A 212469-nucleotide genomic window follows, 5' to 3' on the forward strand; every position below is an offset into this window, starting at 1 on the left:
ACCACATCATGTGATGCGAAGCTAGTTTCAGCAACAGGCCCTAAAATCGATAAAATTGTTGCCGACAACCCATACTACGCCTTTAGCTCAGTACCGGCTGGTATGTACCGCGGTACAGACAAAGACGTAAACAGCTTTGGTGTTGCAGCAACAATGGTAACGACCTCTGATGTTTCAGACGATGTCGCTTACAACGTGGCAAAAGCTGTGTTTGAAAACTTTGATACCTTCAAACGTCTACACCCTGCATTCGCAAACTTGAAGAAAGAAGACATGGTGAAAGCTGGTCTTTCTATTCCTCTTCACCCAGGTGCAGAAAAATACTACAAAGAAATGGGTCTAATTAAGTAATTTCCTCAGACTCTACATACAGGCAGGAAAGAATATTTTCTGCCTGTTTGAGCATACAGGTTGTAGCACGTTCTAACTGTATGCTTCATTCGCCAGTTTTCTTCTGAAAACTGCGAGCTCATACCCAAGAAAACTTAAACGCCGCCTAACAGAGTATCCAACAATCAACACTTTGAGTTCAGGCAGCAAAATACTCGAAAGCAAACTTCGCTCCATTCACTACACTGATAGAGGCGAAGTGCGGTTCTCGATAAAAATCAGACAGGACCATCAATAATAAGGAAAAAGTACATGGCGACGAATCAAGCTCCGTCACAAGATGTGCAAGAAATGGTGGCTCAGGCAGACACAGGTGCACGTAGCCCTTCGGGAATGCAAGGACGAATCCTTTGGTTTGTTCCTCTGTGTTGGTCACTATTTCAATTATGGTACGCATCCCCGTTACCATTTATTTTCAATTTTGGCGTACTGAACGACACGGAAGCGCGATCTATCCACCTTACTTTCGCGATCTTTTTGGCTTTCACTGCTTATCCAGCGATGAAGAATTCTCCTCGCGATCATATCCCTCTTGTTGATTGGATACTCGCGTTGGCTGGCAGCTTTTCAGCAGCCTATATATACCTTTTTTATACCGAGCTAGCAGGACGCTCAGGCGCACCGACAACGGTTGATATCGTTGTTGCTGTTATCGGTATGATCCTCCTTTTAGAAGCAACACGCCGAGCTCTTGGTCCACCATTAATGGTCGTGGCTGCTGTTTTCCTTACTTACACCTTTGCAGGCCCTTACATGCCTGACGTTATCGCGCACAAAGGGGCAAGCTTGAACAAGGCCATGTCTCACTTGTGGCTAACAACAGAAGGCGTATTTGGGGTTGCGCTAGGTGTTTCTACCTCTTTTGTCTTCTTGTTTGTATTGTTTGGAGCAATGCTGGAACGCGCTGGTGCTGGTGCTTACTTCATTAAAGTTGCCTTCTCGTTACTTGGCCATATGAAAGGTGGTCCAGCTAAAGCGGCCGTTGTTGCATCAGGTTTATCTGGTCTGGTTTCTGGTTCTTCAATCGCAAACGTAGTAACAACTGGCACCTTTACGATTCCACTGATGAAGCGTGTTGGCTTTCCCGGCACAAAAGCGGGTGCGGTAGAGGTAGCGGCTTCAACCAATGGTCAGTTAACACCGCCAATCATGGGTGCAGCAGCATTTTTGATGGTGGAATACGTCGGTATCTCCTACGTTGAGGTGATTAAAGCCGCCCTACTTCCAGCGCTAATCTCTTATATTGCTTTAATTTACATTGTTCACCTTGAAGCGTGTAAAGCAGGCATGACAGGGCTTCCTCGTCGCCACAACCCAACACTAGTACAAAGTCTGCTGTCCTTTACTGGCACAATCTTAGGATTGTGTGTGATCAGCGCATTGGTTTACTACGGAGTGGGCTGGACAAAGGACGTCTTTGGTGATGCCGCGACACCAATTGTTACCGTCGCACTATTAATCGCGTACGTTGGGTTGGTGAAAGTCTCAGCAAATCACGTGCAAGATGGCGCAATTGAGATTGATGCAGAATTAACAGAAGTACCTGATCCTGGCCCAACCGTTAAGTCAGGCTTGCACTACCTACTCCCTATCGTCGTATTGGTTTGGTGTTTGACTGTCGAACGTTTCTCACCTGGCCTTTCGGCATTCTGGGCAACGGTGTTCATGATTTTCATTTTGCTTACTCAACGTCCGTTGATTGCACTGCTGTCAAAGCAAGGTGACATGCTTCAGCAAACCAAAGATGGCTTTGTCGATCTTGCCGAGAGCTTAGTTTCTGGTGCGCGTAATATGATTGGTATCGGCGTTGCAACCGCGGCAGCGGGCACCGTTGTTGGTGTTGTTACACTAACGGGTATCGGCCTAGTGATGACCGACTTCGTCGAGTTTATCTCTGGTGGCAGTATCATTCTTATGCTGCTGTTTACCGCCATCATTAGCTTGGTTCTGGGGATGGGTCTGCCAACAACGGCGAACTACATCGTGGTCTCTACGCTAATGGCGCCGGTTATTGTTACGCTCGGCGCAGCGCATGGCTTGATTATTCCGTTGATAGCGGTGCACTTGTTCGTTTTCTACTTTGGTATTTTGGCCGACGATACCCCACCTGTAGGTCTTGCAGCTTTTGCAGCAGCCGCAATTGCGAAATCAGATCCAATTCGTACCGGTATCCAAGGCTTTACTTACGATATTCGAACCGCTATTTTGCCGTTCATGTTTGTGTTCAATACCCAGCTATTGTTAATGGGGATCGACTCTTGGTGGCATTTGGCACTCACGGTCATCTCATCGATCATTGCAATGCTGATATTCTCTGCGGCAACTCAAGGATGGTGGTTCACGCGTAACAAGTGGTGGGAAACAGTCCTATTATTAGTACTGACATTTTCGTTTTTCCGTCCAGGTTTTTGGTGGGACATGCTGTACCCAGCGAAAGTTCTTTCTCCTGGCGTTGAGGTAGCTCAAATCACGGAAACACTAAATGTAGGAGAATCATTGGAGTTACGTGTTGCCGGTGAAAACCTTGAGGGCGACTACATTGAGAAAACGGTTCGTCTTCCATTCGAAGACAGTGCGACAACAGCAGACGCACGTATTTCATCTATGGGTCTGATGCTGACCGAAAGTGACAACAAAATGATTGTCGATATGGTTGAATTTGGTAGTCCAGCAGAATCTGCAGGTATCGACTTTGATTGGGAAATCAAGTGGGTTATCCAGGATGCAGACCGTCCGATGAAAGAGTGGGTGTTTGTACCATGCTTAATGATTTTGCTGGTGCTTGCCATGAACCAAAAACGTCGTGCTCGTAAGGAACAATTGAGCGCATAACCGATTTGGCCCCGAGGATAAAGGGGCCTTAATGAGAGACATTGAATGTACAAACAAATTCTTGTTCCGGTTGATCTAAATGACCAAGGCTTTTCAGACCGAGCAGTTGAACTAGCGGTTTGGCAGGCAAAGCAAGCAAATGCTCAAATCCATCTTCTGACGGTACTACCTGGTATTCACATGTCGATGGTTGCCACATACTTTCCGAAAGATGCTGCAGCCAAAATGAAGCAAGACGTGAAGCAGCAACTAAAAACTTTCGCTAATGAGCATATTGCTGAAGATGTGGTTTACCAAGTGCATGTTGCTGAAGGCAAGGCCTACGCGACCATTCTTGATTATGCAGAACGTTTAGGCGCTGATCTCATCATTATGCCAAGTCACAAGCGCTCTAAAATCAATAAAGTAATGCTTGGCTCCGTCGCGAGTAAGGTTGTGGAATATTCTCCAATCAATGTGATGGTCGTAAAACCGCAAGGCTAAGTAAATACAGAAACGAAAAAGGACGCTAACATTAGCGTCCTTTTTATATGAAACAAGTAAGGGTTATGCCATCACTGGGTAATCGGTATAACCTTCTGCTCCACCCAAATAAAAGTGTTCTGGTTTCGCCTCATTAAGAGGTGCATTTTTCTTAAATCGCTCAACTAAATCTGGGTTTGCGATAAAGGGAACGCCAAATGCGACCACATCAACTTTGTTTTCTGCAATTGCTGCTGCCGCTTCTTGTGCACTGTAGCCCACGTTCGCCATTAAGTGACCTTGATAGTTTTCGCGTGCTGGCTTGAGAACATCTGCTTTTTGTACGCCTTTCAGATCCGCACGCATCACGTGCCAATAAGCAAGATCGAAAGAATTAAGTTGCTCTGCTAAGTAACGCACCAAACCAACCGGATCACTGTCTTTCATGTCATTAAATCCATTTAGCGGAGATGTACGCAGACCGACTCTTCCAGGTCCCCATACCTCAACGACTTCTTTCACTATCTCAAGTAAAAATCGAGCACGATTTTCAACCGAGCCACCGTATTCATCGGTACGTAAATTTGAGCCGTCACGAAGGAAGTTATCAATAAGATAACCATTGGCGCCATGTATCTCGACCCCATCAAAGCCGGCTTTCTTGGCGTTTTCTGCACCTTGTTTAAACGCCGCAATAATGGAAGCTATCTCATCCACTTCGAGTGCTCGTGGTACCGTATATGCTTGCTTACCCGAAGGGGTATGGACTAATTCATCACGAATAGCCAATGCGCTCGCCGCTACAGGTGTTTTTCCTTCATTCAGATCAGGATGACAAGCTCGTCCCGCATGCCAAATTTGCAGTACAATCTTACCGCCTCTCTCATGAACCGCATCCGTTACCTTTTTCCAAGCTGCGATTTGCTCTTCGTTGTAAATGCCCGGCTCTGCCATGAAAGCAGACGTACCTTCCATCACCATGGTGCATTCAGCAATGATAAGTCCGGCACTCGCACGTTGAGCGTAGTATTCAACCATAAGGTCATTAGGAATATGGTCCGCACCAGCACGAGCTCGCGTTAAAGGCGCCATAATGGCACGGTTATCTAATGCTAATTGACCGAGTTCGATAGGAGAAAATAAGTCTACAGAGTTGGACATGGTGTTTACCTCAAATGACAATAACTTGATGGCTAAGGATGAGGTGCCAGACTATAATCAGATTAATATTGAAACAATATGGATAATTGAAAGTGATTGTTCGCAATTTAGAAACAATTGACTTTAGAACGCTTTCTATCTTTGTCACAAGCTGTCGACTACTGAGCTTAACCAAGTGCGCGCTGGAGTTAAACCTACCAAAATCTACTGTTAGTAAAGCCATAACCAAACTCGAACAACACTTTGAAGCCAAACTGCTAGAGCGCACAACCCGAAAGTTAGTGATCACCGAAGCTGGCCAAATGGTTTTAGAGCGTGCTGCAAGCTTAGTTGAGGAATTCCACTCAATTGGCCATGACGTACAGGAGATGGAACAACAGATCCAAGGCCGGCTGCGTATTTCCGCGCCACCAGCGTTGGATACGTATATGGCGGAACACATCTTTTTGCCATTTTTAAAACAATGGCCAAAAGTACAAATTGCGTTAGAAGCATCGAACGATTTTGTTGATCTGTTTTCACACGGCTTTGATATGGCAATTCGAGTCGGTCAGATAGTTGATGATCGATTGATCGCAAAAAAATTAGGCTATACCACTCGAGTCCTGGCTGCTAGCCCTGAGTATTTAGCTGAGTTCGGCGTACCTGAAACGCCAGAAGATCTGACAAAACACAACTGTTTGAGGTATCAATATGTTTCAGAAATAGGGCCTTGGACGCTGATCTCACACGATAATACCGTCAATGTTTCAATAACCAGTAACTTCTCAAGTACAACTGTAGAAGCAATATTGAAAGGCGCACTTAAAGGACTAGGCATCGCTAACTTACCTGTGCAGAACATGACGCAAGAGCTAGAAAGTGGCACCTTAGTCAGAGTGTTACCGCAATGGCACACGGTACCAATGCCTATTTATTTAGTCTATCGTCCTGGAGCAAACCGCCCACGGCGTGTACAAGCAATGATTGACCATATCACGAGCTTAAGATCTCAATTTGAATTTGGCCCTCGGCATGGTTTGTGTTGCGGAGAAGCATAACCTAGCAACTATCAGGCACTAGCATGCTGCTCGGATAAATGCCGCAAGCTTCTCACTAGCATGCTGTTCACTCAATGCAGACATATCACCCGCGGCTTCCACTTTACCATCTGCCACAAACACAAAGTGGCTGGCAATCGCTTTGGCATCGCTTAAATGGTGCGTGACCATCAATACGGTTATTCCCCGCTCTGCTGCGAGTTTTTTTACCAAGCTCAGCATCTCTTCACGCAACACCGGATCAAGCGCCGAGAACGGCTCATCCAATAGCCACATGGGATGAGGCTGAACAAAACAACGCGCTAAGGCAACACGTTGACGCTGGCCACCAGAAAGATGCTCTGGCAAACGGTCGAGGTACTCTGCAACACCAACTTGCTGCGCGGCTTGTTCAATCTGACGATTTTGGTCCACCGTAAGCTTTAGCCCTGGGTGTAAGCCCAAACCGATGTTGTCACGCACCGATAAGTGAGCAAACAAATTGTGCTCTTGGAACAACATAGAGAACGGACGCAGATAAGGCTCTTTACGCACAATGGACTCACCATCAACACAAATATCACCACGGTCAGGATGGATGAATCCTGCCACCAACGCCAGCAAGGTTGACTTCCCTGCCCCACTTGGTCCCATCAGCGACACAATCTGTCCTTGCTCAATCGTTAAGTCAAAAAGAAACAGTTCACGTTGGTAGGTGTACTGCACATCATCCAACACTAACATTACGCTCTCTCCTTCGTTTTCAATACTTTCTCAATCAAGGCAAAACAGCCCACACTCAACAACAATAAGGTCACCGATACCACCGCAGCCGCGTCCATCTGATAGCTGCCAAGCAGCTGGAATAAATACAGAGGTAAAGTGCGGAACTCTTGTCCGCCAAACAACGCAATAGCACTTAAATCGCCAATCGCAAACATAAAGCTGATCGCAAACGCATGTGCAAACGGCTTGCGTAGCGCCTGCCACTCCACCACTTTAAACCGTTGCCAGCCACGCATGCCTAAGCTGGCACATACATACTGATACTGTTGTTCAATGTGCAGCATTGGCTGCGCTAGCGTTTTGATCACGTAAGGCAAAGCCATCAAACCGTTCACCAAAATCACGACAAAAAATGCCAAGCTAAAAACATCGGTAAATGCGCGCAGTAGTAAGAATAAACCGGTGCTAATCACCAGACCTGGAGTCACCAAAATAACGGTGCCGATTAACTCAATCTGATCGGCTCGCGTGTTTTTGTACTGCAACCGCCAACGGCGACTGGTCAATAGTATGGACACCCCTGCAGCGACCGCAAGCGCGCTAGCGACACAGGCGACTTTGAGGGAGTTCAATAGCGCAGACCAAAAACGCTCATCGGTTAATACTGTCCAAACTTGTTGGTTGATGCCACTCAGTAACACCATCAATAACGGCGGTATTACCAGTAAAAAGGCACCTATGATCCAAAAGCTATCCCAAGCTTTTGACCACCCATGAGCCTTCGTTAAATATTGCTGTACCGATGTGCTTCCAGCACTGATAGAAACAGGCCTTGTTAACTTCTGCACTCCAATAGCAAGCAGTCCACATAACAGCATCTGCCACAGCGCCAATAACGCCCCAGCTTGTAAATCAAAATCAAACTTAATCGCTTGGTAAATGGCCAATTCAATGGTGGTGGATTTTGGCCCGCCCCCCAACGCCATTACAGTGGCAAAACTGGTAAAGCACAACATAAACACCAACCCACAAACGTGGGGAAGCTGCTGCCTTAAACGCGGCCATTCTACCCAGCGAAACTTATCCCAATGGCTCATCCCAAGATGCGCGCAAAGCTTATGCTGCTCGGCAGGAATAGACTCCAAGGCTTGCAGAAGCAATCGTGCCGCGTAAGGTAAATTAAAGAACACATGGGCGAGTAAAATGCCGTTCAAACCGTAAATAGAGAATGGCAGTTTAGTGTCGAAACTTTGCAACCACTGCGCCAACAAACCACTGTTGCCATAAATCGCTAACAGCCCAAAAACACCAACCAAAACCGGCAAAACCAGTGTCGATGCAAACAGCTTAAGCAGTAATGATTTACCAATAAATTGGCGACGCGAAAGTGCGTGCGCTACTGGAATGGCAAAGCCAACACTGAGCAATGTGGAAAGAAACGCTTGGTAGAAACTGAACTTGGTGACATGTTGATAGTACGGGTCGCCCCATACCACAGACACATCAAGTGAAGGGGCTTGAACAATCAAAGCACCTAGGGCAGAAATAACAAAGGTCGCGATGATCATCGCGACCCCTAAACCTATTTTTGGAACAGAATTCAAAGGTAAAACCTATCTCATTCAGATGAGGATGGAAACGTCAGCTAAAACGTCAATGCGCTTTGCCATTCGCGAATCCAAGACTTACGCATTTTTGCCACTTCATCAGCACTAAAGCTCAACGACTTGCTTGGAACACTCAAAGTTTCAAAACCTTTAGGTAACTCAACGTCAGTGACTGGGTACATCCAGTTACCCGTTGGCATCGCCGATTGGAACTCATCACTTAAAATGAAACTCATAAATTGATCAGCAAGTTCTGAATTTTTTGCCCCTTTCACTTTGGCGGCTACTTCAACTTGCATGTAGTGGCCTTCAGCAAAATTCGCCGTAGCAAACTTCGAATCGTTTTCCGCAATTAAGTGGTACGCAGGTGAAGTGGTGTAAGAAAGCACTAAATCGGACTCACCATTGAGGAACATAGAATACGCCTCAGACCAACCTTTCGTGACCGTTACGGTTTTGCTCGCTAGCTTCTGCCACGCTTGCGTCACATCGTCGCCATAAATAGATTTCATCCATAGCATTAAGCCTTGGCCCGGCGTTGAAGTCCGCGGATCTTGGTAAATCACTTTCAGATCGTTGCGCGTTTCCACCAGCTCTTTCATGCTTTTCGGCGGATTAGCCAGTTTCTCTTTGTTGTACACAAACGCGAAGTAGCCGTAATCGTACGGTACAAACGTCGTGTCACTCCAACCGTTTGGTAACACTGTGTTAGCCGTATCCACATTGTGCTCGGCAAGCAGATCGGTTTTCTTCGCTTCTGCCATCAGATTGTTATCCAAACCTAATACGATGTCCGCTTTGCTATTACCGCCTTCAAGACGAAGACGATTCAGAATCGACACACCATCGTCCAACGCTACGAAGTTAACGTCACAGCCACATTTTGCTTCAAAAGCTTGCTCGATTTTAGGACCCGGCCCCCAATCTGCGGCAAAAGAGTCGTAGGTATAGATGGTTAATGTGTTTTCAGCGGCAAACGCTGAAGTAGAGGTGATTGCAGCTAGGGCAATCAGATTTAGAGTGGGTTTCACAGCTCGCTCTCCATGATTATTTCAGAGAAATAAGTTGAGCGGCACAGGGTTTGAGGCGGCTATTAAGGACTTCCAATATCCAGACTCAATTCCTACGCCAGCATTATCTGGTTCAGGTAATACGGGTCCCTAGTTAAACACTTAGGTCTCAGCGCCCCAATGCATTGATTGACTCAATGCTAAATGGGTTTGCTCCCCGATGAGTTGGATGGATTGTAAAGGTATTTGAGTGGTTACACAATCAGCTCACGAGCGCTGGTCATAACCCCAACGAGGCACCAAACCTTGCTCAATACCTAAGTGGTCGAGAATTCTCGCCACCATAAAATCCACTAAGTCTTCAATGCTCTTTGGCTGATGATAGAAGCCCGGAGCCGCTGGCATGATGGTGACGCCCATTTGCGACAGTTTGTGCATGTTCTCCAGATGTAGCGTTGAAAATGGTGTTTCGCGAACCACGAGCAACAGCTGCCCGCGCTCTTTCATTACCACATCAGCGGCCCGCTCGATCAAGTTATCTGACATACCATGCGCAATCGCTGCAACGCTTCCCGCAGAACATGGGCAAACCACCATTTGCTTTGGTGCAGCAGAACCAGACGCAACCGGTGAGAACCAGTCATCTTTACCGCAAACGGTGATGTTATCGGGATTGCAGTTCAGGTGCTCTACCAATGCTTGCTGCGCCGCTTCTGGGCCACTTGGTAGCTTAAGATTATGCTCGGTTGCCATCACAACACGAGCTGCCGAAGAAATCAGAACGTAGACATGATAATCCGCCGCAACCAAGCATTCTAAAAGACGAAGGCCGTAGGGAGCACCAGAAGCCCCCGTTAATGCCAACGTGATGGCTTTTTTATGAGAGGGTTGTGTTTTGTTTTGCATATAAATCAGGCTTTTTGTTTTAACTGCTCAAGAAGTTTTCCGTGAATACCACCAAAGCCACCGTTGCTCATGACTAGAATTTGGTCACCTGGTCGCGCACGTTCGACGATCTTGGCTACAAAGTTATCTATATCCGCATCGACAAACGCTGGCTGTTTGCATTGGTCGGCAATGTCTTGCACAGACCACTCGATATTATCTGGCTGGAACAAGAAGACTTCATCTGCACTGTGTAGTGACTCTGCAAGTGTGTTTTTGTGTACACCACGCTTCATGGTGGCAGACCGCGGCTCTAACACAGCAAGGATGCGTTTTTCACCTACCTTGTTACGCAAACCACCGACAGTAAGTTCAATTGCCGTTGGGTGATGCGCAAAATCATCGTAAACCGTCACACCTTGTTCTTCACCTTTCAGCTCTAAACGGCGCTTGGTATTGATGAAACGCCCTAATGCCTGGCAAGCAAGATCCGGAGTGACTCCAACATGTCGTGCAGCAGCGATTGCCATCAGCGCATTATCCACATTGTGGTCACCCACCAAATTCCATTCGACGGTACCAACCTTCTCACCTTGCAACGCAACGTCAAACTTTGAGCCATCAAGCACTAATTTGTGCGCTTGCCAGTCGCCATCAACACCTGAAAACTGCTTTTCTGTCCAGCAACCACGCTCTAATACATCCGCTAACGCTTGATCCTGCCTCGGCGCTAAGATCAATCCATTGCCCGGTACAGTTCGCACTAAATGATGGAATTGGCGTTTGATCGCCTCTAGATCATCGAAGATATCAGCATGATCGAACTCAAGGTTATTCATGATTAAAGTGCGAGGATGGTAATGCACAAACTTAGAACGCTTATCGAAAAAAGCACTGTCATATTCGTCCGCTTCAACGACAAAAAACATGCTTTCACCCAAACGAGCAGACACTCCGAAGTTACCGAGTACCCCACCGACTAAGAAACCCGGTTGATAACCACAATCTTCAAGTATCCAGGCAAGCATGCTCGACGTGGTCGTTTTCCCATGTGTACCCGATACCGCCAATACCCACCGATCATGCAGCAAAAACTCGTTGAGCCACTGCGGACCAGAGGTGTAGCGCATGTTAGTGTTGAGCACATGCTCGACACAAGGGTTGCCACGGCTCATCGCATTACCAATCACCACAAGATCTGGTTGAGGGTCGAGTTGAGACGGGTCAAAGCCTTCAATAATTTCAATACCTTGAGACTCAAGCAGTGTGCTCATTGGCGGATAAACGTTGGCATCAGAACCAGTGACTTTATGTCCTAATTGGCGCGCTAGAATCGCTGCGCCGCCCATAAATGTGCCACAGATACCCAAGATATGAATGTGCATAAACTAAACCTTGTAATGCGTTTTTTAATGCTTTCATTATCGCGATTACCGCCTGAAAAGCGAGTGACTTTAGCCTTCTTCTTGCAGTCCCTTTCACAAATATGACAAGGTTGAACACAGACTGTACAACCTCTTGCTTACTGATGAATCCCTCAAACAAGTCTACAAATAAATTGAGATCTCAAACAGTTACTTCATTACCATTAAAAAGATCTGCGACTTAAACTTACATCCAGCGCAATCGTTTAACATCCATAAAGAGATGCTCACTTGCGCACTACCCCCAATGAAATGAAAATGTAAGGATTAACCATGTCAGGACTGCGCACCCTAGGCGAGTTCATTGTCGAAAAACAAGCGGATTTCCCCCACGCTAGCGGTGATCTATCATCCCTTTTAGCCTCCATTCGTTTAGCTGCAAAAATCGTTAACCGCGAAATCAACGCAGCGGGTCTCGGTGATATCACTGGTGCTGTAGGTACGGAAAATGTCCAAGGTGAAGATCAGCAAAAGCTCGATGTTTACGCGAACGATAAGTTCAAAGCCGCGCTTGAAGCTCGTGATCAAGTGTGTGGCGTTGCCAGTGAAGAAGAAGACGAAGCAGTTGCGTTCAATAAAGAACTCAACCAAAACGCCAAATATGTAGTACTGATGGACCCACTTGATGGTTCTTCTAACATCGATGTGAACGTCTCTGTTGGTACTATCTTCTCGATTTACCGTCGTGTTTCTCCAATCGGTACTCCACCAACTGAAGAAGACTTCCTACAACCTGGTCACAAACAAGTGGCTGCGGGCTACGTAATTTACGGCTCCTCCACCATGTTGGTATACACAACAGGTAACGGCGTAAACGGCTTTACTTACGACCCATCTATCGGCAGCTTCTGTCTTTCTCATGAAAACATGATGATTCCTGATGATGGTAAGATCTACTCCATCAACGAAGGTAATTACATTCGTTTCCCTCAAGGGGTGAAGAAGTACATCAAGTACTGCCAAGAAAACGTGCCAGAAGACGGTCGCCCATACACTTCTCGCTACATTGGCTCGCTGGTTGCTGATTTCCACCGCAACCTACTGAAAGGCGGTATCTACCTTTACCCAAGCACACAAAGCCACCCACAAGGCAAGCTACGCCTGCTTTACGAATGTAACCCTATGGCATTCCTCATTGAGCAAGCTGGCGGCATTGCATCGGACGGCGTGAATCGCATTATGGACATCAAGCCTACTGAGTTGCACCAGCGTGTACCTTTCTTTGTGGGTTCGAAGAACATGGTTCGCAAAGTTGAAGAGTTCCTTGAACTGCACCGCGACGAAGAATAATTTCAGACCTTTGTCCAACGCTGCAGGTGTTTACCTGCCGCGTTTTTGTCGCTAAAGTGAAACGCGAATTTATCATCAGATGAAGCCGCTTTTGTGTGACTCATCGTTAATGAAAAGGAATATTCTAATGAGCTTAAACCATGTACCAGCAGGCAAGTCGCTGCCTGAAGATATCTATGTCGTTATCGAAATTCCTGCAAATGCAGATCCAATCAAGTACGAAGTAGATAAAGACTCTGGTGCTGTATTTGTCGACCGTTTCATGTCTGCACCAATGTTCTACCCATGCAACTATGGCTACGTGAACAATACCCTGTCTCTTGATGGCGACCCAGTCGACGTATTGGTACCAACACCATACCCACTCATGCCAGGTTCAGTCATTCGCTGCCGTCCTGTTGGCGTTTTGAAGATGACAGATGAATCGGGTGAAGATGCAAAAGTGTTTGCGGTTCCCCACTCAAAAATCTCGAAAGAGTACGAGCACATCCAAGATGTGGACGATATCCCAGAACTACTGAAAGCGCAGATCACGCAATTCTTTGAGCGTTACAAAGAGCTTGAAGCAGGCAAATGGGTGAAAGTGGATGGTTGGGCAGATGTTGCTGCCGCCAAAGCTGAGATCCTAGAATCTTACGAGCGCGCTCAGAAAAAATAAGCATCACTGCTGATACAAAACTAAAAAGAGCTGCTCTAGGGCAGCTCTTTTGCTTTCATCTTACCTGTGTCAACTAGATAGGTGCGCCTGCTGAAGACATTCGTCCAGCGTCGTAGTCATGTTGAAAGAAGGGGTCAACATCATCACAAATGCCAAAATACGGCCGCCCGATAACACCGAGCATATAAGCACTTTGCTCGCAATACTCTTGCTTGCCTTGCTGGTAACCCGCTTGATAAGCCATTATCAGTTCTGCCGTCGCATGGTTAACATCATCCAGCTTCGCAATTCGCTCCTCAGATAACTCCCGTAATCCATCTAAAGCTGACTGCTTACCAAACACTTGCCAATCGGTCACATTATTCGAAGTCGGTAGTGTTGTTTGTGCGCATGCAGCAAGAAGCAACGCCATTGATCCAATTACGAATGTTTTCATCGTGACTCCTTAGTGTTTAGCTCGTTGCTATTGATAATGTCAGTATAGCTCACACCTTTTGACACCAATCTCCGGAAGCGATTTCTTCGGTTAATTGCTCAGTATCTTGATATAAGTAGATCCAAGCTTGGCCAAACGGCGTAACGATGCTCTCTCGGCGATATTCCACTGGCACATCTTCTAACCTATCTAGCTCGGATAAGGTTTCATCATCAATCAGATACACTTCACCTTGAATCGAGCGTTGCCCATCAGACAACGCTGGATAAGGGCCTAAGTCATACATTGCAAATTGAGCATCCGTTTCATGTAAACCAAGAAACTGCGCCGAGCGCAAATACTGATGGTTGTACTCTCCCTTGCGTAACGTGCCGTAGACAAAAATCAAATGCTGCATAACCACTCCTTAGTCATGACTGTGTATGCTTAGGTTAAAGCACTTTAATCGAACTCAAACTGATAGAGTAGGTCAACGGCGCTATCTACACCAGATACCGCTTCTAAATACAAGTCTTGCATCAATCGGTAACGCACAGTGAACTCACCTAGGGAGTTAAAGATGCCGACACCATATTTCACCTGCAAACCTGGCAGAATATAACCACTCACCGTCACTTGCGAGTCATCGCCCGACCCAGCAGTGTCCAGCTGTAAATCCTGTACGCCAAAGGCTTCACCGATTTCACCAACCACACGCCCACTCTTCGCCAAGCTTAAACCAATTAAGGTAGTCGTCATTGCATTACCACCAGCTTCACCATCAATATCTTGACCACGAAGTAGATAAGAAAGTGCATTGGCTTGGTTCATCGCGGGCTCTGAGAAAATTTCTATACTCGGATCAGATGCTGGGCCCGACACTTGTACCCCCGCAATGACATCATCTTGGGTATTGTCTGGATTACGAATCGCTTTGATAGACAAGTAAGGTTGATCTGGAGGACCATTCATCAGAATCTTACCTTCTTTAATCAATAAGTCCTGACCAAACGAACGATAAGAACCGTCGACAACATTCACTTCACCAACGATGAAAGGACCTTTGTCTTTTTGTGTCACGTTTAGGTTCCCTTTCAACCCACCTTTTAAACCAAAAGCGGCAAGTTGGAAGTCATCACCAATTTTAATGTTGATGTTCGTTTCCACATCAAACGGCATCGCAGCCACATCGTCCACTGGCTGCAAGTTTTTATCGAGAATAACGGTATCACTCGATACGCCTACCGCACTTGGTGGAAGCTCTTCGACGACAATTCTGCCCCATGGCAAATTAATATCACCCTCAATTTTCGCAAGCTGAGGAGTCACATCTATTGTCATGTCAGGCTCAACTTTGATTTTTACCATTGGAGGCAAATCAACATTGAGCTCTTTAGCAAATACACGCGCTTTAGTGCGCCAGTTCTGTAAGTCCTGCCAGTCGGCATCACCGGTAACGTTCAACTCACCATCCGGGGTTAAAATTCCAGCATCCAAGTCCGCTTGATGACCTTTAAAGTTGATGACGACCTGTCCTGAGTTTATATCTATCGGTGTGACTTCACCCTGTAGCTTCATTTGGTCAATCAAGAACTGACCGTTCACCTTCGGATGCATAACGTCACCTGATATCGCTAGGTCAGTATTCATGTTTGCTTTAAACAAGCTGTACTCACCAATCAACGGTGCCAAGAAGTCCAAGTGGAACGTAGAGAGTGAAACCTTACCATCAATAGTGGGCTTTTCAGACGAGACATTCAGTAAAGAAACCTTACCAGACAAGTCACCGTTATCTTTCACATCAAATAGCCACTCGGCATCAAGCTTGTCTTTCGCTAATGCCGCTTTAAAGTTGAAGCTTTCCCAACCGACTTTAATTGGCTGCTCAAGTGCTTGTTCAACTTGGCCTTTTGGCATATTGACACTTAAGGTTACTTCGGGCTTTTTCTCTGGTGCCCATTTAGCAAAAACCTGTGCATTAACCGAGCCTTGCAGCTTGGTTTCTGGCGGCAGGAATTGCTTGATTTGGTCAAAATCAAAATCATTGATGGCTAGCTTCGCCTGGCCACTCTTACCAACACTAATGTCTTCGGTTAGACATACGCTCGACTCCGCTTGCAACCAACAATGCGCTTGAACGTTCGCGATCTGTTTGTCGATATTGACCTTGACCGCAGTCGATTTTTGCAACGCCAACGGGCCTTGTTGCGAGCTCAGCGTCAAGCGGCGCAGCGCCCCATCCCAAATCATTTCTGGTTTCTGCTGGAATGTCCCTTCAATTTCTAAACTGGTCGACACCAGGTCAGACACTACATCGAGCGTCAGTTGATGCAGTTTTTCATCCCCAGAGACTTCAAGGTCAGCACTATCAACTTTTATGTCGTCATAGGTAATGTTGTTCGCAATAAGGCTTATGTTCGCTTTTGGTGCTGGCAGAGGCTTCACATCACCCTTTAAGGTGATCGTTTCTACGTTCGCCTGTTGCTGCCAGTTTATCTGATTTAAAGCGAGATCAAGATTGATGTCTGGTTCTTTCAAGCTACCACGTAGTGCGACTTTACCTTGCATCTTACCTGCAAGGTCCGGAACACTTTTCGCAAAATCAGGGAAGTTAACCTCAACATCCATCAGAATTTGCTTATCTATCTTACCCTTTGCACTCAGTTGGTTCGGACCATGAGAAAGCGCTAAACCCTGAGTGGTAAGTTGGATGTCTTCGCCTTTGCCGTTCTTATCAGACGCTTCAAGTTGCCCTTCAACATTCAGCGGATAACCTCGCAAAATGCCGTCAATGTCTAACTTAGGCAAACTGACTTGCCAACCGCCTTGTTCTGTTAACAACCCCGAAGTCGAAAGATTACCGCTGATATCCCCTTCGGCTTCTTTCCACTGCAATCCTGGTTGAATGTTCTTCAGGTTTAAGTCAGCTTGCCAGTTGATTGGCGCGGCCCAATTGGCCATGACTTTCCCAGAGAGTTCGCCCCCTAAGGTTTTCACTACAAGGCTTTCAAGGTCAATTTGCTCTAACGTACCTTTGCCGTTTAGTGCGACATCAACGGCGGGAATATCTTTGCCTGACGCTTTGGTTTCTAATGCGACTTCGTAGCCGTCAAGTGAGCCTTTTGCCGCCAAGCTTGGTACAGAAACCTGGTAATCGCTTTGTCCAAATAGCGGCCATTGCGCTTGTACATTTTTAATCGCGACATCAAACGGTAACTGTGTTTTAAGCGGTTGAATATCACCTTTGATCTCCGCTTGTATAAGCTCAGAAAGCGTAGCATTTAGTGACAAATCACCAACCGAACCCGAGACCGAAAGCGACAGTTTTTGTCCCTTCGCATCCGCTTGCTTCACTAACGCGTCCAGTTGCGCTTTGATAGGGTAATCAGAAGAAAGCGTCACTTGTGTGCTCAACTTGCCTTCCACTTCTGGCATGTCGAGCTCTAATGTTTTGACATCAACACGCTCACCGCCTGCTCTTGCAACCAAACCAAGATGATTGACGATCACTGGCGTTTCACCTGCCAGTTTGAAATTGTGAATATCAAGACGACGCGCTTCCACCGTCAGTGGAATCCATACTTCGGGTAACACAATATCTTGCGGCGTAACGTCAGTTTCTTTCGGCTCCTCGGCAGCCGCTTCAGGTTCAGCCTCACTTGGTGCTAAAGCCACATTAATGTCTTTCAACGCGGTAGGTGCGATCACCAAACGATCACCCTGCATCGACAAAGCGGTCGAGAATGTTTGCCAATCAATTTGATTGCCCAGCACATTGACATTGATGTCATTAAAGCTGACTTTATTAACAAAAATTGGCACTGGCGTACTGATAGAACGCAGTGGTGGTGTTTCCTCTTGCTCCTCGCTTGCTGGCGGTAGCTCTGGCATCTTAAAGTCAAGCCCCTGCAGTCTTAACTCATCGACACAGACCTTAGGGTCAAAGAAACAGCGGAAGTTCACTGCCAAAGCTAAACGCTCGACTTTGGCGTCGATATTCAAAGACTCATCGACAAAACTGACGTTATGCAGTTCGAAGCGAGGAAACAATGAACCCTGCACTTTTTCAATCTGCAATTGTGGTAATGCTTTTTCAGCTCCCCACAAGGCAAATTTGAGGCCTGGGTGGGTAAACAAAACTGTCGCGACAATAATGATGAGCAACAGCAATAGACCAATCAAACTGAGCGACAGCCATTTGGTCCACTTAAACATCATTTTGATCATAGCTCAGGCCCCAATGAGAAGTGGATACGAAACTCTCGTTCTGGTTTTGCATCCAACCCCCATGCAAAATCAAAACTAACAGGGCCCACCGGAGACGCCCAGCGGATACCAACACCAGCACCTGATTTCCAATCTGGTGTTTCATTAAACGCATCACCAATATCGTAAAACGTTGCAGCCCACCAGTTTCCATAAACACGATATTGGTATTCTAATGTACTGCTAACAATGTATTTACCACCCGTCAAAGCACCACTCTCATCCACAGGTGAAATAGATTCATAGCCGTAACCACGAATATTATTGTCACCACCAGCGAAGAAACGCAGCGACGGTGATAGTTTTTCAAGTTCATCGGTAATATTCGCACCACCTTCTAAGCGGAACAAACCACGATGATTCTCTCCAATACCACGAATCCAAGAAGTCGAGCCAATTAAGCGGAGCACTCTAGTTTCAGAAAGCATAGCGGTATCACCATACTCAATAGTGATGCTTTGCTTGTCTCCCCACATTGGCATATTGCCCCCTCGAACCCTAGTCCGAGAAAATGTCGCACCTGGAAGTACGAAGTTGAATTCATCATCTTGTAAACCTTGCGTAAAGCTCTCGTACAAATGACGAACATAAACGGTATTATGCCAACCACCGTCTGCTAACCAATGACGCTCCACTGCAAGGTTAGACTCGATACTCTGCGTGTCACGGTTGTCTAGGTTTTTAAGCCCATATTGAACTTGATAATAATCGTTAGCGACATCTTCTAAAGGAATTTTGTAAGAAGCAGTCACGGTTTGCTCTGGCTTAGATAGGGATAAAGCAGTGTTGAAACTGTGTCCTCGGGAGCTCACCCAAGGTTTCTTCCACTTCAACGTTCCTCGAACGCCAACATCCGTTGAGTAACCAATACCCGTCTCGATCTGATTCTTCGAAGCAGGAGATAAAGACACTTTAATTGGCAAGTCTCGGCCATCATCAAGCCTATCCAATTCAGGCTCAACAAAAACTGAGGAAAACCACTCCGTATTTGATAGCTTCTGGTTAAACTCGCCCAGCTTCGAAACGTTGTATGGGTCCCCTTCTTTAAAAGGTTGTAGTGATGCGACACGGTCTTCCCAGATGTGGTTGCCAATAAAAGAAACGTCGCCAAAATTGAAACGTATTCCACTGCTGTAGTGCAAACGGACATTAGCTTCGTTCAGATCAGGGATAACCTCTAATCGACTTAGCGTAAACTCACCATTGAAGTAACCACGCTGAAGCGCCAAGTTACGAATGCCTGACTTAAGGCTGTCGTATTGGCCTTGATTCAAAACTTGACCAACTTTGAGCGGAGAGCGCTCAATAAGTTTTGCAAACTCTTCATCGTCCTTGGCCTCTCCAGTGATGACCACATCCATGACTTTCACTTTCACTGGCAAGCCCGGCTTGATGAGCACAATTAACTCATCATTCGCTTCAGGAATAGAGTATGAAATTTTTGCATGATAATACCCAAGCGCGTTAAGCGCTTCAGTGATACTTTGATCTAATCTCGCTTGAAAACGCAGAGAAGTGGAGTAATCCTTCTCTGGAATAGATGATAGATACGCACTGACATTCTCTTCTAAAGCGCCATCAATGCCTTTCAAAGTCAAAGAAACATCGGCATAGGCACCATGAGAAAAGGCAAACAGGCCAACAATGGTGGGGAGAGCTTTTTTTATCATGCTTTTATGGCTGAATGAGGTTAAGTAAACGTAAATAATGATAACGCCAATTAGATTCTAAGTCTGTAATATTAATAGGTTTAACGCGGTCTATGTCATCACAGCATCAGATACAGACGAAATGAAAAAGTTCGCAAATTTAAGACACGTATTGAAGGACAAATACCATGCTCAACAAACAAACATTGATCAGTATAGAAGATGCCTTGCCAGGTAGAGATCAACCAATGCAGATTGACGATCATCATTTTGTAAATAAATCTAACCTAAAGGCGCCTCTGGCGTCACACCAACAGCAGATTTTGCTCGGAATGGGCTGTTTTTGGGGCGCTGAGCGCGTATTTTGGCAACTCGACGGCGTTGTATCTACTTCGGTCGGTTACGCTGGGGGGTACACACCCAATCCCACCTATGAAGAAGTCTGTACGGGTAAAACGGGTCATACAGAAGTCGTACGAGTCGTTTTCGATGAACGCGTCATCTCATTAGAAAAGCTACTGGCTGTTTTTTGGGAAAAACACGACCCAACTCAGGGAATGCGTCAAGGTAACGACTTAGGTACTCAATATCGTTCTGCAATTTACACTTATTCGACGGAGCAACTCGAGAGCGCAGAGAAATCGAAACTCTTGTATCAGCAAGCACTGCAAGAAGAGCAGCGCGCGAACATCACCACCGAAATACAACCAGCAGGTCCGTATTACTTTGCGGAAACCTACCACCAGCAATATTTGGCGAAAAACCCTGATGGTTACTGTGGCATCGGAGGAACGGGAGTTTGCTTCCCACCAAGCCTCCAAGGATAAACCTAACCAGCAACAAAAAGAGCGACCGATATGGTCGCTCTTTTCTAAATCTAAGTGGGTACCAAGCTAACTAAGCCGATAATGATGCTATCACTTGGTTGACTTCTTTAAAGATGGTGAGCCTTTTATGATCGTTGACGTCAGGTAGTAACACTTTGCCATTGTCGAACTGAAAACAGCCAACCCCAACAATAAAAAATTGACCTTTGAACAACGTTTTAACAAAACGGGCCACTTGTAATGGTCGATATACAGCAAACTCACGTAGCATAACTCACCTCAATTCCTTTGAGAAAACACGGATTGCTTATTTTTCCTCTGCAATCTTAATGCGCAATTTGCGACGGAAATCATTTTAGCAAATTCTAAATATAACGCAAGATTACACCACTCCATACGTTAAATAAATGTTATCAACGGTCCTACAAATTTCTAAGATCTGGATATATACTGGAAGCTTTCAAACCTCGTACGGAATATAACAATATGAAAACTAAGACTCTCCTACCTCTACTACTGGCCTTAACGCCAAGCTTGACCTTTGCACACAACTTGTCAGTAGGAAAAAGCGTTCCTCCTGTCAATGTTGCCGCTTACGGCGAGATTGTTTTACAAGGCGAAGGCGTTGCATACCAACCCTGGGCAACTCAACATATGCAAGGCAAAGTTCGTGTTATTCAAGCCATCGCAGGCCGTAGCAGTTCAAAAGAGATGAATGCCCCTTTAATGTCGGCAATAACAGCGGCAAATTTTCCACAAGAAAGCTACCAGACGACGACTATCATCAACCAAGATGATGCAATTTGGGGGACAGGCTCTTTCGTGAAGTCTTCAGCTCAAGACAGCAAAAAAGAGTTTCCTTGGTCATCCATGGTTCTTGATGAAAATGGCGTAGTTGCTAATACTTGGGACCTGAAAGAAGAAAGCTCGGCCATTATTGTTCAAGACAAAACGGGCAAAGTTCTGTTTGTCAAAGAGGGCGCACTTGAGCAAGATGAGATAACAAAAGTCATTGAGCTTATTAAACAGAACATCTAGCTTCATTGAATGGCTCCTTGTTCCTGTTGTAAGGAGCTATATGAATTTGATTAGAAGCATGGGCAGTGATAACTCTGCTCTTTATAAGTGCGACACTTCCATCAGAGAGTATTACCAATATTTTTCGGCACGTATGTGTTGAGTTAAATTTTTCTGCTAGCCAACAAAAGAGTGAACTTTTATTCATTATGGGTGTTATATTATAACAGTCGGTAAGAGGAGCTCAGATGTACCACCACCAGCAAAAAATACTAAGATATTGGTATCGCACTGCTTTATTTTTCAGTGTTGCGTTGCTGATCGCTTGGAACTTTGCGGTTGTACTTCATCAAGTCGCTCTGACGCCCGACCATCATACCCATCATCATTGCCAATTATTTTCTGGTGTTCAGCACGGTATAGCAAAGGTACAACCTACCCTCTCTACACCGACTTTTACGCGCGCCCAGCATCATCATGTTTTTTTGCATCTCGTGTACCGCGAAGAAGTTCTTGGCGCTGCTCGTGCCCCTCCTTATTTTGCTTAATTTCCAAACTATTCCACACTCAAAATTATTGAGTTCATTCCCGCACCTAGTGTGTCAGGGAACAATAACTTAGTGAAACTCGAATCTGAGCAATACCGCCTTTGGTTAATGCCAGTAAAATTAGGAAAAATACAATGTCATCAAAACACGTTTTAGCCCTTGCTATTGGCCTCACTTTATCGACAGCAGCGAATGCAAACGAATACCGCCAGCATGGTGCTCATGTGCATGGTCACGTCGAGTTTAATATCGCCCAAGATGGCAAAGATCTGTTAGTAGAGATCACAGCTCCTGGAGCTGATGTTGTGGGTTTCGAACATGCTCCAGAAAACGCACAACAAGAGCAAGCGCTTAAACAAGCCGTCGCTACACTCGAAGACAGCAACGCATTGTTCGCTATTAACTCACAAGCTGATTGTAGTGTTGAAGAAGCTTACGTGAGCCACAACCTAAGCGAAACTCATGAGGAACATGATCATAGTGAGCACGACCATGATGACCATGCACATCACGATCATGAAGGGCACGAACACCATGATCATAATGAACATCATGATAAACATGACCACCATGACGCTCATGATGAAGCGCACGATCATGGCGGTCACGGTGAATTTTCGGTGCAATATCGCTTCAGTTGCGAACAAGTTAATCAGCTTAGCCAAATCCAAACCGATTGGTTTAACCAATTCCCAACTACAGAGTCCATCAGCGTCAATATATTCACTGATACCATGCAATCAGCAATTAAATTAAGCAAAGATAACACCCAAATCGTAATCAAATAACACGAGTGGCGTGTAAGTACCCACTTACACGCCACAGCTTTGGTGATTTAATATGACTGAAACCACACCAAATGTTGTCGAGCTAGAGGATGCCCAATTTTTCTGGCCCGGTTCAACCAACGCAACCATCCACATTCCCAAATTACACATTACACAAGGCGAGCATGTGTTTATCAAAGGTCCAAGTGGCTGCGGTAAATCGACCTTGCTCGCTTTGTTGACGGGGATTAACACATTAACTTCAGGCTCTCTATCTGTACTCGATACTGACCTTGCTAGTTTAAGTGCCAGTCAGAGAGACCGCTTTCGCGCCAATCATATTGGCTACATCTTTCAACAGTTCAATTTATTGCCGTACCTTAACGTACTTGAAAACGTATTATTGCCATGTCAGTTCAGTAAAATACGACGTGACCGTGCCCATTTAGGTGCCTCATCTCAAACGTTAAATGAACAGGCTCAGGCCCTACTAGAACGACTGCACTTGCCAAACGAGCTTCATACACGCCCTGTCTCTGAATTGAGTATTGGTCAACAACAACGTGTGGCTGCGGCTCGAGCTCTGATAGGACATCCAGAGTTAGTGATCGCTGACGAACCAACCTCAGCTTTAGACTATGACAATCGTAAAGCATTTATTGAGCTCCTTATGGAGCAAGCGAATCAAGCCAATGCCACACTGGTATTCGTTAGCCACGACCCAACACTCGAACCCTTATTCGATCGCACGCTCAATCTACCCGACATTAATCAAGTATCTAGCCTAGGAGCCATATCATGAGTGCTGTTGTAAAGCTCGCCTGGAAAAGCTTGATGAACCGCAAAGCTACGGCAATTCTAACCATCATGACCGTTGCGATTTCAGTGGTACTCCTCTTGGGCGTCGAGCGTATCCGAACTCAAGCCAAGGATAGCTTCGCCAATACAATTTCAGGCACTGACCTCATTATTGGTGGACGCTCTGGGCAAGTGAACCTATTGCTCTATTCTGTGTTTCGTATTGGTAATGCGACCAACAACATCGATTGGAAAAGCTACCAAGAGTTTGCCAATCATCGTTCAGTCGATTGGGCTATTCCAATCTCGCTTGGCGACTCGCATAAAGGCTTCCGAGTTATGGGAACCAATCACAGTTACTTTGAGCATTACAAGTTTGGAAGTAAACAACCACTAACATTTAGCAAGGGTAGAGAATTCAATGGTTTATTTGAAACCGTGCTAGGTTCTGATGTCGCTAAACAACTTGGTTATGATATCGGTAGCGAAATCATCATTGCCCACGGCATTAGCGACGTTGGCTTTAGCCGTCATGACAATCTGCCATTTAAAGTTGTCGGTATCCTTGCACCTACAGGAACACCAGTCGACAAAACCGTCCATGTATCATTGGAAGCAATCGAAGCCATTCACGTTGGGTGGGAAAGTGGTGCGCGTTTGGGCCCGACACCCAAGGCACAAGATCTCAAAAACAGAGACTTTCAGCCCAAACAAATTACCGCTATGCTCGTTGGTTTGAAATCTCGTATTCAAACTTTCGCCCTGCAAAGACAAATTAACACCTACCCCAAAGAGCCGCTTAGCGCCATTATGCCCGGCGTTGCGTTGCATGAGTTATGGGAAATGATGTCGGTTGCAGAGCAAGCCCTAATGGCAGTATCTGGTTTTGTCGTGATTGCAGGGTTGTTAGGTATGTTAAGCAGTCTATTAACTAGCCTACAGGAACGCCGCCGTGAAATGGCGATTTTGCGTGCCATGGGAGCAAGGCCTCGTCATGTTTTCTCACTCTTAATTAGTGAAGCTAGCTTGCTTACTGCTGCTGGTATTATTACTGGCGTTACTGGGCTGTATGCCATTCTTGCTATCGCGCAGCCGATCATCCAACAGCACTATGGAATACATCTCACCTTAAGCATCTTATCTACTTATGAGTGGATGCTATTAGGTTTCGTACAATGCGCTGGTATTGTGATTGGTTTCATTCCCGCACTCCGCGCCTACCGACAGTCACTGAGTGACGGAATGACAATAAGGATTTAATAAAATGTGGAAAAAAATACTCGCAAGTTGCTTGCTGGTCGTCGCATTCACAGCGCCTGTTATGGCCAGCGAAGAACCATTGAAGCTTGACTGGATTGACCTTGTTCCAGAAAAAGAGCGTAAATTGTTCGACAGTATAGGCATGCCTGCATCTGATCACAGTGGTGGCGCAGCGCAGCAGTCCAAGATTGGTAATGTTCGACCAGAACTGAACGGAAGCCAAGTTAAAATTCCAGGGTTTGTTATCCCACTTGAAGGTGATGCCAATACCGTCACCGAGTTTTTATTAGTGCCATACTTTGGAGCTTGTATTCACGTGCCACCACCGCCTCCAAACCAGATCATTTACGTGAAGTTTCCGAAAGGCGCTCCTGTTCAAGAGTTGTGGGATGTTATATATGTGGTTGGAACGTTGAAAACCGAGACGATAAACCACGAACTGGCAGAAACGGCTTACGTTATTGAGGGATCAGAAATAGAAGCCTACGACGATATGTAATTTAAGTCGTCGATAAGCCTCGCTACACCTAAGGCGTCACACTGGCGCCTTTTTTAGCTTTGTGCTACACGATATAACGAGATAAATACGCTAACACGCCCACATAAATAACCAAAAGAAACGCTATCGACAGGTGCTTTTTGAGTTTACCTGCTTCTGAGAACTTCATAGCCCCTCCAAAATAACGATAACAATTTTAACAACTCATTATCATTTTGAATAGCCCTATTCGTTCAAAAACTGAGAACTCCTGTCTGGTCGCTTGGTCAGATAAGGTGTAAATTTAAACGTGCGAACCGCGCAGTTCTTGGTAGAAAAACGAATGGCAGACCCGACAAAGCAACCTGTTGTCATCGAACATCAGTCAGACACAAAAAAAAATACGCAACAAGAAAAGAAACAAGGCTACATAAAAGACAGTGCTAGTAAGGTAAAAACCATTGCCCAAATACACGGTCTTGACGCCTTACTGCAAACCGAACCGCCAGCCAAATCTGCGTTTGAAAGAGCCCAATTGCGAGAGCAAAGACGCCAAGAACAGCGACAAAAAAACTTAGAACAGATTTTAAAATTAGCGCACAGTTCATGCCGAGATGAGACAGCGGGAGAGCCAGACCAAGATTGGTTGCATCGATTTTTTGAGATGGCTCAAGACATCCATAACAGCGCGATGCAAAAGCTATGGGCTCAAGTGATGAAGCGTGAAGTGACCAATCCGGGTTCAACGTCCATGAAAGCGTTGAAAACCCTCAAAGACATGTCACCAAAGGAAGCACAAACTCTGCAAAGAGCCGCCTCTTTAGCGTGCAGTTTTGGAGGGGATCACAGCAGAAAACTGCTGATTGGTTACAAAGCGCAAGGAGGAATATTTAGCTTCGGCAAGCGAGACGTCGCCAACAGCCTAAATATGGGAAGTTTTCAACTGCCGTATTCAAGCTTGTTGCTCTTAATTGAATTAGGGCTGCTGCACAGTGCCGAACTTGAATCTGGCGAAATTAGTATCGAGACACCGTTGGCCCTCACCTACCAAGGTAAAAACTTGTCACTGAACGTAAACAGCAAAGGTGTCCGCCTTTTATATTACCGCTTCACACCCACAGGTAATGAGCTCTGTACCTTGCTCGGAAACAAACCACATGCCGAATACTACGATCAAATGCTTGCACTGTTAAATCATAGATTTAGTGTCCATAGTGAAGCTAAAAGTACGGTTCATCATACCGTCTAGCCAGCTTGAGAAGCATTTGATCACCTATGATCCAAATACTTCTCAAGCAGCTCAAAGAGCTTTAGGTCACCTATGATCTAAATGCTTTTTTATCGGATCACACCGCGTTGTTTAAGATCGATTAAGCACAAATCTACCAGCTCATCGACACTCTTTTCTCCCGCGGGCAAATCGATTTCAGGGTTCTCTGGCGCTTGATATTCCGAATCAATACCAGTGAAATTAGGAATCTCTCCCGCACGGGCTTTACGGTATAAACCCTTAGGATCTCGACCTTCGCAAACCTCTAGAGATGCATTGACATACACTTCGATAAACTCGCCTTCTGGCAATAAATCGCGCACTAACTTCCGCTCTGCACGATGCGGTGAAATAAACGCCGACAGAACAATTAAACCCGCATCTGCCATCAACTTCGCCAGTTCACCAATGCGACGAATGTTCTCGCGACGGTCCTGTTCAGAAAAACCTAAATCGCTACACAAACCATGCCGTACATTGTCACCATCCAATAAATAGGTGTGGTAACCCAATGCTGCAAGGCGATTTTCCAACGCCCCCGCTACGGTTGATTTACCCGCTCCAGATAAACCAGTGAACCACAATACGGCAGGTTTTTGCTTCTTTAATTCAGCACGAAACTGTTTATCAACCGAATGCTGGTGCCAAACAATGTTTTCATCTTTTACCGTCGTTTCGGCAGTCATAACGTATCCTTGTAAATATCGGAATTAAAACGGGAAAAAGACCGGGATCAAAGTAAGTACTAATACAGAGTACACAATCGAAATTGGCACTCCAATTCTCACGTAGTCGGTCAATTTGTAATTTCCTACGCTGTACACCAGCAGGTTAGTTTGGTAACCGTAGGGAGAGATAAAGCTCGCACTCGCGCCGAACAAAACCGCCATGATGAATGGCATCGGATCCACGCCATAACCCACCGCCATGCTATAGCCGATAGGAAAAGAAAGCGCAGCCGCGGCATTGTTTGTCACCAATTCAGTGAGTACCAATGTCATGATATAAGTCGCCACCAAGGCACCAAATACTCCCCAGCCATTAAACGCTTCAATAAACATCACTCCCATTCTTTCTGACAATCCAGAAGAGATCATCAGTTGAGCAATAGACAAAGCGGAACCGACAATCACGACGATATCGATCGGAAAACGGCGGCGCAGTTCTGAAATCTGCACAATACCAAACGCAATAAGCGCGATAAGGTACGCAGCTAGACCTTTAATAATTGGCACTAACTCTAATAGAGCGCATCCAATTACGGCTGCAAAGCCCAGTAATACAATGGAAGACTTATTCGTATCAAGCCGAGCGCTAGAGTCCAAGTCATGCACTAAAACAAACTCTTTACGATGAGCTCGGCGTTCAGACTCAAAACGCTTTCCTGGAACCAGAACTAACGTGTCCCCAGGCGCTAAGGTAATGCTACCCAAGCCACCTTCTAGGCGTTCGTGGCCTCGGCGAATCGCCACAACAACGGCATCGAATCGGTCGCGGAATCGGCTCTCTTTGAGGGTTTTGTAGCAAAATGTCGCCGACGAGCTCACCACAACTTCGATAAAGTTTTGCCCATTTAAGTGCTGCTGACCAAACAACTTGAGGCCCGGAATTTCTTGCAGGGTCGCGACGCTCTCAACATCGCCACAAAATAACAGGCGGTCTTTTGCATTGAGCACAAAATCCGGTCCCACAGAAGAAACAGTAACACCATCGCGCACCACTTCTGCAAGAAACAGTTTGCGCAGCGCACGTAAATTATTCTCGCTGATCGTACGCCCAACTAGCGGTGATCCAGGCTCAACGCGAGACTCAAGAAAGTAAGGTAAATCTTCTTGGTTTTGATCATCATAATTCGGTAGCAAGTAGCTGAGCGGGATAAGAATCAGCATCCCTCCCACCAGCACAGCCAAACCTATCATCGTAGGTGTAAAAAAGCTCAGGCTCGGTAAGCCTGCGTCTTCAACAAAGCTGTTGATGATTAAGTTAGTCGACGTACCAATCAAAGTTAACGTGCCACCAAAAATGGCGGCGTAAGACAATGGGATAAGTAATTTCGAAGGTGCATGCTGCTGATTACGCTTAATCGCCCCAATCAATGAGACAACCACAGCGGTATTATTCGTAAATGAAGAGAGCAAGGCTGTCGATACACCGAGCTTAGCAATCACGCTGCCTAACTGGCCCTCAGAGATACTTCGGCTCACCCAACTGATCAGCAGTGTTTTTTCTAGAGCACAGGATGCAAGAATCAATAGAACCAGGGTTAACAATGAAGAGTTGGTAAAATTGGATGCGATAGTGGCTGAATCCATCATCCCAGCCATGAATGCAATAAAAGCGGCACCCGCAAAGACATAACTAGGCTTAATTTTCGTGACAAGCAAGCAAGTGATAATGCCAAGCAAAATCGCTAACACAAACCCTTGTTCCCACATAGCCTTTCCTTACCAAATAGCCCTAAAGGGCACAACAACGACTCATTTATCCATGAATCACCGACAAACGAGCAAACAGACAAAAATCAGCGCAAGCGAAAAGAACATCAGAATGCTCGGTTTCTTGGGCTCCACCGAAGCATTCTGGTATTAGGAGAATACCTAACGACATTTCGCAATTCAGTTAGGTAGCGACACCCCAAGTACAACAGCAAACAGTGCCTGAAATTATCGTACTTGGGTGAGCCAGTTACTTTTTCAGAAACTGGCTGACGTCTTTTGCTTCCCAGTGTGGGAAGTGTTTACGGACAAGCGCATTAAGCTCAACTTCAAACGCAGAGATGTCCGTCAAATCGCGCTCAACCACGGCGAGGCTCTCTTTAACCATGCCAGCACCAACCGTCACGTTTGTCAGACGATCGATAATGATAAAGCCACCGGTATCTGCACAGTCTTGATAATTGTCCAGCGCGACTGACTCATTAAGAGACCATTCACACAAACCAATACCATTCAATGGCAGCTCTGCCGAGCTATGAGTCGAGAGATTATTAATGTCATATTGATGACGAATCGCTTCAACATGACCTACGGTTTTCTTACCTGCGATTTTGATGTCATAGTCACGACCCGGTTGCAGGGGTTGCTCTGTCATCCACACCACATCGGCAAGCAAATGGTTTGTGGTTTCCACTTGAGCATTATCTAGAACAATCAAATCGCCACGGCTAATATCGATCTCATCGCTTAGCGTCAGAGTGACAGCTAATCCGGCACGAGCTTCTTCGATATCACCATCAAAGGTCACAATACGTGCCACAGTTGACGTTTTACCCGATGGCAAAGCTTTAATGGCATCACCGACTTTGATCGAACCAGAAGAAATGGTCCCCGCAAAACCACGGAAATCGAGGTTAGGACGATTAACGTATTGCACAGGGAAGCGGAATTCACCCGCGCCTTTTTCTTGATCCACATCGACCGTTTCAAGAAGCTCAAGCAATGATGGGCCTTTAAACCAAGTCAGGTTTTGGCCTTTATCCACCACATTGTCCCCTTCAAGCGCTGAGATCGGGATGATTTGAATATCAATATCCCCTGTCAGATTCTCAGAGAACTTCAGATACTCATCGCGGATCTCTTCAAAGCGCTCTTGGGAGTAATCCACTAAGTCCATCTTGTTGATCGCCACAACAAAGTGCTTCAAACCCAACAGGTTGGAAATGAAAGAGTGACGACGAGTTTGATCGAGAATGCCCTTACGTGCATCAACCAGAATCACAGCTAAGTCACATGTCGATGCGCCTGTAGCCATGTTACGTGTGTACTGCTCGTGTCCAGGAGTATCTGCAATGATGAATTTACGTTTCTGCGTCGAGAAATAGCGGTAAGCCACATCAATCGTGATCCCCTGCTCTCGCTCAGCTTGTAAGCCATCGACCAACAACGCAAGGTCGGGCTTTTCACCCGTGGTACCCACACGTTGGCTGTCTGAATGCACTGCCGCTAGCTGATCTTCATAAATTTGTTTTGAGTCATGGAGTAAGCGACCGATTAATGTACTTTTACCGTCATCCACCGAGCCACAAGTCAAGAATCTAAGTAACGACTTGTACTGGTGTTGTGTTAAATAGCCTTCGATACCAAGCTCGGCTAATTGAGCTTCAACTGCACTGTTCATTATCTTTCCTTAGATCCTTTAGAAGTAACCTTGACGTTTCTTAAGCTCCATCGATCCTGACTGATCGTGGTCGATCGCTCGGCCTTGGCGCTCACTCGACGTTGCCACCAGCATCTCTTCGATAATGCCAGTTAAAGTGTTTGCTTCAGACTCGATAGCCCCAGTCAATGGATAACAACCAAGGGTACGGAAGCGCACACTCTTCTCTTCAATCACTTCACCCGGTTGAAGCTCCATACGATCATCATCAACCATGATCAGCATGCCATCGCGTTCAACAACTGGGCGTTTGTCCGCGAGGTAAAGCGGCACGATCTCGATGTTTTCTAAATAGATGTATTGCCAGATATCAAGCTCAGTCCAGTTAGACAGTGGGAATACACGAATGCTCTCACCCTTATTAACCTGACCGTTGTACGTCTTCCATAGCTCAGGACGTTGGTTTTTAGGGTCCCATGTATGGTTCTTATCGCGGAATGAATACACGCGCTCTTTCGCCCGTGATTTCTCTTCATCGCGGCGCGCGCCACCAAAGGCCGCATCAAAACCGTACTTGTTCAGCGCTTGTTTTAAGCCTTGAGTCTTCATGATGTCAGTGTGCTTAGAAGAACCATGAACAAACGGACTACAGCCCATGGCTAGACCTTCTGGATTCTTATGTACCAAAAGCTCAAAACCGTATTTGGCCGCGGTGCGATCACGAAATTCAATCATCTCGCGGAACTTCCAATCGGTGTCGACATGCAGCAATGGAAATGGAATCTTACCTGGGTAAAAAGCTTTACGCGCTAGGTGCAGCATCACTGATGAGTCTTTACCAATCGAATACATCATGACTGGGTTATCAAACTCAGCCGCAACTTCACGGATGATGTGGATACTCTCCGCTTCGAGTTGTTTAAGGTGAGTTAAACGTTGTTGGTCCATGTTTTGTATTTCCTTTTTAAGCTTGAAGGCGCATTACGTCTCTAATCTTTGGTCTGAAATTATATGGAGTTGGCAATAGCACTTTTGTTGAATTCAGTACTAGACAAAAACCAGTCTAACTTTTGAGACAGTCGCACTACCTCTCCGACAACAATCAAAGATGGCGACTGTGCTTCCTTCGATAAATCAGAGAGTTGGGAGAGTTCTCCCGTAAATACTTTTTGTTGAATCTGCGTGCCACGCTCAATAATGGCAATCGGAGTCGACGCTGAACGACCATGCTTAATGAGTTGATTCTGAATATAGTGTGATTTCATCAGCCCCATGTAGATCACTAAAGTCTGATTCCCACGCGCCAACGTGGACCAATCCATCTCATCACTTTCTTCTTTCAAGTGGCCAGTCACAAAGATGGCCGATTGCGCATAATCACGATGAGTCAGTGGAATACCAGCATAAGCGGTTGCGCCAGCTGCTGCGGTAATGCCAGGGACAACTTGAAAACGAACGCCGGCATCAGCAAGCACTTCTAACTCTTCACCACCACGACCGAATACAAACGGATCCCCACCTTTAATGCGCACTACTTTGTAGCCCTGCTTGGCAAAATCCACCAAAAGCTGATTCGTCTTCTCCTGCGGCACACTGTGATGCCCAGCTCGCTTCCCAACGCACACCAAAATCGTATCGCTTGGAATCAATGCCATGATTTCTTCAGACACCAAGTAGTCGTACAAAACCACATCAGCTTGCTGCAAGCAGTTCAGTGCTTTCACCGTCAGAAGTTCAGGATCGCCTGGTCCTGCACCGACTAAGGCGACTTCACCAGGCTGTAGCGATTGCTTTGCAAAACGAGTAACACCAGCGACTGGGTTGTCAGAAACTAACCGGGGCTTTGGTTTAGGGAAAGAAGTGACTGAATCGTTCGTTGCCATGTGCTTGCTCATCGTCCATTGATATCGTTATGCAAGCATTATGGCGGGGCGTTTATATTACCTGAAATTCTAAAATTTCATTTTTTATTCAAAAATCTGCTAAGAAGTTTTTGTTTGGTCTCATTCAAAAGCGTGAAAAAGTCGGCGGTTAATATGAATAAGGTTCAGTAAACTGATTAATGTTCACAGTTTTCTGTATCTTTATCATCGAGTTGCACCTGTATTTGATACATTACGCAGTACGATTTCCCCTTATCATTGAATTGGAGCACCAAATGAAAGTGGCAGTTCATCCTATTTCCCTCGCAGTTTTAAGTGGCATGCTAACGCTTGCTGGCCCAGCAATGGCCGATACCATCAAGCTTCGTATTATCGAAACCACCGACATTCACACCAACGTGATGGATTACGATTACTACAAAGACCAACCATCACAGCAAATCGGTTTAAGTCGCGCTGCGACAATAGTGAAACAAGCTAAGTCCGAGGCAGAAAACACGGTACTAGTAGATAACGGTGATTTAATTCAGGGCAGCCCAATGGGCGATTACATGGCAGCAAAGGGGATTAATCCCGGCGACGTGCACCCAGTCTACAAAGCGATGAACCAGCTAGACTACGATGTGGGCAACATTGGCAATCATGAGTTCAACTATGGCTTAGATTTTCTACAAAAGACGTTGAAGGGGGCAAACTTCCCTTACATCAACGCAAACGTATTTGATAAACAAACCGGTGAGCATTACTTCAAGCCTTACCTCATCAAAACTCACACTTTTAAAGACACAAACGGCGAAGCGCATCAAATAAAAGTGGGTTACATCGGCTTTGTACCACCACAAATTATGGTGTGGGATAAGAAGAACTTAGAAGGCAAAGTCTTTGCTAAAGACATTAAGGAAACAGCAGAGAAACTGATTCCTCAAATGAAGAAAGAAGGCGCAGACGTGATTGTGGCGATTCCACACTCGGGCATTTCTACTGATCCATACAAGCTAGGAGCTGAAAACTCTGTTTACTACCTCACAGAAGTTGAAGGTATTGATGCAATTGCTTTTGGCCACTCTCACGCAGTCTTCCCAGGGAAAGACTTCGCAAACCTACCTGGTGTTGATATAGATAAAGGGACCATCAATGGTGTAACGTCCGTGATGCCGGGTCGCTGGGGAAGTCACGTAGGTGTGATGGATTTGATGCTGAAAGAGAAAGACGGCAGATGGCAAGTCATCGAAGGCCAAGCAGAAGCACGCCCTATCTTCGATAAAGTAAATAAGAAGTCATTAGCTAAAGCCGATGAAGATATTGTGAAAGCGTTAGAAGAAGATCACAAAGGCACTCGTGAATTTGTAAACCAACCAATCGGCAAAGCAAATGATGTCATGTACAGCTTCTTGGCATTAGTGCAGGACGACCCCACCATTCAAATCGTTAACCTTGCTCAGAAAGACTACGTAGAACGCTTTATTCAAGGCGACCCAGACCTTTCTGACATTCCAGTACTGAGTGCGGCAGCACCATTTAAAGTCGGCGGTCGTAAGAACGATCCGAATAACTTTACAGAAGTAGAATCCGGTCAGCTCACCTTTCGTAATGCGGCCGATCTTTACTTATACCCAAACACCTTGGTTGCGATGAAAGTGAAAGGTAAAGAAGTTCGCGAATGGCTAGAGTGCAGTGCGGGTCAATTCAACCACATCGACATCAACAATCCTAAACCGCAATCTTTGATTGATTGGGATAATTTCCGTACTTACAACTTCGATGTTATTGATGGGGTTAACTACCAAATCGACGTTACCCAACCGCCGAAGTACGATGCGGATTGTAAAGTGATTAATCCAGATTCTCAGCGCATTGTGAATCTGACGTTTAATGGTAAGCCTGTCAATTCGAAGCAAGATTTCATCATCGCAACCAATAACTACCGTGCTTATAGCAATACTTTTCCTGGTACAGGCCCAGATTTCATTGCATTTGACGCACCAGATGAAAACCGCTCTGTCGTCGCCACTTATATTTCTCGCGTGAGTGAAGAAAAAGGAGAAGTGACACCAAGCGCTGACAACAACTGGTCTTTCGCACCGATTAAGTCCGATAAAAAGCTAGATATTCGTTTCGAAACCTCCCCTAGCGATAAAGCAGCGCAGTTCATCAAAGAGAAAGGACAATACCCAATGAAACGCGTGTCAACAGACGACATTGGTTTCGCAATTTATCAAATCGATCTGAATAAATAAGGTTGATTTGACAACAACACTAAGCGGCTCTCATGAGCCGCTTTTTTGTTATCAATAAAACCCGTTAAAATAAAGAAAACCGTTTCCGAGTTATCACATGCACAGCGATCTTTTTTCAGACTTAGTCAAACATGGCTTTTTAGAGACAGAAGCAAACCAACTTATTGAAAATGGTGAGTTACTCGAACTGCCTACACGCCACATTCTTAATCACCAAGGGGAGTTGAGCTCACACCTTTACTTCATCATTGAGGGGTTATGCCACGCAAGCTATCTTACTGAGCACGGCAAAGAATTCAGTAAAGAATTTTATTGGGAGAAGGACTGGGTTATCGGGTTTGAGAGCATAATAAAGGACCAACCTTCGCCTTACTTATTGGAAACGCTGAGCGCTTGTCAGCTATTTTGCTTGCCAATTGAAACGTTGCATCACTGGCGAGCAGAAAAGCACGCCATTTACTTAAAGCTACTCGAAAACCAACTGGTTAATAAAGAGAATAAAGAACGCTTTATGTTGCTCTACTCTCCAGAGGAACGATATCAATTATTTTGCGCTCATTACCCAGATTTAAAGCAACGTATTACCGATAGTCAAATTGCGGCCTACCTGGGCATTACGCCAATCAGTTTGAGTCGAATCAAAGCACGCTTAACCAAAGATCACACTCTCAAATAAACTCCAAAAAGAAAAAAGCTCTTCAAACGAAGAGCTTTTTCTCTGCTATTTGAGCTATTTAAGAATTCGCGCCCGGAACTGGCGCCCTTTCATCTTGCCGTTACTAATGGTCTGTAGAGCCTTTTTAGCCACAGACTTTTCGACGGCAACATAAGCGCGCACAGGGAATAGGTGGATCTTTCCGACTTGAGAGCCTGGAATACCATTTTTTCCTGTCAAACAACCTAAAATATCACCCGGTCGTACTTTCTGTTTCTTACCGCCATCAATGTTAATCGTAACCATCTTCGCTTGGTATGGCTGCTGATTTGATTTGGCAGGCAATGTTGCTGGTACCACGTCCATCTCTAGGTATTCTTCAATACGAGCTACACGTAAACCGTCTTTCTCACCAAAAAAGCTGAACGCTAAACCTTTACTACCCGCACGACCTGTACGACCAATACGGTGCACATGAACCTCAGGATCGCGCGATAGCTCAAAGTTAAAGACAGCATCAAGATTATCAACGTCCAAACCACGCGCTGCAACGTCTGTTGCAACAAGGATAGACACACTCTTGTTAGCAAACTGCACCAATGCTTGGTCGCGTTCACGCTGCTCTAAGTCCCCATGGATATCGATAACGCTGAATCCTTTGTGATGCAACTCATCTGCGACACTTTGTACTTCTTTTTTGGTATTACAAAAAACCACCGCGGACTCTGGTTGGTGAGTCAGCAGCAAATTCGCCAATGCTTCATCACGCGCTTCCGAGCCTTCAACTTTATAGAAGTACTGCGCAATGCTTGAAGTATCATGCGTCGATTCCACCTTAATCACTTCCGGTGTCTGCATTATACGCTGCGCAATTTGCTCAATTTTTTCTGGAAAAGTAGCACTGAAAAGTAGAGTTTGACGCTGCTTTGGCGCTGCATCGATGATTGCATCTAATGCGTCTTGGAAACCCATGTCCAACATGCGATCAGCTTCATCTAGCACCAAGGTATTCAGTTCGCTAAGATCAATTCGGCCTTTTTCAAGGTGATCCAAAATACGACCAGGAGTACCAACTAGGATATGCGCACCATGCTCTAACGAACCAATTTGTGGCCCCATAGGCATCCCACCGCAGAGAGTAAGCACTTTAATATTATGAATGCCGCGACCTAAAGTACGAATTTCCTTCGCTACTTGATCTGCAAGCTCACGTGTTGGACACAATACTAATGACTGGACACGAAAGCGTTTGACGTTGAGGTTCGATAAAACCCCTAAACCAAATGCAGCGGTTTTACCTGAGCCCGTTTTACCCTGCCCGATGACATCACGATGTTTTAGGATTGCAGGCAAGCTCAAAGCTTGAATTGGCGTCATGTGGGTATAGTTCAGGGAATCAAGTGTGGCAAGTAACGCTGGGTTAAGCCCAACTTGATCGAATGTTTGTTTGCTCACGGGGATATCCTCAGGTGAGATGGAAAGAGGGCACATTATCACCAGATTTGGTGGGAAAACCAGTGCTAATTAACCTTTGTTAATGAGTATGAGCTCAAAACAAAGTAAAGTCAGTCACTCTATTCTCATTACGGATAACAACATGCTCACTTGGATTACTTTGCCCTTTGCTCAGCTAACAACCACGCAGCTGTATGAAATGATGAAATTGCGTGTGGATGTATTCGTTGTTGAACAAACCTGCCCTTACCCTGAACTTGATGGTAAGGACACGCTGGAAGGCGTTTATCATCTAATAGGCTATCACGGTGATGAACTGGTTGCTTGCGCAAGATTACTGCCCGCAGGCACTACGTATGACAATGTGAGTATTGGTCGAGTGGTGACAAAGCAGATCGCGCGAGGCGGTGGCTTAGGTCATAAGTTATTGGACAAGGCCTTGGCACAATGCGAAACATTATGGCCAGGGCAGACAATCGATATAGGTGCTCAAGAACACCTCATCCCGTTTTATGCAAGTCATGGATTCAAGGTTATCTCAGAGTGCTACCTTGAAGATGGTATCCCTCATGTGGATATGCGGAAAGAATCCGTAGCGCAATAAGCTTCAATTCGATTGGTTACTATGAAAACTAATCGCTATGAAAGACTAACTAAAAAGACGCGATATCTTCGCGTCTTTTCATTTGAAGCGTTTACTTGTTACGTCCAAAGGTCCCATCCGATAAACGGAAAAACATAACGGACCGCCCGCTTTTTTCCAGCTGTAGCATATCTAACTCACCTTCGTCACTAAGCTTAAAGCGAATCAATTGTCCCTGCTTTATTTGGCTTAGCGGCTTATCACTGCCTTCTATGTTGACCAGATCGCTAAGATCCGCCATAGAGAGCTGATTACTTCTGAAAACCTGCGCTAATGTATCACCATTTTTAACCGTGTACTCTTTCCAGTCTTCAGATTTCGGTCCAGAGTTCTGAGAGGTTCTCTGCTGGCTTAAACTCTGCGCGTTCAGCTCAATCGCTACGCGTTGATGATCGACCTCAGTCTGCTCAACTGGCTGGTCTGCTTTATTAGGCAAAGGAATAACAAGGAGTACCAGAATCAATGGCACTAAGACCATCAAAGCACGCTGGTGAAATTTAGGCAGACGCAACCAAAACTGCTTAACAGGCTGTATACGCTCCAACCATTGCTCTTTGTTGAACGGCTGCTTCCAGTCGATAGCAGCGAATTTTTGTTTAACCAATTCGACATAGTCGACTTGCTGCTTTTTCTTTCTGCGACGATTCATTGTAATGAGTCCCTTAATACTTCTACGGCCAGTATAAAAATACCGACGCGGAGAGTATATGTTTTTCACCAAACTAAAATGGAATTGGGATTAAATTAGCAGAAATTTCACTTGGAGTAAGAGATAAGTCACAACCTGGTCGCCTCAATTAAGCATTCAGTCGCAATCATTTAAACCTAAGCTCGAAACTGATATCCTGTTACCTTTATCACTCCTAATAAGAGCGACATTCATGTCTGAAATTAAATTTGAAACTGCAGAACAAAAAGCAAGCTACGGCATTGGTCTGCAAATGGGTCAGCAACTTGCAGGCTCTGGTCTTGAAGGTCTTAGCGTTGATGCTATCGCAGCAGGTATTGCAACAGCACTAACTGGTGACATGCCATCAATCGAAATTGATGAAATCAACAAAGCACTACAAGAACTTCACACTCGTGCAGAAACAGCTCGCCAAGAAGCAGCAAAAATTGCGGCAGCAGAAGGCGAAGCGTTCCTAAAAGACAACGCTCTACGACCTGAAGTTAACGTTCTAGACTCTGGTCTTCAGTACGAAATCATTTCTGAAGGTACTGGTGCAGTTCCTACAGCAGAAAGCTCAGTTCGCGTTCACTACCACGGTGAGCTAACTGACGGTACTGTATTCGATAGCTCTGTATCTCGCGGTCAACCTGCTGAATTCCCTGTTACAGGTGTAATCAAAGGTTGGGTAGAGGCACTACAACTAATGCCTGTTGGCTCTAAGTGGAAGCTATACGTACCACAAGATCTTGCGTACGGTGAGCGTGGCGCTGGTGCGGCTATCCCTCCATTTGCAGCTTTAGTTTTCGAAGTAGAACTATTAGATATTATCTAATTGAAACCATTTTCAATTATGATTAAATAAAACGGCGCACTAGCGCCGTTTTTTTGTCTAAACTGAATAGACTTTCTCACCTCTGAACCTTTCACTCTGATAGCCTTTAAAAATAAAATCACTTTTAAAAAACGCTCAACCTTTGGAGGTACTATGCGTAAAACACTCCTAACTCTAGCACTCCTATCAATCAACATTGGTAGTGCGCACGCATTCTTAGATTCAGTCACTCAAAAAAGTAAAGAAAGTGGCCTGATGGACATGGTCGGCAGCAGCTTGAACACCGAGTCATCTCCATTAACAGACATGCTAACTAGCCAATTACCAGTATCCACTGAGCAAGCAGCCGGAGGCAGTGGTGCGCTACTTGCTTTGGCTCAAAGCCAGCTTTCGCAAGAAAATAGTAGTGAATTACAGTCTTTGATTCCTGGACTTTCAAACTTGCAAGGAGCACAAAGCTTACTAGGAAATATTGAGAATATCAGTGCAGTCAAAAGTGCATTCGATACGTTAGGTTTAGACCCATCTATGATCAGTCAGTTTGCTCCAGTCATCTTGGATTACTTGAACAAGCAAGGCGCTAGCGAAGGGCTTCTAAGTTCGTTGGGCGGGTTGTGGAATACTAGTAAATAAGCGTAAGTGATAATCACTTTTTAAATTGCCAGTCGGCATGGGTTGAAATAAATGCAGGCTGGATATAAAGGTTTACTGAATTACAGATACAAAAAAGCCGAGCTAATGCTCGGCTTTCTCGTTCTTACGAACTGATTACTCAGCAGCTTCTTCAGCAGCTGGGCGATCTACAAGCTCAATGTAAGCCATTGGAGCTTTATCACCAGCACGGAAGCCAGCTTTTAGGATACGAGTGTAACCGCCCTGACGAGCAGCAAAACGTGGACCTAGTTCGTTAAATAGTTTTGCAACTACTTCGTTGTCACGAGTACGTGCAAATGCTAGACGACGGTTAGCAACACTGTCAGTCTTAGCTAGTGTAATCAAAGGCTCAACTACGCGACGTAGCTCTTTTGCTTTTGGCAAAGTAGTCTTGATAACTTCATGACGTACTAGAGAGCTAGCCATGTTGCTGAACATCGCTTTGCGATGTGAGCTGTTGCGGTTGAGTTGACGACCACTCTTACGATGGCGCATGACCTAATCCTTCTAACTAGTATCGATTAATCTTCAGCGATTGATGCAGGTGGCCAGTTTTCTAGGCGCATGCCCAGAGACAAACCACGTGACGCAAGTACGTCTTTAATCTCAGTAAGAGACTTTTTACCAAGGTTAGGCGTTTTAAGTAGCTCAACCTCGGTACGTTGTACTAGATCACCGATGTAGTGAATCGCTTCTGCTTTCAGACAGTTAGCAGAGCGAACTGTTAGTTCAAGATCGTCTACAGGACGCAGTAGGATCGGATCGAATTCTGGCTTCTCTTCCTTCTCCTCAGGAACTCGTACATCACGAAGATCTACGAATGCATCCAATTGTTCAGCTAGGATTGTAGCTGCACGACGGATTGCTTCCTCAGGTTCTAGAGTACCGTTTGTTTCCATATCGATAACAAGCTTGTCTAGATCAGTACGCTGTTCTACACGAGCTGCTTCTACAGCGTAGGCAATTTTGTCTACTGGGCTGTAAGTAGCATCTACTAGTAGGCGACCGATAGGACGCTCGTCTTCTTCGTTATGGATACGCGCAGAAGCTGGAACATAACCACGACCACGTTCAACTTTGATACGCATTGCGATCTCAGCGTTGTCATCCGTTAGGTGACAAATTACGTGTTCAGGGTTAGCGATCTCTACATCACCATCATGGGTGATGTCACCTGCAACCACAGGGCCCGAGCCTGATTTGTTCAAAGTAATGAACACTTCATCTTTGCCTTCGGCAACGCGCACAGCCAAACCTTTAAGGTTTAGAAGAATTTCAAGAATATCTTCTTGAACGCCTTCTTTCGTGCTGTACTCATGAAGTACGCCTTCAATTTCTACTTCTGTTACAGCACAACCTGGCATAGAAGATAGAAGGATGCGGCGAAGTGCATTACCCAGAGTATGACCAAAGCCACGCTCTAATGGCTCAAGAGTTACTTTTGCGTGAGTCGAGCTGATTTGTTCGATGTCAACTAGACGTGGCTTAAGAAATTCTGTTACAGAACCCTGCATTGTGTCCTCTCTTTAGTTTAAACCTTACTTAGAGTAAAGCTCGACGATCAATTGTTCGTTGATGTCAGCTGATAGATCAGAACGCTCAGGCATACGCTTGAATGTACCTTCCATCTTGCCACCATCTACTTCAATCCAAGTTGGTTTTTCACGTTGTTCAGCAACTTCTAGAGCTGCTTTGATACGAGCTTGCTGTTTAGCTTTCTCGCGAATAGAAACAACGTCATTAGCCGCTACTTTGAAAGAAGGAACGTTTACAACTTTACCGTTTACTAGGATAGCTTTGTGGCTAACTAGCTGACGTGCTTCTGCGCGAGTTGCGCCAAAGCCCATGCGGTAAACTACGTTATCAAGACGACCTTCAAGAAGCTGAAGTAGGTTTTCACCAGTGTTGCCTTTTAGGCGAGCAGCTTCTTTGTAGTAGTTACGGAATTGTTTTTCTAGAACGCCGTACATACGACGTACTTTTTGCTTCTCACGAAGCTGAACGCCATACTCAGATAGACGACCGCGACGAGCGCCGTGTACACCTGGTGCGTTATCAATTTTACACTTGGTATCGATCGCGCGAACACCAGACTTAAGGAATAAGTCAGTGCCTTCACGACGGCTAAGCTTCAGCTTAGGACCCAAATATCTTGCCATGATTCTTCTCCAATTGTCCTAGAAACGTTATACGCGACGTTTCTTAGGTGGACGACAACCGTTATGAGGGATTGGTGTAGCATCAACGATGTTTGTGATGCGGAAACCAGCGGCGTTTAGTGCACGAACAGTAGATTCGCGACCTGGACCAGGACCCTTAACCATAACTTCCAAGTTCTTTAGGCCGTATTCTTTAGCCATTTCAGCACAACGCTCAGCAGCAACCTGTGCAGCGAACGGAGTAGACTTACGAGAACCACGGAAACCAGAACCACCTGCAGTAGCCCATGCAAGAGCGTTACCTTGACGGTCAGTAATGGTTACGATTGTGTTATTGAAAGAAGCATGGATGTGCGCAACGCCATCTGCAACTTGCTTGCGTACGCGCTTACGAGCGCGAGTTGGTTGTTTAGCCATTGTACTCTACCTTCCCGATTATTTCTTGATCGGCTTACGCGGACCCTTACGGGTGCGAGCGTTGGTTTTAGTACGCTGTCCACGTAGTGGTAGACTGCGACGATGACGAAGACCACGGTAACAGCCAAGGTCCATAAGACGCTTGATGTTCATAGATACTTCACGACGTAGATCACCTTCTACAGTGTACTTAGCTACACCATCACGCAGTTGATCGATCTGCTCTTCAGTTAGTTCACTGATCTTAACATTTTCAGCAATACCCACTTCAGCTAGGATAGCTTGAGAGCGAGTTTTACCGATGCCGTAGATCGCTGTTAGAGCGATTACTGCATGTTTCTGATCAGGAATGTTAATGCCTGCTATACGGGCCATTATTCACTCCTAAGTGTTTCTATAAAAGAATTAGCCGCAGCAAAGCCCGTTATGGATACGCTGCGGAATACTACTTCTTTTGCACGCAAAAGGTAGGCCGAGGAATATACTCGACCCAACCTTCATTTTCAAGTAAAAATTTCTGCTAATTAGCCTTGGCGCTGTTTGTGCTTTGGCTCACTGCAAATCACGCGAACGACACCGTTACGCTTGATTACTTTACAGTTACGGCAGATTTTTTTAACGGAAGCACGAACTTTCATTGCTAAACTCCGTAAATGAAACTGAGTCTACCGCCGGATTAACGGCCGTAGCCTTTCAGATTCGCTTTCTTCAACACAGAATCATACTGTTGAGACATCAGATGAGTCTGTACCTGTGCCATAAAGTCCATAATTACAACAACTACGATTAGTAGCGATGTACCGCCGAAGTAGAAACGTACGTTCCACGCGACCATCATGAACTCGGGAATCAGACAGATAAAGGTAATGTACAGTGCACCAGCAAGGGTTAAACGTGTCATTACTTTATCAATGTATTTCGCTGTCTGCTCACCTGGGCGGATACCGGGTACGAATGCACCAGACTTCTTCAAGTTATCTGCTGTTTCACGCGGGTTGAAAACCAACGCCGTGTAGAAGAAACAGAAGAAGATAATTGCTGCTGCATAAAGCATTACATACAACGGTTGACCTGGGCTAAGAGCCAAAGACACGTCAGTTAACCAACCGAACGCGCTGCTCTCACCGTTTTGACCAAACCACTGAGCCAATGTTCCTGGGAACAAGATAATACTTGATGCAAAAATCGCTGGAATTACACCTGCCATGTTAATTTTAAGAGGCAAGTGCGAGCTTTGCGCAGCAAATACTTTACGACCTTGTTGACGTTTCGCATAGTTAACGACGATTCGGCGCTGACCACGTTCCATGAAAACAACGAAGTAAATTACTGCAAAAGCTAATACCGCGATTAGCAACAGAAGAAGTACATGCAATTCACCTTGACGCGCTTGCTCGATTGTTTGACCGATTGCAGAAGGCAATCCAGCAACAATACCTGCAAAAATCAGTATCGAAATACCGTTACCAATTCCGCGCTCTGTAATTTGTTCACCTAACCACATCAAGAACATGGTACCGGTTACTAAACTTACGGTAGCAATTAGCGTAAACATGGTTTGGTTGATAACAACCAGATTGTCGACCATGTTTGGTAGGCCAGTTGCAATACCTATAGCTTGGAAGGTTGCAAGTACAAGCGTGCCGTAGCGTGTGTATTGGCTTATCTTACGACGGCCTGCTTCACCCTCTTTTTTGAGTTCAGCTAACGCTGGATGAACTACAGTTAGCAATTGGACAACAATAGATGCCGAAATATACGGCATGATGCCCAATGCTAATATAGATGCACGCTCAAGAGCACCACCGGAGAACATGTTAAACATTTCAACGATGGTACCTTTTTGCTGTTCGAACAAATCGGCAAGTACAGCAGCGTCAATACCAGGAATCGGCACAAAAGAGCCGGCTCGGAATACTAAAAGTGCACCAATTACGAATAACAAGCGCGACTTTAGTTCACTTAAGCCGCTCTGAGCACTACGAAAATCTTGTCCTGGTTTCTTAGCCATCTGTACCTCGTTTCTCGAGATTATTCCTCGATTTTACCGCCTGCAGCTTCGATTGCAGCTTTAGCGCCTTTAGTCACACGTAGACCTTTAACAGTCACTGCTTTATTGATTTCACCAGAAAGAACAACTTTTACAAATTCGATGTTCTTAGTGATGATGTTAGCAGCTTTAAGACTGTTTAGATCAACTACGTCACCAGAAACTTTCGCTAGCTCAGCTAGACGAACTTCAGCAGACACTAGGCTCTTACGAGAAGTGAAACCGAATTTTGGTAGACGTTGTTTCAGAGGCATCTGACCGCCTTCGAAACCTGGACGAACACTGCCGCCAGAACGTGATTTTTGACCTTTGTGACCACGGCCACCAGTTTTACCTAGGCCTGAACCGATACCACGACCTACTCGCTTCGCAGAAGTTTTCGCGCCAGCAGCCGGTGCTAGAGTATTCAAACGCATTCTGATTACTCCTCAACTTTAACCATGTAGTAAACCTTGTTGATCATACCGCGAATACACGGAGTATCTTCAAGTTCTACTGTGTGGTTGATTTTACGAAGACCTAGACCGCGCAAAGTAGCTTTGTGCTTTGGCAGACGACCAATTGAGCTTTTAGTTTGAGTTACTTTAATAGTTGCCATGGTGTTCTTACTCCGAAATAGATTCAACAGTTAGACCACGTTTAGCAGCAACCATTTCTGGTGACTTCATGCTACCTAGTGCATCGATCGTTGCACGAACGATGTTGATAGGGTTCGTAGAACCGTACGCTTTAGATAGTACGTTGTGTACACCAGCAACTTCTAGTACTGCACGCATCGCACCACCTGCGATAACACCAGTACCTTCTGCAGCAGGCTGCATGTAAACTTTAGAGCCCGAATGGCGACCTTTCACTGGGTGGTGAAGAGTGCCTTCGTTTAGAGCGATCGTAGTCATGTTACGACGCGCTTTTTCCATTGCTTTTTGAATCGCTGCAGGTACTTCACGAGCTTTGCCGTAACCGAAACCTACACGACCGTTACCGTCACCAACTACTGTTAGTGCAGTGAAGCTCATGATTCGACCACCTTTAACCGTTTTAGAAACACGGTTAACTGCGATTAGCTTTTCTTGCAAATCATTCGCTTGAACTTGTTGTTCTTTAGCCATCTTCCAACCCTACCTTAGAATTTCAGACCAGCTTCGCGAGCAGATTCTGCTAGCGCCGCTACTCGACCGTGGTATTGGAAACCAGAACGATCAAATGCAACTGCAGTTACGCCCTTCTCTAGAGCGCGCTCAGCAATAGCTTTACCCACTGCTTTAGCTGCATCAACGTTACCAGTGTATTTCACTTGCTCACGGATCGCTTTTTCTACAGTAGAAGCTGCTGCGATAACCTCAGAGCCGTTAGCCGCGATAACCTGTGCGTACACGTGACGAGGAGTACGGTGTACAACTAGGCGAGTCGCACCCAGTTCTGCAATCTTACGACGTGCACGTGTAGCACGACGGATGCGAGATGCTTTCTTATCCATAGTGTTACCTTACTTCTTCTTAGCTTCTTTAGTACGCACATTTTCATCTGCGTAACGAACACCTTTGCCTTTGTATGGCTCAGGCTCACGGTAAGAACGAATGTCAGCCGCAACTTGACCAACTAGTTGCTTGTCAGCACCAGTGATCACGATTTCAGTTTGGCTTGGACATTCAGCTTTAATACCCGCTGGCAACTCGTGCTCAACTGGGTGTGAGAAGCCTAGTGTTAGACCTACAGCGTTGCCTTTGATAGCAGCACGGTAACCTACACCTTTAAGAGTTAGCTTCTTAGTAAAGCCTTCAGTAACACCAACAACCATGTTGTTAACTAGAGCGCGAGCAGTACCTGCTTGAGCCCATGCGTTAGCAACACCTTCTTTAGGACCGAAAGTCAGGTTATTTTCTTCCTGAGCGATTACAACTGCGTTGTTAAGAACGCGAGTTAGTTCGCCTTTCGCACCTTTTACAGTGATTTCTTGGCCGTTTAGTTTCACCTCTACGCCAGCTGGAATAGCGACAGGTGCTTTTGCAACACGAGACATAGTCTACTCCTTATTAAGCTACGTAAGCGATGATTTCACCACCAAGACCTGCTTTACGTGCAGCGCGGTCTGACATAAGACCCTTGGAAGTAGAAACGATAGCAATACCAAGACCACCCATTACAGAAGGAAGTTCATCTTTCTTCTTGTAAACACGTAGACCTGGACGAGAAACACGTTTAAGTTGCTCGATTACTGGTTTAGCTTGGAAGTACTTAAGTGTAACTTCTAGCTCAGGTTTTGCTTCGCCTTCAACAGCGAAGTCAACGATGTAACCTTCAGCTTTTAGTAGTGCAGCAATTGCAACTTTAAGCTTTGAAGAAGGCATTTTTACAGCAACTTTGTTTGCTGCCTGACCGTTACGAACGCGGGTCAGCATATCCGAAATCGGATCTTGCATGCTCATATGATTTACTCCAAATGATTAAGTGGCAATTACCAGCTAGCCTTACGAAGACCCGGAATCTCGCCTTTCATGCAAGCTTCACGAACCTTAATACGGCTTAGACCGAACTTACGTAGGTAACCGTGTGGACGACCAGTTTGGTTGCAACGGTTGCGCTGACGTGATGCACTTGAATCACGTGGAAGAGATTGCAGTGTAAGAACCGCGTTCCAACGATCTTCTTCAGATGCGTTTACATCGCTGATGATAGCTTTTAGCGCTGCACGCTTTTCAGCGAACTTAGCTACTAGCTTCGCACGTTTTGCTTCACGTGCTTTCATTGAATTTTTAGCCATAACAGTAACCCTTCACCTTACTTACGGAATGGGAAGTTAAAGGCAGCCAGCAGAGCACGGCCTTCCTCATCAGTACCAGCAGACGTCGTAATAGTGATGTCTAGACCGCGTACTCGATCAACTTTATCAAAGTCGATTTCCGGGAAGATGATTTGCTCGCGAACGCCCATGCTGTAGTTACCGCGACCGTCAAAAGACTTAGCGCTAACACCACGGAAGTCACGTACACGTGGAAGAGCGATGTTAATTAAACGCTCAAGAAAATCCCACATACGTTCGCCACGCAAGGTTACTTTACAACCGATAGGGTAGCCTTCACGGATTTTGAAACCTGCAACAGATTTGCGCGCTTTTGTGATAAGTGGCTTTTGACCAGAGATCGTTGCCATATCAGACGCTGCATTTTCTAGCAGTTTCTTATCGTTGATTGCTTCACCAACACCCATGTTTAGGGTGATTTTCTCGATTCTAGGGACTTGCATGACGCTTGTGTAACCGAACTGTTTGGTCAGTTCAGCGACTACAGACGACTTGTAGTAATCATGCAGTTTCGCCATAGTAGAACTCCAAATTACTTCTATTAGTTAGAAACGGTTTCGCCGTTAGACTTGAAGAAACGAACTTTTTTGCCGTCTTCAAAACGGAAACCGATACGGTCAGCTTTACCAGTAGCTGCGTTAAAGATAGCCACGTTAGAAACGTCGATAGCTGCTTCTTGCTCTACGATACCGCCTTGGATACCCATAGCTGGAACAGGTTTCTGATGTTTCTTAACTAGGTTGATACCTTCAACGATAACTTTACCAGTTGCTAGAACCTTAGTTACTTTACCTTTCTTGCCTTTGTCTTTACCAGCAAGAACGATTACTTCGTCATTACGACGGATTTTAGCTGCCATTTCTACGTGCTCCTTACAGAACTTCTGGAGCCAGTGAAACGATCTTCATGAACTTATCGCCACGAAGTTCGCGTGTCACAGGACCAAAGATACGTGTACCGATTGGTTGCTCAGTATTGTCGTTTAGCAATACGCAAGCATTTCGGTCGAAGCGAATGACAGAACCGTCAGGACGACGTACGCCTTTACGGGTGCGCACTACCACCGCCTTCAGAACATCACCTTTTTTAACTTTACCGCGAGGGATTGCTTCCTTCACAGTAACTTTGATGACGTCACCGATATGTGCATAACGGCGGTGAGAGCCACCCAGAACCTTAATACACATTACGCTGCGTGCGCCTGAGTTATCAGCTGCGTCCAGCATACTTTGCATTTGGATCATGTTAGTGCTCCGCTAAATATTAATAACTAGACCCATCACGGGTCGGGCTGCCTCTTTAAAAGGGACGCGAATTGTACCACCCTTTTTTGTGATTGGGTAGTCAAAAAATAAACGGCTCCAAAAATATTTTGGAGCCGCTTTAGTTTCATAGAATTAACGAGATTAAATCTTCGCCTTTTCTAGAACTTTTACCAAAGTCCAAGACTTAGTCTTAGACAGTGGACGACACTCTGCGATTTCAACTGTGTCGCCTAGGCCACACTCGTTGTTCTCGTCATGTGCGTGTACTTTAGTCGTACGTTTTACGTATTTACCGTAGATTGGGTGTTTTACGAAACGTTCGATAGCAACAGTGATAGACTTGTCCATCTTGTCGCTAACAACACGACCTTGTTGAGTACGTTTTACTTCGCTCATTATGCGCCTGCCTTCTCAGTCAAAACAGTTTTCACACGTGCGATATCACGGCGTACAGCTTTCAGAGTATGAGTTTGCTGTAGTTGACCAGTCGCAGCTTGCATGCGCAAGTTGAACTGTTCACGTAGCAAATTCATTAGCTCAGCGTTAAGCTCTTCAACGCTTTTCTCGCGTAGATCTTGTGCTTTCATCACATCACCTGCTTAGTTACAAATGTAGTTTTGAAAGGCAGTTTACGTGCCGCAAGACGGAACGCTTCACGTGCCAATTCTTCAGGTACACCACCCATTTCGTACATAACCTTACCAGGTTGGATTTGGGCTACCCAGTACTCAACGTTACCTTTACCCTTACCTTGACGAACTTCAAGTGGTTTTTCTGTGATTGGTTTGTCTGGGAACACACGGATCCAGATTTTACCTTGACGCTTAACGTGACGTGTCATTGCACGACGTGCCGCTTCGATTTGACGAGCAGTTAGACGACCACGGCCAACAGCTTTAAGACCGAATTCGCCGAAGCTTACATCAGTACCTTTAGCTAGACCACGGTTACGACCAGTCTGAACCTTACGGAACTTAGTACGTTTAGGTTGTAGCATCTGTCGACTCCTTACTTACGGCCTTTACGCTGCTTCTTAGGCTTGTCGCCTTTAGGCTCTACAGCGTTAGCTGCTGGCATACCACCTAGGATTTCACCTTTGAAGATCCAAGTTTTAATGCCGATCACACCGTATTGAGTGTGAGCCGAAGAAGTTGCGTAATCAATGTCAGCACGTAGAGTGTGTAGAGGCACACGGCCTTCACGGTACCACTCTGAACGTGCGATTTCAGCGCCGCCTAGACGACCGCTTACTTCCACTTTGATACCTTTAGCGCCTAGGCGCATTGCGTTTTGTACTGCGCGCTTCATAGCACGACGGAACATAACACGACGCTCTAGCTGAGACGCGATGCTGTCACCAACAAGTTGCGCATCTAGTTCAGGCTTACGTACTTCAGCGATGTTAATTTGCGCTGGTACACCTGCAATTTTAGCTACAGCTGCGCGTAGCTTCTCAACGTCTTCACCTTTCTTACCGATAACAACGCCTGGACGAGCAGTGTGAATAGTCACACGGATGCTCTTAGCAGGACGCTCGATAACGATACGTGATAGAGACGCTTTTTTCAGTTCACTTGTAAGGAACTGACGTACCTTGAAGTCGCCGTCTAGGTTGTCAGCGAAATCTTTGGTGTTAGCAAACCATGTAGCATTCCAAGGCTTAACGATGCCTAGACGAATACCATTTGGATGTACTTTTTGACCCATTGCTTACTCTCCTAGTCTCTAGCGATCTGCTACAACAACAGTGATGTGGCTTGAACGCTTCAAGATACGATCCGCACGACCTTTAGCACGAGGCATAATACGCTTCATGGTTGGGCCTTCATCTACAAAGATTTTTGCGACATTCAGATCGTCAATATCTGCACCTTCGTTGTGCTCCGCGTTAGCGATAGCAGACTCTAGAACTTTCTTAACTAGTGCAGCAGCTTTTTTGTTGCTGAACGTTAGGATTTCTAGAGCTTGGTCAACAGATTTACCACGGATTAGATCCGCAACTAAGCGAGCTTTCTGAGGCGAAATGCGAGCAAAGTTATGTTTAGCAATTGCTTCCATTATCTACTCCTTAGCGCTTCTTAGCTTTCTTATCCGCAGCGTGACCGCGGTAAGTGCGTGTTGGTGCGAATTCACCTAGTTTGTGACCGATCATTTCATCAGTTACAAATACTGGTACGTGCTGACGACCATTATGGACAGCGATGGTCAAACCGATCATCGTAGGGATGATCATTGAACGACGGGACCAAGTCTTAATAGGCTTTTTGTCTCCGCTTTCCACCGCTTTCTCTACCTTCTTCAGCAAGTGTAGGTCAATAAAAGGACCTTTCTTGAGAGAACGTGGCATGGCGATTCCTCTTTATATAGATTACTTGTTACGACGACGTACGATGTACTTGTCAGTGCGTTTGTTCTTACGAGTCTTGAAGCCTTTAGTAGGCATACCCCAAGGAGATACTGGGTGACGACCACCAGAAGTACGGCCTTCACCACCACCATGTGGGTGGTCAATCGGGTTCATTACAACACCACGAACCGTTGGACGGATACCGCGATGACGTGATGCACCTGCTTTACCAAGTTCACGTAGCATGTGCTCAGAGTTACCAACTTCACCGATTGTTGCACGGCCTTCAGAAAGAACTTTGCGCATCTCGCCAGAACGTAGACGGATAGTTACGTACGCACCGTCGCGAGCAACGATTTGAGCGTAAGCACCAGCCGAACGAGCTAGCTGACCACCTTTACCAGGCTTAAGTTCAACGTTATGTACTGTTGAACCTACTGGGATATTACGCATTGGTAGAGTGTTACCAGCTTTGATTGGTGCATCAACACCAGACTGAATAACATCACCAGCTACAACACCTTTAGGTGCTAGGATGTAGCGACGCTCACCGTCTTTGTAAAGAACTAGAGCAATGTTTGCGCTACGGTTTGGATCGTATTCAAGACGCTCAACTGTCGCTGGAATACCATCTTTAGTACGTTTGAAGTCAACTACACGGTAGTGGTGCTTGTGACCACCGCCGATGTGACGTACTGTGATACGACCCTTGTTGTTACGACCACCGTTCTTAGAGTTTTTCTCTAGAAGAGGTGCGTATGGCTTGCCCTTGTGTAGGTCAGCGTTAACAACTTTAACAACGTGACGACGACCAGGGGAAGTCGGCTTACATTTAACAATAGCCATTTTTAACTACTCCTGTTATTCCGCGCCGCCAACGAAGTCAAGATCTTGACCTTCTTTCAAAGTAACGTACGCTTTCTTAACGTCGCTGCGGCGACCTTGGCGTAGACCTTGACGTTTGGTCTTACCCTTAGTGATAAGAGTATTTACAGACTTAACTTCAACTTCAAATAGCTTTTCTACAGCTGCTTTGATCTCTTTTTTAGTCGCATCTTTAGCTACTTTGAAAACGATAGTGTTCGCTTTCTCAGCTGCCATAGTTGCTTTTTCAGAGATGTGCGGTGCACGTAGAACTTTTAGGATACGCTCTTCAGTGATCATGCTAGCATTTCCTCTACTTGCTTAACTGCTTCTGCAGTCATTACAACTTTGTCAAACGCGATTAGAGATACTGGATCGATACCAGCAACATCACGTGCGTCAACTTTGTATAGGTTACGAGCAGCTAGGAATAGATTCTCATCTACTTCGCTAGTCACGATTAGAGCGTCAGTTAGCTCAAGCTCTTTAAGCTTAGCAACTAGCTCTTTAGTCTTTGGTGCTTCAACTGAGAAGTTATCAACAACGATTAGACGCTCTTGACGAACAAGCTCAGAAAGAATGCTCTTCATAGCACCACGGTACATTTTTTTGTTTACTTTTTGGCTGTGATCTTGTGGTTTCGCAGCAAAAGTAACACCACCTGTACGCCAGATTGGGCTACGGATTGTACCAGCACGCGCACGGCCAGTACCTTTTTGACGCCATGGCTTAGCGCCACCGCCAGAAACTTCTGAACGTGTTTTTTGAGCACGAGTACCTTGACGAGCACCTGCTGCGTACGCAACAACTACTTGGTGTACAAGAGCTTCGTTAAACTCACGTCCGAAAGTAGTTTCGGAAACAGTTAGTGCATCGGCACCTTTAACCATTAGTTCCATTACTTACTCCTGAGACGTTATGCTTTAACAGCTGGTTTAACGATCACGTTGCCGCCAGTTGCGCCTGGGACTGCACCTTTAATAAGAAGCAGGTTGCGCTCAGCGTCAACACGTACGATCTCTAGGTTTTGAGTCGTTACACGCTCAGCACCCATGTGACCTGCCATTTTCTTGCCTTTAAATACGCGACCTGGAGTCTGACATTGACCGATAGAACCAGGAGCACGGTGAGACAATGAGTTACCGTGAGTCATATCTTGAGTACGGAAGTTCCAACGCTTAACAGCGCCTTGGAAACCTTTACCCTTAGATGTACCAGTAACGTCTACTTTCTTAGTTTCGTTGAATAGTTCAACAGTTAGTTCTGAACCAACTTCGAACTCTTCGCCGTTTTCTAAACGGAATTCCCAAAGACCGCGACCAGCTTCAACGCCAGCTTTAGCAAAGTGACCTGCTTCAGCTTTGTTTACACGGTTAGCTTTCTTAGAACCAGCTGTAACCTGGATTGCTGCGTAGCCGTCAGTTTCAAGAGTTTTCACTTGAGAAACACGGTTAGCTTCAACCTCAACAACTGTTACTGGGATAGAAACGCCTTCTTCAGTAAATACGCGGGTCATGCCCACTTTACGACCGATTAGACCAATCATACTTCTAATCTCCCTTAACCTAGGCTAATTTGAACGTCAACGCCCGCAGCAAGGTCTAGACGCATTAGAGCATCAACAGTCTTGTCTGTTGGCTCAACGATGTCGATTAGACGCTTGTGAGTACGGATTTCGTACTGGTCACGTGCTTTCTTGTTAACGTGTGGAGAGATAAGAACTGTGAAACGCTCTTTACGAGTTGGCAGTGGGATTGGACCACGAACCTGTGCGCCAGTGCGCTTAGCTGTTTCAACGATTTCCGCTGTAGAAGCATCGATTAGTTTGTAATCGAAAGCTTTTAGGCGGATACGGATACGTTGGTTCTGCATGAGACAGAGCTCCAAATTTAATAAATTACACAAACAATATCGCCACTCAAACTCGTCAAGACGAGAGAATGCCGATTGATTTATGTGAAACCGTAGCATCCAAGATTAGGACGCATTGTCAGTTAATTTTCGATTAACTATCCCTATATGCCAAAGTCACCTTTGAGGATAGTTTTTCCGAAGAAAAGATAGCTAATTGTATTAACCGCGAACATAAGCTGAGTATACATTACCTCGCAAATCCTTAGATTTGCTCGCTCCTCACTGCTCATTGGTTCACAACTGGCTTAACCAGTGCGCTGCATTATACAGATCACACTTTAGGTTGCAAGCGCTGAGTGAAAAATAATCGGGAATATTCCAAACCCCATACATTCCTCTTCGCTTGGTAGCCATTAAACAAAAAGGACGCCGAAGCGTCCTTTTCTAAACTGTAATCGTAATAGCGGCTGCTATTATTTCTTACCGCTTGATAGTGCACCGAAACGCTTGTTGAAGCGATCAACACGGCCGCCTGTATCAACGATACGTTGCTTACCAGTGTAGAATGGGTGACACTTGTCACATACGTCTAGGTGGATAGACTCTTTACCTAGAGTAGAGTTGAACTCAAAAGAGTTGCCGCAAGAACAAGTCGCTTTTACTGCTTTGTATTCTGGGTGGATACCAGCTTTCATGGGATAACCTCAATAGTAGGCCGTGTCGCTATACGAATCTAAGCCGCACACCACACGCAATTAATAATAAAATGGGATACCGCATCAACTAATTGCCGAAGCCATATCTCAAGGCGCGATATAGTAAAGAATCACATTGTTCGGATCAACACATTTGGCAACTTTTTCGCCACTTTTTTAGCCAGACTAATCATAGAGGCACGATTCACGCTGAATCACATAGCTTTACTCGAATTTCCATACCGATTTTAATAGACTCTCATTTCCTTTCCCTCTTTTTAATAGCTAAGAATTTATGCGTCCAACCATTGCTAGAGTGGCATTACCCGTTCCGCTCGACAAACAATTTGATTACGCCATTCCGGGGCACCTGTTTCCGATCATTGGTGGACGCGTTTCCGTGCCTTTTGGACGCCAAACCTTAGTCGGCATCGTCACCGCAATGGTTAATCACTCGGACTTTCCCAAAGATCAACTCAAGCCAATCAAAGCAGTTCTTGATTCTCAGCCGATATGGTCTGAAAAGCTTTATTCGTTGCTGACTTGGTGCAGCCAGTTCTACCAATACCCACTTGGAGATACGCTACACAATGCGATGCCAGCAGCTCTACGTAAAGGAAAGCCTGCAGATTTTGCGACGCTACAAGAGTGGCAAATTACCGAATCCGGTAAAGACAAGCTGATGCAAGGGCTTGATCGTCGAGCGGTCAAACAACAGAAGGTCTTGCAAATGTTGGTTAACGGCGCTTTGCCTCACCAGGAATTTGTCGACCAAGAGATAGCCTCAACAGTACTAAAGTCTTTAGAAGAGAAAGGCTGGATTGAACGTATCGAGAAGAAGCCTGTAATCACCCAGTGGGGACAGCACGTTGAATGCGACGTCGAGAAGCCAAAGCTCAACCACGAACAAGCGCTGGCTATTGCAAGTGTAAATAGCCAAACAGGCTTTGCTTGCTATTTATTAGAGGGAGTAACTGGCTCTGGTAAAACCGAAGTTTACTTAAACCTTATCAAGCCAGTTTTAGAGCAAGGGAAACAAGCCTTGGTTTTAGTACCAGAGATTGGCTTAACGCCCCAAACCATCAACCGCTTTAAACGCCGTTTTAATGTGCCAGTTGACGTCATCCACTCCGGGTTAAACGAGACGGAGCGTCTGAATGCGTGGCTTTCTGCACGCGACAAAGCGGCCGGAATCATTATCGGCACACGCTCTGCCCTACTCGCGCCTTTTGCTGATCTCGGGATTATCATTGTGGACGAGGAACATGACACCTCTTACAAACAGCAAGATAGCTTGCGTTATCATGCACGCGATGTTGCTGTAATGCGCGCTCATAAAGAACAAGTTCCGATTGTTCTGGGCTCAGCCACACCTGCACTGGAGACATTGCACAATGCCTTGTCAGGCAAATATCACCATTTAACACTAACCCAACGAGCTGGCTCTGCCGTGCCAACCACTAATAAAGTGTTAGATGTAAAAGGTCAGTATTTAGAAAGTGGCTTATCTGCCCAACTGATTGCCGAGATGCGCAAGCATTTAAAAGCGGGCAATCAAGTAATGTTGTTTCTTAACCGCCGAGGCTTTTCGCCCGCTTTGATGTGCCATGAATGCGGTTGGATTGCAGAATGTAAACGTTGTGATGCGTACTATACGTTCCACCATTACAGCAACGAAATACGCTGCCATCACTGCGGCTCACAACAACCGGTGATTCATCAATGTCAGGGGTGTGGTTCAACTCAACTGGTTACCGTCGGCGTAGGAACGGAACAACTCGAACAACAATTGGCTCAGTTATTTCCAGAATACAACGCCATTCGCATCGACAGAGACAGCACACGTCGCAAAGGTAGTTTGGAAGATGCCCTTGAATCGATTCGTAAAGGTGAACATCAAATTCTGATTGGCACCCAAATGCTGGCTAAGGGGCACCATTTTCCAAATGTAACACTCGTTGCTCTTTTGGATGTTGATGGCTCTCTCTATAGTAGTGACTTCCGCGCTTCCGAGCGACTAGCGCAGTTGTTTATTCAGGTCGCAGGTCGTGCCGGCCGCGCAAGTAAACCTGGCGAGGTTATCCTACAAACCCACCATCCTGAGCACAGCTTGCTGCAGGCCCTGCTTCAAAAAGACTATCGCCACTTTGCTATGACTGCTCTGGAAGAACGCAAACTGGCTCAGCTTCCGCCTTATAGTTTCTTGACTCTGTATAAAGCAGAGGCGAACCAAAGTGAGATAGTTGAAGACTTCCTGCGTCAGGTTCGCTTTACGTTAGAGTCACACCCTCTGTTCGATGATTCCTGCATGGTGTTAGGCCCTACTCCTTCACCTTTGGCTAAGCGGGCTGGTAAATACCGCTGGCAACTATTACTGCAAACTCAGCATCGTTCATTGATGCAAAAGTTATTAACCAGTGCCAAACCTGCTATTGAGTTGTTGCCAAATGCTAAGAAAGTACGCTGGAATTTAGACATAGAACCACAAGATCTCAGCTAGCAAACGTTTAACTATGTAATGAATTACCATTTAATGTGACCAGAATCACACCAAGATTACAATTTTTGTTAAACAGACCGTAACTTTCACTTTAGAAATGAATAGACTATCCAAATTAGAAAAGTCTAAAGTGACTTGTTTGCACAGGCTTAGATTAAAACAATGACTATTCCCACAAATTGATATCGCGGTGAAGAATCCATTTTCCCACTCGTTAACACGAACTGAGCGAAGAGCAAATACAGCTCTCACTCGGTTTGATTACCCTGATTTCAAACCGGAATAACGTCATCTTGGCAAAAAATAAATGAGAGGTTAAAAACTATGGCGACAATGAAGGATGTTGCCCAGCTTGCGGGAGTGTCTACGGCTACGGTATCTCGAGCCTTAATGAATCCAGAGAAAGTCTCTTCTTCTACAAGAAAGAGAGTAGAAGATGCCGTACTTGAAGCGGGTTATTCTCCAAACTCATTAGCGCGTAACTTACGTAGAAACGAATCAAAAACCATTGTTACTATCGTTCCCGACATCTGTGATCCTTATTTTTCTGAAATTATTCGCGGTATTGAAGATGCAGCCATGGAACATGGCTATCTAGTCCTGCTGGGCGATAGCGGACAACAGAAGAAACGCGAAAGCTCTTTCGTAAACCTCGTATTTACTAAGCAGGCAGATGGAATGCTACTGCTTGGTACAGATCTACCATTCGATGTCAGTAAGCCAGAGCAAAAGAACTTACCTCCGATGGTAATGGCGTGTGAATTTGCGCCAGAGCTCGAGCTTCCGACAGTACATATTGATAACCTGACCTCAGCATTTGAAGCGGTGAATTACCTGACCCAATTAGGTCATAAACGCATTGCTCAAATCTCTGGACCAGATACAGCAATATTGTGTCAGTTCCGCCAGCAAGGCTACCAACAAGCCCTGCGCCGTGCCGGCATCAATAAAGATCCACAATATAGTGTCATTACTGAGTTCTCTTTTGATGGCGGAGCAAAAGCCGTTCGTAAACTGCTCGAATTGCCAGAACCACCAACGGCTATTTTCTGTCACTGTGACACAATGGCCATCGGCGCAATTCAAGAAGCGAAAAAGCTTGGCTTACGAGTACCGCAAGATCTCTCTGTTGTGGGCTTTGATGACATTAACTTCGCTCAGTACTGCGATCCACCGTTGACCACCATATCTCAACCTCGCTATGAGATTGGTCGACAAGCGATGCTAATGATGCTCGAGATGTTAAAAGGCCACGACGTGCATTCAGGCTCGCGTCTGCTTGAAACTAATCTCGTCATTCGTGGAAGTGCAGCGCCACCACAGCGCCCTTAACCTAAAGATTAGGTATTCATCCCCAAAGCGGTGCTAAGGCGCCGCTTTTTTATTTACCCCTCCTGCTTTTTGTGTATCCCTGAATAAATGTAAGTGAGAACGGAAACACACTCCTACACTCGGGCGTTGTCGCGCTTTAGCTATCAAGATTCTATCAATAGGGTGTTTTCTCAACTCGTTCTGGATTAACATATTTGCAAGAATCCTTGATGACCAGAAATAACCGTGGCAAATAGAGATTATGTAAGACGGGGGCGAGGCGCCCCAAAAAAGTCGACAAAAAAACAGCCGCCGAGAAGAAAAAAACCTTGGCGCAGTGGCCTGCTCGCTATCTTGCTCGTGGGCGGTTTTGGCTATGGTCTTTACCTTTTGAGTAGCGACCCAGAACCTAAACAACCAGTCGTGAAGCAGCCAACAACCACTGTCAGCAAACCAAAGCCGAAAAAAGACTTGCCGCCACCACCAGAAGAAAAATGGGAATATGTTGAGTCACTACCGAAACGTGAAGTTGAAGTTGTGGCTAAAGAAATTGAAGTTTCTAAAATTCCTTACATCATGCAGTGTGGCGCGTACAAAACTCAGGCACAAGCGGAAGAGCGCAAGCTTGCAATCGCGTTCCAAGGGATGTCGAGCAAGATTCGTAAGAAAGAAGGCAGTTCATGGTATCGTGTGGTGCTAGGTCCGTATAAGTTCAAACGTGATGCAGAACGTGACCGTCATAAACTGCAACGCGCGAAAATCGAGCCGTGCGCGATTTGGAAAGAAAATCTTTAAACTCAGGCCCTAGGAGCTAAGATCCTAGGGCCTTTCTTTTTGCCCCCTTGAATCCCCATTTCTCCTCCCCCATATACTGAATTAAATCCAAAGAGAAATAATCAAGAGGTCGACTGTGACTACCATTGTATCTGTACGTCGAAATAATAAAGTCGTCATCGCGGGTGATGGCCAAGTATCTCTAGGCAATACCGTAATGAAAGGTAATGCGCGCAAAGTTCGCCGCCTATACAACAACCAAGTACTAGCGGGCTTTGCCGGCGGTACTGCGGATGCCTTCACCCTTTTTGAGCGCTTCGAAAGCAAACTGCAAATGCACCAAGGTCACCTAACCAAAGCGGCAGTTGAGCTAGCCAAAGACTGGCGTAGCGATCGTGCTCTGCGCAAGCTCGAAGCCTTACTTGCCGTTGCCGACGAAACCGCATCGTTAATCATTACCGGTAATGGTGATGTCGTACAGCCAGAACACGACCTGATTGCGATTGGCTCTGGTGGTGCTTACGCACAAGCTGCCGCAACCGCCCTACTAGAAAACACAGATCTAGATGCTCGTGAGATCGCGGAAAAAGCTCTCAATATCGCGGGTGATATTTGTGTCTTCACTAACCATCACCACACGGTAGAAGAGCTAGACTCAACAGTAGAGCCTGAAAAACCAACCGCGTAATCGTAACGAAGTAAGGAAAGAATATGTCTGAAATGACGCCTCGCGAAATCGTTCATGAATTGAACCGCCACATTATCGGTCAAGAAAAAGCCAAGCGTTCGGTTGCGATTGCACTTCGTAACCGCTGGCGCCGCATGCAGCTTGAAGAAAGCTTGCGTGCCGAAGTGACGCCAAAAAACATCTTGATGATTGGCCCTACTGGTGTTGGTAAGACTGAAATCGCACGACGCCTCGCAAAACTGGCAAATGCCCCTTTCATCAAAGTTGAAGCGACAAAATTCACCGAAGTGGGTTACGTTGGTAAAGAAGTTGAAACCATCATCCGTGACCTAACAGATGTCGCTGTGAAAATGACGCATCAACAAGCGATGGAGAAAGTGAAATTCCGAGCAGAAGAGCAAGCGGAAGAACGCATTCTTGATGCGCTACTGCCACCAGCACGTGATAGCTGGGGTCAAGCAGAGCAAACGGAAGAGTCTTCTCACACTCGCCAGATCTTCCGTAAGAAACTGCGTGAAGGCCAACTAGACGATAAAGAAATTGAAATCGACGTAGCCGCACCGCAGATGGGCGTAGAGATCATGGCGCCTCCTGGTATGGAAGAGATGACTAACCAGCTGCAAGGCATGTTCCAAAACCTGGCAGGCGACACTAAGAAAAAACGTAAGCTGAAAATCAAAGACGCAATGAAAGCGTTAGCGGAAGAAGAAGCGGCGAAACTGGTAAACCAAGAAGAGCTAAAAGAAGCAGCGATTTTCAACGTTGAAAACAACGGCATCGTATTTATCGATGAGATCGACAAGATCTGTAAACGCGGCGAGAGCTCAGGCCCAGACGTTTCACGCGAAGGTGTTCAGCGCGACCTACTTCCATTGATTGAAGGCAGCACGGTATCAACCAAGCACGGCATGGTAAAAACAGACCATATTCTGTTTGTTGCATCTGGTGCATTCCAAGTGGCAAAACCATCTGACTTGATCCCAGAATTGCAAGGTCGTCTACCAATTCGTGTTGAGCTAGAAGCACTAAGCAGCAACGACTTCAAACGTATTCTGACAGAGCCAAAAGCCTCTCTAACAGAGCAGTACGTTGCGTTGATGAAAACGGAAGATGTGGACATCGAATTCACAGAAGACGGCATCACGCAAATCGCGGAAGCGGCATGGACGGTCAACGAAAGCACCGAAAACATCGGTGCTCGTCGCTTACACACCGTAATGGAACGCTTGATGGATGAAATCTCTTACGACGCAGCGGAGCAATCTGGCGCTAAATTCGTTATTGATTCCGCTTACGTGAAAGCGCGCCTAGGCGACACAATTGAAGATGAAGATCTAAGCCGCTTTATTCTTTAAACGCAATCTATTTTACCAAAGCCCAGAACCTTGTTTCTGGGCTTTTTGTTTAGAATGACGGTGACTTAGACAACACCCAAATCAAGGATCTCGTCATTCTAAGAGCTCAAGCGAGACTAAGAATCTGCTAACAGCAGACGCCTATTCTTTCCAACTCACCTTAACCACGGCACTATTGGGACGATAGATTCTGAATCACCTCGTTCCTCGCTGTTCAGAATGACGGTGACTTAGACAACATCTAAATCAAAAGAGCTCGTCATTCTAGCGAGCTTAAGCGAGACTAAGAATCTGCTAACAGCAAACGCCTTTCTTTCCCCACTCGCCTTCACCACCGCACAATCGGATGATAGATTCTGAATCACACTCGTTCCTCGCTGTTCAGAATGACGGTGACTTTGACAACATCTAAATCAAAAGACCTGGTCATTCTAGCGAGCTCAAGCGAGACTAAGAATCTGGCAACAGCAGACGCCTATTCTTTCCCACTCCCCTTCACCACCGCACAATCGGATGATCGATTCTGAATCACACTCGTTGTTCAGAATGGCGGTGACTTTGACAACACCTAAATCAAAAAGATCTCGTCATTCTGGCGAGCTCAAGCGAGACTAAGAATCTGCTAACAGCAAACGCCTTTCTTTCCTCACTCGCCTTCACCACCGCACAACCGGACGATAGATTCTGAATAACCCTTTGACTTCTAGTTGAGTTGTTTTAGGTCAATAGCGTATCTGCCTCTTTGTGCTTATACTGGGCACATTGGTTACTAGCACGAAATTTCCATGAAACAATCTTTACAGATCTGGCTTGAAGCCGCTCGCCCAAAAACACTACCTCTGGCATTAGTCTCTATCTTAACGGGTAGTGTACTCGCCTACTCGGCGGGTCATTTTTCACCGACAATTGCCATCATGGCTTTCGTAACCGCGACGTTGCTGCAAATTCTATCCAATCTTGCGAACGACTACGGCGATGCCGTTCAAGGTACAGATAACGACAAACGCCTTGGCCCATTACGAGCGATGCAGTCTGGCGCGGTAAGTGCTAAACAGATGAAACAAGCGATTATCTTTAACATCGTTCTGACCGCAATCTCAGGCTTGGTGTTAGTTTTCTATTCACTAAGTTCACTGGAAAGCATTGTTACTTTTATCGGGCTGGGAATTTTGGCCATTCTCGCAGCCATTGCTTATACCATGGGTAGCAAACCATACGGTTACGTGGGGCTTGGCGATATATCAGTGTTCTTGTTTTTTGGTTTACTCGGCGTATCCGGTACCTACTTCTTGCATACCGGTCACGTAGACACCACGCTATTCTTACCTGCTTTAGGCTGCGGTTTACTCGCCGTTGCAGTACTCAACATCAACAATATGCGTGATATAGAGAACGACCGAGAGTGTGGTAAACGCACGGTGGCGGTACGCTTAGGTCAACGTAAAGCCAAGCAGTACCACTTTATCTTACTTGGCGGAGCTATCCTTGCCTTTGCGGCTTACTTGTTAATTCAAGACAAACCCGTTTGGATTAGCTTGCCATTTTTACTTAGTATTTATTTCGTGGCCGATCATGGTAAAGCAGTTTGGCATACACAAAAGCCCGCTCAGATAGCACCAATGATGCCAGTCATCGTGAAATGCTCTCTAGTCACCAACGTTTTGTTTGCAACAATTGTGGTAGCTCAAACTCTAGTAAGTTAAAAAAGGATTGTCATTGCATTGACTTAATGCCTAGATATACTCAAAGACAACCAATTTCTGTTTAGAAAGGTACGCTATGGAATACAATACCTCAGCACTCTGTGATATCTACCTCGATCAGGTAGATGTGGTTGAACCAATGTTCAGTAACTTTGGCGGTCGCGCTTCATTTGCCGGGCAAATCACCACCATCAAGTGTTTTGAAGATAATTCGTTGATCCGCGAGACATTAGAGCAAGATGGACTTGGTCGCGTTTTGTTAATTGACGGTGGCGGTTCCCTACGTAAAGCCCTTATCGATGCAGAAATCGCAACCATTGCGGAAGAAAACGAGTGGGAAGGCATTGTCGTTTACGGCTGTGTTCGTGAAGTAGATGAACTTGAAGATATGAACTTAGGCATTCAAGCCCTCGCCTCTATTCCTGTTGGAGCGACCAGCCAGGGTATTGGCGAATTGGATATACCAGTCAACTTTGGCGGCGTTAGCTTCCTTCCAGAAGATTACATTTACGCTGATAGCACCGGAATTATCCTGTCGCCAGAACCATTGAATATTGATTTAGAGTTGGATGAAGAAGCATAACGAGTCTTAGGCGCCTAAGTTATAGGGTCTTCTCTTGGCTCTTAGCGCCTAGCCTTGTCTTAACATTTTCTACTTCCCTAAAACACAAACACCCGCTTAACGCGGGTGTTTTTAATTTGGAATGAAGAAGCCGAATTATTCCACTTCGTCCATTTTGCCAAGTAGTGCACGAATGCGCTCTTGCCATTGTGCGTGCTCTTGCTGTGCTTGTTGTGCTTTTTGCTCTAGCTCTTCACGTTGAGAGCGAAGCTCGTTCGCTTCTTCCGCAAGTTTAGCTTTATCTTCTTTCAGCTCTTCGACTTCCATCTGAAGAAGAGTGATTGTGTCAACTGCAGTTTGAATTTTAGATTCTAGTTGTTCTAGTACTTCAAAAGACATCTTGGCCTACCTATGTTATTCCGTTGGGACGATGTGCGAGATTGATGCACACCTAACCTATATAAGGTTCATTCTACTCAGCGTCGCGATGAGAAACACTCACTATATTCGATATTTTGCATCATTCGGTCAAAAAATCAGCGCAATCTCACTAAACGCTGACTTTTCTTGTCGCCGAAGCATTTTTGAGCAAGGATTTTGCGTCTCGCTACGCTGAAAATCGCCCTAAGTATTGATCAAATTCAAGTTAGATAAAGTAAAAGCCTCGCAAAAAGGCAAACGTTTACTCGACCTTGTGATAGAATCGCCGCGCAAATTCTTCTTCCCTCTTGCTTACTTGGAGACATCATGAAACGCGATTTAGCAATGGCATTTTCCCGTGTGACTGAAGGTGCAGCTCTGGCTGGTTACAAATGGCTTGGCCGTGGCGATAAAAACGCAGCCGATGGCGCAGCTGTTGAAGTTATGCGCACGCTACTGAACAAAACAGATATCAGTGGTGAAATTGTCATTGGTGAGGGTGAAATCGATGATGCGCCAATGCTGTACATTGGTGAGCAAGTGGGTATTGGTGGTGATGAAGTAGATATTGCAGTCGACCCGATTGAAGGAACGCGTATGACGGCAATGGGACAATCGAACGCACTAGCCGTACTTGCCGCAGGTGAGAAAGGCAGCTTTCTTAAAGCGCCAGATATGTACATGGAAAAACTGGTTGTTGGCCCTGGTGCAAAAGGCGTAATTGACTTAGAAAAGCCGTTAAAAGAAAACCTAGAGAACGTAGCAAAAGCCCTGAACAAGCCACTTGATACCCTAGTCGTTATTACCCTTGCGAAACCTCGCCACGATAACGTTATTGCAGAAATGCAAGCAATGGGCGTACGTGTCTTTGCGGTGCCTGATGGTGACGTGGCTGCCTCTATTCTGACTTGTATGCCAGACAGTGAAGTGGACATGATGTACTGTATTGGTGGCGCGCCAGAAGGGGTAGTATCAGCAGCGGTAATTCGAGCGCTAGACGGTGATATGCACGGTCGCCTGCTTCCTCGTCACGAAGTAAAAGGCAATACTGAAGAAAACCGCATTTACGGTGCAGATGAACTAAAACGCTGCGATGAAATGGGCGTAAAAGCGAATGTTGTCCTCAAAATGGAAGACATGGCTCGTAGCGACAATGTGGTATTTTCAGCTACAGGCATCACTAAAGGTGACTTGCTGGAAGGTATCTCTCGTCAAGGCAATATTGCAACCACAGAAACGCTGCTCGTGCGCGGTCGATGCCGAACTATTCGCCGCATTAAGTCGACTCACTACCTAGATCGTAAGGATCCAGAAGTACGCGATATTATTCTTTAAGCATTTCTCGAGGCTCTCGCTCAGTCTGAGCTTGAGCCTTTCTTTCCGCACAACGGGCAATAGATTCTGAATCACACTCGTTCCTCGTTGTTCAGAATGACGGTGACTTTAATAAGCTCTAAATCGAAAGAACTCGTCATTCTAGCGAACTCCAGCGAGACTAAGAATCTAGTTGTAACAAGCTCCTATTCTTTCCTGGTCACCTTAACCACTACTCAACCAAAAAATAGATTCTGAATCACCTCGTCCCTCGCCGTTCAGAGTGACGGTTACCATAGCAAGCTCTAAATCAAAAGAACTCGTCATTCTAGCGAGCCCCAGCGAGACTAAGAATCTGGTAACAGCAGACTCCTATTCTTTCCTGGTCACCTTAACCGCTGCACAATCGGACGATAGATTCTGAATCACCTTATCCCTCGCCGTTCAGAATGACGACATATATTGGCTCATATGAACATAGCCCCTACAAATCCACACTCAAATTAAGTCAACACTTTTCTTTACTAACCCTATCGCGCATAATATGTACTGACGTATAAATGGTGGGTATATGAAGACCGTAGATAGGATATTGCAAATCGTTAAGCGTGATGGCTCCGTCACTGCAAAACAACTCTCTTCTGAGCTAGGTATGACAACCATGGGGGCGCGTCAGCACCTGCAGAGTTTAGAAGATGATGGCATCCTGTCTATCCATGACGTAAAAGTAAAAGTTGGTCGCCCTGCTCGTCATTGGTCTCTCACTCAAAAAGGTCATGAGCAATTTGCTGACCGTCACGGTGAGTTGACCATTCAGTTTATAGAAGCTGTCGAACATATCTTTGGCAAAGATGGACTGGAAAAAGTCACATCAGAAAGGGAAAAACTCACGTTACAAAGTTATCGTCAGCATCTTGAGCAATGCGACTCTCTGCAAAGCAAACTAGAAACACTTGTCACATTAAGAGAGCAAGAAGGCTATATGGCCGAGCTCGAGAAAGATGAGAACGGATTCATCTTGATCGAAAATCACTGTCCGATTTGTAAAGCCGCAACTCGCTGCCCTAGCTTGTGCCAATCAGAATTAAGTGTCTTTCAGTCTTTACTTGGACGTGACACCAAAGTAGAGCGTACCGAACACATCATTAGTGGCCAAAGACGCTGCGTTTACCGCATCCAACAACTGCAGTAACCACCACAACCAAACATCGACATGCCGCACTTATTCAATCTCAAGCTTGAAAGCTTCTCTTATAAGTGAGACGGCTGAAGAATTCATCCTCTCTCCTCTTTCTCGTGGTATAGGCTTTTAGTAACTAAAGGCAATTTCCATAAGGATTTGGAGAGCATCGATGTCTACTCTACGTCATATCCCACCCCAAACGCTTCCTCCATTCGATGAAATGGTTCGAATGGCAGAGCGAGACCCAGAAGCTTTTGAGCAATTTCGTCATGAGATGGCGAAAGAGATGATCGAAAGCGCATCAGAAGATATGAAAGAAAGATTGTGGGCTCAACAAAGCCACATTGATAGAGTCATCAGCACGTGTAAAAACCCTCATCACACCAATGTGGTATTGATGAACGAGTTGCGAAAACAGGTCGTAAAGTTCAAAGCAGCGCTAGAAGGGGAAGCGGCACCGACACAAAAAGCGGATGTGGTTAGCTTAAATGCGTTTAAAGATAGGGATGATTTTTACTGATACTCAGTAGATAGATCGAGAAAGTTAGGGTTCGTTTCTCTTACCAAGGCTAACTTCCACTCACGCTTCCACTGCTTGAGCTGCTTTTCTCGGTTTATAGCATTAGCCATATCGTCGAATAACTCAAAGTAAACGAGCTTATGAACGTTGTATTTCTTAGTAAATCCTTCCACTACTCCATTTTTATGTTGCCATATTCTTTGGGGCAGCTGACTGGTAACACCTATGTAGAGAACGGCGTTGTTATTTGACGTTAGGATATAAACGCAAGGTGTCTTATCGATGATTCATTCTCCTTCATTATTCGCTGTTACTTTTCCATTGTAATTCGCAAGCTCAGTCAGTTTATTTCGAACTCGGAGCGCTCTATGCGTAGATTCTGAATCACGCTCGTCCCTCGCTGTTCAGAATGACAGTGGCTTTAACAGTATCTAAGCCAGAGAAGTTCGTCATTCTAGCGAGCCTCGCAAGGCTAAGAACCTGCCAACAGTAAACTCCTATTCTTTCCCGCTCACCTTGGCCACTGTTCAATCGGATGATAGATTCTGAGTCACCTCGTTCCTCGCTGTTTAGAGTGACGGTGAGTTTAAGAGCCTCTAAATAAAAAGAGTTCGTCATTCTAGCGAGCCTTAGCGAGACTAAGAATCTACTTTCAGCACGCACGATACTTGAGGCAATTACTCCGGCTCAGGGCCATATTGGTTTGGTCCTGATGTCCCCTTTAAGAGACCACATTCAATTAGAATCCATAAACCACAAATCAGAGAAATGGAAGCGACGAACATCTGTGGGGTCGACGGCTCTTGCGCGGCAGGGCTGGTCATTGGCGTGGCAATTCGTCCGATAATCAACGGAATATTCAGTGCTAGCCAATAGATCGATTTGTTGCGGTCGTGCCAACGCTTGGTGGTGATCGCCAAATCAGGGATCATCAGAACCACCAAGAAAATAGGAAGAAGCACATAGGAGAGAGTAGGAAGCAGCTGGCTGATACCTGCACCAAAGCCTAGAATGGACACATAGTAAATGACGTTCCAAATCCAGTAGGTTTTACGGTCTATACGTCCTTGAAAAGAAAACAGTAACTCTTTAGTCGACATCAAATTTTACCCCAAAGTAGAAAGGTTATAGATTAGCCGAGTCGATATAGTTTGGAAAGGACACCGATAGCTTGGGTGCCCACAACGACCTTACAATAAGCAGAGCCAGGCTGAGAATTCGTAGCAATAACCCCTCGCTATTCTCGGGCAATTCAGCGCAACCTAGTTCACGACCTTTTGGAAGCTATCTATATCTATGTCTCGGATATTGACTGTTAAACTGTGCACGTGACTGGCTTGCTCTTGAAGTGTCGCCATCAAGGCTCGTGACAGTTCTCGCTTTTGTTCTTGGGAGCGACCAGATAACAAATCAAAGTTGATATGGATAAAGTCGAGGCTATCACCCTCCTCTCCTATTAACCAATTGTGGCACCGGAGCGTTCTAGATTTCACTGACGCGAGTTCAAAGAGGCCACTTTCTAACGCCGTTTTATGTAAATCCTCCAGCAACCCCTGAACATTGACGCGTTCTTCCACCGAGTTTGAATACTCTAAAACGAGATTTGGCATTTTGATTCCTTTCTACAACAATTAATTCCAGCGCGTAGTAATACCAATCTCAGCAGCAATTTCCGAGGAATGAACTATCATTCTGTCTACGCGATCACCAATCGGTTGCTTTTGACAAAAATAACAGGATCGATGCTTGGTCGAATCAGTAAAGAAAGCCGGACAAGACATGACGCCAATCATGATCTGTTCACATTATTCTGTTATATTCCTACGTAGATTTTTTACATTAATTGACTATTTACATTAAAGATAAGGGAGATATTCCTATGCGTCGTCCTGTAGTGATGGGTAACTGGAAACTAAACGGCAGCAAAGCAATGGTAACTGAGCTGCTAACTGGTCTTAACGCTGAACTTGAAGGCGTTGAAGGTGTTGACGTAGCAGTCGCTCCACCAGCACTTTACATCGACCTAGCAGAGCGCGTAATCGCTGAAGGCGGTAACAAGATCATCCTAGGTGCTCAAAACACTGACCTAAACAACAGCGGTGCGTTCACTGGCGATATGTCTCCAGAAATGCTGAAAGATTTCGGTGCTACTCACATCATCATCGGTCACTCAGAGCGTCGTGAATACCACAACGAATCTGACGAGTTCATCGCTAAGAAATTCAACTTCCTAAAAGAAAACGGTCTAACACCTGTTTTCTGTATCGGTGAATCTGAAGCGCAAAACGAAGCTGGCGAAACTGAAGCAGTATGTGCACGTCAAATCAACGCAGTTATCGACACTTACGGTGTTGAAGCTCTAAACGGCGCAATCATCGCTTACGAACCAATCTGGGCTATCGGTACTGGTAAAGCAGCAACTGCTGAAGATGCACAACGCATCCACGCTTCTATCCGCGCACTAATCGCAGCGAAAGACGAAGCAGTTGCAGCACAAGTAATCATCCAATACGGTGGCTCTGTTAAACCAGAAAACGCTGAAGCTTACTTCTCACAACCAGACATCGACGGCGCTCTTGTTGGCGGCGCTTCTCTAGACGCTAAGAGCTTCGCAGCAATCGCTAAAGCAGCGGCTAAAGCAAAAGCTTAATCTCGTTTTTACTCTCAGTAAAAATAACAAAGGGATGCATCATGCATCCCTTTTTGTTTGTGTACTAGATTACACACGATCATCTTAACTAAAGTCTAATCACTACCAAATAGGTCTCGCGTGTACACCTTATCAGCCACATCAGTAAGTTCTTCAACCATACGGTTAGAGACAATCACATCGGCACTGTGTTTAAACTCATTCAGATCGTTGATTACACGTGAGTTAAAGAATTCATCCTCCTGAAGTACTGGCTCATACACCACGACTTCAATACCTTTTGCCTTAATGCGCTTCATGATGCCTTGGATTGAAGAAGCTCGGAAATTATCCGAGCCGGCTTTCATTATCAAACGGTAGATCCCAACAACTTTAGGTTCTCGTTTGAGAATAGACTCAGCAATAAAGTCTTTACGAGTTCGATTGGCTTCCACTATGGCCCCAATAATACTGTTTGGGACATCTTGATAGTTTGCACGAAGTTGCTTGGTATCTTTTGGTAAACAATAACCACCATATCCAAATGAAGGATTGTTGTAGTGGTTACCAATACGGGGGTCCAAACCAACACCTTCGATAATTTGGCGAGAATCAAGATTATGCGCCTCAGCGTAAGAATCTAACTCATTGAAATAAGCTACGCGCATTGCAAGGTAAGTATTTGAGAACAACTTAACCGCTTCAGCTTCTGTAGAATCAGTAAACAAAACTGGGATGTCTTCTTTTACCGCCCCTTCAACTAGAAGATTGGCGAATGTCTCAGCACGTGCACTGCGCTCACCAACAATGATGCGAGATGGGTGAAGGTTATCGTAAAGTGCTTTGCCTTCGCGAAGAAACTCTGGCGAGAAAATAATATTTTCACAACCTAACTCTTGCTTAATGCGTGCAGTATAACCCACAGGCACTGTAGACTTAATTACCATTACAGCATTTGGATTAATCGCCATTACATCTTTTATCACCGCTTCGACGGAAGCCGTATTAAAGTAATTGGTTTGTGGGTCATAATCCGTTGGCGTTGCTATAACAACAAAATCAGCACCTTTGTAGGCGAGCTCTTTGTCCGTGGTAGCAGTAAAGTCTAGTTCTCGATTAGACAGAAAATCTTCAATTTCTTTATCTACAATGGGTGAACACTTGTTGTTAAGCAACTCAACTTTTTTTTCTACAATATCAAGTGCAACAACTTGGTGGTTTTGGGCTAACAACATCGCATTAGAGAGCCCGACATACCCCGTACCGGCAACCGCTATTTTCATTCCAATACCCTAATTTTTAGTTCTTATATCAGAATATCAATAGTTTTAATTTTTGGATAGTGAAACAATATTGTGCAACCTAAGCTTCATACATTAGAAAATAAAAAAGCGGCACATTGGCCGCTTTTATACATCGTACTGTTCTATGGGTTTAGTCTAACTGAGTTGATAAGTAACGCAGGTAGGCGTTACGTAAGCGAATCTTATTCTCTTCAAAGTAATCGCTACCATAACGACCACGGTTGAAGTAACGACGTAGCATGCTGTTGTCCATGATAAGCTCATCACCTTGTCCATCACTTAAGAAATTGACGTCATTGCCTACTCGCGTCATCACATTAAAGTCATAAGCTTCGTTACCTCGAACCTGCAATAAGCTAGGAGACATATCACGCCAAGGTGTTAGTGGTAGCTTGACTGACACAGCGACAAACTGCTCTTCATCAGTATCTTTGTACTTAGTAACCTGATAAGTAGCAGAAACCTCAATATCCTCAAACCAATGCGATGTTGTTAGCTTAGCACCAACATCGCCCCGCCAAAACTCACCCGCTGTCGCGTTAAACTGCCAATCCCATTCGGGCATTGAAAAAGTATAGCGAGCTAGCGAAGTTTGACGATCGAGAGTTTCATAGCCATTTTCATCTTTCTCATCGACGTGCTGGAAGTAGCTCATTTCCAAACTCAAAGCGTGCGCACCAGACTGAGAAAACCATGTAGACTCACTTCTCGCGCCAATATAATCTGTTTTCGCCAGACCGACGGATACTTGGTTCGCAATATCGACATAAGGTAAACGGAAGAATTGGTGCAACATTGCGCGTTCGATATCATTTTCGTAAGCACTATCCTCAAAGTATCCCCATTTTTCATAATCGTCAGTTTCCGCTAACGGCAAAATATGGCGAACATCGACAGCCGCGCCAGACCAAAGGTAGGTATATAAGTTACTCGACATCGCAAAAGAGTAGTCATAAACACCAAACTCGGTCGCAACGGCATGACGAACCATTGGTGAAAAGACAAGTTGAGAGTCTAGTGCGCCGCTATTTACGCGCTCTGTTTTCCAGTTAACCAACTCAAGTTTTTCGGCTAAATCTCGTGTCGTGAACTTAATATCCTCGCACGCAGCAGAACCATTGATAAAACTCTGATAGCACGTTGAATTCGCTTGCACACTAACAACAGGCTTTTGGTTTGCGAGCATAATTAGCTCAATGCGCTCCGACTCACCGCCCACTTCTGATACGGCATTTTGACCTAGGTGACTAGAAATGATCCCCATAGCAACACCTAAACCGTCAACTTGGTTATGGTTATAACGACGGTTCTCTAGCGCAACTACCGTCGTTTGGTTCAACAGACCAATTTGAATATTCACGAAGCCTTCATTACGAAGCGTGCTCACCAAAGTAGAGATAGAAGCCTCTTTGGCTTTCTTCTGCTCCAAAGACAACCTTTCCATCGACGTGACATTATTACGAGAGTAATCGCGAGAACGTGTGTACCCGGTGACTAACGGTACTGAAAGTGCCGCATTCCAGATATTTTGCTCATCTGTATTGTGGCCTGAATATAGCTGATAACTGAGCGAAGCTGTCACATCATAAGGCAGTGTGCCTTGTGGGGTAAAAAGTTTCACCGATGAGTTGAACTCCACAGCATCGTATTCCCCACTGACCTGTAAAAAGCTCAATGGTTGATACTCAATACCACCGAATGGGCCATCCATTACACCCAATTCGATATCAGAAAGCCCGTAGCCTGCCGACACTCGAACTGGAGCAAAGTCGAAAGAGTAGTCCGCGACCGCATATTTAGTACTGAACTGGTTACCAGCCCCTCCCAAGTCCTGAATACCCAAAGCAAAGTCTAGATTCTCCGCCCCCCAAAAGTTAGGAACCTGATATTTGAAAGACATCGATAAATCACGAATGTCTCCACAATCGTAAAAACAGTTTGAGGTGTAATCATCAGTGACAATTCTTCCGTGGGCCTCTAACCCCTCAAGCATGCCAAACGAAAACTTAAGAGAATCCAAATCTTGAACTGCCGTTCGAAATGGCAAGCCTTGCGCATACGTAAATGAAAAGTCACCATAGTTTAACGACTGCGCATTAGGCGTAAAAGTTAAACCTGTAAAGCTTTGGTTGGAAGGTAACGTTTCCAACTCGTGAGCGGTAAGGGAGGTACTTACCAGTAGCGGCAGCGATAATGCTGCTATCCCTGTTTTTATCGTTTTCTGTGCCATCAGTTTTAGCCACTGTTAATGTATTGAATACAGAAAAAGGCACTCAGAAGTGCCTTTTTGAGATTGCAATATGCCGATACTGGGCTCGTCATAGGTAAATCTCCACAGCGAGCATCACGAAAGCATATCTTATTAATTTTTCTATTATTTACCAATCAAATAAAAGCATCAAGTTTCACTTGCATTACTTTGCTTTGGTTCAAAAGTATATAACTCCGCAGTGCGAGTATTTTGCTTCCATACAAGATCTTCAATGCCATCTACTGGGTTAAAACCTGTAGGGGCCTCGAGCAGTAAACGACGAATCACTTCGTGTTGGAAGTTGTGGCAAGCAACATCGAGCTTGTCGATCAAGGTCTCATACTCTTTCAATGGCAAGTAACTTTCTTGGGCTGTCATAATGCGAGCATGTGCCGTTTCGGAAACATTATCATCCCCAATCAACAGCTCTTCATATAACTTCTCACCAGGCCTCAAACCAGTGAAGAGAATTTCTATATCGCCATGAGGATTGTTTTCGTCTTTAACTTCAAGTCCTGACAGGTAAACCAAGTTCTTCGCTAGATCGACAATCTTAACGGGCTCCCCCATATCGAGAACAAATACATCGCCACCTTTACCCATCGCCCCAGCTTGAATAACCAACTGGGCAGCCTCTGGAATTGTCATAAAGTATCGAGTAATGTCTTTGTGGGTGACCGTAATAGGTTCTCGCTTCTCAATCTGTTTTTTGAATACAGGAATTACCGAGCCAGACGAACCCAAAACATTACCAAAGCGCACCATGCAGAAACGCGTACCCAGATTAGGGTTGCTCTCACGAATTCGGTTTTGTTGCTCCGCCAACGCCTGTAGGCCTAACTCAGCCATACGTTTAGTCGCACCCATCACGTTCGTTGGTCTAACAGCCTTATCAGTAGAAATAAGAACAAAATTCTTCACACCTGCATCAATCGCCGCTTGCGCTGTATAGTAAGTGCCAAACACATTGTTTCTTACACCTTCAACAACGTTGTACTCCACCAGCGGAACATGTTTGTACGCCGCAGCATGGTAAACCGTGTCCACTTCAAAGGCTTTCATGGTAGTTTCTAAGCGATTTTGTCTCTGCACAGAGCCAACCAATGGAACGACGACAATGCTCAGATTGTTAGCTTTAATGATTTGACTCAATTCACTGTGCACCTGATACAACGCAAATTCAGACAGTTCAAATAAGATCAATGATTTTGGCGAGTAGTTTAAAATCTGACGACATAACTCAGAGCCAATTGAACCACCAGCTCCCGTCACCATCACCACTTGATTCTTGATGTTCGCTTCCATTAATACTTGTTGCGGCTGAACAGGGTCTCGACCTAACAAATCACCAATCGGAACCTCTTTCAGTTCATCAATTTTCGCCTTACCCGTAAGGATATCTTTCATATCTGGAACGGTTTGGATTTCAACAGGCAGTTTAGAAATTCTATCTAAGACTTCCTTACGACGTTTGTTTGAAGCGCTAGGAATAGCAAGTAAGATTTTTTTTACTTCATACTTTCTAATCGCCTTCATCGCGTTATCCGCTGTATAGACTCGGTAACCCATTAGCATTGTGTTTTGAAGCGTTTTGTCTTCGTCGACAAAGCCAATAACTCGGTAGGTTTCTGATTGTCGCAGCGCAAACGCAAGCTCACGACCGGCACTACCAGCACCATAAATAAGAACCGGCGCTCCAGCTTTGTGTACCGATTGAGCAACCAAGCTCCTTACCAGCAGACGGCTAGTCCCTACTCCGATCGCAAGAAAAGCGGCATAAATAAAAGGAATCGAGCGTGGTAGTTGGGCATCAAATGCGAAAGCAAAACTGGCCACACAAAGCGCAGATAGAATCGTACCCAACCCGACGACTGCCAGAACATGAAAGCCTAAATAGCGTAGCACCGCTCGGTAGAGGCCAAACGAGACAAAAACAGCAAGCGTACAGACAATGGTTGCCAACAATACATAGTTACTGCTTATATCTGGAAGTGGGCGGAATTCACCAATGCGAGACCAATAAGCAAACATAAAAGCAGCAGAGATAATAAAGAAATCCACTCCGATACTAATAAGGCGCTTTTGATATCTCGGTAAAGACCAAATGACGTTAAGTTTGGAATTATTTTCAATCATGACAGTATGTAAGCCTCATTACCCCAAGTTTATTTTTAGAGTTTGGTGGTAATGCTAGTTAATATTATGAGATAGCCTGAGCAAAGATTATACAACCTGATGATTATGTATAGAACCATTAATTGCATATTATCTCACTGCATCGCATCTTTTAAGCAATCTGCGTAGCAGACATTTTACATTTTCATCAAGTGGTGGGACGCTGTTACAGGAAAACATAAATAACGACATATTAAAGCACTATTATTTATGCGTCCCACTTAGACTGAACTGGTTTACTTCTGCGCTTCTAACAACACTTCACGGATCACACCGCACGTTTTAGCGACTTCTTCTGACGATAATGTTGGATGAACCAAAAACATTAAACTGGTTTCACCTAACTGCACTGCATTCGGCAAACGTTTTTCTGGTCGCCATGGCGTATTATCAAATGCTTTTTCTAAATACACCTCAGAGCAGCTACCTTGATAAGCCGGAACACCACGTTCCACAATGGCTTCCACAATGCGATCTCTCGTCCAGCCCTCTGCCAAATGTTTAGGCTCAACAAAAAGGTAATGTTTGTATTCAGCGTGCTGCGAATGCTCAGGCACGTGAACGCGTCGAACGATATTGAGATCTGCAACAGCCTCATCGATTTGTGCCGCATTGGATTGACGTTTTGCCGTCCATTCTGACATGCGAATCAATTGAATACGACCAACCACGGCTTGTAGCTCAGTCATACGCCAGTTGGTTCCAAAGCTGTCGTGCAACCAGCGAAAGCCCGGTGGATGCTGACGGTTATAAATCGCGTCATAGTTTTTACCATGATCTTTGTAAGACCACATTTTTGACCACAAATCTTTATCATTCGTGGTCACCATGCCGCCTTCACCGCCTGTCGTCATGATCTTATCTTGACAGAATGACCAAGCACCAATGTGACCAATTGTGCCGACACTGCGGTCTTTGTATCTTGCGCCATGTGCTTGAGCACAATCTTCAATAACATAAAAACCATGTTTTTCTGAAAGCGCCATGATGGCATCCATTTCTGCCGGCATACCAGCCAAATGAACAACGATGACCGCTTTAGTCTTAGGAGTTAGGACCGCTTCAATCGACGCTGCCGTAATGGCTTGGCTGTTTAGATCTACATCCGCGAACACAGGGTTGGCGCCAGCCGTAACAATAGAAGACGCAGAAGCCAGAAACGTTCTAGGCGTCGTAATAACCTCGTCCCCTTCACCAATCGCTAACGCTTTAAGCGCGACATCGAGTGCAAGGGTACCGTTGCTTAGTGCAACAGCATGATCACATCCAACCCAAGCTGCGAATTCTTTTTCGAACTCACGGCACTCACTACCCGTCCAGTAGTTTACTTTGTTTGACAGTAGTACACGACTAACTGCGTCGGCTTCTTCTTGAGTAAAAGAAGGCCATGGAGAAAATGGAGTATTTAACATACATAATCCTGAAGTTCAGATAGAGAGTTAATCCAGAAATGGGGAAGGTATTCTTCCGAAATTTCAGATAAATCTTGAGAGTGAATATTATTACCAGCATCCCTAATCCCAATAGTTAGCCAGTTCATCTTCTTGGGTGTAATGAAGTCCTTTTTTACATTGTCACCTACATAAATGTATTGACTTTCATTTGGATAACGCCTTTCTATTTCTTTAAAACGTATATCTCCAGGCTTTGACTCACCCCATTCTTCCGAAACTAAGCTATCTATTTTCTCTAGGCCTAAAGAAAGTAATTTGTTTCTTTGAGAAACACTACGACCATCCGTTATAACCGCAATGGCTGAGCAACATGATTTTATTACTGCCAACGTGCACTTTACATCAGAAGTAAGCTCAATAGTTGGTATGTGCAATCGATACATCCAAAGTAAACTTTGCTTCACTGAATCAGGTAACGATAGGGCATAACAGATCTCCTGAAGAACATCTTTATTCTGGGCATCAGCCTTTTCAATAATACCTGAGACATCTTGTTGATATAGTTTCTTTAGGTGGTTGGCTATGTGTAGATAACCTGAGCGTTGATAGTCCTTCTCAGAATAGAGAGTATCATCTAGGTCAAAGACCCAAACTGCAGATTTATTTATTTCCACGGACTAATACCTTAGCGTCGTAGCGAAGCATAATTAAATCGTCTTCCCAAGAATCAAAGAAGTGTATGTGGTCATCACAAAGATATTCTTTGATAAGCCAATCAGTAAAGCAAGCCCCAGCATCATTTGACAATGGATACCCTCCACCAAAACGAGGATTAATTTCAAGCCCTTTAATGGAGTTCGTTTCTTCATTTACAAACAGCTGAAAAGTGATGCATCCTCGAGCTCCATGAAGCGTACTCGCTCGCTTCAATAAGTAGTCGTAAACAAAGTTTTTTCTTGTAACCCCTTTGCTGACCTCTCCCCCTCGGACCTCTAAACGTTTCCTCGGTACCAAACATTTAAGATTATTATCTCTTGTGTAATATGCATCTATTGTGTATTCACAGTAAGACTTGGGAATAAGTTCCATGAACATATTTTTGGGATTTGACAATAGCTCATTAGTCAGCTCGGAGCGGCTCTGAATTGCCACAGCACCAACGCTACAACTTCCATCATAAGGCTTACAAAAACACGGGAAAGTTAGATTATCTTTATCAAAGGTTGATGGTTGGTCAATATTTAAAAGACTAAACAACCTTGCTGTTTTTCTCTTGTCACGACAAAGTTTTATAAGATCGACATCAGACACTACAAGTGCAATTCCATACCCTTCGAAACGTTCACGATTTTGGGCGAGAATTAATAACTCTGTATCTATAGTGGGAACAACTAAACCAACTCTGTTTTCAATACAGACTGATAATAAAAAGTCGATATAACCTGTATCTGTAACGCGAGGCACCTTGAAAAAATCATCTGCAACATGACAAGCAGAAGACAACTCTGGATACATATCTGTACAAAAAACTTTGCTATCAGGTAGATATTGTTCCATAGAGTCTTTAAATGCTTGAACAAGCTCGACTCTTCGCCCGGCAGAACAGATAAGAATATTATTTGTCATATTTATTTCCTTGAAACTCCGGCATCGTTACATGATCGTCAGCAGATATTCCTTCCTTAACAAATACCTTTTTGACTGTTAGAAACAATATCTTAATGTCTAACCAAAATGTTCTGTTATCTACGTACCAAACATCTAAAGCAAACTTTTCTTCCCAGCTGATGGCATTTCGACCATTAATTTGCGCCCAACCAGTAACACCAGGTCGAACATCATGGCGCCTTGATTGCTCTTTACTGTAGAGAGGAAGATACTGCATTAATAAAGGTCGTGGTCCGACTAAACTTATGTCACCTTTTAATACGTTCCAAAGACCAGGCAGCTCATCGAGACTGCTATTTCTTAGCTTATCGCCAAAAGGAGTCATGCGCTCCGAATCAGGTAGCGCATTACCTTGCTGATCCACCGCATCCTTCATAGTGCGAAACTTCATCATCTCAAAAGGTTTTCCGTTTAAGCCCGGACGCGTTTGACGAAACAGAACTGGAGAACCAAGGTTTTTGCGAATCTTCCAAGCGACTAGGGCAATAATGGGAGATAACAAAATAAGCGCAATAAGAGACGCGAGAAAATCAAACAGTCTTTTCATCGGAAAGCCCCATAACTTTTAGAATCTCAGCATTCACTTTGTGAACGTCGAATTTTTCATTTGCCATGGTGTGACTTTTATTTCCCATCACTGACCACTGTTCTTGGTTTTCAATAAACCAAATCATACGTTCCGCGAGTTGCTCTACATTCGCCTTCTCAACTAACCAACCATTTTCTCCATTGACAACGGTTTCACGACAACCAGGAACATCAGTTGTTAGAATTGGGCGCCCCATTGCCATGGCCTCTAATACAGTACGAGGCATTCCTTCATGGTAAGAAGGCAACACATAGATCGAACAGCTTCCAATAAAGGGACGAACATCTGTTGTCGAGCCGCTGTATTTAATTGCTCCCGACTCAGTCCATTGCTGAACCTCATCAAGCTTGATACCATCGGGAGATGGGTCTTCAGGGCCAACTAGCTCAAATACGGCTTCAGGATACTTCTGCTTAACTAACTTAGCAGCTTGAGCGTATTCTCTTATCCCTTTATCGCCGAGTAACCTGGCAATTAACAAAAAATGTGGAGTAGAAGGTAAAGGAGATAAGCTGTAATGGCTTAGATCGACCCCCGAACCATTTACGAGAAAACATTTTTCTTTTGGGACAATGCCTTCATCAATAAAGACTTGCATGTTATCTCTATTCTGAAAAATAACGCCTTTAGACTTCTTCAATGCTGAACGGTACAAAAATTTAACCAGAGTATTGAGTAAGTTCTTTGCCACCCCACCTTTTTGAAAGGCATAACCAAGACCAGTTATCATTGCATAAAAAGATGGAACCTTAGCGAAACGTGCTGCGATGCCCCCCCAGACTATAGGTTTTATCGTATAGCAAAACAAAGTGAACTCACCCTCCTTGACAAAAAGAAAAGATAGCGATAAAAGCGTAGAAAGGTCTTTTATAGGATTTAAACCACTGCGTTCAATTGGTATATTTTCATACCTAGATCCTAAAGTTTCTATCTTATTAATCTCTTCATTATTAGCAGAGTTAGAACAAGAAATAACATCACAACCAAAATGGCAAAAACTTTTTATAAGGTCTCCTCTAAAATTAATCAGAGACTTAGGCAAAGAGCTTACAATAACAATCTTTCGCATATTACCTTCTTTTTCCATCAGAATACTTCACATAAATATAAATAATAAATGGCATAAATATCCACTTCTGTCTTACTGCAATGCCTAAATTTGAAGTTGTTAGAGAAAGCATCAAAAGACAGATCATGAAAAAACAAAGATAAAACATATCATTTATTATGATATTTTTTATCTTTGCTAGAACATAAACGTTAGCCAAAAAGAAACACATTAAATATAAATTATCAACAGCGCTCACCACTTGAGAAAAACTTCTAGCCTCCCAAACAAAAGGCCTAAACATATATGAAACCAGAACAAAAATAGGATTCATCGTAGATATATCAATACTAGATCCCGAATCCAAATTATAGCCCTGTCTTTTGTCAATATAATTAGAAACGGAGTCAACAGACATAACCGAATCAAACTTAAGAAAGTCAAGAAGGAGTGGAAATGAAACAATAGAACCAAGAATCATAATTAAAAACAAAAACACACGAGTGTGCATCTTAACCTTTGATACTATTGAGAAATGAAAAAACAAAGCAACAATTAAGACTACGCCAATATGTGGCCTAATTAAAAACATAAAAACCAAAAGAAAAAAGATTAAGAAAAAATTATATTTTCTATTAGAAAAAATCCAAATTAACAACCCTACAATAAAGAAAGATAGCGAATCTTTGCCAATTCCTGATGTCCAATAACTAATAGACGGTAAAAATATCAAAGCTTTGACTAGCATTTTTTTGATATAACTATTAGAAATAATATAAGGCTCGATAGAAGAATATATTGCAATCAGCCCTATAAAACCAAATATATTATATACAAGCGAAACACCTAAAAACGAACTAGCTACTGTATTGGTAAACAATGAAGTAAAGAAAATGACAAACCTTGTTCCAATATTTATATCATAATCATGAGAAATACTTTTTTCGTAATACATAATGGCATCACCGCCATTATGTACCACATAAAAGCAATAAACAATGCAGAACAATGTATGCCAGAAATATAATGCCACCGCAGTTCGAGCGCTATAAAACCTTAGCAAAGTCGGAGATTTAATCGCTATTAAAAGGCCAGATATAAAGATAAAGAAAGAATAAACAACATCGACCTCTGTACCAAGAATATCTAGATCAGTCATTTATAAACCTTGTGAATTCTGATTTATTTAAAACTTCCTCCCACTGGTTTTTGCAAATTGAAATACCTGAGTTTAATTTAACCATATTAGAATCTAAAATATTAATTTTGATTTTTTCAGGTTTTCTCTTATGAAATTCAAAAAAATCCTCTAAGAAAAAATACTCACACTCATGCTCTAAAAGAAAATTATTAACCCAATGATAACTATTTGTAGCGACAATCAAGCCAGCCCCCAAATACTCTTTTACTTTTGTACTGTCTTGCATGAAATACGGGTAGATGTCAGGTGTATAATTCAAGCCTATTCTCGCTAGAGCCATAAGCCTATAACACTCCTCTCGTCCAACCTTACCAGCAAATTCTGCCAATGGGCTATATATTTTCTTCTGTTCTTCTTTTGTATTTCCAATAATAAGGATGGAATAACCAAGATCTGTCAATCTATTTATAATATCAATCACACCAGTTCTATTCAAAGAACCACAGTAAACAAAGTCATACTGATATTCCTTCCCCATTCCATGCACTATCAAATCAGAGTCATACCCCATAGGTCTGTATATATAATTACAACTATTTGAAAAAAAATAACCTTTCCTAACAAATTCATTTAAAAATATATATTTTGAGCATTTTACATTAAGAATTCTTTTTAATATATTTTTCATGCGTGGGAAACGTCCTGTTGACAATGAATGATACTCTCCAATAATTTTAGATCTGTGTATTTTCCTAAATTTCCAGAATGGAATAAAACCAAAATAAACTATTATTGCATCGTGCTTTTCAGCTTCATTTAAATCATTCCCACTTGAAACAGAAATACCTCTTTTATGTAGATATTTTTTATATGCCTCGGTCTCTGGGTGAAACGCTTTCGCATTGGCATAAATGTATATACTTTTCATATCAAACCGACTCGAATGCCTTTTTTCCTATAATATAAGCTAGGTAAAAACCTATTCATAATGTAAGCAATGGATGTACCTAATGCAGCCCCAGTTATGCCATACAATGGAATAAGAACAACCCAACATAACGAAGCCACTAAAAATGAAAAAACAAGAAACATCAACAATCTAGTTCTTTCTTTACCGTTTGAATAAAGCATTATTGTAGAACCAAAGCCAAAAACCATACTTGCCGCTTGAGCCAATATTAAGATATATATAGATTTAGAAAAATCAGGCTCAGTAACATCAAAAACACTTTCTATTACAGGCATAAACAAAAAAAGAAAAGATGCAACTAATAAAGAAAATAGAAAAGAAAAAAATGAATACTTTCTTGTCACTTTAGCTAATGAAGAGTAATTTTTATTATTATTGAGTTTTACTAGTTGAGGGTTAATCCTTAAAATAATCGATTGAACAAAATAATTTATCAAAAAAACTATAGTTTGAGCTTTAAAATACACGCCAACTTCTGAAACACTCAAACTAAATCCAATAAAAAACCTATCGAATTGACTTGTAGCAAGTTGAGCAACAGTGATTAATAGTGCCCCTGCTCCCATTTTTACAGACTTAATTATTAAACTAACTTTAACCCCCTCCATGATGTTAAAAGGAGAAAGACTTTTGATAACATAAATAATAAGAAACAAGGTTAACAGCAAACCAAAGCTCATATATGAAAGAGAAACTATTGATTGATTTAAAGTTAAATTTTTATCATTATGATATATTAAAATCACAAAAACTAGCAAATAGAGCGGACGAATAAAGTCATCAATAATTGCATTTGTTAAATATTTTCCCTTCACCGTAAGCAGTGGTGTTTTTAAGGGCATGAGAGAAAGTATAATTAATAAGCTAAAAAAAACAGGAGCTAACTCACTGCTTATGGTACTGAGTAAAACAATTGATATTGGTGAGAAAATTATGAAAACAAAAAAACAAATTAAATATGAATGATATATACCACTAATTCTATTTCCTTCACTGTTAACCGCATAATTCATAATTGGCACATTCTGACCAAAACATATTATCACAGACAATAGTGATGCAACTGTCAAACTTAATGAATATTCTCCTAAGAATTCATCTCCCATATAACGAGACATTAATATTGTCGAAAAAACTGTTAAGAGCGCCCCTGTACATTTTATAAAAAAAACAACTATTGTTTTAGGTATCTTTACATCAAATTTTAACCACATTGGCAAAGCCACTCATAGAATATTCAATAATACCTTCGACTTTATAATAACTATTGCTGTATGCAAAAACTCTTTTACCGAGAATGCCAGCAGCTATAACGACATGCAAACGATCGGTAAAAATCTCTTCGTATAAGTCAATTAACTCTAAAAATTTCTTAGCACTATAAAACGATTCATCCACACCTCCTGCTGCAAATCTAGCTACCGCTGAAATATCATTATGCTTTTTTCGACTTACTAAAATATTAGAGTTAATTTCTCTATCACATCTAAAAGCTAATATTTTACTATTTATCTTGGAGCCCACTAATTTGTGATAGTTAAAGATTAAAAATCTAAATGAATTATATAAACTCAATTCAGGACTATAATTTATCTTTATACCTTTAAGCTTCTCAAAATCAACATGAAAGGCCATATCATCATCAATATAAAGCTCAAAATCATGAGTTATACTTTGACAATAATTTAATGAGTGCATCTCACGACAAAATAGAACATCTTGCTTTCTTATTCTTTTAACCAAATCATCAACGCCATATATTGACTGTGGTAAGATAATCAATTTAGCGCTATTTTCAATAATGTACTCATAACATTTCAGAACTGTTAGTTGTTCAGGAACCAAAGCCCCACCACCGCCAGTAATGACAACATCATCTTTTGAAATCTTCTCGACTTCATTGTAATTTATTATCTCATAATCCAAACCAATAGATTCAGCAAGCATATAAAAACCAACATTTATTAATGAATCACCTGCATTCCCTCTATTGGGAAAATATTTAACTCTGCTTTTAAGATTAATAATTTCAATTAGGACTTCTTTAACATTTTTCATAATTAAACATACCAACTCATTGTAATTTTTACACCCAGATAAAGGTTAAACTTGGGACTATAATTTAGTTTGTCTACCGCTTTTGCGATATTTGCTTGTGAATGTCTTACATCACCTGAACGAAAATCACGATATTTAGGCGCAGCATCCACATTAACATTATTGTTATTTAGCTCATGTTTTATTACGTTGTAGAGCTCATTCAATGTAGTTCTATCACCAACGGCGACGTTATAGACTTCGTCTTTTGCGTCTTCTTTTGCCGTTGCTGCTAGCAGGTTCATTTGTACTACGTTATCGATATAGCAAAAGTCTCGGCTTGTTTCGCCATCACCGTTAATGTAGACGTCTTCGCCATTGATCATTGCCGCTGTCCATTTCGGAATTACTGCAGCGTAAGCGCCGTTTGGATCTTGTCGACGGCCAAATACATTGAAATAACGAAGCCCTATCGTTTTAAAACCGTAAGTACGGGCGTATACACCGGCATAAAGCTCGTTTACGTATTTAGTTACCGCATAAGGAGAAAGTGGGTTACCGATGTTTTCTTCCACTTTCGGCAGTGCTGGATGGTCACCGTATGTCGAGCTGCTTGCAGCATAAGTAAAGCTGCTTACCCCTTCTTCTTTTGCTGCATCCAGCATATTTAAGAAGCCGGTGATGTTCGCTGCGTTTGTCGTTAGTGGATCAGCGATAGAGCGAGGTACAGAACCGAGTGCTGCTTGGTGTAGTACGTAATCAACACCTTTTACGGCTTGTTGGCATGTTTTCGGCTCTCGGATGTCTCCTTCAATAAAGGTAAAACGATCCCACTGTGCTTCACTTACTAGGCTTTTTACTTCATCTAAGTTGTGTTGATGGCCTGTTGCGAAGTTATCTAAGCCCACTACGGTTTGGTCAAGCTTGAGTAACTTTTCCAGTAGGTTTGAGCCAATAAAGCCCGCAACACCCGTTACTAACCACGTCTTTGGTGATTCAACTAGTTCTTGTTGGATTTGTTCGTATTTGGTCATTGTGTTTTTCCGTGTGGGGAAGGTCTAGGGTCTAGGGTCTAGGGTCTAGGGTCTAGGGTCTAGGGTCTAGGAAACATAACCTCCCTTTTCTTCCCTAACAAAACCTTTCCGGATTTTAATCAAAGCGGCGATCATTGCTGCTATCTCTTTGCATTCTGCAACAATGAATAAGCCACTTTCTTTATCGATGTAACCTATATCGATGCCAATATAGGTTTGCGTAAGGCGTTCCCCTAAAGCGCCTTTAGCGTAATAAAGAAACCGCGCTTCTTCTTTCGCGGTTTCTCTTTGAAAGCCTTCAGCGATATTTGAAGGAACAGACAGAGCCGAGTGTGTTATTTGGTCTTTAAATCCATAACCTTAGCAATCTCGCATGAATGCATAAACGAGGTTCGCCAAGCGTGATGACCACTTCCAAACTTCTAACTGTTCGAATTTCATGGTTCGGCTCTGAAGCTCTAGATTCTAGGTCCTTATAGACGCATATCTACGCTTTCTTTATCTAGAACGTATTTCAGGTCGTACAATACGTGTTCTGGTTTACCCAAAGTACGAATTTTCTCAACACCCATTTCTTTAAATTCGTTATGAGATACCGCCATGATGATCGCGTCGTAATGACCTTGCTTTTCTTTTTCGCAAAGCGTTAAGCCATATTCATGCTGCGCTTCATCATTTGAACACCAAGGGTCCATAACATCGACGTTGATGTTGTACTCTTTTAGCTCAGAGATAATATCCACCACTTTGGTATTGCGTAGGTCTGGGCAGTTTTCTTTAAATGTTAGGCCCATAACAAGTACGTTTGCGCCTTCTACGTGAATACGTTTTTTCAGCATTTTTTTCACCAGCTGAGAAACAACGTATTGCCCCATACCATCGTTTAGGCGTCGGCCAGCCAAAATCATTTCAGGATGGTAGCCTACTGCTTGCGCTTTATGCGTTAGGTAGTAAGGGTCAACACCAATACAGTGACCGCCTACCAAGCCTGGGCGGAATGGTAAGAAGTTCCATTTGGTGCCTGCCGCTTCTAACACTTCTAGCGTATCGATACCCAGCTTGTTGAAGATGATGGATAGCTCGTTGATTAATGCAATGTTTACATCACGCTGAGTGTTTTCAATGACTTTGGCAGCTTCAGCTACTTTAATTGATGACGCTTTGTGTGTGCCTGCAGTGATGATTTTTTTGTAAAGTTGGTCGACGAACTCTGCAACTTCTGGCGTTGAGCCACTTGTTACTTTAAGAATGTTCGTAACTCGGTGTTCTTTATCACCTGGGTTGATTCGCTCTGGAGAGTAGCCTGCGAAAAAGTCTTGGTTAAACTTAAGGCCAGAAACACGCTCAACAACCGGAATGCAATCTTCTTCTGTTGCACCTGGGTATACGGTTGATTCATAAACGATGATATCACCCTGATTGACTACTGTACCCAATGCTTCTGAAGCTTTAATAAGAGGGGTTAAATCCGGTTGTTTGTGTTCGTCAATTGGGGTAGGAACAGTAACAATGTAAACATTGCATTCTTTAAGTTCTTGAAGAGAGGAAGTGTAAGAAAGGTATTTTGCTTCTGCTAATTCATTATCGCTGCATTCTAATGTGCTATCACGTCCGGCAGAGAGTTCATCGATACGGGCTTGATTGATATCGAAGCCAATCGTTGGTGATTTTTTGCCGAATTCCACTGCAAGTGGTAGCCCAACGTAACCTAAGCCAATAATGCCAACTCTGGCGTTTTCTAATGAAAAGTTCATTTTTAGTTCCTAGCAAGTTTAGATTTTAGAACGTCTTTGGTTATGGTTCATGAAGGTTACCAAAGACGTAGATAGACTAAGGACGCTCAAGGCATCCTTAAAAACTCTTAATACTTGTTAGAGTGATTTGTATTCGAATAGCGAATATAGATGTTTTAGGCATGCCGTAGACACGTTGATATGGCACATGAGTATATGTGCAACGAGAACGCGCTACGGAACTAGATACATGAATGGTATATAGAAGGGAGAAACCTTATGCCTAGCCAATTATCACTCAAAAACTGCCATCGCAGCTTTGAATTGTCCCTCTGACGTTATGGGACATTTAGTTAATTATTTGTTTAAGCGCACTTTTTATAAAAGCCGACCTTGCCAGAAATGCAACAGTGTGCTTAATTGTATTTATATTTATCTGGTGACATTTTTATGTCACTTAGAGAGCTTTGCTTTGCTTTTTGGCACGCTACCGCCCTTAGGTCTGGCTCCTAAAGGCAATGCATTTGGTTTTTTATCATTTGTGCTCAAGGCAAAGGATTGTATAGCAAACAGGTTGCAACGAAAAGTACAAGACTGACAAAAAAATGGCTTTTTTATGACAACCAACCAAGATATAAGGTGTCTTTTTAACCAGAAAATCGTAAATTCTGCCTACCTAAAGCGCGTTTTATAATACGCATTTATTCGTTTATATTTATTACAAAATGCAAAAAGTTGCCTATGTGGAATATGCATCACAATTTAATGCAACTTAAAGAGTCGTTTAACACTCCCCTAGCATTTTGACTCCTACTTTCGTGTTTATCTGGTCGGTTACCCTCCCTCTTCTTTCTTCGATTCATTACATTGATGCCTATGAAAAGGAGATCGTTATGAAAGTACTTCATCATGGTGGGAAGAATACGGTGACAGGCTCTTGTCACGAACTGCAACTCGAGCACGGGAGCATTTTGATCGATTGTGGGCTATTTCAGGGTAAGGATGCATTGGTAGGCCGTCATGACCGTTCGATGGCGATAGAATTTTCCTTAGCCAAGGTAAAAGCACTGGTGCTGACTCATGCTCATATTGACCACATAGGCCGATTACCGTGGTTACTCGCTGCGGGTTTTAAAGGTAAAATCTACTGCACACAAGCTACTGCTGAGTTGGTCCCTCTTATGCTAGAGGATGGATTAAAGCTACAACTGGGTTTAGGCAAGCATCAACGGCAGCACATCTTAAATCTAATTAAGCAGCGATTGGTGCCGTGCCAGTACAACACATGGCTTCCTCTTAAGGGGTTGGCTTATTTACGCTTTCAACCTGCGGGCCATATTTTAGGCTCTGCTTATTTGGAATTTAAACTCTCAAATAATGACGTAGTTGTATTCTCCGGCGATCTCGGCCCAAGTGATACGCCTTTACTTCCTGATCCTAAGCCGCCAGAAAAAGCGGACTATTTGTTTATTGAATCGACCTATGGTGATAAGCACCATGAAAGTGTGAAAAGTAGAAGTGCTCGGCTTCTTTCTATTGTCGAACATGCACTGGAAGATGGTGGTGTGATTGTTATTCCTGCTTTTAGTATAGGTAGAACACAAGAACTGTTATTCGATATTGAACAGCTTTTATACCAGGAGTCTTTACATGGAGCCCTACCGATTATTCTTGATTCGCCTTTAGCAAGAAAGGTGACAAAGACTTATCGGCGCTTTAAAAAGCTTTGGGGTAAAGAAGCGAAGCAGCGTTTGGAGCAACATCGTCACCCTTTAGCGTTTGAACAATGTATTACGATTGAGACTCATGCTGAACATATGAGATTGGTGAATCGTCTGGCGAGCACGTCTGAACCAGCTATTGTGGTTGCTGCTTCTGGGATGTGTGAAGGTGGTCGAGTGGTGAATTACCTCAATGCGTTGTTACCAGATAGTCGTAATGATGTGCTGTTTGCTGGCTATCAAGCGGAAGGAACGCTAGGGAGAGAAATTCAAGAAGGGGCGAGTGAGGTTGATATCGAAGGAAAGAAAATTAAAGTGAAAGCTCAAATACATACGATGTCTGGTTATTCTGCTCATGCAGATCAATCTGATCTAATTCGATTTGTAGAAGGAATTAATCCGCCGCCAAAAGAAGTGCATTTGATTCATGGTGAAAATAAAGTAAAAAGAGCCCTACATTCCAGCCTAACAGCAAAAGGCTCTACCGTTGTTAAATAAGCGTCAGCTACTTACCGTTACATGTGTCTTACCAATTTGAAATCGCTTTCTAATCCAGCAGGTAATACGCCAAATGTAACTAATGATGAAGACATAACATGTAAATGCCAATAAAAAGAGTATCAACATGACGTGCTCATGCACCTGAAACACCTGCCCTAGAGTTCCAAACGCAGCAAACAATAACGCCCAGAAGGTAATGAATGCTAAAGTTTGTCGCGATGACAAACCCAACCTCATACATATGTGGTGAAGATGTAAACGATCAGCCTTAAAGGGAGACTGTTTCTTCCTTAAACGACGTAGCATGACCATTGCCATGTCCATTAAAGGAACAGCAATTAACCATAATGCCGTAACAGGCTTCATTAAAATAGCTTGCACCTCATTCGAAATGCTTTGCGAGCTGTGTATTAGTAACCAAACAATGGTAAAACCAATCAGAAAGCTTCCTGAGTCTCCCATAAATACCTTAAATGAGCGCTTAGGGATCAGATCTAGGTTACACAATATGTACGGGAACATGGAAAGCACAAAGATAAAACAGAATATTGTTAGCTTTACTTCTCCGGCTTGGTAAAACATAAACCCTAAAGCTAAAAATGTGACTGATGCTAAAGACGCCAATAAACCATCAATTCCATCGACCATATTGAATGCTGTAATACAACCAATGATTGCAATCGTTGTTAGTAAAACATTTGCACTACCTACGTTGAGCACCCCAAATCCAAATAGATTGCCAAGCTCTGTAAGCGCAATCCCTTCACCAAGGGTAAGCCAAACGGATATGACGGTAATGACGCAGAGCCTGAAAGAAGCGCTGATGTCTAACTTGTCATCTATTGTGCCGATAATAGTCAGTATTAGACCACATACAAGAAAGTCCTGCTGATTTGGCAAAAGTTGTCCTTCAAACGTACTTGCTAAAGTAATCGTGACAAAGAGGGACAAACCACCTATTACTGGTACATCTCCAATATGCTTTTTACGACATGATGGTCTATCGACGAAGTCATGGGCAAGAGCAAGCTTCCTGAAAGTAAACAAGCTAATAAAAGACACACTGACAGTAAGTAAAACAAGAGAGATCAAACCAAGTTCCGTTGTGATAAGTATAGTTATAAGCAACATTTTGCGGCTTTCACTAAATCAGCCGATTGAGCTAGATTTGCTTGCACGCGATTTGTGATCTAACAGGCATTAGTTCCTGCGTTTATCAAAATCACCTACTAATTGTATATCAAATAAATTCTCTTGAATTAGATTTTATACAAAAAAGCAAGCTCAAATGCGCTTGCTTTTATAAATAGCTAGTTTTAAACAAAGCCAAACTTAGTTATGTGACGATTAGACAACGTTTAAAAATCAAAACTAGTGATTATTTGATATCAATTGCACTAAAGCTCTTAACTAGGTCATCGACTTGCTTAACCTGAGATAAGAACTGCTCTAGTTTTGCCAACGGGAACGCAGACGGGCCGTCACATTTTGCTTTATTCGGTTCAGGGTGAGCTTCCATAAACAAACCAGCAATCCCGGTTGCCATACCAGAAAGGGCTAACTCAACCGTTTGTTCACGGCGTCCGCCTGACGCGGCACCAGAAGGGTCTCGCATTTGCAATGAGTGCGTCACATCAAAAATGATTGGGCTACCTTGCGATGCTTTTTTCATTACTCCAAAGCCAAGCATATCAACAACTAGGTTATCATAACCATGACAAGCACCACGTTCACACAGTATGATACGATCGTTACCACACTCACCAAACTTTTCTACAATATTGCCTACTTGGCCCGGGCTCATAAACTGGGGTTTCTTGACGTTGATCACCGCACCAGTTTTAGCCATCGCTTCTACAAGATCTGTCTGACGAGCTAAAAATGCAGGTAGCTGAATCACATCCACCACTTCAGCAACTGGCTGTGCTTGAGCTTCGGTATGAACATCAGTGATAATTTTCACACCAAATGTATCTTTCAACTCTTGGAAAATTTTCATCCCTTCATCAAGACCTGGACCACGATAAGAGTGCACAGAGCTACGATTCGCTTTATCAAATGACGCCTTGAAAACATACGGAATACCAAGCTTTTCCGTTACTTTTACGTAGTACTCACAAATCTGCATCGCTAAGTCACGCGATTCTAGGACATTCATACCACCAAATAGAGTGAATGGTTTGTCATTCGCAACTTCAATATGACCGATGTTTACGGTTTTCTGGTTCATTGGGGTTTCCGTTTTTATCTTAATGAATATATTTATTTAGCTAGTAGAACATGACGAACACGTTCTAAATCTTCAAGAGTGTCAATACCGTGCTCAGGCTCCTCACTTGCCTCATCAATGACGATTTCGACGCCGTGAGCTAACGGACGTAACTGCTCCAGTTTCTCTAAAGACTCAAGAGGATGCTCAGTAAGTTGAGTAATCGCTTTTAACGTCTTTACTCGATAGGCATATAAACCGATATGTCGGAAATAGTCGCCTTGTGGCAATTCAGCTATTTCAGTAGAGAATTCATCACGCGGGTAAGGAATTGGAGCTCGACTAAAGTAAAGAGCTTTGCATCTTTCGCCTTGAGCTACTTTTACCACGTTAGGGTTGATAAAATCTTTTACATGCTTAATGCGCTGCATTAGTGTCGCAATGCCAGCGTTACTATGGGCATCAAGCAGGGCTGAGACTTGTCGTAACAGCGCGATCGGCATCAATGGCTCATCTCCTTGAAGGTTTACCACGATGTCATCATCAGCAAAGTTTAGCTTGTTCGCCGCCTCAGCTAAGCGATCGGTGCCGGAATTGTGTTTCTCCGAGGTCATGACCGCGGTTGCACCAGCGTGACTGACAACATCAAAAATATCTTGATTATCTGTCGCTACGTAGACCGAGTCTGTCAGGGTCAGGGCACGCTCTACAACATGGGCAATCACTGGCTTACCCACCAGATCCAGCATTAGTTTGCCAGGCAATCGGCTTGAACCGAAGCGAGCTGGAATAACAATATGAATATTAGACATTAACGTTCCATCTTTGTGAGTGACGTTGATTAGAGATAAGAAGCAGATCTAAGATCGGATAAATCGCTTGAGCGTATTTTTAGCTTTCTTCATCGCAAGTAACAACTGCAACTTGGTATCTTTGACTTGCACTTTTCCAGCTTTCATTTGTGCTACACGAGTCACCGCCTGTTCTGCTGTCATCGTTTTACGCGTAATAGGGTCCACATAAGTCGGGTATTCTATCAAGGCAAAGTAAGCCAAGCTTTCGACCGAATGAGAACGCGTTCTTCTTGCGCAAATCAGCTTATCATTGGTAAGCCCCCACCCCGCATAGAATGGTAATCCGTAACAGGTGACGCGCTTACCTCTCAACAGCGCTTCAAACCCGGTTAAGGACGTCATGGTATGAACCTCATCGACCATTTCTAATAAGCTTGCCATTGAGGCCTGCGTTTCGACATGATCGGCCGCGCGTGTGAAATCGCCCTGCCAGTTACCGTTATCTCGTTGACCAGCCAAAACATCGGGATGTGGCTTATAAATAATGTAGGCATCCGGCTCCGCCGTCCTTACAGCTTTAAGAAGCGTCTCGTTGTGATAGATCTCCGGTGAGCCATACTTGATTGACGCATCAGACTCTACCTGGCCCGGAACCAAAATGATTTTTCGATTTTGAGGCAAAGAGACGTCGCAATCGCTACCAACATTGTATTTAGTCAGATTAGCCGCCAGCAGTTGAGTTATCAGCGCACGCGCACGTACGCAGTCCCAATCGCTATACTGCTGATTTTCCAACATGTACTCTAAATCGCTGGGCTCTCGGACATCAAAGTAAATACCACGCGAATCGCACACAAGAGATACCGGACGATTAAAATGCACCCCTAACCCTACAGATCGGATAAAGCCATCTTCAATACAATAGTTGTTTTCATCCAACGACCCACGACCCCAGCGCAGCATTTCTTCCGCTTCGGAACTCACCTTCTCAAACCGCCAGGCTTTCAGGTAGTCACCAATCCATCGTTGTTTCCACCACGACAATTTTGATATAGAAACTGTTCTGGAAGGTTTTGCCATAACTTTGAGTGTATCCGTCATATAACTGATAATACGCTCAATATCACACCGTTCCCCAAGAATAGGATCTACATAGCGTGCATATTGTATATATGCTGCATAAAATAACTGCTCCAGTGAACGATCAACGTTTCTGCGAGGGCATTGTTGTCTATCGTTAGTCAACCCCCACCCGGCGTAAAACGGCACACCAAAACAATGAACACTCGCCCCGGCTAAGAGCGCTTCGAATCCCATCAAGCTGGAAACGGTATAGACACTTTTAACGCTGTCTAAAAAGTCCCAAGGGTTTACTTTTTCCGTGTGCACCCGAATATTCGGGTGCTCAAATGGCAGAGGGTAAAGAAAACCTTTCTTCTTTCCATGCACAACATCAGGGTGAACTTTCACCCAAACTGTTTCGTCTGGATTTTCCTCAACTGCCTGTTTAAGCATGTCAACAAATGTTTCTTGCGAGGCTTGCGCGCCCTCAACAGAAGCATCACCTAGGGTCTGATCAATCACCAATACGTTGGGTTTTTCTTCTAGTAAGCTATCATCTCGCTGGTTTTGATTGTATTTCGAGAGTCGATACTGGCGAATCGCGTCAATACATAAGCGACTGCGCACAAGCTCGTCAGAGCCTAAACCTTCACTTTCTTTGATCAAAATTTCAAGTTTCGACGGCTGCCTTGCATCGTAATAGATGCCGACATCATCTACGACTAGGCTCAGAGGCTGCGCACCCGCAACCCCTAAGCCAATAGAACGAAGAAAACCATCTTCCAGTGCAACGTAAGGGAGAGCATGTTTTTCAGCATAATCTCTGGCTCGCTTTGCCGTGGGTTTAAAGCCCCAGCCGATGACCGATTTGGTCTGTTTTACATTCGGGACATATTCAAGAAAACCCGTCAATGACTTTATTTTCTTAATACCTGATGAAAATATTATATAGTCACTACTCATAACCAAAACTTCGCAGTTTCTCAAGACGCTTTTCTATAGCAGCTTTATCATCAACGCTTACCGTATAATTGTTCAGATATTCATAAATAAAGCTAGAGTAATCATTATTTTCTGAAACAAGCGCTTTTTCAAAATAGTTAACAAGCTGTTCAACTTCCTGACATTCTAAAGCAACTTGGGAATAATCAGAACGGCCAAATGTCACAACTGATTTAGAGTACATTACAGCCTCCAAACCAACTCCTGAGTTAGCTGTAAACACAAATTTGCTATTATCAATCAAGTCATGAATTGAGCTTTTACTTTCAATTACGTGCTTGAAACTCAAGGCCCAAGATAATAACTCTCGAATTCTCACAGAATTGCAGTAAGGGTGTTTCTTAAGAATCAGTTTTAATCCTTTCTCTTGTGTGAAAGAGACGATTTCCTTAAGAGCATCCTCTATATCAAAATGGCGCAATACGGCTACTGCATCCGTTTCAACCTGCAATGGCATGAAGACATAATCAAAATCAAAATTCATTTCAGTACTATTTTGATGGTATTTTGATGATTTTTGAGCCTTAAAATTTTCGATAAAAGATAAGATTAATGATTCATCAATACAAGTAGTGTCATTGGGAATATCTAGACTAGAAAAAGCACTAAAACCTGCGTAACCTTTGGAGTCCAATGACACTCTTCCTGATAACGTAGACTCTTGAACAACAACATTATTTCCTTCCCGATCACCTAATACCGAGTGATAGCAAACTACATCACTCGTAGATTTTAGATCAACATCTCGCCAGTTATATTGCATTCTTGGAATGAATGCGTAATTCCCATCCCAAAGAACTTCAAGTAAATTGACATAAAATGTTCTTATAGATCCATAAATGTCTTTGGTCGTATCTAGATTAAAAAACACTGTTGGAATAAATAATTCAAAGATATCATTTCTTTCATTTGCTTCTTCAAGACTTAAGTACTTGACATCGCCTTTATCGACACAAGCAATATTATCTTGCGAATCGTTATAATAAGCCAAATGGAAAATATTTCTCGACACTTCGGAATTCGTTAGAGAATATCCCAAATCAGATTTTACTGAATCTGATAGCTTATCAAAGAATGGTAAATATCTAGATCTTACTACCGCTCGTGACCTGGCTTCATTTAAAGTGGCTTCTTTGAACGAAGAGCAAAATTTATCTCTCAACTCAAATATACGCATTTTAGTACTAGTAAACTCTTCGCCTTTGAGCAAAGGTGCTACTCTCAAAAGCATTGGAACTATACGAAAGGCTTCTTTATTAGGTACTTTGCTATCTAAAAGAGAACATAATTCTTCATGAAGATCGTTAATATTATCTTCATCAGCATGAAGAGAGATAAGTTTTGCTGAACCATAATGATAATTAACCCCCTTCAAAGCAGAATAATAATTTAGGGCGTTAAGATATTTACCGTCATTCTTGTAGATATCACCCAAGAAAGTGATAACACCTTGATTAGTGTGATTTTTATAATAGAAGAACTCAGTTAAACTTAGCAGCTCATCATTTAAGCCCGAACTAAGTTTAAACTTAAAATATTGCAATAAAAACTTATTTCCCTTTCGAGAATCAATCAGATTACAAATCGCCTTGTGGACAACATCTTTATTCGCTTTGTAAAATGAAGCATCTTTACTCCGCTCTATTATTGCCTTTTGAGCCTGTGCGGTGTTGAAATGTCTGCTGACAAGGACATTGTAAAATCCCATTGCAGAATCATGGTCATTATTTTCAAAAGATGTAGACATTGATTCAAAAATGGAATCAAGTTTTGAATTTGTATAATTAGTGGAACCATTACCGCTAGATGAACTTATTTTTCTAGCTTCATTAGAAACTTTATCAGTACCCTTTTTATCTAAGCCACAACCACTTAGCTCTGGGTATCTATCGAAAAAGTAGTTTTCAATTACATAATTCTTGACTTCAGCATTTTTAATATAATATTTAAAAAGATATTTCCCACCAAAACCAAGTCTTGTACAAAATGTAATTAATTTTATGTTAATTTTTGACGGTAACAAAGGTGATATAAGTTTAAAAGCAGCTCTTAACATAGCTCATTTATCTCATCGCTTTCTTCAAAGCAAACTTTTGTTTTCTTTCATGTCTAACTAAATCAGAAACAAATCGTTGCCCCTGAGTTTTATTTAGATTGCCTAATACACAACCCTGTGTCGTATGCTTGATAGTTGATACAAACTCATCACGCGTTAGATCTACGAATAAATCATTTTTAATTTCGTGTGTATCAATAGGATTATGTAAAGCTTTTTCTAAAGCAATAGAAAGCTCTTTGGGTTCGTTTACAACAACGCCTAGCCTTTCAGAGCATTTAAACTCTAAGCTATCCAGCCCTACTTTGTCATGCTGCATTGACTCTAAATCCAGATGATGACACAAAACTATCGGTTTATCACAATAAACCGCGTCAAATATCGCACCACTGTAATCAGAAATAACGACATCTGAGACTTGAATCAACTCACTTAATTCATAGTCATTTGCTACAATAACGTGACTATCAGAGAAGTCGTTGGTAACATCACTTAATGTTAACGTGTTGTGATGCAGTTTCAGTATTACATTATAATCATCCGCTTTACTTAAAATCTCATCGATATAATGAGGGTAAGATGATAAGTCCCCCCAAGTAGGGCAATACAAAATAGTTTTCTTTAAATTATCTAACTTTAGCGTCTCTTTAAGAGAACTACTCTCACCCACCGATAGTTTATCAAATTTTGGATGTCCAATATTAAACGTAGGGGCAAAATGTGATAGTTTTTCAGTAGAGTAATTACCATAAGAAAAAATTACACTGGCAAATGATCTCCACGTTCCGTAATTGTGATTTTCTTTTGCTAACCCATACTGAAGCATAGCAATCTTACTTTTTTCGATATACTCTATTTGAGGAAAAACTGTTTGACAAAAAATAACATCAAAAACTCCATCTAAGTGTTTAATCTTAGACTTATCAATAAATAGCTTTTTCATCTTCATATCAGCTAGTTGATCTACACTAAAAATAGAGTCATTAGCTAATCGTCTTTCAATAATCAATGTGATATCATCGAAAATATCGTAAAACTTGCTAAAATGTTTAAATTGAAATTTGTTCCAAATTAAGAAGGCCACTCTCATTGCGCGTTTTCCTCATGAATACCGATTTGAGTACTAGCATTAGCCTTAATATGATTTTTAATATCTGTAGAAGAAATATTTTCTGTTCTAGATAAATATACAACTTCGCAGTGCTCTTTTAGAAAGTCAAATTCACCCTCCCAATCATCACCTATAACAAAAATATCAATGTTATACTTTTTCACATCTTCAATTTTCTGTTCCCATGATGTCTCTGGAATGACTTGATTAACATGCTTTATTGCATTAACAATTTCCGCCCTATCTGGATATGGAATCGCTGTTACTTTTCCTTTATGTGTTAAATTAAATTCATCTGTAGACAATGCCACAATAAGGTTGTCCCCTAAAGATTTTGCTCTTTCTAAAAGTCTTAAATGACCAACATGAAACACATCGAACGTTCCATATGTAATTACATTTTTCATTAATATCACTCACAACAAAAATATTTATCATAAAAGTACTGCGCTGTTTTCTTTGCCTCAGACGTATATGATCTTGACCAGAAAACAGTCGCGTCAACTTTATTTTTAGATGGACTGCCATAGATTTTCGAGAAGCGCTCAGCACTTTTAGTGACGATTGAACCAGCAGCTACTATAGAACATGCACCAATATGTACATCTTTCAAAATCATTGCACCTTGGCCGATCCAAACGTGAGGCTCTATGTAGATAAAATCTTTAGGCTTATTAACTTGTTGCATAGTTTCTATACTCCAAATCGGATGAGCATCTGTATTTCTTACTGTAATACCATGTGAAAACATACAATCATCACCAACTATGATCGCTGATGATGAGTTGCCAGATCTTAGCCCACTTCGAAATGCAACAGCGCCAGAGGTTGTTACATGATTTCCTAGAACTATAAAATCATTTATGCACTCAGACTTTAAAATCGTCTGTTTTAGATGACAATTATCGCCAATATAAACTGTAGAGTTATCTTTATTTATATTTATAGAGAAGCTCCCTCTAACATTGCTTCCAATAAAAACTCGACAGTTACAGCTGTTATTAAATTCAATTTTAACCTTGTCTGGAATAACACTTTTAGAAAGTACTAAATTTCCTTTCTTATCATCAGCCATCTTATTAAAGTTATTTTCATTCAAGTCAAAATTATTAATAATATCTTTCGCTTTCTTTATTAAATAATCTCTTTTCACATCCCTGCCCACTCATTGCATTCAGAATAAATATAAGATTACGACTTCAATTCACAGTTTAAAGTAACATATTTAAATATTGTTAGGACAGCCGAGAAAATAATACATAACAATTTTAGGTACATTAACTTACTTAGTTACACCCAACCAATATGTTCTTTAACAATGCCAAGGCCAAGTAAACCAATCACCCATGCAAGAGATGTCGCAAAAAACACCGTAAATATAGAGCGCAACCTCTTAGGTTCCGTTGCTTCATCCGGCAGCAATGGTTCGACAAAAGTAGCCAGGTAGCGATGCTTTCTTGAAGCCTCAACCCTAGCCGCTTCTAAAGATGCCAACGCAGAAGTGTAGGCTTTCTCAGCAAAAGTTCTTTCAACCAACAATGGCTCATAGTCGGCAAAGACACCGCTTAAGGTCGATTGAGTATCAGGATCACCCGCAATTGCTTTTTTCTCGTTTTGAATTTGCATAGTCAACGCCATAACTTCTCGCTTTAGGTTTACAACGGCAGGTGCTTTCGCATCCATGTAACTGGTTAAAGCGTTTAGTTCTGCCTTTGTTTTCGCTAGCTGTACTTCTAACTCACCGATCAACATCATTTTCGCACTAGCTGATTGCGCCGGATCTAGGTCCTGCGCTGAAACTCTGAAATCATGCATAAGTGCTCGTGCGTTAGTTACCCTTTTCTCTGCTCTTTGAACTTCAGCTTCAGCGAAAGTTAAGTCATCATTTCTTGCTCTTTCTGATAGATTGTTTACCAGAATCTCACTTTGATGAAGGATCTCTTCTGACAGTTTTTTCGCATCATCGGGAGAAAATGCTCTGACTTTTAAAGTAATGATAGTTGTGGTTGGATCATAGGAAGCGGTAACAAGCTTATTCCAGTACGTTAACAGATCAACTTGAGTAGTTTGAGTCCCTAAAGCAGAGATCCAATCCGCATCAGGATGATTAAATATGTCTTTAACAGCGAGTCGTTTACTAATTGCTTTTACCATATCAAGTGAATGTATATAGTCCTGTACAATATAAGAATCTGTAACAGCACCTCCTTGTGAAGGGATACCAGCTATTCCACTCAGAAGATCGAGTTGTTGCATTTCGTTGCCTTTTACAGAAAATCTTGTTTCTACCACAAATTTTCCAGATGCAATAAACGCATAGTAAATGACTGCTAATAATGTAGGTAAAATAACAAACAAAATATAACTTTTCTGCTTGCTATTTCTATTTTTCCAAAATTTATTAAGGAATATTTTATGTTTTTTATTTAAGTTCATTTCGATAACGTTAAGTATTTATCTATTGCTTGATTAATATCTTCATAAAATGATAATTTCCCTTCCGTCAATACCAACCCCATATCACAATGTTCTTTCAAAGTTGGCATATTGTGAGAAACCATAATTATGCTAGATTTTTTGCTACGCTCTTTAAAAGCATCCCGGCATTTTTTTTGGAACTTTCTATCGCCAACTCCAGTGATCTCATCAACCAAATAGCAATCAAAGTCAATAGCCATAGACAAACCAAACGCCAACCTTGCTTTCATACCTGAACTGTAGCTTTTAACTGGCATATTCAGATAATCGCCTAATTCAGAAAAACATCTTACAAAGTTAGTAACTTGATTGATGTCCGCCCCGTAAATTCGGCTAACAAAACGTAAGTTTTCTGCCCCCGTTAAAGAGCCATTAAACCCACCAGAAAAACCTAATGGCCAGGACATCTTTACATTTCGTTTAATCACTCCGTTCGTTGGATGCTCAGAACCCGCAATCATACGCAACAAAGTGGATTTACCCGCACCGTTAACTCCTAGCAGCCCGATGTTACGACCTTTGGGAAAACTAACAGAGCACGGTTTCAACACGTGTTTTTTCCCATTAGGTGTTTTGTAAACTTTAGATACATTAATTAGTTCTATCATAAGTTACGAGCCTGGCGCCGAGTATATTGGGTTAGTGACAATCCTAGAAAAACAGAAATTGCTGAGCAAAACAGTGCATAAGAGTGATTAATATACATGTTTTGATATGTGGAAAAAAAACCGCTCCTAATCCATTCCACATATTGAAATATCGGGTTCCATTGCAAGTAATCTCTGGCCTGGTGGGGCAAACTAGCAGACGTAAAAAATATTCCAGACAAGAAGTAAAGAGGTCGGTTACTGGCTCTGAAAATTTTATCCCAACCATCAAAATACATTCTAACGGCAGAGTTTATCATTCCAACCCCCATAGCGAAAAGCATTAACAAACCAATACCAACTAACACATTGTTAAGATCATATATCACAGCACTTCTACCAACAGCCTGTAAGGCAGATATAATAATGATAAAGACCACGATCATGGTGATTGACTCTAACAATGCACGACTAAACAGTACATCAAATGGAGTAACATGCGGGTAAGATAATAACGCTTGGTTAGCCCCCAGCGCACCAGACATCCGATTTCCCAAGTTACTATATATTAACCATGGCACAATTCCTGTCGTAAAAAATACCGCTAAGTCCCCACCTAGGGGAGAGCGTCGTTCAAGCATGGTAAAAATGGTTACTAATAGCAAAATCTGAATAATAGGTTCAAGTAATGCCCATAAATAACCTATTTTGCTTTTACCATATTTACCAAGTGCTTCACGTAAAGTAAGAGCATATATTACACGCCCTTGAACCCTCAAAGCTTGGCGTAAATCTTTCATTTACATGTTAAAGATCTGAATTAATCCAACTACCTTACTTTCATCGTCTAAAACGACCAAAGATGAGATAGAGTGTTGACGCATCTTTTCTTCTGCATCCGCCAGCATTTCAGTGTCATAACATGTTTTTGGTTCTCGGCTCATTACATCCCCAGCTTTTAATATATTAAACTCAGCCTCTTTTGCTAATGCTCTACGCAAATCACCGTCAGTAATAATGCCTTTTAACTGATCATTCTCAATAACAATCGCGACTCCTTTTCGGCTCTCGTTCATTTTAATGATGACTGACGGCATAAAATCGCTAACATCAACTAACGGTAAATTGTCTGTTCCCATTTCATCTTGAACTCGAGTCAGCAAACGTCGACCCAAAGAACCACCAGGGTGAAAGCGAGCAAAGTCATTTGGCATAAACTGGCGCATTTTCATCAACGCAACGGCCAACGCATCACCTAAGGCAATAGTAAGAGTTGTTGAAGTGGTTGGTGCCAAATTGTTAGGGCAAGATTCTTGGATCTGCGCTAGTAGCAATGTGGCATCTGAGTTGCAGCTCATCGTAGAATCAAGTCTTCCGGTAATAGAGATGATCTTATTGCCAAATGACTTCAACGAAGGAATCAATTGCAATACTTCATCCGTTTCGCCACTGTTAGAAATTAGAACAATTACATCCTCTTTAGTGATCATCCCTAAATCACCATGAAATGCTTCGCTTGGATGTAAGAAGAAACTTGGCGTGCCCGTCGACGCTAATGTGGCAGAAATTTTCTTACCTACGTGACCAGATTTACCCATTCCACATACAATGACATGACCTTGGCAGTTAATAATATAAGAAATAGCCTTTTGGTATTGCTCAAAATCAATACTATTAGCCATCTCATTCAATGCATTTGCCTGGTGCTTAAACGTGTCAACAATCGACTCCAACACCGGCTTTTGCTCACCCGAAATGGAATAGTAGTCATTGATATCAAGTGTTTTCATGAGTGTGCTCTCTCCAACTAACAGTGTACATACCGTCTTTAAGTTAAAATCTGCTCTAATTTGTGCTTAAGGTGCTTAGAGCAAAACGAATAGCCAGCTCCCTGTACCAAGTATTCGTTATGCAAATAATGGACAAACCTTTGTCTGGTCACGGAGTCGACCTCTGCCTTTGCTTGCACCATCACTTGGGATGGATGGTTAGAATCGAATTCTACGGCCACCCCTTTATAAGCATAAATTGACTCGCCCATCAATATTAATGGAGTCACGGTCTTTAAAACTTCAATGCTTGAACTAGAGTTGATAGTAAATACAATTTCAGCAGAACTTGCCAGCTCTGCTATTTTCCCATCAACATAATAGGTATTGTCATCAAGTTGATACTCTTTATCGTCCAAGGGATGACGCTTAACTGCTAACTTCACTTTTGCCAACTTGGCCAAATCTGCGACCAAGTTGATAACCTCCTGATTAGACTTGAAAGGACTATGCAGTAGAAACTGTGAGTCATTTTCCAACTGGAGTAGTAGTAGAATGGAACCATGAGAACTTAATGAAGGTACTAATGTTCCCTTTTTTCTCTTAATCAGTTTGTTCGCAATACGTTTGAAATACTTTTTCAAACTATAGCTATTATGCATATAGCGGATAACTGTTCGGTTCTTATTTATACGCTCAAAAGCAAAACCCAATAAAAAAATAAAGAAAAAAAGCATCGACTTTATTGAGTCATGAGTATCTTTTGGTATAAAACTCCCCTGCTCTTTTGGGGTGTGTTGAACATCATTATTAAATATTTTAAAATCTATCTTGCTGTTGGCATTAACACCTTGGGGATCGATAACAGTTGTAAATGGTCGAATAAGCCCCTGCTCTGTAACCAAATAATTTATATCCAACTCCCTGCATACATCAATTGCCACAGCGTGATACCACCTTGCATCATTATGCAGTAAAACGAGACTGATATCTTTTTCTATAACAAAACATTTAAGCGCCACGTAAAACCTAGCCATATAGTTCAACTCCTCATTACTGAGAGTCCGGCCTTCTACTTTTTGAACATAAGCATGATGGTATGTTCGAAGTAAAGATATTTTTTCTTGGTAAGGCTGCGCTTGCTCCTTACTCACTGCTGCGATCATATTAACTGCTAGAAACTGCTTGAAAGTAGGTAGATAGATTTTTTTTGATAAACAGGAAGTAACTGCATACCTTTTCTTTCCCAATATCCCCGCTATTTTCTCGTGTAGTGGCGAGTACATTGGATCTAGCGATAACACTATATGATCAGTTTTCATAGGTTAGTTTATCGCTACATTTGCTGCTACAGCAATTTGGTAAATGATTTGCGTAATATCTTTAACTGCCTGCATTGTTTTAGTGTCAACTTTAGGTAAAACTAAGATTTGATCACCTTTTTGTATGGGTTTCCCACTATCAAATTCAACCAGGCCGTTTGCTCGCACAACTGCTATACGCTGATCCTCGGCCCTATCAGTGAAACCACCGGCCCACGCAATGTAGTCGTCGATAGTGGCATTAGGGTTATAAACGAGCGCTTGTGGCATCAAAACCTCACCCCCCACTTGAATTAGATCTGTTTTGTTTGGAATGACAATTTGGTCACCTTGTTCTAATAATATATTAGCTACAAGACCATGTTCAGAAACGATGACTTTCCCTAGCGGCTGAACTTTACGAGCTCGCTCAGTAAACTGAAGTACCATTTCTGCTTCTTTTGCTCTGATTACAGCTTCTCCATCTGAAGACGCTGGTGCAGTAAAAATACTTCTTTCTAGCCGATTAAGAGACTCATCAATCATTTCTTTTTGCTTTTTCGCAACGCTATCTCTCAATATATAAATAGATTGGTAATCTGTAAGCATTGGATCAATGGGAATATTATTCAGCAAATCATGTAACTTAGTGCCTTTTGTAACAGCAAAGTAAGATGGTCCTAAGTAGCTACCAGAAACCTGAACATCTATGACTTGAGCGTGTAAATCATCATTGAAGATAACTTTATCCCCGTCTCGTAATTCAAACCTCAGGAAATCTTGGTAAGTCATATAACGTGAGAATGGCCCATCTATTCGATTCCCAACAACTCCAACATGCGAAACTTTTGCGAGCGGCTTTGCATAAGCCGCTAACTTTTCTCCTAATTCACTAGAATTTTCCAGTTCAAAGCGAAAGGGATTGCGAGCCCCTCCGGATACTGTGATAGCAGCTTTCTGTGGTGTAACCAAGATAACATCACCATCTTTAAAGCTAACTTTTGGCATAACTCCAGATTGCATAAAATCATAGAGATCAACATTGATTATGATTTTACCATTTCGTAGAACTTGAATTTCTCGATAACTGCCACGTTCAGAGTCAATACCGCCAGCACGTTTAAGAAAATAAAGTATTGAATCAGAGGCCATCCCAGCGTATTGCCCTGGTCTAATGACTGGCCCACTTAGAAAAACACTAACTGGCGTCGCAGTAAGTAAATTCACATACACGTTTACGTTAGTGGTATAAACGTGTTTAATTTTTTTTGTCACAAGCTCGTTGATTTGGCTAGCTTTTGTTCCAAGGACATGAATCGGGCCAACTTCTGGTATAAAGATATTTCCTTGATTGTCCACCGTAGCAACATTAGAGTAATTTACAGCTCCCCACAGCCAGATGTTAATCTTATCCCCAGCCGCAACGAGATAATTATCATTCAAACCATCAGCTCTTTCAGTCTCATAACCACCAGCAAAAATATTTGCTGCATAAGGAGGTGGTAGTTCTTCTCCAGAGGAAGGGAGTAATTGTCTAACATCCACCTCACCTGGCAAAAGAAGATTATTTCTGTTCTCTTTATTAAATGAACCAGCAGAGAGTTTCTCGTTGGGTGGCGTCTGAGATTGGTTTAAAGTTCCAGAGGAAGAAAACGTAGGATTAGCTGCATTGAGGTTTAAATTGTTACTATCAAGCGCGAAAGCTGAATTGATACAAGCAAAGCTTGTAATTGCAACTAGCCATTGAGGTGCTTTATTTGTCATCTTCATCATTTTTAAAGCTTTTTCTCTAGTTTATCTTTAACAAGCCCATTGACCCAATACCAAGTATTTGGGGTATTGTTTTTATCTGACTTTATCGAGCACACTACATTAGAAGTGGAGTCAATGTTCACTTCTCGACAGTATAGGCCCAGTGCAGAGAAATAAATCGGCCCAACAGCAACATGATAATTTGGATGCGATATAGACACCAGTTCAGGTCTGTTCAAATATCCCCAATACTGTTCTGGAACTTCCTCCATCATTTCTATCGAAGATGACTCTTGCGTAACAAGTGGAAGATCTGCCTTAACGTGGCGAGGTTTACTCGCACATGCACTCAGCACTGTAATGGACACTAGAGAAATGAAGAGATGTTTATGTCTGAAAAATAGATGTTTTGTCATTTTTACGCACGCTACCGCCCTATGGTTAAACACGTTATCCATAACACGTATGTATTTTGGCAAATAAGATGCTTTGAGCACTCGGTGTACTCTGGACTTGCTCATCAGCTTCTCCCACAGTGAATGCCCCCTTTGAAGTGCGTACTAGGGTACAAGATAACTCTCCTTTGAGGCAAGTCCACACCCGCGGAAGAGTATACTCAATGGAGCATATTCGCAATTTTCCAATTAATTAGCTGCACGCAATTGTTTGGTAAAAAAACCAACTGTTTCATAAATACAACAAAAAAACCTTTTATAAGAAACTATTTACAGTCTGCCCAACTTTTAACTAGAATATGAATTGGAACTCTAAATAGAGTTTCAAACATCGATGTTTTAAAACTAGTTAACACAAGGATTAATAATGAAGAATACAGCTCTAGCTATTCTTATGGCTCTAAGCGCATCAACTGTATTTGCAGCAGAAGAAGCAGGTTCAGCAGGCGCAGCGTCTGCATCTGCAACAGGTACAACAGCCGTAGCAGTAGGTGCAGCTGCAGCAGTAACTGTAGTGGCAGTTGCAGCGTCAGATAGCGATTCAACATCTACTTCAACATCTACTTCTACTTCTACTTCTACTAACTAATTTCGTTTTGTAGATAGAAGATAATCGCCCTGAATGACTCAGGGCGATTTTATTTGTAAGAGGGAATAATGAATATCTTCCGAACGTCTAAATGGATACGCCCACTTCTCACTCTTCCGCTATTCGCCTTACTCTTTGGTTGTACACAAAAGTTCAATGATGTTTCAGCAACCGTTCAAGAAGCGTACGGTAACTACATCGATGTAGAGATGACCCCTGAAGAAATAAATGCCGTTCCTTATGCCAGTGCCTATTTAAAACTTGGGAATCAAAAACAGGTATTTGTTGTTTTAGCTTTTGCAGAGCGAAATCCTCTCAATGGAAAAATACAACTGAAATGGGTAAGTGCTGACAAAGCTATGATCGTTACGGAGAATGGGCATATAGTCAAAACGATAGGTCTACAGAATGGGGACTTAGCGGGTATTTATGGTGATGTGCCAGATTTTTCTTCTGATTCAGCCTCTGTCAACTTTGCACTCTCATACGACTGGGCAACACAATACCGTTATGGTTTTCCAGCAAATGTAACGCGTTCTTACTCAGGCCAAAAAACATTAACAACCCCTATATCCAACACGATGACCGACGTATATAAAGAAGTTGTTGAGTTTAGCAGCCTTTCTCAATCAGTCGAAAACTACTATTGGGTAAACGAGCAAGGTCAGGTTATCAAAACCTTACAATACTTAGGACCAAATATGATTCCGGTTGAGTTAACCATTTTGAAGGGATATAGCAAATCATGAGCAAGCAACTACTAACATTACTCGGTTTGGTCATGCCGCTTTTGAGTATGCCTAGCTTCGCTCAAACAGAAATCTCTGCTATGCAACCATTAAATGTTGAATTGCTAGGAGTAGGCAAACAGCTACAATTCCAAGAGCCGACTCGTTTAGAAAGCCTGTTAGCACTTGCTAAGGAGCAAAGCGTGTCTCTGCAATACTCTCTTGGTACCACTTTGTTTGACAAATCGGAACGCGCCGAAAAAAACTCTACCGCTTTAAAGAGCACAGTACTCAATCAAATGATTCAACATAATTTGGTTGCACATCCATTCTATAAATTCATTCAGAAGCAAAGCTTTGCACCACGCTTACTGTCTGCGATCGATGTTGATAAAATTCGACTAAATAAATTCGACAACCCACTGTTGCGCGGCAATCTCCTGCTCGCAAGCCCTCTGCGCGAAGAAAAAGTGTATTTCTTGGGAAACTTGAATAGCGTGTATTCTATTAAAGGGCAAGCAGGCATCCCTTTGCAGAAGCAAATAGAGAATTTGAAAAGTAACATTGGTGCATTATCAACACCACCAGTGTTGATCTACCCAGATGGTCACGTAGTTAAGCCACATCACGGAGCTTGGTTAACAACACAATATTACCTACCACCTCTGACCTTGGTATATGTACCGTTTGGTGATCTTGAACGGTCTGACATGGATCAAGATATAATCCGCCTACTCACTCAATTGATACCAAATGCTACAAAGAGACCGTAATGATACCAATTAGAAAAAGCTTAACCCTTTCTTTAATGGGCCCAGCATTGGTTTGGGCTCAAGAAGTACCCTTTGAGGCTCCCTCGTTACAGCCTTCTCAATCTGATTTTGGTGGTGTTGGCTTGATGCAGATGCCAACAGGACGTATGGCTCCTGAAGGGGAATTCAACTTTTCTGTTACCGGTAGTGATGAGTACCTTTTTTACAACGTTACTCTGCAACTAATGCCTTGGTTAGAAACAACCATTCGTTATACTTCGGTGCGAGATTTGCTTTATAGTAAGGATCCTAGTTTCTCGGGAGACACAAACTATACCGATAAAGGTATTGACTTTAAAATTCGATTGCTAAAAGAATCTCAGTATATTCCTGAGCTATCACTGGGTGTTCGAGACTTTGCTGGTACCGGCTTATTCGATGGAGAATACATCGCAGCTACGAAGCGGTATTCCAACTCTGAGCTAGGGACCTTTGATTTTACTTTTGGTATTGGTTGGGGGTCGCTAGGCACTCGTGACAACATCTATAACCCGACTTGTAAATTGTCAGATCGATTTTGTGAACGCCCCTCTGACTATTTAGATACAGGTGGCACAACTAACTTTGATAGAGCATTTAAAGGACCAACTGCATTGTTTGGTGGTGTTGAATATCAAACCTTACATGCACCATTACGCTTTAAACTCGAATACGATAGCAATGATTACAGCGAAGACTTCCCTGTGGTAAAAGGTGGCGTGGACATGACACCACATACTCCTTGGAACGTTGGTATGCTATACCGTGTAGGAATGGCCGATTTTCGTTTAAATTATGAACGCGGAGACACTTTGGTCGCAGGTTTAACGCTCAACACTAACTTCAATGACATGCCATCATTCTGGCGAGATGAGCCTACGCCAGAACTCGAAGATAACCAACCAGAAGAACTATCTGATGTTGACTGGGAACGTGTAACGGAAGATTTAGACAAAATTGCGGGTTACCAAAACACGCGCATTTATGTTGATGACAACACCGTAACTGTCATTGGTGAACAGAAGAAATATCGTGACCGTACAGAGGCACACGAAAAAGCAGCGGCTGTACTTCATAATGAAATGCCTGAAGACATTGATACCTATGCGATCAATGAACGTAGCCGAGGCTTGGTCGGCGAACAAACGATTATTTCCAAAGAAAAGTACCGCGACTTTGCCCAAGTTAATTACATCAACCCCAAAATAGAAGATGCAACCGCAAAGGCTAGCAATAAGCCAAATGGAGAATCTGTCTATGATGGTTTTAAGCGTTTTGATTGGGGCTTTGCACCGAAGCTTGTTCAAACTCTAGGTAACGCTGAAGATTTCTATCTCTTTAGTGTAGGGCTAAGCGGGAATGCCTCATACTGGCTGACGGACAACCTTGAAATTGGCGGTTCGTTATACTGGGATTGGTATAACAACTACGATAAGTTTAATTATGTCACTCCACCCGATGGTACTACCGTTCCTCGGGTTCGCACCATGTTCCGTGCTTACCAAAATGAACACGCTGTGACCATGTCAAACCTACAGTTGACTTGGTTCCAAGAGTATTCCGATACCATGGATCAACAATTCTACGCGGGTTATCTGGAGAGCATGTTTGCTGGAGTCGGTACCGAGTTTCTTTACCGTCCACAAGGAGCTAACTGGGCGATTGGCGCTGACGTCAACGTAATTTCTCAACGTGATCCACAAAGTTACTTCGGTGTTTACGATGAGAAATGGCAAAACGTGCCAGAATATGGACGTCCGTTCCAAGTTATTGATAAAGGCTTCACTGGTTTTGTATCTGGTTACTACTACCCTCAATGGGAATTCCTACAAGATTTGATGATCCAAGTCGATATTGGTCAGTTCCTAGCTGGTGATGTTGGTACACAAATCAACGTTTCTAAGCAGTTCAAGAGTGGCGTAATTGCTGGTGCCTTTGCGTCATTTACAGACTTGTCTGCGGATGAATTTGGTGAAGGTAGCTTTACCAAAGGTTTCTACTTGTCGATTCCATTTGACATCATGACCGTTAAGCCAAGCAACAATCGTGCGAACTTTAGTTGGCAGCCTCTTACTCGTGACGGAGGACAGAAACTCGGACGTAAATACAGCTTGATTGAGTTGACCGATGAGCGAAATCCTTGGTATCAAAGGCCTAACCGTTCGGGTGTGGAATAATAAAGTAATCAAGGGAGCTGCGGCTCCCTTTTTTATATAGAGTCATAGAAGACTCAAACCTATCTTCCTGCTTCCAATAGCGCTACTTTTCGTTTCTTGCTAGAATTCCTGAGAAAATTTTAATCTATGGTGGAAGTTCTATGATCATCGTAACTGGTGGCGCTGGCATGATCGGCAGCAACATTGTTAAAGCACTAAACGAAGCTGGCATTAACGATATCCTGGTTGTCGACAACCTAAAAAATGGCAAAAAGTTTAAGAACTTAGTTGATCTGGACATCACAGATTACATGGATCGTGACGACTTTCTGACCCAAATTATGGCGGGCGATGATTTTGGTCCGATTGAGGCAATTTTCCACGAAGGTGCTTGCTCTGCAACGACTGAGTGGGATGGTAAGTACATGATGCTAAACAACTACGAGTACTCTAAAGAGCTGCTTCATTACTGTTTAGATCGCGAGATTCCATTCCTATACGCTTCTTCAGCAGCCACTTACGGCGATACCGATACTTTCGTTGAAGAACGCGAATACGAAGGCGCACTGAATGTATACGGTTACTCGAAACAGCAGTTTGATAACTACGTTCGTCGCCTATGGCAAGACGCTGAAGAACATGGTGAGACCCTTTCTCAAATCACCGGCTTCCGCTACTTCAACGTATATGGCCCACGTGAAGACCACAAAGGTAGCATGGCATCAGTTGCGTTCCACCTAAACAACCAACTTAACTCAGGTGAAAATCCTAAATTGTTTGCGGGCAGCGAATCATTCAAACGCGACTTCGTTTACGTTGGTGATGTATGTAAAGTAAACCTGTGGTTCTTAGAAAACGGCGTATCAGGCATTTTTAACTGTGGTACTGGCCGTGCTGAATCTTTTGAAGAGGTAGCAAAAGCAGTTATCAAGCATCATGGCAAAGGCCAAATTGAAACCATCCCATTCCCTGAGCACCTAAAAGGCGCTTACCAAGAGTTCACACAAGCGGATCTGACCAAACTGCGCACCGCAGGTTGTGATGTTGAATTCAAGACAGTTGCAGAAGGCGTTGCCGAATACTTAACTATCCAAAACAGTTAAGCACCACAAGGTGGTAGAACCATAACCTGCCACCTTTACTCAAGTGCAATAGCCTGTATCATTCCTAACTATCTTTTTCTCATTTAAACCACTTCGCCCGTACACGAGTAGGTAACTAGACACGCCATGACCATAAAACGTGATGACTTCGACCCTAAAGCATATAACCCTGAGTTTAAGCGCCACTTTCTGTCGCCTAAGTACTGGGGCACGTGGTTAGGTGTTCTCTTATTTTTACCATTATCATTAATGCCTCTGGGTTTACAAAAGTGGTTAGCGAAAACCATAGCCAAAAAACTGTGTAAATCCCACAAAGGTCCAGCTCACCGAGCGAGGGTTAACTTTGAGCTGTGTTTTCCGGAAAAGTCGTTCCAAGAACGTGAAACTTTGATAGAAAAAACACTCTACACAGCAGCCATGTTCTTTTTTCGCTTCGGGTTACTAAGTTTACGCTCACCAAAATGGCTTCAGAACCGTTGCCAAATTCGCGGCCTAGACATTTTACGACAGCACATTGATAACAACGAAAATGTGATTTTAATGGTTCCCCACTCTTGGGCAATTGATGTGCCTGCTATCTTGCTCGCGTCAATGGGAATGCCAGTTTCTGCAATGGCGAAGAAACAAAAGAATGATGTTGCTGACTGGCTAATGCACAAGCAAAGAGTCCAATACGGTGGCCGTGTTTATGAACGCTCAGGTGGCATTAAGCCTTTCCTGAAATCCATTCGAGATGGCTATGTAGGGTATTACCTACCCGATCAAGATCACGGCCCAGAGCATAGTGTGTTTGTGGATTTTTTTGCAACACGTAAAGCAACGCTACCTGGTTTAGGCAAAATTGCGAAACTATCACGCTCAAAAGTACTACCTCTATTTGCGTCGATGAACACTGAAGATGGTACGTTTGATATTGAGATTTTACCAGCGTTTGAGCTGGATAAAGGCGAAGAGCAAGACGCTCGTACCTGTAATGAAGCCATTGAATATTTTGTCGGTGATAAACCCGAACAATATATGTGGGTACTACAGTTGCTGCACTCTCAAGAAGACGGCAATAACTATTACAATTTGTTTAAACCAAGATATAACAGCGACTGGAAAGTGCAGTGAAAGTATTTGTCGTAAGCTTGGCTCGATCGCTAGATCGCCGAGAACGTATTGAAGAAAAGTTAAAACAACAAGGCATTACGTTTGAATTTTTTGATGCAATAGATGGCTCTGTTGACCGTTTTCTTCATTCAGAAAAAAGTCGTCCTACCATTACTCTACGCCGCAAAGGGTATCAATTAAAAACCAGTGAAGTCGCCTGTTTTGCAAGCCATTACGAGTTGTGGGTTCGCTGTGTTGAGCTTAATGAACCGATCGTCATCTTAGAAGACAACGTCGACCCCGTCGAAGGGCTGAAGCAAGTACTCGAACATACCCTTCCATTGACTTCTAATTATGACTACATCAAGTTGTCTGCCACTCAGAAGCGTGTATTCACCCCAATCGTACCTATTGATGATAATCATATGCTAGGGGGATACTCAGCAGGCACTTGTGGTACCACCGCTTATATCGTCACACCTAAAGCAGCCTCAAAGTTTGTTATGCATGCTCAAGAGTTTATTGAACCAGTCGATGACTACATGGAAAAACCATGGAGACATGGTGTTCAAGTTTACAGCGTGTCTCCAGATCTCTTTACTAGAGCAGAGATTGCTTCGACGATTGGTGGTAAAAGAAAAGATAAATCCAAAATGACTCTTGCGAATAAAATATACGCTGAACTTTTTAGAACTTATGAGTCAATTTTGAAATTCCTATACTGGAAAAACAAAGCATGAAGATTTTAGTCATTGGCCCGGCATGGGTCGGCGATATGGTAATGTCGCAATCGTTATATATCGTATTAAAGCAACGCCATCCAGATAGCCAAATTGACGTTATCGCTCCAGGATGGTGTAAACCGATTCTTGATCGTATGCCAGAAATCCACCAAGCGATTGAAATGCCTATCGGTCATGGTGAGTTTAACTTATTAGGCCGCAGGGAAATTGGTAAATCATTACGTGAAAAGCAATATGACCACGCCTATATCTTGCCTAAATCAGCGAAATCAGCACTGATCCCATGGTTTGCCAACATTCCTCTTCGTACTGGCTGGAAAGGAGAAATGCGCTATGGTTTATTGAATGACTTACGCCCTAACATGAAGTCTTTTCAGTACATGGTAGAGCGCTATGTAGCGTTAGCTTATCCAAAAGCAGAAATGGTGGATTCTAACTCTCTTGGCGGGCTTGAAACTTTACCTCGCCCACGCCTTGCAATCAACGAAGCAGAGCAACAAGCCACGCTCAAAAAGTTCAACTTAACGCAAGACCAACCAATTATTGGACTGTGCCCAGGAGCAGAGTTTGGTCCTGCCAAAAAATGGCCCGAAACACACTACGCTGAAGTTGCGACGCAAATGGCTCGTTCTGGGCATCAAATCTGGTTGTTTGGTTCTCAAAAGGACTTAGAGACTTGTAACAATATTCGCGCACTTGTTCCGACGCAATTCCATGAGGACATTCACGTTCTAGCAGGCCAAACCAGCTTAATTGAAGCGGTCGACTTACTTGCTGCATGTAAGACTGTTGTCGCGAATGACTCAGGCTTAATGCATGTGGCAGCTGCGGTTGGTTGTAATGTTGTTGCCGTGTATGGCTCAACTTCACCGAAGTACACCCCCCCACTCGCAGAAAAAGTGGAGATTGTTCATACCGATATTGATTGTCGCCCTTGTTTCCAGCGTGAATGTCAATACAAACACCTTAAGTGTTTGACAGAACTTTCGCCTAAGCAAGTGCTAGATAGCATCCAAAAACTTGACGCCATTACGATAAGCTCATGTTAGTTCGTATTGTTTATACCATACTACTCGCTCTAGCGTCACCGCTGCTTTTATTTGGTTTGTACAAGAGCAAACCAAATAAGCCTAAGTTCGGCTCTCGCTGGAAAGAGCACTTTGGTATCACTCCCAAGCTAAAAAGCAACGACAAACCTATTTGGATACATGCCGTATCTGTTGGTGAAAGCATAGCAGCAACACCTTTAATTAAAGCCCTTAAGGAACAAAACCCCGAACAATCTATTCTAGTTACAACAACAACAAGTACCGGAGCTGAACAGATTGCTAAGTTGGGTGATTTAATTGAACACCGCTATATGCCAATTGACTTTGGGTTTGCTATCAAAGGTTTTCTTAAAGCAGTACAACCAAAACAAATGTTGATCATTGAGACTGAGCTGTGGCCAAACACGCTTCACCATGTTTACAAAGCGGGTATCCCTATAACAGTCGTGAATGCTCGCCTATCTGAAAAATCGTGTCAGAACTACGCCAAAATACAGCGGCTTTTTAACCAGCTTCATCCATGCCTAACTCAAGTACTCTGCCAAACGGATTCAGATGCAGAGCGCTTCGAACGCTTAGGCGTTGAGAAAAAGAAACTATCCGTTACTGGCTCGATTAAGTTCGATATTCAAATATCAGAGCAAGTGAAACAGCAAGGACAGCAGCTTCGAGCCCGGCTTGGAAAGGATCGTCCAATTTGGATTGCAGCTAGCACCCACAAAGGCGAGGACGAACAGGTATTAGATGCACATAGACAAGTTTTAAAATCTCATCCAAATGCATTACTTATTTTGGTTCCTCGCCATCCGGAACGATTTGATGATGTGTTTGCGCTTTGCCAAAATTCCGGCTTCAATAGCACCAGAAGAACCAATGCTGCAATAGTTAACGCCGATACACAGGTATACCTTGCTGATACTATGGGTGAAATGCTGATTCTCCTTGGTGCCAGTGATGTTTGCTTTATGGCTGGGAGTTTGCTTGGGGATAAAGTTGGTGGACATAATGTGCTTGAACCAGTCGCACTCAACGTTCCAGTGATATCAGGCCCTAGTTACTTCAACTTCAAAGCTATTGTAGAAGACATGATTGCTCTGAATATTATAGACATTACCGATAAAACTCAGCTAGCGAGTAAAGTACTAGAGCGCTTTCAACATAGTAACTCTCAGCAAATGAGTGATTTTATTCAAGGCTATTTAAACTCGACTCAAAAAACAATTGAAGCAATTAAATAATGTCACAGACCCATTCAGCCTACTTTGTCATTACCGTTTTTGTGATTGCAATAATTGCCCTTGTCACAAGGTATCAAAACAAACCTGAAAAGGTTTTTGGAGTAGTTTTGCTTGTTTTATATAGCAGCAGATCCGTATCGACAGAGCAACTCATTAGCAGTATTGCCAATCCTGGCGTACTTACGCTGGTACTACTTATCATCTGCTCGCTAGCTTTAGAAAAGACCTCACTACTTCGTAGAATCTCGCAATTAGTCATCAAACCTAGCTATAAATCTACCTGGGTTCGACTGTTCTCGATAACCACATTGTCTTCAGCATTTCTAAACAACACAGCGGTGGTCTCCACCATGATCGCCCCAATACGTGCCAATACCCTTCACCCAGCCAGCAAACTGCTACTTCCCCTATCTTTTGCTGCCATCCTTGGCGGAACACTAACGCTGATCGGCACTTCGACGAATTTAATCGTCAATAGTATGGTGCTCGATGCTGGGCTACCTAGTCTCTCCTTTTTTGATTTTTCACTTGTTGGCGGCATTGCTGTACTTGGGTGCGGGCTCACCCTGTTTTTACTTAGCCATTGGCTACCTAGCAACATTGAACGAGCAGATACTCAAGCTCAATATTTCATTGATGCTGAGGTAGAACCAAACTCCCCACTTATCGGTAAAACTATTCAGCGCAACGGGCTGAGAAATCTAAACTCTCTGTTTTTAGTCGAGATTCATCGCCAAGGAAGAACTATTTCACCAGTATCACCACATGAGTTAATAGAGGAAAATGATCGCCTATTATTCTGTGGAGAGATTAGAAAAGTAACTCAATTGAATCAATTCACGGGCTTATCACTCTTTGCTCATAAAGGCGAAAGGCTAAGTCATGATCTCAAAGAGGTCGTATTACGCCCTGAAAGTGCTTTAGTAAATAAGACCCTAAAACAAATTGGCTTTCGCGCTATGTTCAACGCTGCAGTGGTCGCGATCCGACGCGATGGTCACACGGTTTCCGGAAAGCTCGGTGAAGTTACCTTAAGAGCTGGCGACTATCTGGTACTCGCTGTAGGTGATGACTATCACCAGCGAAATAACATCGCTAAAAACTTTATACAGCTCCAAGCGCTAAAAGCCGATAGGCTACTCAAAGGACCGCAAGAAATTATCGCTGTTCTTGGCTTTTTTAGTGCTATCGCTCTTGCAGCTATGAAGATAGCTCCACTGCTGCACAACCTGATCTTGTTGCTTGGTGTTCTACTATTAACTGGAGCACTGAAAACGAATGAAATTATACGAAGGCTACCAGTCCAGATATGGCTAGTAATTTCATCTGCACTTTTGCTGTCTCAGGCATTAGATAATAGTACAGCAGTCGACCTCCTGCGGAGCGCAATGACAGAACAAGCTGAATTTATGAGCCCATTGTCAGGGCTTATCATGGTTTACTTGGTCACTTTATTGCTAACGGAGTTGGTCACCAACAATGCGGCGGCGGCCTTAGTCTTCCCCGTTGCTTATGCCCTTGCGACGAGTCTAGATGCAAATCTTCACAGCTATATTTTAGCTGTCGCGTTCGGCGCAAGTGCAAGCTTTATTAGCCCATATGGATACCAAACCAACTTAATGGTTTACAATGCAGGTCAGTACTGTATCAAGGATTATATAAAGATTGGGGTGCCGATGAGTATTACGTATAGCGGTTTAGTATTAACGGCTATCACAACTATCTATGGCGTTTAACTCCCTCATCAAATCAAAGAGAGACCGGAATGAAACTTTCTCCACAACGAATGACTCACCTTAAGCAGCTTGAGGCAGAATCTATCCATATTATGCGTGAGGTAGCTGCCGAGTTTGATAACCCAGTGATGCTTTACTCTGTTGGTAAAGACTCTTCAGTGATGCTACACCTTGCGCAGAAAGCCTTTGCGCCTGGCATTCCCCCGTTTCCCCTTATGCATGTTGATACCACATGGAAATTCAAAGAAATGATTGAGTTTCGTGACTACATGGCGAAAAAGCTTGGTATGAAGCTGATTGTGCACCAAAATCCAGAAGGGCTTGCGATGAACATCAGCCCATTTGTGCATGGCAGCTCAAAACATACTGATATCATGAAGACACAAGGCCTAAAACAAGCCTTAGATAATCATGGCTTTGATGCTGCTTTTGGTGGTGCTCGTCGTGACGAAGAAAAGTCTCGCGCGAAAGAGCGTGTTTACTCTTTCCGTGATGAACATCACCGCTGGGATCCTAAAAATCAACGCCCTGAGCTTTGGAATATCTACAACGGCAAAGTAAACCAAGGCGAGAGCATTCGCGTATTCCCTCTTTCTAACTGGACTGAGCTGGATATCTGGCAATATATCTACCTAGAGAGCATCGAGATTCCAAGCCTGTACTTTGCAAAAGAGCGTCCCGTCGTTGAGCGTGACGGTATGTTGATCATGAAAGATGATGATCGCATGGAGCTTCGTGAAGGGGAGACGGTAGAACAACGCATGGTTCGCTTCCGTACACTAGGCTGCTACCCATTAACGGGAGCGGTTGAATCTCAAGCAACAACGCTACCAGAGATCATTCAAGAGATGCTGCTTACAACCACTTCTGAGCGCCAAGGCCGTGCCATTGACCACGATAGCTCTGGCTCCATGGAGAAAAAGAAACGTGAGGGTTACTTCTAACTATGACCTCGCCGTATCAAAAGAAGCACAATGAGTCTGTGAGTGACGATGTGGTTTGGCATAACACCAGCGTAACTCATGAAGATCGTGTTGCGCTTAAGCAGCAAAAGCCTGTTGTACTTTGGTTTACCGGACTTAGTGGCTCAGGAAAATCGACCGTCGCTAACGCGGTAGAAAGCAAGCTATTAGCGTTAGGTAAACATAGTTACCTTCTTGATGGTGACAATGTGCGCCACGGTCTAAACAAAGATCTTGGCTTTAGTGATCTAGACCGTATTGAGAACATTCGCCGCATTGGCGAGGTGGCTAAACTATTTGTCGATGCCGGGAACATTGTTCTGACCGCGTTTATTTCGCCATTTATCTCAGATAGAAAGCAAGTGCGCCAGTTAATGCAGCAAGGCGAGTTTTTAGAGGTGTTTGTTGATACTCCACTCGCAATCTGCGAGCAAAGAGATCCTAAAGGCCTGTATAAAAAGGCACGCGCAGGTGAGATTAAACACTTCACTGGCATCGACTCTGAGTACCAAGCGCCTATATCTCCAGAAATTCACATCAAGACAGCTGAGCTGTCTGTCGAAGCGTGTGCCGACCAAGTGATTCAAGCGCTCACTGAAAAAGAATACATTTAAAAGGAAGTCATTATGTCTCATAGCTCTGAGCTTATCGCTAAAGACATTGAAGCGTACCTAAACGTACATGAAAACAAAGACCTACTTCGTTTCTTAACTTGTGGTAACGTTGATGACGGCAAATCTACACTGATTGGTCGCCTACTATACGACAGCAAGCTGATTTATGAAGATCAAATGGCTGCGATCGAAAAAGATTCTCAAAAGTTCAATACGACAGATGAAGCGTTCGACTTAGCACTACTAGTCGACGGTCTACAGTCCGAGCGTGAACAAGGCATCACGATTGATGTTGCCTACCGCTACTTCTCAACCGACAAGCGTAAATTCATCATCGCCGACACTCCAGGACATGAACAGTACACTCGTAATATGGTTACGGGTGCTTCTACCTGTGATCTTGCGATTGTAATGGTTGATGCTCGCCACGGTATCCAGACGCAAACACGTCGTCATAGCTATATCTGTAGTCTACTTGGAATTCAGCACGTTATCGTTGCCGTTAACAAAATGGATCTGATGGACTACAGCCAAGAGGTGTATCAGAAAATCAAAGCCGATTACCGAGATATGGCAAAGAACTTCAACATCAAGGATATCCGCTTTGTGCCAATCTCTGCTCTAAAAGGCGACAATGTTGTCACTCCAAGTGAGAACATGGATTGGTACCCTGGCGCTACATTAATGAAGCTGCTTGAAACAGTTAAGATTAACCAAGACATCAACACTGAAGTCATGCGCTTCCCAGTGCAATATGTCAATCGCCCAAACCTAAACTTCCGTGGTTTTTGTGGCACCCTTGCTTCAGGCATTGTACAGGTTGGTGATGAGGTTACTGCTCTTCCATCGAACAAAGTTTCTCGCATCAAATCTATCTTTACCTTCGATGGTGAGCTAAAAGAAGCAATGCCGGGTCAAGCCATCACCCTAACGCTTGAAGATGAAATCGATGTGTCACGCGGCGATATGCTTGTCCATTCCAACAACATTCCGGAGGTTGTAGACGCTTACCAAGCTCATATCGTTTGGATGGATGAATCCCCGATGCAAACGCATAAAGAATACCTATTCAAATTTGCGACTAAAACCTGTACAGGTAAGGTTTCTCAAATTGAGCATAAGGTTGATGTCAATACACTTAAGCAGCATGATCATAAAAATACGCGCCTTGAGTTAAACGAGATTGCACTCGCCTCAATAAAGCTTACCGATAAAGTTGCAATGGATGTTTATCAGCAGCTACCTCAAACTGGCGCTTTTATCATTATTGACCGCATTAGTAACGTGACTGTCGGCGCGGGTATGGTGTCATCGATACAATTAAACCATACTGAAGAACCAGCTCGTGTTTACTCAGAAGCAGAGAAAGAGCTCAATGCTTATGTATGTAAGCACTTCCCAGAGTGGGGCTGTGTAAAAATAAACTAAATAAATAGGTGAGCCATAAACATATCGCTCACCTATTTTATTGGGAAGGGTTAGAGAATATTAGATTTCTGATCCTCTCCTTTATCGCCTTCCTTTGAGATTTTCGCGCTCTCTGTTTATATTTTCTTATTCGATTGTTAAATGACTTTAAGTTCACTCCATCCAAGTCTTGTTTTAGTGACTCCAAACTATTGGCCATTGCTAACAAAAAGTCTCTCTGATTTTCGTGAGAGGACGAGGATATCCTTGTTGAAAAAGAATCTTTTTGATTAATTCTATATACAGACATTGGTTCAGGTAAGTAGACTCCGCCTCCCTTTACAGAAGACATAATCTGCATAAAATAGTCCCCACATGGCATTAATTTAATAGTGCTTGATGAAGCTAGGGATAAAGCAGACTTACGGATAAATAAAGATGCTGTTGGGCAGTAATCACCATCTCCTAGTATAACTTCATCAGTAGAAACGTAATGGGTTCCCTCAAAATGATTTGAGACTAGCTCTCTATTGCCTTCTGGGTCCTCTGAGTATGCTGGGTGAAAGCAAAGGTCTATATTTGGGTTCCCCTCTAAAGCATCAAATTGTTTCTGTAGCTTTGTATTATCTATCCAATAGTCATCACCTTCGCAAAAAGCTAAGTACTCTCCTTTAGCCTTTGGTGATAAGTGTGACAATGCTAGAGTTCGGATGCCTTTAGAGTAAAGATTTTCATCAGTATACATTCGAACTATGTTCGAATGCTTTTCACATATCTCATCAATAATTTCTCTACTATTGTCCGTAGAGAGATCATCATAAACAATAACTTCAAATTCGAAATCACAGAACTGGTTGAGAAAGCTACTAATTGTTTTTTCAATATATTTAGAGTGATTATAACAAACACAAAGAATTGAAACTTTAACAGACATATTATTACCGACCTACAAGTAGTGTTCCAACTTACTCTCTTTAACAAAATCCTCTATACGACTTACAATGTCTGCATCAAGGCTATTTTGCCAGCTTATGTCTTTATCCTTGTTTTTGAATACAGAGTAGGTAGTATCAACCTTCTTTTTTGATATAAGAAATGACTTAGTTTGTGAGGTAAGCTCTAGCCCTAGAAAATCGAATATATCTTCAACTTGTTCTAGAGGGTCTTCTAGTAGCGCACTATAGTGCACGAGTTTAAAGTTATCTGGATACAGCTGAGAAAGTTTTTCAAATAACTTTGTAGTCTCCACCCACTTAGACAGACCAAAATATTCTTCTTTTTTCTCTAAGTTTTTCTTGCCTGCATAGATCAACTCTTCTTCCAAAAGCCAGCCTAAATCGGATCTAAATTCTCGCTTTGCATTATACCAACTGCTAATTACAGCTCTCGGGTCTCTAACCAAGCCTAAAACCTTTACATCAGGGCACTTTTTGATCATATTCTCTATAATATGATGGTATCTAACTTCCTTATATACGATAGTACCCAAATGATTGTTCTTTTCGAATATAGGCTTACGACCTTCCTTTCGTTCAGCATCTTGACGAATAAAAGAAGAGTTGGTTTGTGCAATGTTATTAAAAAATGCATCGATATCATCTTTTTTAGAATTTTCATCTAGAAATGATTTAAACTCGTAGGAAAAAAGCGGCTGATATAGATAGTTAACATCAGGAGAGCTATTAATAATCTCACCTAACCAAGATGAACCGGATCTTGGCACAGAATGAATTGCAAATCTTTTCATATTAAATAATCCATCAACTGGGTCTTAGGTACATTAAAAATCATATCAAGTATTGAAAGTCCTGGCTCAAAATCACTTGTCTGAGTATGCGTATATGGTTTTAATGATACATTTAGGAATTCTAGAGTTAAGCCTTGAGATCGAAAGTTCGATTCACTGTATAAATCCCGCCCTCCAGGAGGATTGATATAAGTGTCACCAGCTAATTTAACACAAGTATCTATAACTCTATCTTGTCCTTTAAGATTTTTATTATTCAGACTCGATGAAATTATAATTTCAGTATCAATATCTAAATAAGATTTTATTTTTTCTATAGAGTTTAGAATGAAAAGAAATAGATTATCTTCTTCATCCAACAAAATATCACTAAAAATCTGATATCCTTCATCAAAATTTGGTGACTTTCGATAAGACTCTCTAATCTTATTTAATAGTTTAGTTCTTTCTTTCAAGAATGTTGGAGATATAAAACGCTCTCTAACATCAAGGTAATCAGAGTCTTTCTTAATAGGAATGGTAAAAGTCTCTACTTTCCCTGAAGCACTTAAGTAACGATTACGATTTATCCACCCTTTCTTGGTGTACTGAATATCATCATAAACAATAAATTTATCTACAGAAGCCAAGAGCTGCCAGTAGCCAATATATGGTAAAAAATAAGGCTGCATAATAGCAATTTTCATACTATAAGAACTCTCACATGGTTAATTTAATATCAATTCTATAACTTTACATACTGCTTCAACATCATTTGAAGACATACTGGCATGTAGCGGTAGACAAATAATTCCTTTTGATATCTGCTGACTTATAGGGCATCCAAAGCTCAGATTATCAGGGTAAGCAACATCTAAAGATGGTGTAAAATATCGTCGATGTTCAATATCATGCTCAGACAAAGCATCAAGTAGTCTTTCCTGCTTGTCTTTATCTCTAACGAAAATTGGCATGTAAGCACCGTTATACGACGCTTCGGGTAGCCAAAGAGGTAATTCAACATAAGGTTCTAAAAGCGTCCGGTACAAACTAAACAGGTTGGATCGATGCTCAATTACCTCTTCAATCTGATCAAGTAGTGTTAATCCTACTGCGCATTGGTACTCATTCAACTTTGCATTAATACCTGGCTCGCCTAATTGTCCATTCGCTTGAAGACCAAAGTTAATGAACTCTTTCGCACGTAAATAATCTTCATGCCGCTTGAATACAATTGCACCACCTTCGACTGTATGGAATATCTTAGTGGCATGAAAACTCAATGTACTAGCATCGCCAAAGTTTAAGAGAGACTCCTGACCAACCTTAACTCCAAATGCATGAGCAGCGTCGTATAGAACTTTGACCTTATATTGCTCTGCAATTTCTTTGAAACTCTCAACTTCACAAGGATTTCCATATACATGTGTTGCAACAACACCATCTACTTGAGAATTTGCTTCAAGAGCTGCTTTCAAAGCATCTGGAGATAAGTTATAAGATTTTGAATCGATATCGCAATAGCTCACATCAATACCTTGCCACATCAACGCTGATGAAGTTGCAACAAAGCTAAATGGTGTAGAGATCGCGGATTCAATTCCTAAAACTTTACATGCCACCTGAAGTGCCAGCGTACCATTAGAAACTAACAATAAGTTTTTAACACCCAAAAACGTTTCAAGTCGTCTAGTAAGCTTTTCATGCAATGGCCCAAAGTTAGTATACCAACCACTCTCATTTACTTGAGATAAATAGTTAGAAAGCTTAGTTAAGTCTGGGGCTAATGGGCTGTTAAGTTTAATTGTCATCTTCGCTCACAATGCTTGATAGGTAGATACCATAATTGTTCTTCTTAAGGGCATCAGCTGCCGCCATTAACTTCTGTTTGCTAATCCAACCATTGTTAAAGGCAATTTCTTCCAAACATGCAATCTTATAACCTTGTCGTTTCTCTATCGTCGAAACAAATTGAGCAGCTTCGAGCAAGCTTTCGTAAGTACCTGTGTCTAACCAGGCAAAACCACGCCCTAACATTTCAACATTGAGCTCGTTTGCTGTTAGGTACATTTGATTTAATGTGGTAATTTCCAGCTCACCTCGCTCTGATGGTTCGACTTGCTTAGCTCTACTCACGACTTGGTTGTCAAAGAAATACAGCCCCGTCACAGCATAGTGGCTCTTTGGCTTAGCTGGTTTTTCTTCAATAGAGATAGCTTTTCTGTCGGCGTCAAACTCAACCACACCAAATCGCTCAGGGTCTTTCACTTGGTAGCCAAACACCGTAGCCCCATTGCCACTCTCTGCCGTCTCAACCGCTTTCTTTAACTTTGGAGTGAACCCTTGCCCATAAAAGATGTTGTCACCCAGCACCAAACATACTGAGTCATCGCCAATGAATTCTTCACCAATGATGAAGGCTTGAGCTAAGCCGTCTGGGCTTGGTTGAATCGCGTATTGCAACTCAATGCCAAACTCTGAGCCATCACCCAATAGGCGCTGAAATCCTTCCTGGTCTTCTGGCGTGGTGATGATCAAGATTTCACGAATACCAGCTAGCATGAGTACCGACAACGGGTAGTAAATCATTGGTTTGTCATAAACCGGCAGTAACTGCTTAGAGACACCGCGTGTAATAGGGTAAAGGCGAGTGCCCGAGCCACCTGCTAAAATAATGCCTTTCATTATTCGCCCGCTCCTAATCGCTCTAAACTGTATGAACCATCAAGCACGCGTTGCCACCATTGCTGATTATTGAGGTACCATTCCACGGTTTTGCGAATACCGCTTTCAAACGTTTCTTCTGGCGTCCAGCCAAGCTCTTGAGCAATCTTGGTGGCATCAATTGCGTAACGCACATCATGACCTGGGCGATCTTTCACATACGTGATCAAAGATTCATAAGACTCAACACCTGCAGGTTTGTTTGGTCGCAGCTCTTCAAGCAAAGCACAAATGGTTTTCACCACTTCGATGTTGGCTTTTTCGTTATGGCCACCAATGTTGTAGGTTTCACCGACTTCACCTTCGTTGACCACTTTGTACAGCGCGCGAGCATGGTCTTCCACAAACAGCCAATCTCGGATCTGCATACCATCACCATACACAGGCAACGGCTTGCCATCGAGGGCATTTAAAATCATCAGAGGGATCAACTTCTCTGGGAAGTGGTACGGGCCATAGTTGTTGGAGCAATTAGTGATAAGTGTTGGTAAGCCATAAGTACGTTGCCAAGCGCGAACCAGGTGATCGCTCGAAGCTTTAGATGCAGAATATGGGCTGCTCGGCGCGTATGAGGTGGTTTCGGTGAACAAATCGTCCGTACCCTCTAAATCGCCATACACTTCATCCGTAGAAATATGATGAAAACGGAATGCCGATTGGCGCGCTTCATCTAAGCCCGACCAATATTGACGAGCCGCTTCAAGCAAATGGTAAGTGCCCATCACGTTGGTCTCAATAAAAGCAGCAGGACCATCAATAGAGCGATCGACATGAGACTCGGCGGCCAAATGCATCACCCTATCGGGTTGATGCTCTGAAAACACGCGATCTAGTTCAGCTCGGTCACAGATATCCACTTGCTCGAAGTGGTAACGTTCACTCTCTGAGACATCAACCAGTGATTCTAGATTCCCTGCGTAGGTCAGTTTATCTAAATTGATAACGGTATCTTGGGTGTCACGAATGATATGTCGGACAACGGCTGACCCAATGAAGCCAGCTCCACCGGTTACTAATATTTTCATTACAAATGTTACCTACGTTAATTTTTGTGCCATCAGATACACATGAATACTTTATGATTATTGTAGTTTATAGACTCACTCGAGCATCGTTAGACTCAAGAAGGCTTACTTAGAGCAATTAATATAAAATGATAAAAAACTCAATTAAGATTGAGAAGTATAACCGTCCTGAAAATGTTCAAAATCGGATTCTTGCCAAATAATCTGTCGCTTTAAACGCTCTTTATTAAATGAACGCAGAAGTCTATTTAGATTTTGATGCTTCCAGTCACCAGAAGTTTCAAAACGACACTTATCAAAATCGATAATCCATACCTTATCTTTGTCGTCGATCAAGATATTGTGGATATTCAAATCGGTATGGTTAACGCCAACCTGATGCATCTTGGCAATTTCTTGCCCTATTTTCTGATACATTTCTACCGATAAAGACTGTTCTTGCAAGATACTAACCAGATCTCTGGCGTTTGGGATTCGCTCACTTAATAAATCAGCTTGATAGAAGAGTCCTGACTTTACGGCTCTTGCTGCAATAGGACGAGGAACGTGCACCCCAGCCTCAATTAGCGCCAACAAAAGCTGAAACTCTTGCGCACAACGGGTGTTATCCCAGCCAGAGAACCAATAATGATCGTTAACTAACTTCCCAAACAAACCGCCACGACGGTAATGACGTAGTGCCGCTTGCATGTTCTCTAGTTGGATAAACCATGTCGTGCCTCGCCCCGTCGCACTGCCAACCACCTTGTCTAAGGACTGCCAGTATTCCGCATCAAATATCGGTTGGCTAGGGTCTGTAATGATCTCGTCATCAAACCAGATCACTTGGTTGTTGTTTTTATACTGTTGAGTCATGCGCTCACCCTCTAGCCTAAATACCGGCTGGCTAATATATACAACCAAGTAAATGCAGCAAACGCCAAAGCAACCATAACGGCAGCAGAGCCTATATCTTTAGCTCGCCCACTGAGTTCATGCCGTTCAATACCGATACGATCCACTACCGCCTCAATCGCTGAGTTTACAAGCTCTACAATCAAGACTAATACCACGACCCCGATCATTAAGATACGCTCAACCATGCCGACATCCACTAGCCAAGCCAAAATCACAGCAATACTCAACAGAGCCAACTCTTGTCGAATGGCAGCTTCATGCTTAAAAGCCGCTTTTAATCCTTGGATCGAATAACCCGTCGCTTTAACGATGCGCTTTAGTCCGGTGTTACCCGGCTTGCCAGATTCTTGCGATTGATGTGGTGTTGTCTTTGACATTGCAGAACACTTATCAGTACTTAGCTATATTCGAGCCGTGTATTTTACATTTATTGGGGATGTCTGCATAATTTACCTGCCTCTATTCATCGAATCAGACAATAATTATGTTCACTTCTGCCCCATCGTCACTATGCGTCTTGCGTTTGTCCGCTATCGGAGACGTTTGCAATACTATCGCCACCATTCAAGCTATTCAGAAACACTGGCCTTCGACCCAGATTACTTGGATAACGGGTAAACTTGAAGCCCAGTTATTAGCCGCCATCGATGGTGTAGAAGTGATTGTTTTTGATAAAAAAGCGGGACTTGATGGCTACAAATCACTTTGGCGACAGCTGAAAGGCAGAGAGTTTGATGCGCTATTGCATATGCAGTACGCGATTCGAGCAAGTGTCGCAACGTTGGGCATTAAAGCAAAATACAAACTTGGTTTCTCTTCTGATAGAAGCCAGGACTTTCAAACACTATTTACCAATGTCAAAGTGCCTTCCCCGCAATCTCTGCATGTCGCAGATGGCTTAATGGCCTTTGCCCATCAAATTGGGGTACCAAAGGCAGAACTAGACTGGGTACTTTCTTATTCAGACCACGACCAAGCTTGGGCAGAGTCTCATATTTCTCGTAGTAAACCTAACCTGCTGATTGTGCCTGGTGCGAGCAAAGCTTATAAAAACTGGAACGCGGAAGGTTATGTGGATGTGATTCATCACGCCAGAGCAAAAGGCTGGAACGTGATTCTGGCAGGCAGCCCTGCTCAGGTAGAATTGGATCTGGCAGAAGTCATTCAATCTCGCTTGGAAGAGCCGTGTCTAAATTTAGTTGGACAAAGTTCAATTCTACAAATGCTTGCGTTAATAGATAAGGTTGAAATAGTCATCGCCCCCGATACCGGACCAGCACACATGGCGAATGCCATGAAAACGCCAATCATCGGGCTCTATGCACACCATAATCCGCTGCGAGTGGGACCTTACCGCTACCTAAAATACGTTATCTCAGTGTATGAAGAAACGATCTTTGCGGAAACAGGTAAAAACAGTCACGAGTTAAGCTGGCGAACTCGCGCTAAAGATGAAACGGCAATGAACCGCATTACCAGCACTCAAGTAATGAGCATGTTCGATCAAGTCTTAGAAGATTTGTATCCTCAATACCAGTAAACTTACTGTCTTGATTTGTTAAGAAGGAAATGACCTTGTCCAAACCAACCTTAGCCGTTGCCTTAATTGTAAAAAATGAAGAGAAGCACTTACAAGCTTGTCTAGACACAGTAAAAGATTGGGTCGATGAGATTGTCCTTCTAGACTCGGGCAGCACCGATCGCACCGAAGAAATCGCCCGACAATACACAGATAAGTTTTACACCAATCTAGATTGGCCAGGTTTCGGTAAACAACGCCAACTTGCGCAGCAATACGTTACGGCAGACTACGTTTTATGGCTTGATGCAGACGAACAAGTCACTCCAGAGCTAAAAGAAAGTATCTTACACGCGGTATCAGCCAATAAGCCGAACGTTTTATACAAACTTAATCGACTAAGCTCAGCGTTTGGTAAGTTCATCTACCATTCTGGTTGGTCTCCAGACTGGATTGTGCGCTTATATCGCACCGAATATACGCAATATAATGATTCGCTCGTTCATGAAAAAGTTGATGAGAAAAACTATCAAACTGAAAAACTGGATGGTCGACTGCATCACTACACTTACGAGCACCTTCATCATTACATCAATAAAACCACTGGCTACCTCAAGGCCTGGACGGATGAACGTGAAGGTAAAAAGAAAGCGGGTTTAACGACCGCTATCGTTCACGCTCTTGCTAGCTTTTTGAAGATGTATGTTCTCAAACGAGGCTTCCTTGATGGCAAGCATGGCTTCATTCTAGCTTGGCTAAGCATGCACTCTACTTTTGTAAAATATATCGATCTCTACTTACGTGAACAGGCAAAAAAATCATGAAAACGACTTTAATTATCACCACTTACAACTGGAAAGAAGCATTAAAAGCGGTGTTAGAAAGCGTGAAACGTCAAACCGTTTTGCCTGACGAAGTCATTGTTGCAGATGATGGCTCTCGAGAAGACACCAAAGCAATGGTTGACCAAATGCGTGAAGGTTTTCCGGTTCCACTGATTCATAGTTGGCACGAGGATAATGGCTTTCAGCTTTCAATGAGCCGCAACCGTGCGATCGCCAAAGCATCAGGTGACTACCTCATCATGATTGATGGCGACATGGTGCTGTCCCAAACGTTTATTGAATCACATAAGCAAGTCGCAAAACCAAATTGGTTTGTGCAGGGTGGACGTGTGTTAACGGATGAAAGCTGCAGCAAGGCCATCATGGAAAACGGCTTAGTGCCTTCCATTTTCAGCAAAGGCATTCGCAATCGTAAAAACTGCATCACCAACGCCTTGCTATCGAAATGGTTCTCTTACGAGCGTAATAACGATAAAGCCACTCGCGGCTGCAACATGGCGTTTTGGCGACAAGATGTCATCGAGGTGAATGGCTTCAACCAAGATTTTGTTGGATGGGGACGCGAAGACAGCGAGTTTGTTCATCGCATGTTGAATGCGGGTAAGTCACGTCTTTACCTAAAATTTGCAGGTGTAGGCTACCACTTGTACCACGTAGAAAACTCTCGCGCGTCACTCGGACAAAATGACGAGATTTTAGAAAACACAATTAAAAACAAGCTTAAACGCTGTGAGAATGGTGTTGATCAATTTCTAGAAGCTTAAGATTATAAAAAGGGGCGTTTCGCCCCTTTTTATTGTTGCTGAGATAAAGCGAAGTACTTATCGGCAACCATCAATGAGATCAAACGCTCTTTACGTTTATCTTTGAACTGCTCAACCCACTGGTGCGCATTTTCAATGATCGCTAATGCTTCTTGCTCATTCGCTAGGTAATAATCCATCTTTTCGGGCAAATCCGAATAGTCATCCTTCACTTCAACATAGTGGACGCCTGCCTCTAACTTACCTTCCATAAACCAAGTCTCATATTTTGGCTTTGACATAATAACCAAGGAGTTAGACGACATAGCCCACTTAAGGTTGGTGGCCACATCATTGCCTTCTATACAGAGCAAAAACTTATACTGCAGTTGCTCTTCAATACTCATAAAGCCCTTTTCCCATGGTTTCCCTTCTACCGGGCGGGTCTGGCCAATATTGCATTGCGGATGGTTGTAAAACGCATGAATCACCTTTTTACGATGCGGCTGAAAACCCACGCCACGCCACGCTACCATGTCCTTTTTATCTTGATAGCGAACAGGATCATCAATAAATTTAAAATGACGAACTTGATTAAGTTTCAACACCACTGAATTTTGGTTGCTACCAAAAATAGGGCGGCTTTTTATAAAGCTCGGTACATTGGGAATGTGTGTAACATCACCGTTGATGTAGTTAAACGCAAAACTGGAAGGGAAATAGCGTACAACTTGGCGAAGATCGAAAAAATACGTCCAACCTTTCGTTTTTTTGAATGTATCGACAGTCGCGTAACTTTGTTCTCGGCTATCGACTGAAAACGGCGTTTCACACTTGTTGTAATAGTTCACCCGCTCCAGGCAGAGTTGCTTCTCGGCTTCAGTTAAATTCGAAAGTAAACGCTTGGCTTGTGCTCGATATACAAAACGAGGGATAAGTATCGAGAGAGCGTTTGAGAAATAATAAGGGAATTTACTGTCTTTCATTCAGTTTTTCCCCAATCGCGATGGCTACTGGCTTGGGAACGAACTGATCGATACTTCCGCCATGAATGGCCACTTCTCTCACGATAGTCGACGATAGAAACGCAAACTCTTCTTCAGGTGTCAAAAATACACTTTCGATACCTGGTAACAGCTTTCGATACATGTTGGTCAGTCCAAACTCGTATTCAAAGTCTACCGTTGTTCGCAAACCACGAATAAGAACCTTAGCTTGCTCATCTCTCGCGAAATCCACTAATAACCCAGAGAACCCCTTTACCGTCACACCAGGTAAATGCGCTACAACGTCCTGCATCAGTGCAACACGCTCTTCCAATGAAAACATGGTGTTCTTCGATGGGCTTGCGGCTACGCCAATCACAACCTCATCAAACATTTCGTGAGTACGTTCTATTAGATTGAGGTGACCATTAGTCACTGGATCAAAAGTGCCCGGATAAATGACTTTCATATAATTTACTAAGTTATTCGAAACTGATTGAATTATTGAGGCTCTAGCGCAAGATTACAACAACTTAAGCTCGATATTAGCTCGTCTTACTTCTGACACTCACCACAAAAGAAGGTATTACGCTGCCCTATTTTTAGCTCTTGAAGTCGTTCGCCGCATTCTGGGCATGGCTCTCCGGCTTTTCCGTAAACCAATAACTCTTGTGCAAAGTAACCCGGCTTTCCATCGGCTTGCGCAAAGTCTTTCAGCGTAGTCCCACCTTGCGTAATGGCAATCTCAAGTGTCATTTTGATATTTTCAACAAGTAACCCCCACTCTTGAGAAGTTAGCTTACCTGCAGGCCTTGAAGGGTGAATTCGAGATTTAAACAACGACTCATTCGCGTAGATGTTCCCGACACCAACCACGACTTTGTTGTCCATGATGAACTGCTTGACGGCGACACGCTTATTTTTAGCTTTCTCCGCTACATATTCCGCATTGAACTCTTCAGTTAAAGGCTCAGGCCCCATGTTTGCTAGTACAGCATGTGACTCGTCAGGAGCACACCACAGCCATGCCCCAAAACGACGCGGATCGTTATAACGCAGTATTTTTCCACTGCTTAGTTTGAGATCCACATGATCGTGCTTTGCTGGCGGAAAGTCGGCATCTAGGACACGTAAAGACCCCGACATGCCCAAGTGAACAATGGCTGTACCTGTGTTTGTCTCGATCAGTAAGTATTTCGCGCGACGGCTAATCGCACGGATCACCTGCCCTTCCAATTTTTTAAGCTCTATAGGAATATCCCAGCGCAATTTAGGCGTTCGAAAAGTAAACGACTGGATCGTTTGTCCAACCATGTGGGGGCTAATTCCCATACGACTGACTTCAACTTCTGGCAACTCAGGCATTAGATTCTCCAATTCACCGGCTAATAGTTCTCGCTGCTAGCATAATCGAAAAGAAAAACGATAAATAGGGAAGCTTATTAGGGGTATAGGCGCAAAAAGGCTCTACTCTGGCATAAGGTAGTTTTCATCGACGGAGATAGCGACCCATTTGTCTTGCCAGGTTTTAAATAGCCAAAAATCAGGTAAACGAAAGAAAGTCACCCGCTGCGGCTCTTCGAGATCCTGATACCAGACTTCTACCGTTTCAGGTACCGCTAGGTTAGGTTTTAAATGGTCGTACTGTTCTGAGGTAAGCTCGGTCCCTTCCAATGATTGCCAGCGTGATACAAGTTCACTGATCGGTGCATCAACTTTGATGTTGGATTGCCACCGTCCATCATGCAGCTCGAACTCCCAGCCACTATAGTACAAAGACTCCACCGTATAGTCGGAGCGAAGTACATTTGGGTAAGGGGCTGCTTGGTCTGTTAATAGGTAAGTTTTGATCCACATCGGCGCATTTAAGATCACTATAAACGCGATAATGCCCAGAATAAGAATATTGTTCCATCGGCGGCGACGAGCCGGACTCACACGCATAACCATCTCTACTCTCTTATAGTTATGAGTAAATTACCAAAGAGTATTGAGCTTGACTAGAACAACGGTGTGCAAGTGTGTAGGGAAGTGGTAACTAAGCGGCAGAGAGCGATCAATCAAAAATTCGAGTATAGAGTCGGACCAGTAAAATGACTTCAGCAGTACTTTATAATCCGATGACGTACTGAACACTTTTCTTCAGCATTTTTATTCAGGTAATAAAAAAACCCAACTCGAAAGTTGGGTTTTTCAATTCATCAAAGAGACTGAAACCAATTATTTGATTTTTGCTTCTTTGTACATAACGTGCTGGCGAACTACTGGATCAAACTTTTTGATCTCAAATTTGCCTGGCATGTTACGCTTGTTCTTATCAGTTGTGTAGAAGTGGCCTGTACCTGCAGAAGATACTAGACGGATTTTCTCACGAACGCCTTTCTTTGCCATTGCTTATTTCCTCTTAAACGTTTTCGCCACGTGCACGCATGTCTGCAAGAACAGTATCAATACCTTTCTTGTCGATGATGCGCATACCTTTAGCAGATAGACGTAGTTTAACAAAACGTTTTTCGCTCTCTACCCAGAAACGATGAGTTTGTAGGTTCGGCAGAAAACGACGCTTAGTAGCATTTCGTGCGTGTGAACGGTTGTTACCCGTTACTGGACGCTTACCAGTTACTTGGCATACTCGTGACATGAATGTCTTCTCCAAAATCGTTTCAGCTCGATATCAACCTTGGTGGCCGAACCTCTCTATCTCTCGAAAAGAAGTTAGAGGTTAAGAACCGCTATGGAAAATCCATACAAGGCTATCAAAGGTCGCGCATTATACTAACTTGATATGCATTGCTCAAGACCCGAACAGATCCTTTTTACAGGTTTTCGTGATCTTTTTTTAGACAGCAGATTTTTTTAGCAGTCCAAGCTGAATTCAGTTAAAAATTTAGTGGCGTGGATGATAGCAGATTTTTAGCAACTAACAACCTAAAAAACGCACAGTTATATCCAGCCTCTTTCAGCAAAAGAGACACTTTCCCCATCTCCGATGACGAAATGGTCCAAAATACGAATATCCACCAATGCTAATGCGTCGGTGAGACGCCTTGTAATCCTTCTGTCAGCTTGGCTCGGCTCAGCGACGCCTGAAGGATGATTGTGCGCTAGAATCAAAGCCGCCGCGTTATGATGCAGAGCACGCTTGACGACTTCTCTCGGATACACCGACGCTGCATCCAACGTTCCTTCAAATAAAATTTCATCTTTTATCACTCGGTGCTGGTTATCGAGAAAAAGAATATAAAAAACCTCTCTTTGCCGATCCCTTAAAATAGAAGACAGATATAACTTAGTTTGGTCGGGGCTGGTTAAGGCATCACCACGCTTTAGCGTCTCCGCCAAGTAACGTTGTGTCATTTCTAGTACCGCTTGCAACTGAACATACTTGGCTTGCCCTAATCCTTTGTGACGACAAAACTCTTCTTCTGATGCTGAAAATAGTTGTCTGAGCGAACCAAAGTCTTGAATAAGGAAGTCTGCAAGCTCAATCACGTTCATTCCGCGGGTGCCTGTGCGCAAGAAGATGGCCAGCAGTTCGGCATCGGTCAAAGCTTGCGGCCCTCGTTGCAGTAGCTTCTCTCTGGGCATGGACTCATTTGGCAAAGCTTTCAGTATCATCTGATGTCCCTTTATATGGAAAGTGTCCCTATTCCACAAAACAAAAAGCGAAAGTCGAGTATGACTTTCGCTTTCTTCGTACCATCAGTGCTTTCCATGCAACTTAACAGTTCATCAGAGTTTAAAGTTGCCAACCAAGCCGTGAATTTCCGTTCCAGACTGTGATAGCTGCGTGCTGATTGACTCGGCATGCTGCAACGTCTCATTAATGTTGTTCACGATCTGTTGAATAGCCACTAAGTTTTGGTTGATGTCTTCTGCAACCGCACTTTGTTCTTCTGCGGCAGACGCGGTTTGAATACCCATATCTCGAATTGTTCCGATAGAATGATGAACACCAGAAAGAGATTGCTGAATGAGCGCGGACTCTTCCGCCGTTTTTACACCTCGTTTTTGGCTCACCGACATCGTACTGACCGCTCTTGATACACCATTTTGTAGCTGCTTGAGCATGTCGCCAATTTCATGAGTACTATTTTGTGTACGACTGGCTAACGAGCGCACTTCATCCGCAACGACGGCAAACCCTCGACCTTGCTCACCGGCTCTAGCCGCTTCAATCGCCGCATTTAGGGCCAACAAATTCGTTTGCTCGGCTATCTCGCCAATCACATCCAGCACTTTGGTTATTTTTTCGGTCTGTAAACTCAACTCAGAAATTGCATCTGACGTGCTGTCTATCTCCGTCACGAGTTCGGTAATGCCTTCTATTGCTTGCTCGACCTCATGCTGAGCGGCGGTGACTTGACTGTTGGCATCGTCAATTGCCTGCGCGGTCGCATTAGTATTGCTGGCTACTTCTTTGGCAGTCATGCTCATTTGCGTCACTGCCGTCACGACTTTGTCCGTCTCTAAACAGTGATCCTGCATTTGACCGCTCGCTTGGCTGGTCTGAGTGTTCAGGCTTTGGGAAACGGTCTGTACTGTCGTCGCAGAGCGATGAATGTCCTGCATCAGTGGATGCAGCTTATCCATAAACTCATTAAACGCCGCCGCCACTTCACCGACTTCATCCTGACTTTCGACTTTTAAACGAGCCGTTAAGTCACCGCCGCCTGCGGCAACATCTTTTAATGAAGCCGCGACATGTTGTAACGGCTGAATGCCTTTAGACACCACGATACTGGTGAGAACACTGGTAATGATCAATCCAATAGCGGAAATCAACACGGCAGATAATGTATGCTCTTTTAGCTCTTGAGTCTTTAACTCTCTGTGCATCGCAACTTGCTGGTCGATGTCATCAATATAAACGCCAGTACCTAAAACCCAGTCCCATTTCGATAGATATTCTGCATAGCCCAACTTAGGCGCTTGTGCGTCAATGGTCGGTTTGTGCCACGAGAAATAGAGGAACCCATCCCCTTTTTGAGAAGCGTCAATCAAGCCCGCAATAACTGCGACCCCATTTTCATCTTTTAAGTCGTAAAGGTTTTTACCCTCTAATGCAGGTTTGATGGCGTGCAACGTATTCACACCTTGAGAGTCGTAGGCAAAAAAGTAGCCATCGCTTTCAAAGCGCATGGCTTTCAGAATTTCTTTTGCTGCCTCTTTATTACTTCCATTTACATCCGTGTCGTATAACGGTTTTATCGCCGTCACGCCCATCATCATATAGGCTTGTAACTCTTTCTTTTTCGTTTCGATGAGCTCTTGCCTGTCTCTTGCCAGCTCCGCTTCCAAACTTTTACTGCTGTTGATGTAATACACCACTGAGATCAACGTGGTGATCAACAACAGCGGAATTAGGGTTATCAGCAGCAATTTGTTTCGACTTTTCAACACCATGGTTTCCACTACCTCTTTTTCTTTTCAGACTTGCAAACTCCGCGCAACTTGTCTGTGAGGTAGGCGAGAATTTTCCCTTCCTCGGTCAGATTAATACTCTGGAGTTTGATGTGAATTATCTTCTCGTTATATATGCTCGGGCGGTCAGACTTTGAATTGTGTTAAAATCCGGTCATCAAATTGGAGATCTCACATGCAAACACTAGCAGGAAAGAAAATTCTACTCGGCATCAGTGGCGGTATTGCCGCGTATAAATGTGCGGAGCTAACCCGTCGCCTCATAGAGAGAGGAGCGCAAGTTCAAGTTGTAATGACGAAAGCCGCAAAAGAGTTCATTACCCCTTTAACCATGCAAGCCGTTTCGGGCCGTCCTGTCTCGGACAGTTTACTAGACCCAGCAGCGGAAGCCTCTATGGGTCATATTGAATTGGCCAAATGGGCAGATTTAGTGCTATTAGCGCCAGCGACCGCGGACTTAATCGCACGCATGTCCGCAGGCATGGGGAACGATTTACTTACTACGCTCGTGCTCGCGACGGACTCCCCTGTTGCTGTTTCTCCTGCGATGAATCAACAGATGTATCGCAATATCGCAACCCAAGAGAACATCGCTACGTTAGCGCGTCGTGGTATGCACATCTGGGGCCCTGCGGCAGGAGAGCAAGCCTGTGGTGATGTAGGACCAGGTCGAATGCTGGAACCAATGCAGCTAGTACATCTATGTGAACAGTTCTTTCAACCAAAATTGCTAGAAGGTAAGTCGATACTCATTACCGCCGGACCAACTCGCGAAGCGATTGATCCAGTGCGTTACATTACTAACCATAGCTCTGGGAAAATGGGCTATGCATTGGCGAGCGCCGCAGCGCAGATGGGAGCAAAAGTCACCCTCGTGAGCGGTCCTGTCAGTTTAAATACGCCCGTAGGTGTTGAGCGCATAAATGTTTCCAGCGCACAAGAGATGCAAGAAGCCGTTATGACACATGCAAACCAGCATGATGCCTTTATTAGCTGCGCTGCCGTTGCCGACTACCGCCCACAAACGATCGCGTCTCAAAAGTTGAAAAAGACAGAAGACAACGACGAAATGGTCATTAATATGGTTAAAAATCCCGATATTGTTGCATCTGTGGCAGCAATGACGGAGAAGCGTCCGTTTACCGTCGGTTTTGCGGCTGAAACCAATGATGTAGAGACCTATGCTCGAGGCAAGTTAACAAAGAAAAACCTCGATATGATCTGTGCAAACGACGTTTCGGTTGCAGGGCAAGGATTTAACAGCAACGACAACGCGATTACCCTTTACTGGCCTGAAGGTGAACTTGCGCTCGCTTTAGAATCAAAAGAAGCATTGAGCTTTAAAATTCTCGAAAAAATGCATCAATTGATGTAACTAACGTTTGAAAACCCTGCCAATTTTTTACAAAAGCTGGCATAAATTTGGTACAAAAATGACAACTAAGGGTGTTAAATCTCCCATTCCACCCTTAGTGGTCTAGTTTGAGGCGAAATAGCGTCTTATAATCCCCTCCGCTCAACTTTGTATTTTGAAAGGAAGTAACTAATGGCCGGCAGTAAAAAATCCAACCGTCGTGAAGAGATCTTACAAGCATTGGCAGAAATGCTTGAATCAACAGATGGCGCTTCACGCATTACTACGGCAAAACTGGCCAAGCAAGTCGGCGTTTCAGAAGCCGCGCTGTATCGTCATTTCCCAAGTAAAGCGCGCATGTTCGAAGGGTTGATTGAGTTCATTGAAGAAGCCTTGATGACACGCATCAACCGTATTCTAGACGACGAAAAAGATACACTAGAGCGTATTCGTATGGTGATGCACCTTATTTTGGCGTTCTCTGAACGTAACCCAGGTCTGACACGCATTTTGTCGGGTCATGCTCTAATGTTTGAAAATGAACGTCTACGTGAACGCATCAATCAACTCTTTGAGCGTATAGAAACACAATTGCGCCAAATCCTGCGTGAACGTAAGATTCGTGAAGGGAAGTCTTTCCCTGTCGAAGAGCGCATCCTAGCCGCGCAAATTCTGGGACAAGTTGAGGGGAGCCTAAACCGCTTTGTGCGTAGCGACTTTAAATACCAGCCGACTGCAAACTTTGACGAGTACTGGGCGCTTTTGAGTGCACAAATAAAGTAAAAGACTATGAGTAAAGACAAATACACGCAGCCCGAGTTTTCTCTTTCACTTCTTCACCCTCGTAACTGGGGCGTATGGCTTGGTTTTGGTCTGTTGGCCATCCTCGTCAATATTCTTCCTTATCGGCTGCTGCTTTCATTAGGTCGTTCACTCGGTAAACTTGGCATGCGCTACGGTAAAAAGCGTGTCCACGTTGCTCAGCGTAACTTAGAATTGGCCTTTCCAGACAAAACACCTGAAGAGATTCAACATATTGTTGAAGAGAACTTCAAAAATACCGGTATGGCACTGATAGAAACCGGAATCACTTGGTTCTGGCCGACTTGGCGCTTTAAAAACCTGATCGTCGAGAAAGATCTCGGCGCACTACGTGAAAAAGCCAAAGAAGGTAAAGGCGTCCTACTTTGTTGTGTCCATGCTCTTAATCTAGAGATCACTGCGCGTGCTTTCGCCGTGTTAGGCGTGGCCGGGTACGGCGCGTTTCGTCCGCATAATAATCCTGCTTATAACTTTATCCAGTATTGGGGACGAACACATAACGGCAATAAACTGATTGATCGTAAAGATGTAAAAAAGATGATTCGTGTTTTACGCAGCGGTGAGCGTCTGTTCTATTTACCGGATCACGATTACGGTCGCAAAAAATCAGTATTTGTGCCCTTCTTTGCCGTAGACGATGCGTGTACGACAACAGGCACGAGCATTCTGGCGTATACCTCAAAATGTGCGATCATCCCAGGCTCAGGGTTTCGCAATGACGAAGGAAAATACGACATCATCGCCGATAAGTGCATTGAAGCCGACTATCCACAAAAAGACGAAGTCGCCGCTGCCGCTTATATGAACAAGTATGTGGAAGAAGTCATTCTACGCGCTCCAGAGCAATGGATGTGGCTCCATAAACGCTATAAAACCATGCAAGATGAGCATGTCGAGAAAGGCATTCGCTATAAGTAAGTGGTCACGGCGATAAATCCAAAAACAAAAAAAGGGCAGATGAATATCCATCTGCCCTTTTTACTTTTTCAGAAAAAGTAACCAATTAAATGCCGTATTCTGCGCGGTACGCTTTAACTGCTTCTAGATGCTCTTTGTCTGTGCCTTTCTCTTCAAGGAAAGTCACAAGGTCAGTCAGGCTAACGATTGAGATGATTGCACAACCAAAGTCACGCTCCACTTCTTGGATCGCAGACAACTCACCTTTGCCTTTTTCTTGGCGGTCAATCGCAACCAACACACCAGCAAGGTCTGCGCCATTTGCTTGAATTATTTCCATCGATTCACGAATCGCAGTACCTGCTGTGATTACGTCATCTACTAGCATGATACGACCTTCAAGCGCAGAGCCTACAAGGTTACCGCCTTCGCCGTGATCTTTCGCTTCTTTACGGTTGAAGCAGTAAGGCGTGTCGACGTCATGATGATCCGCCAGCGCGACTGCTGTTGTCGTCGCGATTGGGATACCTTTGTACGCCGGGCCAAACAGCACATCAAACTCAATGCCTGAATCAGCGAGCGCTGCTGCGTAAAAACGACCAAGACGCGCTAGGTCACGACCAGTATTGAAAAGACCAGCGTTAAAGAAGTACGGGCTTTTACGGCCAGATTTCAAAGTAAACTCACCAAACTTAAGAACTTCTTTCTCAAGTGCAAACTCAATAAATTCACGCTGGTATGCTTTCATTATTTTCTCTCTATGTCCTTGGTTTCTTGTGTCTCTTCTCGACAATCATTCATTTCTCTATTGTCGAGATAAAAAAATAGCCCCCATAATGGGAGCTATTTAAATCAATTGGCTAACGCCGCCTTCTGCGCTGCGACAATTTCCGTAATGCCGACTTTCGCCGACTCTAGCAGAGCCATCAGCTGCTCGTGACTGAACGGTTCACCTTCTGCGGTGCCCTGAATTTCAATCATCTTGCCTTCTTCGGTCATTACTACGTTCATGTCTGTGTCTGCCGCTGAATCTTCAACGTACTCAAGGTCACACAGAACATCATCACCTAGCAAACCAACTGAAACTGCCGCTACGTGGCCTTTCATTGGATTCGCTTTTAGCTTGCCGCTATCTACTAGGTGTTGGAATGCATCGGCCATTGCAACACTTGCGCCGCTGATGGATGCAGTACGCGTACCACCGTCAGCTTGGATAACGTCACAGTCAACGGTGATCATGAACTCACCCATGGCTTTTAGATCGACAACTGCACGTAGGCTTCGCGCTATAAGACGCTGAATTTCCATCGTACGGCCGCCTTGTTTGCCACTTGCCGCTTCACGACGAGTACGCGAATGTGTTGCTCGAGGTAGCATGCCGTATTCAGCTGTAACCCAGCCTTTACCTTGACCTTTTAGCCAACGTGGCACAGATTCTTCGACGGTCGCATTACACAACACTTTGGTGTTACCGAACTCAACTAGCACTGACCCTTCAGCGTAAGCTGTGTAGTTACGAGTAATTTTGATAGGGCGAACTTGATCCGCCTTGCGATCGTTTGGACGCATGGGCATCTACCTTAAATATGAGGAGAAGACGATTTGGTTGGGCGAAGATTATAACGGAATCGATTCCGGATTCATAGGTTACGCATCTGGCACAACATAAACAATCCATACATCCCGCGCACCTATCGACGCAGCGTGATACACTCTTGAAGTAATTTTCAAAAAATGAAGACAGGAAAATTCGATGATTTACAGTATGACAGCGTATGCACGCAAAGAAGTAAAAGGCGATTGGGGTTCTGCGGTATGGGAAATCCGCAGCGTGAACCAGCGTTATTTAGAAACATACTTCCGCATGCCAGAGCAATTTCGCGGGTTAGAGCCCGTTTTACGTGAGCGTTTTCGTAAGCGCTTAGCGCGAGGCAAAGTAGAATGTAATCTACGTTTTGAAGCAAACCCTGCCGCAAAAGGTGAGCTTAGCATCAATGAAGCGCTTGCTAGCCAGGTAATTAAAGCCGCTGAACAAGTCATGCACATGACTGGTGAACTGAGCCGAATCAATCCATTTCAAGTCATGCAATGGCCGGGGGTAATGGAAACGCCAGAGCAAGACATGGATGCGGTAAATAAAGTGCTACTAGAAGCGTTTGATGGTGCAATGGATGAATTTATTGAAGCGCGCGCTCGTGAAGGCGAGAACATGAAGGCGCTGATTGAACAGCGTTTGAACGCCATTTCTGCAGAAGTCGTAAAAGTGCGTGCGCGCATGCCAGAAATTTTAGAATGGCAACGTGAGCGTCTGTTCTCTAAATTTGAAGATGCGAAAGTAGAGCTAGACCCATCTCGCGTTGAGCAAGAGCTTATCCTTCTGGCACAGAAATCAGACGTAGCAGAAGAGCTAGACCGTCTTGATTCTCACGTAAAAGAAACCACAAACATTCTGAAAAAAGGTGGCGCAGTCGGTCGTCGTCTGGACTTCATGATGCAAGAGTTCAACCGTGAATCGAACACGCTAGCGTCAAAATCCATCAGCACCGACATCACCGCATCGGGCGTTGAACTGAAAGTTCTAATTGAACAGATGCGTGAGCAGATCCAAAACATTGAATGATCTAAAAGTCATCGAGTATTGAAACAAAAAAGCCCCGCTAATACGGGGCTTTCTTTTATTCGTCTTTTTCCAAGGTACTGTTATCAACGTAGGGCCAATAATGGTGCCCAATTCTGATCAGCAAAGTAGCCGCAGCCAAAATAAACGCAGCCAGAGATAACCACACAACCAAAACTGCATCCAGCTCTTTCATTCCGAGAGTGATATAGCGGGCGATTGCCATCATCGCGATATAGATAGGATAGCGTACCGGAATTTTACCGTTCATCACGAACTGCTGCACCATGGCGAGCACTTCCAGATAGATAAACATCAAAAGAATATCTGTGAGTAAGACACGCTTCTCTACAAATACGTGCACAAACTCTTGCATCATGGCGTACAACGTCGCCAAGGTAATAGAGACTAATAACACCGCCTCCAAAATATGGAAGATTTTCAGGAAAGGTCGACTAAAGGATTTCGGTAAATTCGACGGCATGGTCCATTATCCAAACAAAGAAAATAGGCCTTGAGTTTAGCATGCAACGATCTTCAATCAATCAGAATAAACATCAGTGTAAATCGACTCCAAGTCCTGGCATTTGCTTATAAAAACGCTCCGCTTATTTGGCGGAGCGCTTTTGTGTTATAGGACCTGTGGCATCACTTACGCCACTTGCTGCTTTTTTTCAGCTACGCGCTTTTTCTTCCGATATTTAGGGTGAGTGATCGGAATCGCAGATAGGAGTTTTTTGGTGTATTCGTTTTGCGGGTTTGCATAAATTTCTTTAGCACTGCCTGCTTCTACCACTTTGCCAAAATACATCACGGCAACTTTGTCAGAAACATGTTTCACCACCGAGAGATCGTGAGAGATAAATATGATCGCCAAGTTCATTTCTTGTTGCAGTTGTAGCAATAGGTTCAAGATTTGCGCCTGTACCGACACATCTAACGCAGATACCGATTCATCACAAATCAGCAGTTTAGGCTTCAATGCAATCGCGCGAGCGATACCGATACGCTGCCGTTGCCCGCCTGAAAATTCATGTGGATAACGGTTTACTGCCGTTTCTGGTAATCCCACTTTGATTAAAAGCTCTTTTACCCATTGTTTACGCTCTGTTGGCGTGCCAATTTTATGAATAACAAACGGTTCTTCCAGAATCATACCGATGGTATGACGCTGATTGAGTGACTCCATTGGGTCTTGAAAGACGATTTGCATGTCTTTACGCAGCGATCGCATCTCTTTCACAGACAATTTAGTGATGTCTTTACCTTCAAAGAAAATCTTACCTTCTGTTGGCTCGTATAACTTTAAGATCGTGCGACCAAGGGTGCTTTTACCACAACCTGACTCACCAACTAGCCCCAGTGTTTCACCTTCAGAAACAGACAGTGAAACCCCGTCTACCGCTTTGATGGTGTAGCCTTTCTTGAACAGCCCTTTACCAGAAACAAAGTGCTGCTTAAGATTTTCAATTCTTAATACTTCTTTTGCCATAACATCCTCTTTTATGACTGGTTCACTTTGCCCAGTTAACTGGCAAACATACTGGCATCAATAGGCTTGATATCGATCATCTGCTTCGGCTCATTATCTAAGCTCGGCATCAATCCCATTAAACGCTCTGTGTATGGGTGCTGCGGGTTATCAAACAACTCAAAAATTTCTGCTTTTTCGACAATACGTCCGCCATACATCACGGCAACATCATCACACACTTCTGCCACAACCCCGAGATCGTGAGTGATGAAGATCATCGCCATGCCCGTTTCTTCCTGAAGCTCGTTCATCAGTTCAAGGATAGACGCCTGAACCGTAACATCCAACGCTGTAGTCGGTTCATCACAAATCAGAATATCCGGCTTACAGGCCAATGCCATCGCGATCATGACACGCTGGCGCATACCACCAGATAGGTTATGGGGATACTCATTCAATCGCTTCTCTGGCATTGGAATTTTTACTTTTGCCAGCATTTCAATCGAGTACGCCTCCCGCTCCTTTTTGTCGAGCTCAGGTCGATGGAGCTCAAGCACTTCACATATTTGACGACCAATGGTGTGCACTGGGTTGAGCGCCGTCATCGGGTCTTGGAAGATGATCGAAATGCGATCGCCACGCATGGCGTACATCTCTTCCGCAGGCAAATCAACTAGGTTGGTGCCGCGATAATTCACTTCACCTTTGATAATGTTGCCATATGGCTTAGGTAATAGCCCCATGATCGACATTGAGGTTACGCTCTTACCACTACCTGACTCTCCTACCAGACCGAGTGTACGTCCAGCTCTCACATCAAAGTTCACACCATGCAGAACCTTCACTGGCCCATCATCGGTGGTAAATTCAACTTCGAGATCTTTAACACTTAGGATTACATCGTTTTCCATAACCAATCCTTACAGCTTATAAGTGTCATCTACGACAACAACAGGTTCAAAAGCTTTGCCTGACTTCATCGCTTGTTTTGTTTCTTTTTTGATATCACTATCAATCCAGTAAGTGCCATCGCCTATGATTGCACCACTGAACAGCGCCTCTGTCATGCGATTCATTGGCTTATCTGGAAACTTTAACCAGCGCCAGTGACCATAGCGGACATAAGGAACCATGTAGCCTGGGACGATAACGTGAGCATCAATGATGTCACGCTGAATCTCATGACCTAGCTGGATCTTTTTATCCATATCCATGCCAAAACGATACTCGATGATCTTTTCATCCAGTTCAGGCGTGCTGTAGTTTGTGAAAGAGTTAGTTTGCGGCTTGTTCGCATTGACTGAATGGAAGTACTCCCAATACGTTGGGATCTCAGACGTACCCATATCTAAGAAAGCCAAATCGTGCTTTTTCTCACGTACGTATTTGAACATGGATGAGCCATCAACTAACTTGAGCTCAATATCCAGCCCTGCTAGCTTGGCTTGCTCACGCAAAAATGCAATACGAGGAGTATGAACAGGTGTTCCGTAGGTCAGCTCGAAGCTTAAGCGCTCACCTTTATCATTAACACGAATACCATCAGAACCAATTTTGTTAAAGCCTGCGGCTTCGAATGCCTCGGCCGCTTTTGCGGGATCAAACTTCGGTGCCTTAGCATCTGGTAGGGTGTATTTACCATGACCATAACCGGTCGGGTTCGGTTTACGGGAGTAGTCGCCACGCATGACATTCTCTATCATGCCATCAAAGTCAATCGCGTAAGTAATGCCCTTGCGAATGTTTAAATCATCCAGCAAAGGCATCGCGGTGTTCATCCATACACCACCAGCCCCAACTGGGAATTGGTTGTAACCCCAGAACTTTTGAATGTATCCCTTTTGGTAAGGTTCCGTATTCGATTTATCATGCCATAAGCTTGGTAAAACAAGACCAAATGCGTCCAGCTTCCCTTTCTCAAAGTGCTTCATCGCGATATCACTGTCGCGAATCACTGTGATGCGGATTTTGTCGACATTATAACGATGTTGATAATACTTATTGCTGTAACCCCACCAGTCTTCACCGACATGTTTGAAGGTAACACTTTTACCTTTTTTAATGTCATCTAGGTAGTATGCACTGGTCGTTGGTTCACTTTTAAAATTGTAGTAGCGGACAAAGTTGTCATGTATACCGTCACCATTTTCATCTTTTGAAGGGTTAGCATAAAAATGTGCGGGACGTGGGCGCAGGGCCCCCATTCGTAACAGCAACTCTTCCGGATTAAACTCTTTCGCCGCCTTAACAGCAAACGTGTGAGTGTCGTACTTGATAACATCCGCAATCGTTTTGTTGTAGTAATCGTTGTACCAAGGCTCCAAGATGTCCTTGGAACGATAAAACTTCAGCATGAACACGAAATCGTCGGCAGTCACAGGTTTGCCGTCCGACCATTTGGCTTCAGGGTTGAGTTTGAAATAGACCGTTTTGTTGTCACCTGCTAACGCCCACTCGTTAGCAAGCTCAGGGATAAACTCTAAAGTATCTGGGTGGCGGACCACCAAGCCTGGTGTTTCATCTAAGATAAAAGAACGTAGCCCTGCATTAGCGTCTGGGCCAACACTACGTAACGTCTGCGGGAAACTTGACATAAAGGTGCGATAAGTCCCTCCACGTTTCGCTTCTGGCGAACCATATTGAGGCTCATCCCAGTTTGTTTGCCAGTTTAAGTCAGTCGGAAGCGTTGCTGACATTGCACCAAAACTCAGGGCGCTCAGCGTGGACGCTAAAAATAATTTCTTCATAAAACTTCCCTTTTTATGTTTTGCTCACAATGCTCGCTTAAACATAGCGTGTGAATTTTTTCGGGTCGAAAGCCGCTCGAATGGCTTCACCAATAAAGGTCACCATTACCAGAACCAGAACAATAGAAGTCACTACTGACGCAACAATCCATGGCGAATCTAAGTTTGACTTACCTTGTTGCAGTAGTTCACCCCAACTTGGCGTTGGTGGCATCAAGCCTAATCCTAGGTAATCGAGAGCAGTCAGTGCTGTGATGTTAGCTGCAATAGTGAAAGGCGCTAGGGTTACAATCATCACCATCGTATTTGGCAAGATGTGATTAAACAAGATACGTCCGGTCGATGCCCCTAAAGCACGAGCCGCCATTACATATTCTCGTGCCGCTTCTTTATAGGTCATGGTCCGCATGTACCATGTCATCCCCATCCAAGTGAAAAGCACGTTAATAGCGACAAAGAGAGCGAACGTCGGCTGAACGATTGAGACAAGAATCATAATGACGTACAAAAACGGGACCATTGACCAGATTTCGATAAGTCGCTGTACAAACAAGTCAAATTTACCGCCCCAAAAACCCATAGCACAACCGACTGCAGTACCGATCGCGTAGGAAATGGCCATCGTAAGCAACGCAAATCCCATCGCCGTTCTGAATCCGTAGACGAGTCGCGCCAAAATATCGCGACCTATCACATCTGTACCTAAATAATGCTTATTTTCGGCACTAGGCGCTGTTGGCGGGAAATCACCACTAAAATCTTGTTCGTATGGGTTCCACGGCACAAGCGGCAAAATAACAAAGTTGTCGCCCCCTTCAGCCTCAAACGCTTTTTGCAGTACACGATAATCGGCTTCACTGGATGACTCTTGGCCGAATTCGCTACCTAAACGTACGTCACTGACAACAGGAAAATAGTAGCTACCATCGTACTTGACGACTAGCGCTTTACTGTTGATCAAAAGTTCGGCGAATAGAGAAAGGATCAACATGATAGAAAGAGCAACAAACGACCAATAGCCTCGTTTGATCTCTTTAAAGTGACGAATTTTCTTTTGAGTTAATGGACTAACTTTAATCATGTTACGCTCCAAACTTCACACGTGGGTCGACTAAAGCAACACAAATATCTGAAATGATGTTACCAATGAGCAGTAACAACGCATTAATGGCGACAATACCCATAACAACAGGGTAATCACGCTCCATGATTGATTCGTAACCCAATAAGCCAATGCCATCAATATTGAAGATAACTTCAATCAGGAAGGCACCGGTCATGAAGAACAACAAAGAGTTACCAAAGTGACTCGCGATCGGAATTAAGCTGTTACGCAACGCGTGCTTACGAACTGCTTTTTTGAAAGGTAATCCTTTCGCAATTGCGGTGCGGATGTAATCTGAGGAAAGGTTTTCCATCAGGTTATTTTTCATTGTCATCGTCAGCGTGGCAAAATCACCAATGAGGTAACAGATCAAAGGCAACACCGCATGCCACATAATGTCTTTAGCGCGTTCAAAGAAGGTTTCGTAATCGTCGAAGTCATCGCCGACAAAGCCTCCCATCGGAAACCATTCCAAGTGATAACTAAATAACGTGATCAGCAATACACCCACCACATAACCTGGTAGCGCGTAGCCTACGAAAATGAGTACTGAAGAGGCGGAATCAAACACAGAACCGTGCTTGAGCGCCTTATAGTAACCAAGAGGAATCGAGATAAAATAACTAATAAAGAAGGTCATGCCGCCATAAAACAACGACACTGGCAAACGCTCTGCGATCATATCCGAGACAGGCTCGTAGTAACGCGTCGACTCGCCAAGATCTAGCATTACCAAACGACTTAACCACTCGACGTACGCTTCCGTTACAGGTTTATCCAGGCCATAAAACGCATTCAGCTCCGCGATTTGATCGTCAGAAAGGGCCGTATTACCACCCGCAGACGTCATTGATGCGGCGCCATCTCCCTGAGACTGCATTTGTGACAACATGCGTTCAACAGGTCCGCCAGGCACGAAACGAGTGATAGCAAAGATGAGAATAGTTATCCCGAGAAACGTTGGGATAACCAACGCCAAACGGCGTAAAAAGTACGACAGCATATACAACTTGCTCCTTGTCTACTGTCCAGTTCAAACGGAGTGAAAGAGGATATTTTCCGCCCAAAATGGTGCATATTTATCTCGTAGTAACTAAAACTGTTGAAGCACACTCCCTGCGCCTCAAGAGCTAGACTTTTCTACTACTGCAATAATTTCAGCGTCATATTTATCTTGAATCCACATCAGCTTCAAGTGTTTGAAACCAAAACATGACAAACTTCCTTCGATGTCGAAAAACAGAAATGTTTTTGTAAAAAATTATAAAAAACCACAAAAATAATTCATACAGAATATCAATCTAGGCTGTTTAGAGCCAAAACCCTACATAAAAATGCACCCTACACACATAAATAGACACATAATCCAAGGTTATATTTGACCTAAAAATACGAGTGAGCCCTTTAACCGCAATGGGTATCATATTTTGATACCACCTAATAAGTTCGAGCTAACAAAGTATGGATTCGATATAAAACTCATCTCAGAACAATTCACTGGAAAAATATCTTTTTCCAGATTCAATTACCCACTAAAAAACCATAGGCAAGATAAGTCATTAAAGTTTATAAGAAACACAAAATACGGTGTTTTATTGAAATTTAATCTCGATTCATAAACCTTATTCGGTTTTTTATTCCGCCTTTTAAATAAAGCCTGGTTATTTACATCTTTTTTACATTTAAGCATCCCCGTTTACCACTGGTTTGACTTCCTTTTTTCATCTCGGTTATACATTGGCCGAACGTTAACGAAATATTAACGTCACATTTGGCCGCTATGCGGCCAGACATAGGAAATAATAATAATCGGAGCAACAAGGATGTATAAAAACACAACCGCTTTATCTGTTGCGATAAGCCTTGCTTTGGGGACAGCAGCAGTTGCAGCCCCAGCAACAGCACTGGCAGAAGAGCAGCAAGTTGAAAAACTTCAAAAGATGAAAGTTACTGGTTCGCGTATCTCCACGACGGATATGGAAGGTCCTTCACCAGTTACTGTTATTAATAGTAAAGACATTGAGTCTAAAGGCTTTAACAGCGCGCAAGACGTATTGAACAGTTTGACCCAAAACACAGGTGGTGTAATGGCTCAAACAGACTCTTTCTCGTTTACACCAGCAGCGCAGTCAGTCAACTTACGTGGCCTTGGCGCGTCACGCACATTGATTCTTATTGATGGCCGTCGTCTTCCTCAATACCCGCTAGCACAAGATGGTACATCTAACTTCCAAGATATCGGCCAAATCCCTGTCGCCGCTATTGAGCGTGTTGAAGTAATGACCGACTCAGGTTCTGCTATCTACGGCTCCGACGCAATCGGTGGTGTCGTAAACTTCATTTTAAAGAAAGACTTTGATGGCGTTTCTGTAAAAGTACGCGCGGGTGACGCGACGGATGGTGGTTACCAAAATGGTCGTTTAGACGTTGTAGCTGGCAAAAACTTTGACGACAAACGTATTCTCTTCGTTGGCCAATTTGCGGGCAACGAAATGCTAAAGCAATCTGACCGAGATGATTGGGCTGGCGATGACGGTTCTAGCCGTTCTCAGCTAAGTGGCTACTCTAGCTACGGTGCAAACTTTGAAGGCGCCAACGGAACACTTCTAACACCAGCTGATGCTGGTTCTTCATGTAAAGAAGTCGTTGGTGATGCCGCGATTGAACGAGCGGATGGAAAGTGTGGTGTTAACCGCTCTGCATACCGAACATTAAAACCAGAAAACAAACAAGTAGACCTACTTTTACGTGGTGAAATGGACATTAACGACAATGTCACTGCCATGGCAGAAGCCCGTTTTGGCTACAAGTCTACAGAATCTGAATTCGAACCTAACCCTTACAGCGTTGAAGTTGATGCCACTCACTTCCGCGGCGAAGGCGAATACACTCGCCGTATGGTCGAATTTGGACCACGCGAAAGTAACACTGAAGCCGATTCTTTTGGCTTAACCTTAGGCTTGAACGGCCTGCTTGCTGATACGTATGATTGGGACCTATCCGCTGGTTACTCTGAGCAAAGCGTTGAAACAAGCAACCCAGCAATCTTTCTAACTCTCGACCAAGCTGTACAAAATGGTGATGTCGATCTTCTAGGGCCTATCTCACAAGACGTTGTAGACAAATACAGCGGCACTTCAAGCAAAGAAGCTTACTCAAAGCTTTACTCTGTTAACGGCTCACTGGCTGGTGATTTGGTTGAACTTCCTGCAGGTATGTCTGGCTTTGCTGTTTATGGTGAATGGAACCGTACTGACTACAATGAGACGATTGATGCTACAACAGCAGCTGGTGGTTTCTCTGGTCTAGGTGGAACATCAGGCGGCGGTGACCGCGATCAGATTGGTCTTGGTGTTGAAGCTCTTATTCCTATCATTGAAGATTTAGAAATGACTGTCGCTGGTCGTTACGACCACTACTTCGACGACTCGGCAACTGGCGGCGCATTCACTCCTAAAGTAGCCCTAGCATACCGTCCTACTGACACCCTATTGCTACGTGGTAGCTACGGTCTAGGCTTCCGAGCTCCAGACTTGAAGCGACTATTTGGTGATCAAACTCGAGGCTTTGGTTCTGGTTTTGACCCTGTGCTTTGTGCCAACGCTGGTGGTAGCGGCCCACAAGATAAAGACAAGTACCCAGAGTGTGATACTCAGTACTTCGATACGCTTAATGGCCCTAACTCAGAGCTGAAAGAAGAAACAAGTACAAACATTAACTTGGGCCTAGCGTGGGAGCCTGTGGATGATCTTGGTGTAACCGTTGACTGGTACCACATCAAGATGGAAGACGTCGTAACTGCACCAACTTACCAAGATGTAATTAACGATCCAGGTAAATACCCAGGTACTGAAGTCGTTCGTAACCCAGATGGCACCATCAAGTCGGTATCCTATGGTCCAGTGAACCAGTCGTATGAAGAGCGTTCTGGTATTGACCTAGCGATCAAATACGCATACGACACTAATGAGTTCGGTTCATTTAACACGCGTGTTGCTGTAACGAAGATCTTGATTGCTGAATATCAAGAAAACGACAGCGAGCCTGTAACGGATGAAAGAGATTTCATGCCTGAATACACCGCAACGTTAAATCTTGGCTGGGCATATGAAGATGTCGCTATCAACCTATTTGGTAAATACCGCGACCGTATGTGTTCAAGCTACGCAAACCGTTACTACTTTGATGACTGTGATTCTGCTAAAAAAGCGGGTTACAAAGCAGAAATCGCTAGTATGACAACGTGGAACCTAACGGCTTCTTACCAATTCAACGAGAGTGGTCGTGTAACTCTTGGTGCTATCAACATGTTTGACAAAGTACCGCCTGCAGATCCTCTAAGCGATACCTCTCCATTCTATGCAACTGGGTATGACGATCCAATCGGACGTCAGCTATACGTCGAGGCATCATACGACTTCTAAAAAATATTTGGCGCGGGTTTTCCGCGCCCTTTTCGACTGACTAAAACACTGACAAGGATGCAACCATGAAATTCAAGGAATTTGGTCTCAGTGCCATAGCTGCAGCATTGCTTACTATCAGTAGTAGCTCTATAGCGGCCAACTCTGGTGCTGTCGTTTCCACACAAGCAAAAGCAAATCAATCTTCAGAAGCTTCGCAACAAAAAATCGACAATTATGCCGAAAGTACTGAAGGCATGTTGGCAGAATACAAAGGCTTACTACGTCAAATCGACAGCATGAAAGTCTACAACGAGCAAATTAATCGTATGGTTCAATCACAGCAAGGTGAATTGGACTCATTAAATAACCAAATTGCTCAGATCGATCAAACGGCAACAGAAGTAGTGCCACTAACACTTAAAATGATCGATGCACTCGATGAGTTTGTGACTCTCGATCTGCCTTTCCAGAAAAAAGAACGTAATAAACGTGTCCAAGAACTGCGTCGTCTCATGGATCGCGCCGACGTAACGACTTCTGAGAAATTCCGTAAAGTGATGGAAGCCTACCAAATTGAAGAAGGCTTCTCTCGCTCAATTGAATCTTACAAAGCTAGCCTAGATAGAAATGGGGAAACCGTGACTTACGATTTCCTACGTATTGGTCGCACGGCGCTTTTATTCCAATCTCCAGACGGTGGTGAGACAGGTATGTGGAACCAACAAACACGTCAATGGGAAACATTACCGGAAAGCTACCGCATAGCGGTACAGCAAGGCCTTCGAATCGCGAAGAAGCAAGCGCCACCAGCGCTAATCAAATTGCCTGTATATGCTGGGGAGGAATAAGAGATGAAAGGATTCAAAACTCTAGCCGCTGGTCTACTAGCGAGCTTATTTATGGCTTCAGGCGTACAAGCAGAAACGCCTAAAAACCTATCTGAACTACTCAAAAACGTAAAATCAGAAAGCATCGTTGAGTCAAAAGAGAACAAAGCCCGTGAAGCTGAGTTCAAGAACAACCGAGATAAGCAAGCAGCATTATTGCAACAGGCTCGTGAAGAGCTAGCTTCACAGCAAGCACTGGGCGATCAACTTAAAGCGACATTTGATGAAAACGATAAGCAGCTGACTGAACTAACAGAAACCTTACGTGTTCGCTCTGGTACTTTGGGCGAAATGTTTGGTGTGGTCCGCCAATATGCGGGCGAGTTTAAAGGCTTATTTGCAGCCTCTCAAAACGCAGTTCAGTTCCCAGAGCGTGACGCGCTACTAACGAAACTGGCTGAAAGTAAAGAACTGCCATCAACACAAGAGCTAGAAGCATTCTGGCATACCATTCTTCAACAAGTGGTTGCCTCAGGCGAGACAGCAACAACCCAAGCAACGGTTGTTTATGGCGAAGGTAAAGAAGCGGTTCGCGATGTTACTCTTGTCGGTGAATTTAACGCGATTGCCGATGGTAAGTACGTTACTTATGTACCTCAAACAGGTAAGTTCGAAGAACTCTCTCGACAGCCTCGCACCAATATTACACGTCATGTTGCGGGCTTTGAGTCAGCGTCAAACAGCTATGAGCCACTGTTTATTGACCCATCCCGTGGTGTAATTCTGTCTCTACTTGTACAAAGCCCTACCGTTCAAGAACGTATTGATCAAGGTGGCATTGTAGGTTACGTCATCCTTGGTATGGGTGCAGTTGGCGCTATCATTGCTCTAGTTTGCTTCCTACGCCTTCAAGTGATTGGCGGTAAAATGCGTAAGCAAGCGAAATCAGAAACCGTGATTCCTGGTAACCCTCTGGGTGAAGTTATCCAGGCTTACCAAGAGCACAAAGGTGACAACCTTGAAGATCTTGAAGCGAAACTGGACGAAATCATCCTACGTAACGCACCGAGCATTGAACGCTTTATCAGCTCAATCAAACTGTTCGCTTCTGTAGCACCACTTCTAGGTCTACTGGGTACGGTTATGGGTATGATCGGTACGTTCCAAGCAATCACACTATTTGGTACAGGTGATCCTAAGCTAATGGCTGGCGGTATCTCTGAAGCTCTTGTTACTACGATGCTTGGTCTGGTTGTCGCAATTCCTCTACTGTTCCTTTACACCATCGTACACAGTAAAGGTCGTCGTTTGGTTCAAACTCTTGAAGAACAGAGTGCAGGCTTCATCGCTCGCTATCAGGAAAAACTACATAAAGCCGAAAGCTAAGGAGGCGTTATGTGGTGGTTAGTTGGAGAACTTGAATCAATTAGGCGCTTCTTGGGAATGGGTGGCGATGTACTCGTCGCCATCTTCATCCTCAGCTTTATGCTGTGGGCAGTATTGTTAGAACGTTGGTTCTATTTTGCTGCCGTCGCTCCAAAAGCCATGAAAAAAGCCGTTGGCTCATGGCAGGAGCGCTCAGAGCACCAGAGCTGGAACGCTAAGATGATCCGACAAGAAATTGTTTCTCGTCAGGACATTGAGAATAAAAAGGGCCTGCCAATCGTGAAAGTATTGATTGCGCTTTGTCCCTTACTGGGTTTGCTCGGCACCGTTGTTGGCATGATCCAAGTATTCGACATCTTAGCGGTAACAGGAACAGGAAGCCCTCGAGCAATGGCCTCGGGGATCTCAAAGGCAACAATCCCAACTTTAGCCGGGATGGTGGCTTCTCTATCAGGACTGTTCTTTAGTTCACGTCTTGATCATTTAGCCAAAGTCACAACGCAAAAGCTGGAAGATAAGCTAAAGCATATTGCCTGAGTAAATGGAATTAGAGGTATAGGTCATGAAAAGACGCTATAGCAGTGATAGCAGTGATGAAACCGCTATCGATATGACACCGATGCTCGACATCGTATTCATCATGTTGATCTTCTTTATCGTAACAACATCGTTCGTAAAAGAAGCTGGTCTAGAAGTAAACCGCCCGACAGCAAGCTCTGCGCAAACCGTGAAAAAAGGTAACATCATGGTCGCAGTTGGTGCGGCGGGTGATGTTTGGGTTGATAAACGCCGCATCGAAGTGGACGCGGTTCGCGCGAATATTGAACGTCTTCGTGCAGAAAGCCCTGATGGCGCAGTTGTTATCCAAGCCGACACTGAAGCAAATGCTGGCGTAGTCGTGAAGGTTATGGACCAGATCAAAATGGCAGGTGTAGAAAGCATCTCCATTGCCGCAACCAATAAGGATTAAGCTTATGCGGTATCTGGCCTCAATTGCACTGGCGCTCATTGTCTCCCTCGGGTTGTTCTGGGGGATGGACAAGCTAGTAAACAAAGAGCGCCACGAGTTAGTGTCGAATGATGACCTGCGTATGGTCGAGTTTATTCGCATTAAACCAGACGAAAAAATACAGGAGAAAAAACGCGAACTTCCAAAACCACCACCGCCTAAGCGTCCGCCGCCACCGCCAGAAATGAAAGTGACAGCGACAGTAAAACCGGTGATGGAGCAGACCCCAATGGATATGCCAAAGCTTGACCTACCCGTAAATGTTACAGGTGGTTCGGTGCTTGGACATTATAGCCAGGGTGGAGGTGCGCAACTCGCGGGTAGCGGAGGTCCAACACCTCTAGCGACATTCCAACCTCAAATGCCTAGGAAGGCTGCGAAAGCAGGAATAGAAAAAGGGGTCGTCTTATTAGAGTTTACTGTAAACGCACGTGGTGCCGTAGAGGACATCAAAGTTCTTAAAGAGCAACCACGACGCTTAGGCCTCGGTCGAGCGGCAAGAAAAACAGTCTCTAAATGGACATTTAAACCAAAATTGGTTGACGGGAAACCTGTTAGCTCGCGCCTATCGCAAGAAATAGAGTTCTCAACCAATTAAGGAGTCACGATGAAAAGTTTATGGAAAAGCAAAGTGGCTTCTTTAATTCTCTTCGCAGGAGTGGCAATGGCCGCTCCTACGATGGCAAAAGAAGCTCCTCAGTTATCAGATCGGACATTTCGAACCGTTAACAAAGTGCAAGAGTTGATCGCAACTGAAAAATATTCAGCAGCGAAAGAAAAACTAGCAAGCGCTTTAGAAAGCACAAGTTCGAAAAAATACGACCGAGCAGTTTTACTTCAGCAGACTGGCTTTTTGTATTCGCTACAAGACAATTATGTGCAAGCAGCAAAATACTTTGCCGAAGCATTACAGCTCGACGCACTTCCCGTTCCGGTTGCTCAACAAGTTCGCTACAGCTTGGCTCAGCTTTACCTAGCTGAAGAAAAGTATACGTTGTCTGTAAAAACGATGAAGGAATGGTTCAAGGTTGCAGAAACAACCAAAGAGAAGCCTCAAGCTCATGCTTATATCACGTTAGCGAGCGCTTATGTTCAGTTGGAAGATTACAAAAATGCAATCCCGCCAACCAAAAAAGCCATCGCGATGAGCAAGAGCCCAAGTGAGTCTTGGTACTTAATTCTCGTTGCATCTCACTACGAGTTAGGCCAGCTGAAAAGCGTTGCCAGTGTACTCAAAACTCTGACTTCAAAGTACCCTCAGAAAAAGCGTTACTGGATGCAACTTTCTGGTGTCTACATGGAGCTAGGTCAAGAACGCAACTCTCTAGCCACCCTAGAAATGGTTTACAAAATGGGGAAACTAGAAGGAGAGAAGGAATATTTACGCTTTGTAAACTTCTTGGCTTATCAAGGTATTCCATATAAAGCAGCCAAAACTCTTGAAAAGGAAATGGCAGCTGGAAACATTGAAAAGACGAAGGAAAACTATGACCGCCTAGCCAGTTTCTGGCAGCAAGCTAAAGAGCTAGATAAATCAATTCTCGCTTATAAAAAGTCATATAACCTCGCTCCTTCTGCTAAAACGCAAATTCAGATTGCTCGCTTAATGATACAAGACAAGCAGTATTCTGAAGCAACTCGTTTTGTAGAAAGCGCGGCATCCAGTGCCTCTAAAGAGCAAAAGGCAGAACTTGAATACATTCGCGGGATGGCCTATTTCGAGCTTAAGCAACCACAAAAGGCCTTGCAGGCGATGAAAGGCGCTGCTCAATCGCCAAAATTCAGGTCAACCGTTAGCCCTTGGATAAATTTCCTAGAGTCTCAAGGATAATTCGAAGATTAAGTGTGAGTCAGTCGCACGCCTGGGGAAGTGAAAGCTTCCCCTTTTTTCCGTTTTATCTTTATTAACCCCTATTTTTAACCAGAGTCACTCACGCAAGCCAAATCGGGACTCTAAACCTAAAATCAGCACACTAAACGGTTGTAGAAATGGTTTTAATAACAGAGTGCGCGGATGGTAAGTCCTGTACCACGCTCCTTCTTCGCTGTTTAGGAACACTCTGGCGTAAGTAACTATTTCATCTGGGACGATCACAGACAGAAAGATCAACTGGTAACAAAATAGAGATCATGATACTCTTCGCCTCCATTTTTCTGGCGGGATTATCACCAATATCCACCCCTTTGGTGGTTGATTTCTCAATGCCAGTGCTATCGTTATAAGAATGTCGAACTTTCCTTCGGCACTCAATCAATCCAATCAAAAGTGGAACAGTACAATGGGCAAAGGTACTCTCTATATCGTATCTGCACCTAGCGGCGCAGGTAAATCTAGCTTGATCTCAGCGATGTTGGAACGCAACCCAACCTACGCAATGAAAGTGTCTGTGTCTCACACCACGCGCAACATGCGACCTGGTGAAGAAAATGGTGTCCACTACCATTTTGTAGCGAAAGATGAGTTTGAAGCCCTGATCGCTAAAGGTGACTTCCTAGAATACGCAGAAGTGTTTGGTAATTATTACGGCACATCTCGTGTATGGATTGAAGAAACACTAAATAAAGGTATCGACGTTTTTCTAGATATCGACTGGCAAGGCGCACGCCAAATCCGTGAACAAATGCCAGAAGCCAAAAGCATCTTCATCCTGCCACCATCAAACGGTGAGTTAGAGCGTCGCTTGAACACTCGTGGTCAAGATAGCGATGAAGTGATCGCAAAGCGTATGGCTGAAGCCAAGTCGGAAATCTCTCATTACAACGAGTACGACTACGTGATCGTAAACGACGATTTTGATACCGCTTTGATGGATTTTAAAGCTATCTTGCGTGCTGAAAGATTGAAGGAAGAAAAGCAAGCTGCTAAATATAAAGGTATGCTTGAAGCGTTGTTAGCAGAGTAACTTCAAAAAAGTCACGCTGTAAAACATAAAGAATTTCCCGTTTTTTGCCCAGTGCGAAAAACACAATAAACTACCTGAGAAAGTCCACAAACGGTGGCTTGTCTAATTGCTAGTAAATAAAGTAGTTAGGTTGTATACTTTCTCGTCATTCTAAAATTTTAGTTAACTATTTGGAGTCCTCATGGCACGCGTAACTGTTCAAGACGCTGTTGAAAAAGTTGGCAACCGTTTCGACCTAGTACTGATTGCGGCTCGCCGCGCTCGTCAAATGCAAACTGGCGGTAAAGATGCACTAGTGCCAGAAGAGAACGATAAGCCAACGGTTATCGCTCTACGCGAAATCGAAGAAGGTTTAATTACTAAAGAAGTTCTAGACGCTCGTGAACGTCAAGAACAGCAAGAGCAAGAAGCGGCAGAGCTAGCGGCAGTAAGCAGCATCGCTCACAACCGTTAATTCTGACTTTAGAATTCAACAACCTCCCGGGCCTATAATTTGTATCTATTCGATAGCCTCAAAGACGTTGCCCAAGAATACCTAACAGAGCCTCAGATTGAGGCTCTGCGTCAATCTTATGTGGTAGCGAGAGATGCCCATGAAGGGCAAACCCGCTCTAGCGGTGAACCATACATCATCCACCCTGTCGCTGTGGCTCGTATCTTGGCCGAAATGCGCCTTGATATCGAAACCCTCCAAGCTGCTTTGCTGCATGACGTCATTGAAGACTGTGATGTAACTAAAGAAGATCTCGAAGAGAAATTCGGCAACACTGTCGCAGAATTGGTTGATGGTGTATCTAAACTGGACAAACTCAAATTCCGCGATAGGAAAGAGGCTCAGGCTGAGAACTTTCGTAAGATGGTTCTGGCCATGGTGCAAGATATCCGCGTCATTCTGATCAAACTGGCTGACCGCACGCACAACATGCGTACGCTTGGCGCGCTTCGACCAGATAAAAAGCGTCGTATTGCTCGTGAAACGTTAGAAATTTACGCGCCCCTCGCTCATCGTCTTGGTATTCACAATATCAAAACCGAACTCGAAGAGTTGGGCTTTGAGGCGCTATATCCCAACCGCTACCGCGTACTGAAAGAAGTGGTTAAAGCCGCACGTGGTAATCGTAAAGAGATGATCCAACGCATTCACAGCGAAATAGAAGGCCGTCTGCAAGATTTCGGCTTGAATGCTCGCGTCGTTGGTCGTGAGAAAAACCTGTTCTCTATCTATAACAAGATGAAAACCAAAGAACAGCGCTTTCACACCATCATGGATATCTATGCGTTCCGAGTCGTTGTTGATACCGCTGATACTTGTTATCGCGTTTTAGGCCAAGTACACAGTTTGTATAAGCCACGTCCTGGTCGCATGAAAGATTACATCGCGGTACCAAAGGCGAACGGCTATCAATCGCTACACACTTCCATGGTTGGCCCACACGGCGTACCTGTTGAAGTTCAGATCCGTACTGAAGATATGGATCAAATGGCGGACAAAGGTGTCGCAGCACACTGGTCTTATAAAGACAAAGGCGACAAGTCTGGCACCACTGCGCAAGTGAAAGCTCAGCGTTGGATGCAAAGCCTGTTAGAGCTACAACAAAGCGCGGGTAACTCATTCGAATTCATTGAAAACGTAAAATCCGATCTTTTCCCAGATGAGATTTACGTCTTCACACCAAAAGGTCGTATCGTTGAATTACCTTTAGGCGCAACGGCTGTCGACTTTGCCTATGCCGTACATACCGATGTAGGCAACTCTTGTGTTGGTGCTCGTGTTGATCGTAACCCTTACCCATTGAGTAAGGCATTGAAAAACGGTCAGACGGTGGAAATTATCAGTGCCCCTGGTGCGCGTCCGAATGCGGCATGGCTAAACTATGTCGTGACTTCTCGTGCCCGCACTAAGATTCGACAAGTACTGAAAACGATGCGTCGTGAAGAGTCGATTACTTTAGGTCGTCGCCTACTTAATCACGCACTTGGCCGTCACTCGATTGATTCAATTTATCCAGAAAATATCCAAGAAGTCTTGAATGATCTTCGCCTAGAAAGCATTGATGATTTATTGGCTGCTATTGGATTGGGTGAGTTGATGAGCATTGTGATCGCACGTCGGCTCCTTGGTGACACCGAAGAGCTCACGACAACAAGCTCAATCCCAACGGACTCGAAGAAGAAGCTTCCGATTCGTGGCGCAGAAGGCTTATTGCTGACGTTTGCAAATTGTTGTCATCCTATCCCAGATGATCACATTATTGCTCACGTATCGCCTGGTCGTGGTTTGGTTGTTCACCGAGAAACATGTCCGAACGTTCGTGGTTATCAGAAAGAGCCAGACCGTTATATGGCTGTCGCTTGGTCTGAAGACTACGATAAAGAGTTCATTGCTGAACTTAAAGTCGACATGCTTAACAACCAAGGTGCTCTTGCAGAACTGACCAACGTGATCTCGAAAACAGGATCAAACATTCATGGCCTTTCAACGGAAGAACGTGATGGTCGTTTATACACTGTGACTGTGCTGTTGACGACGAAAGATCGTGTCCACCTTGCTGGTATCATGCGTAAGATTAAGGCAATGCCTCAAGCAACCCGAGTCAGACGCAGAAAGAACTAACCTCTATCGCCACCTACTCTGTTAGGTGGCGATTTTTTATACCTCAATAAATATGAACCTAGAACGTTACAACCGTATTCACCAAGTCCTAAAAACTCGCCAAACTGATCTGACACTTTGTCTCGAAGAAGTACATAAGCCAAACAACGTCTCTGCCGTGATCCGCACCGCTGACGCGACAGGCTTACACAAAGTTCACGCAATTTGGCCTGACAAAATGCGTACGCTGAGCCATACCTCAGCTGGCGCGCGTAACTGGGTTGAAGTGGATACTCACGATTCGATTGAAACTGCGATTACCGAACTCAAAGCGCAAGGTATGCAGGTTTTGGTGACCAATCTTTCGGACACCGCCGTCGATTTTCGCGAGATCGACTACACCAAACCAACGGCAATCATTTTAGGCAGCGAAAAGGTTGGCGCTTCAGAGCAAGCCAAACAGCTTGCTGATCAAGACATTATTATCCCGATGGTGGGCATGGTGCAGTCACTAAACGTATCGGTTGCCAGTGCCGTAATTTTGTATGAAGCGCAACGTCAACGTGAAGCCGCAGGCATGTACGACCGAGAAGAAAGCGCTCTGCCTAAAGAGACAATCAACCGTATTCTCTTTGAACGTGGTCACCCAGTGCTGGCAAAGGTCGCGAAACGAAAAGGGCTCGTTTACCCACCACTCGATGAAGAAGGTCAAATCATCGCCGATGACGCGTGGTGGCAAGAGATGCAAAGCAAGTAACAGACTTTCGTCATCCTGAACGGCGGCGAAGGAGCGTGGTTCAGGATCTAATTCTCAAATATACAGATGCTGATAGTGTTAACTTCAGCGACATACTTGTTGGAAATAGAATCCTGATGTCGCTAAAGCTCCTCGGAATGATAGGTTATCAGTCAAATCATGACACTAACTAAAGCATGACTATTTTTTCCTGTACAAAAACACAGCTCCATGGTTAACATACTGCTATGTTAACCATTTTCTTGAGCCCTCTATGTCCGCCCAAATGTTATCTGCCGTCCCATTAACCTCCCTTTCTGGAGTTGGCGCGAAAGTCGCAGAAAAACTCGCCAAAGTTGGCTTACATAGCGTTCAAGATTTGCTGTTTCACCTTCCGTTACGCTACGAAGATCGTACTCGTATTTACCCTATTGCCAAACTGCATGCTGGCCTTTGGGCGGCAGTGCAAGGTAAGGTCATGGCAGTCGACACCATCTTCGGTAAGCGCAAAATGCTAACGGTAAAAATCAGCGACGGTAATGGCACTATCACGCTGCGCTTTTTCAACTTTACCGCAGCCATGAAGAACAATTTCACGCAAGGTAAGTTAGTACATGCTTACGGTGAAATTAAGCGCGGTGGCATGGGTTTGGAAATTGTTCATCCTGACTACAAGTTTTACGTCAGCGAGCAAAAGCCCGATGTAGAACAGAGCTTAACCCCTGTTTATCCCACCACCGATGGTTTACGCCAAATCACATTACGCAACCTTACCGAACAAGCTTTAGCCCTGCTTGATAAAACCGCAGTGCAGGAATTACTTCCAGCCGGGCTGTATAACCATCAAATCACGATGTCGCAAGCGCTGCACACCATTCATCGCCCACCACCAACCATTAATTTAGATGAGTTTGACGAAGGCAAACATCCTGCTCAAATCCGCTTGATCATGGAAGAGTTGCTCGCACAAAACTTATCGATGCTGGCGGTGCGTAGCAAAGGCCAGAAGGATTCAGCGTTACCTCTCGGTCCTTGTAATAAACTAAAAACGCAGCTTTTAGCCCAACTGCCTTTCTCTCCTACAAACGCTCAAACCCGAGTCGTACAAGAGATTGAAGCCGATCTAGAAAAACCGCACCCAATGATGCGATTAGTGCAAGGCGATGTTGGTTCGGGGAAAACGTTGGTTGCCGCTTTGGCCGCAGTTAGAGCCATTGAGCATGGCCATCAGGTGGCACTCATGGCGCCAACCGAACTATTGGCCGAGCAACACGCTATCAACTTCGCAAACTGGTTTGAAACCATGGGCATTCAAGTCGGTTGGTTAGCGGGCAAACTCAAAGGTAAGGCAAAGGAAGCCGAGCTGGCTCGTATTGCCAGTGGTGAAGCGCAAATGGTAGTGGGTACTCACGCGCTATTCCAAGAGCACGTTGAATTTCATCACCTTGCTTTGGTCATCATTGATGAACAGCACCGCTTCGGTGTCCATCAGCGATTAGAATTGCGTGAAAAAGGCGCAAAACAAGGCGCCTATCCACATCAGCTCATCATGACAGCAACGCCGATTCCGCGAACGTTAGCCATGACTGCTTATGCTGACTTAGAAACGTCGGTGATTGACGAGCTACCACCGGGTCGAACGCCGATTCAAACCGTTGCCATTCCAGATACAAAACGTGACGACATCGTCGAGCGTGTCCGAAATGCCTGCTTAAACGAAGGCAAGCAGGCATATTGGGTGTGTACCCTGATTGATGAGTCGGAAGTATTAGAAGCGCAAGCCGCGGCAGATACCGCAGAAGAGCTTCAACGTAAACTGCCGGACGTAAAAATTGGTCTAGTGCACGGACGAATGAAGCCGGCAGAGAAACAAGCGGTGATGCAAGATTTCAAAGACAATAAACTGCATTTGCTGGTCGCAACGACAGTGATTGAAGTTGGTGTGGATGTGCCAAACTCTAGCTTGATGATCATAGAAAACCCTGAACGTCTTGGTTTGGCACAATTACACCAGTTAAGAGGTCGCGTGGGCCGAGGTTCCGTTGCTAGCCATTGTGTGCTGCTGTACCACTCTCCGCTGTCAAAAACCGCGCAAAAACGTCTCGGAGTACTACGTGAAAGTAACGATGGCTTCGTCATTGCGCAGAAAGACCTAGAAATTCGTGGCCCTGGAGAACTATTGGGTACAAAGCAGACAGGTCTTGCTGATTTCAAAATCGCAGACTTAGTTCGAGATCAACGCCTGATTCCCGAAGTTCAGCGTATTGCGCGTCATATTCATGACAATTACCCGACTAACGCAACAGCGATTATCGATCGCTGGTTGGGTGAGCGGGATATTTACTCCAAAGCGTAATGATTGAAAGCGAGCCAAATGGCTCGTTTTTTAATACGCCAAAAACAAAGCAAACGTTTGCTTTTTGAGTAAATCTCTCTATAATCGCGCACAAATTTTTAAGTGTGTTAGATCACACTCCACCAACCTGAGTTGACTCTGATTAACAGCAATCACAGGTAACGACGTCAACTCCACCCTGCTCTCCCATTCAGCGAGAACTAGGGAAATATTGCGACTAGCGAGACAAACAATGACAACTTCAAACCGATCTTCGGAACTGGTCTATCAACTCAACGATCGACCACCTTTGCCTCAAACCATTTTTGCCGCACTTCAGCACTTATTGGCGATGTTCGTCGCGGTTATCACTCCGTCACTGATCATCTGTCAGTCTTTGGGTGTACCTGCAGACCAAACGAACACCATCATCAGCATGTCTTTATTTGCGTCAGGCGTGTCTTCGTTTATTCAAATTCGCACCGTTGGCCCAATTGGTTCTGGTTTGCTCTCTGTTCAAGGCACCAGCTTTAACTTTTTAGGTCCTATTATTGGTGCAGGCCTATCGCTGAAAGCCGGTGGAGCAGACATCAGCACCATGATGGCTGCCATTTTTGGTACGATTTTAGTCGCATCATTTGCAGAAATTTTCCTATCTCGCGTATTGGAGCATGCCCGCCGAATCATCACTCCGCTCGTTTCAGGCATCGTCGTCACTCTTATCGGTCTCACACTGATTCAAGTCGGCTTAGTATCAATGGGCGGTGGCTACGCAGCATTAAATGAAGGAACCTTCGGCAGCTTAGACAAACTTGCTCTGGCTGGAACGGTACTTGGATTAATTGTGATTTTAAACCGCTCGAAAAACCCATACATCCGTGTGGCTTCAATCGTGATTGCGATGCTAGTGGGCTACATCATGGCGTATTTTATGGGGATGGTAGATACTTCTCAGCTAGGCGCAACCGAGATCGTAGCACTGCCCGTACCAATGCAATATGGCTTATCGTTTGACTGGTCTCTGTTCATTCCGCTGGTACTGATTTTCTTTATTACCGCACTAGAGGCCATCGGTGATATTACCGCAACATCTGAAGTGTCTGGTGAGCCAGTAAAAGGCCCAGTGTACATGAAACGCATTAAGGGCGGTGTGTTAGCAGACGGCTTAAACTCCGCAATCGCAGCCGTTTTCAACAGCTTCCCGAACTCAACGTTTAGCCAGAATAACGGCATCATCATGCTAACAGGAGTCGCGAGCCGCTACGTGGGTTACTTTATTTCTGGCATGTTAGTGATTCTTGGCTTGTTTCCTGGCGTCGCTAGCTTTGTTCAGCTGATTCCTGAGCCAGTACTTGGCGGCGCAACGATTGTCATGTTTGGTACGATTGCTGCCGCTGGTGTGCGTATTATCTCTCGTGTTGAGCTCGATCGCCGCGCAATTCTGATCATGGCCTTATCCTTCTCAATGGGACTTGGTATCGCACAAAAACCAGAGATCCTGCAATTTATGCCAGAATTTATTAAGAGTATTTTCTCAACTGGTGTTGCAGCAGGTGGCATCACAGCGATCATTTTAAATCTACTTCTGCCAGAGAAACTGGAAGACGAAGATGAACTTCCTCAGGAAGTGAAAGAGTCTTAAGATTATTGAGAATAAGAAAAGCCCAACCTAATTAGGTTGGGCTTTTTGTTTTAAAGGGTGCGGGCCATCGACTTACTTGGTAGGAAAGCTGATTTGAGCGATTAAACCGCCTTCACTGCGATTACGCATCACCACAGAGCCTGAATGTTGGCTGATTATACGCTTCACAATCGCCAACCCTAGCCCAGTGCCTTCACTACCGCGAGCGGTGTCACCACGCGTAAAGGGTTCAAATAACCTCGCGATTTGAGAATGCTCGATACCCGGTCCGTTGTCCTCTACTGAAATCCACACTAGCTGCTTATCTGCTGTCACACCAGTGCTGATTTTGACCCAGCCATTGCCATAGCGTAGCGCATTCACAACTAAGTTACTGATCGCCCGCTTAATCGCAATCGCGCTTCCTTTGGCTGGCGGCAAGTTAAGATTAAGATCTGTTTCAATTTCAACCTCATAACCACCTTCAGAACTGGCGACGTCACTGGCAATCGTACTGATATCAACCGCTTCAAACGATTCTTGGTTCACCGGTTTGAGGTAATCCATAAACTGACTGATGATCTCATTACATTCTTCCGTATCGCTAATGATCCCCTCCGCAAGATAGCTGTCCTCAGGAGACATCATTTCTGTCGCTAGGCGAATACGCGTCAGAGGTGTTCGTAAGTCATGGCTAATCCCTGCCATTAATAAGGCTCGGTCTTCTTCTAGCTCTTGAATACCTTTCGACATTTGATTAAAGGCTCGAGTTACAGAGCGAATCTCCGATGCGCCTTTCTCTGCTAAGGGGGGCGGGATCTCACCTCGACCGACGTCTTTCGCGGCTCTCTCTAAAGCCAAAAGTGGACGGTTTTGCAAACGAATAAACAACCAACCACCTGCAATGATCAGCAGCGCCATAATCAAGCTGTTACGAAACAGCGGGGCAAAATCTTCTTCTTGCAGCTCAGATAACGGAATACGAATGATGGAGTTCGGCAACTTTTCGATGTGCATCCACAAAATGTAACTTTCATCGCCAAGCAATAAGCGCACTTCTGTGGGCGAACCCAGCTCTTGGCTCATTTCTTCAGACATCAAATCAATCGACATTGCGTGATGAAATTCAATCGCCTTATCGCTATCGAGACTATGAACCGTCACCCCTAATCTTTCTAACAATTGACGCCTTAACGGTGCATCAGACTTTAAAGGTCCTTCATCATCAAGCACCAAATTGAGCTCATGGGCGAGAATTTTATTGAACTGCTGCAAACTCGGCATCAACGCGTAGTTAAAAACGGCGTAGTAAGAGAAAACTTGGCTCGCGAGAAGCAAAGAGATGAACAGCAGAATAGATTGTGTCAGTGAACTTCGGATGCGCATGGAACGTTCCTAGTGGTCCTAATCGCGAAATTTCAGCCTTCAAAGGGAAGGTAATGAAGGCTGAAGTTGCTATAGCCAAGTGCTGGCTATGGAGTGAAGAGATTACACCTCTTTGCCGTCTGGGACGAAAACATAACCTAGGCCCCATACGGTTTGAATGTAGCGCGGCTTGCTCGGATCGTCTTCTAACATGCGACGTAAACGTGAGATTTGTACGTCAATAGAACGTTCCATTGCAGAATATTCACGGCCACGCGCCATGTTCATCAATTTATCTCGTGACATTGGCTCACGCGCATTCATCACGAGCGCCTTTAGGACAGCAAACTCTCCAGAGGTGAGTGGCATTGCCTCATCACCGCGGAACATCTCGCGAGTGCCTAGATTGAGTCGGAACTCCCCGAACTCCACCACTTTTTCTTCCGTGCTTGGTGCACCCGGCAACTCTACAGTTTGGCGGCGTAATACGGCCTTGATGCGAGCCAACAATTCGCGTGGGTTAAACGGTTTTGGCAAATAATCATCCGCCCCTACCTCAAGACCCACGATGCGATCCACTTCATCACCTTTCGCGGTGAGCATTAAAATTGGCAACATGTTGTTCGCGTGGCGTAGACGACGACAAATTGACAAGCCATCTTCACCAGGCAACATTAAGTCTAGCACCATTAAGTGAAAGTTTTCGCGCGTTAGTAGGCGATCCATCTGTTCGCCATTGGCGACACTTCGTACCTGAAAACCTTGCTCAGAAAGGTAACGCTCCAATAGAGCACGTAAACGAGCATCGTCATCAACCACTAAAATTTTATGATTTTCTTGCATTGAAACATCCTTTCAGAAGCGTCTATTGTCGAAAATGTATCACTGTTTTTCCTAACGTGCTCAAGCAAATTGTTACTCTTTTTATCTTAAGCGCGTTATTCTCTCTCTAGCAGGTATTTTCAGCACCTACTATTGACCATAATTCCATTCCAGTTCACGTTTGGCCTCAAGCAGCTCTTGCTGTGCCTCAGCCAGCTTGTGACGTTTTTTCTCAATTTTGTCTGCTTTCCCTGAATGCTGAGCTTCGACTAATTCTTCCTCTCGCTCCTCAACTTCTTTAGTCTTTTCTTCCACTTCTGCTTGCAGCTCTTGCCGCAGCTCACCTTCCGAGCATTCATTCTGGATAGCGGAAAGTGCTTGCTCCAAGCCTTTAATGCGATGTTCATTACCTTGCGCTTTTGCATACTCGAGCTGCTGCTCTACCGCTAACTCTTTAGCGTCACAGCCTTTCACTTCATCTTGAGCAAAAACTGAAAGTGAGAAACCTATTGTTAGTGCAGCACTACACATGACTGCTTTGTTCATTTTACTTCTCCGAGAAAGGCACCATGCCTTTATACCAAATATTCTGACGTTGAGACCCAAGTCACTCCTAGTGAGCTTCATGAGACTTGAATCGGTGATAAAGCCTCAGTCTTCCGAGGCCGGTTGAATATATTCAATTGAGTTGATGAACCACTCTTTTTCACCTTCTGGGGTGCGTACCGTGAACTCTTCATCCACTTGTTTTTTCAACATCGCTCGCGCCATAGGTGAATCGATAGAGATGTAGTCTTTCGCATCGCCATAAATCTCTTCAGGCCCGACAATACGAAACTTTTTCACTTCTCCTGCCTCATTTTCTATTTCCACCCATGCACCAAAAAAGACTTTGCCTTCTTGTTGCGGAGAATAGTCAACGATCGTGACTTCTGGCAGGAATTTACGAAGGAAGCGGACACGACGGTCGATCTGACGGAGTAAACGTTTATTGAAGGTGTAATCCGCATTTTCTGAGCGATCGCCTAGGCTCGCCGCCCAAGTGACGATCTTGGTGATTTCCGGGCGCTTTTCATTCCAAAGGTAATCATGCTCTTGTTTGAGTTTGTTGTAACCTTCTCGTGTAATCAGCTTAGTTTTCAAATTAACTCCTATCTCAACTAAAAAATGCTGCTCTTTGGCAGCATTAAGGAGATGATATACCCAAAGATCCAATGTTGTTCAGGCTTTGGGTATCAAGGTGATAAGGCGGCCAGAGTGTTACTTTTCGTAATCCGGTTTTTGCGTCACGATGTAATTCGTATCACTCGAAACAACCGCGCCATGTTTTAGAAAGTTTTTACCTAAAATCATGCTGTAATGGAAGCGACCTCGGTCCTGTAAGTTGACTCGGATCTTCTTCTCTAATTCGCCAAGCTTAACATGCATTTCAACCACAGGGCGTACGTTCGCTTTCTCGCCTTTCTTAGCTTTAATACGCATGACATCAACAACAGGCTTGGTAAACGCCTGTTTCATGCCAAGATCGTTCTCATAGGTAAAGCTCACCATGTCTTTGCCGTCTTTCTTAAACTGCTTGATGTTCTTAGCATTGATTGAGCTTACATCTGCACCCGTGTCTAACTTCACAGGGAAAGACATCCCCTCAACTTCAGCCACTTCGATATGGCCAGCTTTGAAAAGTGGCCTTGCATCTAGTAGATGGTCTGCGCGAGTGTTCAGCAACACACCACCCTTGGCTATGTCATGACCAAAGACGAAAAAGGGTTGAGTGTCACCCTCATCAAGCACATCGAGCGCAAACTTCATTGATGTGTCTTTTCTACCGAGAAGAAAGTCTCCTTCGACAACAGGGCGAACCGCGCTGCCAACCTTGAGCTTTTTCAACACTGGTTTGGTGATTTTTTCTTCTTTCCCCTCATCGTTCATTAAATAAAACGTGACGGATTCATCCTTACCTTTTTCTGTTACTTCAAACCCATTTACACGCAGTAATGGCGTTTTCACAGTAAAAGTGGGGTAAGCAGGGACGGTATAACCATCAATGGTGACCTGTTCTTCTGGTGAAACGACAAGAGGTTTTGATTTGAGTGCGCTTTTGAACGTTTTTTCTACGCCACCCAGTAGATTTTCTCTGTCCGTATCAATAACAAAGTGCTGACTCGCGACGTCCCGACCTAAGCGAATTTGCGAACTGAACTTACTGCGATCACGCAGATACACCAACCAACGTTGAGTTTCATTTTCGCCGACTTTGACGGGTAAATAGACTAAAGGGCGCTCGCTTTTGGTCGTTTTCAGCATTCGTACCAAGGGTAATGTCATTGGATGACGCTTGCCATTCTCGCCCTCTAACATAAAAGAGACTTCGTTATGCTTTTTGTCTACCTTGATGTCCAGTGCATGGACGTTGGTATAACGGCTAGAAGTTGAGATGCTGATCTTATATGGCACACCTTCGACTTCAACCGTCTCTTTTTTGCCAATCATTTTTGCGCGTGGCTGTTCTTGAAGGTAATCGTAACCAGCGAAGACCCATGCGTTATCATCGAGATAGGTTTTACCAATCAAGATAGGAGAAGAGAATTGCGTACGCTTGGTCAGGTTCACTTCCGTATCAACGGTGTGACCAGCGATTGTCATCGGCATTTTTATTGTCGGGCGTAGGATGGGCTTTTTGCTTGTTCGACTGCGAATCGCGCTCACTCTTTCCAGATCATCGGTAATCTGTATTTCCTTCCCTGTATAAGGGTGAGGAACCGTAAAGCTAACCTTTACTTGATATGGCTTAAAGCTGTCGGCGTCCCACTTTGCCTTCGTACCACCTAAGTCATCGACAATCGCCCAAAGTAACTCGTTATCTTTCAAATCTTGGTAATCTGGGTGTGAGCTACTGACATGGATATTCTCCGCATGCATCGATGTCGTATCTGCACCAGTATCAATCTTGCCAATAAATGGCACCGCTTTTAGTTCCGGAATGTCACTGTAGTAGACGCTCTCCACACGCCCTAGTACCAATTTGTTATCGAGCTGATAAACGGGAGCTTGTGTGGTTCCTGAGATAGACTGCGCCCAACTAAGCGGGGCGACAAGTAAGGCACTCGTAAGCGCTAACGCCAAAGACATTTTTTTCATCATGATTATCCGTATAAGCCGAGGTACATTTAGTGATATCAACAACCGTGGAATTAGGTTAGTCGATAACTGCGGATATAAGTTCTCAATTTAATTACAGTTTTGACATAAATCTGACTGATGTCCACCAGCGCCCGGTAAATTTTTGCCTCGTTAATTTAAAACATTGCAAATTCTTCGAACGACCCCAATGTTCTATACAACCAAAACTGAATTAAAAGAGAAAACACGGATGAGCCAAGCTATCTGTCGCATGATTGCTCAAGAACTGAATGTTCGCCCAGAGCAAGTCAACGCCGCTGTCACCCTAATTGATGATGGCAACACTGTCCCTTTTATTGCACGTTACCGCAAAGAGGTGACGGGGGGCCTTGATGATACCCAGCTGCGTACTTTGGACAGCCGTCTGTCTTACCTTCGTGAAATGGATGATCGCCGTCAAACCATCCTCAAATCAATCCAAGAGCAAGGCAAACTGACGCCAGAGCTAGAACAAGAGATCGCGCAGGCAGACAGCAAAACTCGTCTTGAAGACTTATACCTACCTTACAAACCCAAGCGTCGTACGAAAGGTCAGATCGCGATTGAGGCTGGTCTTGAGCCACTCGCAGATCAACTTTGGAATAATCCACAAACCGAGCCAGAAAGCGAAGCAAGCAAATACCTTGATGCAGACAAAGGCATCGCAGACACCAAAGCTGCATTGGATGGCGCTCGCGCGATCATCATGGAGCGCATCGCAGAAGACGCAAACTTACTGGAAAAAATTCGCAACCACTTAAATCGCAATGCGGAACTGGTCTCACGAGTCGTTGAAGGCAAAGAGCAAGAAGGCGAGAAGTTTAAAGATTACTTCAACCACAACGAGCCCCTAAGCAAAGTGCCATCGCACCGCGCACTGGCGATGTTGCGTGGCCGTAACGAAGGCTTCCTGATATTGGCAATGAATGCCGATCCAGAACAGGAAGAAGGTGCTCGTCAGTCTTACTGCGAAACGATTATCGCCGACCATTATGGCGTGACGCTAAGCAGCGCACCGGCGGATACCTGGCGTAAGCAAGTGATCAGCTGGGCATGGCGCATCAAAGTATCGATGCACATGGAAACCGAGCTAATGGGCGCAATGAAAGAGCGCGCTGAAATCGAAGCGATTGAAGTATTCGCCACTAACCTAAAAGACTTGTTGATGGCAGCTCCGGCTGGCCCTCGTGCAACACTTGGTCTAGATCCGGGTCTGCGTACAGGTTCAAAAATCGCGGTTGTCGACTCAACAGGTAAAGTGCTTGCAACCGAAACCATCTACCCTCACCCACCACAAAAACAATACGACAAGTCAGCACAAATCGTTGATCAGTTGGTGCGTAAGTACAACGTGGATTTGATTGCGATTGGTAACGGTACGGCTTCACGTGAAACCGACAGCTTTGTCGCAGACGTCATCAAACGTGGCAACCTGAAAGTTCAGAAGATCATCGTAAGTGAAGCGGGTGCATCGGTTTACTCAGCGTCTGAGCTTGCAGCAAAAGAGTTCCCGAATATGGACGTGTCTCTGCGTGGTGCAGTGTCGATTGCTCGTCGTTTGCAAGATCCATTGGCTGAACTCGTGAAAATTGATCCGAAATCTATTGGTGTGGGTCAATACCAGCACGATGTAAGCCAATCTATGTTGGCAAAACGCCTAGATGCGATTGTGGAAGACTGTGTAAACGCGGTTGGTGTTGATGTGAACACTGCTTCTGCGGCGCTACTGACGCGCGTAGCAGGCTTATCAAGCACCATCGCGCAGAACATTGTCGACTTCCGCGATGAGAACGGCCGCTTCGAAGCACGTACAACCTTGAAGAAAGTACCTCGTTTAGGTCCTAAGGCGTTCGAGCAGTGTGCGGGCTTCCTGCGTATTATGGATGGTAAGAACCCACTTGATGCGTCTGCGGTTCACCCAGAAGCGTACCCAGTGGTCAAAGCGATTTCTGAGAAGAACAACAAAGATATCAAAGCACTGATTGGTGATTCAAGCTTCCTTAAAGGTCTGCATGCGGTCGATTACACCGACGATAACTTCGGCGTTCCAACCATTACAGACATCATCAAAGAGCTGGATAAGCCGGGTCGTGACCCACGTCCAGAATTCAAAACGGCGACGTTTGCAGAAGGTGTAAACTCGGTATCTGACTTGGAACCGGGCATGATTCTAGAAGGCGTGGTGTCTAACGTAGCCAACTTCGGTGCCTTCGTTGATATCGGCGTTCACCAAGATGGTCTTGTGCATATTTCTGCACTGACAGATCGTTATGTGTCTGACCCACGTGAAGTGGTGAAAGCGGGCGACATCGTCAAAGTGAAAGTGATGGAAGTTGACGTGCAGCGTAAGCGTATTGGTCTATCGATGCGTATGAACGACGAACCGGGTCAAGACAACCGTAGCCAACGCTCATCAGCAGCGCCGCGTCGTAATGACCAACCGCAGCGTCGTCAGCCTCGCCGTGATGATTCGTCATCGAACAGCGCGATGGGCGGTGCGTTTGCTGCTGCGTTTGCTAAAGCGAAAAAGTAACCTTACCTAGGCTTCACCGCTAACGAGCTTTCATAACTAAAAAGAAAACGCTCCAATCAGTCAACCTGCTTGGAGCGTTTTTGTTTGAGTAGGATATTGAGTCGTCATAATACTGCTATCACTTCTGACGGGGTATGGGGAGCGACTGCATGACCATAATGAAACTTGATCACCTTCCTGCGCTTTTCCATTAATCCTTCATTGATCGCAGCATCCAAAATGCGCTTTGGTAAGCGAAAGCGGATCGCGTAGCCTTTCCCCTGGTCTTCACTATACGATTTGAGCGCAAGCAAACTAAAAAGCCGTTCTAGTGTATCTTCCGGCTCTTCTTGATAACGCGTGTCGACTTCCGTTTCCATATCATAATCAGGATGCTCTGAAGGATCCCAAGAAGACTGACGTCGGCGCTTGTCATCACCTTTTACTTTTCGCTCTGCATTGGTTTTGGCCAATGCGACCGTTGGCGTTACAGGCTCTCGGACTTTATTGTCGCGAGCTGCTTGTTCCGTCTGCACATTCACGGATGGGGCGATCAGTGGCACACTTACGTTGGTCGGTGACACAATCATTGCGAACCCTCCTCAGAGTCGCCCAACTCGTCAATATGGCTTAGCTTTATTGGCTAATAAAACCTCACCAGCCTTTATATCGACCACTTTTTAAACAACTTGAGGTGTTTCCGCTCGCACTTGCTCAATCGTGAGCAAACTCTCGGATTTGAACACAAAATTCGTCATGTTCGGTGATAAAAGGCGCATGAGAGGACTGATTAAAAACAAACTGCTGGGTATGAGGCAACTGTTCACTTAAATCGTTAGCTACTTTAATTGGCACCAACCCATCTAAACGGCCATAAAGACGCAACATTGGAACAGAAAGAGACGTCAACGCATCGCGCAGATCCACATCAGCAAGGATGTTTAGCCCAACCAACAGCGATTCAGGGTTTGGCTGAGGGCGCGATAGTATCGCTTGCTTGAGCTGTTTAACGTCTTTACGCGCTGATGGGCTGCCCATCGCTTGCAACGCCATAAAGCGCTCAATGGTCAGTGAGAAATCTTCTAGCAACTGAGAGGTGAACGCACTCAGTACATTCGGTTGAATGCCGCGCCACGGTTTTTCTGCTGCAAATTTTGGTGAGCTGGCAACCGTAATCAACTTAGCCACGCGCTCGGGCATATTTAATGCCACATGCGTCGCCACTAAACCTCCGAGGGACCAACCAAGCCAAATCGCTTTCTCTGGCGCACCTTGCACCACCAAGTTAGCAATATGGTCTAAATCTTCGGCATGAGATTCGGCGCTATGCCCGTACCCCGGAAGGTCAACCACATGAACTCGGAAATAAGGTTGAAGAGACTCGACTGTCTGCTGCCATACCGCACCATTCATGCCCCATCCATGAAGCAACACCAAATCTGGTCCTTGACCAAATGACTGCCAGTATAATTTCGTGCTCATGCTCTCAATCTCTCCCACTTATTTTATTCCCTACGGCTTCAGCCAAGCGTTAGGCTGAGTAAAATATCACCATGAATAAACGCTATGTTATCTCATCACTGGCAAAACATCATGCATCGCGTATTGAGCAGTCAATGCGGCCTGTGTCGGTTCCCTATTCAAACACCAAGCCACACAAATACTCTGCGCTGGTGCGAGCACTGTTTAAAATACCTAACTCCGGTAAAACGATGTCAACGCTGCGGTTTATCATTACAGAAAGAAGAAATGAGTACGGATAGTATTTGTGGTGAATGTCTTTCAAAGCCACCGCCATGGCAAAGGCTATACACGTTAGGCGATTACGACTTTCCCCTTTCACGGGAAGTACAACGCTTTAAAGATCACGGAGAGTCTTGGCATGTAAAAGCATTAACCGAGCAACTGGCACAGCGCATCACCACGCCAGCTCCAATCATTACCAGTGTGCCATTGCACTGGCAGCGTTACCTGCGCCGGGGTTTTAATCAAAGTGATGTTTTAGCCCGACACCTCGCCAAGCAATTGCAGACTAATTTTGATGCGAAGGTCTTTCGTCGAGTAAGGCTCGCCCAATCACAGCGTGGTAATACCAAAACAAGCCGTGAACAAAACTTAAAAGGCGCGTTTATTCTCAATAAGCGCCCTCACTCTTCCCATGTTGCCATCGTCGATGATGTAGTCACCACGGGCAGTACCGTCCGACAATTATGTCATTTACTACTTGAAGTTGGCGTAGAAAGCATCGATATTTACTGCATCTGCAGAACACCTGCTCCTCGTTCTCTCTAGATCGCTTCGCCATGCCTTAGCATCAAAAAGACTAGATCCATACGTCAACAAGAGTAGAATAGCAGCAGTAACCTACAAATTTACTCGGGTATTCGTCGTGTCAAATATTACTATTACAGAAACTGCGCAAACGCATTTCGCTAACCTTTTAGGTCAACAACCTGAAGGCACTAACATTCGTATTTTTGTTGTGAACCCAGGTACACAAAACGCTGAGTGTGGCGTGTCTTACTGCCCACCAGAAGCAGTAGAATCGACCGACACTGAACTCTCTTACAGCGGTTTTTCAGCTTACGTGGATGAGCTGAGCCTGCCGTTCCTTGAAGACGCTGAAATCGATTTTGTTACCGATAAAATGGGCTCTCAGCTAACGCTAAAAGCACCTAACGCTAAAATGCGTAAAGTTGCGGACGACGCACCACTGGTTGAGCGCGTTGAGTACGTTATCCAAACTCAAGTCAACCCACAGCTTGCTGGCCACGGTGGTCACGTAAACTTGGTTGAGATCACTGAAGACGGTGTTGCGATTGTTGCATTTGGTGGCGGTTGTAATGGCTGTTCTATGGTTGACGTAACACTAAAAGAAGGCATCGAGAAAGAACTGCTAAACCAGTTCATTGGTGAACTAACCGCAGTTCGTGATGCAACAGAACATGACCGTGGTGATCACTCTTACTACTAAGAGTAAACACTGTCAGAAAATGGGAGGCTTCGGTCTCCCATTTTTGTATCGATACTGAGGTGATGCTGAGATGCTTAGCTCGACTCGTAAAATCCGCTAGAAACTCAGGCGGAGTTCTCATATATTAAGAATCTTACGCATCTCGTAAACGCCAACGACACCAAGGAGCCAGCGTCATGCCGAAACGAACCCCACCAGAGATACTCTCATGCCAGACGGTTGCAAAATCCAAACTGTTTGCTGTGGAAGCGCTCGACCTTCGTTTTTCCAATGGTGAGCATCGTACTTATGAGCGTATGAAGCCAAGTGGACGAGATGCTGTAATGGTGGTTCCTGTAACAGAACAAGGCGATTTATTACTGGTGCGTGAATACGCCGCTGGAACTGAACGTTACGAGCTAGGTTTCCCAAAAGGGCTGATTGACCCAGGAGAAACACCACACCAAGCTGCGGATCGTGAGTTAAAAGAAGAAATCGGCTTTGGCTGTAATCAGTTAACCCCGTTGAAACAAGTTATCCTCGCGCCATCTTACTTTTCGAGCAAAATGACTCTATTTTTAGGACAGGCGCTTTATCCAGAGAAGCAAGAAGGCGATGAGCCTGAACCACTGGAAATTGTGCGTTGGCCACTTGCGCAAGCCGAAGAGTTATTAACTCACATGGATTTCTGTGAAGCACGAAGCATCACAGCGCTAATGTTGGCACTGAAACACTTACCAAACACCACTCACAAGCATAACCAATAACGGTCATTAGAACCGAATAACACTGTGAGTAAGGACTATCACTTATGCCAATGACAAAAGATCTATCTCACCTACTTCCTCAAGTCATCGAGATTGCCCGCAGTGCTGGGCAAATGATCCTCGAAATATATGAAAAGAAACAATACGAGGCCTACACCAAAAGTGACGAAACTCCCGTAACAAGTGCGGATATTGCAGCTCACAAGTTCATCACTGAACGCTTGAGTGATCTGACGCCTGATATTCCCGTGTTGTCAGAAGAAGACGCAGACATAAGCTTAGAGCAACGCGCTCAGTGGGAACGTTATTGGTTAGTCGACCCTCTTGATGGTACTCAAGAATTCATCGCTCGCAGTGGTGACTTTGCCACTATTATCGCGTTGGTCGACAACAATCGACCAACCATGGGCGTCGTTTACGGTCCTGTATCTGGCGTGACTTACTACGCTTATAATGGCAAAGGCGCCTGGAAAATTCCCGACATGTCGGACAGCGTCAAAATCCATACACACAAACACGAACAGCCAGAGCAAAGCATCGCAATTGCTATTAGTCGTCGCCAAGACATCAATCGTATTACTAACCGTATGAGCAGCGCCTGGAATTACGACTTAATACCGCTCGGTTCTGCGGCATTGAAAGCATGCCTCGTCGCGGAAGGGGCGGTAGATTGCTATCTCCGACTAGGTCCAACAGGTGAGTGGGACACCGCTGCGACACAATGCATTGTTGAAGAAGCTGGCGGACGTATTCTCAGCACGCAATTAGAACCGCTGTCATATAACGAGCGGGAAACACTAGAAAACCCGAATTTTATTGTTCTTGGTGATGCGGATTTACCTTGGAATGAGATTTTACAACGCAAAGATTAAGCGCCCTATCGGTAAAATTTAGAGCACAAAATTCTAGCAATAGAAAGGCCACGAATATCTTCGTGGCCTTTTCTTTTTGACCTTCTGTACAGCACTTGGAGTATTTGGCCTACTATGTTCCAATTGCCTGTAAAGCTGAACGAAAGAAAACAAATCAATTAAAAATCATGGTTTTAAATTTCCATTCATTCCCAATGTACAGCGAATAGAGGTTTTAGCTTACAATGATCCAAAAGCAAAAAGAGCTGCACAATAGCAGCTCTTTTAAGATATTGGATTTTGTCACGATAGGTTAGAAGCGCCCTTGGTAGTTAAACTCATATTGACCTTGAGCATTCGGCTTACCCAACCATTTCAGTTGCTCCCCCATGCTGGATGGGAACTCTGCACCAGGTTTGAACCACGCTTTGGTTGAGTACCGTTGATTAGGCATCAGTTCAGCGGAAAACGCCGCAGAGACTTGTTTGCTGCTCTGCTCACCAGTTGCCGTCAATGCACTATCCTGACAGTTTATATCGGCAATCACAGGACCGAGATCTAAGCTGCCAACGGGGCTTTGAATACCACTGGCATTCCATACTAAAGTGCCTTCACCGTTCTTACACCAAGGCGCAGCATAAGTCGCATGACGAATATTCAGCTCAAGCTGCCCATCAACACCAACAGGCACAGGGAGGCGCGCTTGCTCAACAACTTTTACCGCCGGAATCGAGGCAACTAAGTTATTGGCATAAGGGCCATCACTTAAGCTATAGCCGACAAAACCGCGCCCACGGACGTCTATTTCACTACCACGACCAAAGCGCACAGCAAACTCAGCTTTACCTGTCAGTAGACTCGACCATTGGAAATCCCAATTAACTTCTCCAAGGTTCTGGCGCTGCCAACGAATACTAGAAGCTTGACCTTGCCATACCGAACCGTTGGTTCCTTGAATGTCCAGGCCTCTCACTGTTGGTGCTTGTTGTAACACCCAAGAGACTGGTAATCCCATTAAAAGACTGACTGAAAAAAAGACGATAAAGATAACAACGTAAAGTACTGCTCGCTTCACCTTAACCTCGCTTAAACTGAAGGCGGTTTACATCGATCATGCCCGCTTGCTCTGTTCGGTCGATATCTAAAAATTCGACTTCAATACCCTGTTGCTCTTTCAAGTAACGTAACCAATCCACTAGTTGATTAAACGCGAGTGGTTTGATCCACACTTGAACGCTCTCATTACGAGGTTGTACTCGAATCAACTCAACTTTATAACGACGAGCTGAAGAAGAAACCAACTGATTCAACGGTTGACTAGAGTAGCTCACACCGCTGCTTTTTCGCAGTGCAGTGATGCCATCCGCTTTATCTTGTACCCAAGCTAGCAACTGCTTTTCACTTTGAATACGTGACTGAGCTAGCTCCGCACTTTGACTCATTGGTTGTAATAAACCCCAATAAATAATACCGATAACGGCAATAGCGCCACATCCCATGACCAAACGCTGCTCACGCTGCGAGATGCTGCTCCACCAAACCTGAGCTTGAGAAATTAAATTTTTCATCATCACCTCACAAACGCTTCAAAACAAAGCTGCCAACCACAACGTTATCGCTACGGTTCAACTGACCTTGCTCAACATTAAACTTCTCTGCCAATTTCACACGAGCCTGCTCAAAAGGTTGGAAGTCTGAACTACGAGCCTGAATACGTACTTCGCCACGTTGTCCGTCGTATTTAAAGCTAGTGATCTCCAAGTCGCTGACCTGACCAAGCGTCGCGGGTAATGCCGCCAACCATGACAACATTGCCTGCTGACCACCTCCACCAGATAAGCGGCGCTCTTCATCATCCATTTGTCGTTTGAGGTAACTAACGGTAGGAATGCGTCTTTTATTTGGGAACACTTGGCGGAAAATACGCTCACTCTCCTCACGATACGCTTGAGCTTGTGCTTCGTACTTGTGGACCACGAGCAACTGCTGCGCAACCATGACAACGATAAGCACCCCCGCAGCAATGGTGGCTTTTTGCCAGAGCTTCCAGTATTTACCCCAAGAAGATTTCGGCTTGAAGATCCCAGTCAGCAAATTGACTTTGCTTTCTGTCACCCCCTTCGCCAGTAAAGCCATCGTCATTTCTTCTGGTTGCGGCTCCCATATTTCAGGTAACGCAGATTCCGGGACCGAGCTATAGCAATCGAGCTTCCAACCTTCATGATTTTGTAGATAAGAAGAGAGGTAAAGGTCTAACCAAGAAGCGTCGACAACCGCGCCCTCTGTCACAGAGTGACGAATTAGCCATTGCTCGCCAATCATTGCAGCACTGCTGTGATCTCCACGAACCGGTAACGCAAGCACATCGGGTAAAATGCGTTTAATGGCGATACCTTGGCTTGAGAAACGTTGCAGTACAGTCTGAATCCAAGCACGTTCAACTGCGCAAATCTGCGCTTTATCCGCTTGTTTACCCAACACGCTAAAGTGCAGGCCATCAACGTCCTGAGCAACTTCGTCTTCCACTAAGTACGGTAACATCGCCTCGAATTGGCGTGTTGCACCAGGCGGTATATCCACTTGCGTCAGGACCACATCATTACTCGCCAACAGCGCCACAACTTGGCGCTGACCAGCATATGAGACCAATTCATCTAAGTGTTCCCACCCGGCGATTTCACCGCTAGCAATCACTTCCTGTTGATCTGTCGACCACACCACCCAAGGAATGGTACTTTGTTGTTCGCTACTCAGCCGAACGGTCAGAAACTCGCTCACTGATCCCTCCAAAACGACGGCGAACTACGGTCACCGTTTCTCTATTTGTACTTTGCAAAAGGCTTCGGATACGTACACGTGATTCATCCACCAACACTTGTGCATCCAATTCAAAAAAGGCGCTATCCACACCCAAATAGCCTTTGGCGTTTTTCTTTACATCTTCACTTAAGCCAGCCATTTCTGACTCTGCTAAAAATTCATCAATGCTATCCCACCCATCAAATGGGCGTTTTTCAATTAGCTGAATCGCATCACTACTGCTTAAGTTTGGTGAGAACATTGCCACCAAAATCGGAGTTTGCTCAACATCAATCGTATTCACGTTTAAACGCCAGTCATCACTTGGCAATGCACAGACCAACGGCTCCAATTTTTGGAAAATTTCACCACTCACCTGATAGACAGCCCGTAACTCGGAAGCATCTGCCATCCAACCATTTGATGCCAAATAGGAAGGTTTCATCGCTTCATATGTGCTGTCTTCAACCCCAGTAGTCGAACGGACAGAGTCATCAGCATCAATGTATTCCCAAGTAGAGTCTGCAATGATTTCTGCTTGATATGGCTCGACATCCAACTCTTCTAATAGGCGCTGCAATACATTCACTAAATATGGTCTTGTAATTTGCTGACCCGTTGGTTGCACACGACTCAATACATTTAGATTAAAGCACGCTTGCTTGTCTCTAATTCGTCCCGCCGCTTGACCATAATCTAACGGATAGACTTGCTCTTTTATCGCCCACGGTTGACTCATATTAATCGTGTCGGTGTCTTTATAACTTTGTTCGATACCCACTTTTGCTAGCGCCTCGACGCCAAGGCTGTACCAGTACGCTTGCTGGTAATTGATTTGATTAGCGCCTCGCTGAAACTGTAAGAACAAACGTTCCGACATGCTGGCGGCAACCGTCGCCATAATCGCCAGCAACATCAACACTATAATCAAAGCAACACCGCGCTGACGGTTAACCATTATTGCTGTCTCCTGAACTTTCCTCTTTCTGACTCAATGTGCCATCAGGAGTGAGATAAGTGCGGGCAATTTCTCCATAGTCTTTGAGAGTGAGAACAACAGAAACCGCTTTCGGCAGCGCTTTTTCTTCAGCCCACTCTTTTTTCCATTGCTTACCATCATAGAAACGCATATCAAATGACTCGACCTGCGTTAGCAATGGAGTAACAGTACCTTGTTGCCCAACCGGCGTATCAGGATAGCGCCACCATACTCGCTGCAGTGTTTCTTCTTTTAAGCGATAGCCAACCTTGGTTACTTCTCCACGAGGGAACTGCTGCTGAGGATTGTGCCAACCTAAACGGGCAAACATCAGCCCTTTAGTATCGGAGTCCAACAGGTAATCGGACCAAAAAATTAGCCGGCTAGCAGGCTCTTCACCATTAGTACGTGTTTGACGCATCGCCATTTGACGAAAATCGTTATCCATCATAACCATGGCACGCTGAATTTCGTTTAAGCGTTGGGTTCGTTCTTGTGATAGCGCATTGCTACGCTGTACTTGCGATACCACTTGGTACGCTGCGACACTTAAACTGGCAAAGATGGCAATCGATACCAACACTTCAATAAGTGTAAAACCTTTTACCCTTTGGCGCGTGTTTGCGCGGAGATGATTATTGCGCCACATAGCTTCGTACCGTTACTACAGGGCTCGCGCTTTTCTCTACCGAGACGCTCACATCAAATGCTTTCAGCAATGGCTGCGTCGTGGCGACTGGCGTGACTTTCCAGAACCAAGTGCGTCCTGCCAGCTCTTCTGTGCCGTTTTTCGCTTTGAGTTCTCCGGTATTCAACATCACATTTGCCATCTGATTATCCACAACCATGGCTGCAAACATTTTTTCTTCTAGATAACTGATTGTATTAATATGCTGGCTCACAGAGCGAATGACACTGATGGCAGCGGTAGCGAAAATTGCCAGTGCGACCAATACTTCCAGTAAGGTCATGCCTCTCGTCCGGCGATGACTCAAATTTGGGCGAGCTTGCTTAAAATTGCGCATTCTCATCCTCTTTCACTTCTTCGCCCGGAGCTAATAACAAAATTTGTCCACTTTCTTTGCCAATGACTCGCCAACCGTCATTAAAGGCATCACCATTTTGCGGAAAAAAAGACAGGGTAAATGGCGTGACTTCGGCGCTGGAAAAGATAAACACTTGCGGTGGCTCAATTTTCTTTTCGTCCTCTTCTTCTGCGAACATGTCTTCATCAAAAAGAGAACCTGGTTTGAATAAGCGCTCATCATTATCCCAAGCACCACCTCCGAGCTCGAGTTGTAGCGTAATATCTTCTTCTAGCTTGGTTTTGCTCGGAATCTGCTTTAATTTCAGAGGCTGCCAACCTTCTGAGGTTAAACTCAGTAGAGCGTAGGTCGATTTGGCATCATCCACTCGAACGCCAAAATCTTTACCGCTCAGCACCGCTTCTTCATTGAGCAGCTGTAAACGCTGAAAAAAGCTTTGAGCATACTGTTTGGAAAGATCTTTTTGGCTAGTCGGTAACGTCGAGATCACGGCCACAGCCGTAAGAGATAGCAAAACCAGCACCAATAGAATTTCTATCAATGTAAAACCGTTATGTTTTCGCATTTGTTTCATTAGTGCTGGCTTAGGCTCAATTATTGGAAGTCTTGCATGTTCCAGTTGCCAATATCTGCAGCTGGACCTTCTCCACCCTCTTGGCCATCTGCGCCTAGAGTGAAGATATCGATTGTACCGTTATCACCTGGGCTTAAGTATTGGTACTGGTTGCCCCAAGGGTCATTAGGAAGACGTTTGATGTAACCACCATCACGGTAGTTGCGTGGCTCTGGGTTAGATGGCTTGCTAACCAATGCTTCTAGACCTTGGTCCGTTGTTGGGTAAACGCTGTTGTCCAACTTGTACATATCTAAGGCATTTTCCAACGCGACAATGTCCGTAATCGCTTTTTGTTGGTCTGCCTTCTCTTTGTTACCCAATAGGTTTGGAACAACAAAACTTGCCAAAATACCCAGGATAACTACAACAACCATCACTTCTAAAAGTGTAAAACCCTGTTGTTTACTACGCTTAAACTTCATTTTTTTCTCCGAAAGTTAGATTAAAGCCATGCCGTTAGTAGACACGTCTTAATTCGAAATTATCCGCTCATCAAGTTATTCATTTCTAGCATTGGCATCAAGGTCGCCATCACAATGAACAACACTAATCCAGCCATTAATGCAATCAGCGCAGGAGTAAACACACCCAGAGCAATATTGACTGTTGATTCAAAGTTTTGATCTTGGTTATCGGCTGCCCGCGTCAACATGCTCTCTAATTCACCACTTTGCTCACCACTGGCGATCATGTGTAGCATCATTGGTGGAAACAAGCGAGTTTGGTCCAACGCCTTACGCAAACTAGCGCCCTCTCGGACGTTATCCGCTGCAAGCAAGACTTGCTGCTTCACATAACGGTTAGACATAACATCTACCGCAACGCGCATACCCTCGAGAATTGGAATCGCACTGGAAGTACAGATCGAAAGTGTTCGTGCGAATCGTGCGGTATTCAAACCTCGAGAGATCTTACCTATTAGCGGTAAGCTCAAGATTTTTCTGTCCCAAGCTAAGCGAAAGTCTGGCTTTTGCAACGCCAGTTTGAGGCCATAGAAAAGCGCCACCAGCACAACGAAAATAATCAGCCCCCAATCTTGCACAAACTCACTGGCTGCCAGTAAAAATTGCGTCGATTGAGGTAACTCTTGGCCCATCTGAATGATGGGTTCAATGATTTTAGGAACCACTGTCGCCAATAAGAACGAAACGATGACAACCGCGAATACCACCAAAACTACAGGATAAATCATGGCTTGAAGCAATTTAGATCGCATCTTTTGGCGGTTTTCGACATAGTCTGCCAAACGCTCTAATACGGTATCGAGGTGACCTGATTTTTCGCCCGCCGCAACCATAGAGCGGTACAGTTCATCAAACACGTGTGGGTAATCGGCAAAACTGTCGGCGAGCGGATAACCCTCGGTTACTTTCGAGCGAACCGCAGCCAACATAGAACGAATCCTCGGCTTTTCAGCCTGCTCAGAGACCGCACGCAAACACTCTTCCAAAGGCATACCTGATTGGACTAGCGTAGACAATTGCCGTGTGATGAGTGCCAGCTCAGATGTTGAGACGCCGCGCTTAAAGCTGACTGAACCTGAAGACTTAGCCGATTTAGCTTTCGTCTCAACCACTTCAATCGGGATCATCCCTTGCTCTTTGAGTCGCTGGCGCACTTGTCGGGCGTTGTCCCCTTCTATCGTGCCTTTTTTATGCTTGCCTTTTGCATCTAGCGCTTTGTACTCAAATGCCGCCATTAGGTTTCCTTCGTCACTCGCATCACTTCTTCAAGTGACGTAATGCCACGACGCACTTTGCTTAAACCATCGCTGCGAATACTTGGCGTATGGGCGCGAACGGCTCTCTCAATTTCTTGCTCACCAGACTCTCGGTGAATCAACTCTTGTACTTGCTCATCAACCATAATGAGCTCGTGGATACCTGTTCGACCTCGGTAGCCTTTTTGGTTACACGCTTCACAGCCTTTTGCTCGGTGCAGTTCTAACGGTTCATGCGCTTCCATACCAAACAGTTTTTTCTGTTCCGCATCGGCTTCATACGGCTCTTTACAGCTTGGACAAAGCGTTCGAACTAAGCGCTGCGCTAGCACCCCTAATAACGAAGAAGAAATAAGGAATGGCTCAATACCCATATCACGTAGACGCGTAATCGCACCCACTGCGGTGTTGGTGTGGAGAGTAGACATTACCAAGTGACCCGTTAAGGACGCTTGCACTGCAATTTGTGCGGTTTCTAAGTCACGGATCTCACCGACCATCACCACATCCGGGTCCTGACGCAGAATGGCACGCAAACCACGCGCAAAAGTCATGTCAACCTTTGGGTTCACCTGAGTTTGACCGATGCCATCAATATCAAATTCGATCGGGTCTTCAACCGTTAAAATGTTGCGTTCGTTGCTATTGATCTCTTGCAAGCCAGCGTACAAGGTGGTTGATTTACCAGAACCTGTCGGGCCCGTCACCAAGATGATACCGTGAGGGCGGCCAATCAAGTGACGGAAGTTGTCATGCACTGAAGGTGTCATGCCCAAACTATGTAAATCAAGACGAGTCGCGTTTTTATCCAACAAACGCATTACCACGCGCTCACCATGTGAGGACGGCATCGTAGATACACGCACGTCCACCGCACGACCACCGATACGCAACGAAATACGGCCATCTTGAGGCACACGCTTTTCTGCGATATCTAGTTTAGCCATAACCTTCACACGAGAAACTAGCAAAGGCGCTAACTTACGACTTGGGGTCAGAACTTCACGCAATACGCCATCGACACGGAAACGAATCGAAAGGGTTTTCTCGAACGTCTCAATATGAATATCCGACGCACCTTCTTTGATCGCTTCGCCCAACATGGCGTTGATCAATTTGATGATTGGCGCATCGTCTTCCGATTCTAATAAGTCTTCATCGTGCGGCAGTTCTTCAGCCAAAGAGAAGAAATCATCGCTATCAGCACCAATATCTTCCATCAACTGACGCGCTTCAGACGAGTCGCGTTGATATGCTTCGGTCAGCTTTTTATCAAAGGCTTCTTTATCGATAGGTTGCGGTACGAAGCTTTTCTTTAATACACGACGGACTTCAACCAGAGCCGCAGGGTTAAGCGGCTCGACATAGTAAAGAATAGGTGGACGCTCAGGATGCTCTGTCTCCAGCACCAGTTTAAAGCGGTTGGCAAAACTGAATGGCAGACGACGCATACTTGGCGCTGTGTCTAACATATCAACCATTAGTTGTTTTCCATTTGATCAATAAACGCTTGAATCTCTGTTGGGTGCTGACGCTCCTGGCCAAAGGCTGGCATAACCGGGATCTTCTCGTCTGCCATCAACTTCAACCCTTGATCCGCTTTATAAAGCTGTTCTGCGCGAATAAAGTTGTATTTACGCTGCGTAATACCGTCAGCCGTCACACCATCGCGAATAATCGTCGGCTTGATGAACACCATCAAGTTACGTTTTTCTGTTTGCGTGCTAGTTGACTTGAACAGGTGACCCAGTACCGGAATGTCACCCAATAGCGGCACTTTAGACTCACTTTCAAGTGCGCGTTCATCGACCAAACCACCAAGAACCAACATCTGACCATCTTGGATCATGACAGAGGTGTTTAACTGTCGTTTAGCAAAGCGAACGTCAACCGCACCGTTTGCGCCTAATACGTTGGAAACTTCTTGTTCAATGTTTAACTGTACAGAGTCACCTTCGTTAATTTGTGGCACTACTTTGAGTTTGATACCGACTTCTTTACGGTCAACCGTTTGGAATGGGTTGTCGTTGTTTGAGCCAGCCGTAGAGCCCGTAATAACCGGAACCTCTTCACCCACAATAAATGATGCTTCGCCATTATCCATTACGGTAATACTCGGAGAAGATAGAATGTTTGAGTTGGAGTCAGAAGCAACAGCACTAATTAGCGCTGTCCAGTCACCCATGACAATACTCATTGCCGCACCATTTACTCCGCTAAGCGCTGACGCTAGCGTAGAGTAGTCACCTGATTCAGTAACATCATATGGCGTTCGTTCGCCATTAGAGTTGGTATAGTATTCAGTGCGGGTTTGATCTTTTGCTTCTTCTAAACCAACCATCACCTGACCAATCGGGGCTCCTGAGTTACCGTACTGAATTACAGCACCCGTTTCTAATGAACCCCACTGAACACCTAGGTTAATACCATCACCTTCAGACATTTCGACAATTAACGCTTCAATAAGAACCTGAGCACGACGAATATCGAGTTGAGAAATGACGTCTTGTAATGCCATCATAATATCTGGTGGCGCTGTTAAAACTAACGAGTTAGTTGCAGCGTGAGCAGCAATGACGACCTCACCACGCGATGCACCTGATGTTTTCTGACCAGCTTGCTTTTCAGCTTGCAGGTTATCGGAAACACCTTTCAATACATCCACCAAGTCTTCAGCTTTCGCATTTTTCAGGTACACAACTCGGTTGTTACCTTTTGTCGCCATTTCAACATCAAGTTGACGAATCAAACGTTTCAAGCGGGCTCTTACTTTTGGATCACCAGAAATTAAAATCGCGTTAGTACGTTCATCGGCCACAATTTTAGGTTCAAGGAACTCTGGCGTGCTTTTCTGATTCGCACTTTTATTCAGTGCTTCGACAATGCGTACCATTTCAGCAGCAGATGCATTACGCAGCTCCACCAATTCAATTTCTTTATCACCGGCTTGGTCAACACGCTTGATGATCTCTGCTAAGCGATTCACTACTGCCGCACGACCAGTAATCAAGATAATATTCGCTGGATCATAATGAACCACGTTACCGGCACCGGCATTATCAATCAGTTGACGAAGTAGAGGAGACAACTCTCGAACCGACACATTACGCACCGCGACAACTCGAGTGATAACACTATCGCCTTGCGCGCTGCCATCACCTAACACAGGGATTGCTGAGGTTTTTGAGTCTTTTGCTTTGATAACCTTAAGTACCCCATTGTCCATTTCTACGACTGCGTAACCGTATACTTCAAGGACATTAAGGAAAAAGCTGTAGTATTGCTCTTCGTTAAGAACGTCATAGCTGCGGACATCGATTTTACCGCGTACTGAAGGATCAACAATGATGGTCTTTTCGAGGTTACGACCAACTATGTTGATGAATTCTTGAATATCAGTGCCTTTAAAGCTCGCACTAAATTCGTTTGCCATTGCACCTGGTACGCAGAGTAAACTTCCTGCTAGTAGCCAAGCACTTTTGCTGAACCAATGTTTCACGTATGTCTCCCTGAACTTACGCCGGTTGCCTAAGTCTTACAATTGGATATAGATATCGTACTGTTGGCCGTCTCGCTCAACAGTTAAATTTAATTCTTGCGGATCGCTCATCACTTGCATCAGTTGTACTGAAGAAGACGGGTCACTTAAATCGATCCCGTTCAGTTGAACCGCAATATCGCCAGGTTGTAGCCCTACATCATTAAATAATGCGGCATCACGACCAGGTGATACTCGATAACCAACAATGTCTCCGTCTTTTTTGACGGGTGAAATGGTGATGTATTTAAAAACGCTTTGTGGATCTTTCGCAATTTCCTCGCGGATTTGCTCTAATTTCTCTCCAACGTCAGACGTCGCTGCTTCTGCTCGCTGAGCTTGCGCCCTAGCTACCTGCGGCGATTCAGATAGCTTCTTATATTCTATACCTTCCATCATTAAGGTCTCGTCTCGACCTTGGTTATCAATGATGACGCGATCCACCAATACCGCTTTTAGTGTCGCACGTGTCCCTTCGATTTCTTCACCCAAACCGTACGTAGCTTGCTTACCTCGGTTAGCAATAACAGCAAGGCTGGTGTTGGCATCACTACTTGCAACCGCACCGACCAGCGTAAGGTTAAGGCGCGTCTTAGGGGCGTCTTTAACAATAGGCAGTTCTACAACCGCCGCTTTTTGCTCAGTGTATTTACCGAATAGGTTGGCATTCTGAAGGGCATTAAAATCTATCGCGTCGCCTTTATTGCTCGCAGCAACGCTACTCGCCGATGGACGCCATTGCGGCACTTCCGACGATTGAGGTATGGCTAACCACACAATTTTGCCAAGTATCCATCCGGTTATCGCAATAAACAGACAGGTAAGCAACAAGCTAAGTTTGGCTTGAATGGTATAATGATTGGACTTGATCTGAGCCAGTAGCGGTCTGCTTGATAATCCTGCACTTAGCTCTAAACGTTTCACTGAATGGATTCCTTTATTCTAACGTCCGTCATTTAAGCTATAACGATAGCTATCGACTTTAAATTGCTAAATTTGCAATAAAATTATTACTCAACAAAGAGCAGTGAACTATATCACAAGTTGTCTTTCATACCTTTTTCTTATGCAGTTTTTGCCAACTCCCTTGAAAAAAATACGCCTTGACTCCATCTGTAGGTGAATAATCCATCACTCATTGCCGTATTCGGGCAGTGATTAGATAGCGTAGTGTTCTATGAGTTCCCTAAATGAAGCCGTTAGGCTAGATAAATGGCTATGGGCCGCAAGATTTTACAAAACCCGCTCCATCGCGCGTAACATGGTCGATGGCGGTAAAGTCCACTATAATGGCCAACGAAGCAAGCCGAGTAAAATCGTTGAAGTGGGCGCTGAAGTCAGACTTCGTCAAGGCAACGAAGAAAAAATCGTGATCATCGAACAAATCTCAGATCAACGCCGAGGCGCTCCCATCGCACAAACCTTATATCGCGAAACCAATGAGAGTATCGCGAAACGTGAGGAACACGCGACTCAACGTAAGCTTAATGCCCACAACCCAAGTCCGGAACGCCGCCCAGATAAAAAGCAGCGCCGAGACATCATTAAGTTCAAACACCAATAAAAGCCGGAATTACCAACGAGGAAAGCACTCCATGGCAAATAATGTTTTAAACCGCTACCTATTCGAAGATCTTTCAGTACGTGGCGAGTTGGTACAATTGGATGAAGCGTACCAACGTGTTATCTCCAGCAAGGAATATCCGGCAGCAATAGAGAAACTGCTGGGTGAGCTACTCGTTTCAACTACTCTTTTAACTGCCACTCTTAAGTTCGAAGGTTCGATCACCATCCAGCTACAAGGCGACGGTCCTGTGTCTCTTGCCGTTATCAACGGTGACCATAACCAACGTGTTCGTGGCGTAGCTCGCTGGGAAGGCGATATTGCCGATGACGCAAACATTCACGATCTAATGGGTAAGGGCTACCTTGTGATCACCATCGAACCGAAAAACGGCGAGCGTTACCAAGGCGTCGTTGGATTAGAAGGTGACACTTTAGCAGAAGTGCTAGAAGGCTACTTTGCAAACTCAGAGCAGTTAAAAACGCGCCTATGGATCCGCACTGGTGAGCATGAAGGCAAAGCACACGCAGCAGGTATGTTGATTCAAGTGATCCCTGACGGCACTGGCTCTCCAGATGATTTCGAACATCTAGAGCAGCTCACTGACACAGTAAAAGATGAAGAATTGTTTGGTTTAGAAGCGAACGAGTTATTGTATCGACTATATAACCAAGACAAAGTACGTCTGTACGAGCCGCAACCTGTCGAGTTCCATTGTGGCTGTTCTCGTGAGCGTAGCGGTGCAGCAATAATCACCGTTGAGAAAGCTGAAATTTATGACATTTTGGCAGAAGTTGGATCAGTTTCTTTACATTGTGATTACTGTGGCACAACTTATACGTTCGACGAATCTGAAGTCACTGAACTGTATGCACAAGCTTCTACGGACAAGAAAACCCTGCATTAATTTACATAGCTTATCAAGCACGTAATTTACCCTACAAAAGGCCAGCTTAATGCTGGCCTTTTTGTGATCAACCCCTCGTAATAACTAGCCTCAAGCGTAATAAAACAACTGCTTAATTTTAAACAATTAATAATGATTTTGCCCTAGCGCAAAGGATTGCGTGCACGATAGACTATTCCCACCAATATGTGACGGGTTACCTAAAACCTTATTGAAATCATGGGTAAATTTTGAGCTATCTCCCTGTTTTCTCCCCGCCCCGTTGCTAGCATGGTGAGCAGATTAAAATTAAAACATTCTTACAAAATCCCTACAAAATCCTTATAAGGAGCACCTATGACCGTTATGGAACATACTAAGGCTGCAACACTTGATCTAACCAAGCACGGACTGCATAACGTAAAAGAGGTTATTCGCAACCCAAGCTACGAAATGTTGTTTGAGGAAGAAACGCGTGAAGACCTAACCGGTTATGAGCGCGGCGTGGTTACTGAACTAGGTGCGGTTGCCGTTGACACTGGCATCTTTACTGGTCGCTCACCAAAAGATAAATACATCGTCAAAGACGCTACGACAGAAGAACATATGTGGTGGACGTCTGATCAAGTGAAAAATGATAACAAGCCAATCACTCCTGAAGTGTGGGACGAGCTAAAAGAACTGGTCACAAACCAGCTTTCTAACAAACGCTTGTTTGTTGTTGACGGTTACTGTGGTGCAAACCCAGATACACGTTTGAGCATTCGTGTTATCACAGAAGTCGCATGGCAAGCGCACTTCGTTAAAAACATGTTTATTCGCCCGACGGAAGAAGAGTTAGCGACATTTGAACCAGACTTCGTAGTAATGAATGGCGCAAAATGCACTAATCCAAAATGGGAAGAGCAAGGCCTGAACTCAGAAAACTTCACCGTATTTAACCTAACTGAGCGCATGCAACTTATCGGTGGTACTTGGTACGGTGGTGAAATGAAGAAAGGTATGTTCGCGATGATGAACTACTTCCTTCCACTAAAAGACATCGCATCAATGCACTGTAGCGCTAACATGGGCAAAGATGGCGATGTAGCGGTATTCTTCGGTCTATCTGGTACGGGTAAAACGACCCTGTCGACTGATCCTAAACGTGCGCTAATTGGTGATGATGAGCACGGCTGGGATGATGACGGTGTCTTCAACTTCGAAGGTGGTTGTTACGCAAAAACCATCAAACTTTCGAAAGAAGCGGAGCCGGACATCTACAACGCAATTCGTCGTGATGCACTGCTAGAAAACGTAACAGTACGTGGCGATGGCTCTATCGACTTTGATGATGGTTCGAAAACAGAAAACACACGTGTTTCTTACCCTATCTACCATATCGATAATATCGTTAAGCCAGTATCAAAAGGCGGTCACGCAAATAAAGTGATCTTCCTATCAGCCGATGCATTTGGCGTACTGCCTCCAGTATCTAAATTGACACCTGAGCAAACTAAGTACCACTTCCTGTCTGGCTTTACCGCCAAACTAGCGGGAACAGAGCGCGGTATTACTGAGCCAACACCAACTTTCTCTGCTTGTTTCGGCGCGGCGTTCCTAACGCTTCACCCAACTAAATACGCAGAAGTACTGGTTAAACGCATGGAAGCAGCAGGCGCTGAGGCTTACCTAGTGAACACAGGTTGGAACGGCACTGGCAAACGTATCTCGATTCAAGATACGCGCGGAATTATTGATGCGATTCTTGATGGTTCGATTGAAGATGCACCAACTAAGCACATTCCTATCTTCAATCTTGAAGTACCGACTTCACTACCAGGTGTGGATCCTAGCATTCTAGACCCTCGCGACACGTACGTTGACCCACTTCAGTGGGAAAGCAAAGCGAAAGATTTAGCAGCGCGCTTTATCAATAACTTTGATAAATACACAGACAACGCTGAAGGTAAATCCCTGGTTGCGGCTGGTCCTCAGATTGATTAAATCGAGTAACAGCGACGTCGCGTAAACGCAGTGAAAAGTTGGCATTAACTTATCACCTTTACGTAGGCCAAGTTACAAAAATTGCTTCAAGCCCCTCTTTTGAGGGGCTTTTTATTGAATACCACAGAAAATTGATACAAGCTAAAGCCTATCTAGTTTTATTTCATAACACACGTAGGTTCTAGCAAAGATGAAAACAGCGCGTCGAGTTCTACTTCTGTTACTGGTTATCTTAGTTGCCATTCCAGCCGCTACGATTGCGCTGCTAACAACATCTTACGCGGACGCAACCTGGCGCTTGCTGTCAAACACCTTTTCTCTTCCTTTCCGGGCCGAAAGCGTGCGTTATGGCTTTCCCTATCACCTAACTTTACAACGCGTGAACACCAGCGGAGACGATGCGTCTTACATCGAGCAAGTCGATTTATGGATGAATCCCGATGTTTATCGCGATGGTAAATGGATCGTTGATAGTTTATTGATTGATGGTATGAGCTTGCAGTATGGTGCACCAAAGCTCCCACCTTTAGATAACGTTTTATTCCATCAAATCGCGCTCAAAAATATTGATTACGCCGACGAGCAGTTCTCTGCCAATGGCATTGACCTTCAAATTCAATCACCACAATGGAATGGTCAATTAATACCATATGGCGAAGTTCAACTTGCAGCTGACCAACTCTATTGGAATGGCGAAGCCTTTAATCAAGTCTTAGTCGATATAGACTACAAACCGCAAGACAGTACGCTTTATGGCACCTCTTTTAACTGGCGTCACAGTCAAATATCTGGGCAAGGGGAGCAGTATCCTCAAGGTTGGTCTTTAGTAAATGTGACCATCAACAAGCTGAAACTGAGTAATACGCAGCGCCAATCACTGCTTGCAAAACCTTGGCACGATCTACCATTTAACATTAATCATATTAATAGCTTAGATTTGCTTAACGTCGATATTGAATGGGGCGACTGGCACTGGCAGAACTTGGATCTTTCTGTGGAAAACGCCACACTGCCACTGTCTCTCTGGAAGACAAAAGCTCAAGTGTCATTGCAGGCGGATAGCGTTCGATTCCAGCAGCAAACCGCAATAGAGCCACGTTTGAGTGCCGCTATCGAGCCAGGAGTAATCCAGCTCAACGAGCTCAGTTTAGATTGGCAGCAAGGTCGAGTGCAAGTTTCTGGATTGTTCACGCCAACACAATGGAAGCTCAAAGAAGCCTCTATTCAAGGCCTCAAGTGGGCAACACAGCCAGAAGACAACCTAAATTGGTGGCACGCCGCCACCAGCGAGTTAGAGCATGTTGCAATCGAACGACTCGACATTGAGCGCAGCCAAATTATCCAGCTATCTCACGAACCTTATTGGCAACTTTCCGGTTTAAATATCGAAGGACAACAGCTTGATATTAAACAGTCGGCTCAACGTTGGGGCCTTTGGCAAGGCGAATTGGAAGTCAGCGTTGTCAACGCCAGCTATGACCAAATACTCACGTCTCACGCAGCACTTGCCATGCAAAGCAAAGATGGCTTTTGGCAATTGACTCGCCTTTTTGCGCCACTCGAGCAAGGCTACGTAGAAGGCATCGGACAGATAGATTTGAGTACCCCGAGCCAACCTTGGGCGCTCAACGTCAATGCTGATGGTATTCCCTTATCGCTCTTCCACGATTATTTTTTACCCGACACACTGGCTATTGATGGTTTTTCCGATCTCAGCCTCGATCTACAAGGGTTGTCAGGTGATCGCAACATGCTGGCCTACAGCTTGTCGGGTGAAGTGGAAGCCAACCTCCGAGATACCCGCTTGAAGTCCCAAGCGGATCATTCGCTCAAAGCCATTACCTTAAGTCCACTGCGTTTAAGCGCGCAACGAGGGGAAGTTGCCATAAAGCCGGTCACCATCTCAGGAAAAGCCATAAGTGGTAAGGTTTGGGGAACATTTGATATGGCCAACAACCCGCTAAGTGGCATTACTTATCAATTGGAAGAGTCGTGCGGAAACATTGAAGGCGATCTACTAAGTGGTGAAACCCACCGTAATGAGTGCGTGAACGCATCAAAACTGGCCGAGCCTACTGATATTGAGACTCCACTGAAAAATGAGCCTTCCATCGAGCAACCTATCGTGATTGATAACATCCATTTGGAGACTCAAGAGGAAGAGCTTTACGAAGAAGTTATCGAAGAAGATGAAGTACCCGACACGAATTCCGCAGCAGAACAAACCCTCTCACCGACAGAGCAAGAAGGTGAAACAGATAAGCGCCCAGCAGATCAGTCGGCGCTTACCCCATCAGCAACTGAGTAACTGCGAGTAGTTCGGTATCAACATATAGGTACCGACAAAATCCACAGCTGGCGTGTCACCACTATAAATCACTACGTGAATAACGATGCGTGCTTTGCGTCCCGACTCCAATCGGTCTAGGTCACCACTGATCCCATCCAACGAAGTACTCGCCACGGGGTTTTGTTCGACTGGTTGACGATAACGAATCGAGCTGTCGGCCAACACAATATCACCGTGCAGCCCACGCTCTTTAAGCAGCAGCCACGTCATCCCCCACCCTGTCAGGGTTGCTAAGGTAAAAGCTGACCCGGCGAACATGGTGTTATGCGGATTAAGGTTAGGATTAAGCTGCGCACAGCATTCAAACTGGTAACCCGTGTACTGGTTAATTTTGATCCCCATTTTGTCGCTAATTGGGATTTGTTGCTCCCAGCGCTGTTGAAGCTCAGTACACCATTCAGGGCGACGTAACACATTAGCCATCGGATCCAGTTGCTTCACCATTTGCTGATGGCGCACAGGGCCACGCTCATCGGTCAGCTCACCTCGACGCTCAAAGCCATTTTTTTCATAAAAGGCGATGGCATCTTCACGGGCATTACACACCAAGCGTTTCGCTCCTTCTTGGCGCGCTAACGACTCTAGTGCAACCAAAACCAGCGAACCCATCCCTTTGCTACGGCGATTATTTTTAACCGCCATATAGCGGATCTGGCCATCATTGTCTGGCGTAATGTATAAACGGCCAATCGCCATAGGACGACCTCGACCATCAACAATCATGCGGTGATGGCTCATTTCGTCGTATTCATCGCGCTCAGAGCCGATCGGCATACGCCATGGCTCACGAAGCAGTTGCCAGCGAAACTGATAATACTTGTTTATCTGATTATCGGTTTTGGGAGTAATGAGTTTGAACATATCAATCCTTTGAAAGCACAACACTAATCAGTGTCGGAAAAATTACTCCAAGCCAATTCCATGAGCTTGGAGTTAAAGCTTAGACTATGGCGCCTGTGTTACCAGATTAGACCTGCAACCAAAACGTCACTGGACCGTCATTCACCAAAGACACTTTCATATCGGCAGCGAAGCGGCCACGCTGTGTGGGTAAGACTTCTTCACACAAGTCAGAAAAGTAATCATACAAGCGCTCTGCATCAACAGGATGCGCACCGCGAGAAAAGCCAGCTCGCGTGCCTTTTTTTGTATCCGCAGGCAGCGTAAATTGAGAAACCACCAGCACTTTACCTTCCACCTGTTTAACGTTTAGGTTCATCTTGCCTTCGTCATCTTCGAACACACGGTAGGTTGTAACACGCTCCATTAAACGCTTTGCTTTAGCTTCATCGTCGTCCCTCTCTACGCCCAATAAGACCAGCAGACCACGATCAATTTCTCCTACGACTTCACCATCCACACGGACGGCTGCTTCACTGACTCGTTGAATTAGCGCTATCACTACTCTCGCTTCCTTCATCTGTTAACTGAGATTCAGCGGTCGAGTGTATCATGTCTAAATCTTCACTCCAGTGCTCTCGCTCACCAAGCGCAGCCGTAACTTCCGCCCCCAATAACACGATCATCCAGCATAAATACACCCAAACAAATAAGATAGGAATCGCCGCTAACGCGCCGTAGATGAGCTGATAAGACGGAAACTGAGTGATGTAGAGTGCAAAGCCTTTTTTACTCAACTCGAACAGTATCGCGGCGACTGCTGCCCCCATGGCACCATGAGCGAGGTGTACTTTTTTATTCGGCACTAGAATATACAAGCCAAGAAAAGCAAAAAAGGACAGCAACAACGGTAGCCAACGCAGAAATAAATTAAACGCACCAGATAATGTCTCATTCTCTAAAATTTGCAGCGAAGTCACGTACGACGTCGCCGCAATACTCGCACCGACCATGATCGGCCCTAACGTGAGTACCATCCAATACATAGAGAATGAAAAGACTAAACGGCGCTTGTCTTTAACTCGCCAAATGTAGTTTAAGTTCTTATCAATGTTGGAAATCAGCATGACCGCTGCGATGAATAAAAACCCACCGCCAACCGCGCTCATTTTGCCCGTATTCGCCACAAATTCCTGTAATGCCGTATGTACAGCTTCTCCAGAAGCCGGCACAAAATTCTCAATAATGTAGCCTTGCAGCACCTCACCAACGTTCGCAAAAACGGGAAATTTCGACAATATTGATAACAATACCGTCAGCATTGGCACAATAGACAACAAGGTAATGTAGGCAAGATAGCCCGCGTTCACATTCACACGGTCATGCGTTAATCGCTTAAGAAGGTACGTAAAAAACGCGACGCAACTTGGCAGTAGATTGATTAATCTCGCCTTGTAACTCTCTGATAACTGGTTCATAGTTCATCCCATAATTAGCGCCGAGGACATAAGAATGCCTTATTTATTAGCAATTGTACTATCAATTTTCACTTTAACAGGGTGTCAATCTGCTTATTACTCAGCAATGGAGCAGGTTGGGTATCATAAACGAGATATTATGGTCGACCGCGTCGAAGATGCCAAAGAATCTCAACAAGATGCACAAGAAGAATTCACCAGTGCACTTGAAGCCTTATCTGCGATCACCAACTTTGATGGTGGTGAGCTAGAAAATGTCTACAACAACATCAATGACAAATACGAAGATAGCGAAAAAGCGGCTCAAGACGTACGTGACCGTATTGCTGCGATTGAAGACGTATCCGGCGCACTGTTTGATGAGTGGCAAGATGAGCTAGAGCTGTACTCGAGTGCGAAACTGCGTCGTTCAAGCGAGCAAAAGCTACGTGAAACCAAAGCCTCGTACAAAACCATGCTTAGCGCTATGAAGCGTGCAGAGAAAAAGATGACACCGGTACTGGACACGCTGCGTGACAACACGTTGTACTTAAAACACAACCTTAACGCCAGTGCGATTGGTTCTTTGCAAGGTGAGTTCTCTAGCTTAGAGAAGGACATTCAGTTTGCGATCAAACAAATGAACGAAGCGATTGCAGAGTCCGATAAATTCCTACAAAAGCTCAATCAAAAGTAAATGATTCAGACCTCCTCCTAGCGAGGAGGTTTTAGTCGGCGACCTTACCGAGTAAACCGATGACTCTTCGAACAAAGCCTACCCTCTCTGGCACAGTTCCCCATGGCACTTCTACCACTTCATAACCCAACTCAGTATAGACACTCACTAACGACTGATGAATCTCCAATGCTTCTTCAAAGCTGTGCGGACGCACTTCATCTTGTACGTAAATGGATGCTTCAGGTCGACAAGTAAACACCTGACTATGGTACCCAGCGCTTTCGGTTAAGAAAGCTTGGTCAACCTTACAGCCGCCCACTTGTAGGTATGCAATGATGTCGGGGATGGCGCGATCAACAAACGCAACATCATGACAACGCGCATCACTCTTTTGTTTGTCCATCAACCCAAGGCATAACTTGGCAAACTCAGGTAAATTCGTCCACGGCAAAATACCATTTTCTAACTGGCTTTGCTGCTCAATCAAGTCGCGAGACCCTTCAGGAAACGTGGCGTAACCACACGCGTCTAGCGCATTCAGCAGTGTTGTTTTTCCCGCACCAGGCCCACCGGTGATAATAATCGGGTTCATATTCAACTCCAGAAAACAAAAAGCCCCGAGCATAACTCGAGGCTTCTTCTTAATTGAATCGCTTAACGAAAATTATTTCGCGCCACGAGAAGCACGCTTACGGTCGCTTTCCGTTAGGAACTTCTTACGGATACGGATGCTTTCAGGCGTTACTTCTACTAGCTCGTCGTCATCGATGAATTCTAGTGCTTGCTCAAGAGTCATCTTGATTGGCGGAGTAAGAACCTGTGCGTCATCTGTACCTGATGCACGAACGTTGGTTAGCTGCTTACCTTTCAGTGCGTTTACCGTTAGGTCGTTGTCACGGCTGTGAATACCGATAACCATACCTTCGTAAACTTCAACACCGTGACCGATAAATAGACGACCACGCTCTTGAAGGTTGAACAGTGCGTTAGTTAGCGCTTTACCCATCGCGTTCGCGATTAGTACACCGTTTACACGTTGACCGATGTTACCGCCTTTGTGAGGGCCGTAGTGATCAAACGTATGGTAAAGAAGACCTGAACCTGAAGTCAGTGTCATGAATTCCGTTTGGAAACCGATCAGACCACGTGATGGCATAACGAAGTCCATACGCACACGACCTTTACCGTCTGGAGACATGTCTTTCAGCTCACCTTTACGTAGGCCAATGTTCTCCATGATGCCGCCTTGGTGCTCTTCCATTACGTCGATAGTTACCGTTTCGAACGGTTCCATCAACTGACCATCTTCTTCTTTGATGATTACTTCTGGACGAGATACCGCAAGCTCGAAGCCTTCACGACGCATGTTTTCGATCAGGATAGAAAGGTGAAGTTCACCACGACCTGATACGCGGAATTTATCTGGATCGTCTGTTTGCTCAACGCGTAGTGCAACGTTGTGTACCAGTTCCTTCTCAAGACGCTCAAGGATGTTACGTGACGTTACGAACTTACCTTCTTTACCCGCGAATGGAGACGTGTTTACTTGGAACGTCATCGTTACTGTTGGTTCATCAACAGACAATGGTGGTAATGCTTCTACTGCGTTTTGTGCACAGATAGTGTCAGAAATTTTCAGCTCGCCAAGACCAGTGATTGCGATGATATCACCCGCGTTAGCTTGTTCCACTTCGTGACGCTCTAGGCCAAGGTAGCCCATTACTGTACCCACTTTACCGTTGCGAGTTTTACCGTCAGCACCAATAATGGTTACCTGCTGGTTTGGTTTAACGCTACCACGAGTTACGCGAGCCACGCCGATAACACCAACGTAAGAGCTGTAGTCTAGCTGAGAAACTTGCATCTGTAGTGGACCATCAAGGTCAACATTTGGCGCGTCAACAACATCAACGATAGTTTGGAATAGTGGTTCCATGTTCTCACCAGTTTCGCCTTCTTCTAGAGAAGCCCAACCGTTAAGTGCAGATGCGTAAACTACTTTAAAGTCTAGCTGGTCATCAGTTGCACCTAAGTTGTCGAATAGATCGAACACTTGGTCCATAACCCAATCAGGACGTGCACCAGGGCGGTCAATCTTGTTGATTACAACGATTGGTTTTAAACCGTGAGCAAACGCTTTTTGTGTTACGAAACGCGTTTGAGGCATTGGACCATCAACAGCGTCAACGATAAGTAGTACAGAGTCTACCATCGACATGATACGCTCAACTTCACCACCGAAGTCCGCGTGTCCCGGAGTATCTACGATGTTGATACGGTAATCGTTCCAGTCGATTGCTGTGTTTTTAGCAAGAATGGTAATACCGCGCTCTTTCTCGATGTCGTTCGAGTCCATGACTCGCTCTTCAGCTTCACCGCGAGACTCAAGCGTGCCTGATTGTTGTAGCAGCTTGTCAACCAACGTGGTTTTACCGTGGTCAACGTGCGCGATGATCGCGATATTTCTTAATTTATCAATCTGTGGAGTAGCCATGGATATTGATTCACTTAGATAGATGAAATGCCCCCACGCTGAGAACGGGTGCTCTCTGGCGACATTTGCTGATTAAAAAAACGGCCATAATGTACCAGATTTTAGCAAAAAGCCTAGAAATATGTGATCTACTCCCGAGCATTTCTGCGATTTTTACGCTTAATGCCCATTTTCTTCCTCAGAACGAATTGATTAAACGCAACTTTATTCTAATCGATGCATAATTCAAATTGACTCTTGCTCAAAAACTGGGCTGAATACGCAATGTACCTGTCACATTATGGTGCAACAATGATTTTTGGCACCATAATAGTGCAAGTAAAGATCATTTTGGTGCAAGCAAGTGCACCAAACTAGCATTCAAAAACACAATTGCTTGAAATTAATGGAATATTTTTTTTGGCACGGTTTTGGCTTTAGTTAAAACAGCATCGATTAATGAAAAGTCAAATTGATTAATCAATGCCAGGTTTCATGAATAATTCATAAATCGAGCTTTTACCGCTTATTAACACTGGAGGTTATCCAAGATGTCAGTAGAAAACGTTCTATCGCTGATCCAAGAAAACGAAGTTAAGTTTGTTGACCTACGCTTCACTGATACAAAAGGTAAAGAGCAGCACATTTCGATCCCTGCTCACCAAATCGACGCAGACTTCTTCGAAGAAGGTAAAATGTTCGATGGTTCATCAGTTGCTGGCTGGAAAGGTATCAACGAATCAGACATGGTAATGATGCCTGACGCATCTTCTGCTGTGCTTGACCCATTCACGGAAGACGCAACACTAAATATCCGTTGTGACATCTTAGAGCCTGCAACAATGCAAGGCTATGACCGTGACCCACGCTCTATCGCTAAACGCGCTGAAGACTTCATGCGTTCTACAGGTGTTGCAGATACTGTACTTATCGGTCCTGAGCCAGAATTCTTCCTATTTGATGACGTGAAGTTCTCGACGGACATGTCAGGCTCTTTCTTCAAGATCGACGACGTAGAAGCGGCATGGAACACAGGTTCTGACTACGAAGAAGGTAACAAAGGTCACCGTCCAGGCGTTAAAGGTGGTTACTTCCCAGTAGCTCCAGTAGATTCATCTCAAGACATCCGTTCTGCTATGTGTCTAGTAATGGAAGAAATGGGTCTTGTTGTTGAAGCGCACCACCACGAAGTGGCAACGGCGGGTCAAAACGAAATCGCAACTCGTTTCAACACGCTAACAACCAAAGCTGACGAAATCCAAATCTACAAGTACGTTGTACACAACGTTGCTCACGCGTTTGGTAAAACAGCGACGTTTATGCCTAAACCACTTGTTGGCGACAACGGCAGCGGTATGCACGTTCACCAGTCTCTAGCAAAAGATGGCGTAAACCTATTTGCTGGTGACAAGTACGGCGGTCTATCTGAAATGGCGCTTTACTACATCGGTGGTATCATCAAACACGCTCGTGCAATCAACGCATTCGCTAACCCATCAACCAACTCGTACAAACGTCTTGTACCAGGCTTCGAAGCACCAGTAATGCTAGCTTACTCGGCGCGTAACCGCTCTGCTTCAATCCGTATCCCAGTGGTACCAAGCCCGAAAGCACGTCGTATCGAAGTTCGTTTCGGTGACCCAGCGGCGAACCCATACCTATGTTTCGCAGCAATGCTTATGGCTGGTCTTGACGGTATCAAGAATAAGATCCACCCAGGCGAAGCGATGGATAAAGACCTTTACGATCTTCCAGCTGAAGAAGCAGCAGAAATCCCAACTGTTGCATACTCACTAAAAGACGCGCTAGCAGAGCTAGATGCTGATCGTGAGTTCTTAACAGCGGGCGGCGTATTCTCTGACGACTTCATCGATTCATACATCGACCTTAAGTCTCAGGACGTAGAGCGTGTGAACATGACAACTCACCCTGTTGAGTTCGAACTTTACTACTCTGTGTAAGGTCGAAACTGTGTAAAATGTAAACACAGCAATAAAATATTAGGCTCGCCTCGCAGGCGGGCCTTTTTTGTATTCGCCAGTCAAGCTTCGACGTTTAACATGAGGGGATAATAAAAATACACTTAGAATTTTTCCTTACAGGTCAAAGAGCTAAGCCATTGAAACGTGAAATCATCGAACAAGAGAAGGTGAGCAATGAAAGTTCAGCTTATTCCATCACTGTGTGCACTCAGCGGATTGTTAATCGCCTCTATCGCCTTCGCGCAGGTCGCGTATACGTGGGTAGATGAAAATGGCGTGGTTCACTTTAGTGATACGCCAAACAAAGGAGCAAAAGCGATCGCCCTGCCAAACCTTGAAGCCAGCGCACCAGCTCCTGAGGTAGAAAGTACTGAATCGCTCGCACCTCAGACTACGCCATCTACTGCATCACAAAACAAGCCAGATAAAACAACCGAGAAGCCTCTCCCATTACAACTCTCGATGCTGACTCCCAAGCACAACGAGACCATCCGCAGCAATCGAGGCATCATCAATATTCAATTAGAAACCAATCGCAAGCTTGGTATCGGTGAGCAATTGCAATTGTTACTCGATGGAAAACCTTATGGTGCGCCACAAAGCCATATAGTGTGGCAGTTAAACAATATTGACCGAGGCACTCACACACTTGCTGTGCACGCGAAAAGAAGCGGCAAGCTTATTGCATCTACTAGCCCTATAACGGTGCATTTACATAGAGCAAGTGTTAAGCCGACCGTAAAAGGGGCAAAATAGAATATCTGGTGAAAAAAATCACATCACAGCGATGCTTTTCACTTTTTCTTCTAAGATTTATTCGCCATACTTAACGTTCAATTGCACCATTATTGTGCATCGCACAATCTTAAAGCAAAACAAGGACGTAATGTGGATACCAGTCTTCCTAGTGCCATTCTCAACAATATGGTGACAGCAACGCTGATTCTTGATGATGGATTGGCCATCCGTTATGCCAATCCGGCTGCCGAATTGCTGTTTTCTCAAAGCGCCAAACGAATTATTGAACAATCACTTTCTCAATTGATTCAGCATGCGTCGCTGGATCTCGCGCTGCTCACTCAACCGTTGCAAAGTGGCCAAAGCATCACCGACAGTGACGTCACTTTCGTTGTTGATGGCCGCCCTTTAATGCTAGAGGTGACGGTTAGCCCTATCACTTGGCAAAAACAGTTGATGCTTCTGGTCGAGATGCGCAAAATTGATCAGCAGCGCCGACTCTCTCAAGAACTGAACCAACACGCCCAACAACAAGCGGCGAAGCTGTTAGTCCGAGGGCTTGCACATGAAATCAAAAATCCGCTTGGCGGCTTACGCGGTGCGGCGCAATTGTTAGAAAAAATGCTGCCAGAGCCCTCTCTCACCGAATATACACACATCATCATTGAGCAAGCAGACCGTTTAAGGGCGCTCGTGGATCGATTACTAGGACCGCAGAAGCCAGGTAAGAAGACACAAGAGAATCTGCACCAAATTCTTGAAAAGGTTCGCCAGCTGGTTGAATTAGAGTCACAACGCTCAATCATCATTGAACGAGATTATGACCCAAGCTTGCCAGAGATTTTGATGGATACAGACCAAATCGAACAGGCAATGCTTAATATCGTCAGCAACGCCGCACAAATTCTTAGCCATCAAGAACACGGGAAAATAACCATTCGCACCAGAACGGTGCACCAAGCCAATATTCACGGCAAACGCTGTAAACTCGCTGCTCGTGTCGAAATCACAGACAACGGCCCAGGTATTCCACCGGAACTACAAGACACGCTGTTCTATCCCATGGTCAGTGGCCGCGAGGGAGGAACTGGCTTAGGGCTATCTATTTCGCAAAATTTGATCGACCAGCACAATGGAAAAATAGACGTAGAAAGCTGGCCTGGTCACACAACATTTACTATTTATCTGCCGATCTGATTGCGCTAATGGACTTCAAGTCGCGTCAGTTTTTCGGTTTGCTGCAAGGATTACTACATGAGTAAAGGATATGTTTGGGTCGTTGATGACGACAGTTCAATTCGCTGGGTAATGGAGAAAACGCTCTCCTCTGCCAACATCAAATGTGAAACCTATGCCGATGGAGAAAGCGTGTTAATGGCGCTCGAACGCGAAGTGCCGGATGTTCTAGTATCAGACATTCGCATGCCAGGTATTGATGGGTTGGAGCTACTAAAACAAGTACAGCGCGATTACCCAGACCTTCCCGTGATTATCATGACCGCGCATTCAGATTTAGATGCGGCAGTGAATGCGTACCAAAAAGGTGCTTTTGAATATTTACCAAAACCTTTTGATATTGATGAAACTTTAACTCTGGTTGAACGAGCCATTGCACACAGCCACGAAAACAAACGCGAGCAGCTCTCTCCAGAAGACATTCCAGCAGAAACGCCTGAAATTATCGGTGAAGCACCAGCGATGCAAGAGGTGTTTCGCGCCATTGGTCGTCTTTCTCGCTCCTCTATTTCAGTCTTGATTAACGGTGAATCGGGCACGGGTAAAGAACTCGTTGCTCATGCACTGCACCGTCACAGTCCACGTGCTAACAAACCTTTCATTGCGCTCAATATGGCGGCGATTCCCAAAGACTTGATTGAATCAGAACTGTTTGGCCACGAAAAAGGCGCGTTTACGGGAGCAAACAATGTTCGTCAAGGACGATTCGAACAAGCCAATGGCGGCACTCTATTTTTAGACGAAATCGGCGACATGCCATTAGACATTCAAACTCGTTTACTACGCGTTCTAGCTGACGGGCAGTTTTATCGAGTGGGCGGTCACTCTCCGATCAGTGTCGATGTACGAATTGTCGCGGCAACACACCAGAACTTAGAAAAGCTGGTGCACGAAGGTGACTTCCGTGAGGACCTATTTCATCGCTTAAACGTGATTCGCGTTCAGATCCCGGCACTGCGTGAGCGTAAGCAAGACATTGAAAAGCTTACACAGCATTTTCTTATCCGTGCGGCTGATGAGCTTGGTGTGGAAACAAAAACTCTCCACCCGTCGACCGTGGAGATTCTTAACCGCCTTGATTGGCCTGGCAACGTTCGTCAATTAGAGAATATTTGCCGTTGGTTAACCGTTATGGCCAGTGGTAGCGAAGTGTTACCAAATGACTTGCCAAGCGAACTACTCGAAGAGAAAAAATCCATTTCAGACTCTGCACATGGTAGTTGGCAAGAACAATTGGCGGATTGGGCACGGCATTCACTCGCAGCAGGAGATAAAGAACTACTTTCTTACGCTTTACCAGAATTTGAACGCATTTTATTAGAAGCAGCCTTAGAGCACACTAAAGGTCATAAGCAAGATGCCGCTAAAGTATTAGGCTGGGGGCGAAATACACTCACCAGAAAATTAAAAGAATTGTACTGACAATCACTTACGTGGTGCGTTAACAACGAGCGTCGTTTGTCACTCGATATTAATAAAAACATCAGTACAATTGTGGCGCACCACCATCTATGTGATTAGGCGATGTCTACTGCTACGACTCAAATTACACTGCGTACTGCTGTTCTGATTCCATTTGTCATGATCTTCTTACTGGCGATCGGTGTCATTGTCTACGTCCAAAAACAAAGTTACGAAGAAGTGGTCACGGATATCAGTGACAAGCAACTTTCCGCGTTAACCGAAAGTGTCCACGACCACCTCAATAGCTATCTACGTAAGCCTTTTACTGCGGTTATGGCTCTCGCGCACAACGTCAGCTATCACAACCTTTATCGCCCTCACGATACCTCAGACATTCAAAACTACCTGCTAAGTGCATTCAAAAATCTTTACCAATCGATACCGCAGTTGGATGTAATCGCATTTGGTTCAGAAAACGGCGACTTTGCAGGCTTTCGCCGCGAACTTTCCGACGATTACACCTTAATGGTGCAAGATCGCCACACCGATGGTGATCTGGTTATTTATGGAACCAACCATGTGAGTAACAACATTCGAACGGTTATCTCCCAATACGATCCTCGCACTCGCCCATGGTATAAGCCCGTTGCGGAGAGCCAAAACGCCACTTGGTCTGAAATTTATACCAACGCTGATGAACGCCAGGATATTACGCTATCAGCCATGACGCCGGTGTACAAACACGACCAATTTGCTGGTGTTTTGGTGACAGACATTCGTATCAATACATTCAACGAATTCCTGCGCGAGTTAAAATACAACACTAAAGCGTCGGTCTACATCATGGACCCAGATCATCGTTTAATCGCTCACTCAGGCCCGGGAAGCGTCATCTCATGGGGCACAAAATTTTCGGATAAAGGGCAGCGTTTGCTTGCCGCTGAAAACGCAGACCCGATCATCAAAATCAGTGCGAGCCGCGTCCGGTCTTTCGATCTCAACAACACCAAGCAACCTTATACTTTTTCATTTGAACATGATGGCCAACGTATTTTCAGTCGGCTAACCCCGTATCGAGACCAAGACGGCTTAACATGGTTTATTGGCACCTCCATTTCGGAGTCCGAGCTTCTCGGCCTGTTACCGAAAAGCCAGCAAGAGAGCTGGCTCGTTGGCATTATTGTAAGCCTATTTGGGATCGCCATCAGTTGGATCATTTTCAACCGAGTTACCAGACCAATTAACGCGACGGCCGCCGCCGCTCAGCACCTGGCAAATGGGGATTGGGATAGCGGCATGCCAAAGCCTGGTTATGTGTATGAGACAACCGTACTGGTTCATGCTTTTAATGAAATGGCGAACAATCTAAGAGCTTCATTCAAAGCATTGTGTGAACAGTTGGTTTATGACTCTCTAACACGCTTATATAGCCGTCAGGGTTTGGTCGAAATCTGTGAAAATCAGTCTGATCTTTGTCACGGCAGTTTATTTTTACTTGGTATCAACAAATTTAGAGATATCAACGACAGTGTGGGTCATCACAACGGCGACCAGCTGTTGGTCAGCATCGCTGAAAGGTTAAAACAGCAGTTTCGTGACAACGCATTATTGGCTCGGATTGGTGGTGATGAGTTCGCGGTGTTTCTCTCAAATGTCGACACTGAAACCAAAATTAAACAAACCGAGCGTCGATTACAGCAACTCTTTTCCACCCCATTTATGGTGGAAGGCGAGAATGTAGTGATGAAGATTTCACTTGGTATTGTACAAACCCAGCCAAACGAAACCATGCCTTTATGGTTACGCAACGCCAGCATCGCATTAAGTTACGCTAAACAAGACTCACTGACTGGTGTTTGTCACTACAGCCCAGAACTAGCGAGCGCTTCAAAGTTTCGTACGCAAATGCTGACCAAGATCCAAACTGGCATTGAAAACCGAGAGTTTATTCCTCATTACCAACCGATTGTGGATCTCGTCAGTGGCACAGTGTGTGGCGCCGAAGCACTTGCGCGTTGGCATAGCGACTCAGGTATGGTGTCACCATTAGATTTTATCCCAATCGCGGAAGAAAGCGGCATGATCAAAGCCATCGGCCAACAGATTCTGTTACAAGCTTGTCGCGACACTTACCAAGCGATGGAAAGCAAACAGTGGCCGTCGGACTTCCAACTGCATGTGAATATCTCCGTTAATCAACTATCTTGCCCAAGTTTTGTTGATACGGTGGCAAGCGTATTGGATATCACGAAATTACCAGCAAGTAACCTCACACTAGAGATCACAGAATCACGTATCATTGATAGCGCACCGACCACACTAGAAAATATGACTAAACTGCGTGAAATGGGTATTGGTATCGCGATAGATGACTTTGGCACCGGCTACTCATCACTGGGTTACCTCCACTCTCTGCCGTTTACCTGCTTGAAGATTGATCGCACCTTCATCAATCAACTCACACAAGAAAACTTAAACCGTTCAGTCGTCGCTGCCGTCATCAATATCACAGCAGGTCTCAAAACTAATGTCGTCGCGGAAGGTGTCGAGGATAGCAATCAAGCACAATTACTGCGCTCTTTAGGCTGTAATCAGGTGCAAGGCTTCTACTACAGCCGCCCTATGCCACTAGAAGAATGGCCAACACATTTGGTGAACATGAAGTAGAAAAGAGCGAGAATCGTTGATTTCCTAGTCATCCTCTACTGACAATCTACCCAACTGTTATTTATACTTAACTGCAAATCTTACCCATGTATTGTCACAGATGATGTTTGGGCCCTGTTCCAGTTCATAACTATCCGGATCGACAAAATGATAACGAAGAACCTTCCTCTTACTGATTTGCACCGTCACCTCGACGGTAACATTCGTACTAAAACGATTCTTGAGCTAGGCCAAAAGTTTGGCATTGCCCTACCAGCGTACGATATTGAGTCTCTCACTCCTCACGTTCAAATTGTCGAAGCGGAACCCTCTCTTGTTGCTTTCCTTTCTAAGCTCGACTGGGGTGTTGCTGTACTGGGCGATTTAGATGCGTGTCGTCGTGTCGCGTACGAAAACGTAGAAGACGCGCTAAACGCACAAATCGATTACGCAGAGCTGCGTTTCTCTCCTTACTACATGGCGATGAAACACAAACTACCAGTAGCGGGGGTTGTTGAAGCCGTCGTGGACGGTGTGCAAGCGGGTATGCGCGATTTTGGCGTGAAAGCCAACCTGATCGGTATCATGAGTCGTACATTTGGTACTGACGCATGTCAACAAGAACTGGACGGCATTCTGAGCCAGAAAGATCACATCGTTGCTGTCGACCTTGCGGGTGACGAGCTAGGCCAACCGGGTGATCGCTTTGTGTCTCACTTCAAGCAAGTACGCGATGCTGGCCTTGGGGTAACGGTCCATGCTGGTGAAGCAGCAGGTGCAGAGAGCATGTGGCAAGCAATCAATGAGCTGGGCGCAACTCGTATCGGTCACGGCGTAAAAGCGATTCACGATCCAAAACTGATGGATTACCTAGCAGAAAACCGCATTGGTATTGAATCTTGCCTGACGTCAAACTACCAAACAAGTACGGTAGAAACGCTAGAAAACCACCCTCTCAAGCAGTTCCTAGAGCATGGCGTTCTTGCGTGTTTGAACACTGACGATCCAGCGGTTGAAGGCATCGAACTGCCATACGAATACGAAGTAGCGGCACCAGCCGCTGGCCTGAGCCAAGACCAGATTCGCCAAGCGCAAATCAATGGCCTTGAGATTGCGTTCCTTTCAGAAGCAGAAAAATCGGAACTGAGAGAAAAAGTAAAAGATCGCGCTTAAATCCAGCGAAAACATAAAAAAATGCCAGCATCTGCTGGCATTTTTTATATCTTGAATCTGTATCTCTGATTAAATAACACGAGAGAATTGTTGCTGACGTGCCTTTGCTCGCAGGTACTTATCGAAGCTCATACAAATATTACGGATCAGCAAACGACCTCGCAGCGTCACACGAATTTCATTGTCATCCACTTCCACCAGCTCATCGTTGATGAAGGCCTGAAGTAGCTGTAAGTCTTCTTTAAAGTACTGATCAAACTTCACTTTAAACTCAGACTCAATGGCTTTCTTGTCTAACTTGAAGTTACAAATCAGCTGCTTAATCACTTCACGACGGAGCAAATCATCGGAGTCCAGAGAGACCCCTTTCCATAGAGCGTGACGAAGTTCGTTGACTTGAGCGTAGTATTTCTTCAGCTCTTTCTGGTTTTGCGCGTACGCATCGCCGATCATCGAGATTGCAGAAACACCAAAGCCAACCAAGTCACATTCACCTTGTGTGGTGTAGCCTTGGAAATTGCGATGCAAAATACCTTCGCGCTGGGCAGCAGCAAGTTCATCGTCCGGCAAAGCAAAGTGGTCCATACCGATAAATTGGTAGCCAGCATCAGTCAGTGTCGCGATGGTATCTTGCAGAATCGCCATCTTCTCTTCTGCCTTTGGCAGGTCTTCGTCTTTAATCTTACGCTGCGCTGCAAATAGCTGTGGCATGTGCGCGTAGTTAAACACGGATAGACGGCCCGGCTGCATCTCTAGCACTTGTTCTAGAGTCTTGGCAAAAGATTCTTTGGTCTGCTTCGGTAAACCGTAAATTAAATCTAGGTTCGTCGAACGAAAGCCTAACTCTTTTGCGCGCGCAACCATCGCAACGATGAACTCTTCATCTTGCTCACGATTCACCAGCTTTTGCACTTCTTTGTTGAAGTCCTGAACACCGATGCTCAAGCGATTGAAGCCTTCACTACGCAGATGATCCAGCATGGTCAGCTCGATTTCACGCGGGTCAACCTCGATACTGATTTCAGCATCGCTACTAAAAGTAAACTCTTGGCGTAGCAGGCTCATCACACGCGTGATTTGCTTTTCAGAGAGAAACGTCGGTGTACCACCACCAAAATGCAATTGCGTCACGGTGCGACCAACAAGTAATGCAGCACGTTGACGAATTTCGTGTTCAAGCACGTCGAGGTATTCATCCGCTTTGTGCGAGTGGCGTGTAATGACTTTATTACATCCACAGTAGTAACAAAGCTTGTGACAGAACGGAATGTGTACGTACAGCGATAATGGGCGTTCTGGGTATTGAGTGCATGCCATATCATAATCAGAAATGGTGAACGCTTCATGAAACTCCAGCGCCGTTGGGTACGACGTATAACGAGGCCCGGAATAGTTGTACTTATCCAATACCGCTTGATCCCAGACGATTTGCTGTTTCGATTCAGTGTGTTGATTCGACATGGTGGTACTTTCCGTTAAATGCTAGGGCAACGAAAGCCGTCACCCGATATTCAGAGCCGCTATTTTGCCATACGACGATGACAAGCGTGGCAACGCCGACTGGCTTTTTAAGTATAAAACTAAAGAAGTGCTAGCGTGATCACGATACCCCCATTAGCCATAAGGAGACTATTGGGGGTCGCGCTTAAATCATCTGAATATTGATTTGATTATTCAGTGGCTGGACGTTTTTCTGCAACACTTTGAGCTCCTCAATAATCGCATCAGTGAGGCGGCTTTCCGCTTTATGACGCGTCAAGTTCTGTTGCATACGCTCTTTCTTGGCAAGTTGTTGGCGTTCTTCGCCACGCGCCATATCTTTCACGATGTGGTAAAGCTCAGAAATCGCAGGGTACGTTTTATCGAAATCAACGCGGTCTTCACCTTGTACATAATCCATGATGTTATACACACGGATACTGATTTCAGATAAATCGCACTGGCCTTGAATGCCCGCCTGACACAAGGTATGCACATTCTCAAAAATGTTGGCGTTACGTTTGTCTATCGCCAATTTTTGATGCTTCAGCTGCAATTCCTTTTGCTTTTTCAATTGAAGCAGAAGGTAACCTGCATAAGAAGCGAGTGCGATGATAATCACAACACCAGCAATAGCTAATAAGGTTACATTCATAGCTTAATTATCCTTTATAGTCGTCGAAATTAATGTCGTCGAAATCTGCCAGCAAGTCATCATCGTTGCGCGTGCTTTTCTCAGCAGGTGCAGTGAAGTCTTCCTCTTCTTCAGGTTCCAACAAACCTAGTTGGTCCATTAGCTTCTCAATGCGATCGAGTTTCTCATCGACGAATTTCTGTAGACCTGTGCCCAGGTTTTCACCCGCTTCAATACGGTCTAGCAACACGTTCAATTGCGCGTCATTTTCTAGCATCTCTAGTTCTTGCTCTGCCGACAAACGACGCTCTTGCTTCGTCATTTTCTTCGCAGGTTCAACAATCAGAGGTATTTTCTTTTTGCTGCCTAAGCGCGGGTCGCGATTTTGTGCAGCAGCTTGCTTTTTCTGCTCGTTAACTTCTGAGTTACGGTTACCCGTTTTCAGACCTTTACGCTTTTTAGCACGCTTGCGTAAGCGGCCTTCCACATCAGATTCTGTACGGTTACGAGTTACAACAAACTCAGGTGCACCAGCGGCACCCGGTTTTCTAGATTTTTTACTACGGCTCATTACTGGGGTTTCCTCAGTAAAATTACATCATTACCAATAAATTCGAGTTCGAGCTTATCCCGCTCTGCTAGGAACTGGAACGTGTCACGACTAAAGAACACTACGTGAGTGAGATCGTTCTTATAATGCCATGATTTGAAAGCCTCCACGTCGATGACCATTTTCGTCATCAGGCCTATCCAGCCCCCTGGCTTAACTAAATTCAACCATTGCTTCCACACCAAATCTGGGTGGTAGAGGTGCTCTATCACCTCTGTTGCTGTCATGAAGTCGTACGTTTTTTCTAAAACCGACGTATCAGGGTGGTAGTAGAGATCGTACAACGCCATGTTGTGCCCCGCCTCTTCCAGCATCAAGGAGAGCGTTGGGCCAGGACCACAACCAAAGTCGATACCATTTGATTGTGGAGAAATTCGCTCTGTGATCGGGTCAGCAATACGCGACAAAAAGCGTCGGTAACCCAAATCATCGGGGTTGTTCTCATGCAAATCATAGTGAGCTTTTTCGCTTTCCGCATCCAAACGTTGGTCTGGATTTACGAATACCAAGCTGCACTGCTCACATTGAAGATATTCACGACGCTTATCTTCAAAATAATGGTGAGTGCGCTGATTTTGGCATAAAGGACAGGTATGCATGCTGACTTCCTCAAACAGGGATGCGAAACATACCAGAAAGTGAACTCGGATTGGAGTGTTGTTGAGTATTTTTTCAGCAATTTTTATTAAAAAACTTTGTTTACAACCTATAAAGCTAAATAAGTGCAGTAATCTCAATTCAAGTTACGACTGAGCATGTCAACGTGACCCGTCCTGATATGGGTTGACACTTTTTAACTAAAACGCTCGATGTACTTCATCGGGCGTTTTGTATTTTAAAG

At 44.4% G+C, this 212469-nt stretch carries 213 protein-coding genes, 1 pseudogene and 1 riboswitch (1 of these 215 cut by a window edge); of the genes and pseudogenes, 80 read left to right on the plus strand and 134 right to left on the minus strand.

Annotated elements, in window-relative coordinates; all coding sequences use genetic code 11:
* The 3 genes from R7Q39_RS06545 to R7Q39_RS06555 form a co-directional block, all read left to right on the plus strand.
* A protein-coding gene (locus R7Q39_RS06545; RefSeq protein WP_005379657.1) for a TAXI family TRAP transporter solute-binding subunit crosses the window boundary here: on the plus strand, positions 1 to 351 show its end. The gene continues 618 nt to the left of window position 1, outside the view; only the last 351 of its 969 coding nucleotides appear in the window; the start codon falls outside the window, past its left edge; the stop codon is at positions 349 to 351.
* Between the two features lie 291 nt (positions 352 to 642).
* Positions 643 to 3222 (plus strand): TRAP transporter permease, encoded by a 2580-nt coding sequence (locus tag R7Q39_RS06550; protein WP_005383099.1) that lies wholly within the window; start codon positions 643 to 645, stop codon positions 3220 to 3222.
* A 45-nt stretch (positions 3223 to 3267) separates the two neighbouring features.
* Positions 3268 to 3705, plus strand: coding sequence for a universal stress protein (locus R7Q39_RS06555; RefSeq protein WP_005379654.1), 438 nt, complete (start codon positions 3268 to 3270; stop codon positions 3703 to 3705).
* Between the two features lie 63 nt (positions 3706 to 3768).
* Here R7Q39_RS06555 and R7Q39_RS06560 read toward each other — a convergent pair whose 3' ends face one another.
* A complete protein-coding gene (locus R7Q39_RS06560) occupies positions 3769 to 4845 on the minus strand; it encodes an alkene reductase (protein ID WP_054576642.1) in 1077 nt (358 codons plus the stop codon).
* 92 nt (positions 4846 to 4937) lie between these two features.
* On the opposite strand from R7Q39_RS06560, the gene R7Q39_RS06565 reads away from it, so the two are divergent.
* Positions 4938 to 5885 (plus strand): LysR family transcriptional regulator, encoded by a 948-nt coding sequence (locus R7Q39_RS06565; protein WP_318075938.1) that lies wholly within the window; start codon positions 4938 to 4940, stop codon positions 5883 to 5885.
* A gap of 18 nt (positions 5886 to 5903) precedes the next feature.
* Here R7Q39_RS06565 and thiQ read toward each other — a convergent pair whose 3' ends face one another.
* The 5 genes from thiQ to mpl all read right to left on the minus strand — a co-directional run bounded on the left by thiQ (position 5904) and on the right by mpl (position 11477).
* Positions 5904 to 6608: a thiamine ABC transporter ATP-binding protein gene (gene thiQ / locus R7Q39_RS06570; RefSeq protein ID WP_053306850.1), complete on the minus strand. Its 705-nt coding sequence runs from the start codon at positions 6606 to 6608 to the stop codon at positions 5904 to 5906.
* Entirely contained in the window at positions 6608 to 8194 is a 1587-nt protein-coding gene (thiP, locus tag R7Q39_RS06575) for a thiamine/thiamine pyrophosphate ABC transporter permease ThiP (protein ID WP_318075939.1), read from the minus strand. Before thiP ends, thiQ begins: the two co-directional genes overlap by 1 nt.
* Before the next feature lie 41 nt (positions 8195 to 8235).
* Positions 8236 to 9228 carry a thiamine ABC transporter substrate binding subunit gene (gene thiB / locus R7Q39_RS06580; RefSeq protein ID WP_047101920.1) on the minus strand — a complete coding sequence of 331 codons (993 nt, stop codon included), beginning with the start codon at positions 9226 to 9228 and terminating at the stop codon, positions 8236 to 8238.
* A 72-nt stretch (positions 9229 to 9300) separates the two neighbouring features.
* Positions 9301 to 9437, minus strand: a riboswitch (TPP riboswitch).
* 37 nt (positions 9438 to 9474) lie between these two features.
* A complete protein-coding gene (locus R7Q39_RS06585; protein WP_033906022.1) occupies positions 9475 to 10113 on the minus strand; it encodes a flavin prenyltransferase UbiX in 639 nt (212 codons plus the stop codon).
* Positions 10114 to 10118: 5 nt separating this feature from the next.
* On the minus strand, positions 10119 to 11477 hold the full coding sequence (mpl, locus tag R7Q39_RS06590) for a UDP-N-acetylmuramate:L-alanyl-gamma-D-glutamyl-meso-diaminopimelate ligase (protein WP_171345712.1): 1359 nt from the start codon (positions 11475 to 11477) through the stop codon (positions 10119 to 10121).
* Between the two features lie 312 nt (positions 11478 to 11789).
* Between mpl and fbp the strand changes: the two genes are divergently transcribed.
* Together fbp and ppa are read left to right on the plus strand one after the other, a co-directional pair.
* Positions 11790 to 12806, plus strand: coding sequence for a class 1 fructose-bisphosphatase (gene fbp, locus R7Q39_RS06595; RefSeq protein ID WP_005383114.1), 1017 nt, complete (start codon positions 11790 to 11792; stop codon positions 12804 to 12806).
* 127 nt (positions 12807 to 12933) lie between these two features.
* Entirely contained in the window at positions 12934 to 13464 is a 531-nt protein-coding gene (ppa, locus tag R7Q39_RS06600) for an inorganic diphosphatase (protein WP_005379635.1), read from the plus strand.
* 73 nt (positions 13465 to 13537) lie between these two features.
* Here the strand turns inward: ppa and R7Q39_RS06605 are convergent, their stop codons facing one another.
* Genes R7Q39_RS06605 through R7Q39_RS06620 form a run of 4 tightly spaced genes read right to left on the minus strand, consistent with a single transcriptional unit; the run spans position 13538 to position 19815 of the window.
* The gene (locus R7Q39_RS06605; RefSeq protein WP_005379633.1) at positions 13538 to 13900 is read right to left on the minus strand and encodes a DUF2799 domain-containing protein; all 363 of its coding nucleotides are present in this window, start codon (positions 13898 to 13900) and stop codon (positions 13538 to 13540) included.
* A 49-nt stretch (positions 13901 to 13949) separates the two neighbouring features.
* Positions 13950 to 14297, minus strand: coding sequence for a gamma-glutamylcyclotransferase (locus tag R7Q39_RS06610; protein WP_033906019.1), 348 nt, complete (start codon positions 14295 to 14297; stop codon positions 13950 to 13952).
* A gap of 44 nt (positions 14298 to 14341) precedes the next feature.
* Complete coding sequence (locus tag R7Q39_RS06615) at positions 14342 to 18106, minus strand: translocation/assembly module TamB domain-containing protein (protein ID WP_318075940.1); 3765 nt, start codon at positions 18104 to 18106, stop codon at positions 14342 to 14344.
* Complete coding sequence (locus R7Q39_RS06620; RefSeq protein ID WP_005383121.1) at positions 18103 to 19815, minus strand: autotransporter assembly complex protein TamA; 1713 nt, start codon at positions 19813 to 19815, stop codon at positions 18103 to 18105. Before R7Q39_RS06620 ends, R7Q39_RS06615 begins: the two co-directional genes overlap by 4 nt.
* A gap of 167 nt (positions 19816 to 19982) precedes the next feature.
* Between R7Q39_RS06620 and msrA the strand changes: the two genes are divergently transcribed.
* The gene (gene msrA, locus R7Q39_RS06625) at positions 19983 to 20621 is read left to right on the plus strand and encodes a peptide-methionine (S)-S-oxide reductase MsrA (RefSeq protein ID WP_005379620.1); all 639 of its coding nucleotides are present in this window, start codon (positions 19983 to 19985) and stop codon (positions 20619 to 20621) included.
* Between the two features lie 70 nt (positions 20622 to 20691).
* On the opposite strand, the gene R7Q39_RS06630 is transcribed toward msrA, so the two are convergent.
* Complete coding sequence (locus R7Q39_RS06630; RefSeq protein WP_005379612.1) at positions 20692 to 20892, minus strand: DUF1107 domain-containing protein; 201 nt, start codon at positions 20890 to 20892, stop codon at positions 20692 to 20694.
* A 215-nt stretch (positions 20893 to 21107) separates the two neighbouring features.
* Between R7Q39_RS06630 and R7Q39_RS06635 the strand changes: the two genes are divergently transcribed.
* The 7 genes from R7Q39_RS06635 (at position 21108) to R7Q39_RS06665 (ending at position 26738) form a co-directional block, all read left to right on the plus strand.
* The gene (locus R7Q39_RS06635; protein WP_005383122.1) at positions 21108 to 21659 is read left to right on the plus strand and encodes a YtfJ family protein; all 552 of its coding nucleotides are present in this window, start codon (positions 21108 to 21110) and stop codon (positions 21657 to 21659) included.
* Positions 21660 to 21886: 227 nt separating this feature from the next.
* A complete protein-coding gene (locus R7Q39_RS06640; RefSeq protein ID WP_318075941.1) occupies positions 21887 to 22186 on the plus strand; it encodes a DUF2607 family protein in 300 nt (99 codons plus the stop codon).
* 134 nt (positions 22187 to 22320) lie between these two features.
* On the plus strand, positions 22321 to 22974 hold the full coding sequence (gene zrgA / locus R7Q39_RS06645; RefSeq protein WP_054576634.1) for a zinc uptake protein ZrgA: 654 nt from the start codon (positions 22321 to 22323) through the stop codon (positions 22972 to 22974).
* A 52-nt stretch (positions 22975 to 23026) separates the two neighbouring features.
* Complete coding sequence (locus R7Q39_RS06650) at positions 23027 to 23755, plus strand: ABC transporter ATP-binding protein (RefSeq protein WP_042522447.1); 729 nt, start codon at positions 23027 to 23029, stop codon at positions 23753 to 23755.
* Entirely contained in the window at positions 23752 to 25011 is a 1260-nt protein-coding gene (locus tag R7Q39_RS06655) for an ABC transporter permease (protein ID WP_258481022.1), read from the plus strand. Before R7Q39_RS06650 ends, R7Q39_RS06655 begins: the two co-directional genes overlap by 4 nt.
* Positions 25012 to 25015: 4 nt before the next feature.
* Positions 25016 to 25510 (plus strand): DUF3299 domain-containing protein, encoded by a 495-nt coding sequence (locus R7Q39_RS06660; protein WP_064353581.1) that lies wholly within the window; start codon positions 25016 to 25018, stop codon positions 25508 to 25510.
* Between the two features lie 322 nt (positions 25511 to 25832).
* Positions 25833 to 26738 (plus strand): TIGR03899 family protein, encoded by a 906-nt coding sequence (locus R7Q39_RS06665; protein ID WP_064353580.1) that lies wholly within the window; start codon positions 25833 to 25835, stop codon positions 26736 to 26738.
* A gap of 89 nt (positions 26739 to 26827) precedes the next feature.
* Here R7Q39_RS06665 and cysC (R7Q39_RS06670) read toward each other — a convergent pair whose 3' ends face one another.
* The 5 genes from cysC (R7Q39_RS06670) to cobA all read right to left on the minus strand — a co-directional run bounded on the left by cysC (R7Q39_RS06670) (position 26828) and on the right by cobA (position 32737).
* On the minus strand, positions 26828 to 27445 hold the full coding sequence (gene cysC / locus R7Q39_RS06670; RefSeq protein WP_005379598.1) for an adenylyl-sulfate kinase: 618 nt from the start codon (positions 27443 to 27445) through the stop codon (positions 26828 to 26830).
* Between the two features lie 24 nt (positions 27446 to 27469).
* A complete protein-coding gene (locus R7Q39_RS06675; RefSeq protein ID WP_005379596.1) occupies positions 27470 to 29194 on the minus strand; it encodes an SLC13 family permease in 1725 nt (574 codons plus the stop codon).
* Between the two features lie 250 nt (positions 29195 to 29444).
* Positions 29445 to 30875: a sulfate adenylyltransferase subunit CysN gene (cysN, locus tag R7Q39_RS06680; RefSeq protein ID WP_017633444.1), complete on the minus strand. Its 1431-nt coding sequence runs from the start codon at positions 30873 to 30875 to the stop codon at positions 29445 to 29447.
* An 18-nt stretch (positions 30876 to 30893) separates the two neighbouring features.
* Positions 30894 to 31802 carry a sulfate adenylyltransferase subunit CysD gene (gene cysD / locus R7Q39_RS06685; protein WP_005379592.1) on the minus strand — a complete coding sequence of 303 codons (909 nt, stop codon included), beginning with the start codon at positions 31800 to 31802 and terminating at the stop codon, positions 30894 to 30896.
* 59 nt (positions 31803 to 31861) lie between these two features.
* Entirely contained in the window at positions 31862 to 32737 is an 876-nt protein-coding gene (gene cobA, locus R7Q39_RS06690) for a uroporphyrinogen-III C-methyltransferase (RefSeq protein ID WP_031780800.1), read from the minus strand.
* A 275-nt stretch (positions 32738 to 33012) separates the two neighbouring features.
* On the opposite strand from cobA, the gene cpdB reads away from it, so the two are divergent.
* Both cpdB and R7Q39_RS06700 read left to right on the plus strand, forming a co-directional pair.
* Positions 33013 to 34974, plus strand: coding sequence for a 2',3'-cyclic-nucleotide 2'-phosphodiesterase (cpdB, locus tag R7Q39_RS06695; RefSeq protein ID WP_318075942.1), 1962 nt, complete (start codon positions 33013 to 33015; stop codon positions 34972 to 34974).
* 97 nt (positions 34975 to 35071) lie between these two features.
* Positions 35072 to 35650 carry a Crp/Fnr family transcriptional regulator gene (locus R7Q39_RS06700; RefSeq protein ID WP_171344405.1) on the plus strand — a complete coding sequence of 193 codons (579 nt, stop codon included), beginning with the start codon at positions 35072 to 35074 and terminating at the stop codon, positions 35648 to 35650.
* Between the two features lie 54 nt (positions 35651 to 35704).
* On the opposite strand, the gene dbpA is transcribed toward R7Q39_RS06700, so the two are convergent.
* The gene (gene dbpA, locus R7Q39_RS06705; RefSeq protein WP_005379583.1) at positions 35705 to 37084 is read right to left on the minus strand and encodes an ATP-dependent RNA helicase DbpA; all 1380 of its coding nucleotides are present in this window, start codon (positions 37082 to 37084) and stop codon (positions 35705 to 35707) included.
* 142 nt (positions 37085 to 37226) lie between these two features.
* Here dbpA and R7Q39_RS06710 point away from each other — a divergent pair, with 142 nt between their 5' ends.
* On the plus strand, positions 37227 to 37688 hold the full coding sequence (locus tag R7Q39_RS06710; protein WP_213915200.1) for a GNAT family N-acetyltransferase: 462 nt from the start codon (positions 37227 to 37229) through the stop codon (positions 37686 to 37688).
* Positions 37689 to 37779: 91 nt separating this feature from the next.
* Here the strand turns inward: R7Q39_RS06710 and R7Q39_RS06715 are convergent, their stop codons facing one another.
* Positions 37780 to 38376, minus strand: coding sequence for a LysM-like peptidoglycan-binding domain-containing protein (locus R7Q39_RS06715; protein WP_318075943.1), 597 nt, complete (start codon positions 38374 to 38376; stop codon positions 37780 to 37782).
* A 232-nt stretch (positions 38377 to 38608) separates the two neighbouring features.
* Here R7Q39_RS06715 and R7Q39_RS06720 point away from each other — a divergent pair, with 232 nt between their 5' ends.
* The gene (locus tag R7Q39_RS06720) at positions 38609 to 39229 is read left to right on the plus strand and encodes an FKBP-type peptidyl-prolyl cis-trans isomerase (protein WP_005383137.1); all 621 of its coding nucleotides are present in this window, start codon (positions 38609 to 38611) and stop codon (positions 39227 to 39229) included.
* Between the two features lie 153 nt (positions 39230 to 39382).
* A complete protein-coding gene (locus R7Q39_RS06725; RefSeq protein WP_017820297.1) occupies positions 39383 to 39862 on the plus strand; it encodes a DUF2780 domain-containing protein in 480 nt (159 codons plus the stop codon).
* Positions 39863 to 39997: 135 nt separating this feature from the next.
* Here the strand turns inward: R7Q39_RS06725 and rplQ are convergent, their stop codons facing one another.
* From rplQ to rpmE, 29 genes are all read right to left on the minus strand, one after another.
* Positions 39998 to 40378, minus strand: a complete 381-nt coding sequence (gene rplQ / locus R7Q39_RS06730) for a 50S ribosomal protein L17 (protein ID WP_005383141.1) — start codon at positions 40376 to 40378, stop codon at positions 39998 to 40000.
* A 26-nt stretch (positions 40379 to 40404) separates the two neighbouring features.
* Positions 40405 to 41397 (minus strand): DNA-directed RNA polymerase subunit alpha, encoded by a 993-nt coding sequence (locus R7Q39_RS06735; RefSeq protein ID WP_005383143.1) that lies wholly within the window; start codon positions 41395 to 41397, stop codon positions 40405 to 40407.
* Between the two features lie 24 nt (positions 41398 to 41421).
* Positions 41422 to 42042 carry a 30S ribosomal protein S4 gene (rpsD, locus tag R7Q39_RS06740; RefSeq protein ID WP_005383146.1) on the minus strand — a complete coding sequence of 207 codons (621 nt, stop codon included), beginning with the start codon at positions 42040 to 42042 and terminating at the stop codon, positions 41422 to 41424.
* Between the two features lie 27 nt (positions 42043 to 42069).
* Positions 42070 to 42459, minus strand: a complete 390-nt coding sequence (gene rpsK / locus R7Q39_RS06745; protein WP_001118870.1) for a 30S ribosomal protein S11 — start codon at positions 42457 to 42459, stop codon at positions 42070 to 42072.
* A gap of 18 nt (positions 42460 to 42477) precedes the next feature.
* Positions 42478 to 42834, minus strand: a complete 357-nt coding sequence (gene rpsM / locus R7Q39_RS06750) for a 30S ribosomal protein S13 (RefSeq protein ID WP_005383154.1) — start codon at positions 42832 to 42834, stop codon at positions 42478 to 42480.
* A gap of 149 nt (positions 42835 to 42983) precedes the next feature.
* On the minus strand, positions 42984 to 43097 hold the full coding sequence (rpmJ, locus tag R7Q39_RS06755) for a 50S ribosomal protein L36 (RefSeq protein WP_000868186.1): 114 nt from the start codon (positions 43095 to 43097) through the stop codon (positions 42984 to 42986).
* A 38-nt stretch (positions 43098 to 43135) separates the two neighbouring features.
* The gene (gene secY / locus R7Q39_RS06760) at positions 43136 to 44470 is read right to left on the minus strand and encodes a preprotein translocase subunit SecY (RefSeq protein ID WP_005379562.1); all 1335 of its coding nucleotides are present in this window, start codon (positions 44468 to 44470) and stop codon (positions 43136 to 43138) included.
* A gap of 20 nt (positions 44471 to 44490) precedes the next feature.
* Positions 44491 to 44925: a 50S ribosomal protein L15 gene (rplO, locus tag R7Q39_RS06765; RefSeq protein WP_005383155.1), complete on the minus strand. Its 435-nt coding sequence runs from the start codon at positions 44923 to 44925 to the stop codon at positions 44491 to 44493.
* A 5-nt stretch (positions 44926 to 44930) separates the two neighbouring features.
* On the minus strand, positions 44931 to 45107 hold the full coding sequence (gene rpmD / locus R7Q39_RS06770; RefSeq protein WP_005379565.1) for a 50S ribosomal protein L30: 177 nt from the start codon (positions 45105 to 45107) through the stop codon (positions 44931 to 44933).
* Positions 45108 to 45114: 7 nt separating this feature from the next.
* The gene (gene rpsE, locus R7Q39_RS06775; protein WP_004745894.1) at positions 45115 to 45618 is read right to left on the minus strand and encodes a 30S ribosomal protein S5; all 504 of its coding nucleotides are present in this window, start codon (positions 45616 to 45618) and stop codon (positions 45115 to 45117) included.
* Positions 45619 to 45632: 14 nt separating this feature from the next.
* Positions 45633 to 45986, minus strand: coding sequence for a 50S ribosomal protein L18 (gene rplR, locus R7Q39_RS06780; RefSeq protein ID WP_005379568.1), 354 nt, complete (start codon positions 45984 to 45986; stop codon positions 45633 to 45635).
* Between the two features lie 9 nt (positions 45987 to 45995).
* Positions 45996 to 46529 carry a 50S ribosomal protein L6 gene (gene rplF / locus R7Q39_RS06785; RefSeq protein WP_005379570.1) on the minus strand — a complete coding sequence of 178 codons (534 nt, stop codon included), beginning with the start codon at positions 46527 to 46529 and terminating at the stop codon, positions 45996 to 45998.
* Positions 46530 to 46542: 13 nt separating this feature from the next.
* On the minus strand, positions 46543 to 46935 hold the full coding sequence (gene rpsH, locus R7Q39_RS06790; RefSeq protein WP_005379572.1) for a 30S ribosomal protein S8: 393 nt from the start codon (positions 46933 to 46935) through the stop codon (positions 46543 to 46545).
* A 29-nt stretch (positions 46936 to 46964) separates the two neighbouring features.
* Positions 46965 to 47270, minus strand: a complete 306-nt coding sequence (gene rpsN / locus R7Q39_RS06795; RefSeq protein WP_004410442.1) for a 30S ribosomal protein S14 — start codon at positions 47268 to 47270, stop codon at positions 46965 to 46967.
* Positions 47271 to 47287: 17 nt separating this feature from the next.
* Positions 47288 to 47827, minus strand: a complete 540-nt coding sequence (gene rplE / locus R7Q39_RS06800) for a 50S ribosomal protein L5 (RefSeq protein ID WP_005379573.1) — start codon at positions 47825 to 47827, stop codon at positions 47288 to 47290.
* 23 nt (positions 47828 to 47850) lie between these two features.
* Positions 47851 to 48168 carry a 50S ribosomal protein L24 gene (gene rplX, locus R7Q39_RS06805; protein ID WP_005379574.1) on the minus strand — a complete coding sequence of 106 codons (318 nt, stop codon included), beginning with the start codon at positions 48166 to 48168 and terminating at the stop codon, positions 47851 to 47853.
* A gap of 13 nt (positions 48169 to 48181) precedes the next feature.
* Positions 48182 to 48553, minus strand: coding sequence for a 50S ribosomal protein L14 (gene rplN, locus R7Q39_RS06810; protein WP_004410450.1), 372 nt, complete (start codon positions 48551 to 48553; stop codon positions 48182 to 48184).
* A gap of 162 nt (positions 48554 to 48715) precedes the next feature.
* On the minus strand, positions 48716 to 48970 hold the full coding sequence (rpsQ, locus tag R7Q39_RS06815; protein WP_005379575.1) for a 30S ribosomal protein S17: 255 nt from the start codon (positions 48968 to 48970) through the stop codon (positions 48716 to 48718).
* Positions 48970 to 49161 (minus strand): 50S ribosomal protein L29, encoded by a 192-nt coding sequence (gene rpmC, locus R7Q39_RS06820; RefSeq protein WP_005379576.1) that lies wholly within the window; start codon positions 49159 to 49161, stop codon positions 48970 to 48972. Before rpmC ends, rpsQ begins: the two co-directional genes overlap by 1 nt.
* Positions 49161 to 49571 (minus strand): 50S ribosomal protein L16, encoded by a 411-nt coding sequence (rplP, locus tag R7Q39_RS06825; protein ID WP_005379577.1) that lies wholly within the window; start codon positions 49569 to 49571, stop codon positions 49161 to 49163. The genes rpmC and rplP overlap by 1 nt, the downstream gene beginning before the upstream one ends.
* Before the next feature lie 11 nt (positions 49572 to 49582).
* Positions 49583 to 50281, minus strand: a complete 699-nt coding sequence (gene rpsC, locus R7Q39_RS06830) for a 30S ribosomal protein S3 (RefSeq protein ID WP_005383161.1) — start codon at positions 50279 to 50281, stop codon at positions 49583 to 49585.
* An 18-nt stretch (positions 50282 to 50299) separates the two neighbouring features.
* A complete protein-coding gene (gene rplV, locus R7Q39_RS06835; RefSeq protein WP_005383164.1) occupies positions 50300 to 50632 on the minus strand; it encodes a 50S ribosomal protein L22 in 333 nt (110 codons plus the stop codon).
* A gap of 10 nt (positions 50633 to 50642) precedes the next feature.
* A complete protein-coding gene (gene rpsS, locus R7Q39_RS06840; RefSeq protein WP_004394525.1) occupies positions 50643 to 50921 on the minus strand; it encodes a 30S ribosomal protein S19 in 279 nt (92 codons plus the stop codon).
* Positions 50922 to 50942: 21 nt separating this feature from the next.
* Complete coding sequence (gene rplB / locus R7Q39_RS06845) at positions 50943 to 51767, minus strand: 50S ribosomal protein L2 (RefSeq protein WP_005383168.1); 825 nt, start codon at positions 51765 to 51767, stop codon at positions 50943 to 50945.
* 15 nt (positions 51768 to 51782) lie between these two features.
* Positions 51783 to 52085, minus strand: coding sequence for a 50S ribosomal protein L23 (gene rplW / locus R7Q39_RS06850; protein WP_004398471.1), 303 nt, complete (start codon positions 52083 to 52085; stop codon positions 51783 to 51785).
* Positions 52082 to 52684 (minus strand): 50S ribosomal protein L4, encoded by a 603-nt coding sequence (rplD, locus tag R7Q39_RS06855; RefSeq protein WP_005379556.1) that lies wholly within the window; start codon positions 52682 to 52684, stop codon positions 52082 to 52084. Before rplD ends, rplW begins: the two co-directional genes overlap by 4 nt.
* A gap of 17 nt (positions 52685 to 52701) precedes the next feature.
* The gene (gene rplC / locus R7Q39_RS06860) at positions 52702 to 53331 is read right to left on the minus strand and encodes a 50S ribosomal protein L3 (RefSeq protein WP_005379555.1); all 630 of its coding nucleotides are present in this window, start codon (positions 53329 to 53331) and stop codon (positions 52702 to 52704) included.
* Positions 53332 to 53345: 14 nt separating this feature from the next.
* The gene (gene rpsJ / locus R7Q39_RS06865; RefSeq protein WP_004410492.1) at positions 53346 to 53657 is read right to left on the minus strand and encodes a 30S ribosomal protein S10; all 312 of its coding nucleotides are present in this window, start codon (positions 53655 to 53657) and stop codon (positions 53346 to 53348) included.
* A gap of 455 nt (positions 53658 to 54112) precedes the next feature.
* On the minus strand, positions 54113 to 54334 hold the full coding sequence (gene rpmE, locus R7Q39_RS06870; RefSeq protein WP_005379546.1) for a 50S ribosomal protein L31: 222 nt from the start codon (positions 54332 to 54334) through the stop codon (positions 54113 to 54115).
* Between the two features lie 295 nt (positions 54335 to 54629).
* On the opposite strand from rpmE, the gene priA reads away from it, so the two are divergent.
* The 7 genes from priA (at position 54630) to rraA (ending at position 63248) form a co-directional block, all read left to right on the plus strand.
* Positions 54630 to 56834, plus strand: a complete 2205-nt coding sequence (priA, locus tag R7Q39_RS06875) for a primosomal protein N' (protein ID WP_318075944.1) — start codon at positions 54630 to 54632, stop codon at positions 56832 to 56834.
* Positions 56835 to 57137: 303 nt separating this feature from the next.
* Positions 57138 to 58166: a DNA-binding transcriptional regulator CytR gene (gene cytR / locus R7Q39_RS06880; protein ID WP_254901949.1), complete on the plus strand. Its 1029-nt coding sequence runs from the start codon at positions 57138 to 57140 to the stop codon at positions 58164 to 58166.
* Between the two features lie 225 nt (positions 58167 to 58391).
* Complete coding sequence (ftsN, locus tag R7Q39_RS06885; RefSeq protein WP_017820300.1) at positions 58392 to 58940, plus strand: cell division protein FtsN; 549 nt, start codon at positions 58392 to 58394, stop codon at positions 58938 to 58940.
* 115 nt (positions 58941 to 59055) lie between these two features.
* The gene (hslV, locus tag R7Q39_RS06890) at positions 59056 to 59607 is read left to right on the plus strand and encodes an ATP-dependent protease subunit HslV (protein ID WP_005383176.1); all 552 of its coding nucleotides are present in this window, start codon (positions 59056 to 59058) and stop codon (positions 59605 to 59607) included.
* Between the two features lie 23 nt (positions 59608 to 59630).
* A complete protein-coding gene (gene hslU, locus R7Q39_RS06895) occupies positions 59631 to 60962 on the plus strand; it encodes an HslU--HslV peptidase ATPase subunit (protein ID WP_025768349.1) in 1332 nt (443 codons plus the stop codon).
* A 785-nt stretch (positions 60963 to 61747) separates the two neighbouring features.
* Entirely contained in the window at positions 61748 to 62665 is a 918-nt protein-coding gene (locus R7Q39_RS06900) for a 1,4-dihydroxy-2-naphthoate polyprenyltransferase (RefSeq protein WP_104969015.1), read from the plus strand.
* 76 nt (positions 62666 to 62741) lie between these two features.
* A complete protein-coding gene (rraA, locus tag R7Q39_RS06905) occupies positions 62742 to 63248 on the plus strand; it encodes a ribonuclease E activity regulator RraA (protein WP_033905997.1) in 507 nt (168 codons plus the stop codon).
* A 135-nt stretch (positions 63249 to 63383) separates the two neighbouring features.
* Here the strand turns inward: rraA and zapB are convergent, their stop codons facing one another.
* Positions 63384 to 63626: a cell division protein ZapB gene (zapB, locus tag R7Q39_RS06910; RefSeq protein ID WP_005379536.1), complete on the minus strand. Its 243-nt coding sequence runs from the start codon at positions 63624 to 63626 to the stop codon at positions 63384 to 63386.
* Between the two features lie 348 nt (positions 63627 to 63974).
* Between zapB and glpX the strand changes: the two genes are divergently transcribed.
* From glpX to R7Q39_RS06925, 3 genes are all read left to right on the plus strand, one after another.
* Positions 63975 to 64982: a class II fructose-bisphosphatase gene (glpX, locus tag R7Q39_RS06915; RefSeq protein ID WP_213968497.1), complete on the plus strand. Its 1008-nt coding sequence runs from the start codon at positions 63975 to 63977 to the stop codon at positions 64980 to 64982.
* A 550-nt stretch (positions 64983 to 65532) separates the two neighbouring features.
* Positions 65533 to 66153, plus strand: coding sequence for a helix-turn-helix transcriptional regulator (locus R7Q39_RS06920; RefSeq protein ID WP_005379532.1), 621 nt, complete (start codon positions 65533 to 65535; stop codon positions 66151 to 66153).
* Positions 66154 to 66313: 160 nt separating this feature from the next.
* Positions 66314 to 66664 (plus strand): DUF3135 domain-containing protein, encoded by a 351-nt coding sequence (locus tag R7Q39_RS06925; RefSeq protein WP_054579276.1) that lies wholly within the window; start codon positions 66314 to 66316, stop codon positions 66662 to 66664.
* Here R7Q39_RS06925 and R7Q39_RS06930 read toward each other — a convergent pair.
* The 4 genes from R7Q39_RS06930 to R7Q39_RS06945 form a co-directional block, all read right to left on the minus strand.
* Positions 66658 to 66951: a GIY-YIG nuclease family protein gene (locus R7Q39_RS06930; RefSeq protein ID WP_025768346.1), complete on the minus strand. Its 294-nt coding sequence runs from the start codon at positions 66949 to 66951 to the stop codon at positions 66658 to 66660. The genes R7Q39_RS06925 and R7Q39_RS06930 overlap by 7 nt on opposite strands.
* 97 nt (positions 66952 to 67048) lie before the next feature.
* Entirely contained in the window at positions 67049 to 67282 is a 234-nt protein-coding gene (locus R7Q39_RS06935) for a hypothetical protein (protein ID WP_318075945.1), read from the minus strand.
* 59 nt (positions 67283 to 67341) lie between these two features.
* Positions 67342 to 67764 carry a DUF805 domain-containing protein gene (locus R7Q39_RS06940; protein WP_318075946.1) on the minus strand — a complete coding sequence of 141 codons (423 nt, stop codon included), beginning with the start codon at positions 67762 to 67764 and terminating at the stop codon, positions 67342 to 67344.
* A 162-nt stretch (positions 67765 to 67926) separates the two neighbouring features.
* Entirely contained in the window at positions 67927 to 68274 is a 348-nt protein-coding gene (locus tag R7Q39_RS06945; protein WP_005379524.1) for a 5-carboxymethyl-2-hydroxymuconate Delta-isomerase, read from the minus strand.
* A gap of 269 nt (positions 68275 to 68543) precedes the next feature.
* Here R7Q39_RS06945 and tpiA point away from each other — a divergent pair, with 269 nt between their 5' ends.
* Positions 68544 to 69314: a triose-phosphate isomerase gene (gene tpiA / locus R7Q39_RS06950; protein WP_005384863.1), complete on the plus strand. Its 771-nt coding sequence runs from the start codon at positions 68544 to 68546 to the stop codon at positions 69312 to 69314.
* 95 nt (positions 69315 to 69409) lie between these two features.
* Here tpiA and R7Q39_RS06955 read toward each other — a convergent pair whose 3' ends face one another.
* From R7Q39_RS06955 to tviB, 15 genes and pseudogenes are all read right to left on the minus strand, one after another.
* Positions 69410 to 70576, minus strand: a complete 1167-nt coding sequence (locus R7Q39_RS06955) for a nucleotide sugar dehydrogenase (protein WP_318075947.1) — start codon at positions 70574 to 70576, stop codon at positions 69410 to 69412.
* 151 nt (positions 70577 to 70727) lie between these two features.
* Positions 70728 to 72827 (minus strand): YjbH domain-containing protein, encoded by a 2100-nt coding sequence (locus R7Q39_RS06960; protein ID WP_318075948.1) that lies wholly within the window; start codon positions 72825 to 72827, stop codon positions 70728 to 70730.
* A gap of 168 nt (positions 72828 to 72995) precedes the next feature.
* Positions 72996 to 74984, minus strand: a complete 1989-nt coding sequence (locus R7Q39_RS06965) for a nucleoside-diphosphate sugar epimerase/dehydratase (RefSeq protein WP_318075949.1) — start codon at positions 74982 to 74984, stop codon at positions 72996 to 72998.
* Between the two features lie 275 nt (positions 74985 to 75259).
* Positions 75260 to 76435: a DegT/DnrJ/EryC1/StrS aminotransferase family protein gene (locus R7Q39_RS06970; protein ID WP_318075950.1), complete on the minus strand. Its 1176-nt coding sequence runs from the start codon at positions 76433 to 76435 to the stop codon at positions 75260 to 75262.
* Entirely contained in the window at positions 76429 to 77091 is a 663-nt protein-coding gene (locus R7Q39_RS06975) for an HAD-IA family hydrolase (protein ID WP_318075951.1), read from the minus strand. Before R7Q39_RS06975 ends, R7Q39_RS06970 begins: the two co-directional genes overlap by 7 nt.
* Positions 77078 to 78043, minus strand: a complete 966-nt coding sequence (locus R7Q39_RS06980) for an ATP-grasp domain-containing protein (RefSeq protein WP_318075952.1) — start codon at positions 78041 to 78043, stop codon at positions 77078 to 77080. The genes R7Q39_RS06975 and R7Q39_RS06980 overlap by 14 nt, the downstream gene beginning before the upstream one ends.
* Complete coding sequence (locus R7Q39_RS06985; protein WP_318075953.1) at positions 78033 to 78632, minus strand: sugar transferase; 600 nt, start codon at positions 78630 to 78632, stop codon at positions 78033 to 78035. The genes R7Q39_RS06980 and R7Q39_RS06985 overlap by 11 nt, the downstream gene beginning before the upstream one ends.
* Positions 78616 to 79761 (minus strand): glycosyltransferase family 4 protein, encoded by a 1146-nt coding sequence (locus R7Q39_RS06990; protein WP_318075954.1) that lies wholly within the window; start codon positions 79759 to 79761, stop codon positions 78616 to 78618. Before R7Q39_RS06990 ends, R7Q39_RS06985 begins: the two co-directional genes overlap by 17 nt.
* A complete protein-coding gene (locus R7Q39_RS06995; RefSeq protein WP_318075955.1) occupies positions 79745 to 80881 on the minus strand; it encodes a hypothetical protein in 1137 nt (378 codons plus the stop codon). Before R7Q39_RS06995 ends, R7Q39_RS06990 begins: the two co-directional genes overlap by 17 nt.
* Complete coding sequence (locus R7Q39_RS07000) at positions 80874 to 81791, minus strand: hypothetical protein (protein ID WP_318075956.1); 918 nt, start codon at positions 81789 to 81791, stop codon at positions 80874 to 80876. Before R7Q39_RS07000 ends, R7Q39_RS06995 begins: the two co-directional genes overlap by 8 nt.
* Positions 81788 to 83047, minus strand: coding sequence for a hypothetical protein (locus R7Q39_RS07005; RefSeq protein ID WP_318075957.1), 1260 nt, complete (start codon positions 83045 to 83047; stop codon positions 81788 to 81790). The genes R7Q39_RS07000 and R7Q39_RS07005 overlap by 4 nt, the downstream gene beginning before the upstream one ends.
* Positions 83031 to 83891 carry a polysaccharide pyruvyl transferase family protein gene (locus R7Q39_RS07010; protein WP_318075958.1) on the minus strand — a complete coding sequence of 287 codons (861 nt, stop codon included), beginning with the start codon at positions 83889 to 83891 and terminating at the stop codon, positions 83031 to 83033. Before R7Q39_RS07010 ends, R7Q39_RS07005 begins: the two co-directional genes overlap by 17 nt.
* A gap of 2 nt (positions 83892 to 83893) precedes the next feature.
* On the minus strand, positions 83894 to 84904 hold the full coding sequence (locus R7Q39_RS07015) for an NAD-dependent epimerase/dehydratase family protein (RefSeq protein ID WP_318075959.1): 1011 nt from the start codon (positions 84902 to 84904) through the stop codon (positions 83894 to 83896).
* A 66-nt stretch (positions 84905 to 84970) separates the two neighbouring features.
* A pseudogene (locus R7Q39_RS07020) lies at positions 84971 to 85249 on the minus strand (four helix bundle protein); the annotation flags it as partial.
* Between the two features lie 128 nt (positions 85250 to 85377).
* The gene (tviB, locus tag R7Q39_RS07025; protein WP_158157144.1) at positions 85378 to 86658 is read right to left on the minus strand and encodes a Vi polysaccharide biosynthesis UDP-N-acetylglucosamine C-6 dehydrogenase TviB; all 1281 of its coding nucleotides are present in this window, start codon (positions 86656 to 86658) and stop codon (positions 85378 to 85380) included.
* A gap of 872 nt (positions 86659 to 87530) precedes the next feature.
* Here tviB and R7Q39_RS07030 point away from each other — a divergent pair.
* Positions 87531 to 88856, plus strand: a complete 1326-nt coding sequence (locus R7Q39_RS07030) for an MBL fold metallo-hydrolase (RefSeq protein ID WP_318075960.1) — start codon at positions 87531 to 87533, stop codon at positions 88854 to 88856.
* 3 nt (positions 88857 to 88859) lie between these two features.
* Here the strand turns inward: R7Q39_RS07030 and wecA are convergent, their stop codons facing one another.
* The 15 genes from wecA to R7Q39_RS07105 all read right to left on the minus strand — a co-directional run bounded on the left by wecA (position 88860) and on the right by R7Q39_RS07105 (position 105501).
* Positions 88860 to 89990, minus strand: coding sequence for a UDP-N-acetylglucosamine--undecaprenyl-phosphate N-acetylglucosaminephosphotransferase (gene wecA / locus R7Q39_RS07035; RefSeq protein WP_154204891.1), 1131 nt, complete (start codon positions 89988 to 89990; stop codon positions 88860 to 88862).
* A gap of 247 nt (positions 89991 to 90237) precedes the next feature.
* Positions 90238 to 91089 (minus strand): 3-deoxy-8-phosphooctulonate synthase, encoded by an 852-nt coding sequence (gene kdsA / locus R7Q39_RS07040; protein ID WP_006742492.1) that lies wholly within the window; start codon positions 91087 to 91089, stop codon positions 90238 to 90240.
* Between the two features lie 32 nt (positions 91090 to 91121).
* The gene (kdsB, locus tag R7Q39_RS07045; protein WP_167426991.1) at positions 91122 to 91880 is read right to left on the minus strand and encodes a 3-deoxy-manno-octulosonate cytidylyltransferase; all 759 of its coding nucleotides are present in this window, start codon (positions 91878 to 91880) and stop codon (positions 91122 to 91124) included.
* Between the two features lie 48 nt (positions 91881 to 91928).
* The gene (locus R7Q39_RS07050; RefSeq protein ID WP_318075961.1) at positions 91929 to 93887 is read right to left on the minus strand and encodes a capsular polysaccharide biosynthesis protein; all 1959 of its coding nucleotides are present in this window, start codon (positions 93885 to 93887) and stop codon (positions 91929 to 91931) included.
* The gene (locus R7Q39_RS07055; protein ID WP_170893648.1) at positions 93880 to 95982 is read right to left on the minus strand and encodes a hypothetical protein; all 2103 of its coding nucleotides are present in this window, start codon (positions 95980 to 95982) and stop codon (positions 93880 to 93882) included. The genes R7Q39_RS07050 and R7Q39_RS07055 overlap by 8 nt, the downstream gene beginning before the upstream one ends.
* 7 nt (positions 95983 to 95989) lie before the next feature.
* Positions 95990 to 97072 carry a CDP-glycerol glycerophosphotransferase family protein gene (locus R7Q39_RS07060; protein ID WP_318075962.1) on the minus strand — a complete coding sequence of 361 codons (1083 nt, stop codon included), beginning with the start codon at positions 97070 to 97072 and terminating at the stop codon, positions 95990 to 95992.
* Positions 97069 to 97500 (minus strand): adenylyltransferase/cytidyltransferase family protein, encoded by a 432-nt coding sequence (locus tag R7Q39_RS07065; protein ID WP_170893646.1) that lies wholly within the window; start codon positions 97498 to 97500, stop codon positions 97069 to 97071. The genes R7Q39_RS07060 and R7Q39_RS07065 overlap by 4 nt, the downstream gene beginning before the upstream one ends.
* A gap of 5 nt (positions 97501 to 97505) precedes the next feature.
* Positions 97506 to 98246 (minus strand): acyltransferase, encoded by a 741-nt coding sequence (locus R7Q39_RS07070; RefSeq protein ID WP_170893645.1) that lies wholly within the window; start codon positions 98244 to 98246, stop codon positions 97506 to 97508.
* 137 nt (positions 98247 to 98383) lie between these two features.
* Positions 98384 to 99529, minus strand: a complete 1146-nt coding sequence (locus R7Q39_RS07075) for a capsule biosynthesis protein (protein WP_170893644.1) — start codon at positions 99527 to 99529, stop codon at positions 98384 to 98386.
* Positions 99526 to 100179 carry an ABC transporter ATP-binding protein gene (locus R7Q39_RS07080; RefSeq protein WP_170893643.1) on the minus strand — a complete coding sequence of 218 codons (654 nt, stop codon included), beginning with the start codon at positions 100177 to 100179 and terminating at the stop codon, positions 99526 to 99528. The genes R7Q39_RS07075 and R7Q39_RS07080 overlap by 4 nt, the downstream gene beginning before the upstream one ends.
* Positions 100176 to 100958: an ABC transporter permease gene (locus tag R7Q39_RS07085; RefSeq protein WP_170893642.1), complete on the minus strand. Its 783-nt coding sequence runs from the start codon at positions 100956 to 100958 to the stop codon at positions 100176 to 100178. Before R7Q39_RS07085 ends, R7Q39_RS07080 begins: the two co-directional genes overlap by 4 nt.
* Positions 100959 to 101948, minus strand: coding sequence for a KpsF/GutQ family sugar-phosphate isomerase (locus R7Q39_RS07090; protein ID WP_170893641.1), 990 nt, complete (start codon positions 101946 to 101948; stop codon positions 100959 to 100961).
* A 38-nt stretch (positions 101949 to 101986) separates the two neighbouring features.
* On the minus strand, positions 101987 to 103249 hold the full coding sequence (locus R7Q39_RS07095) for a phosphoribosylamine--glycine ligase (RefSeq protein ID WP_170893640.1): 1263 nt from the start codon (positions 103247 to 103249) through the stop codon (positions 101987 to 101989).
* Between the two features lie 3 nt (positions 103250 to 103252).
* Positions 103253 to 105001, minus strand: coding sequence for a polysaccharide biosynthesis/export family protein (locus R7Q39_RS07100; RefSeq protein WP_170893639.1), 1749 nt, complete (start codon positions 104999 to 105001; stop codon positions 103253 to 103255).
* Between the two features lie 2 nt (positions 105002 to 105003).
* On the minus strand, positions 105004 to 105501 hold the full coding sequence (locus R7Q39_RS07105) for a hypothetical protein (RefSeq protein ID WP_154204901.1): 498 nt from the start codon (positions 105499 to 105501) through the stop codon (positions 105004 to 105006).
* A 301-nt stretch (positions 105502 to 105802) separates the two neighbouring features.
* Between R7Q39_RS07105 and R7Q39_RS07110 the strand changes: the two genes are divergently transcribed.
* The 13 genes from R7Q39_RS07110 to cysN (R7Q39_RS07170) all read left to right on the plus strand — a co-directional run bounded on the left by R7Q39_RS07110 (position 105803) and on the right by cysN (R7Q39_RS07170) (position 119664).
* On the plus strand, positions 105803 to 106024 hold the full coding sequence (locus R7Q39_RS07110) for a hypothetical protein (RefSeq protein ID WP_154204902.1): 222 nt from the start codon (positions 105803 to 105805) through the stop codon (positions 106022 to 106024).
* A gap of 68 nt (positions 106025 to 106092) precedes the next feature.
* Positions 106093 to 106773 carry a YjbF family lipoprotein gene (locus R7Q39_RS07115; RefSeq protein WP_170893638.1) on the plus strand — a complete coding sequence of 227 codons (681 nt, stop codon included), beginning with the start codon at positions 106093 to 106095 and terminating at the stop codon, positions 106771 to 106773.
* Positions 106770 to 107525 (plus strand): capsule biosynthesis GfcC family protein, encoded by a 756-nt coding sequence (locus tag R7Q39_RS07120; protein ID WP_170893637.1) that lies wholly within the window; start codon positions 106770 to 106772, stop codon positions 107523 to 107525. The genes R7Q39_RS07115 and R7Q39_RS07120 overlap by 4 nt, the downstream gene beginning before the upstream one ends.
* Entirely contained in the window at positions 107525 to 109720 is a 2196-nt protein-coding gene (locus tag R7Q39_RS07125) for a YjbH domain-containing protein (RefSeq protein WP_318075963.1), read from the plus strand. The genes R7Q39_RS07120 and R7Q39_RS07125 overlap by 1 nt, the downstream gene beginning before the upstream one ends.
* Before the next feature lie 140 nt (positions 109721 to 109860).
* Positions 109861 to 110802: an ADP-glyceromanno-heptose 6-epimerase gene (rfaD, locus tag R7Q39_RS07130; RefSeq protein WP_170893635.1), complete on the plus strand. Its 942-nt coding sequence runs from the start codon at positions 109861 to 109863 to the stop codon at positions 110800 to 110802.
* A 126-nt stretch (positions 110803 to 110928) separates the two neighbouring features.
* Positions 110929 to 111915 (plus strand): lauroyl-Kdo(2)-lipid IV(A) myristoyltransferase, encoded by a 987-nt coding sequence (gene lpxM, locus R7Q39_RS07135; RefSeq protein ID WP_171345971.1) that lies wholly within the window; start codon positions 110929 to 110931, stop codon positions 111913 to 111915.
* A complete protein-coding gene (locus R7Q39_RS07140; protein WP_132936694.1) occupies positions 111912 to 112634 on the plus strand; it encodes a glycosyltransferase family 25 protein in 723 nt (240 codons plus the stop codon). The genes lpxM and R7Q39_RS07140 overlap by 4 nt, the downstream gene beginning before the upstream one ends.
* Positions 112631 to 113686 carry a lipopolysaccharide heptosyltransferase II gene (gene waaF, locus R7Q39_RS07145; protein ID WP_064368919.1) on the plus strand — a complete coding sequence of 352 codons (1056 nt, stop codon included), beginning with the start codon at positions 112631 to 112633 and terminating at the stop codon, positions 113684 to 113686. Before R7Q39_RS07140 ends, waaF begins: the two co-directional genes overlap by 4 nt.
* Positions 113680 to 114924: a lipid IV(A) 3-deoxy-D-manno-octulosonic acid transferase gene (gene waaA / locus R7Q39_RS07150; RefSeq protein ID WP_318075964.1), complete on the plus strand. Its 1245-nt coding sequence runs from the start codon at positions 113680 to 113682 to the stop codon at positions 114922 to 114924. The genes waaF and waaA overlap by 7 nt, the downstream gene beginning before the upstream one ends.
* Entirely contained in the window at positions 114924 to 116660 is a 1737-nt protein-coding gene (locus tag R7Q39_RS07155; RefSeq protein ID WP_132936692.1) for an SLC13 family permease, read from the plus strand. Before waaA ends, R7Q39_RS07155 begins: the two co-directional genes overlap by 1 nt.
* 29 nt (positions 116661 to 116689) lie before the next feature.
* Complete coding sequence (gene cysD, locus R7Q39_RS07160; RefSeq protein WP_049534422.1) at positions 116690 to 117604, plus strand: sulfate adenylyltransferase subunit CysD; 915 nt, start codon at positions 116690 to 116692, stop codon at positions 117602 to 117604.
* 2 nt (positions 117605 to 117606) lie between these two features.
* Positions 117607 to 118236 carry an adenylyl-sulfate kinase gene (gene cysC / locus R7Q39_RS07165; protein ID WP_132936690.1) on the plus strand — a complete coding sequence of 210 codons (630 nt, stop codon included), beginning with the start codon at positions 117607 to 117609 and terminating at the stop codon, positions 118234 to 118236.
* A 12-nt stretch (positions 118237 to 118248) separates the two neighbouring features.
* On the plus strand, positions 118249 to 119664 hold the full coding sequence (gene cysN / locus R7Q39_RS07170) for a sulfate adenylyltransferase subunit CysN (RefSeq protein WP_054576847.1): 1416 nt from the start codon (positions 118249 to 118251) through the stop codon (positions 119662 to 119664).
* A gap of 37 nt (positions 119665 to 119701) precedes the next feature.
* Here the strand turns inward: cysN (R7Q39_RS07170) and R7Q39_RS07175 are convergent, their stop codons facing one another.
* The 8 genes from R7Q39_RS07175 to R7Q39_RS07210 form a co-directional block, all read right to left on the minus strand.
* Positions 119702 to 120577, minus strand: coding sequence for a glycosyltransferase family A protein (locus R7Q39_RS07175; protein WP_318075965.1), 876 nt, complete (start codon positions 120575 to 120577; stop codon positions 119702 to 119704).
* A 12-nt stretch (positions 120578 to 120589) separates the two neighbouring features.
* The gene (locus tag R7Q39_RS07180) at positions 120590 to 121390 is read right to left on the minus strand and encodes a sulfotransferase family protein (protein WP_170893631.1); all 801 of its coding nucleotides are present in this window, start codon (positions 121388 to 121390) and stop codon (positions 120590 to 120592) included.
* Positions 121387 to 122076: a WbqC family protein gene (locus tag R7Q39_RS07185; protein ID WP_170893630.1), complete on the minus strand. Its 690-nt coding sequence runs from the start codon at positions 122074 to 122076 to the stop codon at positions 121387 to 121389. Before R7Q39_RS07185 ends, R7Q39_RS07180 begins: the two co-directional genes overlap by 4 nt.
* 21 nt (positions 122077 to 122097) lie before the next feature.
* The gene (locus tag R7Q39_RS07190; protein ID WP_170893629.1) at positions 122098 to 123180 is read right to left on the minus strand and encodes a DegT/DnrJ/EryC1/StrS family aminotransferase; all 1083 of its coding nucleotides are present in this window, start codon (positions 123178 to 123180) and stop codon (positions 122098 to 122100) included.
* The gene (gene rfbA, locus R7Q39_RS07195) at positions 123170 to 124054 is read right to left on the minus strand and encodes a glucose-1-phosphate thymidylyltransferase RfbA (protein ID WP_054576842.1); all 885 of its coding nucleotides are present in this window, start codon (positions 124052 to 124054) and stop codon (positions 123170 to 123172) included. Before rfbA ends, R7Q39_RS07190 begins: the two co-directional genes overlap by 11 nt.
* Positions 124054 to 125118, minus strand: a complete 1065-nt coding sequence (gene rfbB / locus R7Q39_RS07200) for a dTDP-glucose 4,6-dehydratase (RefSeq protein ID WP_318075966.1) — start codon at positions 125116 to 125118, stop codon at positions 124054 to 124056. Before rfbB ends, rfbA begins: the two co-directional genes overlap by 1 nt.
* 144 nt (positions 125119 to 125262) lie before the next feature.
* Positions 125263 to 125973 (minus strand): 3-deoxy-D-manno-octulosonic acid kinase, encoded by a 711-nt coding sequence (locus R7Q39_RS07205; protein ID WP_170893628.1) that lies wholly within the window; start codon positions 125971 to 125973, stop codon positions 125263 to 125265.
* A gap of 11 nt (positions 125974 to 125984) precedes the next feature.
* Positions 125985 to 126392: a diacylglycerol kinase gene (locus R7Q39_RS07210; RefSeq protein WP_005395798.1), complete on the minus strand. Its 408-nt coding sequence runs from the start codon at positions 126390 to 126392 to the stop codon at positions 125985 to 125987.
* Between the two features lie 107 nt (positions 126393 to 126499).
* Between R7Q39_RS07210 and R7Q39_RS07215 the strand changes: the two genes are divergently transcribed.
* The 3 genes from R7Q39_RS07215 to R7Q39_RS07225 are packed head-to-tail and all read left to right on the plus strand — an operon-like array spanning position 126500 to position 129143.
* The gene (locus R7Q39_RS07215) at positions 126500 to 127555 is read left to right on the plus strand and encodes a glycosyltransferase family 9 protein (protein ID WP_170893627.1); all 1056 of its coding nucleotides are present in this window, start codon (positions 126500 to 126502) and stop codon (positions 127553 to 127555) included.
* Positions 127556 to 127590: 35 nt separating this feature from the next.
* The gene (locus R7Q39_RS07220) at positions 127591 to 128358 is read left to right on the plus strand and encodes a glycosyltransferase family 2 protein (RefSeq protein WP_005395793.1); all 768 of its coding nucleotides are present in this window, start codon (positions 127591 to 127593) and stop codon (positions 128356 to 128358) included.
* Entirely contained in the window at positions 128355 to 129143 is a 789-nt protein-coding gene (locus tag R7Q39_RS07225; RefSeq protein ID WP_005379421.1) for a glycosyltransferase family 2 protein, read from the plus strand. Before R7Q39_RS07220 ends, R7Q39_RS07225 begins: the two co-directional genes overlap by 4 nt.
* Before the next feature lie 29 nt (positions 129144 to 129172).
* On the opposite strand, the gene R7Q39_RS07230 is transcribed toward R7Q39_RS07225, so the two are convergent.
* From R7Q39_RS07230 to R7Q39_RS07265, 8 genes are all read right to left on the minus strand, one after another.
* On the minus strand, positions 129173 to 130108 hold the full coding sequence (locus R7Q39_RS07230; protein ID WP_053307285.1) for a glycosyl transferase family 90: 936 nt from the start codon (positions 130106 to 130108) through the stop codon (positions 129173 to 129175).
* A complete protein-coding gene (gene coaD / locus R7Q39_RS07235) occupies positions 130095 to 130577 on the minus strand; it encodes a pantetheine-phosphate adenylyltransferase (RefSeq protein WP_005395788.1) in 483 nt (160 codons plus the stop codon). Before coaD ends, R7Q39_RS07230 begins: the two co-directional genes overlap by 14 nt.
* 86 nt (positions 130578 to 130663) lie before the next feature.
* The gene (mutM, locus tag R7Q39_RS07240; protein WP_258657589.1) at positions 130664 to 131473 is read right to left on the minus strand and encodes a bifunctional DNA-formamidopyrimidine glycosylase/DNA-(apurinic or apyrimidinic site) lyase; all 810 of its coding nucleotides are present in this window, start codon (positions 131471 to 131473) and stop codon (positions 130664 to 130666) included.
* Between the two features lie 102 nt (positions 131474 to 131575).
* Entirely contained in the window at positions 131576 to 132052 is a 477-nt protein-coding gene (locus tag R7Q39_RS07245) for a hypothetical protein (RefSeq protein WP_262651925.1), read from the minus strand.
* A gap of 276 nt (positions 132053 to 132328) precedes the next feature.
* Positions 132329 to 132499 (minus strand): 50S ribosomal protein L33, encoded by a 171-nt coding sequence (rpmG, locus tag R7Q39_RS07250; protein ID WP_004410866.1) that lies wholly within the window; start codon positions 132497 to 132499, stop codon positions 132329 to 132331.
* 13 nt (positions 132500 to 132512) lie between these two features.
* A complete protein-coding gene (gene rpmB / locus R7Q39_RS07255; protein ID WP_005384783.1) occupies positions 132513 to 132749 on the minus strand; it encodes a 50S ribosomal protein L28 in 237 nt (78 codons plus the stop codon).
* A 302-nt stretch (positions 132750 to 133051) separates the two neighbouring features.
* Positions 133052 to 133726, minus strand: coding sequence for a RadC family protein (radC, locus tag R7Q39_RS07260; protein ID WP_085569719.1), 675 nt, complete (start codon positions 133724 to 133726; stop codon positions 133052 to 133054).
* A gap of 114 nt (positions 133727 to 133840) precedes the next feature.
* Entirely contained in the window at positions 133841 to 135514 is a 1674-nt protein-coding gene (locus tag R7Q39_RS07265) for a methyl-accepting chemotaxis protein (protein WP_033905951.1), read from the minus strand.
* Between the two features lie 193 nt (positions 135515 to 135707).
* On the opposite strand from R7Q39_RS07265, the gene coaBC reads away from it, so the two are divergent.
* The 3 genes from coaBC to R7Q39_RS07280 all read left to right on the plus strand — a co-directional run bounded on the left by coaBC (position 135708) and on the right by R7Q39_RS07280 (position 138626).
* Complete coding sequence (gene coaBC / locus R7Q39_RS07270; RefSeq protein WP_213892578.1) at positions 135708 to 136907, plus strand: bifunctional phosphopantothenoylcysteine decarboxylase/phosphopantothenate--cysteine ligase CoaBC; 1200 nt, start codon at positions 135708 to 135710, stop codon at positions 136905 to 136907.
* A gap of 171 nt (positions 136908 to 137078) precedes the next feature.
* The gene (slmA, locus tag R7Q39_RS07275) at positions 137079 to 137669 is read left to right on the plus strand and encodes a nucleoid occlusion factor SlmA (RefSeq protein WP_005379386.1); all 591 of its coding nucleotides are present in this window, start codon (positions 137079 to 137081) and stop codon (positions 137667 to 137669) included.
* 6 nt (positions 137670 to 137675) lie between these two features.
* Positions 137676 to 138626 (plus strand): Kdo(2)-lipid IV(A) acyltransferase, encoded by a 951-nt coding sequence (locus tag R7Q39_RS07280; RefSeq protein WP_033905948.1) that lies wholly within the window; start codon positions 137676 to 137678, stop codon positions 138624 to 138626.
* Between the two features lie 85 nt (positions 138627 to 138711).
* Here the strand turns inward: R7Q39_RS07280 and pyrE are convergent, their stop codons facing one another.
* Both pyrE and rph read right to left on the minus strand, forming a co-directional pair.
* On the minus strand, positions 138712 to 139353 hold the full coding sequence (gene pyrE / locus R7Q39_RS07285; protein ID WP_026000307.1) for an orotate phosphoribosyltransferase: 642 nt from the start codon (positions 139351 to 139353) through the stop codon (positions 138712 to 138714).
* A 104-nt stretch (positions 139354 to 139457) separates the two neighbouring features.
* Complete coding sequence (rph, locus tag R7Q39_RS07290; protein WP_017634994.1) at positions 139458 to 140174, minus strand: ribonuclease PH; 717 nt, start codon at positions 140172 to 140174, stop codon at positions 139458 to 139460.
* Between the two features lie 184 nt (positions 140175 to 140358).
* Here rph and R7Q39_RS07295 point away from each other — a divergent pair, with 184 nt between their 5' ends.
* Complete coding sequence (locus tag R7Q39_RS07295) at positions 140359 to 141225, plus strand: YicC/YloC family endoribonuclease (protein ID WP_047103771.1); 867 nt, start codon at positions 140359 to 140361, stop codon at positions 141223 to 141225.
* A gap of 55 nt (positions 141226 to 141280) precedes the next feature.
* Here the strand turns inward: R7Q39_RS07295 and R7Q39_RS07300 are convergent, their stop codons facing one another.
* From R7Q39_RS07300 to R7Q39_RS07325, 6 genes are all read right to left on the minus strand, one after another.
* Positions 141281 to 141706 carry a phosphate-starvation-inducible protein PsiE gene (locus tag R7Q39_RS07300; protein ID WP_025768316.1) on the minus strand — a complete coding sequence of 142 codons (426 nt, stop codon included), beginning with the start codon at positions 141704 to 141706 and terminating at the stop codon, positions 141281 to 141283.
* Between the two features lie 168 nt (positions 141707 to 141874).
* On the minus strand, positions 141875 to 142714 hold the full coding sequence (locus R7Q39_RS07305; protein WP_005379372.1) for an ABC transporter ATP-binding protein: 840 nt from the start codon (positions 142712 to 142714) through the stop codon (positions 141875 to 141877).
* Between the two features lie 35 nt (positions 142715 to 142749).
* Positions 142750 to 143607 carry an ABC transporter ATP-binding protein gene (locus tag R7Q39_RS07310; protein WP_005379371.1) on the minus strand — a complete coding sequence of 286 codons (858 nt, stop codon included), beginning with the start codon at positions 143605 to 143607 and terminating at the stop codon, positions 142750 to 142752.
* 9 nt (positions 143608 to 143616) lie between these two features.
* Entirely contained in the window at positions 143617 to 145443 is a 1827-nt protein-coding gene (locus tag R7Q39_RS07315) for an extracellular solute-binding protein (protein WP_017634997.1), read from the minus strand.
* A gap of 37 nt (positions 145444 to 145480) precedes the next feature.
* Complete coding sequence (locus R7Q39_RS07320; RefSeq protein ID WP_005379369.1) at positions 145481 to 146524, minus strand: ABC transporter permease; 1044 nt, start codon at positions 146522 to 146524, stop codon at positions 145481 to 145483.
* A 1-nt stretch (position 146525) separates the two neighbouring features.
* The gene (locus R7Q39_RS07325; RefSeq protein WP_005384771.1) at positions 146526 to 147551 is read right to left on the minus strand and encodes an ABC transporter permease subunit; all 1026 of its coding nucleotides are present in this window, start codon (positions 147549 to 147551) and stop codon (positions 146526 to 146528) included.
* Between the two features lie 820 nt (positions 147552 to 148371).
* Here R7Q39_RS07325 and R7Q39_RS07330 point away from each other — a divergent pair.
* From R7Q39_RS07330 to R7Q39_RS07390, 13 genes are all read left to right on the plus strand, one after another.
* Positions 148372 to 150972, plus strand: coding sequence for a TonB-dependent receptor plug domain-containing protein (locus tag R7Q39_RS07330; protein WP_017634998.1), 2601 nt, complete (start codon positions 148372 to 148374; stop codon positions 150970 to 150972).
* 65 nt (positions 150973 to 151037) lie between these two features.
* Positions 151038 to 151802 (plus strand): DUF3450 domain-containing protein, encoded by a 765-nt coding sequence (locus tag R7Q39_RS07335; protein ID WP_005379365.1) that lies wholly within the window; start codon positions 151038 to 151040, stop codon positions 151800 to 151802.
* Positions 151803 to 151805: 3 nt separating this feature from the next.
* Positions 151806 to 153167: a MotA/TolQ/ExbB proton channel family protein gene (locus R7Q39_RS07340; RefSeq protein WP_017634999.1), complete on the plus strand. Its 1362-nt coding sequence runs from the start codon at positions 151806 to 151808 to the stop codon at positions 153165 to 153167.
* Positions 153168 to 153176: 9 nt separating this feature from the next.
* Positions 153177 to 153704 (plus strand): MotA/TolQ/ExbB proton channel family protein, encoded by a 528-nt coding sequence (locus R7Q39_RS07345; protein ID WP_047103760.1) that lies wholly within the window; start codon positions 153177 to 153179, stop codon positions 153702 to 153704.
* Positions 153705 to 153729: 25 nt separating this feature from the next.
* The gene (locus tag R7Q39_RS07350) at positions 153730 to 154137 is read left to right on the plus strand and encodes an ExbD/TolR family protein (protein WP_005379359.1); all 408 of its coding nucleotides are present in this window, start codon (positions 153730 to 153732) and stop codon (positions 154135 to 154137) included.
* Positions 154138 to 154141: 4 nt separating this feature from the next.
* A complete protein-coding gene (locus R7Q39_RS07355; protein ID WP_005379353.1) occupies positions 154142 to 154774 on the plus strand; it encodes an energy transducer TonB in 633 nt (210 codons plus the stop codon).
* A gap of 9 nt (positions 154775 to 154783) precedes the next feature.
* Positions 154784 to 156007 (plus strand): tetratricopeptide repeat protein, encoded by a 1224-nt coding sequence (locus tag R7Q39_RS07360; protein WP_005379348.1) that lies wholly within the window; start codon positions 154784 to 154786, stop codon positions 156005 to 156007.
* 448 nt (positions 156008 to 156455) lie between these two features.
* Positions 156456 to 157079: a guanylate kinase gene (gene gmk / locus R7Q39_RS07365; protein ID WP_318075973.1), complete on the plus strand. Its 624-nt coding sequence runs from the start codon at positions 156456 to 156458 to the stop codon at positions 157077 to 157079.
* Between the two features lie 181 nt (positions 157080 to 157260).
* A complete protein-coding gene (gene rpoZ / locus R7Q39_RS07370) occupies positions 157261 to 157533 on the plus strand; it encodes a DNA-directed RNA polymerase subunit omega (RefSeq protein WP_005379346.1) in 273 nt (90 codons plus the stop codon).
* Positions 157534 to 157572: 39 nt separating this feature from the next.
* Positions 157573 to 159693, plus strand: a complete 2121-nt coding sequence (gene spoT, locus R7Q39_RS07375; RefSeq protein WP_005379340.1) for a bifunctional GTP diphosphokinase/guanosine-3',5'-bis pyrophosphate 3'-pyrophosphohydrolase — start codon at positions 157573 to 157575, stop codon at positions 159691 to 159693.
* Between the two features lie 52 nt (positions 159694 to 159745).
* Complete coding sequence (gene trmH, locus R7Q39_RS07380) at positions 159746 to 160429, plus strand: tRNA (guanosine(18)-2'-O)-methyltransferase TrmH (protein WP_017820702.1); 684 nt, start codon at positions 159746 to 159748, stop codon at positions 160427 to 160429.
* Between the two features lie 253 nt (positions 160430 to 160682).
* Positions 160683 to 162764: an ATP-dependent DNA helicase RecG gene (gene recG / locus R7Q39_RS07385; protein ID WP_318075967.1), complete on the plus strand. Its 2082-nt coding sequence runs from the start codon at positions 160683 to 160685 to the stop codon at positions 162762 to 162764.
* Between the two features lie 232 nt (positions 162765 to 162996).
* Positions 162997 to 164385 (plus strand): uracil-xanthine permease family protein, encoded by a 1389-nt coding sequence (locus R7Q39_RS07390; protein WP_005379335.1) that lies wholly within the window; start codon positions 162997 to 162999, stop codon positions 164383 to 164385.
* Positions 164386 to 164457: 72 nt separating this feature from the next.
* On the opposite strand, the gene envZ is transcribed toward R7Q39_RS07390, so the two are convergent.
* From envZ to R7Q39_RS07415, 5 genes are all read right to left on the minus strand, one after another.
* Entirely contained in the window at positions 164458 to 165750 is a 1293-nt protein-coding gene (gene envZ / locus R7Q39_RS07395; RefSeq protein WP_017820700.1) for a two-component system sensor histidine kinase EnvZ, read from the minus strand.
* A 102-nt stretch (positions 165751 to 165852) separates the two neighbouring features.
* On the minus strand, positions 165853 to 166572 hold the full coding sequence (gene ompR / locus R7Q39_RS07400; protein WP_005379333.1) for a two-component system response regulator OmpR: 720 nt from the start codon (positions 166570 to 166572) through the stop codon (positions 165853 to 165855).
* Between the two features lie 129 nt (positions 166573 to 166701).
* Positions 166702 to 167097 (minus strand): DUF1090 domain-containing protein, encoded by a 396-nt coding sequence (locus R7Q39_RS07405; RefSeq protein ID WP_017635004.1) that lies wholly within the window; start codon positions 167095 to 167097, stop codon positions 166702 to 166704.
* Between the two features lie 105 nt (positions 167098 to 167202).
* The gene (gene greB / locus R7Q39_RS07410) at positions 167203 to 167694 is read right to left on the minus strand and encodes a transcription elongation factor GreB (protein WP_053307281.1); all 492 of its coding nucleotides are present in this window, start codon (positions 167692 to 167694) and stop codon (positions 167203 to 167205) included.
* Positions 167695 to 167811: 117 nt separating this feature from the next.
* Entirely contained in the window at positions 167812 to 169692 is a 1881-nt protein-coding gene (locus R7Q39_RS07415; RefSeq protein ID WP_086013892.1) for an ATP-dependent zinc protease, read from the minus strand.
* Positions 169693 to 169921: 229 nt separating this feature from the next.
* Between R7Q39_RS07415 and R7Q39_RS07420 the strand changes: the two genes are divergently transcribed.
* The gene (locus R7Q39_RS07420) at positions 169922 to 172243 is read left to right on the plus strand and encodes a Tex family protein (protein WP_318075968.1); all 2322 of its coding nucleotides are present in this window, start codon (positions 169922 to 169924) and stop codon (positions 172241 to 172243) included.
* A gap of 104 nt (positions 172244 to 172347) precedes the next feature.
* Here R7Q39_RS07420 and R7Q39_RS07425 read toward each other — a convergent pair whose 3' ends face one another.
* On the minus strand, positions 172348 to 172812 hold the full coding sequence (locus tag R7Q39_RS07425; RefSeq protein ID WP_005379316.1) for a hypothetical protein: 465 nt from the start codon (positions 172810 to 172812) through the stop codon (positions 172348 to 172350).
* Positions 172813 to 172936: 124 nt separating this feature from the next.
* Positions 172937 to 173704 (minus strand): pimeloyl-ACP methyl ester esterase BioH, encoded by a 768-nt coding sequence (gene bioH / locus R7Q39_RS07430; protein ID WP_318075969.1) that lies wholly within the window; start codon positions 173702 to 173704, stop codon positions 172937 to 172939.
* An 84-nt stretch (positions 173705 to 173788) separates the two neighbouring features.
* Between bioH and R7Q39_RS07435 the strand changes: the two genes are divergently transcribed.
* From R7Q39_RS07435 to cysQ, 4 genes are all read left to right on the plus strand, one after another.
* Entirely contained in the window at positions 173789 to 174514 is a 726-nt protein-coding gene (locus R7Q39_RS07435) for an amidophosphoribosyltransferase (protein ID WP_033905914.1), read from the plus strand.
* Positions 174515 to 174611: 97 nt separating this feature from the next.
* Entirely contained in the window at positions 174612 to 175196 is a 585-nt protein-coding gene (gene nfuA / locus R7Q39_RS07440) for a Fe-S biogenesis protein NfuA (RefSeq protein WP_005379313.1), read from the plus strand.
* A gap of 176 nt (positions 175197 to 175372) precedes the next feature.
* Positions 175373 to 175942, plus strand: a complete 570-nt coding sequence (gene nudE / locus R7Q39_RS07445; RefSeq protein WP_005379309.1) for an ADP compounds hydrolase NudE — start codon at positions 175373 to 175375, stop codon at positions 175940 to 175942.
* 44 nt (positions 175943 to 175986) lie between these two features.
* Entirely contained in the window at positions 175987 to 176814 is an 828-nt protein-coding gene (cysQ, locus tag R7Q39_RS07450; RefSeq protein WP_005379308.1) for a 3'(2'),5'-bisphosphate nucleotidase CysQ, read from the plus strand.
* Between the two features lie 292 nt (positions 176815 to 177106).
* On the opposite strand, the gene R7Q39_RS07455 is transcribed toward cysQ, so the two are convergent.
* From R7Q39_RS07455 to gspC, 12 genes are read right to left on the minus strand one after another with little or no spacing between them, the layout of a single operon-like run.
* On the minus strand, positions 177107 to 177868 hold the full coding sequence (locus R7Q39_RS07455; RefSeq protein WP_318075970.1) for a type II secretion system protein N: 762 nt from the start codon (positions 177866 to 177868) through the stop codon (positions 177107 to 177109).
* A gap of 1 nt (position 177869) precedes the next feature.
* Complete coding sequence (locus tag R7Q39_RS07460) at positions 177870 to 178361, minus strand: type II secretion system protein M (RefSeq protein WP_047103746.1); 492 nt, start codon at positions 178359 to 178361, stop codon at positions 177870 to 177872.
* Positions 178362 to 178368: 7 nt separating this feature from the next.
* Positions 178369 to 179571: a type II secretion system protein GspL gene (gene gspL, locus R7Q39_RS07465; protein ID WP_053303405.1), complete on the minus strand. Its 1203-nt coding sequence runs from the start codon at positions 179569 to 179571 to the stop codon at positions 178369 to 178371.
* Positions 179540 to 180550, minus strand: coding sequence for a type II secretion system minor pseudopilin GspK (gspK, locus tag R7Q39_RS07470; RefSeq protein WP_005382999.1), 1011 nt, complete (start codon positions 180548 to 180550; stop codon positions 179540 to 179542). The genes gspL and gspK overlap by 32 nt, the downstream gene beginning before the upstream one ends.
* Positions 180543 to 181220, minus strand: coding sequence for a type II secretion system minor pseudopilin GspJ (gene gspJ, locus R7Q39_RS07475; protein ID WP_132936677.1), 678 nt, complete (start codon positions 181218 to 181220; stop codon positions 180543 to 180545). The genes gspK and gspJ overlap by 8 nt, the downstream gene beginning before the upstream one ends.
* Positions 181207 to 181596, minus strand: coding sequence for a type II secretion system minor pseudopilin GspI (gspI, locus tag R7Q39_RS07480; protein ID WP_017635009.1), 390 nt, complete (start codon positions 181594 to 181596; stop codon positions 181207 to 181209). The genes gspJ and gspI overlap by 14 nt, the downstream gene beginning before the upstream one ends.
* Positions 181583 to 182182 (minus strand): prepilin-type N-terminal cleavage/methylation domain-containing protein, encoded by a 600-nt coding sequence (locus R7Q39_RS07485; protein ID WP_017635010.1) that lies wholly within the window; start codon positions 182180 to 182182, stop codon positions 181583 to 181585. Before R7Q39_RS07485 ends, gspI begins: the two co-directional genes overlap by 14 nt.
* Before the next feature lie 29 nt (positions 182183 to 182211).
* Positions 182212 to 182655, minus strand: a complete 444-nt coding sequence (gene gspG / locus R7Q39_RS07490; RefSeq protein WP_005379298.1) for a type II secretion system major pseudopilin GspG — start codon at positions 182653 to 182655, stop codon at positions 182212 to 182214.
* 59 nt (positions 182656 to 182714) lie between these two features.
* A complete protein-coding gene (gene gspF / locus R7Q39_RS07495; RefSeq protein WP_005379297.1) occupies positions 182715 to 183932 on the minus strand; it encodes a type II secretion system inner membrane protein GspF in 1218 nt (405 codons plus the stop codon).
* A complete protein-coding gene (gspE, locus tag R7Q39_RS07500) occupies positions 183932 to 185434 on the minus strand; it encodes a type II secretion system ATPase GspE (protein ID WP_005379296.1) in 1503 nt (500 codons plus the stop codon). The genes gspF and gspE overlap by 1 nt, the downstream gene beginning before the upstream one ends.
* Entirely contained in the window at positions 185434 to 187452 is a 2019-nt protein-coding gene (gene gspD, locus R7Q39_RS07505) for a type II secretion system secretin GspD (RefSeq protein WP_005379295.1), read from the minus strand. The genes gspE and gspD overlap by 1 nt, the downstream gene beginning before the upstream one ends.
* Before the next feature lie 36 nt (positions 187453 to 187488).
* Positions 187489 to 188415, minus strand: a complete 927-nt coding sequence (gene gspC, locus R7Q39_RS07510) for a type II secretion system protein GspC (protein ID WP_213899387.1) — start codon at positions 188413 to 188415, stop codon at positions 187489 to 187491.
* A 253-nt stretch (positions 188416 to 188668) separates the two neighbouring features.
* On the opposite strand from gspC, the gene hslR reads away from it, so the two are divergent.
* The 4 genes from hslR (at position 188669) to R7Q39_RS07530 (ending at position 194235) form a co-directional block, all read left to right on the plus strand.
* Complete coding sequence (hslR, locus tag R7Q39_RS07515; protein ID WP_005379292.1) at positions 188669 to 189055, plus strand: ribosome-associated heat shock protein Hsp15; 387 nt, start codon at positions 188669 to 188671, stop codon at positions 189053 to 189055.
* Between the two features lie 31 nt (positions 189056 to 189086).
* A complete protein-coding gene (gene hslO, locus R7Q39_RS07520) occupies positions 189087 to 189962 on the plus strand; it encodes an Hsp33 family molecular chaperone HslO (protein ID WP_031780788.1) in 876 nt (291 codons plus the stop codon).
* 336 nt (positions 189963 to 190298) lie between these two features.
* Positions 190299 to 191927: a phosphoenolpyruvate carboxykinase (ATP) gene (gene pckA, locus R7Q39_RS07525; RefSeq protein WP_017820689.1), complete on the plus strand. Its 1629-nt coding sequence runs from the start codon at positions 190299 to 190301 to the stop codon at positions 191925 to 191927.
* A 190-nt stretch (positions 191928 to 192117) separates the two neighbouring features.
* Positions 192118 to 194235: an AsmA family protein gene (locus R7Q39_RS07530; protein WP_318075971.1), complete on the plus strand. Its 2118-nt coding sequence runs from the start codon at positions 192118 to 192120 to the stop codon at positions 194233 to 194235.
* Here R7Q39_RS07530 and R7Q39_RS07535 read toward each other — a convergent pair.
* The 3 genes from R7Q39_RS07535 to R7Q39_RS07545 form a co-directional block, all read right to left on the minus strand.
* Positions 194221 to 195138, minus strand: a complete 918-nt coding sequence (locus tag R7Q39_RS07535) for a bifunctional GNAT family N-acetyltransferase/hotdog fold thioesterase (protein WP_005379283.1) — start codon at positions 195136 to 195138, stop codon at positions 194221 to 194223. The genes R7Q39_RS07530 and R7Q39_RS07535 overlap by 15 nt on opposite strands.
* Before the next feature lie 106 nt (positions 195139 to 195244).
* Positions 195245 to 195679, minus strand: coding sequence for a D-aminoacyl-tRNA deacylase (dtd, locus tag R7Q39_RS07540; RefSeq protein ID WP_267922946.1), 435 nt, complete (start codon positions 195677 to 195679; stop codon positions 195245 to 195247).
* A complete protein-coding gene (locus R7Q39_RS07545; protein ID WP_033905908.1) occupies positions 195651 to 196595 on the minus strand; it encodes a virulence factor BrkB family protein in 945 nt (314 codons plus the stop codon). The genes dtd and R7Q39_RS07545 overlap by 29 nt, the downstream gene beginning before the upstream one ends.
* 34 nt (positions 196596 to 196629) lie before the next feature.
* Here R7Q39_RS07545 and R7Q39_RS07550 point away from each other — a divergent pair, with 34 nt between their 5' ends.
* A complete protein-coding gene (locus R7Q39_RS07550; protein ID WP_005382972.1) occupies positions 196630 to 197271 on the plus strand; it encodes a DUF2959 domain-containing protein in 642 nt (213 codons plus the stop codon).
* 31 nt (positions 197272 to 197302) lie between these two features.
* On the opposite strand, the gene R7Q39_RS07555 is transcribed toward R7Q39_RS07550, so the two are convergent.
* Positions 197303 to 197845: an AAA family ATPase gene (locus R7Q39_RS07555; RefSeq protein WP_065275007.1), complete on the minus strand. Its 543-nt coding sequence runs from the start codon at positions 197843 to 197845 to the stop codon at positions 197303 to 197305.
* 72 nt (positions 197846 to 197917) lie between these two features.
* On the minus strand, positions 197918 to 199747 hold the full coding sequence (gene typA / locus R7Q39_RS07560; RefSeq protein WP_005379276.1) for a translational GTPase TypA: 1830 nt from the start codon (positions 199745 to 199747) through the stop codon (positions 197918 to 197920).
* A gap of 530 nt (positions 199748 to 200277) precedes the next feature.
* Between typA and glnA the strand changes: the two genes are divergently transcribed.
* The 6 genes from glnA (at position 200278) to add (ending at position 208905) form a co-directional block, all read left to right on the plus strand.
* On the plus strand, positions 200278 to 201687 hold the full coding sequence (gene glnA, locus R7Q39_RS07565) for a glutamate--ammonia ligase (RefSeq protein WP_005379275.1): 1410 nt from the start codon (positions 200278 to 200280) through the stop codon (positions 201685 to 201687).
* A gap of 195 nt (positions 201688 to 201882) precedes the next feature.
* Entirely contained in the window at positions 201883 to 202464 is a 582-nt protein-coding gene (locus tag R7Q39_RS07570) for a DUF4124 domain-containing protein (RefSeq protein WP_213915139.1), read from the plus strand.
* Between the two features lie 132 nt (positions 202465 to 202596).
* Positions 202597 to 203643: a nitrogen regulation protein NR(II) gene (gene glnL, locus R7Q39_RS07575; protein WP_017821940.1), complete on the plus strand. Its 1047-nt coding sequence runs from the start codon at positions 202597 to 202599 to the stop codon at positions 203641 to 203643.
* A gap of 57 nt (positions 203644 to 203700) precedes the next feature.
* A complete protein-coding gene (gene glnG / locus R7Q39_RS07580; RefSeq protein ID WP_005379267.1) occupies positions 203701 to 205104 on the plus strand; it encodes a nitrogen regulation protein NR(I) in 1404 nt (467 codons plus the stop codon).
* A 102-nt stretch (positions 205105 to 205206) separates the two neighbouring features.
* The gene (locus tag R7Q39_RS07585) at positions 205207 to 207753 is read left to right on the plus strand and encodes an EAL domain-containing protein (RefSeq protein WP_318075972.1); all 2547 of its coding nucleotides are present in this window, start codon (positions 205207 to 205209) and stop codon (positions 207751 to 207753) included.
* Positions 207754 to 207900: 147 nt separating this feature from the next.
* Complete coding sequence (gene add, locus R7Q39_RS07590) at positions 207901 to 208905, plus strand: adenosine deaminase (protein WP_005382965.1); 1005 nt, start codon at positions 207901 to 207903, stop codon at positions 208903 to 208905.
* A gap of 69 nt (positions 208906 to 208974) precedes the next feature.
* Here the strand turns inward: add and hemN are convergent, their stop codons facing one another.
* The 4 genes from hemN to R7Q39_RS07610 all read right to left on the minus strand — a co-directional run bounded on the left by hemN (position 208975) and on the right by R7Q39_RS07610 (position 212227).
* On the minus strand, positions 208975 to 210366 hold the full coding sequence (gene hemN / locus R7Q39_RS07595; protein ID WP_258480671.1) for an oxygen-independent coproporphyrinogen III oxidase: 1392 nt from the start codon (positions 210364 to 210366) through the stop codon (positions 208975 to 208977).
* 184 nt (positions 210367 to 210550) lie between these two features.
* On the minus strand, positions 210551 to 211039 hold the full coding sequence (locus R7Q39_RS07600; RefSeq protein WP_005379254.1) for a DUF2489 domain-containing protein: 489 nt from the start codon (positions 211037 to 211039) through the stop codon (positions 210551 to 210553).
* Positions 211040 to 211046: 7 nt separating this feature from the next.
* Positions 211047 to 211589, minus strand: a complete 543-nt coding sequence (yihI, locus tag R7Q39_RS07605; RefSeq protein ID WP_005379252.1) for a Der GTPase-activating protein YihI — start codon at positions 211587 to 211589, stop codon at positions 211047 to 211049.
* Positions 211589 to 212227 carry a class I SAM-dependent methyltransferase gene (locus R7Q39_RS07610; protein WP_005379250.1) on the minus strand — a complete coding sequence of 213 codons (639 nt, stop codon included), beginning with the start codon at positions 212225 to 212227 and terminating at the stop codon, positions 211589 to 211591. Before R7Q39_RS07610 ends, yihI begins: the two co-directional genes overlap by 1 nt.
* Positions 212228 to 212469 lie beyond the last annotated feature (242 nt).

Source organism: Vibrio sp. 947, assembly GCF_033339115.1.
Lineage (GTDB): Bacteria > Pseudomonadota > Gammaproteobacteria > Enterobacterales > Vibrionaceae > Vibrio > Vibrio alginolyticus.

Bases quoted from the DNA above. Each gene is read 5' to 3' on its own strand.
- R7Q39_RS06550 (WP_005383099.1), top strand. From the start codon at position 643: ATGGCGACGAATCAAGCTCCGTCACAAGATGTGCAAGAAATGGTGGCT.
- R7Q39_RS06555 (WP_005379654.1), top strand. From the start codon at position 3,268: ATGTACAAACAAATTCTTGTTCCGGTTGATCTAAATGACCAAGGCTTT.
- R7Q39_RS06560 (WP_054576642.1), bottom strand. From the start codon at position 4,845: ATGTCCAACTCTGTAGACTTATTTTCTCCTATCGAACTCGGTCAATTA.
- thiQ (WP_053306850.1), bottom strand. From the start codon at position 6,608: ATGTTAGTGTTGGATGATGTGCAGTACACCTACCAACGTGAACTGTTT.
- R7Q39_RS06585 (WP_033906022.1), bottom strand. From the start codon at position 10,113: ATGCAAAACAAAACACAACCCTCTCATAAAAAAGCCATCACGTTGGCA.
- mpl (WP_171345712.1), bottom strand. From the start codon at position 11,477: ATGCACATTCATATCTTGGGTATCTGTGGCACATTTATGGGCGGCGCA.
- fbp (WP_005383114.1), top strand. From the start codon at position 11,790: ATGTCAGGACTGCGCACCCTAGGCGAGTTCATTGTCGAAAAACAAGCG.
- ppa (WP_005379635.1), top strand. From the start codon at position 12,934: ATGAGCTTAAACCATGTACCAGCAGGCAAGTCGCTGCCTGAAGATATC.
- R7Q39_RS06605 (WP_005379633.1), bottom strand. From the start codon at position 13,900: ATGAAAACATTCGTAATTGGATCAATGGCGTTGCTTCTTGCTGCATGC.
- R7Q39_RS06610 (WP_033906019.1), bottom strand. From the start codon at position 14,297: ATGCAGCATTTGATTTTTGTCTACGGCACGTTACGCAAGGGAGAGTAC.
- R7Q39_RS06615 (WP_318075940.1), bottom strand. From the start codon at position 18,106: ATGATCAAAATGATGTTTAAGTGGACCAAATGGCTGTCGCTCAGTTTG.
- R7Q39_RS06620 (WP_005383121.1), bottom strand. From the start codon at position 19,815: ATGATAAAAAAAGCTCTCCCCACCATTGTTGGCCTGTTTGCCTTTTCT.
- msrA (WP_005379620.1), top strand. From the start codon at position 19,983: ATGCTCAACAAACAAACATTGATCAGTATAGAAGATGCCTTGCCAGGT.
- R7Q39_RS06630 (WP_005379612.1), bottom strand. From the start codon at position 20,892: ATGCTACGTGAGTTTGCTGTATATCGACCATTACAAGTGGCCCGTTTT.
- R7Q39_RS06635 (WP_005383122.1), top strand. From the start codon at position 21,108: ATGAAAACTAAGACTCTCCTACCTCTACTACTGGCCTTAACGCCAAGC.
- R7Q39_RS06640 (WP_318075941.1), top strand. From the start codon at position 21,887: ATGTACCACCACCAGCAAAAAATACTAAGATATTGGTATCGCACTGCT.
- zrgA (WP_054576634.1), top strand. From the start codon at position 22,321: ATGTCATCAAAACACGTTTTAGCCCTTGCTATTGGCCTCACTTTATCG.
- R7Q39_RS06650 (WP_042522447.1), top strand. From the start codon at position 23,027: ATGACTGAAACCACACCAAATGTTGTCGAGCTAGAGGATGCCCAATTT.
- R7Q39_RS06655 (WP_258481022.1), top strand. From the start codon at position 23,752: ATGAGTGCTGTTGTAAAGCTCGCCTGGAAAAGCTTGATGAACCGCAAA.
- R7Q39_RS06660 (WP_064353581.1), top strand. From the start codon at position 25,016: ATGTGGAAAAAAATACTCGCAAGTTGCTTGCTGGTCGTCGCATTCACA.
- R7Q39_RS06665 (WP_064353580.1), top strand. From the start codon at position 25,833: ATGGCAGACCCGACAAAGCAACCTGTTGTCATCGAACATCAGTCAGAC.
- cysC (WP_005379598.1), bottom strand. From the start codon at position 27,445: ATGACTGCCGAAACGACGGTAAAAGATGAAAACATTGTTTGGCACCAG.
- R7Q39_RS06675 (WP_005379596.1), bottom strand. From the start codon at position 29,194: ATGTGGGAACAAGGGTTTGTGTTAGCGATTTTGCTTGGCATTATCACT.
- cysN (WP_017633444.1), bottom strand. From the start codon at position 30,875: ATGAACAGTGCAGTTGAAGCTCAATTAGCCGAGCTTGGTATCGAAGGC.
- cysD (WP_005379592.1), bottom strand. From the start codon at position 31,802: ATGGACCAACAACGTTTAACTCACCTTAAACAACTCGAAGCGGAGAGT.
- cobA (WP_031780800.1), bottom strand. From the start codon at position 32,737: ATGGCAACGAACGATTCAGTCACTTCTTTCCCTAAACCAAAGCCCCGG.
- cpdB (WP_318075942.1), top strand. From the start codon at position 33,013: ATGAAAGTGGCAGTTCATCCTATTTCCCTCGCAGTTTTAAGTGGCATG.
- R7Q39_RS06700 (WP_171344405.1), top strand. From the start codon at position 35,072: ATGCACAGCGATCTTTTTTCAGACTTAGTCAAACATGGCTTTTTAGAG.
- R7Q39_RS06710 (WP_213915200.1), top strand. From the start codon at position 37,227: ATGCTCACTTGGATTACTTTGCCCTTTGCTCAGCTAACAACCACGCAG.
- R7Q39_RS06715 (WP_318075943.1), bottom strand. From the start codon at position 38,376: ATGAATCGTCGCAGAAAGAAAAAGCAGCAAGTCGACTATGTCGAATTG.
- R7Q39_RS06720 (WP_005383137.1), top strand. From the start codon at position 38,609: ATGTCTGAAATTAAATTTGAAACTGCAGAACAAAAAGCAAGCTACGGC.
- R7Q39_RS06725 (WP_017820297.1), top strand. From the start codon at position 39,383: ATGCGTAAAACACTCCTAACTCTAGCACTCCTATCAATCAACATTGGT.
- rplQ (WP_005383141.1), bottom strand. From the start codon at position 40,378: ATGCGCCATCGTAAGAGTGGTCGTCAACTCAACCGCAACAGCTCACAT.
- R7Q39_RS06735 (WP_005383143.1), bottom strand. From the start codon at position 41,397: ATGCAGGGTTCTGTAACAGAATTTCTTAAGCCACGTCTAGTTGACATC.
- rpsD (WP_005383146.1), bottom strand. From the start codon at position 42,042: ATGGCAAGATATTTGGGTCCTAAGCTGAAGCTTAGCCGTCGTGAAGGC.
- rpsK (WP_001118870.1), bottom strand. From the start codon at position 42,459: ATGGCTAAACAACCAACTCGCGCTCGTAAGCGCGTACGCAAGCAAGTT.
- rpsM (WP_005383154.1), bottom strand. From the start codon at position 42,834: ATGGCCCGTATAGCAGGCATTAACATTCCTGATCAGAAACATGCAGTA.
- rpmJ (WP_000868186.1), bottom strand. From the start codon at position 43,097: ATGAAAGTTCGTGCTTCCGTTAAAAAAATCTGCCGTAACTGTAAAGTA.
- secY (WP_005379562.1), bottom strand. From the start codon at position 44,470: ATGGCTAAGAAACCAGGACAAGATTTTCGTAGTGCTCAGAGCGGCTTA.
- rplO (WP_005383155.1), bottom strand. From the start codon at position 44,925: ATGCGTTTGAATACTCTAGCACCGGCTGCTGGCGCGAAAACTTCTGCG.
- rpmD (WP_005379565.1), bottom strand. From the start codon at position 45,107: ATGGCAACTATTAAAGTAACTCAAACTAAAAGCTCAATTGGTCGTCTG.
- rpsE (WP_004745894.1), bottom strand. From the start codon at position 45,618: ATGGCTAAAGAACAACAAGTTCAAGCGAATGATTTGCAAGAAAAGCTA.
- rplR (WP_005379568.1), bottom strand. From the start codon at position 45,986: ATGGATAAGAAAGCATCTCGCATCCGTCGTGCTACACGTGCACGTCGT.
- rplF (WP_005379570.1), bottom strand. From the start codon at position 46,529: ATGTCTCGTGTTGCAAAAGCACCTGTCGCTATTCCAGCTGGCGTAGAG.
- rpsH (WP_005379572.1), bottom strand. From the start codon at position 46,935: ATGAGCATGCAAGATCCGATTTCGGATATGCTGACCCGCGTTCGTAAC.
- rpsN (WP_004410442.1), bottom strand. From the start codon at position 47,270: ATGGCTAAAAATTCAATGAAAGCACGTGAAGCAAAACGTGCGAAGCTA.
- rplE (WP_005379573.1), bottom strand. From the start codon at position 47,827: ATGGCGAAACTGCATGATTACTACAAGTCGTCTGTAGTCGCTGAACTG.
- rplX (WP_005379574.1), bottom strand. From the start codon at position 48,168: ATGGCAGCTAAAATCCGTCGTAATGACGAAGTAATCGTTCTTGCTGGT.
- rplN (WP_004410450.1), bottom strand. From the start codon at position 48,553: ATGATCCAAATGCAAAGTATGCTGGACGCAGCTGATAACTCAGGCGCA.
- rpsQ (WP_005379575.1), bottom strand. From the start codon at position 48,970: ATGAGCGAAGTAAAACGTACTCAACAAGGTCGTGTTGTTAGCGACAAG.
- rpmC (WP_005379576.1), bottom strand. From the start codon at position 49,161: ATGAAAGCACAAGATCTACGCGAGAAAAGCGTTGAAGAGCTTAACGCT.
- rplP (WP_005379577.1), bottom strand. From the start codon at position 49,571: ATGCTACAACCTAAACGTACTAAGTTCCGTAAGGTTCAGACTGGTCGT.
- rpsC (WP_005383161.1), bottom strand. From the start codon at position 50,281: ATGGGTCAAAAAGTACATCCAAATGGTATTCGTCTAGGCATCGTTAAG.
- rplV (WP_005383164.1), bottom strand. From the start codon at position 50,632: ATGGAAGCAATTGCTAAACATAACTTTGCTCGCATTTCGCCTCAGAAA.
- rpsS (WP_004394525.1), bottom strand. From the start codon at position 50,921: ATGCCACGTTCTCTCAAGAAAGGTCCTTTTATTGACCTACACTTGCTG.
- rplB (WP_005383168.1), bottom strand. From the start codon at position 51,767: ATGGCTATTGTTAAATGTAAGCCGACTTCCCCTGGTCGTCGTCACGTT.
- rplW (WP_004398471.1), bottom strand. From the start codon at position 52,085: ATGATCACTGAAGAGCGTATCCTAAAAGTTCTACGTGCACCGCACATC.
- rplD (WP_005379556.1), bottom strand. From the start codon at position 52,684: ATGGAACTAATGGTTAAAGGTGCCGATGCACTAACTGTTTCCGAAACT.
- rplC (WP_005379555.1), bottom strand. From the start codon at position 53,331: ATGATTGGTCTAATCGGTCGTAAAGTGGGCATGACCCGCGTATTTACT.
- rpsJ (WP_004410492.1), bottom strand. From the start codon at position 53,657: ATGCAGAACCAACGTATCCGTATCCGCCTAAAAGCTTTCGATTACAAA.
- rpmE (WP_005379546.1), bottom strand. From the start codon at position 54,334: ATGAAAGCTGGTATCCACCCAGAATACAAAGCAGTAAAAGCGACTTGT.
- priA (WP_318075944.1), top strand. From the start codon at position 54,630: ATGCGTCCAACCATTGCTAGAGTGGCATTACCCGTTCCGCTCGACAAA.
- hslU (WP_025768349.1), top strand. From the start codon at position 59,631: ATGTCTGAAATGACGCCTCGCGAAATCGTTCATGAATTGAACCGCCAC.
- R7Q39_RS06900 (WP_104969015.1), top strand. From the start codon at position 61,748: ATGAAACAATCTTTACAGATCTGGCTTGAAGCCGCTCGCCCAAAAACA.
- rraA (WP_033905997.1), top strand. From the start codon at position 62,742: ATGGAATACAATACCTCAGCACTCTGTGATATCTACCTCGATCAGGTA.
- zapB (WP_005379536.1), bottom strand. From the start codon at position 63,626: ATGTCTTTTGAAGTACTAGAACAACTAGAATCTAAAATTCAAACTGCA.
- glpX (WP_213968497.1), top strand. From the start codon at position 63,975: ATGAAACGCGATTTAGCAATGGCATTTTCCCGTGTGACTGAAGGTGCA.
- R7Q39_RS06920 (WP_005379532.1), top strand. From the start codon at position 65,533: ATGAAGACCGTAGATAGGATATTGCAAATCGTTAAGCGTGATGGCTCC.
- R7Q39_RS06925 (WP_054579276.1), top strand. From the start codon at position 66,314: ATGTCTACTCTACGTCATATCCCACCCCAAACGCTTCCTCCATTCGAT.
- R7Q39_RS06935 (WP_318075945.1), bottom strand. From the start codon at position 67,282: ATGACGAACTCTTTTTATTTAGAGGCTCTTAAACTCACCGTCACTCTA.
- R7Q39_RS06940 (WP_318075946.1), bottom strand. From the start codon at position 67,764: ATGTCGACTAAAGAGTTACTGTTTTCTTTTCAAGGACGTATAGACCGT.
- R7Q39_RS06945 (WP_005379524.1), bottom strand. From the start codon at position 68,274: ATGCCAAATCTCGTTTTAGAGTATTCAAACTCGGTGGAAGAACGCGTC.
- tpiA (WP_005384863.1), top strand. From the start codon at position 68,544: ATGCGTCGTCCTGTAGTGATGGGTAACTGGAAACTAAACGGCAGCAAA.
- R7Q39_RS06955 (WP_318075947.1), bottom strand. From the start codon at position 70,576: ATGAAAATAGCGGTTGCCGGTACGGGGTATGTCGGGCTCTCTAATGCG.
- R7Q39_RS06960 (WP_318075948.1), bottom strand. From the start codon at position 72,827: ATGGCACAGAAAACGATAAAAACAGGGATAGCAGCATTATCGCTGCCG.
- R7Q39_RS06965 (WP_318075949.1), bottom strand. From the start codon at position 74,984: ATGATTGAAAATAATTCCAAACTTAACGTCATTTGGTCTTTACCGAGA.
- R7Q39_RS06970 (WP_318075950.1), bottom strand. From the start codon at position 76,435: ATGTTAAATACTCCATTTTCTCCATGGCCTTCTTTTACTCAAGAAGAA.
- R7Q39_RS06980 (WP_318075952.1), bottom strand. From the start codon at position 78,043: ATGACAAATAATATTCTTATCTGTTCTGCCGGGCGAAGAGTCGAGCTT.
- R7Q39_RS06985 (WP_318075953.1), bottom strand. From the start codon at position 78,632: ATGAAAAGACTGTTTGATTTTCTCGCGTCTCTTATTGCGCTTATTTTG.
- R7Q39_RS06990 (WP_318075954.1), bottom strand. From the start codon at position 79,761: ATGGAAAAAGAAGGTAATATGCGAAAGATTGTTATTGTAAGCTCTTTG.
- R7Q39_RS06995 (WP_318075955.1), bottom strand. From the start codon at position 80,881: ATGACTGATCTAGATATTCTTGGTACAGAGGTCGATGTTGTTTATTCT.
- R7Q39_RS07000 (WP_318075956.1), bottom strand. From the start codon at position 81,791: ATGAAAAGTATATACATTTATGCCAATGCGAAAGCGTTTCACCCAGAG.
- R7Q39_RS07005 (WP_318075957.1), bottom strand. From the start codon at position 83,047: ATGTGGTTAAAATTTGATGTAAAGATACCTAAAACAATAGTTGTTTTT.
- R7Q39_RS07010 (WP_318075958.1), bottom strand. From the start codon at position 83,891: ATGAAAAATGTTAAAGAAGTCCTAATTGAAATTATTAATCTTAAAAGC.
- R7Q39_RS07015 (WP_318075959.1), bottom strand. From the start codon at position 84,904: ATGACCAAATACGAACAAATCCAACAAGAACTAGTTGAATCACCAAAG.
- tviB (WP_158157144.1), bottom strand. From the start codon at position 86,658: ATGAACTTTTCATTAGAAAACGCCAGAGTTGGCATTATTGGCTTAGGT.
- R7Q39_RS07030 (WP_318075960.1), top strand. From the start codon at position 87,531: ATGAAAGTACTTCATCATGGTGGGAAGAATACGGTGACAGGCTCTTGT.
- wecA (WP_154204891.1), bottom strand. From the start codon at position 89,990: ATGTTGCTTATAACTATACTTATCACAACGGAACTTGGTTTGATCTCT.
- kdsA (WP_006742492.1), bottom strand. From the start codon at position 91,089: ATGAACCAGAAAACCGTAAACATCGGTCATATTGAAGTTGCGAATGAC.
- kdsB (WP_167426991.1), bottom strand. From the start codon at position 91,880: ATGTCTAATATTCATATTGTTATTCCAGCTCGCTTCGGTTCAAGCCGA.
- R7Q39_RS07050 (WP_318075961.1), bottom strand. From the start codon at position 93,887: ATGAGTAGTGACTATATAATATTTTCATCAGGTATTAAGAAAATAAAG.
- R7Q39_RS07055 (WP_170893648.1), bottom strand. From the start codon at position 95,982: ATGTTAAGAGCTGCTTTTAAACTTATATCACCTTTGTTACCGTCAAAA.
- R7Q39_RS07060 (WP_318075962.1), bottom strand. From the start codon at position 97,072: ATGAGAGTGGCCTTCTTAATTTGGAACAAATTTCAATTTAAACATTTT.
- R7Q39_RS07065 (WP_170893646.1), bottom strand. From the start codon at position 97,500: ATGAAAAATGTAATTACATATGGAACGTTCGATGTGTTTCATGTTGGT.
- R7Q39_RS07075 (WP_170893644.1), bottom strand. From the start codon at position 99,529: ATGAACTTAAATAAAAAACATAAAATATTCCTTAATAAATTTTGGAAA.
- R7Q39_RS07080 (WP_170893643.1), bottom strand. From the start codon at position 100,179: ATGATAGAACTAATTAATGTATCTAAAGTTTACAAAACACCTAATGGG.
- R7Q39_RS07085 (WP_170893642.1), bottom strand. From the start codon at position 100,958: ATGAAAGATTTACGCCAAGCTTTGAGGGTTCAAGGGCGTGTAATATAT.
- R7Q39_RS07090 (WP_170893641.1), bottom strand. From the start codon at position 101,948: ATGAAAACACTTGATATCAATGACTACTATTCCATTTCGGGTGAGCAA.
- R7Q39_RS07095 (WP_170893640.1), bottom strand. From the start codon at position 103,249: ATGAAAACTGATCATATAGTGTTATCGCTAGATCCAATGTACTCGCCA.
- R7Q39_RS07100 (WP_170893639.1), bottom strand. From the start codon at position 105,001: ATGATGAAGATGACAAATAAAGCACCTCAATGGCTAGTTGCAATTACA.
- R7Q39_RS07105 (WP_154204901.1), bottom strand. From the start codon at position 105,501: ATGAGCAAGTCCAGAGTACACCGAGTGCTCAAAGCATCTTATTTGCCA.
- R7Q39_RS07110 (WP_154204902.1), top strand. From the start codon at position 105,803: ATGAAGAATACAGCTCTAGCTATTCTTATGGCTCTAAGCGCATCAACT.
- R7Q39_RS07115 (WP_170893638.1), top strand. From the start codon at position 106,093: ATGAATATCTTCCGAACGTCTAAATGGATACGCCCACTTCTCACTCTT.
- R7Q39_RS07120 (WP_170893637.1), top strand. From the start codon at position 106,770: ATGAGCAAGCAACTACTAACATTACTCGGTTTGGTCATGCCGCTTTTG.
- R7Q39_RS07125 (WP_318075963.1), top strand. From the start codon at position 107,525: ATGATACCAATTAGAAAAAGCTTAACCCTTTCTTTAATGGGCCCAGCA.
- rfaD (WP_170893635.1), top strand. From the start codon at position 109,861: ATGATCATCGTAACTGGTGGCGCTGGCATGATCGGCAGCAACATTGTT.
- lpxM (WP_171345971.1), top strand. From the start codon at position 110,929: ATGACCATAAAACGTGATGACTTCGACCCTAAAGCATATAACCCTGAG.
- waaF (WP_064368919.1), top strand. From the start codon at position 112,631: ATGAAGATTTTAGTCATTGGCCCGGCATGGGTCGGCGATATGGTAATG.
- waaA (WP_318075964.1), top strand. From the start codon at position 113,680: ATGTTAGTTCGTATTGTTTATACCATACTACTCGCTCTAGCGTCACCG.
- R7Q39_RS07155 (WP_132936692.1), top strand. From the start codon at position 114,924: ATGTCACAGACCCATTCAGCCTACTTTGTCATTACCGTTTTTGTGATT.
- cysD (WP_049534422.1), top strand. From the start codon at position 116,690: ATGAAACTTTCTCCACAACGAATGACTCACCTTAAGCAGCTTGAGGCA.
- cysC (WP_132936690.1), top strand. From the start codon at position 117,607: ATGACCTCGCCGTATCAAAAGAAGCACAATGAGTCTGTGAGTGACGAT.
- cysN (WP_054576847.1), top strand. From the start codon at position 118,249: ATGTCTCATAGCTCTGAGCTTATCGCTAAAGACATTGAAGCGTACCTA.
- R7Q39_RS07175 (WP_318075965.1), bottom strand. From the start codon at position 120,577: ATGTCTGTTAAAGTTTCAATTCTTTGTGTTTGTTATAATCACTCTAAA.
- R7Q39_RS07180 (WP_170893631.1), bottom strand. From the start codon at position 121,390: ATGAAAAGATTTGCAATTCATTCTGTGCCAAGATCCGGTTCATCTTGG.
- R7Q39_RS07185 (WP_170893630.1), bottom strand. From the start codon at position 122,076: ATGAAAATTGCTATTATGCAGCCTTATTTTTTACCATATATTGGCTAC.
- R7Q39_RS07190 (WP_170893629.1), bottom strand. From the start codon at position 123,180: ATGACAATTAAACTTAACAGCCCATTAGCCCCAGACTTAACTAAGCTT.
- rfbA (WP_054576842.1), bottom strand. From the start codon at position 124,054: ATGAAAGGCATTATTTTAGCAGGTGGCTCGGGCACTCGCCTTTACCCT.
- rfbB (WP_318075966.1), bottom strand. From the start codon at position 125,118: ATGAAAATATTAGTAACCGGTGGAGCTGGCTTCATTGGGTCAGCCGTT.
- R7Q39_RS07205 (WP_170893628.1), bottom strand. From the start codon at position 125,973: ATGACTCAACAGTATAAAAACAACAACCAAGTGATCTGGTTTGATGAC.
- R7Q39_RS07210 (WP_005395798.1), bottom strand. From the start codon at position 126,392: ATGTCAAAGACAACACCACATCAATCGCAAGAATCTGGCAAGCCGGGT.
- R7Q39_RS07215 (WP_170893627.1), top strand. From the start codon at position 126,500: ATGTTCACTTCTGCCCCATCGTCACTATGCGTCTTGCGTTTGTCCGCT.
- R7Q39_RS07225 (WP_005379421.1), top strand. From the start codon at position 128,355: ATGAAAACGACTTTAATTATCACCACTTACAACTGGAAAGAAGCATTA.
- R7Q39_RS07230 (WP_053307285.1), bottom strand. From the start codon at position 130,108: ATGAAAGACAGTAAATTCCCTTATTATTTCTCAAACGCTCTCTCGATA.
- coaD (WP_005395788.1), bottom strand. From the start codon at position 130,577: ATGAAAGTCATTTATCCGGGCACTTTTGATCCAGTGACTAATGGTCAC.
- mutM (WP_258657589.1), bottom strand. From the start codon at position 131,473: ATGCCTGAGTTGCCAGAAGTTGAAGTCAGTCGTATGGGAATTAGCCCC.
- R7Q39_RS07245 (WP_262651925.1), bottom strand. From the start codon at position 132,052: ATGCGTGTGAGTCCGGCTCGTCGCCGCCGATGGAACAATATTCTTATT.
- rpmG (WP_004410866.1), bottom strand. From the start codon at position 132,499: ATGGCAAAGAAAGGCGTTCGTGAGAAAATCCGTCTAGTATCTTCTGCA.
- rpmB (WP_005384783.1), bottom strand. From the start codon at position 132,749: ATGTCACGAGTATGCCAAGTAACTGGTAAGCGTCCAGTAACGGGTAAC.
- radC (WP_085569719.1), bottom strand. From the start codon at position 133,726: ATGATACTGAAAGCTTTGCCAAATGAGTCCATGCCCAGAGAGAAGCTA.
- R7Q39_RS07265 (WP_033905951.1), bottom strand. From the start codon at position 135,514: ATGGTGTTGAAAAGTCGAAACAAATTGCTGCTGATAACCCTAATTCCG.
- coaBC (WP_213892578.1), top strand. From the start codon at position 135,708: ATGCAAACACTAGCAGGAAAGAAAATTCTACTCGGCATCAGTGGCGGT.
- slmA (WP_005379386.1), top strand. From the start codon at position 137,079: ATGGCCGGCAGTAAAAAATCCAACCGTCGTGAAGAGATCTTACAAGCA.
- R7Q39_RS07280 (WP_033905948.1), top strand. From the start codon at position 137,676: ATGAGTAAAGACAAATACACGCAGCCCGAGTTTTCTCTTTCACTTCTT.
- pyrE (WP_026000307.1), bottom strand. From the start codon at position 139,353: ATGAAAGCATACCAGCGTGAATTTATTGAGTTTGCACTTGAGAAAGAA.
- rph (WP_017634994.1), bottom strand. From the start codon at position 140,174: ATGCGTCCAAACGATCGCAAGGCGGATCAAGTTCGCCCTATCAAAATT.
- R7Q39_RS07295 (WP_047103771.1), top strand. From the start codon at position 140,359: ATGATTTACAGTATGACAGCGTATGCACGCAAAGAAGTAAAAGGCGAT.
- R7Q39_RS07300 (WP_025768316.1), bottom strand. From the start codon at position 141,706: ATGCCGTCGAATTTACCGAAATCCTTTAGTCGACCTTTCCTGAAAATC.
- R7Q39_RS07305 (WP_005379372.1), bottom strand. From the start codon at position 142,714: ATGGCAAAAGAAGTATTAAGAATTGAAAATCTTAAGCAGCACTTTGTT.
- R7Q39_RS07310 (WP_005379371.1), bottom strand. From the start codon at position 143,607: ATGGAAAACGATGTAATCCTAAGTGTTAAAGATCTCGAAGTTGAATTT.
- R7Q39_RS07315 (WP_017634997.1), bottom strand. From the start codon at position 145,443: ATGAAGAAATTATTTTTAGCGTCCACGCTGAGCGCCCTGAGTTTTGGT.
- R7Q39_RS07320 (WP_005379369.1), bottom strand. From the start codon at position 146,524: ATGATTAAAGTTAGTCCATTAACTCAAAAGAAAATTCGTCACTTTAAA.
- R7Q39_RS07325 (WP_005384771.1), bottom strand. From the start codon at position 147,551: ATGCTGTCGTACTTTTTACGCCGTTTGGCGTTGGTTATCCCAACGTTT.
- R7Q39_RS07330 (WP_017634998.1), top strand. From the start codon at position 148,372: ATGTATAAAAACACAACCGCTTTATCTGTTGCGATAAGCCTTGCTTTG.
- R7Q39_RS07335 (WP_005379365.1), top strand. From the start codon at position 151,038: ATGAAATTCAAGGAATTTGGTCTCAGTGCCATAGCTGCAGCATTGCTT.
- R7Q39_RS07340 (WP_017634999.1), top strand. From the start codon at position 151,806: ATGAAAGGATTCAAAACTCTAGCCGCTGGTCTACTAGCGAGCTTATTT.
- R7Q39_RS07345 (WP_047103760.1), top strand. From the start codon at position 153,177: ATGTGGTGGTTAGTTGGAGAACTTGAATCAATTAGGCGCTTCTTGGGA.
- R7Q39_RS07350 (WP_005379359.1), top strand. From the start codon at position 153,730: ATGAAAAGACGCTATAGCAGTGATAGCAGTGATGAAACCGCTATCGAT.
- R7Q39_RS07355 (WP_005379353.1), top strand. From the start codon at position 154,142: ATGCGGTATCTGGCCTCAATTGCACTGGCGCTCATTGTCTCCCTCGGG.
- R7Q39_RS07360 (WP_005379348.1), top strand. From the start codon at position 154,784: ATGAAAAGTTTATGGAAAAGCAAAGTGGCTTCTTTAATTCTCTTCGCA.
- gmk (WP_318075973.1), top strand. From the start codon at position 156,456: ATGGGCAAAGGTACTCTCTATATCGTATCTGCACCTAGCGGCGCAGGT.
- rpoZ (WP_005379346.1), top strand. From the start codon at position 157,261: ATGGCACGCGTAACTGTTCAAGACGCTGTTGAAAAAGTTGGCAACCGT.
- trmH (WP_017820702.1), top strand. From the start codon at position 159,746: ATGAACCTAGAACGTTACAACCGTATTCACCAAGTCCTAAAAACTCGC.
- recG (WP_318075967.1), top strand. From the start codon at position 160,683: ATGTCCGCCCAAATGTTATCTGCCGTCCCATTAACCTCCCTTTCTGGA.
- R7Q39_RS07390 (WP_005379335.1), top strand. From the start codon at position 162,997: ATGACAACTTCAAACCGATCTTCGGAACTGGTCTATCAACTCAACGAT.
- envZ (WP_017820700.1), bottom strand. From the start codon at position 165,750: ATGCGCATCCGAAGTTCACTGACACAATCTATTCTGCTGTTCATCTCT.
- ompR (WP_005379333.1), bottom strand. From the start codon at position 166,572: ATGCAAGAAAATCATAAAATTTTAGTGGTTGATGACGATGCTCGTTTA.
- R7Q39_RS07405 (WP_017635004.1), bottom strand. From the start codon at position 167,097: ATGAACAAAGCAGTCATGTGTAGTGCTGCACTAACAATAGGTTTCTCA.
- R7Q39_RS07415 (WP_086013892.1), bottom strand. From the start codon at position 169,692: ATGATGAAAAAAATGTCTTTGGCGTTAGCGCTTACGAGTGCCTTACTT.
- R7Q39_RS07420 (WP_318075968.1), top strand. From the start codon at position 169,922: ATGAGCCAAGCTATCTGTCGCATGATTGCTCAAGAACTGAATGTTCGC.
- R7Q39_RS07425 (WP_005379316.1), bottom strand. From the start codon at position 172,812: ATGATTGTGTCACCGACCAACGTAAGTGTGCCACTGATCGCCCCATCC.
- bioH (WP_318075969.1), bottom strand. From the start codon at position 173,704: ATGAGCACGAAATTATACTGGCAGTCATTTGGTCAAGGACCAGATTTG.
- R7Q39_RS07435 (WP_033905914.1), top strand. From the start codon at position 173,789: ATGTTATCTCATCACTGGCAAAACATCATGCATCGCGTATTGAGCAGT.
- nudE (WP_005379309.1), top strand. From the start codon at position 175,373: ATGCCGAAACGAACCCCACCAGAGATACTCTCATGCCAGACGGTTGCA.
- cysQ (WP_005379308.1), top strand. From the start codon at position 175,987: ATGCCAATGACAAAAGATCTATCTCACCTACTTCCTCAAGTCATCGAG.
- R7Q39_RS07460 (WP_047103746.1), bottom strand. From the start codon at position 178,361: ATGAAAAATTTAATTTCTCAAGCTCAGGTTTGGTGGAGCAGCATCTCG.
- gspK (WP_005382999.1), bottom strand. From the start codon at position 180,550: ATGGTTAACCGTCAGCGCGGTGTTGCTTTGATTATAGTGTTGATGTTG.
- gspJ (WP_132936677.1), bottom strand. From the start codon at position 181,220: ATGTGGCGCAATAATCATCTCCGCGCAAACACGCGCCAAAGGGTAAAA.
- gspI (WP_017635009.1), bottom strand. From the start codon at position 181,596: ATGCGCAATTTTAAGCAAGCTCGCCCAAATTTGAGTCATCGCCGGACG.
- R7Q39_RS07485 (WP_017635010.1), bottom strand. From the start codon at position 182,182: ATGCGAAAACATAACGGTTTTACATTGATAGAAATTCTATTGGTGCTG.
- gspG (WP_005379298.1), bottom strand. From the start codon at position 182,655: ATGAAGTTTAAGCGTAGTAAACAACAGGGTTTTACACTTTTAGAAGTG.
- gspF (WP_005379297.1), bottom strand. From the start codon at position 183,932: ATGGCGGCATTTGAGTACAAAGCGCTAGATGCAAAAGGCAAGCATAAA.
- gspE (WP_005379296.1), bottom strand. From the start codon at position 185,434: ATGGTTGATATGTTAGACACAGCGCCAAGTATGCGTCGTCTGCCATTC.
- hslR (WP_005379292.1), top strand. From the start codon at position 188,669: ATGAGTTCCCTAAATGAAGCCGTTAGGCTAGATAAATGGCTATGGGCC.
- hslO (WP_031780788.1), top strand. From the start codon at position 189,087: ATGGCAAATAATGTTTTAAACCGCTACCTATTCGAAGATCTTTCAGTA.
- pckA (WP_017820689.1), top strand. From the start codon at position 190,299: ATGACCGTTATGGAACATACTAAGGCTGCAACACTTGATCTAACCAAG.
- R7Q39_RS07530 (WP_318075971.1), top strand. From the start codon at position 192,118: ATGAAAACAGCGCGTCGAGTTCTACTTCTGTTACTGGTTATCTTAGTT.
- R7Q39_RS07535 (WP_005379283.1), bottom strand. From the start codon at position 195,138: ATGTTCAAACTCATTACTCCCAAAACCGATAATCAGATAAACAAGTAT.
- R7Q39_RS07545 (WP_033905908.1), bottom strand. From the start codon at position 196,595: ATGAACCAGTTATCAGAGAGTTACAAGGCGAGATTAATCAATCTACTG.
- R7Q39_RS07550 (WP_005382972.1), top strand. From the start codon at position 196,630: ATGCCTTATTTATTAGCAATTGTACTATCAATTTTCACTTTAACAGGG.
- R7Q39_RS07555 (WP_065275007.1), bottom strand. From the start codon at position 197,845: ATGAACCCGATTATTATCACCGGTGGGCCTGGTGCGGGAAAAACAACA.
- typA (WP_005379276.1), bottom strand. From the start codon at position 199,747: ATGGCTACTCCACAGATTGATAAATTAAGAAATATCGCGATCATCGCG.
- glnA (WP_005379275.1), top strand. From the start codon at position 200,278: ATGTCAGTAGAAAACGTTCTATCGCTGATCCAAGAAAACGAAGTTAAG.
- R7Q39_RS07570 (WP_213915139.1), top strand. From the start codon at position 201,883: ATGAAAGTTCAGCTTATTCCATCACTGTGTGCACTCAGCGGATTGTTA.
- glnG (WP_005379267.1), top strand. From the start codon at position 203,701: ATGAGTAAAGGATATGTTTGGGTCGTTGATGACGACAGTTCAATTCGC.
- R7Q39_RS07585 (WP_318075972.1), top strand. From the start codon at position 205,207: ATGTCTACTGCTACGACTCAAATTACACTGCGTACTGCTGTTCTGATT.
- add (WP_005382965.1), top strand. From the start codon at position 207,901: ATGATAACGAAGAACCTTCCTCTTACTGATTTGCACCGTCACCTCGAC.
- hemN (WP_258480671.1), bottom strand. From the start codon at position 210,366: ATGTCGAATCAACACACTGAATCGAAACAGCAAATCGTCTGGGATCAA.
- R7Q39_RS07600 (WP_005379254.1), bottom strand. From the start codon at position 211,039: ATGAATGTAACCTTATTAGCTATTGCTGGTGTTGTGATTATCATCGCA.
- yihI (WP_005379252.1), bottom strand. From the start codon at position 211,589: ATGAGCCGTAGTAAAAAATCTAGAAAACCGGGTGCCGCTGGTGCACCT.
- R7Q39_RS07610 (WP_005379250.1), bottom strand. From the start codon at position 212,227: ATGCATACCTGTCCTTTATGCCAAAATCAGCGCACTCACCATTATTTT.